The sequence below is a fragment of the Flexivirga sp. genome, from assembly GCF_035551235.1.
Taxonomy (GTDB): domain Bacteria; phylum Actinomycetota; class Actinomycetes; order Actinomycetales; family Dermatophilaceae; genus Flexivirga.
This window is the reverse complement of record NZ_DASZNO010000028.1, coordinates 1-207548: the sequence shown is the minus strand read 5'-3', so window position 1 is coordinate 207548 and position 207548 is coordinate 1. Positions and strand designations below refer to the sequence as shown.

Below are 207548 nucleotides of genomic sequence, written 5' to 3'. Positions count from 1 at the left end.
CGTCGAGGACACCGACTACACGATCGAGGCCGTCGAGGCGGACTTCGGCTCGGAGATCGCCGTTCTCGTCGACGGCGTCACCAAGCTCGACAAGGTGACCTACGGCGACGCCGCCCAGGCGGAGACGGTCCGCAAGATGGTCGTGGCCATGGCGCGCGACATCCGGGTGCTCGTCATCAAGCTTGCCGACCGGCTCCACAACGCGCGCACGTGGCGCTACGTGTCCGTCGAGTCCGCCCAGCGCAAGGCGCGCGAGACCCTGGAGATCTACGCGCCGCTGGCCCACCGGCTCGGCATGAACACCATCAAGTGGGAGCTCGAGGACCTCTCCTTCGCCACGCTCTACCCCAAGGTCTACGACGAGATCGTCCGGTTGGTGGCCGAGCGCGCTCCGGCGCGCGAGGAGTTCCTCGCAGGGGTGCGCGACCAGGTCAGCAGCGACCTCAGGACCGCCAAGATCAAGGCGACCGTCACCGGCCGGCCCAAGCACTACTACTCCGTATACCAGAAGATGATCGTGCGCGGTCGGGACTTCGAGGACATCTACGACCTGGTGGCCGTGCGCGTCCTGGTCGACTCGGTCCGCGACTGCTACGCCGCGCTCGGCGCCCTGCACGCGCGGTGGAACCCCCTCCCTGGGCGGTTCAAGGACTACATCGCGATGCCGAAGTTCAACATGTACCAGTCGTTGCACACGACGGTCATGGGGCCGCAGGGCAAGCCGGTGGAGATCCAGATCCGTACGTTCGGTATGCACCGCCGTGCCGAATACGGTGTCGCGGCGCACTGGAAGTACAAGGAGGACGCCAAGAAGGGCTCGGGCGACGCCGATGACGACGGCGCTCCGAACAACGACATGTCGTGGCTGCGGCAGCTGCTGGACTGGCAGCGCGAGACCGCTGACCCGGGGGAGTTCCTGGAGTCGCTGCGCTTCGACGTCGGGTCGCGTGAGGTCTACGTCTTCACCCCGAAGGGCTCGGTCATGGGCCTGCCGGCCGGGTCCACCCCGGTCGACTTCGCGTATGCCGTGCACACCGAGGTCGGACACCACACGATCGGCGGCCGCGTCAACGGACGGCTGGTGCCGCTGGAGAGCCCGCTGGAGAACGGCGACGTCGTCGAGATCCTGACCTCGAAGGCGGACGGCGCCGGCCCGAGCCGCGACTGGCTCGGCTTCGTCAAGAGCCCGCGAGCCCGCAACAAGATCCGCCAGTGGTTCTCCAAGGAACGCCGTGAAGAGGCGATCGAGAACGGTAAGGACGCTCTCGCCCGGACCATCCGCAAGAAGGGGCTCGGCATACAACGGCTGATGTCGCACGAGTCGCTGACCTCGGTCGCCGAGCGGTTGAAGTATGCCGACATCGATGCCCTGTATGCCGCGATCGGTGACAGCCACGTGTCGCCCGAGCACGTGGTCAAGCAGCTCGTCGAGATGCTCGGCGGCGAGGAGGGCACCACCGAGGACCTGGCCGAGGCGACCAACCCGGTCCGGCGCAATCGCCGCTCGTCCGAGGCGGATCCGGGCGTCACCGTCGTCGGCACCGACGACGTGTGGGTGAAGCTGGCCCGCTGTTGCACGCCCGTGCCCGGCGACGACATCATCGGCTTCGTCACGACCGGCAACGGCGTTTCGGTGCACCGGCGCGACTGCACGAACGCCGAGCAGTTGCTCGCCCAGCCGGAACGGCTGATCAACGTGGCGTGGTCGCCGTCGGCGGCGTCGGTCTTCCTGGTGCAGCTGCAGGTGGAAGCGCTGGACCGCAATGCGCTCCTGTCCGATGTGACGCGGGTGCTGTCCGAGCAGCACGTCAACATCCTGTCGGCGACGGTGCAGACGACCCGCAACCGGGTCGCGATCTCGAAGTTCACCTTCGAGATGGGCGACCCCAACCACCTCGAGCACGTCATCAAGGCAGTCCGCAAGATCGACGGCGTCTTCGACGTCTACCGGATCACCGGCTCCGGGCACCGCAGCGCGGAGCCGGTCAGCCAGGCCTGATCGGGTCGTCGTACACCAGCGTGAGTGCAGTTGCGGTCGTTCCGAGTTGGTCAAAACGACCGCACGTGCACTTTCGGCGGTGTTGCCCAGCAGTTGTGGGTTCGCCGCCGGCGGAAGCCTGTGGACAACTTCTGCGGGCGTATGCCGCGCCGGGGCATGCTCTCTGGGCATGACAACTTCACCAGAACGCATGCCGATCCGGACCGAACACGACCTCTTCGAGCGCTGGGAGGACCTCATGGGAGGGGGCGGTTTCGGCCGTCGCAGCCTGTGGCTGATCTTCCTGGACGACGACGGGCGACAATCGGACCTCATCGTGCCGATCGACGACATACCCATGCTGCCCGACCCACGCGACGTCGCGGCGATCACCGACCTGATCGCACGGATCCGGGACGAGGTCGGAGTCGCCGAGGTGCCGATGCTGATCTCCCGGCCTGGCCCGTCGGAGATGACCGAAGGTGACTGCCGGTGGGCGGTGGCGCTGACCGAGGCACTGCGCGACCAGCATCCGCGCTGGCCGATCCACCTCGCGACGCGTGACCGCTTGCAGGTCTTCGCCGCGGACGACCTGTTGGGTTCTCGCGCGAGCTGATGGCGACCGTGCCGGCGACTCAACCGAGAAGCACCGCAGGAGCACTGCTGGCGATCCCCGCCATATCCGCGAAAAGTGTTGCCGTGCCGGCGATTCCGTTGAACAACCCGAGGTCGCCGTCGGCGCCGGTCAGCCCACACGGCCACTGGCTCGGGTCGTCACCTGCGACGTCGAGGAAGTCGGCGGCGGCATCCAGGGCGAGCGCCCGATGTGCCGGCTCGTCGAGGGTGGTCGCCGCGAGGTCCAGCACCGCGGCCGGCGCACCCACGCCATGGCAGAGGGTCCAGCCCTGACCGAGCGCGGCGGCGCCATACGCCTGCCACGCCTCGCGTTCCCGCCACACCTCCGCGCCGCACGCCTGGACCGCCACCTCCAGCTCCGCACGGATCGCCTCGTCCTGCCAGGGCACCTCGAGTCCGCGAGCCGACAGCTCCAGCAACCGCAGTCGTATGGCGCCCGCACCGGCCGCGCCATGGCACCAGCGTGCGGTCCAGGTCGGCTCGGCACCTCGCAGGTCCGGCCAACCGCCGTGCAACGGGTCGGACCAGGCGGCCTCGAAGCGCAACGCTTCGGCGGCGAGGGACAAGGAGGTGTCGGCCAATTGTGGCCAACGCCAGGCGGATTCGGCCAGTGCCCAGGCGATGCCGCTGGCACCGTGCGCCATGCCGCACAACGGCCGTGCTTCGTCGCCATGTTGCGTGTGGTCCGGCCAGCCACGACCCCACAGCTGCCGCTCCGAGCGGCGCCACAACGCGTCGACGATGTTAGACGCGACTGCGGGAGATGCGTCGGGCATCCGAGTCAGGGCGAGCAGCGCGCCGGCGAGCCCGGAAGTCAGGTCGCTGCAGGGGAACGCGGCGGCCAGATCGGTCGAAACGCCCACGGACGATTGCGTTTCGGCGCCGCTCCCCACGACCAGATCGACCCCGACGCGACCGGACAGCAGCCCCATCCCGGGCAGCACCGGCCGCCGGCCGAGGGCTGCCGTCGCGCGCTCGGCCAGGGCCGCGACGTCCGCCCGGTGCAGTCCCGAACCGAGCCTCTGCAGAGCCCAGACGATGCCGGCGTCTCCGTCGTAGAGGGTTGACCGGCCCCCGGTACACCGTTCGGGCCCACCGGAATTCGTCAGTTCCCAAGTGGGCCAGGTGACCTCGTCGCCGCTGCCGGTCGTCGCCTCGACGGCTGTCCGCTGCAGCAGCGCCATACACGCGTCCACTGCTCGGCGCAGTCGGTCGACGACGGCGTCGGTCGCCGGGAGCACGGCGGGTTCGGCCGATGCGGCCGATGCCAGGACGGTGCTCATGCCGCGAGCCCGACCCCGCGCAGATGCGCCGAGGACTGGTCGACACCGTGCTCACCGAAGACCTCCGCCACCACGTCGGCGAACGCGGTGCAGCGTGCCTCGGCGCGGCGGTATGCCTCGCCGAGCCACCGGCAGCGCAACTCGCCGAAGCTCTGCCCGTCACCCGGATCCTCGCTCCATGCCATACCCGGTGTCAGGACCTCGGTGAAGGGCGGAGCGGAGTTGCGGACGCGCTCGGCGCACCGGGCGCGCAGTGCACCGAACGCCTCGGCACGGCACGCGTCGGGCAGGTAGAGCACCACCGCGTCCGCACGGTCCAGCGCAGTCGGATCGGTCGCGACCTTGAGTGACCAGGTCGCGGTGATCCGCGGTACGACAGCGGTGATCTCGTGCACCAGTCGGGCCACCTCGACCCGGCGCGGTGCGAAGTAGACGCGGGTGAGCCCTTGCGGTGTGTCGCCGGCCGGCCACTCGTCACCCCAGGTGCGCCACCAGCCCTGGTCGTCATGGCCACCGCGCCGACGGGTGATGCGCAGCCGTGCGCCGATCGAGGGCGCGAGCCCGGCGCCGGCGCCGGCCGTGAGGTAGTCGCCGCGGCCGACCGCGCGCCGGTGGGTGCGGCAGGACGGGTCGGCGACGACCGCTGCGCCATACCCGCCCATGGCGAGCACTTCGTGTTCCCGTGCGGGCCAGGCGAGAGCACCCGCGTGGGCGGCCCGCAACGCCCAGCCGAGCGGCGGATCCCACCGACCGCGGCTCGTGCCGCCGGGCCGGGCGGCGGCCCACCAGTGCTCGTAGAGCGTCGTCGCGAGGTCGTCCGCGTCGGCCATCACGGTGAGCACGTGGTGCGCGGCCTGCAACTCCGCGGCCGTGTGCCGATCCCAACTCATCATGAGTCCTCCTTCATCGATGACGCGGTGCCCCGGGCGCAGCGTCGGGTCTCGTCGAGCAGACGCTCGACGATCGGGTGGTCGGTGGCGTCGGGTAGCGCGGCGTGCTGCCAGGCGGTGACGAGTGCGCGGACCGCCTGCCAGGAACCGCGGCGGGCGAGGGGGAGGCCACCCGCGGCGGCATACGCCTGCCGGAACCGGTTCGGTGAGAGGCCGACCGAGCCGAGCGTCTGCTCGACGGTGACCACGTCCCAACACGGGTCGCCCCGGCCCGCAGACTCCAGATCGATGAACGTCACGCGCCCGTCGGCGTCGACGATGATGTTGGAGGCGGACAGGTCGCCGTGCGTCCAGTGATCGCCGCTCGCCCAGGCGACCGCGAGCGGTCGCAGTGCAGCCTGTATGTCGGACTCCTGCCAGGTCGCCAGCACGGCGTCGCGATCCCGGTCCGGCGGGTGCGTCGTCATCGACGGCAGCGGCGCTGGGAGCAACGGCCAGGGAGCGCGGGCGAGCGGCACGTCACCGCCGGCGGATGCCGTGTGCAAGGCAGCCAGTGCCCGGCCCAGCGCATCCGACAGCCGTATGGCGGCCGGTTCATCCAGCGTCAGCGACAGCAGGTCCCGTCCGCGCGCGGCACCGGTCCACACCACCGCTGGTCCCCCCTGAGGGATCAGCGGTGGTGTCAGCCCGAGGGAGTGCAGCCGGCCGAGTGCGAACCGTTCGGCGGCGACGACGTCGTCACCGTCAAGGCGGCCGGCGACGCCACATTGCTTGGCATAGGCGACGATCCGCCCACGACGCTCCACTCGGTGCACCCCGTTGGTGCGGGCGACCGGTATGACGCCCGCAGCGCCGGAGACCACGTCGCTGCCGTGGACCAGGCCGGCCCGGACGGCCATGGACAGGATCTCCGGAGTGGCGTGCATGGCGTCAGGCCCGGTCCGACCGGTCGAGTTCGTCGATCTCTTCCAGCGCCGCGAGGTAACCGGCCCAGTACTCCTCCGGCACGTCGGCCTCGGCGCCGTACCCGTGCCAATCGGCCCGACCGCCCTCGACCGGTCCCGGACCGGGGTCCGGGAAGTCACATCCGGCCCGCGTCAGCAGGTTGCAGGTGGGAATCCGGGTCGGGACGGGACACCACGTGGCGCGCGTGACGTCGCACAGCACGACACGACTGACCAGACACGAGGCGGTGCGGGTGAGGTTGCAGCCCGCCGTCCGGGTCAGGACACAGGTCACCGACCGGGTGACGTTGCACACCGTCAGTCGAGTGTTCAGGCAGCTGATGATCGGGCGGGTGACCACGGGTGCGACCATCAGGTCGACGTTCAGCTCGTCCAGCACCGACTGGATCGGGTTGGCGAACGTCCACTGGCCGTCGCTCGAGCCGGCGAAGAGCAACCCGACCACCATCCGGTTGCCGTCCACGACCACCGACCCCGAGTCACCGTGATCGGAGAACCGGGCAGACTGCGTGGTGTCGGTCTGGACACGGATCTGGTGATGCAGGGTCCGTGAGCCGACATCACTGCCATAGTCGATCGTCACTGTGAAATCGGTGGAAACCACTGTGCCGTAGGTGAGTTCGGTGGTCCGACCACGCTTGCGCACGGCTGTGCCGACCGTTGCGGTGGTGTGTCCCGCGACATCGCCGATGTCCTGGATGGTCGCGCTCGTCGACTTGCCGGTGTCGACCGTGACCACGGCACCGTCCACGGCGTCGGACAGTGCCGCGCGGGTGAGACTGCTGAACTGGTTGCTGCTGGTGCCGCCGTCGAGCAGCGACGGTTGCACCATGCGGTCGCCCACCGACCAGGTGTTGTTCACACAGGCCACGTGGAAGTTGGTGAGCGCCATGGTCGCGCCATTGCCACGGTCACGCACCATCGCACCGAGCGTCCCGGCGAAGATGTAGTTTCCGGCAGAGGGCACGTCCGGCGGCTCGAGATGGACACTGCGCAACGGCCCCATCGAGATGCCGCCGTGCAAGGTCGTGTACGTCGTCGTGTCGACCTCGGGTGTCACCTTGTCGACGAGTTCCATTGACGGGCCTTGCAACTCGACGGTCATCTCCTGCACGTCGGTCGGGATCCCGTCGATCTCCTTGGGCACCCGGTCCGCTGCCGAGAGCTTCGACATCGGCTGCTTCGCGTCGACGAACACCACGATGGCCAGCTGCCCGGTGTTCTTGCCGTCGGTCTCCTTGTCGGCGATGTCGACACCGATGACGTTCTTGCGGGCCAGCAGGTCGGCCTCGGCCGCCTGCTTCGTGCCGCGTATCCGTGCCCGGGCCTGTGCTCGTTCGTCGGCCATGGCAGTTCCTTTCCCTCGATGGAGTCCGTCAGTTCGGGCTCGATGCAAGGAAGGAGAGCTCCGGCCGGCCGGTGATACACGCGATTCCCGCGATGCGAGCCCGGCCCGTCATACGCGCGAAATTCTCGTGTTCGGACGTATCACCGAGCCGCACGGCCCCTCCTGATGAGTGGCGGCAGACAGCCGTTGCAACCTTCCCGGATCGGTGGCGGCGCCAGAAGCCCGGCGTCATACTTGGAGCCACCGGGTCCGGGCTCGAGGAGACACACATGAACGATGGCACCCGTCCCGAATCTCCCACGGCCCAACTGATTCCGCCGATGACGCCGTTGCCGCCATCGGCCGCGGCGCGCTTCTCCGTGCGCCGGCTGGACCCGGACCAGTGGCCGGTCGACGACACGGGACGACCGGCTGCCCCAACGTTGTATGCCGGCGACCGCGTCGTGGTTCCCGGCATGCCCGGGCGCAGAGCCGACTCCGCGATCGCGACGCTCGGCAAGCTGCTGGGAGATCGCGCGCGGGTGGTGGTTCCCCGGGGACAGCGCGAGCGCACCGCCGCCTACCAGAAGTTCGACCTGCTCGATCGTCTGGAGCCCCATGCGTCGACGGTGGTGCGGCTGGTCCCGACCGACGCGGACCGGCGCCCGGTGGATGCCGCGCCCTGGGTCCTGCGGGCCAGGGACGCAGGCGTCGGCGCCGGCCTGAGTCACGTGCTGACGGTCGCCGGATATCTGCAAGGGGTCGGCTACCTGCAGGGTGTGGGATATCTGCAGGGCGTCGGCTACCTGCAGGGTGTGGGTGGCGGCGCCGAGGCCGTCGGAGCCTCGCGGGCGCCGGTCAGTTGGGCGGCGCCCGATCCGGCTGCCGGCACGGACAGCTCCCACGGGCCGGTCGTCGCGGTGCTGGACACCGGGATCGGCACGCACCCCTGGTTCACGCACGGGACGGATCGGGATCCACAACTCGACGGCGCACCGATCGGCCTGCGTTTCGTAGCCGATGAGGACCCCGAGGGAACCGGCATCACCATCGACCGGGTCAACGGCACGCTGGACCCGCTCGCCGGGCACGGCACCTTCGTGGCCGGCATCGTCCGGCAGCACTGCCCGAACGCGACACTGCTCAGCGCACCCGTCATGTATGGCGACGGCGCCGCCGACGAAACCGACCTGCTCGCCGCCCTGACCGACCTCTACGCATATCACCTGCTGGCGTGTGCCGGCCGGATCGACCGTCGGCCGATCGACGTGCTGTCGTTGTCGATGGGCTACTACGCCGAGTCGCCCGGGGCGGTCGAGAACGGCAGCGCGCTGGCGACGGTGCTGAAGGCGTTCGGCGATGCCGGCGTGAGTGTCGTGGCCGCGGCCGGCAACGACGCGACGACGACGCCCTTCTATCCGGCCGGGCTGGCGTCGGCAACTGCGGGCGCGGTGCCACTGCTGGCGGTCGGTGCGACCGACCCCGGCCAGGCACTGGTGTCGGTCTACTCCAACACCGGCTCCTGGGTCACCGCCTATCGCGCTGCCACCAACGTCGTCAGCACCATGCCGACGACGTTCAACGCGGCGGCACGCGCCGCGTTGACGACGAACGGCGGGTCGTTGCCGGCGCGCGCGGCGGTCGATCTGGACGACTACTCCGCCGGCTTCGGGATCTGGAGTGGGACGTCCTTCGCCGCACCGGCGCTGGCCGGCGACATCGCGGCCGCGCTCGGCGGCGGGGCCGGCACGGACGCGACCGGCCGCCGCGACAGACTCTGCGCAGCCGTCCGCACCTGTCTGGCGGGTGCGTCGTGACGACCGTGGGTTCGCGGAAGGACGGCCTCGCGGACCGCGCTGCAGGCTGTTTCCGGGATTACCGTGCCGGCGACGACCTGGCGATGGCCCGCCTCGTCGATGCGGTCACACCTCTCATGTGGCACACCGCGCGAGCGGCCGGCCTGGACAAGTGCGCGGCGGAGGACGTCGTGCAGGAGGTGTGGCTGACGCTCTACCGGCAGGCGGAGCGGATCGCCGACTGCCAAGCGGTCCTGCAGTGGCTGCTGGTCAGCACCCGCAGGCGGGCCTGGGCCGAAGCGCGCAGGTCCGGCCGGACACGCGCCGAGGAGGCGCCGGCGGACGTACAGCAGGAGCGAGTGGCGGCCGTCGACGGCCCGGAGGCGACGGTGCTCCGGTCCGACTCCGACACGACGCTCTGGCGGCACTTCCGGTTGTTGTCGCCGCGCTGCCAAGCGCTGTTGCGGGTCGTTGCGACGGGTGAGCGTCCCGACTACGCCGGGCTCGCCGCGGCACTGGGTGTCTCGGTCGGCAGCATCGGACCGACCCGAGGCAGATGCCTGGCCAAGCTGCGTGCGTCGCTGGAAGCCGATCATGGCTGGGAGGGAGCGCGATGAGCCGCATCGATGAACTCGCGACGGGACCGATCGACGGGACGGACGAGCAGATCCTGCACGCCCTGGGCGAGATCGTCTCGGCGAGCGACCCCGTGCCGGCGGCCCTGACCGATCGGGTGAAGTTCGCGCTCACCGTCGAAGCCCTGGGTGCACAGGTAGCCGAACTGCTCGAGCAGCAGCCGGCCGGGGTGCGCTCGGCATACGACACCATCACGACCGTGACCTTCAGCGGCGACGAGGTGACGGTCCTGCTGACGTTGGATTCCGAGCATCGGCCGCGACGCCGTATCACGGGCTGGCTGAGCACACCGGAAGCCGGCGTGCAGGTGCACGGACCGGACGGCGAGGTTGCCGCGGAGGTCGACGAGGACGGCCGTTTCGAAGTGGACTTCTCGCGAAGTGGGTTGGTGCACTTGGTGATCCAACCCACGACCGAGCCGCCGTCACGACCTGTGGTCACGCCACCGATCCAGATCTGAGGGACAGCCGATCAGCACGCCGTATGCCGAACGCGAACTCGCCCGGGCCAAGCGACTGAACACCCTGGGTCAGTGGTCCGCGGCCCGGGGCAGGCTGACCGACGCGGTCGAACGGCTCGTGCGGGATGCCGCGGGTGACCGGGAGTTGCTCGGGCGCATGCTGGTGACCCGCGCGTTGCCGGACCTGCACCTCGACGGACCGGTGGCCGCCCGGCGCACGCTGGACGAGGCACGCCTCGCAGCGGCAGCCGCCGGGTCGACGTATGTCGCGGCGCTGGCGTCCGTCCAGGAGGGCACCATCGCCATGTATCGCGGCGACTGGGTGGCCGGTCTCGCCGCGCTGGAACAGGTGCAGGAGAACGATCTGCGCTCTCCCGCCGAGGTGCTCGCGGTGCTGCTCAATCGTGGTCTGGCCAACACCACGCTCCGGCGGGCTGCCGAGGGTCGGCGTGACCTGCGTGCGGCGTTGAGGCTTGCGGTGCAACAGGATTGGCAGGAGGTCGTCTTCAAGGCTCGGCACAACCTCGGTTGCCTGGAGTTCTTCGTCGGGCACCTGCCGGAGGCGATCCGCCTGATGCAGGAGGCCGACGAGATGCCGGTGCGCGTGGACCGGCTCCAGTCCCGGCGGGACATGGCCGTGGCGCTGCTCGAGGTCGGGCTGGTCGACCCGGCACGGCAGCTGTTGCAACTGGCCCTGCGGAGTGCCCGCAACCGGCACCTGCGACTGGACGAGGGCAACATCCTGCTGGACCTGGCGGGTGCCCGGTTGCTGACCGGGGACGTGCGTGGTGCGAGGCGCAGCGCGGCGGCGGCGATCCGTGCGTTCCAGGCGTATGGCGACGAGCGACTGAGCGCACATGCACAACTGCTGATGGCAGCTGCGGATCTGGCCGGTGGGCGGGTGAGCATGCCACCCGACGCCGCCCTGCTGGGCGACGGCACTGCGACCCGGCAGGCCACCCTGCTGCGGGCCGAGGCCGCGCTCACTGCCGGCGAGTTGGGCAGGGCACGGACCCTGCTGGACCAGATGACCGAGCTCCCGGCGGCCGGGATCGACAGCGTGATGCACGAGCACCTGTTGCGCGCCCGGCTCGCGGCATACGCCCGTGATCGTGTGTTGATCGAGCGCGAATTTTCCTCTGCTGCGCGGAAACTGGTGCGATTGCAGGGTGCGGTCGCGAGCTTGGAAGCGCGTGCTGCGGTCGCGGTGCACGGTGTACGGCTGGCCGCCTACGACCTGTCCGAGGCGATGCGCCGCGAGGAGCCGGCGCACGTCTTCCGCTCCGTTGAGCGCTGGCGGGCCGCATCCCAGCGGCTTCCAGCGGTGCACCCGCACCCGGACCCGGCGGTGGCCTCCCTGGCGATGCGACTGCGACAGCTGCGACACGATGTGCGTGGCGGAGCGGACGGCGCCGCGGTGCGCGCCGAGATCGCGACGGTGGAGCAGCAGTTGAGTCGTCGGCTCTGGGCAGTGGGCCCGGCGGCAACCGCGGTCGGGCTGTCGCCCGCGTCATTCCGAACGGTGCGGGCGCGGCTGACCGGTTCCGGCACGACCCTGCTCTACTTTTTCCGGTATGCCGGATTCGACCACCTGCTGACGATCGGCTCCCACGGGTGCGCTGTCCGGCGGCTGTCGACCAGCACTTCGGTCGACACGCTGGTGGCGCGTCTGGAGACCGACGTGCGGGCACGCGCTCACGCAGGTCATGCACCGGGTGTCGGCGCCGCGATCGACCGTGGCATCGCACGCACCGCCGAGTGGCTCGACGCGCTGCTGCTGCCGGCGGACCGGGTCCCACTCACCGACGCAGTGCTCGTCACGCCGACACGGGCCCTGGCGTCGCTCCCATGGGGCACCCTGCCCTCGCTTGCCGGACACGCGGTCGTCGTCGCGCCGTCGGTGTCACGGTGGTGTTCCATGACGTCAGCAGCCGGCGTAGTCCACGAAGCGGCTCTGCTGCTCGGTCCCCGGATTGCCCATGGCACAACGGAATTGGATGCGGTGGCAGATGTATGGCGAGCAGCCGGATCCGACGTCGTCAGCCACTCGCCCGCCACAACCGGCGATCTGCTGCACGCATTCGCGACGGCCGACCTGGCGCACGTCGCGGCACACGGCGTCCACGCCCAACAGAGTCCGCTGTTCTCCCGGCTCGAACTGCAGGACGGACCGCTCTTCGCTCACGAGCTGACGGCGCGTGATGGGGTCCCGCAGCACGTCGTGCTGTCCGCCTGTGATCTCGGCAGGTCACGTGTGGGAGCGGGGGATGAGCCGCTGGGCCTCGCCGCGGCGCTGCTCGGACTCGGCGTGCGCAGCGTGCTGGCCGCTGCCGGCCCCGTGGATGACGCACTGGCGGCGGCGGTGATGACGAGCTACCACCGGCGACTCGCGGCGGGGGAGTCCGCGGCGCAGAGCCTGCGGGCGATCCGCACCGAGCTACCGGGCGCGGCGATCTTCACCGTCTACGGTGCCGACTTCGTCGTGTCCCGGGTGCCCCCGGACGAGCATGGCTCGGATCAGGGAGCCCACGTCGCGTCGGCGACGGTCGGTTGACCGGTGACGTCGGTCAGCCCCCCGAGTTGCAGGCAATCGTCCAGATGTGCCGTCCGGCCGCCGACCAGCAGGTCCAGGGCGGCGCCGCCGCGTTCGCAGCGGCCGTTGGAGAGCCAGTGGAGTTGCAGCGTGACGACCTGCCCGGCAGTCACCACGCGAGAGTTTTTCGCAGGCCGCCAATCCCATTGCACCGGAACGGTTTTGCCGTCGCTGTCGCGGACCGTGATGGTCGGCTGTCGCGGCACGACGGCCGGCCCCGATCCGCAGTTGCGCACCTGGATCGTCAGGTAGCGGTTGCCGGAGGCTGCCTCCACCGGGCTGAAGCCGAACGCCCACGGCTGCCCACTGCACGTTGCGGCGATGGACGTGGTGCGGACCGGACTCGACGTCGGAGGTGTCGCGATCGGAGTCGTGAAGCTCGGCTCCTGGGTCGACCTGACGTGCCGGCCCGGCTCGAGACCGTTCTGTGCCGAACCGCACCCGGACACGGCAAGGAGTACGGCGGCCGCCGACACGACCGTCCGTAGCGATGCCACGAGGCTCAGGCGGGGGAGAGGAACGCCGTGAGCGCGTCGGCATACATGCGCTGATCCTCGGTGCCGACGAGTTCGCGGACCGAATGCATCGACAGTGTCGGTGCCCCGAAGTCGACCGTGGTGACACCGGTGAGCGCCGAGGTGACCGGGCCGACGGTCGAGCCACACGGCAGGTCGGAACGCACGACGAACGCCTGGACCGGCACGCCGGCCTGCTCACACGCCAACGAAAACGCTGCTGCGCCAACGGAATCCGTGGCATACCGCAGGTTGGTGTTGATCTTCAGGACCGGTCCGCCGTTCATCGCGATCTGATGCTGCGGCTCGTGCCGGTCGGCGTAGTTGGGATGCGTGGCGTGCGCCATGTCGCCGGAGGCGATGACGCTGCCGGCGAGTGCGCGGTGCATGGCTTCTCGATCTCCGCCGAGCGTGCGGGTGATCCGCTCGAGCGTCGTCATCAGCAGCGCGGACTGCGCGCCGCGCTCGGACACGGAGCCGATCTCCTCGTGGTCGAAGAGCGCGAGCACCTGGGTCGTCGGGGTTGCCGGTTCCGACTCGTGCGCGCGGATCAGCGCGAGCGTGCCGGCATACGAGGTGGCCAGGTTGTCCATGCGGGCGCCGGCGATGAACTCCCGGTCGCGGCCGAAGAGCCCCGCGGGCTGCACGTCGAACGTCATGGCGTCCCAGGCAAGCAGGTCCTTGGCGTCGACCCCGACCTGTGCGGCGAGGTAGACCCGGAAGTCGCCGGCCGAGTCGCCGAGGCCCCAGTGCGGCACCAGGTGCTGCTGCGGGTTGAGCTGCTCGCCCTCGCGTGCCGACCGGTCCAGATGTATGGCTAGCCGGGAGATCCGCAGGATCGGCTCGTCGACCTGGAAGAGCCGCTCCGCCACTCCGTCGCCATCGCGTATGGCGACCCGACCGGCCACCCCGAGGTCACGATCCATCCAGCTCGGCGCGATGATCCCGCCATACGGCTCGACACCGAGAAGTTGCCAGCCGGCGCGGGCCACATCAGGCTGCGGCTTGATCCGGAAGTTGGGCGAGTCGGTGTGCGCGCCGATCATCCGGATCGGCGTGGTCGCGCCGTCGGAGTGCCTGGTCGACCACGCGAGCAGCGAGCCGCCACGGATCAGGAAGTAGCCGCCCGCCTCCGTCGGCCACTCATCGGTCTCCTGCAGCTGCTGGAAACCGGCCGCAGTCAGCTGCCGAGCCGACTCCGCGCACGCGTGGAACGGTGTCGGAGACGCGTTCAGGTAGTCGATCAGGCCCGCCCCGACGGTCGGTGCGGTCATCGAGTGGAGTCCTGGAGCCCGCTGCGGGCCTGCTCCAGCCAGGCCTGACGAGCCTTGAGCGACTCCTCCAGCTCCTTGATCTTCTTCTCGTTGCCCCGCTCACGAGCCTTGGCCAGATCCGACTCGAGATCGGCGACGGCGGACTCGAGCTGGTCGACCATCGACTGGGCGCGTGCCGCCAGCTCCGGGTCGGTCTTCTGCCACTTGGAATCCTCGGCGTCGCGGACCGCCGCCTCGACCCGGCGCATGGCCTGCTCGATACGGTTGATGTCCTTGCGCGGAACCTTGCCCGCCGCGTCCCAGCGGTCCTGGATGCTGTGCAGCGCGGACTTCGCAGCGGCCAGGTTCTTGACCGGCAGCAGCGCCTGCGCCTCCTTCAGCAACTGTTCCTTGACCTGGAGGTTCGCCTCGAACGCCTGGTTCTCCTCGGCGACCACCTCGTCCTTGGCGGCGAAGAAGGAGTCCTGCGCCTTCTTGAAGCGCGCCCACAGCTTGTCGTCGTCGTGCCGGGACGCCCGGCCGGCCTGGCGCCATTCGCCCATCAGCCGCTTGAACGCGGATGCGGTCTGGCCCCAGTCCTTGGACGTCGCGAGCCGCTCGGCCTCGGCGATGAGCTGCTCCTTGCGGGCCTTGACCGCGCCGTGCTCCTCATCGAGGCGGGCGAAGTGCGAGCGCCGGGTCTTGTCGAACCCGTTGCGCGCGTGACTGAATCGCTGCCAGAGGGCGTTCTCGGTCGGCTTGTCGAGCTTCGCCCCGGTGCGCTGGAGGTTCTTCCACTCGTCGAGCAGTTCTCGCATCCGCGCCGTGCTGGACTTCCACTGGACCTTCTCGGTCGGCTGGGCGGCGATCTGCTCGGCCTCGACGACGAGCTTCTCGCGCTGGGCCGCGGCCTCGGCACGAGCAGTTGCGCGCGCCTCACCCTCGACTTGAGCCTTCGCCTTCAGGGCCGTCGCGATCTGCTCGATCGTGGAGTCGAGGTTGGCGAGATCGCCGACGACGTGCGCCGCGCCGACCTGCTCGCGCAGCGCGCGCAGCGCCTCCTGGCCGTCATGCACCGGCAGGTCGGTCTGCACGACCCGCTGCAGCAACAGGTTCGCTGCCGCGGCGAGCTCGTCGTACTTGCGGGCGAAGTAGGCCAGGGCCTCCTCGTGGCTCGCGTCCGGGTAGGAACCGACCTCGCGCTCACCGTCCGGCGTGCGCACGAACACGGTGCCGTCCTCGGCGACCCGACCGAACGACGCCGAGTTGCTGGCGACCGCGGGTGCCGGAGCCGGTGCCTGCGGGGCGGCCGCGGCCGGCGGGTGCGGCTTCATCGCCGCGGGTGACGGGGGAGTCGGCCGGGGCGTGGCTGCGGCTGGTGCCGCCGGGGTCGGTGTCGCCGGTGTGGCCGGTGTCGCCGGTGTGGCGGTCTCCTCGGCCGGTTCCGGTACGGACGTTTCCTCGGTGGCTGCAGTTGCGCCTGTCTCCTCCGCCGGTGCCTCGTCGGGGGCTGCCGGCGTTGCGGGCACCTCCTGCGCGGCTCCTTGCTCCGCGGGCGGTGCCGGGGTCGGCTCCGTCGGCTCGGTGGTGGACTCTGGGTTTTCAGGTGACATGTTGTCGCTCATGCCTTCTTCTCCGTGACGGTGACCTTGAGGATGCTGATCGGTTGTGTCGGTGCGCCATCGCCGCCCGGGCTGTTGGTCCCGGCCTTGGCCACTGCGTTGACGATCTTCATGCCACCGACAACCTTGCCGAAGATGGAGTAGCCGCCGCCATCGGTCGGCAGCTGGGTGTCGTCATACACGATGAAGAACTGGCCACCGTTGCTGTTGGGGTCCTGCGAACGCGCCATGGCAAGCGTCCCGCTCGGGTAGTCGCCGTCCTGCGGGGCGTTCTCGATGCCGAAGCCGTAGCCCGGATTGCCCGTCCCGGTCCCGGTCGGGTCGCCGCACTGCAGGACGTAGATGCCCTGGGTGGTCAGCCGGTGACATGGGCTGTCGTTCCAGTAGCCCTTGGCCAACTGGAGGAACGACGCGACGGTCTGGGGTGCCTTGTCGCCATACAGTTCGACGGTGACGTCGCCGCAATTGGTGTGCAGCACCGCGGTGAAGGTCTTGCCGGCCGCGACGGCCTTCGAGGGCAACTTCTGCTGTTTCGTGCTCGCCGGCAGCGCCGGCGGCTTCGCGCAGTGCAGTTTGGTGCCGCTGACCCCGAGCGTTGCGGCGGACGCGTTCGGTGAACCTGCCGCGGGCGCGCCCGAGCTCGGCGAGGCGCCGCCACTGCTCGACCCGCAGGCCGCAAGGCTCAGTGTCGTGGCAAGGCACGCGACGCCGATGACGGACCGGGTCCGGTTCAGACGCAAGAGAAGCTTCTCCTCGGTTTCTCCACACGGCGGATCTCGCGCCCGTCAGGAGGTTGTTTGCAAACGCCCGCCAGTCTAGGGGGTCTGCGGCGGATTTCCACCGGATACTCGGGGGTCGGTACGTCATCGCAGGTGCCTGATCGGCACCGATAGGCTCGCCGCGTGCTCACCGCATCCTTCCCAGCCACCGTTTTCGGCACGAACTGCTACGTGATCGCCCCCGGACAGGGCGAGGAGTGCGTGATCGTCGACCCCGGCATCGGCGTGCTGGAGACACTGCGGGACGCCCTGGCCGAGCTGAAGCTGCGACCCGCCGCCGTGCTGCTCACCCACGGTCACGTCGACCACGTCTACTCGGTCACCCCGGTCTGTGGCGGCACCATCGGCGCCTACATCCACACCGACGACCGGTACCGGCTGGCCGATCCGTTGTCGTCGCTCGGGCCGGAGCTGATCGGGATGTTCGAGCAACAGTTCGGCAAGCAGCCGACCTGGACCGAGCCCGGCGACGTGGTGGAGATCCGCGATCATCAGGCGCTGGAGCTCGCGGGTATGACGTTCGACGTGCGACATACGCCCGGGCACACCGAGGGCTCGGTGATCTTCGGCATCGACGAGATCCCGGACGGCCTGCCGCCGGAGGCCGCGGTCACCTCGACCGTGCTGTCCGGTGACACGCTCTTCGCCGGATCGATCGGCCGCACCGACCTCGCCGGCGGCGACGGCGAGGCGATGAACCGATCGTTGCGCGACGTCGTCCTCGACCTGCCCGACACGTCGCTCGTGCTCCCGGGTCACGGCCCCGGCACCACCATGGCACGCGAACGCGCCACCAACCCGTACCTCCAGAACCTCTAGAACCACTAGAACCGCATAGGACTGCACCCAGATGGCAACCAAGGTCACCCCGATCAGTGGCTTCCAGGAATGGCTTCCCGCTGACCGCATCGCTGAGCTCATCGTGCTCGACACCATCCGCGAGGTCTTCGAGCTGCACGGCTTCGCGTCGATCAACACTCGTGCGATGGAGACCGTCGACCGGCTCAGCGGCCAGGGCGAGGACGCCGACAAGGAGATCTACGGAGTCCACCGTCTTGCGGCGGACGACACCAGCGAGACGACGCTCGGACTGCACTTCGACATGACGGTGCCGTTCGCGCGCTACGTGCTGGAGAACGCCGGCAAGCTGACCTTCCCGTTCCGTCGCTACCAGATCCAGCCCGCCTGGCGAGGTGAGCGCCCGCAGCGGGGCCGCTATCGCGAGTTCATCCAGGCGGACATCGACATCATCGATGTGGGCTCGCTGCCCGATCACTACGAGGCCGAGCTGCTGCTGGTCGTCGCCGATGTCTTCTCGCGGCTGCCGGTCGGTGACTACCGGATCCACGTCAACGACCGGAAGATCTGCGAGGGCTTCTACCGCGGTCTGGGCATCGAGGACGTGACCGGCACCCTGCGCATCGTCGACAAGCTGGACAAGATCGGTGCCGACGGCGTGCGCAAGCTGCTGCTCGAAGCCGGCTGCACTGACGACCAGGCCGGCCAATGCCTTGCACTCGCCGAAATCAGCACTGCCGACACGGGATTCGTCAAGCAGGTGCAGGCGCTCGGTGTGGAGCACGAGTTGCTGGACGAAGGTCTTGCCAAACTCGCGGCAATCGTCGAGGTGGCCAACGAGCACGCACCCGGAGTCATCGTCGCCGACCTGCGGATCGCGCGCGGCCTCGACTACTACACCGGCACCGTCTACGAGACGATGCTCGAGCGCGACCCCGGGTACGGGTCGATCTGCTCGGGCGGCCGGTATGACGCCCTGGCGTCCGACGGCAAACGCACCTTCCCCGGCGTCGGCATCTCGATCGGAGTGTCCCGGCTGCTGGGCAAGCTGATCACCGAGGAGGGGCTGACCGCCTCCCGCGAGACCCCTGCAGCGGTGCTCGTCGCGGTCAACGCCGAGGAATCGCGCGGTGATTCGATGCGCGTGGCAACGGCGCTGCGCGCTCGCGACATACCGACCCTCGTGGCGCCGAAAGCGGCGAAGTTCGGCAAGCAGATCCAGTTCGCCGACCGACGCGGGATTCCTTTCGTGTGGTTCCCCGGCGCCGACGGCGACCAAGTGAAGGACCTGCGCAGCGGGGACCAGGTGGCAGCCGACGCGGCGTCGTGGGTGCCGCCGGAGGCCGACCTGCACCCGTCGCTGGTCGTGCCGACTGCCGGGGAATGAGCAAGGAACCGTCGACGCTGGTCGTCAACGATCACCTGAGCGCGGATGCACTGGTGCGGGCCGCCGCACTGCCCGGGACTCTCGAACACCGGTGCAGGCACTGCGGATCCGGCGAGCACGGGCAACCGACGCTCGACGGTGGACCGTTCGTGTCGATCGCCCGGAGCAGCCAGGTCTCGGTCATCGCGTGGTGGGTCGGGGGACCGGTCGGCGTGGATGTCGAGGCGGCCGGTGCGGCAGCGCCGCCCGAGCTCACGCTCCACCCGGCGGAGCGTTTCGACGACGTGCTCGCCGTGTGGGTCCGCAAGGAGGCCGTGCTCAAGGCACTCGGCACCGGGCTGCGCACCGACCCGCGGACCATCCGGCTGAGTGCCCAGCACGGGGTCGCGAGCGTGGCCGGCACCGACCTGCGGGTGAATGAGTTGTCCATCCCCGGGCACGTTGCTGCGGTCTGCTGGTAGTGCGCGCGCCTCGAGATGCTCAGGCCGGGGGCAGTTCCGGTAGCGCTTCGTCGTAGACCCATGCATCGAGCAGGTCGGCTACTGGCCGTCCGCACACCTCGCGCACCAGCGCCTCGAAGTCACCGGTGGTCACGTTGCCGTAGCGGTGCCGGTGGACCCACGTGCGGGCGAGCTCGAAGAATTTCGCATCACTGCTCGCGAGCCGAATCGCATGCAGTGTCAACGCTCCTCGCTTGTAGACACGGTCGTCGAAGACGTCGTGTATGCCGGGGTCACCCAGCACGATGTCCTGCTTCAGCTCGCTGAGCCGTCCCCAGTGCACCCGCGCCCGCTGGTCGGCCGTGTCGTTGCCGGACGCCTCCGACCAGAGCCACTCGCTGTAACACGCGAAACCTTCATGCAGCCAGATGTCGCGCAACTGACGGAGCGTCACCGCGTTGCCGAACCACTGGTGCGCGAGCTCGTGTGCGATGAGGCGCTGGGACTCCCAATCGCGGCCCAGCAGATTCGACCCGAAGACCGAAAGCCCCTGTGCCTCAAGCGGAATCTCCAGCTCGTCGGTCGTGACGACGGCTCGATAGTTGGCGAACGGGTACGGCCCGAAGAGTCGCTCGAACTCGGAGATCATCCGTGGCTGGTCGGCGAACGCCTCGTCGAATCGGCCCCGCAGGGATGGCGCGACCACCCCGGACACCGCCACGGAGCAGCCGGAGATCTCGTGCTCGGCATACTGGCCGATCTGCACGGTCGCGAGGTATGGCGCCATCGGCTCGCGTTGCTCATAGGTCCACACCGTCTGGCTGGAGCGCCGATTTCGGCCGGTACGAACGCCATTGGCAACCACGTAGTAGTCAGAGGGGGCGCTCATCGTGATCCGGTAACTGGCCTTGGCGTCGGGCCGGTCGTTGCAGGGGAACCACGACGGCGCGCCACCGGGCTGCGCGGCGACGATGGCGCCCTCCTCGAGTTCCTCCCAGCCGGCCTCGCCGACCTTGTCCCGGACGACCTTGGGCACACCGCGGTAAGTGACGATCACCTCGGCGGTCGCGCCGGCATACAACGACTCGGCGAGCTTCAGGACGAGACGGCCACCTCGGTGTGTGTAGCGCGTGGTGCGCACACCGCGCACCGAGACGACCTTGAGGTGATGCAGGTCCAGGGTGAGCGTGTCGATCCCGTCGGCCAGTGCACGGATCCTGAGCGTGGCGCGCCCCGCGAGCCGGTTACCGATCACCGCGTATTCGAGGTCCAGGTCATAGTGCTCGACCGTGTATGACGGGTCGCCGTGACCGGGCAGATAAGGATCGGCGGACGGCTGATGGTTCACGGACGGCTCGCCCCGTGTGGGCGCTGCGACTCGCAGGCTCCCTGCAGCACCAACACGTTTCGAGCCTTCCTGTGCCATACCGATCGAAATTCAGATCGCCCATACAACCATGATTGATTCGCCATCACTCGGAGACCCACGGACCGATCGGATTGCCCAGCCAGCGCGTCATGTCCGGCACCGTCTCGCCGCGCATCACCAAGGAGGCCGGACCGACCGTGCTGTGCCGGCCGAGCTCCGCGGCGGGCAGGATCACGCTGTGCGGACCGATGGTCGCGCCGGAGCGAAGTGTCACGGTGTCCAGCGACAGCACCCGATCGTGGAACAGATGGGTCTGCACCACACAGCCCCTGTTGACCGTCGACCCGGGCCGCAACTCGATCAGGTCCGGTTCGGGCAGCCAATACGTCTCGCACCACACACCGCGACCGATCGTCGAGCCCATCGCCCGCAGCCACACGTTGAGCACCGGCGTTCCTGCGGATGCGCGCGCCAGCCACGGAGCCGCCAGCATCTCGACGAAGGCGTCGGTGAGCTCGTTGCGCCATACGAACGAACTCCACAGCGGGTGCTCGCCCTCACGAATCCGACCGACCAGCAACCATTTTGCGGCCACCGTCACGACCGACGCGATCGCGCCGCCCACCATCAGCGTCACACCGCACAGCAGCAACGACCACAGGCCCCAGTGCTCCTGCATCCACAGCCACAGCAGCGCCGTGGCCGCCGACAGGCCGAAGCCGCCGATCCACGGGATCAACCGGCCCAACTCGACCACGGCTCGAGCGATCTTGAGCCGTCCGGCCGGCCGGTAGGTACGCGAGTCGTCACCATCGGAGGTCGTGCGGCGTAGGCGCACGGGCGGGCTGCCGATCCACGAGGTGCCGGACTTGGGCTTGTCCTTGCGGCTCGGAGCGGCGGACAGCACCGCGATCAGACTGCCCTTGGGCAGTTTTCGGCCGGGAGCAGTCATTCCCGAGTTGCCGACGAAAGAGCGCTTGCCGACCTTCGTCTGCTCCATCCGCAACCAGCCGCCGGCCAGCTCGTAGGGGCCGACGAGGGTGTCGTCGGCCAGGAATGCCCGGTCGCCGACCGTCACCAGCTTCGGGATCAACAGCACGGTCGACGCCTCGACCTCGTCGCCGATCCTCGCTCCCAGCAGGCGCAACCAGGTCGGTGTCGCCGTGCTGGCGTAGATCGGGTAGAGCCAGCCGCGGGCCTCGTCCATCATGCGCAACGTGCCCCATGCGCGCAGTGCCTGCCAGCTGTGCACGGGATGATGCCCGGCACGCAGGCCGGCGCTGAGCGACCTGACGACCAGCCAGACAAGCATTGTCAACGCGATGATGCCGCAGAGTCCGCCGGCAACGACCGAGACCACCCCGAACGGCCAGACTCGGTGACCACCCTGCACCAGCAGTCCGATCCAGGCCCCGATGACGGTCGCGGCCACGGGGCAGGCTGCGATGAGGATCGCCAGCGCGGCATACAGGAACGCGAACACCGGGCGGTGCGGCGGGTGCTCGTCGGACCAGGCACCGCGGGCCTTGCCCGAGCGGCGTGCGGGTGCCCCGCTCCAGAACTGGTCGTCCGGGACTTCGCCGAAAACGCCTGAGCCCGGTGCGATCTCGGCCCTGCGACCGACCACGCAGCCCGGGGTGAGCGTCGAGCGCGTCCCGACGCGCGCGTCGCGGCGGACCGTGACGGTGCCGATCTGCAGACGGTCGCCGTCGAGCCAGTGCCCGCTGAGATCGACCTCCGGTTCGATCGATGCGCCGCGTCCCACCCGCAGCAGCCCGGTCACCGGCGGCAGACTGTGCAGGTCTGCGTCGCGGCCGATCCGTGCGCCGAGCAGGCGTGCGTACCAGGTCATCAGTGGCGCGCCGGACAGGTTGGTGGCGCCGGAGTCGTCGTTGACCCGCTCGGCCAGCCAGAGCCGCAGGTGGACCTTGCCGCCTCGGGGGTAGACGCCAGGCCCGATCCCGCGGAGTATGACGCGAATCAGCCCGGCGGACAGCACCATTCGACCGACAGGTGTCAGGAAGGCCACCGCCAGGACCACCACCAGCCACCACGGCGCGCTCGGCGCCGGCCAGCGGAGCTGATCGACCAGAGGTGTGGCGATGCGCACGCCGAACAGGAGCCAGGTCACCCACCGGAGTCCGGCCAGGGTGCGCGTGCAGAGCAACGCGAACTGTTGTGCTGCTTGCGATTTCGCCGGTGTCGGTGGGACGTTCCGGTCGCGGACGTTCGCCGGCGAACTCATCGAGTCGAGGTGCTCGGCGAGCCCGGCGACGCTCGGGTGGTCGTAGATGTCCGCGACGGTGACCTCGGGCTGGAGTTGCCGCAAGCGCGACACCATCTGGGCGGCGGTCAGCGATCCGCCGCCCAGATCGAAGAAGTCGTCCTTGCCGGAGGTCACGACGGCGCCCAGGACATCCAGCCACAACCCGGCGATCGTCTTGGCGGTCCCGGTCAGCTCCAGGTGCTCGTCGCCACCGGCCCGCAGCGTCGCCACCGGCCAGGGGAGTGCGTCGCGGTCGATCTTGCCCGACGTGCGGGTCGGCAGGGTATCGACGCTCGCCAGTCGAGGAACCATGGTCGCCGGCAGTTCGTCGCGCAACCGCTCCATCGCTGCGGTCAGGTCGAATTCGCCGTCGATGGTGAGGTACCCGACGAGGATCTTGGTGCCGGATCCGGTGGTCCGGATCGCGGCGGCACCCCCGCCGACGCCGGGCAGCGCGGTCAGCGCGGCGTCGATCTCGCCGAGTTCGATGCGACGCCCGCCGAGCTTGATCTGCTCGTCGATCCGGCCACCGAAGACCAGCCCGGCCCCGTCGCGCACCACGTGGTCGCCGGACCGGTAGGCGCGTCCCCAGCCCAGCGTCGGCATCGGCGCGTACTTCTCGGCGTCCTTGTCGGGATCCAGGTAGCGGGCGAGTCCCACCCCGCCGATGATCAGCTCTCCCGTCTCACCCTCAGCCACGGGTTGCCCTGCGGGATCGACGACTTCGAGGTCCCAGCCGTCGAGCGGCAGGCCGATGCGCACGGGCTCGCCGGGGCGCAGTTGTGCCGCGCAGGCGACCACCGTCGCTTCGGTCGGGCCGTAGGTGTTCCACACCTCGCGACGAGCGGTGGCGTACCGGTCGGCCAGTTCCGGTGGGCACGCCTCGCCACCGAGGATCAGCAGCCGCACCTTGTCCAGTGCGTCGGCCGGCCACAGTGCGAGCAGGGTCGGCACCGTCGACACGACGGTGATGTCGTTGGCGACCAGCCACGGCCCGAGGTCCATGCCGCTGCGCACGAGGGAGCGCGGCGCCGGCACGAGGCAGGCGCCATACCGCCAGGCGAGCCACATCTCCTCGCAGCTGGCGTCGAACGCGACCGACAAGCCGGCCATGACGCGATCGTCGGTGCCGATCGGGTGGCCCTGCAGGAAGAGCCGGGACTCGGCGTCGACGAATGCCGCAGCATTGCGGTGCGTGACCGCCACGCCCTTCGGCTTGCCGGTCGACCCACTGGTGAAGATGATCCAGGCGTCGTCGCCGACCTCCGGCTCCTCGGCCGCGCGCGGCTCATGTGGCATTCGCACGTCGATCGCGAGATCGTCGCCCAGCACCGCCGCGACCTGCGCCTCGCCGAACACGACTGCGGCGCGCTCGTCCGGGTCGTCGGCATCCACCGGGACGTATGCCGCTCCGGCCAGCAGCGTGCCGATGATCGCGACGTAGAGGTCGAGCGTGCCGGACTGGATGCGCACGCCGACCCGGTCTCCGCGCCCGATGCCCTCCTGGCCGAGTCTAACGGCGAGATCGCCTGCGCGCTCGGCGAGTTCGTCATACGTCAGCACTGTGGCGCCGTTGTCCAGGGCCGGCGAATCCGGGCACTCCGCGACGGTCTCGCGGAAGATGTCGACGAGGGTTCGCGGGGGAGCGGCGAGCTGCCCGCGGTGCAGTGTCACCGAGATCCTCCGGGGCGGACGTGGCAATGGTCGCTCACATTGTCGCGGCAGCCGCGGGTGTCCGACGAACGCAGGCTGTCCGCAGGGTGAACGGAGGGCGACCGTTCGGGGTCGCCGGCGTCTCAGTCCTCGGGTGCCGTGTCCTCCCGCAATCCGAGATGGTCCAGATAGGCACCGGCAAGTGCGGCCACGGTCTCCTCGTCGCCGTCACGCCACTGCTGGACCGGACGTGCTCCGACCGCGGCCAGCTTCCGGGCGGGCAACCGGGTCAGCGCGTCCAGCGCCAGCAGGTCCGCTCCACCGGGTTGCTGCCGCAAGGCGTCGGCACGGCCGGCTCGTCGTGCGTAGCCGATCCGTAGGAACAGCCAGCCGAAGACCGCGACCAGCACGGGCACCAACGCGACCTCGAAACCGATGGCGGCGCCGAGATTGCCCAGGTTGTCGGCCAGTTCGTGGCCGGCGTGCTGCAACGTGGTGGCGGCGTCGGCCGACTTGTCGATCGGCTTGCGGACCTTGCTGCCGACCAGCGGAGTGTGCGACAGAACGCCGGCCGCGTCATGCAGGTGCCGGGCCAGGTCCCCGCCGCTCCGCTCGATCTTGCGAGCGCCGTCCTGCGATCCCGCCACCTGCTGGTGCACATGTATGCCGAGCCGGACCCATGCGGTCACCCACGCGACCGTCAGCACGTCGTAGACCACCTGGCGGGTGGCGCGAGATCGCCTCGCGGCATACAACTTCACCTGCTGACTCCTCCTGCGTCACGGACTGCCCCTCCATCCGAGCAGACGTGAGGCGTGAGAATGTCGTTCCGTGGCAACCTCACTCGAACGATCGATACGCGGATGGCTGGACCACCTGCGCGTCGAGCGAGGCGCCTCACCACACACCCTGCGCGCCTACGAACGTGATCTGCGCCGGTATGCCGAGCATCTTGCGGGGCGCGGCATCGACGACGCAGGCAGCGTCGGCGAGTCCGACATCGCGGACTTCCTCGCCACGCTGCGGGAGGGAACACCGGACCATCCGCCGCTTGCGGCCTCGTCCGCCGCTCGCACGCTGGTCGCGGTCCGGGGGTTCCACAAGTTCCTGACTTTGGAGGGCGACACGGCCGACGATGTGGCTGCCGCGGTGCCACCGCCGAAACCGCCGCGGCGCCTGCCGAAGGCGATCCCGCTCGATCAGGTCGAGCGGTTGCTGGATGCCGCGAGTGTCGGTGACACCCCCGCGTCGCTGCGCGACCGCGCGCTGCTGGAACTGCTCTACGGCATCGGTGCGCGGGTGACGGAGGCGGTGAGCCTGGACGTCGACGACATCGAGTTCGAGTCCGCGACGGTCCGGGTCCTCGGCAAGGGGAGCAAGGAGCGTGTGCTGCCGCTCGGCCGGTATGCCGCGGAAGCGCTCACGTCATACCTGACGCGGGCGCGACCCGCTCTGGCTGCCAAGGGGAAGGGGACACCGGCGTTGTTCCTCAACCAACGGGGCGGGCGACTGTCGCGGCAATCGGCCTGGAACATCATCCAGGCCGCCGCCCGGCGGGCGGATCTGCCGGGACACCTCAGTCCGCACACCCTGCGGCATTCGTTCGCGACCCACCTGCTCGACGGCGGCGCGGACGTCCGGGTCGTGCAGGAACTGCTCGGTCACGCCTCGGTCACCACGACGCAGATCTACACGATGGTCACCGTGCAGCAACTGCGCGAGGTGTTCGCCAGCTCACACCCCCGGGCCCATTGACCGCGAATGACGGCTTCTTCGCCGAATGACGGTGGAATCGGACCGTCGCTCGCCGAGGGAGCCGTCACTCGCGGCGAGCCTGGGCGCCCGCTCCCGCTCCTGGATGTAATAGGTTGGCGCTTGATCGCCGAGAGGCCGAACGAGTAGTTCAGGAGCGCGCAGTGAGTTCGAAGGAGCAGGTCGGCCCCACGGGGCGCCCGCTGCCCACTTTCCCGACCCCGGTGGAGCTCAAGAGCCACGGGCCGGCGCGCATCATCGCGATGTGCAACCAGAAGGGTGGCGTGGGCAAGACCACGAGCACCATCAACCTGGGGGCCGCGCTGGCCGAATACGGCCGCAAGGTCCTCCTCGTCGATTTCGACCCGCAGGGAGCACTGTCGGTCGGCCTCGGCATCCGGGCCCATGAGCTCGACACGACCGTCTACAACCTGCTGGTGTCGCGCGACGACGACATCCACGACGTCATCCAGCACACCGCCAGCGACAACCTCGACGTGCTCCCGGCCAATATCGACCTGTCCGCCGCCGAGGTGCAGCTGGTCGGGGAAGTCGCGCGCGAGATGGTGCTGGCCCGGGTCCTGCGTCCGGTCGTCGATGAGTACGACGTGATCCTCGTCGACTGCCAGCCGTCCCTCGGCCTGCTGACCGTCAACGCACTCACGGCGGCCCACGGCGTCGTCATCCCGCTGGAGTGCGAGTTCTTCGCGATGCGCGGTGTCGCGCTCCTGGTGGAGACGATCGACAAGGTCACCGACCGGCTCAACCCGCGCCTCGAGATCGACGGCATCCTCGCCACCATGTATGACGGCCGGACCCTGCACAGCCGGGACGTGATCCGTTCCGTCGTGGGGCATTTCGACGACAAGGTGTTGCACACCGTCATCAGCCGGACGGTGAAATTCCCCGACGCGTCGCTGGCGGCCGAGCCGATCACGACCTACGCCTCGACGCACGGGGCAGCCGAGGCCTATCGGCAACTGGCCCGCGAGCTGGTGGCTCGCGGGGCCGCGGCCTGATCATGAACACCACTGACCCGGTTCTGCCCGAGCGGGCGGAACCGGCCACTGACTCCGTGCTGCCGGAATCCGCGCCGGATCCCGCGGCCGATTCCGCACCGGATCCCACCGGCGCGGACGCTCCTGCGCCGGTCGTGCCGGGCGGTGTGCTGACCCGGCGTGCGGCGTCGGCGCCCTTCGAGGTCCACCTCGACGTCTTCTCCGGACCCTTCGAGTTGCTGCTCGGGCTGATCTCCAAGCACAAGCTGGACGTCACCGAGATCGCGCTGGCCAAGGTCACCGACGAGTTCGTGGCGCACATCCGGCGGGCGCAGGCGGAGTCGACCGACTGGGACCTCGGGCAGGCCTCCGAATTCGTGCTGATCGCCGCAACTCTGTTGGACATCAAGGCTGCTCGGCTGCTGCCGGACCTGCGCGCCGACGACGATGACGACCTGGCGCTGATCGAGGCACGCGACCTGCTCTTCGCCCGGTTGCTGCAGTACCGCGCGTTCAAGGAGGTGTCCGTCGCCTTCGCCGAGCGGATGCAGTCGGCCGGGCGTATGACGGCACGGCAGGCCGGGTTGGAGGAGCGCTTCGCCAAATTGCTGCCCGAGCTGATCATGAACGTCACGCCCGAGCAGCTGGCCCGGATCGCCGCGCAGGCGATGACACCGCGACCGGAGCCGACGGTCGGCCTCACCCACCTGCACGCCCCGGCGGTCAGCGTCCGGGAGCAGGCGACGATCGTCATCACCGCCCTGCGGGAGCGTCGGCAGGCGAGCTTCCGGTCCCTGGTCGCCGACGCGGAGTCGACACTGGTGATCGTCGCCCGCTTCCTGGCACTGCTGGAGCTCTACAAGGAGGCCGCGGTGACGATGGACCAGCCGGAGGCGCTGGGGGAGCTCGTCGTGCACTGGACCGGTGATGACCATGACACCGTTGAGGTGAGCGCCGAGTTCGACGAATTGGACAACGACCAGGCGACCGGGCCGGTCGCCGCAGACAGCACGAGCGGAGAAGGCGAGGAGGACGGCGATGACTGACGAGCAACACGTGACCGGCGACGCGCCCGATGATGACGCGACCCCACCGGCCGCTGAACGGGCGAGCGAACAGGTCGAGGAGCAGGAGGTCGTCGAAGAAGCGCCGCCGTTCGACGTCCGCACGATGCCCGGAGGCGCACGCAGCGCCATTGAGGCGATCCTGATGGTGGTCGACCAGCCCGTGACCGCCGAGGAACTCGCCACCGCACTCGAGCTGCCGGAAACCGAGGTCGTCGAGGCGATCGAGGGTCTGGAGCGCGAGTATGCCGAGCAACACAGGGGATTCGCACTGCACTGCATCAACGGTGGCTGGCGGGTCTACAGCCGGCCCGACTATGCACCTGCGGTCGAGAAGTTCCTGCTCGACGGCCAGCAGGCCAAACTCACCCAGGCGTCGCTGGAGACGCTTGCGGTCATCGCCTACCGGCAACCCATCTCCCGATCCCGGATCAGCGCGGTGCGAGGGGTCAACGTCGACGGCGTGGTCCGCACGCTGCTGACGCGTGGCCTGATCGTGGAGATCGGATCCGACGGCGAGCAGGGTGCGCTGCTCTACGGCACCACCCCTTATTTCCTGCAGCGACTCGGGCTCAGCTCGCTCGACGAACTGCCGGCACTGGCGCCATACCTGCCTGATGCAGATGTGGTTGACGAACTGATTGCGCAGGGACACGGATGACAGGCAACAAGCGAAACAACCAGTCGGGCAGCGGATCCCGTGGCCACCGAGGTCAGTCCGGCCAGCGTGGTCAGGCCGGCCGCGGCGGTGCCGGACGGACCGGCGGTGCCGGACGGCCGGCGCGGACCCGTCCCGGGGGCCAGCAGCGACCCCCGCAGCCGGCGGCGCCGCAAGCGCCATACGTCGACGTGCACGACCCGGACGGCGTGCGGCTGCAGAAGCTGCTCGCGGCCGCGGGTGTCGGCAGCCGACGGGTGTGTGAGGACCTGATCCGGCAGGGCCGCGTGTCGGTCGACGGGCAGAAGGTCCAGGAGCTCGGTGTGCGGATCGACCCGCTGGCGCAGACGGTCCACGTCGATGGCGAGCGGATCCAGCTGGACGAGTCGCGTGTCTACCTGGCCTTCAACAAGCCACTGGGCGTGGTCTCGACGATGCACGACGAGATGGGCCGCCCGTCCGTCGGTGAATACGTCGAGCAGCGCAAGGAGCGTCTGTTCCACGTCGGTCGCCTGGACGTGGACACCGAGGGGCTGTTGCTGCTCACCAACGACGGTGAGCTGGCGAACCGGTTGCAGCACCCCAAATACGGTGTCCCGAAGACGTATGTCGCGATGATCCCCGGTCCGGTGCCGCGTCAGCTGGGCAAGCAATTGCGCGAGGGCGTCGAGCTCGAGGACGGCAAGGTCGCGGTCGACTCCTTCAAGGTCGTGGACTCCAAGCCCGGTTGGGCGCTGGTCGAGGTGATCCTGCACGAGGGGCGCAAGCACATCGTGCGGCGCATGCTGGAGGCCGTCGGCCACCCGGTCGAGTCGTTGTCACGCACCGACGTCGGCCCGGTCCACCTGGGTGAGCTGCGTCCCGGCAAGATGCGCCCGCTCACCCGGCAGGAGGTCGCCGGGCTCTACAAGGCGGCCGGCCTGTGAGCGATTCAAGCGGGTTGAGTAGCCGGGGGAGCGAAGCGGAGGAGGCGTATCGAAACCAGCGCGGTCTCGATACGGGCTCGCCCTACTCGACCCTCGGTCCCACCGTCCGCATCGTCGGCACCGGCCTGATCGGTGCTTCGATCGGTCTTGCCCTGTCACACAAGGGTTTTCGGGTGCTGCTCAGCGATCCGTCACCGACGGCGCAGGCGCTCGCGGCCGACCTGGGCGCGGGCCGGATCGACGATGACACCGCCCCGGACGCGATCTTCGTGGCGGCTCCGCCGGATGTCGCCGCAACGGTGGTCGCCGAGCAGCTGAAGCGGTGGCCGTCGGCCGTCGTCGCGGATGTCGCCTCGGTCAAGCAGCAGGTGGCAGACGCCGTGCGCACGCTGGTCCCGCCGGAGCAATTGCACCGGTATGTCGGCAGTCACCCGATGGCCGGCCGTGAGCGCTCCGGCGCGGTCGCGGCGCAGGCGGACCTCTTCGAAGGGCGCACCTGGGTCGTCTGTCCACAGCAGGAGACGGACCCACAAGCGGTGCAGCTCATCCAGGAACTGGCGCACGCAACCGGTGCCGCGGTCGAGACGATGCCGGCGGACGAGCACGACGCCGCGGTCGCGGTCGTCTCGCATGTTCCGCAGCTCGCCGCATCGATCGTCGCGGCGCAATTGCGCGACCTGCCGGATGCCGCGATCGCCTTGTCCGGCAGTGGAATTCGCGACGTGACCCGGATCGCCGCGAGTGATCCCATGCTCTGGACGCAGATCCTCGCCGGCAACGCGGCTGCGGTGGCCCCGGTGCTGGATCGGGTGGTAGAGCAGTTGGGAGCGGTCGCCCGGTCACTGGGCCGATTGGCGGCGGACAGCACCGCTGCCGAGGGCAGCCGCGGCGAGGTCGCGCGGCTGATCTCGGACGGTCAGCTCGGCCATGCCCGGATCCCCGGCAAGCACGGTGCCGCGCCGGCGACATACGCGACGGTGATCGTGCCGATTCCCGACGAGCCGGGTGCGTTCGCCAGACTGTTCAACGACGTGGGTGATGCGGGCATCAACCTGGAAGATCTGCGGATGGAGCACGGGGTGGGCGCGATGGTCGGCCTCGTCGAGCTGTCCGTGCTGCCCGGTGTGGTGGACCGCTTGCGAGATGTGTTGGAGGACAAGGGATGGAGTGTTCATGAGTGAGCGGAGCGAACGACCAAAGGGCTCAGCTCGAGTGGCGGGACCCGACGAAGGAGGGGCCCGGGCATGAGTAAGGCGTTGGTCGTTGCGATCGACGGGCCGTCGGGGACCGGCAAGTCGAGTGTGTCGAAGGCCGTCGCAGTGCGGCTCGGGGTGAGCTACCTCGATACCGGTGCGATGTACCGCGCGCTGGCGTGGTCGTGCGTCGATGCGCAGATCGACCTCGGTGACGCGAGCGCGGTCGCCGAGCACTGCCGGACGTTCGACCTGCGGATGGGCATGGACCCGAAGTCGCCGACCGTGGGTGTCGGTGATCGACTCATCGACGCGGAGATCCGGCAGGACGCAGTGACGTCGGTGGTGTCGCAGGTGGCGACGAACCTCGACGTCCGCGCGAATCTCAAGCAACGGCAACGTGATCTGATCGCCCAAGGATCCGCAGCGACGGGCGGCTGCGTCGCGGAGGGCCGTGACATCACGACGGTCGTGGCACCGGACGCGCCGGTGCGGATCCTGATGACGGCGAGCGAAGAGGCGCGGATGGCCCGTCGCTCCAAGCAGCTGAAGGTGGCCGCCGAGTCGACCAGGTCGCAGATCGTCGACCGGGACCGCGCCGACTCCACGGTGTCGCAGTTCACGACCGCTGCCGATGGCGTCGTCACGATCGACACCTCTCACATCGACTTCCGCCAGTCGGTCGCCGCCGTGCTCCAGGTGGTGAAGGAGGTTCTCGATGGTGATCCAGAGCTATCGGCCTCGGCTGGCTGAGGCCTGCCGCCGCTTCGGGGTCGGCCTCGCGCACATCCTGTATGACGTGCAGACCCTGCACGCGGACCGGATGCCCACGAAGGGCCCGGTCATCGTCGTGTCGAACCACGTCGGATTCCTCGACGGGCCACTGGTCTTCATCCTCACGCCTCGGCCGTTGCGCTTCCTGGTGAAGCGGACCTACTTCGCCTCACTGTGGGGTTTCTTCCTGCGGATCACCGGACAGATCCCGATCGACCAGCACAGCGCAGACCGCGAGGCGCTGGCTGCCGCCAGGCAGACGTTGACCGCCGGTGGTGGCATCGGCATCTTCCCCGAAGGCACGCGCGGGTCGGGGGCCGTGGAGACCGCCCAGCAGGGCGCCGCGTTCCTGGCGCAGGCAACCGGCGCGCGGGTCGTCCCCGTGGCGGTGCTCGGCACGAAGGGGTCGGGCGGCCGTGACTCGTGGCCGAAGCTGCGTGGGTCGCTGCGGGTGGTGATCGGGGAGCCGTTCGCGTTGCCGAAGCACCGCGGCGTTCCCGGCCGTGAACGCCTGCGGCTGTCCACCGAGGAGCTGCGCAGCCGACTGGCATCGCACGTCGACGAGGCGACCCGCGAGACGGGACTCACGTTGCCGGTGAGCACTCCCGAATAACGGTTTACGGCCGTCGTCAGGGATGATGGTGCAATGTCTGATTCCACTCCCGCCGAGAGCTCCGACGAGTCCGTCGAGCAGGCGCTGCGCGTCGGCCTCAACGACTTCGAGCTCAGCGACGAGGACCGTGCGCTGCTCGACAGCGACGGCACCCTCGATGACGAAGCGGCAGAAGGTGGTGGCCGCCCGGTGGTCGCGATCATCGGCCGGCCCAACGTCGGCAAGTCAACGCTGGTCAACCGCGTGCTCGGCCGGCGTGAGGCAGTGGTGGAGGACGTCCCCGGAGTGACCCGCGACCGGGTGGCGTATGACGCCGAGTGGTCCGGGCAGGACTTCACCCTCGTCGACACCGGCGGCTGGGAGGTCGACGCCAGCGGCATACACCTGCGGGTGGCGGAGCAGGCCGAGGTCGCGATCGACCTGGCCGATGCGGTGCTGTTCGTGGTGGACGCCAAGGTCGGCGCCACCGACACCGACGAAGCCGTCGTGAAGTTGCTGCGGCGCTCCAAGAAGCCGGTCGTGTTGATCGCCAACAAGGTCGACGACCAGAAGACCGAACTCGAGGCCGCGACGCTCTGGTCGCTCGGCCTCGGACAACCGTGGCCGATCTCGGCGCTGCACGGCCGCGGCACCGGCGATGCGCTGGACGCGCTGCTCGAGGTGCTGCCCGAGAAGTCGGCCGTTTCGGCATACGAACGTGGCGGCCCGCGTCGCGTCGCGCTGGTCGGTCGGCCGAACGTCGGCAAGTCGTCGTTGCTCAACAAGCTCGCCGGCGAGGACCGTGTCGTCGTCGACAATGTCGCGGGTACGACGCGCGACCCGGTCGACGAAATGATCGAACTCGGCGGCAAGACATGGCGATTCGTCGACACCGCCGGCATCCGCCGCCGCGTGCACCTGACCCGTGGCGCCGACTTCTACGCGTCGCTGCGCACCCAGGCGGCCATCGAGAAGGCCGAGGTCGCGGTCGTCCTGATCGATGCCGAGGACAACATCGCCGAGCAGGACGTGCGCGTCGTGCAGCAGGTGGTCGACGCCGGTCGCGCGCTCGTGCTCGCCTTCAACAAGTGGGACCTGCTGGACGAGGAGCGCCGGCACTACCTGGAGCGCGAGATCGAGCGTGATCTGGCCCAGGTGGCGTGGGCGCCCAGGGCGAACATCTCGGCTGTGACCGGACGACACGTCGACCGGCTGGTGCCCGGCCTGGAGGTCGCGCTCGACTCGTGGGACCAGCGTGTGCCCACCGGTCGGCTGAACTCCTTCCTCGGCGAAGTGGTCGCCGGCCACCCGCACCCGGTGCGGGGCGGCAAGCAGCCCCGAATCCTTTTCGCCACACAGGCATCCACGCGGCCCCCGCGGTTCGTCGTCTTCGCGTCGGGGTTCATCGAGGCCGGTTATCGCCGCTTCCTGGAGCGCCGGATCCGCGAGGAGTTCGGCTTCGAGGGCACGCCGATCGAGTTGTCGGTCCGCGTTCGCGAGAAGCGCCGCCGGTAGGCCTTCTGGCTCCGACGAAGCCGATTGGGTCGCACGGCTATTCGTGCGATATCGTTTCGGTCGCCCCGCAAGGGGCATCGGGATGTGGCGCAGCTTGGTAGCGCACCTGACTGGGGGTCAGGGGGTCGCAGGTTCAAATCCTGTCATCCCGACATAACGAAACCGCCGACTCGTCGGCGGTTTTCGTATGTCGGGGGACAGGATGCCGGGAGCGCGTGGCCGCTCCGACGAAGGAGGAGCGGCACGCGCGGCTCCTGTCATCCCACCCCGGGTTGGTGTCGGCGCGGCTCCTGTCAACCCCACCCGCTTCGTGTTGGTCCCAACCTGACGTCGGACTCACTCCTCGCCGAACGCGGCATGCCGGCTGCCGACCTTGCGTCCTTGTGCCAAGTGGCCACCCAGGTAACCGCCGACGGTTGACAGGGCGGCACCGGCGACAGCGAGTCGGACACCCGTGCCGTGTCGTCCGCGACGGCGCGCGACCCATGACGCTGCGTAGATCCCGATCGCGGCGCCGTTGGTGACGGCGTGCACGAGGCCGACCCGCTTGGCACGCGGCTCGGCGAGCGACCACTCCGCCCAGCCGGACCACGCGGTCGGGCCGGCGGCGAGCAGGCCCGCGCCGACGAGTCGCTGGGCAGCGGCCGACGACTCGTCACCGCCCGTGAGGTCGAGCAGGCTTGCAGATGTCCATGTGCCGAGCGCGATGTCGGTGAGGACCGGATGCAGGCTGTGCCCGAGCCAATCGCCGCGCAGGACGGAGCCCCTCGCGCCCGTGCCGAAGATGTTGCGAACCTTGGGCTCCAGCGTGCGTACGGGTGCGTCAAGGGCCCGGGACTCCTCGAGTTGCAGGACCCAGCGCACCACCCGTGGGGTTCTGTCGATCTCGTTCATGGGCTACTCCTCCCAGCGTCGGACGCCGCGGTCCCGGCGCCGATGTCAAGCGTTGCCCTGTCGGCGGTCCCGGTCAATGCACGCATGCCGGTCCGTGTCGTATCGGGGCATGTGCGTTCGTGGAAGGAGTATGGGTCGCTCGTGGGAGCGGCTGCACGAGGAGGCAACATCATGCGGGACGTCATCCTCTACATGTCGATGTCACTGGACGGATTCGTCGGAAGCGACCGTGAGCACCCGGGGATGTCGATCCCCGAAGGGCCCGAGTTGTCGCAGTGGAAACTGGACCGCGTCGGCCGCGCCGGCGCCCACCTGATGGGCCGCGTCACCTATCAGGAGATGTCCTCGTACTGGCCGACTTCCGAGGACCCGTATGCGGCGCCGATGAACGACATACCCAAGGTCGTGTTCTCCAGGACTCTCACTGACGACGAGGCCAACTGGCCCGAGACCCGTGTCGCGCGAGGCGATCTGGCGGCCGAGATCGCCGCCATCAAGACCGAGCCCGGCGAGGACGTGATCGTGTGGGGTGGCAGCGGCCTGGCCGGTGCCCTCGCCGCGGCGGACCTGATCGACGAGTACCGCCTGCTGGTGCAGCCGCTGGTCCTCGGCCGTGGCCAGTCCCTCTTCGGCAGGCTGCCGGAGTCACGGCATCTACGGCTCGTCGAGTCCACCCCGTTCCCCAGCGGCGTCGTGGTCCAGATCTATCGTCCCGCGAGCAGTTGAGAGCCGGGAGTGCGGCGATTCTACGATCTGTAGAATCCCCGACAAGGCAATTCCACGAGAACGGACTTCGAGGTGACGCGACGCAGCCACGGCGGGCTGGAGGACGAAGTGCTCCGCCTGCTCCGGTCGTATGGCGAGCCGGTGACCAGCCGACAGCTCTGGGAGGCGTTCGAGACCGATCGGCCCGCCCGGACAACGCTGCTGACTGTGCTGAGCAGGCTCGAGGCCAAGGGACTGATCCAGCGCACACCCGCTGCCGGGGGCGCGCTCTTCAGCGTCATACGCACCGACGCGCACACCGCTGCACGGTCGATGACCGAGGCACTGGACCACGTGGGCGACCGGCGCGCCGCGCTGACGCATTTCGCGGGCGAGCTCGACAGCAGCGACCTCGACGTCCTGCGCCGGGTATTGGGGCAGTCCTAGTGGTCCTCGCGCTCGTGCCGGGCCTGCTCGCGGTCACCATCGTCGTACTCGCCCCCTTCGCCCTGCGCAACGAACGCTGGGCGGTGCGCAGGCCGGACCGTGCGATCAGCTGCTGGAACGGCCTGATCGCTACGGGCACAACGCTTTTCGCGACCAGCGCGTTGTGCGCCCTCCTGGTCACCGTGCGCGACGGCACCCGCCCGCCGGACCCGGCCGCGTGGCTGGAGCAGACCGCGCTGGCGCTGGCCGCGTGGATCGGCCTCGCCGCGATCGGGGGAGTGCTGGCCCTCGTGTGGGAGCGTTCCGAACCGCTCGCCGACGCGGACCGCACCGCGCGGCGACGACTCAACGCGGTCGCGCGCACCGCGACATACGATCGGGAGTTCGTCGGCGGCGTCGAGGTCCTGTATGTCGACAGCCCGGCTCCGCTCGCCCTCGCCGAGCAGTTCGGCGGGCGCCGGATCCTGGTGACCCGCGGCCTGCGGGACGCGCTCGCACCGGTCGAGTTGCGCGCCGTGCTGCAGCACGAACGCTGCCACCTGGTGCGGCGGCATCATCTGGTGCTGCGCATCGCGGCCGTCAACGTCGCGTGCTTCCCATCGCTGCGCGGCGCCCGCGCCTTCGAGAAGTCCGTGCACCTGCTGATCGAGATGTCCGCGGACGATCATGCCGCCCGGATGTGCGGTGTCGACGCGACAGCCGCTGCCCTCGACACGCTCGCCGAACTGCACGGTGCGCCGACCGCAGCACTGCGGGCCGAACGATTGCGGCGGGGCTTCAGCGCAGCAGCCGGCAGCTACCAGGCCAGGTCCTCACGGGTCGGCACGAACGGCTCCCAGAGCAGCGTCATACCCGCTTCGTCCGGGGTCCGATCGGCCTTGCGCTGATTGCACGGCTCACACGCGGCGACCGCGTTGTCCCACGTGGTCGATCCGCCGCGTGACTTCGGCACGACGTGGTCCATGGTCGCGGCGACCGGCTGCCCGCAATAGGCACATTGGCCGTGGTCCCGCTTGAGGACACCCGCCTGGCTGTAGGTCGGGACACCGCGGGAGAACTGCTCCCAGGTGATCTTCACGCTCGCCTCGGTGAGCTTGAGTCCGCCCCGCCGGGCGTAGGCCCACGTCATCTTCACGTAGCGCACCAGCCGCAGCACGGTCGGCATCGGGAAGGGTCCGAAGGTCTCCTCCGGGTGCGACTCCTCGACCGTGGCGACACCGCGCCACAGCATGTTCATGGCGTGCTTGACCGACACAGTGTGCAGGGGCTCATAGCCCGCGTTGAGCACCAGGACCGACATGGTGGACCTCCTTCCTCTACCCAGGAATGGTCACCGTCGCCACGCGCGATTGCACGCCATTATCGGCGAACTTCCACAAAAATTCGCACAAGCGCAGCCCGAAGAGCGCATTCTCGGCCGCCCCGGCGGTCGGCGATGACGGCTCCGAGCGCATCATGGAGGGAGCAATCGTGCCGCCTTCATCGCGGCTGGACGGAGGTCATATGTGTCGCTTGCTCGGTTGGTCATCGGATCGCCCAGTGACGGTCGCGGAGCTGCTCGGCGACCTCGCCCTGGAGCGCCTGCAGGAGCTGGCCACGGTCCACGCGCACGGCTACGGAATGGCCTGGTATGCCGAGGGCGACGCCGAGTTGCACGCTCATCGCTCGGCACTGGCGGCGGGCGAGGACGGCGACTTCAAGCGCTTCGTCCACGAGACGCCGACCCGGCGCGGGTTGCTGCACCTGCGACTCGCGACGCCCGGTCTCGGGCTCGACGTCGTCGACACCCATCCGTTCGTGGCCGGCGAGATGGCCTTCGCGCACAACGGCGCGATCTTCCCCCACGACCGGGTCGATCTGCTGCTCCCGCCGGGCGCGCCGCAGCCCGCGGGCACCACGGACAGCGAGCGCTACTTCGCCCGCCTGCGCAGCAACATCGGGCGCAAGCAGGGCGGTGCCGCCGTCGCCCGCGCGGCGGGCCGCGTCCTGTCCCGCATGCGCTGGCACGGTATGTCGGCCAGCAGTCTCAACGCACTGCTGCTCACCCGGCACGAGCTGCACCTGATCAGCCTGCACGACCCCGAGGCCGAACCCGCTGACGTGCAGGTGTGGCCGGCGGACTACACGACCCACCCGCCATACCTCGATCTGAGCCTGTTGCAGCGCGACGGCCTGAGCGTCGTGGCCTCGAGCGGGATCCTGCGCGAGGAGACCGGCGTGACCCGCGTCGACGCCGCATCGGTGGTCAGCCTGAACGATCACGGGGGAGTGGCACGCGTCAGCCAGATCCCGGAGCGCATCGTCTCCCCGCTGCGACGCAGCGCCTGACAAGCGATACTCATGGGCCGAATCACCAGCAGGCACAAGGTCGTTCGCATTGACCTCGATCACGGGGTCAGCACGCGGGTTGAAGTGGCAGCCGTCGAGGAGCCGCTGGAGATCCGGGTCGACGACGAGGTCCTGACCGTCACGATGCGGACCCCCGGCAACGACATCGAGCTGGCCCACGGGTTGCTGCAGGCCGAGGGCATCATCGGCGCCCGGGACGACGTGCTGATCGCCCGCTACTGCGCCGACACCGAGCTGATGAACGTCCTGCAACTGCAGTTGCGCGAGGCGGCCGGCGTCCCCGCGACCGCGCAGCGGAGTCTGATCTCGCACGGCGGTTGCGGCCTGTGCGGCAAGACCAGCATCGACGCCATCACCGCTTCCCCCGCGTATGACGCAACCGCCGCCACCTCCACCCTGCGGGTGCCGGCCGAACGCATCGCACAGTTGCCGGACCTGCTGCGCGAGGGCCAGACCGTCTTCGACAGGACCGGCGGCGTGCACGCGGCCGGTCTCTTCGGCGCCGACGGCGACGCGCTCGTCATACGGGAGGACATCGGCCGGCACAACGCGGTCGACAAGGTGACCGGCTGGGCACTGTTGCAGGAGCAGCCGACGGGAGACCTGGTGGCGATGGTCTCGTCACGCGCGTCCTTCGAGATCGTGCAGAAGGTCGCGATGGCCGGCATACCGGTGCTCGCGTGTGTTTCGGCACCGTCCAGCCTCGCCATCGAGGCGGCCGAGCGGCTCGGTGTCACGCTCGTCGCCTACACGCGCGAGCGCCGGATGACGGTCTGCAGCCACCCCGAGCGCATCGCCCTGCCATAACGATCGGGCCGCGGGCCGAATCAGTACAGGGAGGGCGCGCACCCGGCGGCCGCGCACCACTTAGCCTTGGTGCCGTGACTGAGACGGTGCCGCTGAGCCGGCAGATCTGGACGGTGCCCAACCTCCTGTCCATCGGGCGTCTCGTCGGCGTGCCGGTCTTCCTGTGGCTGATGGCCGAGGACCACCGCCTGTGGGCGTTCTGGGTGCTCGTCGTCTCCGGCGTCACCGACTACCTCGACGGGAAGATCGCCCGGAAGTTCAACCTGGTCACCCGGCTCGGTCAGCTGCTGGACCCGGCCGCGGACCGGCTCTACATCCTGTCCACGATCTTCGCGCTGGCCTGGAAACACATCATCCCGTGGTGGCTGGTCGCGGTCCTGCTGTTGCGCGAGGTGATGGTGTTCGCGCTGGGCCCGACCCTGCGCAAACACCGCCTGGCGATCCCTCCGGTCCACTTCATCGGCAAGTCGGCGACGTTCTGCCTCATCTACGGTTTCCCGCTCGTGCTGCTCGGCAGCCTCGACAACGGCTGGGGCGATGTCGCGCGACCGATCGGCTGGTCGTTCGTGTGGTGGGGCACGGTCCTCTACTGGCTGGCCGGGCTGATGTATGTCGGCCAGGTTCGCGGCATGGTTCACCGGGCCAAGGCCGCGGTCGCGCAATGACCGAGCGGTCGGGGGGACCGTCCGGGAAGCACCCTCGGCCGGCCGTCGCCGGGCCGACCGACCCCGCGCAGTCGATGTCCCTCATCAACAATCTGATGCGGGCACCGCTCGACCCCGGTTACGCGGCAGCGGCCACGAAGCGCACGGCAGAGGGCAAGCCGGCCTCGGTCGGTCTGCGCTCGCCCCTGCTCGTGGTCACCCTGCTGGTCATCGGGCTGAGCCTGGCTGTTGCCGCTCACGCGCTGCGCCTGCCGCAGGCCGCCTCGGAGAAGCGGCGCTCGGAACTGATCAGCACCATCAACGACCGACAGGCCACCATCGATCGGGACAGTCGCACGATCAACAGGACGCAGGCGCAGGTCAACAAACTGCAGGCCAAGGCACTGAACCGACAGCACGACACCACCCTGTCGGATCGGCTCAAGGCGCTGGAACTGACCAGTGGCACCGCCGCGGCACACGGTCCGGGCCTGGTCCTGTCGCTGAACGACGCAGCCGATTCCGGCACCGACGCGCAGGGGAACCCCCGGACCGACACCTCCGACTCCGAACGGCTCACGTCCACCGACCTGCAGGTCATCGTCAACGGACTCTGGGCGGCCGGCGCCGAAGCGATCTCGATCAACGGTCAGCGGCTCACCAGCCAGACGGCCATCCGCTTCGCGGGGGAAGCCATCCTGGTGAATTTCCGTGCCCTGCAACCGCCGTATGCCGTCACGGTCATCGGTGGGCCGGACGTCTCCGCCCGTTTCAAGGCCAACTCCGGCGGGGCCTACCTGCGCGAACTCGCGGGTACCTACGGCATCCGGGAGAAGCTGACGAGCAGGTCCTCCGTGACGGTGCCGGCCGCGGCCACCGCAGCACTCAGCCACGCACACGCCATGTCCTCATCCCCAGCGACGTCCTCGTCGCGCACCCCCGAAGGAGGGTCATGATTCCGGCCATCGGCCTGGTCGTCGGTCTCGTCGTAGGCATCGTCCTGCACCCCGACGTGCCACTGTCGCTGCAGCCCTATCTGCCGATCGCGGTGATCGCTGCGCTCGATGCCGTCTTCGGGGCGGTCCGTGCGGTGCTCGACGGGATCTTCGACGACAAGGTGTTCGTCGTGTCGTTCCTGTCCAACGTCGTGGTGGCGGCGCTCATCGTCTACCTCGGCGACCAGTTGGGCGTCGGGTCGCAACTGTCCACCGGTGTGGTCGTCGTCCTCGGCGTCCGCATCTTCAGCAACGTCGCCGCCATCCGTCGGCACCTCTTCCATGCCTGATATCCCAGAGAACGAAACGGTCCGCACCGGGTGGGCGCGCCTGTGGCGTGCTGCCCGGCCACGGTTGACTCGCGCGAACGGCTTCATCACGGTCCTGGCCGCGCTGCTCGGCTTCGCGATGGTCGCCCAGGTCCAGGAGACGCGGTCGTCCGGGCTGGAGAACCTGCGCCAGGGCGACCTGGTCGCGTTGCTCGACGGCGTCAACCAGCAGTCGCTGAAGCTGAGCAAGGAAGCCGACCGGCTGACCCGGACCAAGACCCAACTCGAGAGCTCCGGAGGTGACGAGGCGGCGCTGCAGGCGGCGACCGACCGGCTGCGCACCCTCGGGATCCTCGCCGGCACACTGCCGGCGACCGGGCCCGGCATACGCATCACGATCAAGGATCCGAAGAACGTCGTGAGGCCGAGCGACGTGCTCAACGCGGTGGAGGAGTTGCGCGACGCCGGCGCGGAGGCGATCCAACTGAACTCGGTCCGCATCGTCGCCGACAGCTACTTCACCGACGCCGGTGCGAGCGGTATGGCGGCCGACGGCAAGCGGGTCGAACCGCCATACGTCATCACCGCGATCGGCGATCCGCACACCATGTCGACGGCGATGGCCATTCCGGGTGGCGTCGTCGATGCCCTGAAACAACTGGGCGCCACCCCGTCGGTGACGTCCGCGAAGCGGGTTGACGTGACTGCGTTGCGGCCCACGAGTAAGCCTCGTTACGCTCAACCCAGCAGTTCGTGATGCGCGACAGCGGGACGCCGGAAGCCAATCTCGCTGTGCTTGTTCAGAATCAACGTCAAGGAGACTCATGAGCGACCTGGAATACCCCGCTGACCTGCGTTACACCCCCGACCACGAGTGGGTGAAGGACCAGGGCGACGGGGTGGTGCGTATCGGCATCTCGGCCTTCGCGCAGGACGCGCTGGGTGATGTCGTCTACGTGAGCCTGCCGACCGTCGGTGACACGGTCGCTGCGGGGGACGCCTGTGGCGAGGTCGAGTCGACCAAGTCCGTGAGTGACCTGTACTCGCCGCTCGCCGGTGACGTCACCGCGATCAACGAGCAGTTGGACGCGACGCCCGAGCTGGTCAACAACGACCCCTACGGCGAGGGGTGGATGTACGAGCTGAAGCTTTCCGACGCGGCGGCGATCGACAGCCTGCAGGACGTGGAAGCGTACAAAGCGTCGCTCGGCTGACGAGCCGCAGCGTACGATCGATGTTTCCGACATTCTGCTGGCTCCGACCCCGAGGTTGATTCGATGACGAACGACGACAGCGACTTCGTGCCAGGCGAAGCCGCGGCCGAGCCCGCCGCAGAAGCGGCGGGCGATGCGACTGCGCGGTTCTCCGCAACGCCGGCGGGGGAGTCCGCACCGGAGCGGCCGAGTGGCACCGAGGTGCGGTTGTCGTCCTCGGACCAGGCGACGATCGATGCGCTGCGCCCGGGGACCGCACTGCTGTTGGCACTGCGCGGACCCAACTCCGGCGCACGGTTCCTGCTGGACGACGCCGAGGTGAGCGTCGGGCGCCATCCGAGCAGCGACATCTTCCTCGATGACGTGACCGTGTCGCGTCGGCACGCGGTGTTCCGGCGTACCGACACCGGTTATGCGGTGACGGACATCGGCTCACTCAACGGCACCTATGTCAATGGCGAGCTGGTCGACTCCCACGACCTGACCACTCGCGACGAGGTCATGGTCGGGAAGTTCCGTCTGGTCTACTACGGCGCACCGACGTCGTGACCGGGCGGGCATCTGGCCCGAGGGCGCACTCCGCGACTTCGGACCGGCCGCCGGAAACCGATGACGCGGCCTCCAGTCACGTCGGCTTGTCGATCGGCACGGTGCTGACCCGGCTGCAGGAGGAATTCCCCGACCTCACCCTGTCCAAGGTGCGGTTCCTGGACGCGCAGGGACTCGTGTCTCCCGAGCGCACCCCCTCCGGTTATCGCCGGTATGCCGAGCGCGACGTCGAGCGGTTGCGATTGGTATTGCGTTGCCAGCGCGACAAATACTGGCCGCTGAAGGTCATCCGCGAAGCGTTGGACGCCTACGACCGCGGGCTCCGGCCGAGTGAGCAGAGCGAGGGCCCACAGCCGCCGGCGGCAGGCACGGACCCGGCACTGACCGCCGTGGACGGATCACCGGCCGGCGAGGACTCCGGAGTCAAGCTCACCCGTGCGGAGCTACAGCGGGCGACCGGCCTCGACACCCGGGCACTGACCGATCTCGAATCCTTCGGGCTCATCCGCGCTGCCGACGGCGACCTCTACACCGGGCTCGACCTGCAGGTCGCGCACGCTGCGGCGACTCTGCTGTCCTACGGCATCGAGGCCCGTCATCTCCGGCCCTTCCGGCTGGCCGCGGAGCGCGAAGTCGCCCTCGTGCGAGGCCTTGCCGGCATGTCGCACGACGTCGACAGCCGGGACGATGTCGAGGAGCTCGTCCGGCGGTGCCTGGAGCTGCATCTTGCACTGGTGCGGGCGGACCTCGCACGGGAGTAGCGTGGGATCTGTGAAACAGGTCGATGTGATGGGTGTGCGGGTCGAGATGCCGACCAACAAGCCGATCCTGTTGCTGCGGGAGCGCGACGGTGAGCGGTATGTGCCGATCTGGATCGGTGCGCCGGAAGCGACGGCGATCGCTTACGCCCAGCAGGGAGTCACCCCGCCGCGGCCGCTCACGCACGACCTGTTGCTCAACGTCCTGACCGGCCTCGGGCACGAGTTGTCCAGCGTGATCATCACCCGCATGGAAGAGGGCATCTTCTACGCCGAGCTGGTCATCGACGGTGACCAGCGGATCAGCTCCCGGTCCTCGGACGCCGTGGCGGTTGCGTTGCGCGCCCAGGTGCCGGTCTTCGTCGAGGAGGAAGTGCTGGCCGAGGTCGGCGTCGATGTCCCCGTCGAGGAAGAGGACGAAGTCGAGCGATTCCGCGAGTTTCTCGACAACGTGTCCGCCGAGGACTTCGAAGTTGGCGACGAGGGTTCGGAAGGCTCATGAGCCGAAGTGTGAACCTTCACTCAAAGGTTAGGGACGGATCGGTCGTCGCGACACGCGCGACGGTCGTTGATTCCGATGGGTCCTGGCCATACGTTTGCGGAGCACCCGGCGGGAGTTCGAGCTCGGTGCTCCGGTCCGTCGAAGCAGTCGATTCAGAACATCCCTCGAGACGGACACCGCGTCTCAGTGCAGTCAGTGGAGGATCTCGTGGTCAGCAAGGGTGAAGCACAGCGCAGCGCGAAGTCGAACGCGCCCGCGCCGATGCAGGAAGCGCTGTTCACGCAGGAGCTGCCGGAGGAGATGACCGATCAGGTCGGCTACCGCGGACCTGCCGTATGCCGGGCCGCCGGAGTGACCTACCGGCAGCTGGACTACTGGGCTCGGACCGGCCTGCTCGAGCCGTCGGTGCGCAACCCCACGGGTTCGGGCCACCAGCGTCTCTACAGCTTCCGGGACATCCTGGTCATCAAGGTCATCAAGCGACTGCTGGACACCGGTGTCTCGTTGCAGCAGATCCGCGTCGCAGTCACCGTGCTGCGCGAGCACGGCGTCGAGGAGCTGGCCGGCATCACCCTGATGTCCGACGGTGCGAGCGTCTACGAGTGCACGTCCGACGACCAGGTCATCGACCTGCTGCGTGGCGGCCAGGGCGTCTTCGGCATCGCGCTCGGTTCCGTATGGCGTGAGGTCGAGGGCTCGCTGTCCGAGCTGCCCGGCGAGCGTCCCGAGGACGAGGCACCCGCGGCGCATCCCGGTGACGAGTTGCGCGAGCGTCGCGCCCGCCGTACCGCCGCCGGCTGAGTCTCAGCCGACCCGAACGCTTCCAGCACCCGCAGGCCGATCGGCCTGCGGGTGTTAGATTAGGGGCGCTTACGACACCGGGCGGGAGAGTTCCGCCACCCGTGGGTCGGACGCCGAAGGGGCAACTTCCTCAGAACCTCTCAGGCGCCAGGACCGCCCGGCAGAGGCAGCTCTGAAGGCACCGATGGTGACGACAGTTGGGGACATGTCATCGCATCATGCACGATCCCGACTGAAGGTGCCGCCCCATGAGTGCTGTTGAGCTGCCCGACTTCCCGTCCCGCCACATCGGTCCGACCGACGACGACGTCTCGTCGATGCTCGGACTGCTCGGCTACTCCACGATGGAGGATCTCCTCGCCACGGCGGTGCCTGCCGGCATCCGCGCAGCCGAGGCTCTCGCGGTGGAGGCTGCGCCCTCCGAACCGGCCGTGATCGAGGAACTGCGGGCCAAGGCCGACCGCAACCAGGTGCTGACCTCGATGATCGGGCTGGGTTACTACGGCACGCACACCCCGGCCGTGGTGCGTCGCAACATCCTGGAGAACCCGGCCTGGTACACCGCCTACACGCCATACCAGCCGGAGATCTCGCAGGGCCGGCTCGAGGCGCTGCTCAACTTCCAGACCGTCATCTCCGACCTCACCGGCCTGCCGACCGCCGGTTCGTCGTTGCTGGACGAAGCGACCGCGGTCGCCGAGGCGATGACGCTGATGCGGCGCGGCTCGAAGGCGGCCAAGGACGCGGTCCTGCTGCTCGACGCACAGCTGATGCCGCAGTCCATCGCCGTCGTGCAGACCCGCGCGAGCGCACTCGACATCGAGGTCGTGGTGGCCGACCTGCGCTCGGTGACCGACGAGGCCGGGCTGCGTGCGACCGCGGGGGAGCGCGACGTCTTCGGCGTCGTGGTCCAGTACCCCGGCGCCGACGGTGTCATCGTCGACTGGCGGGCACTGATCGCCGCCGCGCACGAGACCAAGGCCCTGGTCACCGTGGCCGCCGACCTGCTCGCACTGACCCTGCTGACCTCGCCCGCCGAGCTGGGCGCTGACGTCGCGGTCGGCACCAGCCAGCGGTTCGGCGTGCCGATGGGCTTCGGCGGCCCGCACGCCGGTTACATGAGCGTCCGCAAGGGACTCGAGCGGACCATGCCCGGTCGTCTCGTCGGCGTCAGCAAGGACACCGACGGCGCCCCGGCATACCGACTGGCACTGCAGACCCGCGAGCAGCACATCCGCCGCGAGAAGGCCACCTCGAACATCTGCACCGCCCAGGTCCTGCTCGCGGTGATGGCATCGATGTATGCCGTCTACCACGGCCCGGACGGCCTGCGTCGCATCGCGCGCGAGGTGCACGGCAAGGCCGTCGGTCTGGCCGAGGCGCTGCTCGCCGGCGGCGTCGAGCTGACCAGTGACAGCTACTTCGACACGGTGACCGCGGTGGTGCCCGGTCGCGCCGACTCGGTCGTCGAGGCCGCGCTTCAGCGCGGCATCAACGTCTGGCGGGTCGACAGTGACCACGTCTCGGTGAGCGTCGACGAGACGACCACGGACGAGCAGTTGACAGCCGCGGCTGCCGCATTCGGCGTCAACGCACCGGTGCCCTCCGACGGTGGGCTGATCTGGGACGAGAGCCTGATCCGCACCGACGAGATCCTCACCCACCCAGTCTTCAGCGCACACCACAGCGAGACGGCGATGCTGCGTTACCTGCGGACGCTCGCCGACCGCGACTACGCCCTCGACCGCGGCATGATCCCGCTGGGCTCCTGCACGATGAAGCTCAACGCGACCACCGAGATGGAGTCGATCACCTGGCCGGAGTTCGCGAACCTGCACCCGTTCGCCCCGGCGGAGCAGACGGTGGGCATCCGTGAGCTGATCACCGATCTCGAGCGGTGGCTGTGTGAGATCACCGGCTACGACTCGGTGTCGCTGCAGCCCAACGCCGGCTCGCAGGGCGAGCTCGCCGGGCTGCTGGCGATCCGCGGCTACCACCAGGCGCGCGGCGAGGCCGAACGCAACGTCTGCCTCATCCCCGCCTCCGCACACGGCACCAACGCCGCCTCCGCCGTCATGGCCGGCATGAAGGTCGTCGTCGTCAAGACCGCACCCACCGGTGAGGTCGACATGGACGACCTGAAGGACAAGCTCAAGGAGCACGGCGAGGACCTGGCCGCGATCATGGTCACCTACCCCTCGACGCACGGGGTCTTCGAGGACACCATCTCCGAGCTGTGCTCGCTGGTGCACGAGGCCGGCGGTCAGGTGTATGTCGACGGCGCCAACCTCAACGCGCTCATCGGGCTCGCCCGGCCGGGCCAGTTCGGCGGCGACGTGTCCCACCTGAACCTGCACAAGACCTTCTGCATCCCGCACGGCGGCGGCGGTCCCGGTGTCGGGCCGATCGGTGTGCGCGAGCACCTCGCGCCATACCTGCCGTCGCACCCGTTCGCCGAGGAGCTGACGGGGGAGACCGGTCCGGTGTCGGCGGCGCCATACGGCTCGGCGTCGATCCTGCCGATCTCCTGGGCCTACGTCCGGCTGATGGGCGGAGCGGGCCTCGCGAAGGCGACGCAGGCGGCCATCCTGTCCGCGAATTACGTTGCCAAGCGGCTCGGTTCGCACTTCCCGGTGCTGTATGCCGGTGACGGTGGCCTCGTCGCCCACGAGTGCATCCTGGACCTGCGCGGCCTGACGAAGGACTCCGGCGTGACCGTCGACGACGTCGCCAAGCGGCTCATCGATTACGGCTTCCACGCTCCGACGATGTCTTTCCCGGTCGCCGGCACGCTGATGGTCGAGCCGACCGAGAGCGAGTCGCTGGAGGAGCTGGACCGCTTCTGCGACGCGATGATCGCGATCCGCGCCGAGATCCAGCAGGTGATCGATGGTGTTGTCTCCGCTGATGATTCGGCGCTGCGGCACGCACCGCACACCGCCGAGTCGCTGACGACCGACGAGTGGGAGCACCCCTACTCACGGCGTGAGGCCGTCTACCCCTCGGGGGTCGACCCGCTGCGGAAGTACTGGGCGCCGGTGCGCCGGATCGACGGTGCGTATGGCGACCGTCACCTGGTCTGCTCGTGCCCGCCGCCGGAGGCGTTCGAGGACTGAGCCGACTCCTGCGGATCGAGTAGGAGGACTGAGCCAACCCCTGCGGATCGAGTAGGGCGAGGGACGAGCCCGTATCGAGATCGCTCCCCACCCGGAATCAGCCGACGCATCGGCCAGGTTCGACCGCTCGTTTCGCCGGGGTGCCAGAATCATCGGGTGCTGAACCGGCTGCGACAAGAGCTCGAGCCGTCGGACGACGGCCGGATCACCGGGGCGTGGCTCGACCTGTTCGACGAGCGGGCACAGCCGTTCGTCACGACGGCGCTGATCGTGCCGAGCTTCTTGACGCTGCATCCGCTCGGTGGGCGGGCCTGGCTCAGCTACACGCTGATGGCAGCGAGCGCGATCCTGGCCTACGCGCGCCTGCTGCCGTCGGCGAAAGTCCCTGTGCTGCCGCGCTTCGCGATCAGCGTCGCCTTCTGCGTATGTGCCGGGCTGGTGTTCGGGGCGGCCGGTTGGGCGGTGTCGATGGCGTTCCTGGCGTGTGGTCATGCGGGGGTGATCTGGCCGCCGAAGGTCGCGGTCGGACTCACCTGCCTGACGGTCGCGTTGGCTCTGGCCAGCAACGGTCTCGCCGCGGAGAACCCGTGGGTCTGGTTCGCCGTGCTTGCCGTCGGCCTGTCGGTGTTCCCCGGGCTCGCAACGCAGAACCGGCGCCGTACCCTGCGGCTGAGCGCGCTGCTCGTCGAACAGACGACGCTGACGGCGGAGTCCGATGCGCTCGCGAGCGCACTCGCCGAACGCACCCGCATCGCCAGGGAGATCCACGATGTGCTCGCGCACTCGCTGTCGGGCGTCAGTCTGCAGCTCGACCTGGCGGATGCCCAGCTCGAGGCCGGACGACCGGACGAGGGCAGGGCAACGGTCCGGACGGCGCGGGGTCTGGTGGTCGAAGGGCTCGATGAGGCGCGTCACGCGGTCCGGGCGCTGCGGGAGGGCACCATCGATCTGGGGGTCACGTTGCGGCGGATGGTCCAGCCGGGGGAGGAGTTGGACTTCGGTGCGAACGTTGGCGATCCGGGCTCGGCCGCCGGCCAGGAGATCGTGCGGATCGTGCAGGAGGCGTTGACGAACGCACGCCGGCACGCGCACGGGGCCGCCGTGCGGGTGACGGTTCGCCGCGTCGACTCCGACATCGTCGTCGACGTCGTGAACGCGAGAGGTCGGGAGGCCGCCGCCGGTGCCGGTAGCGGGATGGGCCTGGTCGGCATACGCGAGCGGGTGGAATTGCTCGGCGGTAGTTGCTCGATCGGACCCGTGACGGACGGGGAGTATGCCGGCGGCTGGCGCGTGCTCGCCCGGGTGCCGGCCGCAAGAAGCGACGCGCAGGATTCGGGGGAGAATACGGATGCCGAATGAAGCCAAGGCGATTCGTGTGGTCGTGGCGGACGATCAGACGGTCGTGCGGGAAGCCGTCGCCGCGATGTTGGGCCTCTACGACGACATCGACGTGGTCGGAACGGCCGCCGACGGCACGCAGGCGGTCTCGACGGCCATCGCGGAGCGCGCCGAGGTCGTGCTGATGGATCTGAACATGCCGGGCATGGACGGTGCCGACGCGACGAGCGAGCTCAGCGATCGCGCGCCGGACGTCAACGTCCTGATCCTGACGACGTATGGCGACGATGCGTCCATCATGCGCGCGCTCGACGCCGGAGCACGCGGCTACCTGACCAAGGATGCCGGGCGCGCGGACATCGCGGCGGCGATCCGGACGGTCGCCGGCGGGCAGGCGGTGCTCGACCCGAAGGTGCAGCGGCAGCTGGTCCGGGCTGCGATGCAGCAGGCACAGCCGACGGGCCGCACCGTCGCAGCGCCGCCGGCGGGACTCACCCCGCGCGAGCGCGAGGTGCTGACCCTCATTGCGTCCGGGATGAGCAACCGCGACATCGCCGGACATCTCTTCGTCAGCGAGGGAACGGTCAAGACGCACATCAACAACCTCTTCGCCAAGGCCGGCGTCCGCGACCGGGCAGCTGCCGTCACCTTCGCGTTCCAGCACGGCCTCGGCCCGACGCCCGAGTGAGTCGCCCCGCCCGCCGAGATCGAGAGGCAGACAAACCGATTGAGCGGCGTAGCAAATCGGGGCGATTTGCTACGCCGCTCAATGCGGAGGTACGCCGCTCGATCGGGGCCCGGCGGGGTCAGGCGGAGACCAGCTGCCGGGCGGCCGGCTCGGCCTCGGGGAGTTGCCCGGCGCGGACCGCGTTGGCCGCGACGCGCGAGACGACCATCGCCAGCGCCCAGATCACGAAGAACGGTGCGATCGACGCCTCGTGCAGTTGGTGGTTCGCCATGAACGTCCCCAGGTGCTCCCGGAAGGTGCTGTTGTGGTCGGCCTCCCAGACGAAGGCCAGGCGCGCCGCCACGACGACCAGCCAGGTGGCCGCGAAGCCGACTCCGCACACGGTCATGACCTTGCCGGTGCGCGGGTCGCGTTCGATGCCGGTGAACACGGTGGCGACGGCCCCGCACACGAGGCCCAGCCCGAGTCCTGCGGCATACAGCCAGAGTTCGGAGCGGTCGGTCGGCATACCGCGCAGGTAGAAGTAGCCGACGCCACCGATCATCCCCAGCGGTCGAAGGACGGAGTGGGTGGTGAAATCCCGCCGGCCGTATTGGGTGAGCAGGACGAGGATGGCGATACCGCCGCTGATCAGGAGTGCTTGCTGGAAGTCGGACATGAGCTGTGCCTTTCCGGGGCTCGGGAGTGTCGCTCGGTGATGACTTCAAGCATCCGGAGTTCGTGGCTGATGCGGATCGACCCGTGGGCAGATCTGCGGGTGGAGACCGGGTGGAGATCGCCTCCACCCCGATGCGCCAGACTCTTGGTATGGCGACACCCGGCACCGGCTCCATCTCACTGCCAGCGGTCGACGACGGCACGCTGCACGCGCTGCTGCGGTCGCGTCGATCGACGAAGAATTTCGCGAATCGGGCTGTCTCCCTGCCGGAGTTGGCATCGCTACTTACTGCGGCAGCGGGCGAGACCGGTTCCGGTCACCGCGCCATACCCTCCGCCCGAGCGTCATACCCGGTTTCCGTGACGGTGATCGCCGGTCGAGTGGATGGTCTCGACGCGGGTGCGTATCGCTATGACCCCGGGACGCAGCACCTGGTTGGCGTCGTACCCGGTGATCATCGGCCGTCACTCGCCGGCGTGACCCTCGACGCCGACTGGATGGCGGACTGTCCGCTGCTGCTTCTGCTGTCGGCGGATCTGCGGGGTGCCCGGAGCCGTTTCACGGACCAACCGCCAGAGCACGGTGAACGCTTCGTCTGGCTCGAAGCGGGCTGTATGGCGCAGAACGTCTACCTGTGGGCGGGCGAGCATCGCCTCGGCGCCGTGCTGATCGCCGGGCTGGACGACGCACGAGCATGCGAGGCGACCGCTGGATTGCTCCCGCATGGCCACGACCTGCTCGGCATCCTGCCGGTCGGCCACCCGGTCAGCACGAGCTGACGTCCGCCGGGGTCAATCCGGACTCAGTCGGGGTCGGACCAGCCGGTCAGCCGCCAGCCGTCCCCACGCAGCTCGGTCTCGGCGAACGCGCAGTTGGCGAATTGCTTTGGCTTCACACCTGATTCGAAGGTCATCAGATTGCGTATGGCGACGGTGAGTACGCCGCCGTGCGCGACGACCAGCACCGTTTCGCCGGGGTGCGCGTCGGCGATGTCCTGAAGCACTGCCTGCGCGCGTGCGACGACCTCGTCGCCGGATTCGCCGCCATCGATACGCGCGGTGAGATCCCCGTCCAGCCATTGGGCGAAGGTCGGAGCGAACGGATCGATGTCGCGCTCGATCTGCAGGAAACTACCGACGCTGAACTCCTGCAGTCCGATTCGGGTGGTGACATCGACGTCGAGGCGAGCGGCGGCGATCTCCGCGGTCTGCACCGCACGCGCCATCGTGCTGCTGTAGACGTGTGCGACGCGCCGCCCGTGCAGCCGGTCGGCCAGTGCCCGTGCTTGCTCGCGGCCCACCCGCGTCAGCGACCCACCGGCATCGGACCAGGTTGTCGCCTCGTATGCCGCCTCACCGTGCCTGGCGAGCAGCACCGTCGCGGGACAGTGCAGCATCGTCATACGACTGAAGAGGTGGTGGAGGCGCCGGCGCGAACCTCCTTGAGATAGTTGGCGATTCGGCCGATGGCTTCAGTGAGGACTTCGACGTCGGGCAGGGTGACCAGGCGGAAGTGGTCCGGCTCGAACCAGTTGAACCCGGTGCCATGGGTGACCAGGATCTTCTCGGCGCGCAGCAACTCGATGACGAACTGCTGGTCGTCCTTGATCGGGTAGACGTCGGGGTCGAGCCGCGGGAAGCAGTAGAGCGCACCGCGGGGCTTGACGCAGCTGACACCGGGAATCTCGTTGAGCAGCCGCCAGGCCGTCATCGACTGCTCGTAGAAGCGACCGCCGGGGCCGATCAGCTCATTGATCGACTGGTAGCCGCCGATCGCCGTCTGGATCGCGTGCTGGCCGGGCACGTTGGCGCACATCCGCATGTTCGCCAACAGGGTCAGTCCCTCGAGGAAGTCGGCGGCGAGATGCCTCGGGCCGGAGATCATCAGCCAGCCGGCCCGATAACCGCAGGACCGGTAGGCCTTCGAGAGGCCGCTGAAGGTCAGGCAGAGCACGTCGTCGCCGGCGAAGGTGGCCGCGTGGTGATGCACCGCGTCCTCGAAGAGGATCTTCTCGTAGATCTCGTCGACCATCAGGACCAGGTCGTGCCGGCGTGCGATGTCGACGAGGCCGCGCACGGTGTCCTCGGAGTAGACCGCGCCGGTCGGATTGTTGGGGTTGATCACGACCAGCGCGTGCGTGTTGGCGGTGATCTTGGCCTCGATGTCGGCGAGGTCGGGATTCCAGTCGTTCTCCTCGTCGCACCGGTAGTGCACGGGGGTGCCGCCGGCCAGCGACACCGCGCCGGTCCACAGCGGATAGTCCGGTGCCGGAATGAGGATCTCGTTGCCGTCGTCGACGAACGCCTGCAGCACCATGCTGATCAGCTCGGAGACACCGTTGCCGATGAAGACGTCCTCGACGGTGGTGTCGGTCAGACCGTGCGACTGGTAGTAGTGCGCGACCGCCGTGCGGGCGGAGTAGATGCCGCGGCTGTCGCTGTAGCCCTGCGACTGCGGCAGGTTGTGGATCATGTCGCGCAGCACGGCATCGGGTGCCTCGAAACCGAAGGGCGCCGTGTTGCCGATGTTGAGCTTCAGGATCCGGTGGCCCTGGGCCTCCAGTCGCTCCGCTTCGACGAGGATCGGTCCGCGCACGTCATACCGGACGTCCTGAAGTTTCTTGGATTGCTTGATCGGCCGCACCCGGCCAGTTTCCCACGTCACGCCGGCTCTCCGCCGGACTGTCCGCGGCGTGGCCGGTCTCGTGCTCAGGCGTGCAGTGGTCAGGCGACGTCCGCGGTGACGACCTCGACCGTGGACCCGCGGGCGGTCTTGCGGACGCGGATCTGCGCGGGGATGCGCGCCCGCAACTCGGGCACGTGGCTGACGATGCCGACGTTGCGGCCGCCGGCGCGCAGACCGTCGAGCACGTCGAGCACCTGCTCGAGGCTGTCCTCGTCGAGCGAGCCGAACCCCTCGTCCACCAGCAACGTCTCCAGGCGCCGCCCGCCCGCGGCCTCCAGCACCGCGTCGCCCAGGCCGAGCGCAAGGGCGAGGGACGCGATGAACGACTCCCCACCGGACAGCGTCGCCGTGTCCCGGGTCGTGCCGGTCCACGCGTCGCGCACCCGCAGGCCGAGCCCGCTCTTGCTGCCACGGGCCGCACGCTCATCGGTGTGCTCCAGCTGGTAGCGACCGTCGGTCATCAAGTGCAGTCGCTGATTGGCGAGGGCGGTCACCGACTCCAGCCGGGCGGCCAGCACGTATGCCGTCAGCCGCATCCGCATGGTGTTGTCGCCCGACCCTGCGACAGCCGAGGCGACGGACGTGGCGACTGCCAGCTGGTCGGCCAATGCGGCGTTCCGCTCGTCGTGCGCGCCCAACTCGGTCGCGATGCGCTGCAAGCTGTCGAGCGCGCGGCGGATCTCGCCCACGGCATCGTGTGTATGGCGCGCCGCCCTCTCGGCGACCTGCAATTCGCCGGCGACCGCCTCGACCCTGGCAGGGGCAGCATCGATCGCCTCGGCCACCTCGGGCTGCTCGAGGACACCGGTGGCCTTGGCTGCATCGGTCTCCGCGGTCGAGACCATGGAACGCAACCGAACGATCTCCGGCTCGGAAAGCGTTGCCTGTATGGCGGATTCGGCGTCTGCGAATCCGGTGTCGTCGAGCAGCGCAGCCAGCTCGTCACGTGCCGTCGAGAACTCGGTGAAGGCGGTGCGTTGCTGGGCAGCTGCTGCCGTCAGGCGGTCGAGCAGCTCGACGGAGCGCGCGTGCGCAGCCACCGGGTCCTCCTCGGTGGTGCAACCGCACGACTCCTCGTGGTGGCGGAGGACCTCGTCGATGCGATCGCGAGCAGCAGCCACCTGGTCCTGAAGGGACTCCACCCGGACGAGCCCGAGTCGTACAGCCTCGGATGCGGTGTCTGCTGCCTGCTGCGCAGCGCGGACTTCGCTGTCGAAGGCAGTCAACTGGGTCTCTCGAACCCGGAGTTGCTGCACGGCGGACTCGGTCTCGGCGGCGCGCCGTCGCACGGTGCCGCATGCGACGGAGACGACGGAGCTGAGCTCGTCCAATGCGCCCTGCAGGGCCTCGTCGAGCACCGGCGGCTCGGCGGTGAGACCTGTCGCGAGCTCGGCCGATCGCGTCCGTGCGTCGTCGAGCTCGGCGAGCAGATCAGCCCGCGCGCCGGTCACCTCGACCAGCGGGCCCGACCCATCGGCCACGTCGGTGTCGACGTCGGCCTCGTGAGCCGCCTCGCCATCGGCAGCGCCGGCGGCGGATGATTCCAGCTGCGCGATCGCCTCGAACACGGCGACGCAGGTCGTCTGGGCCCGTCCCACGGCGGCCGACCAGCGTGCCGCGGCGTGGTTCGCGACCGTGAGAGCGGCAGCTGCGGCGTCTTCGGCTGCCGAAAGCCGCTCTGCGTCAACATGATCGGGCGCCGGCTGTGCAGCGTGCGGGTGGTCCGTCGAACCGCACACCGGACAAGGGTCACCGTCGACCAGCTGATCTGCCAGCTCCGCCGCGATGCCGGCCAACCGCGCGTTGCGCAACCGGATGACCTCTCGTTCGGCCTCTGCCCACGATTGCTGGGACTGCCGGTGGTGGTGCCGCGCGGCCGTCGCCGAGTCGACGGAGGCGACGGCCGTGTCGAGTGCGTGCGCCACGCGCTCGACGTCCGCCAGAAAGCGAACCCATTGCGGGTGGGCAACGGCTTCGGGCAGGAGGGTGGCGTGGCTCTCGGCAAGCTGCGCGCGTTGCGCCTCGGCGGCTGCGATCGCACTCTGCTTGTCCCTGGCCCGGCGTTCGGCGGACTTCAGCTGACTGGATGCGGCCTGCGACGCCGTCTCCAGAGCCTGCCGCTGGCGCTGCAACTCGCTGAGCCCGGAGAGTGCGACGGTGCCGGCGGTCACACGTTCGGTCAACGGACGCAGGGCGGCGTCGGTCAGGCCGGCGTCGTCGCGCGGCTCCGGCACACTCCAGGACACGAATCGCGCGAGTTGCTCGCGTTGCGTGGCGGCGGCTCGGACCGCGGTGAGATGAGTCGAGCGGCGACGGGACACGGCGTTGATCACAGGAACGCACCGCTGGGAGCGTTCGGCCAGGGAAAGTCGCTCGCGTGCCGCCGCGAGCTGGGGCGCCTGCTCGGCGACCCGGTCGAGCGCCTGTTGCGCGCCGCGTGCCTGGTGCTGCAACGCGGCCAGGCTGCGCTCGTCGGCAAGGCGCGCACGCAGCTGCTCGACGCGTCCGGCGGCTGCATCCGACTCTGCGAGCGAGGTCGTCAGCCGATCGGAGAGGTCCTGCACGATCTCGTCGAGGACCCGAACCGACACGTTCGGGTCGTCGAGGCCGGCAGGGGGTTCGTCGTCCTCGACGCCGGAGTCGTGCCGCAGACCGCTGAGGGTCTCCTGAGCGCGGGCGATGAGGGTTGCGCGCGCGGTGGAAGCGTGAACTGCCCGTGTTTCCAGCTCTTTTCGGTGGCCGGCCAACCATTGTTCAATCGCTGCGAAGTCGCCGATGTCGAAGAGTCGCTCCAGTAGCCTGCCGCGGTCGTCCGGCTTGGCGCGGAGGAACGCCGTGAATTCGCCCTGGGGGAGGAGCATGACCTGGGCGAATTGGGACAGGCCCATGCCGAGCAGATCGCCGATCGTCTGGGCCACCTCGTCCGACCGGGTGCTGATCGCCTCCCAGCTGCCGGTGCGCCACTCCTCGAGCGTCACGCTGCCGCGTTGAGCCCGAGTGCCGGTGCCGCGCTTCTTGGGCACCTGGTGCTCGGGAATGCGACGCACCCGCAGGCGCCGCTCACCGACGCCGAACTCCAGCTCGACCTCGGGGCGGGTCGAGGGGGCGGCATGGTCGCTGCGTAGCGTCTCCCGCCCCTGCGAGCGGCCACCTGGCACTCCGGCGAAGAGCGCGAAGCAGATCGCGTCGAGAATGCTGGTCTTCCCGGCGCCGGTCGGCCCGTGGATGAGGTGCAGCCCGCCCGCAGCCAACTCGTCGAAGTCGATCTCCTCCGTTCCGGCGAACGGCCCGAAAGCCTGCAAGCGCAGGTGATGGAGTCTCATGTCCTTTCCTCACGGGGTCCCCGCGAAGTACCGGTGCGGCGAACGAGTGGAGGTCCTGGGGTGTTCATGCCACGCCTGCCTCACCGGAGACGGTGCGGACCCGCTCCGGTCCGTCGCCCGAGTCGCGCTCGAGCCGGGTCTGCTCCACTGCGCGCTGCAGCAGCTCGCGCTCCGGCGCCGTGGCCGTGGCGCCGCCACGGGTGTGCGTGAGGAAATCGCAGCACAACTCCAGCGTCTCCTTGCCCACCACCTTGCTGGTGTAGCGACTGTCGCGCAGCTGCGTCACCGGCTGGTCGAAGAGCAACTGCACGGTGTGCGGGAAACGCCGTCGCAGTTGCTCCATCGCACCCAGCGGACGCGTCGTGTCGGTCAGCGTGACCTGACACCACGAGCCTTCTGCGGCGCGGAGATCGGGGTCGGCGAGAAGGTCGGCCAGCGTGCCGCGCAACCGGGCGAGCGGCCGCGCGACCGGGGCCTCGACGAGCGACGTGGAGACACCCTCGGGCCCGATGTCGACCAGCACCGAACTCTTGCGGTGGTCGGCCTCGGAGAACGACATGGCCACCGGTGACCCGCTGTAGCGGCCGATGTCGCCGACCTGCTGGGCGCCGTGCAGGTGGCCGAGTGCGGCATACGCGATGCCGTTGAACGTGGAGGCGGGCACCGCGCTGGCGCCACCGACGGCGATGTCGCGCTCGGAGTCGCAGGTCGCCGAACCGACGACGAACGCGTGCGCCATGACGACACCCGGCATCCCACGCGTCGCGAGGTCCGCGTGCACCCGGCGCATCGACGCCCGCAGCACCCCGGCGTGTGTCGAGTCGGCCGCGTCGAGCGCGGAAGCAGCGAGTGAGGGCTCGAGGTAGGGCAGCGGGTAGACGGCGACACCGTCCAGCAACACCGGCGTGCCGACCGACCGGGTGGAGGTCCGGATGTGCACGCCTCCGTGCTCCAGCACGCGCGAGCCGAAGCCGAGCCGAACGGCCGAGTCGTGGTTGCCCGCCGAGAGAACGACCTGTGCACCGGCGTCGCGCAGCCGCACCAGCGTCTCATCGAGCAACTGCACGCTCGTCGGGCCCGGCAGCGCCCGGTCGTAGACATCGCCGGCGACCAGCACCGCGTCGATGCGCTCCGAGCGCACGACGTCCACGAGATGGTCGAGGTATGCCGCCTGCGCGTCCACCAGCGAGGCACCGTGGAAACTACGTCCCAGGTGCCAGTCGGAAGTGTGGATCAGGCGCATACCCGCAGAGTAGGAGCCACCGCCGACAGTGCCCGGCAACGCCCTCGGCGTGTGGCACATCGTCCGGATACTGATGTTCGCCGTACGACGCCCTGCGTTTTGCCGCCGATGCGGCGGAGAATGTGCAAGCGTGGCGTCACGTCGGTTCGCAGGAGGTCCATGATGGGTAAGGATGTCGCCGCGACGTCATACACGCGCGAGCAGCGGCAGCGCTACCGCGAGAAGGTGCGCCAGGACCTGGACGTCTTCGAGCGGATGCTGCATACGCACAGCTTCGACTTCGAGCGCCAACTCACCGGCATGGAGATAGAACTCAACCTGGTGGGCGACGATCTCTACCCGACGATGAGCAACGCCAGCGTCCTGCGGAGCATCGCCGACGAGGACTACCAGACCGAGCTCGGGCAGTACAACATCGAGCTCAACGTCAGCCCTCGGCCGCTGCCCGGCGACGCGGCGTTGCAACTGGAGAAGGATCTGCGCGAGAGCCTCAACAGGGCGGAGAAGCAGGCCAACGCCGCCGGGGCCCAGATCGCCATGATCGGGATTCTGCCGACGCTGATGACCGAGCACTTCAGCACCGAGTGGATGAGCACCAACACCCGGTATGCCGCGCTCAACGAGGCGATCTTCTCGGCGCGCGGCGAGGACATCTTCATCGACATCGAAGGCGCCAGTGGCGAACGCCTGGCGATGTTCGCCGACTCGATCGCGCCGGAGTCCGCGTGCACGTCGGTCCAGCTGCATCTGCAGGTGCAGCCGCACCGCTTCGCCGATCACTGGAACGCCGCGCAGGCGATCTCGTCCGTGCAGCTGGCGATCGGGGCCAACTCGCCATACTTCTTCGGCAAGGAGTTGTGGCACGAGAGCCGGGTGCCGCTCTTCGAGCAGGCGACCGACACCCGGGCCATCGAGTTGAAGAACCAGGGTGTGCGCCCGCGGGTCTGGTTCGGCGAGCGATGGATCACCTCGATCTTCGATCTCTTCGAGGAGAACGTCCGCTACTTCCCGGCGTTGCTGCCGGAGTCGACCGACGAGGACCCGGTCGCGGTGTTCGAGGCAGGGGAAGCTCCGCAGTTGGCCGAGCTGCGGCTGCACAACGGCACCGTCTACCGGTGGAACCGCCCGATCTACGACATCGTCGGGGGCAAACCGCACCTGCGGGTCGAAAACCGTGTGCTACCAGCGGGTCCCACCATTATCGACGGTATGGCGAACAGCGCCTTCTACTACGGGGTCGTGCGGACGCTCGCCGACTCCGACCGGCCGGTGTGGACCCGGATGAGCTTCGCGGCAGCCGAGGAGAACTTCTACAGCTGCGCACGTCGCGGCATCGACGCGAAGGTCTACTGGCCGGGCTTCGGCGAGGTGCAGGCGGACGAACTCACCCTGCGGCACCTGCTGCCGATGGCCGACGAGGGCCTGAAGTCCTGGGGCGTCGCGACCGAGGTGCGCGACCGCTATCTGGGTGTCATCGAGGAGCGTTGCCGCACCGGCCAGAACGGCGCGTCCTGGCAGATCGACTGCGTCAAGGCGTTGGAGGCCAAGGGCACGGATCGGGGCAGTGCCCTCGTGGAGATGCTGCGGCTCTACCTGGAGCGGATGCACGTCGGCGATCCGGTGCACACCTGGGATCTGCCCTAGCGCCCCCACTCGACGTCGCCGCCGGAGTTCCAGACCTGGATGCACGGGGTGCCGTGGTAGAAGCCGAGCGTGGACAAGGAGCCGGCGTTGAGGATCAGTTGCGCACCCATGCGCACCTCCTGGCGCAGGAAGATGGCCGCGAAGATGCGTAGTGAGTGGCCGTGCGCGACCAGCGCCACGTTGCCCATCTCCAGCAGTGGCACGACGTGGCGGACCACGTGGCTGACGCGGGCCGCGACGTCCTCGACGGTCTCGCCCGGCGTTGCGCCGGGCTCGACACCGTCGGCGAAGATCTCCCACGACGGGTCGCCGAGCCTCTCGCGGATCTGAGGCGTCGAAAGTCCTTCGTACGCACCGTAATCCCACTCGCGCAGGTCATCGTCGATGCTCAGGTCGGTCAGACCGGCGAGCTCAGCCGTGCGACGCGCACGCTGCATCGGACTGCAGAACGTCGCCACGATGTCCAGCTCGGCGATCTGGTCGCGCAGCTTGCGCGCATCCGCCTCACCCTCGGGCAGGAGTGGCAGGTCGGTGGTTCCCGTATGGCGCCCGTTGCGTGACCACTCGGTCGCTCCATGGCGGATCAAGACGATGCTGTGCTCGGAGTGTGCGCTCAATGCGCTCCCCTCCTTCGTCGGGTTGCGCATTTCGCCCTGAGTTCTCTTGGACGCTCGCTTCGCTCGCTCAACGCGCACCGGTCCTTCGTCGGGTTGCGCGTTTCGCCCTGAATCCTCTTGGACGCTCGCTTCGCTCGCTCACGCGTCACACGGTACTGGCAGGATTGGCGCATGACGACTCAGCCTTCGGACGCACACCGCTCGGTGACCATCGCTCGGACCGCCCCCGGGAAGTTCCGGGCCACCAACGCACGCGGCGGCACTATGGATTTCGGCAGTGGTGGCGACGACCAGTTCACGCCGGTCGAGCTGCTCCTGGCCGCCATCGCCGGATGCACCGGCATCGACGTCGACATCCTCACCACGCGGCGCGGTGAACCCACGCAGTTTGAGGTGACGGCCGAGGGCGACAAGCTGCGTGACGACGACGGCAACCACATGGGTCCGATCGACATCAGCTTCCGCGTCTCGTTCCCCGAGGGCGAGGAGGGCGATGCCGCACGCAAGATCCTGCCGGATGCGATCCGGAAGTCACACGAGCGGCTGTGCACCGTGAGCCGCACGGTGATGTTGCCGACCGACGTCACCGCGCACGCGGTCGACTGACCGTGCCGCGCCACGTCGTCTTCCTGCGAGCGGTCAACGTCGGCGGCCGCTGGGTGAAGATGCAGCGTCTGCGAGAAGTCCTGACCACTGCCGGGTATGACGATGTGCAGACCCACATCCAGAGCGGCAACGTGTTTCTCGGCACCCCGATGCGCAGCCCGCAGAAGGTCGGTGCCGTTCTGGAGCAGTTGCTGGAGGCCGAGTTCGGCTTCGCCATACCGTGTGTGGTGCGCAGTCCGGCGCAGCTGCGGGCGGTCGTGGAGTATGCCGACGGTCTTGCCGACCCACTCGACGGCGCGACTCTGCGACGCTACGTGACCTTCTTTCGCGAGCCGCTGAGCGAGGCCCGCGCGATCGCGCTGTCGGAGTGGGGTGAACCGGGCGAGCGGTTGCATCCCTCCGGAGGCGAATTGCACTGGTGGTTGGGCAAGCCCACGCATGAGGCGAAGATTTCCAACGCGCGCCTCGAGCGCGGTGGTTTGGTCGCGACGACACGCGACCTCAAGGTCGTGCGCACCCTGGCCGACAAGTGGGGCGGTTAGGTCCTGCACGGCACGTCGAGCACGTCGTACGGTGGGCGCATGGCTCGATACTTCGACGTGCATCCCAAGGACCCCCAGCCGCGCAGCATCGCGCAGTCGGTGCAGATCCTGCGCGACGGTGGTCTCATCGCCTATCCGACGGATTCGTGTTTCGCGCTCGGTTGCACCCTGGGCAACCGCGACGGTCGTGACCGGATCGTGCGGATCCGGCAGCTGAACGACAAGCACAACTTCACGCTGATGTGCCGCGACTTCGCTCAGCTCGGGCAGCTGGTGCACATCGACAACCGGGTGTTCCGGGCGATCAAGGCAGCGACGCCGGGCCCCTACACGTTCATCCTGCCGGCCACTTCCGAGGTGCCCCACCGCCTCCAGCAGCCCAAGAAGAAGACCGTCGGTGTGCGGATCAGCGACCACCCGGTCGCGCGCGCCCTGGTCGCCGAGTTGGGCGAGCCGATCATGACCAGCACGCTGCTCCTTCCGGGCGAGGAGGATCCGCTGACCGACGGCTGGCAGGTCAAGGACACCCTCGACCATCAGGTCGACGCAGTCATCGACTCGGGGGAGTGCGGCGTCGAGCCGACCACGGTCGTCGACTTCTCCGACGGGTACGCCGAGGTCACCCGCGTCGGTGCCGGGGATCCAGATCCGTTCGAGGCGTGACCGACGCCCTACCCGGGCCGGTCGCGGCGGCGATCGCGCGCGTCGCCTCGGTGGCCGACGGGCCGCCGCTCGACCCCGCACTCCGGGTCACGTGTAGCTTCCACCCCGACCGTTGGGCGACGCCCGGCTCCGACCGACTCGTCATCGAGGCGCTGGCCGCGGGTGGCAGCTATCTGTCCCAGTTCGTCACCGGCACCAGCAACGGAGGACTGACCGCATTCGCCGGTGGCGACCGATTCCGTTGGGAGAGCGCTCTGTTCGGCGGGGCGTATGACGACCACCAAACGGCTGCCGACCCCGACCTGCGGCCGAAGTACGGCGCGCTCAACCACCGTCACCGGCCGGCAGGGGCGTCCCCGAGATTCGGGTCGTCATACATCCGGCTCGCTGCGCACACACTGGCTCGCACGACGTTCTGCTACCCGGACAGCGTCGACGACCCGTCCGATTTCGGGGTCGCGGAGGCATGTGGGCTGGTGACGCTGGCCGACGCCGGCGGACGGGACCTGTTGGACGACTACGTGGAGGCCCACGTGCACGGGCACATCGACCTGGCGACCGACGTCGAGGCGGTGGTCCTCGACCCGAGCTACCGGGGAACACCCGTCGAGGAGGCAGCGAGCGCGCTGAGTTGTCCCGTGGAATGGCACGAGGGCTTCGTCGCCGCGATCGACGACATCCGTGCGCACTCCGACTTCCGCGGCACTGAAATCGTTTCTCTCGCAACGCAATTGGCCGTCGATGGAGTGCTCACCCCACGCATCGTCGGCGACGCGGCGCGCACCGGTGCCCACCATCCTCAGGCGATCAAGCAGGTCTGGCACTGCACGGCGCGCTTCGGCACGGCGGAAGGCAGGGCAACCGCACCCGAGTGAGGGCCGGCGCCGGACCTACAGTTGGACCATGACTCGTGCACTCGTGGTGACCCAACCCGGCGACCGCAGCGTCCTGCAGGTGCAGGACATCGAGGTGGCCCCACCCGCAGCGGGTGAGGTCCAGGTCCGTGTCGCGGCCGTCGGTGTCAACTTCATCGACGTCTACAAGCGCCAGGGCGTCTACCCGCTGCCGACGCCGTTCGTGACGTGCGAAGAGGGCGCGGGCGTCGTCGAGGCCGTCGGTGCCGGCGTCGAGGACCTGGCAGTCGGAGACAAGGTCGCGTGGGCCGGACAAGCCGCAAGTGCGGCAGAGCTCGCGAACATCGCTGCCGCGCAGGCGGTTCCGGTCCCGGACGGACTGGACCTGGAGACCGCCGCCGCCGCGATGCTGCAGGGTATGACGGCGCACTACCTGGTCAACTCGACCTGGCCGGTGCAGAAGGGCCAGATCGCGCTCGTGCACGCAGCAGCCGGGGGAGTGGGGCAGTTGCTGGTCCAGCTCATCACCGGCAAGGGCGCCACAGTCGTCGCGACCGCGGGCAGTGACGAAAAGCTCCAAATCGCAAAGGATCTCGGCGCAGCGCACACGATCAACTACCGCGAGTTCTCCGGCGACGCATTGGCAGAGCAGGTGCGCAAGGTCGCCGGCCGCGGTCTCGATGTCGCGTATGACGGGGTCGGCAAGGCCACCTTCGACGCATCGCTGAAGTCCCTGCGTCCGCGTGGCATGGGCGTCCTTTTCGGCGGAGCCAGCGGTCAGGTGGAGCCGCTCGACCTGCAGGTGCTCAACCGGCTCGGCTCGCTCTTCGTGACCCGGCCGAAGCTGCAGGACCATTTGCAGGACCGTGAGGAACTTCTCTGGCGGGCCGGCGACATCCTCCGTCAGCTGGCCGACGGCACCCTGAAGCTGCAGATCGGCGCGACGTTCGCACTGGACGACGCCGCAGCGGCATACGAAGCGCTCGAGGGGCGCAAGACGACCGGCAAGTTGCTGCTCGTCCCATAGCCCGGATCACCGGAACTGCGCGGGGACCTGCTTCATGTCGACCGCGAGTAGTTCGCCGGTGTCCTGCTTGCCGTTCGGCAGCATCTTCGCGTGCAACGTGTATGGCGCGGTGTCGTTGCCCAGGGCGTCGATGCCGAAGTCGCTGTCGTTGGAGATGACCACGCGGCTGCCACCGTCGACGACCGCGACCCCCTCGACCTTGTCGTGGCCGTAGAAGCCGCCCTTCGGGTCGATGGCCGTGACCAGCCCGGCGACATCGAGGAAGAGCGAGCTGCGCACCGGTGTGATGCCGACGGCTGCGAGGTCCGCGGTTGCCGTGGTCGTGCCGTCCTTGCCGACGGTCGCCTCGATGGTCCTGCCGCTGACCCGCAGGCCGCCGTTGGTGGCGTCATACGTCGTATTCGGCACCGTCGAGAACCTGCCGACATCGGTCGCGCCGCGCAGGTCGATCCTGAAGAGCTTCTTGTTCGCACCGGGCTCGACGTCGCCGTCGCGCTCGTCGACGAGGAACTCGTGGTTGTTCAGCGCCGAGATCTCGCTGACCGCAGTCGTCGGCGTTTTGTCACTGTGCAGCAGGTAGATGTATTGGGCCGTGCGCCGCGTCCTGAGATCGATGGTCACGATGCGAACAGCGTTGACGTTCTTGGATTTCGGGCCGTCCGGCGCGTTCAGTCCCGCTTGCATGATGCCGACCAGGGTGCGACCGTCCGGCGTGATCGTCAGCCCCTCCATGCCCTTGTTGGGCTGGCGCTCCGACAACTCCACCGGCAGTGAGCCGTCGAAGGGGGACAGGCGCTCGAGCTGGCGACCGTCCGGTGAGAAGTGCGTGATGAACGGGCCGTACTCGTCGGAGACCCAGAACGTCCCGTCCCGCATCGCGGCGATGCCCTCCGGGTCGTACCCGTAGGGACTGGCCGGCAACTCCTTGCCGTTCAGGTCGACGATCGTCTCGCCGGTGCTGCCGGCCAGGCTGGTCTGCCCGTTGTATGGCGTGCCATCGGCCGCCCGTAGCGGGATGCGCTTGAGCAGTGTCGCCCTGCCGTTCCGCAGTCGGAACTCGCCGATGGCCGGCGTGAAGTCGGGCAGCGGTTCGACCTTGACGTCCTGCGGGCCGTCGACGTTGGGACCGCGGTCGGTGAGTCCGTAGAAGACGTCCTTCGCGCCCGGCTTGGCGGTGAACGACGAGCCGTACGCGGCACCGTCGATCGAGACGCCGCCCGCCATACCGAGTGGTTCGATCGACTCGGTGTAGAGCTGCACCGCCGACTTCGCGCCGGACGCACCGTGGGCGCTCCCGCCATGTGCGAACGCCGGCGCCGCGACCGAGCAGGTGAGGCCGACGGCGAGTGCCGTTGCGAGAAGGGTGCGGGGGCGCAGCATGGAAGCTCCTGGGGGCCTCGAAGGACGGTCGGCCACCGCGACATACGGGGCCGCAGGAAGGCAATCGGTCGCGGGTGACGAGGGGGTGTGGTGCCGTTGGCGCACCGGTGAACAGTGCGACGGTGATTTGAAATATATATAGAGAAAGCATATTGTTTGTCGTGGTTCCGATGTCGTCCACATTCACGAGGAGCGAAGCAGTGAGTCATCCCGCAGTTGCGGAGAAGCAACGGCCTTCGATGTTCAACCAGCCCAAGGCGGTGTATGCCGTCGCCTTCGCCTGTGTGGTGTCCTTCATGGGCATCGGTCTCGTCGACCCGATCCTCCCGGCCATCTCCGAGCAGCTGCACGCGACCCCCAGCCAGGTCACCCTGCTGTTCACCAGCTACCTGGTGGTGACCGCGGTCGCGATGCTCGTGACGAACGCCGTGTCGAGCCGGATCGGCGCGAAGAAGACGTTGATCGCCGGGCTCGCGCTGATCGTGGTCTTCGCGGCGCTCGCCGGATCGGCCGGCTCGATCAACGGCATCGTCGGCTTCCGCGCCGGCTGGGGCCTCGGCAACGCGCTCTTCATCGCGACCTCGCTGGCGGTCATCGTCTCGTCCGCGACGGGCGGCTTCGCCGGCGCGATCATCCTCTACGAGACGGCTCTCGGCGTCGGCATCGCGTGTGGCCCACTGGTCGGTGGCCTGCTGGGCGAGATGTCCTGGCGCGGACCGTTCTACGGCGTCTCGGTACTGATGCTGATCGCGCTCATCGCGACGGTGTTCTTCCTTCCCGAGACGCCGAAGCCGAAGACACCCACCTCCCTCATGGCGCCGCTCGAGGCGCTCACCCATCGCGGTCTGCTGACCATGGGCGTCGCCGCACTGTTCTACAACTGGGCGTTCTTCACGATGCTCGGCTACGCGCCGTTCCCGATGAAGCTGTCGGCCATCCAGCTCGGCTTCGTCTTCTTCGGCTGGGGCATCCTCGTCGCGATCTTCGCGGTCTTCGGTGCGCCGTGGTTGCAGCGCCGGTTCGGCACCGCCCAGACGCTGTATGTCGCCCTCACCCTTTTCGCCGTCGACCTGGCGATCATCGCCATCTGGCCGACCGACCGTACGGTGCTGATCTGCGCGGTCATCGCAGCCGGCATCTTCATCGGCATCAACAACACGCTGACCACCCAGGCCGTCATGGTGATCTCGCCGGTGGAACGGCCGGTGGCTTCCGCGGCATACGGCTTCGTGCGCTTCATCGGTGGCGGTCTTGCGCCATACGCTGCGGGCAAGCTGGTGGAGCATTACAACCTGCACGTTCCGTTCGCGATCGCAGCCGTCACCGCAGTGCTGGCCGCGGTGCTGCTCAGCACCGCGCACCGGACTCTCGTCGCCGCCGACAAGGGGATGGACGAGGACGGCCACCACGTCGACGGCGCAGACGAGCCGGAGCAGATCGCCGGAGAGGTCGGCGACGAATTCGGCGGCGCTGCAGGCGCTTTGGACGACTACGAGCGTGAAGAGGACCGCAAGGCCGATGTCGTGCGCTAAGTCGGTGCAGCCCCACGCGGCAGCATGAGAAGCTGAGTTCATGGCTTCTTCTTCCACCCCATTGACCGAGCAGGATGTCGAACTCCTCCGCAAGGAGTTCGATGCCCGCTCGGTCAATCGGCTTTTCCAGAACGCCGTGACCGGCAACTCGATCACCGAGGTCGCGCTCGACCGGGCGGTCGTCACGCGCATCGACCGGTCCATGTCGAACCGCCTCGACAAGTGGCCGGTCACCAACCAGCAGAAGAGCGGCCGGTGCTGGATGTTCGCCGGCCTCAACCTGTTGCGCGCCGGGGTGATGGACAAGCTCGGAGTCAAGGACTTCGAGCTCTCCCAGAACTACGCACTGTTCTGGGACAAGTTGGAGCGCTGCAACTACTTCCTGGAGTCGATCGTCGAGCTGGCCGACCGGCCCACCGATGACCGGACGCTGTCCTGGGTCCTCGAGGACGTGATGGGCGACGGCGGGCAATGGAACATGTTCGCCGCGCTGGTCACCAAGCACGGCGTCGTCCCGAAGTCCGCCATGCCGGAGACCGAGTCGTCGTCCAACACCGCGGCGATGAACAAGAACCTGCGCAGCCTGCTGCGCCAGGCCGCCCGCGACATCCGCGCGGCGAAGGACGAGAGTGCCGTCCAGGAGGTTCGCTCGCAGGTCCTGTCGGCCGCCTACCGCATGCTCGCGATCCACCTGGGCACCCCGCCGAGCGAGTTCGAGTGGCAGTGGACCGATGACGACGGCGAGTTCCACCGCGACGGCACGCTGACGCCGACGCAGTTCCGCGACCGTTACCTGGCCATCGACGTCAACGACTACGTCTGCCTGGTCGACGACCCGCGCGCGAGCAGTCCTCGTGGCCGGACGTTCACCGTCGACCAGCTGGGCAGCATCGTCGGGGGAGCGCCCGTGCGCTACCTCAACGTTCCCTCCGAAACTCTGAAAACCCTTGCCGCCCAAGCCATCAAGGGTGGTGAGCCGGTCTGGTTCGGCTGCGACGTCGGCCAGATGATGGAGCGTGAGATCGGTGTGTGGGATGCCGAGCTCTACGACTTCGCGGGCATCTACGACACGAAGTTCGAGCTGGACAAGGCGCAGCGGCTGGAGTTGCACGAGACGCTGATGACACACGCGATGCTGCTGACCGGTGTCGACCTGGACGGCGACACCCCGCGCAAGTGGCGGGTCGAGAACTCCTGGGGTGATGAGAAGGCCGACAAGGGCTTCTACACGATGAACGACTCGTGGTTCGGCGAATACGTCTTCGAGATCGCCGCGCGGCGCGACAGCCTGCCGGCCGAGCTGCAGGCGGCTCTCGACACCGAGCCGATCGTCCTGCCGGCCTGGGACCCGATGGGCTCGCTGGCTTGAGCACGTCACCTGATCCGGCCGAACCGACCCTGCATCGCTTCGCGTCGTTCGACGGCATCGAGCTCGTATGGCGGGAGCTCGGCGAGGGCCGACCCGTCATACTGATCCACGGTTTCGTCTCCAACGCGCTGACCAACTGGATCCGCTACGGACACGCGAAAGCCATAGCTGACAGGGGTTTTCGGGTGATCATGCCCGACCTGCGCGGCCACGGCGACAGTGGACAGCCGCACGATGCCGCGAAGTACCCGCCCGATGTGCTGGCGATGGACGGCGCGGCACTCGTGGACTATCTCGGACTGACCGACTACGACCTCGGCGGCTATTCGCTCGGCGCGCACACCAGCGTCCGGATGGTGCTGCGCGGTGCTCGGCCGACACGGCTGATCACGGCCGGGATGGGCCTCGCCGGGATCGAGAACCTCAAGACCCGCGACGACGTCTACGAGGCCGCGTTCGACCTGGATCAGGAGGTCGACAAGCGGTCGGCGGCCGGCAAGGCACGCATCTTCATGCGGCAGACGGGGTCGGACCCGGTCGCCCTGCGCGGTGTATGGCGCTCCAGCGTGACCACCGATCCCGCTGAGCTTGCCGGGATTTCGATGCCGTTGCTGGCGATCTGCGGTGCGCAGGACGTCGACCACCGGGAAGGTGCGGAGCAGCTCGCGAAGTCCGTTCCGAACGGCACCTTCGTGGAGATCCCCGGTAATCACATGAGCGCCGTGGCCGACCGCGCACTCGGCCGCACGATCGCCGACTGGCTCGCTGCGTAGGACGGCGTTCGCCAGCCCCGACGCCGAGTCGCACAGTTGGCCCCGAGTCGCACACCTGTAGCTGTGCGACTCGGGGCTAACTGTGCGGGTCGGCAGTGTGGTCGCCGGCATCGGTTCGAGTTCGCCCGCGGCTGCTGCTATCGTTTCCTTAACGAGAATGAATATCAATACAGATTGAGGGAATGCGCATGCACTTGCGTTGGGTCGCCGCGGCGGTCGCACCGGTTTTCGTCCTCGCCGGCTGCGGTTCGTCGAAGGCTTCAGGGGAGTCCGACGGTCGCATCGGCGTCGTCGCGAGCACCAACGTCTATGGGGACATCGTCAAGCAGATAGGCGGTTCGCACGTCGACGTCACGTCGGTGCTGACCGATCCGAATGTGGACCCGCACGGTTACGAGTCCAACGCGAAGAACGCCGCCTCCGTCTACGACGCGAGACTGATCGTCCAGAACGGCCTGGGCTACGACAGCTTCATGGCCGAGCTGACCTCCGCGTCGAAGTCGCGCGGCCAGACCGTGATCACCGCATCCGAGGTGCTGAACATCAAGGGCGCGGACGCGAACCCGCACCTCTGGTATGACGTCGCGAAGATGCCGCGGGTCGCCGATGCGATCGCCGGCGCCCTGTCGAAGGCGGACTCGAAGCACAGCGACGAGTACCGGAAGAACGCCACGAAGTTCAAGAAGTCGCTGCAGCCGATCGAGAAGGTGCTCGCCGCCATCAAGGCGAAGGACGACGGCGCGAAGGTCGCCTACACCGAACGAGTGGCCGGCTACCTGCTCACCGAGGCCGGGCTGCAGCTCGGCATACCGGCCGGCTTCACGAGGGCCGTCGAAGACGGCGACGACCCCAGCCCGCGGGATACCCTTGCCTTCGACAAGGCATTGCAGAAGCACACCGTGCGCGCGCTGGTCTACAACAGCCAGGTGACCGACAAGCAGACCGACCAGCTGAAGAAGCAGGCGACCAGCGCAGGGGTGCCCCTGGTTCCGGTGACGGAAACCATGCCGCCGAAGAGCGCCAGCTACCAGGCGTGGCAGCTGAAGCAGGCCGAAGCACTACGCACCGCCCTGGAGAAATCTGCATGACCGACAGCCCCGACGTACCGCTGATCGACTTCCGAGCCGCCACGCTCGCCCTCGGTGGCCGGACCCTGTGGTCCGACCTCGAGTTGGGCGTGCGCGCAGGGGAATTCGTCGCGATCCTGGGTCCGAACGGCGCCGGCAAGACCACCCTGCTGCGTGCGTTGCTCGGGCTGCAGGAACTGTCGGCAGGCTCCGTGACCGTCGCCGGGAAGAAACCCTCGCGGGGCAGCTCGGATGTCGGCTACGTGCCGCAGCAGAAGATCTTCGACGGGGATCTCGGGCTGCGCGGCCGTGACCTGGTCGCCCTCGGCGCCGACGGGCACCGGTTCGGTATGCCGTGGGCGCGGCCCTCGGTCCGCGCCGCCACGGACGAGATGATCCGGGCCGTCGGTGCGGCGGCATACGCCGATGCGCCGGTGGGGAAGTTGTCCGGCGGCGAGCAGCAGCGGCTGCGTATCGCGCAGGCACTGATGAGCGACCCGAAGGTGCTGCTCTGCGACGAGCCGCTCACGTCGCTCGACCTGCGCCACCAGGAGGGAGTCCTCGAACTCCTCGACGGCCGGCGACGCAGCGCGGGCACCGCGGTCGTGATGGTCACGCACGAGATCAACCCGATCCTTCCGTATGTCGATCGCATCATCTATCTCGTCGGCGGTAAGTGGGCGGTCGGCACGCCCGACGAGGTGCTCACCACCGAGCGCCTCTCCAGCCTGTACGGCGCACCCGTCGACGTGCTCCGCGTGCGCGGTCGCGTCATCGTGGTGGGTGGCGGCGAGTCACCCGAGCAGTCGCACCACTGCGGTCCCGAGATGGCCGTCGCGAAATGAGCGACATGTTCACCATGCTGCAGTACCCCTTCGCGCAGCACGCCCTGATCGCCGCGACGCTGATCGCGATCACCTGTGGGCTGGTCGCGCCGTTCGTGGTCATGCGCGACATGGCGTTCGCGGTGCACGGCACGGCGGAGCTGTCCTTCCCGACCGCGGTGGCCGGGCTGCTGATCGCCGGTGATGCGGTCGGTGGCGCCCTGGTCGGATCCGTCGTAGTCGCAATCGCTTTCGCGCTTCTCGGTCGTCGACGCAGTGAGAGCAACACCGCGATCGGTGTGGTCCTGGCGTTCGGCCTCGGGATGGGCGTGTTCCTGCTCAGCTTCTACGACGGCTTCTCGTCGGCGGCCACCAACATCCTCTTCGGCTCGCTGGTGTCGGCGTCGACACGCGACGTGGTGATCCTCGGTGTGCTCGCCGTCCTGGTCGTCGTCACGATGGTGATCATCTTCCGTCCGCTGCTCTTCGCGTCGGTGGACCCCGCTGTCGCCACGGCCCGCGGCGTGCCGGTCCGGCGACTGAGCCTGGTCTTCCTCGTCATCCTGGCACTGACCGTCACGGAGGCCGCACAGGTCGTCGGCACCCTGCTGGTGCTCAGCCTGGCCATCACGCCGGCCGCGGCTGCGCGGCGGTGGACCGCGAATCCCCTTGCCTTCACGGCGCTCTCGGTCCTCTTCGCGTTCCTCGCCGCGGACGGCGGGTTCCTGCTCAGCCTGGCGCTGAGCGACACCGACATCAAGGCCAGCGTCCTCATCGCGTTCGTCAGCTTCGGGATCTACCTGGTCTCCTTCGTCGCCGAGCGGTTGCGCGGCGACGTCGGCCGGGGGAGCGCGCAGGTCGCCACTACTTGATACCGGTGCCCGCGATGCCCTGGACGATGTGCCGCTGGAAGAGCAGGAACACCACGAAGAGCGGTAACGCGCCCAGCACTGCGGTCGCCATCAGCTGCGCATAGAGCAGGCCGAATCCGCCGGAGACGGTCGCCATACCGACGGGGATCGTCATCTGGTCGACGTTGCTGAGGGCGAGCAGCGGCCACAGGAAGTTGTTCCAGCTCGTGACGAACGTGAAGATCGCGACAGCGGCGATGGCCGGACGGCACAGCGGCAGGCAGACCCGCCAGTAGATGCCGAACCAGGAGGCGCCGTCGATCCGGGCAGCGTCGATCAGCTCGCGCGGCAGCCCACTGAAGAACGACTCGAAGATGAACACCGCGACCGGTGCGGCTGCGGCCGGCAGGACCATCGCCCAGTAGGTGTTGAGCAGGTGCATCCCGTGCACGATCTGGTAGAGCGGCAACACCAGGATCTGACCGGGTATCAACAGGCCTGCCAGGACGAGCGCGATCAGCCCGCCACGGCCGGCGAATCTGGTTTGTGCGAGGGCGAATCCGATCATCGAGGTGACGACAAGGGTCAGCACGACGGTGAGCACCGCGATGATCAGGCTGTTGAGATACCAGGTCGTGATCGGCGTGTTGTCGATGACCTTCTGGTAGGCGTCCAGTGAGAAGTTCGAGCTCCACCAGCTGGTGGGCTTCGCCGCGATCTCACCTTCCGGCTTGAGGGACGTGTCCACCGCGAAGAGCAACGGAATCGCCCAGATGATCGCGAAGACTGCCAGGACCAGGACCGAGAACGTCTTGAAAGCGCGCGACCGGCCGTTGTAGTCGAGTGCGTTGGTGGCCATGTCAAACCGCCTTGCTGAACTGGCGACGGAGTACGAACCAGACGACGGACACGACCGCGACGATCACGAAATAGACCATGGTGGCCGCGGACGCATATCCGGCGCGGTAGTCGGAGAATCCGATGTCGTAGATGTATTCCATCACCGGCCGGGTGGACGTGCCCGGGCCGCCGTTGGTCATGAGGTACATCTGGTTGAAGACCTGCAGGCTCGCGACGATCTGCAGCATGGTGACCAGGACGATGGTCGGACGCAGCAAGGGGAGCGTGACCGACCGCAACGTACGCGTCGGACTCGAACCGTCGATCGCGGCAGCCTCGTAGACGTCGGTGGGGATCTCCTGCAGTCCGGCGAGGAAGAGCACGAAGTTGAAGCCGAGCGTCCACCAGACCGTCAGGGCAGCCACCGAGATGAACGCCCACTTGGTCTCACCCAGCAGGTTCGGCGGGGTCAGCCCGATGGCGTCGAGCCAGTGCGGAATCAGGCCGACCTGTCCGGCATACAGCCAGGTGAAGATCATCGTCACCGACGTCACGGGCAGCACGAAGGGTGCGAAGAAGATGAAGCGCACCAACGCTTTTCCGCGTCGAACGCGCTCGGCGAGCACCGCGAAGAGGAAGGCCAGGATCACCAGTGGTGGTGTCGTCAGCACGGTGAACCAGACCGTGTGACCCATCGACGACCAGAAGTCGGAGCTGGTGAAGATGTCCCGGTAGTTCTCCAACCCGACGGATTCGCCCAGGCCGGACTTCACCGACGTCGTGTTGAAGAAGCTCATGACCAGGCCGTAGACCGCCGGGCCGATCAGGAAGAGCAGGTAGAGCACCATGAACGGAGCGCTGAACAGCCAGCCGGCCCGGTTCTCGTCGCGGCCGCCGCGTCGTGGCCGCGTGGCCGGTCTGGTTGTGGTGAACGTTCCGTCATCGATGACTGTGGTGGCCATGTATGTCGCTCCTCATCCCACCGGTGGCTTGGCGGAGGCGTAGTGCTGCAGGCCGGCGCGCATCGCGCGGACGGCACCCGCCGGTGACGTGGCGCCCGACTGTGAACCGGCGATCGCCGCCCCCACGACGTTCTCGAACTCGCTGCCCGCGCCGGAGTACCAACCCGGTGGGTCGTAGTGCGCCGCATCGGCTGCGGCAACGTAGTCGGCCTGCGGCTTCATCGCCTTGAACTGTGCGGAGTCCCGCACCGGGAGCCAGGCCGGGATGTGCCCGCCCTTGGCCCAGGTCTGGCTGCTGCCGAGGATGGACTTGATGAACGTCAAGGCGTGCGAACGCCGTTCGGCGTCCATTGCGCTGTTGCGGGGTATGACGAACGAGTGGCTGTCGGCATACGACGCGGGCTTCGGGCCGTAGAGATGGGGGACCGGTGCAACGCTGAACTTCAGCTTGGTCGCCTCGTAGGTCGGGATCTGCCACTCGCCGTCGAAGAGGAACCCGGCCTTGCCGGTGGAGAAGAGCGAGGTGACACCGGTCGGGTCGACCGAGCCGGGCATCAGGCCGGCCCTAGTGAGGCTGCGCATGAAGGTCAGTGCCTTGACCGCGAGGTCGTCATCGATGGTGATCCTGGTGCCGTGGTCGGCCAGGAAGGTGCCACCGAGCTGGTAGTAGAGCGTGGCGAAGAAGCGCAGGTTGGTGGACGGGTCGTTCGTGATCGCGACGACGCCGCCGTAGTGACCGGTGACCTTCTTGGCGGCGCGTAATGCCGCGGTCAGTTCGGCCGGGCCGTTGATCGGCTTGAGCGCGCCGTGGGTGTCGAGCAGCCCCGCCTTGCGGCATACGGTCTCGTTGTAGAACATCACGAACGGGTGCGTATCGAGCGGAACGGCATGCACCTTCCCGCCGACGGTCGCCTTCCTGATCGCGGCCGGAGTGAAGTTCGACGTCGGCATCCCGGCGGATTCCAGCTCAGCAGAGGTGAATTCGCTGACCAGGCCGGCGTCGACGAAGGTCTGCAGGCGCGACAGGTGCAGGATCGCCACGTCCGGAGGAGCGCCGCCGGCCGTCGCCAGCGCGAGCTTCGTGTAGTACGGCGTGCCCCAGGCCAGCACCGTCGCGCTCAGGTCGGTGCTCGGATGGCGCTTGGCGTAGACGTCCTCCATCGCGATCATGTTGGCGCCGTCGCCTCCGGTGAAGAGGTTCCAGAAGGTCAGCTTGCTCGCCGGGGGAGCAACGCCGAAAAGCCCTGTGGCCACTGGTGATCCGCAACCCGACAACATTCCTGCAGCTGCCGCGCCGAGACCGGCTCCGAGCACTGCACGACGCGTGGGTGATGACGGTCGACGCAACGGCCCCGCGGCTGGGGGATTCGCCATACAAACACCTCCTTGTGCCGGAAGGGATCCTTGCATCGTTGCATGCAACGATGCAAGGAATTCTGATACTTTCCTCGCGTGGCGGTCACTTTGCGGGATGTAGCGGCGCATGCGGGGGTTTCGGTGCGCACGGTTTCCAATGTCGTCAACGACTTCCCCCAAGTGGCGGCCGCCACGCGCGCGACCGTGCAGGCATCGATCGACGCATTGGGCTACCGCCCCAACAAGGTCGCGCGGCGGCTGCGTTCCGGCAGGACCGGTGTCGTCGGATTGCTGATACCGCGGCTGGCGGAGCACTACTTCGCCGAGCTCGCCGACGCCATCGTGACCGAGGCCCGTCAGGACGACCTGTCCGTCGTGATCGACCAGACCGACGGACGCCGTGACAGCGAGGTGTCCCCGCTGCGGCAGGGGTTGGAGGACGGACTCTGGGACGGCGCGATCGTCAGCCCGCTGAGCATGACGCGCGATGACCTGGCCCGGCACGCGGATGCGCCCCTGGTGGCACTCGGTGAGCACGGCGCGACCTTCGACCTGGCCTGGATCGGCACGGACAACGTGCAGGCCGCGCAGGATGCCACCGACTACCTGATCTCGTTGGGCCACAAGCAGATTGCGGTGGTGGGCCATCAGCACGGATTCGGCGGGGAAACCGGCTCGCTGCGCACCAAGGGCTATCGCGCGGCGATGCGTTCGGCCGGACTCAGCGTTCGGCGGGACTGGGTCGTGGCCCCCGGCGGTTACGGGCGGGTCGACGGGGCGAAGGCGGCCCATCAGCTGCTTGCGGCCAAGGTCCGCCCGGACGCGATCTTCTGCTTCAACGACGAGCTCGCCTTCGGTGTGCTGCACGCGCTGCATGCCGAGGGTGTTTCGGTGCCGGATGACATCGCGGTCATCGGCTGGGACGACCTGAGCGACGCGCAGTTCTCCGTGCCGGGTCTGACCTCGGTGAGTGTCGACCGCCACGCCGTCGCGCGTGCCGCACTCGATCAGCTGCTCCCACAGATCGCCGGACAGGACTCGTCCCACGACCACGTCGTGATCCCGCACCGCATCGCCATACGCGCCAGCACGGCCGGTGACGGTGTGCCCGACCACCCGCTTTCGAAAGGATCCCGTTGATACCCGACGACGCACCACAGGTGGCCTGCCCGCGTCCGGAGTACCCACGGCCGTCATTCCGCCGGTCAGAATGGCGAAACCTGAACGGGGAGTGGGGATTCGAGATCGACCAGGGCGACAGCGGGCTCGAGCGGGGACTGCTCACCACAGCTCTGCGTGACCGCATCACCGTTCCCTTCGCCCCCGAGTCCGAGCTCTCCGGCATCGGCAACACCGACTTCCTGGAGGCCGTTTGGTACCGCCGGGACATCCAGGTGCCGGAGGACTGGCGGGGCATGGACCTGCTGCTGCACGTCGGTGCCGCGGACTACGACACGACCGTGTGGGTGGACCAATTCGAGCGCGGACGGCACCGCGGGGGTTTCACCTCCTTCACCGTGCAGCTCGGATCAGCGGACGAATTCATCGCTGTCCCAAGGCAGGTCACCATCCGCTGCCGGGATTCGCATCGTGACCCGCAACCTCGCGGCAAGCAGACGCGCGATTTCGCGGGGTGGGCGGCGCACTACGGGCGCACGACGGGCATCTGGCAGACGGTCTGGCTGGAACCGGTGCCGAAGGCGCGGTTCGAACGACCACGGATCACCCCGGACGTCGGCGCCTCCGTGTTCCACCTCGAGCTGCCGATGCGTGGACGGACCGCCGGAATGCGTGTCGTCGCAGAGCTTCTCACCGATGGTGAGGTGGTGGACCGGGTGGAGCGCTCAGCCGGAAGCGACTTCACCACCATGCTGGACCTGACCGTGCCGGAAGCGCAGCGCAGGCTGTGGTCGCCGCAGGACCCCCATCTGTATGACGTGCGCCTGCAGCTGATCGCGGCCGACGGTACGCCGGTCGACGATGTGGAGTCGTATGCCGGACTGCGCTCGGTCGCCATCGATGGGCCGGCGGTGCTGCTCAACGGCGAACCCGTCTTCCAGCGGCTCGTGCTCGATCAGGGCTACTACCCGGACAGCCTGATGACGGCACCGTCCGACGAGGCGCTGATCGAGGACATCGAGCTGTCAATGGCGGCCGGTTTCAACGGTGCCCGGTTGCACCAGAAGGTCTTCGAGGAGCGCTTCCTCTTCCATGCCGACCGGCTCGGCTACCTGGTCTGGGGCGAGTTCGGCGACTGGGGCTGCCGGGAGCCCGGGCCGGCCACCGCGGACAACCAGCGCCCGGACGCGGCATACATCACCCAGTGGATCGAGGCGGTGCAGCGCGACTACAGCCACCCCAGCATCGTCGGGTGGTGCCCGCTGAACGAGACCTACCAGAACCGGCACGACCGGATCACCGCGCTGGATGACGTGACCCGGGGGATGTTCCTCGCAACCAAACTCGCCGACCGCACCCGCCCGGTGATCGACGCGTCCGGTTACGCGCACCGCGTCGACGAGACCGACATCTACGACTCCCACCTCTATGAGCAGGACCCGGCCAAGTTCGCCGCACTAATGGCGCCATTGGCCGAAGGGGCGCCATACAGCAACGAGGGCGGCCAGTGGTCCGTGCCGTATGGCGGACAGCCCTACTTCTGCAGCGAATTCGGCGGCATCTGGTGGAATCCGAACGCGCGGGAGGGAGACGCGTCGTGGGGCTACGGTCAGGCCGTGCGCAGTGAGGAGGAGGTCTATGAGCGATTCACCGGGCTCGTCGACGCACTGCTGGACGACCCGCTGATGTTCGGCTACTGCTACACGCAGCTCACCGATGTCTTCCAGGAACAGAACGGCATCTACTTCTTCGACCGGTCCGCGAAGCTCGACGTCGCACGCATCGCCGCTGCCCAGCGACGGCCGGCGGCGATCGAGTCCCGCGACGGGTGACCCTGCGCTCAGGCGGCGACCTTCGAGTCCTCTGGCTCGGCGGCATACCGGCCGGCCAGCCAGGAGCACATCATCAGCTGTACCTGGTGGAAGACCATCAGTGGCAGCACGATGATGCTCACGTGGTGTCCGGCGAAAAGGACTGCAGCCATGGGGAGTCCGCTGGCCAGGCTCTTCTTGGTGCCACAGAACTGCACCGTGATCCGGTCGGCGCGCCCGAAGCCGAGTCGCGCCGCCACCTGCCAGGTCAGCCACAGCATGACGACCACCAGCAGGATCGACAGCACGATCAGGATGCCGATCTGACCGGGGCTGACGGCATGCCAGATGCCGTCGCGCACACCCTTGCTGAACGCTGCATAGACGACGAGCACGATCGAGCCGCGGTCGACATACTTCAGTTTCGCCTTGTGCCCCTCGACCCAGGTGCCGACCAGCGGCCGAGCGAGCTGGCCGATGATGAACGGCGCGAGGATCTGCAGGCAGATGTCGACCATCGACTGCCCGTCGATCGAGATGCTGCCACCGCCGCCGATGATCCCGCTGCTGGTCATCGCGATCGCCAGCAGCGGTGTGAGCAGCACGCCGAGCAGGTTGGATGCCGACGCGCTGACGATCGCCCCTGCGACGTTCCCGCGTGCGATCGAGGTGAACGCGATCGAGGACTGGACGGTCGACGGCACCAGGGTCAGATAGAGGACTCCCGTGTAGAGGTCGCTGCTGAGCACATGGGGCTGCAGCACGCGCAGCGCGATCCCGACGATCGGGAAACAGACGAAGGTGAAGGCCAGGATCAGCAGGTGCAGTCGCCAGTGCTGCAGCCCGCGGATGGCCTCCTGTGGATGCATCCGGGCGCCATACAGGAAGAAGAGCAACGCGATCGCAGCAGTGACGATGTGGTCGAGTGTCGGCGCGAACGACGAACTCGCCGGGAACACACTGGCGATGACAACAGTGGCCAGGATGGCCAGGATGAAACCGTCGATGCGGAGCTTCTGGAGTGGATGCATATCCCGGTCACCCTAGTGCGGAGATACTGGCTTCCATGACGACCGCTGGAGTGGTGTTGGCCGCAGGCGCCGGTCGGCGCATGGGACGGCCGAAGGCGCTGGTCGACGGCTGGTTGCAGCATGCGATCGACACCCTCACCGGTTGCGACGAAGTCGTCGTGGTGCTCGGCGCGCAGGCGGAACGGGCGCGCACCCTGATCGTGGACCGCGACGTGCACGTCGTCGTCGCGCCGGACTGGGAGACCGGGATGGGTGCCTCGTTGCGGGCAGGCCTGAGCGTCATACCGGATGTGCTGCCCGATGCGACGCGATGCCTGCTCACGCTGGTCGACCTGCCCGACGTCGGCGCCGACGTCATACGACGGATGTTGGCGCAGCCGGAGCGCAGCGACGTCCTGGCGCGTGCGACGTATGACGCAGTGCCGGGCCACCCGGTGCTGTTGGGACGCGACCACTGGGCTGGGGCGATGGGCGGCGCCACCGGTGACCGCGGTGCGCGGGACTATCTACGGACGCACGGGACGGTTCCGGTCGAGTGTGGTGATCTCGCCACCGGCCGAGACGTCGACCGGGCGGACGGCACGGCCGGGCCAACCGCTCGCCAACCAATCGATGATTAGCCTGGAGCCATGGATTCACCGAGTGCGGTGGCGCACGCGCTGGAACAGACCGGCTACCTGAGCGATTCGGCACTGGCGACCGTCACGTTCCTGGCCGATCGGATGCAGCGGCCGCTGCTCCTCGAAGGGGAGCCGGGCACCGGCAAGACCGCGCTGGCCGAGGCGCTCGCACACATCCAGGGCGTGCCGCTGATCCGGCTGCAGTGTTACGAGGGCATCGACGCCAGCCAGGCGCTCTACGACTGGGACTTCCCCCGGCAGATCCTGCACCTGCGCACGCTCGAAGCGGCGACCAAGGACGGCTCACTCGATCCGGCCGAAGCCGAGAAGTCGCTCTTCGACGAGCGGTTCCTGCTTGCGCGGCCGGTGCTGCGTGCCCTGCGGGAGTCGCCCGCCGTGCTGCTGATCGACGAGGTCGACCGGGCCGACGACGAGTTCGAGGCGTTCCTGCTGGAGGTGTTGTCGACATGGGCCGTCAGCATCCCCGAGCTCGGGACCGTGGCCGCGGCCACGCCGCCCACGGTCGTGCTGACCTCCAACCGCACCCGTGAACTGCACGACGCGCTCAAGCGCCGCTGCCTCTACCACTGGATCGATCACCCCGGCCTCGAACGCGAGGTCGCGATCCTGCGCTCCCGCGAACCCGATGTGCCGAAAACTCTTGCCCGCCAAGTGGTTGAGATCGTGCAGGAGTTGCGCAACGAGCACCTCCTCAAGCCACCAGGCGTTGCCGAGACCCTCGACTGGGCGCGCGCGCTGCAGCGGCTCGGCGCCACCGAGCTCGATCTCGAGCAGGCTGCGGTCACACTCGGAGCGGTGGTGAAGTACCGCGAGGACACCGACCGGGTGAAGCACGTGTTGGATCGGATGCTGGCTCGATGAATATTTCGATCAACCACGATCCGGAGCACATCCTGTTGGGCTTCACGCGCGCGTTGCGCGGCGCCGGGGTACGGGTGACACAGGACCGCGCGACCAGTTTCCTGACGGCGAGCGCGATCGTCGGACTCGGCGATGCGGAGGCGGTGTATGTCGCCGGCCGGTCGACCCTGTGCTCCGGTCCGGACGACCTCGAGCGGTTCGACCGGGTCTTCGAGGCCTGGTTCGGTGACCGGTCCGAGCTGCCGCGCACCATCCCGCGAGAGCGGCCGCAGGAGGTCGCGGCACCGTTGCCGGTCAGCGACGACCCGGAGGACACCGGCGGCGAGGGACAGCCGGATGTCGTGCACGCTGCGGCATCGGAGACCGAGATCCTGCGACACCGGGACGTGGCCGCGATGGACGGCGCTCAGAAGGCGGTCCTGGACGCGATGATCCGGGCCCTGCGGCCGCGGGTGCCCACGCGACGTTCCTCGCGTCATACGCCGTGGCGCCGGGGTGAGGTCGATCTGCAACGGACGCTGCGCAGTTCGTTGCGGCTGATGGGGGAGCCGGGCCAGGTCCAACGCCGCCGGCGCGGCACCCAACCGCGCCGCGTCGTCCTGCTGGTCGACGTCTCCGCGAGCATGCGTCCGTATGCCGATGCCTTGTTGCGGCTCGCGCACACGCTCGTCCGGACCAGTGGCGCCGTCGAGGTCTTCACCCTCGGCACCCGGCTGACCCGGATCACCACGGCGCTGCGGGTCGCGGACCCGGACCGGGCGCTGGTGCGTGCGGGGGACGAGGTCCCGGACTGGGCCGGCGGCACCCGGCTGGGGGAGGCGCTCGAGGCGTTCCTGACCCGGTGGGGTGCACGGGGAATGGCGCGGGGCGCCGTCGTGGTTGTCTTCAGTGACGGCTGGGAGCGCGGCGACGCGCACCTGCTGGGCGAGCAGATGGCCCGACTGGCCCGGCTGGCGCACCGAGTGGTGTGGGTCAACCCGCATCGCGGCAAGGAGGGTTACGAGCCCGTGCAGCAGGGGATCGTGGCGGCCTTGCCGCATTGCAACGACTTCGTGGCCGGGCACTCGTTGCGTTCGTTCGAGCAGGTCCTGGAGGTGGTCGGCGATGCGTGAAGTGCTCAAAGAACTGATGGAGTGGTACGACGCGGGCGAGACCGTCGGCGTCGGCACGGTCGTGGCGACGTTCCGTTCGGCTCCGCGACCACCGGGTGCCTCGATGCTGGTCGGACCCGGTGGTGAGGCCGTCGGCTCGGTGTCCGGCGGCTGTGTCGAGGGCGCCGTCTACGAGTTGGCCGGTGAGGTCGTGGAGTCCGGGCAGCCGGTGCTGCAACGGTATGGCGTGTCCGATGACGATGCCTTCGCGGTCGGCCTCACCTGCGGCGGCATACTAGATGTGTATGTCGAAAAGGTCGACAAGACAACGTTTCCCGAGCTTCCGGCGGTCGCAGAGGACATCGCGCACGATCGACCGGTCGCGGTCGCCACGGTGGTCGAGCACCCGGACCCGTCCTGGCTCGGCAGGCGGATGGTGATCCGACCCGGGCAGCCGGCGGTCGGGCAGATCGGCAGTGACCGTGCCGACTCCGCGGTGGCCGACGACGCCGAGGGTTTGTTGGCGAGCGGGCGCAGTGCGACGTTGACCTACGGGCCCGACGGACAACGGCTCGAGGACGGGATGCGGGTCTTCGTGTCCGTCTTCGCTCCGCCGCCGCGGATGCTGGTCTTCGGTGCGATCGACTTCGCCGCCGCCGTCGCGAAGATCGGTTCGTTCCTCGGCTACCGCGTGACGGTGTGCGATGCCCGGCCGGTCTTCGCCACCACGTCGCGGTTCCCCGACGCCGACGAGGTGATCGTCGACTGGCCGCACCGTTACCTCACCGGCGAGGTCGAGGGCGGCCGGATCGACGGTCGCACCGTGATCGCCGTACTCACGCACGATCCGAAGTTCGACGTGCCGCTGCTGGAAGTAGCGCTCCGCGCGCCCGAGGTCGCCTACATCGGCGCGATGGGCTCGCGGCGGACGCACGAGGACCGCCTCACCCGGTTGCGCGAAATCGGTGTGGGCGAAGAGGAACTCGCGCGATTGTCCAGTCCGCTCGGGCTCGATCTCGGCGGCCGCACGCCCGAGGAGACGGCGATCAGCATCGCCGCGGAGATCATCGCCCGGCAGTGGGGCGGCAGCGGTGACAGCCTGGGCGAGCTCAGCGGACGAATCCACACCTGAACAGACCGGATTCGGGGCCCTCGCGGGATAGTGTGATGGTGATCACGTCGCCGGAGGTCACCCCATGAAGCAGTCCATCGGTTCGCTGCGCGACCGTCGTCTCGACGCGGTGCGCGCGTGGACCGCGTTCGTCACCGACGGTGACGACGCCGTCCGGGTGCGCCCGGAGATCCTGTCGAGCTGGCAACGGTCCGCGCAGGGCGCCGCACTGGACGTGTCCGTCGCACCGCTCGCGGACGAGCACGACACCGCTGCGTTCTGGCAGGACTCACCGTTGCAGGCAGCCGTGTCGACGGTCGAGCAGGAGTTGCGGCGCAGCGCCGAGGACGGCGATCTCGTCCTCGCAGTGACGGACACCCGGACCCGGATCCTGTGGACGTATGGCGGCCGGGTGATGCGCCGCAAGGCGGAGACCGTCAACTTCGTCGCCGGCGGGCGCTGGGATGACGCGAGCGTCGGCACCAACGCTCTGGACCTTGCCGGGCGACTCGATGCACCGGCGACCGTCTTTTCGGCAGAACACTTTTCGCCGATCGTGCACAACTGGGTCTGCTGGGCCGCGCCGGTCCACGACCCGGTGACCGGCGAGCGGCTGGGCGTCATCGACCTGTCGACGACGTGGGACCGCGCGCACCCGATCGGTCTGGCGACCGCGCGGATGATGGCGTGGATGATCGAGAGCGCTCTGCCCGACACCCGGCAGCATCCGCGGCACGGCATACCCGGCTCCGACCACGGCCTGGCACTGACGTTGCTGGGCGCGGCCGAGGCTCGTCTCGACGGCCAGCGGTTGCTGCTCAACCGTCGGCAGACCGAGATCCTCGCGCTGCTCGCCCTGCACCCCGAGGGACTTTCCCTCGAGCGCCTGCACGCGCTCCTGTACGGCGATGCCGCAGTGAGCGCGTCGACGCTGAAAGCCGAGGTTTCACACCTGCGTTCGACGCTCGGCGGTGCGATTTCGTCCCGTCCCTACCGGCTGATGTTGCCCGTGACGATCGACGTGGACGAGGTGCTGGAGCGGATCCGAAGGGGCCAGGTGCTGGCGGCTGTCGCGGCATACGGGGGTGACCTGATGCCGGGCACCGATTCGCCCGCGTTGTCGGAGCTGGCCGAGGTCGTCGCTGTCGCCGTGAGGGAGGCGTTGCTCGCCGACCCCGATCCCGATGCGGTGCTCGGCTACAGCGAGATCGCACCGTATGACGTGGAGGTTCTCGAGACCTGCCTGCGCCGGCTGGGACCCGCGCCGCACCGCGCGACACCGCTGCTGCGTGGACGCCTGGCGGCCGCTCGGCGCTAGCCAACCTTCGGCCAACCAGAGGAACCTAGGTTCAGGAGTGACGCCAGAAGTCTGCGTACTGCGAAGGGTGCCGAAGATGACAAAGATCGAACTCACCGTCGACGGGGGCAAGGTCTCCGAAGACGTCGAACCACGGATGCTGCTCGTGCAGTTCTTGCGCGAAAAGCTAGGTAAGACAGGCACTCTCATCGGTTGCGACACCAGCAACTGTGGTGCCTGCACCGTGCACCTGAACGGCCACGCCGTGAAGTCGTGCAACATGCTCGCCGTTCAGGCCGACGGCGCCGAGGTCACCACGATCGAGGGTCTCGCCGCAACGTATGACGGCGGCGAGCTGCACCCGATGCAGGCGGCGTTCCACGAGTGCCACGCCCTGCAGTGCGGCTTCTGCACACCGGGGATGATCATGCGTTCGGTCGACCTGCTGAACGAGAACCCCGACCCGAGCGAGGAAGAGATCCGCGAGGGCCTGGAAGGCAACCTGTGCCGGTGCACCGGCTACCACAACATCGTGCGCGCGGTGCAGACCGCGGCGGCTGCCGGGAAGGGAGCCCAGTCATGACTGTGACCGATGACCGTCCTGCTGCCGAGATCGGCAAGGACCGTCGACGCAAGGAGGACCGCCGGCTGATCACCGGCAGCAGCCGCTACACCGACAACATCGTGCTGCCCGGGATGCTGCACCTGGCGATGGTGCGCAGTCCCTTCGCGCACGCCAGGATCACCTCGATCGACGCGGCGGAGGCGAAACAGGCGACGAACGTCGTCGCCGTCTACACCGCCGCGGACCTGGATGAGTCGGTCGGCGCACTGATCAACGCCTGGCCGATCACGCCCGAGCAGAAGACACCGGTGCACGCGGTGCTGCCCGCCGACCGGGTCAGCTTCGCCGGCGAGATCGTCGCCGTCGTCGTTGCACGCAGCGCGGCAGCCGCACGCGATGCCGCCGAACTGGTCGATGTCGACTACGACGAGCTGCCGGCGGCGATCGACCTGAAGGATGCGGTTGCCGACAAGGTGCTGGCGCACCCGGACCTGGGCACGAACAAATCCGCGCTGTGGGTGTTCGACTCGGCCGAGGCGGGCACCGGCGGCAACGTCGAGGACGCGATCAGCCAGGCACGCGCCGACGGTGTCGTCATCGAGCGCGAGTTCCGCCAGAACCGGCTGATCCCGGCGTTCATGGAGCCACGATCGGTTGTCGTCGACCCCACCGGCGAGCAGCTGACGATGTGGTCGGCCACCCAGGTCCCGCACATCGTGCGCTTCGCACTCGCCGCGACGACGGGCGTGCCCGAGAGCAAGATCCGGGTGATCGCTCCGGACGTCGGCGGAGGCTTCGGCGGCAAGCTGCAGGTCACCCCCGAGGAGTGGCTGGCCTGGTGGATCGCCCGGCAACTGCACAAGCCGGTCAAGTACACCGAGACGCGCTCGGAGTCGATGGTCGCAGCCCATCACGGCCGCGACCAGTGGCAGAAGCTCACTCTCGCGGCGACCAAGGAGGGCAAGGTCACCGGCCTCAAGGTCGAGCTGACTGCGGATCTCGGGTCGTACGTCGCGATCGTCGGCGGTGGCGTGCCCGTGCTCGGTGCGTTCATGTACAACGCGATCTACAAGATCCCGGCATACCACTTCGCCTGCCAGACGGTGCTGACCAACAAGACCTGGACCGACGCCTACCGCGGTGCCGGGCGGCCGGAGGCCACCTTCGCGATCGAGCGGTTGATGAGCGAGCTGGCCAACGAGCTGGGCATGGACCCGCTCGAGCTGCGGGAGAAGAACTGGATCAAGCACGAGGAGTTCCCGTTCACCACGGTCGCCGGGCTCGAATACGACTCCGGCAACTACGAGAACGCGACCGCGCAGGCCAAGGACTTCTTCGGGTATGACGACCTGCGCGCGGAGCAGGCTCGCCGCCGGGAGGCCGGTGACCCGGTGCAGCTGGGCATCGGCGTCTCGACCTTCACCGAGATGTGCGGTCTGGCTCCGTCCCGTGTGCTCGGATCGCTCGACTACGGCGCGGGCGGCTGGGAACACGCGTCGGTGCGGATGCTGGCGACCGGCAAGGTCGAGGTGGTGACGGGCACCAGTGCACACGGCCAGGGTCACGAGACGGCGTTCAGCCAGATCGTCGCGGACCGGCTCGGTGTCCCGTTCGAGGACGTCGAGATCCTGCACGGTGACACCCAGGTGTCCGTCAAGGGCCTGGACACCTACGGCTCACGGTCTCTTGTCGTCGGCGGTGAGGCACTCGTGCGTGCCGCCGACAAGGTGGTGGAGAAGGCCAAGCCGGTTGCGGCACACCTGCTGGAGGCCTCGACGGACGACATCGAGTTCGCCGCCGGCCAGTTCAAGGTCAAGGGCACGGACGCCGGACTGTCCATCCAGGAGGTCGCCGGTGCGGTCTTCACCGCCCACAACCTGCCGGACGGGATGGAGCCGTCGATCGACGCCGAGGCGACATACGACCCGATCAACTTCAACTATCCGCACGGCACGCACCTGTGCGCCGTCGAGGTCGACACCGAGACCGGTCAGGTCAAGCTGCGCAAATACACCTGCGTCGACGATGTCGGCAACATCGTCAATCCGCTGATCGTCGAGGGCCAGGTGCACGGCGGCCTGGTGCAGGGCATCGCGCAGGCGCTCTTCGAGGACGCCGTCTTCGACGAGCAGGGCACTCTGGTGTCCGGGTCGTTCGTCGACTACCTGGTGCCCAGTGCGGCCGACCTGATCAGCTTCGACACGCACAGCGCATCGACGCCGGCAACGACGAACACGTTGGGCACCAAGGGAGTTGGTGAGGCGGGCACCATCGCCTCGACGCCGGCCGTCGTCAACGCAGTGCTCGACGCCGTGCGACAGTTCGGCGTCAAGGACATCGTCATGCCGTGCTCACCGGCACGGGTCTACTCGGCCATCGCGGCCGGTCGAGCCGGCGATACCGGCTCCGGAACGGAAGGAGCGGGTCAATGATCCCGGCAGCATTCGACTACGCGGCGCCCGCGAGCGTCGAGGAGGCGCTCGCGCTCCTCGCCGAGCACGGTGACGACGCGAAGATCATCGCCGGCGGGCAATCCCTGCTGCCTGTCCTGCGGTTGCGGCTCAACGCACCCGAGTTCGTCATCGACCTCGGCAAGATCGACGCGTTGCGCGGGATCCGTGAGGACGGCGACGCACTGGTCATCGGTGCGATGACCACGCACACGGAAGTGGCCAAGGACCCGCTCGTCGCGCAGCACGCGGCACTGATCGGCAAGGCGGTTGCCACGGTGGCGGACGCACAGGTGCGCAACCGCGGCACCTTCGGCGGTGCACTCGCGCACGCCGATCCCGCGGGCGACGTCGGTGCGCCGGCGCTCGCGCTCGGTGCGCAGTTCGTCATCGCCGGCCAGGGTGGCTCCACCCGCACCGTCGAGGCAGCGGACTTCTTCGTCGATCTCTTCGAGACCGCGATCGCCGAGGACGAGCTGTTGACCGAGGTGCGGATCCCCAAGCACACGGGCTGGGGCGGACATTACGAGAAGTTCGTGCGGATCGCGCAGCAGTGGTCGATCGTCGCCGTTGCGGCCGCGGTCCGTTCCGAGGGTGGCACCATCGCCGAGGCTCGGGTGGCGCTGACCAACATGGGCTCCACGCCGATCCGGGCGACCTCGGTGGAGCAGGCGCTGCAGGGAAAGCCGGCGACCGACGATGCAGTGCGCGCGGCGGTCTCTGCGGTCGCCGATGGCACGAACCCGCCCACCGACCTCAACGGCGACGCCGACTACCGCAAGCACCTGGCCGAGGTGCTGACGCGTCGCGCCGTGCTCACCGCTGCGACAGGATGACCACATGGATCTGAAACATTCGTTCACCGTGCCCGCGAGCATCGACGAGACCTGGGCCGCGTTCCAGGACATCGAGTCGGTCGCCGAATGCTTCCCGGGCGCGCAGATCACCTCGGCCGAAGTCGACAGGTTCGAGGGCACCGTCAAGGTGAAGCTCGGCCCGATCGCGTTGGTCTACAAGGGCACCGGGACGTTCACCGAGCGTGATGAGTCCGCCCACCGGATGGTGATCGACGCCAAGGGCAAGGACAAGCGCGGCAATGGCACGGCCGGTGCGCTGGTGACGGCCACGATGGCGGCGGGCGACGGCGGCACCACAGTGGACGTCGTCACCGACCTGGCGATCACCGGCAAGCCGGCGCAGTTCGGTCGGGGCGTCATCCAGGACGTCTCGGACAAGTTGCTGCGGCAATTCGTCGACTGCCTGCAGACGAAGGTCGGGTCGGGCGACGCTGCGGACGAAGCGGGCGCCCCGGCGCCGGCGGAGGCACCGGAGTCCACTGCTGTTCCCGTCGCATCGGCCGCCGCGTCCCCGAGTGCACCGACCCCGGAGCCGGCAGCCCCGCCGACGCCGGCACCCAGGGCGGCGGCCGCTCCCACCACGACCGAGGACGACTCACTCGATCTCGGTGCCGCGGTCCTTCCGGTGTTGGCGAAGGCCTACTGGAAGCAACTGGTCGCAGCGGTGACCGGGCTCGCAGTGATCACCGCACTCGTCAGGAGGTTGCGGCGCCACTGACCGGTGCGCGAACTCCGCCGAGCTACGCGGCGCGCACGACCATCGTGTCGCGCACTGCGATCCAGGCTGCCGCCGCGCAGCCGGCGAGTATGGCGGTGACGGTGAAAGCCGTGGGGAATCCCCACTCCTGGGCGAGGAACCCTCCGGCGACGGGTCCGATCACGGTGCCCATGTCCTGGCTCATCTGGTAGGTCACCAACACGGGCCCACCACGACCGTGCCCGAACATGATGTCGGCCAGCGCAGCCTGCTGGGACGGGCTCACCATGCCGGTGCCCAGGCCAGCGACCAGGGTGGACGCGAACGCGATACCCACCGAATGTGTCAGGGCGAGGGTGAGTGTCGCCAACGCCAGCACGATCATGCCGACGATGATCAGCGGTCGGCGGCCGATCCGGTCGGACAACCGGCCCGCGGGCATCATCGCCAGGACGTCACCACAGGCGTATGTCGCGAGGGCGAGCCCGGCAACACCGTTGGGCTGCTTGAGCACGATGGCGAAGTACAGCGGGACCAGTGACACACGCATCGCGTAGACCCAGCCGAAGATCGCCGCGGTGGCGACCGCTGACCGGTAGGCACCGAGCCGCATCGCGGACGCGAGCGGCATCACCGCCACACTGGCGTTCTCGTCGATCGTCGCGAGGGTGCTGTCCCGCAACTGCAGGTGCACGACTGCGATCGCCCCGAAGAGTGCCACGGCATACACGACGAACGGCACCCGCAGGCCGAAGCCGACCAGCGCACCGCCGAGCAGGGGACCGGTGATGCTGCCCAGCACGAAACTCGACGAGTAGAGCCCGGACACGCGACCACGGATGGCGGGCGGTGAGATCCGGATCATCAGACCCATCGCCGACACCGAGAACATCACCGACCCGATGCCGCCGAGGCCCCTGAAAAGCATGAGCTGCCAATAGCTTTGGGCGAACGCGGACGCGAGGGTCGACAGGGCGACGATGAGCAGCCCAAGGAGATACATCGGCCGTTCGCCGAAGCGATTGACCAGTCGGCCGGTGCTCGGCGCGAAGACCAGCCGCATGATGGCGAAGGCCGACACGATGGCGGACGCCGCCGTGACCCCGACATTGAAGCTGCGGGCGAATTCCGGAAGGGCCGGCGCGACGACGCCATACCCGAGGGCGATCACGAAGCTCGCCGACACCATGACCCAGACCTCGCGCGGCATGGTCGGCGTGGCGGTCTTCTGAGTCATGTCACGACCATTATGTCGTGTCGCGTCGGTCAGCAGCGGCGCACGGGGGAGAGCGCCCCCGTGCGCCGGGCCGCGGACGTCACTGGTTCCGGTGTAACTGCTCCCGGACGCGGCGCACGATTGAGTCGACCGACAGGCCGTACCGCTCGTGGAGGGTGGGCAGCGCACCGGCGGCCAGGAACTCGTCCGGCAGGCCGATCGCGCTGACCTGCTTGCCGATCCCGCGACGCACGAGGGCGGCCGCGACGCTCTCGAAGAGTCCGCCGACCACGGTGTGGTTCTCCAGCGTGAACGCCGGGCGTGCCGTCGAGACCGCAGCAACCACAGTCTCTTCGTCGAACGGCTTGATGGTCGGGCAGTGCACGACGGACACCTCGATGCCCAGCTTCGACAGCTGCTCCGCCGCGAGCAGTCCGCGCATGGTCATCAGTCCGGAGCTGACGAACACTGCGTCGTCGCCGGGGCGCACCACCTTTGCCTTGCCGAGCTCGAACGTGTAGTCGTAGTCGTCCAGGATCCGTGGCACGGCGCCACGCAGCAGCCGCGTGTAGGTCGTGCCCGGGGTGGCGGCCAGTTGCGGCACTGCCTGCTCCAGGTCGACGGCGTCACACGGATCGATGATGGTCAGGCCCGGCATACCGCGCAGGATCGCGATGTCCTCGGTCGCCTGGTGGCTCGGCCCGTATCCCGTGGTGAGACCGGGCAGCGCCGCCACGATGTTGACGTTCAGGCCGGGTTCGGCCATGTCCAGGCAGATGAAGTCGTACGCGCGGCGGGTGGCGAAGACCGAGTACGTCGATGCGAAGGGCACCAGGCCCACTTCCGCCATACCCGCGGCCGCCATCATCAGCGACTGTTCGGCCATACCCATCTGGAAGAAGCGTTCCGGGAACGCGTCGCGGAAGACGTGCAGATCGGTGTATTTCGCCAGGTCCGCGGACAGCCCGACGATCCGGTCGTCCGCCTGTCCTGCCTTGACCAGCGCCTCGCCGAACGGCGCCTTCGTCGTGCGCACCCCCGGGTCCGCGATGGACGCGATCATCGCCGCGGACCGCTGCGGCGCTGCCGTCTTCTCCTGTGTCGTGACGCTCATCGCGCGAGGCTCCCTTCGTATCCGGCCTGCAGCTGGTCCATGCACAGCGGCCATTCGTCCTGGTCGATCTTCATGAAGTGCAACTTCTCCCGGCTCTCCAGCATCGGAACTCCCTTGCCCACTGTTGTGTCGCAGAGGATGACGTGGGGCTGGCCGGTCGATGTCGCGTCCGCGAGTGCCGCGTCGACGGCGCTGATGAGCGCCGCCACGTCGTTGCCGTCGACCCGCTGCGTGTGCCAGCCGAAGGACCGCCAGCGCTCCTCCTGCGACCCGATGTCCAGCACCTGCTGGGTGGGTCCATCGGCCTGGATCCCGTTGAGGTCGACGAACGCGACGAGGTTGCCGAGCTGCCAACTGGCCGCGCTCATCGCCGCCTCCCAGGTGGATCCCTCGTTCAGCTCGCCGTCACCGAAGAGGGTGAAGACCCGCTGGTCGTGTCGTCCCTGGGCGCGCAGCCCGAGGCACATGCCCACACCGAGCCCGAGACCGTGGCCGAGCGACCCACCGGAGATCTCGGCACCGGGTGTATAGGTGGACATCGCCGACATCGGCAGTCGCGAGTCGTCCGCGGCATACGTGGTCAGTTCCTCGCGAGGTATGACGCCGGCCTCGGCCAACGCCGCGTAGAGCAGCAGCGCGTAGTGCCCGACGGACAACAGGAACCGGTCGCGGTCCGCCCACTCGGGGTCGGCTGCCCGGAAACGCAGCGTGTCCGCGTAGAGCACCGCGAGGATGTCGGCCGCGCCGAGCGCCTGACCGACGTAGCCCTCGCCCTGTGCCGCGCCCTCCTCGAGCACTCCCCGCCGGATGCGGTATGCCGCGTCGGTGCACGTGCTGATTCGTTCAGCGAGACTGGTGCTCGCGAATGTGGTTGCAGTCATGAGGTTTTCCCTTCTGTTCCGGTCGGCCCGCGTCAGCTGATGTAGGCGCCACCGTTGATGCTCTGGGTGGTCCCGGTGATGTATCCCGCGTCCGCACTGGACAGCCACACGTAGAGCGCAGCGATCTCATCGGGCGAGGCCTGCCGGCGAAGCGGCACCGCCTGCGAGAGCTTCGCTTCGTTCTCCGCGTCGGAGCCGACCCGGATATCGGTGTCGACCACGCCCGGGGCGATCGCGTTGACGGTGATGCCGTGAACCGCGAGCTCGCGTGCCAACCCCTTGGTGAACCCGATGACCCCGGCCTTCGCGGCGGCATACGCAGTCTTGGAGAAGACACCACCGCCATGCTGGGCGGTCACCGACGACATGTTGACGATCCGGCCGTAGCCACCGTCGACCATGGCCGGCACGAACGCCTTGCTGGTCAGGAAGCAGCCGGTGAGGTTGACGGCGATGACCTTGTTCCACTCCTCGAGGGTCAGGTCCTCGAAGGATGAGGGGGAGGGGATGCCGGCCACGTTGGCGAGTGCACCGACCGCGGGTAGGTCTGCCGCGGCGATCGCCGCGGCTGCCTGCTGCAGCGAGTCGGGCGAGGTGACGTCGCAACTGACGCCGAAGGCCGGCACGTCGTACTCGGCCTGAATTGTCTTGACGGACAACGCAACTGCGGCGTCATCCAGGTCGAGCAGTGCGACGGCCCAACCCTCGCGGGCGAATCGTCTTGCGGTTGCCAGGCCGATGCCGCGCGGTGAGCCGGCGCCGGTGATGACCGCGGTCCGTTGTTCGTCGGGTGTGCTGAGGTTCATGGTTTTGTTCCTTGTCAAGTGTTGATTGTTAACAGTGGAAGGCCAGTGTTGAGCGGCCGAGGTTCGGCGGTGGGGATCAGCGCGGTGGTACGACGGGTATGTCGGAGGCCCACACCTGCGACGCGTCGTTCATGTGCTGCTGAACGGTGCGGCGAGCTTCCTCGGGGTCGGCGGCCTCGATGGCTGCGACGATCGGCTCGTGGTGTGAGCGGGCCATGATCGGGACCGGCTGGTCCGTGTCCGCCGAGAAGAAGACGATCCGCATGCGGTCCTCGAGGGTCCGCCAGTTGTCGAGCAGTGTGGAATTGCCGGACAACTCGCACAGCATTTCGTGAAACGCCAGGTCGAGGTTCATGTGTGTGGCGAACTCGTCCTTGAGCGTCTCCGGAGGCATCGCGGCTCGCAGTCGTTCGGCATGTTCGGCGCGGTCCGGGCCGGCGATGATCGATTGGACCGCCAGCCCCTCGAGGGCGGCGCGCACGCTGAAGATCTCCGCGATCTCCCGTTGACCGGCCCGATGCACCTTCAGCTTGCCCCGGGCGTCACCCGCGACGAGGCGGGATTGCTGGAGGAAGCGCAGGGCCTCGCGGACGGTGCCGCGGCTCACGCCATACCGCTCGGCGAGTTCGACCTCGCCGAGGTCGGACCCGGGCAGCAGTGCGCCGGTGGTGATCGCCGAACGCAACGCCTCGAGCACCTGCTCTCGAAGGGTCAAGCGGTTGAGAGCAGCACCTGCGGTCGGCATGGCACCAACGTACCGGCGTCCGCCGGGGGTTGCGGCATCGAGGGCGGCGGTCGGACCTGAGCGGGCCATCGACGCACTCCTTTCCTGGCAGATGCTGGGGGACACGACGGTGCTCCTTGTCGTCACTGTGCAGTACCGAAAGCCCACTGTCAATGGATAACTGTTAACAGTTTGTCGTTGTGTGAGCACCCAGCGGTCCCATCTGCTCGACCGCGGGTGGCGGCACGGCACGATCGGCCTCGTGTGCGATGGCGTCAGCCGCCGCCCGCTCCTTCGCTCCCCAGGTCTCCGTCGTCAGCAGTGCGGCGACGAAGCCGAGAACCGAATAGGCCAGGAAGAGTAGAGCGGGGCCGACCCAGCCGAGGCCGAGGTAGAGCAACGTGGTCACGAACGGCGTCACGCCGGAGATCATCGCCGAGATCTGGTAGGCCAGCGAGGCGCCCGATGCACGGGTCCTGGCCTGGAACAACTCCGGGAACCACGCGCCCTGCGAACCGGCGAGAGCGTTCTGGCTGATCGCGTAGGAGATGACGATCGTGAAGACGACCGCCGGGAACAGCCCCGTGTTGACCAGTAGAAACATCGGGATCGCCCAGACGGCATTGAACAGCGTGACCCAGACGTACAACGGTCGCCGTCCGATCCGATCGGTCAGTCGCGCCCACCACATCGTCGCGAAGACCCCGACTGCGGAGGCGACGCACATCGCGAAGATCGTTTGGCCGCCGGTCGCCAGCTTCTCGTCCTTCAGGTAGGCGATCATGTAGGTGATCGCGACGGCATACCCCGCGGTCTCGGCGACACGCAGCGCGATACCACGCAGGACATTGCGCCAGTCGTCCCGGAGGACCTCCTTGATGGGGGAGGCGACAACCTGCTTCTGCTCCTTCACCTCGTCGAACACCGGTGATTCGGGAACCTTCGCCCGCAGAACGAGTCCGACTACGACAAGCACGATGCTCGCGAGGAACGGAACACGCCACGCCCAGTCGCCGGGGAGGTTGACCGATGCCAGGAAGACGAGGCTGGCCAGCAGGAGTCCGATCGGGAAGCCGGACTGCACGATGCCGGTGAACTTGCCCTTGTCCCGCCATGGCGCGTGCTCGTAGCTCATCAGGATCGCCCCGCCCCACTCGGCGCCGTACGCGATGCCCTGAAGGATGCGCACCGTGACCAGCAGGGTCGGGGCGAGTGCCCCGGCAGTGGCATAGGTGGGCAGCAGGCCCATGGCGAACGTGCACAAGCCCATGACGAGCAATGAGGCGATCAGGACCGGCTTACGCCCGATCTTGTCGCCGAGGTGACCTCCGATCACCCCGCCCAACGGTCGGGCGACGAAGCCGACACCCAAGGTCGCGAACGCCGCCAGCGTGCCGATCAGCGGTGAGGCGCCGGGGAAGAAGGCGTCACCGAAGTAGAGAGCGGCGCCGGTTCCGAAGCCGATGAAGTCGTAGTTCTCGATGACGCCGCCGGCGGCGGAGCCCCAGGAGACGCGCCGTGCATGGGCAGTGCCATGGACGGGCCCGCGCATGCTCAGGGTCTGTGCGCTCATCGCGACTCCCTCCGTGGTCGGGAGTCGCCATTCGTCCTGCGCATGTTCTGTCGCTCGCTCATCGGATGGCCCTTTCATCCTGATTGTGCCCCGCGGATGGTCCCGCGCCGGGCTGTGTGCGGCATCACAGTTCCACGTTGACTGATAACTGTCAACAGTTAATTTCGACGGTGCGAATGGTGCGTGCGGACGCTGGCCGGGCGGAAGCCGAGGGACTCTCAGCGGCTCAGGAGGAGGAGTATTTCGTGGTGGCGGGTCTGCGGGAACATGTCGAAGACACGTGCCCGGGTGACGTGGAATGAGGGCATGTTGCGCAGGTCGGCAGCCAGGCTGGTTGCGTTGCAACTGGAGTAGAGGACGTGGGTGGAATCCGACCGCTCGAGCGCGTCGGCGAGCTCGCCGATGCCGCGCCTGGGCGGGTTGACGATGACCAGGTCCGCCGAAGGTGGTTGAGGAGCGGAGGAGCGCAGCGGGGGAGCGTCTCGAAACCCCGCGCGCATCTCGCCGAACACCGTGGTCGCGTCACCGGCCTCGAACTGTATGGCGCCCAGCGACGCCCGTCCCGGCAACTGCTCGGCGCCGAGGCGGGCGCTGGCAACGGCTTCCTCCGACAGCTCGACCCCGCGAACGGTCGCCGGTCGAGCGCCGGGGGAGGTCCCTGAGGAGCCGGTGAGGAACGAGCCGGCGTCCCGAAGGGACTGACGCGGGGACGGCGTATCAAGACGAAGAGCAGTCGCCGCATGCAACGCGAAGCCACCGACACCACAGAAGAGGTCCAGCACCTGCTCCGGCGCGATCACCGAAATCCATTGCTGGGCCTGGCGATACAGCTGAGCAGCGACGGCAGTGTTCGTCTGGAAGAAACTACGGGTGCGCAACTGGAGGGTGATGCCGTTCAGGCGCATCGGCAGCGAGGTGTCGTCGGTCAGGAGGATCTCGTCGTCGCCTTCGAGCGTGGCCTTGTGCTCGGGCAGCAGGTTGACCGAGACGACACGCGTGCCGGGCACGGCTGCCAGCAGGTCGGGGAGCGCACGTTCGATCCGGCGCAACTGCCCGGGCGAGCGCAGCACGAAGCGGATCATCGACTCGCCGTCGGGTGAGTGCGTCACGATGAGGTGTTTGAGTTCGCCCGTGCGACGCGGCACGTCATACGGTGTGAGGCCGAGGTCGGTGACGAAGTCGGCCAATTGGGTTACGGCACTGTGCAATCCGCGCTCGTAGAGCCCGCAGTCGCGCAGGTCGACGCCGTGCCCGCCACGGTCCAGGATGCCGAAGCTCGGTGCCTGCCGGGTTCCTGCCACGGCGAGCTTGGCCTTGTTGCGGAAGTGCGACTCGGGCCCGTATGCCGGTGTGTCCCAAAGGGTTTCGGAGACGTGATCGCTGAGCGTGGCGGCGACGGTCGCTTGCAGGTCGACGAGTTGTGCGTCATACGACTGGCCCATGAGAGTGCACGACCGGCAGGTCCCGGCGTCGAAGTAGTCGCACTGCATGCGCTCGATTCTCCCTCACTCGTCCCTCACGAGCTCCTTGAGGAGCCCGTGAGGGACGAGTGGGCGTTTCCGAACGGCGCCGGGGGAGGGAGCTCTCGATCAGCGGTCGTGCACTGACTTCGCGAGCAGCTTCGGTGTGGTCGCCTTGGCAGCACTCGGTTTCCGGAACGGCCCGAACCAGATGTACTTGTCGGCCGGGCGGGTCGTGCCGTAGACCCACGCCTGGAAGAAGCCGTGGACGTCACGGGTGGCGTGTCGCTGCACATACTTCTCGAAGTCCTGCATCGAGGTGTTGCCGCCGCGGTGCAGCTGTGAATAGGTCCGCAGCACCTCGAAGAACGGCTTGTCACCGATGTAGGCACGCAGCGCCTGCAGGAACAGCGGGCCACGGGTGTAGGAGTTGGTGAACTCCCGGCCGGCGCCCATATCCCACAACGGGTTCGCCCAGAACCTGTCGTTGTCGGCGAAATCTGCCATCTCCGAGCTGTATTCGTTGTTCAGGTCGATGTTGTTCTTGTCCTGTTCCCACAGCCATTCGCCGTATGACGCGAAGCATTCGTTCATGCAGACGTCGCGCCAGGTCTTCACGGACATGCTGTCGCCCCACCACTGGTGACCGTTCTCGTGCACGATCGTCGGTAGGTCGGCCCACGCGGCATACGTCGGACGGTCCTGCGTTTCGAGGGAGAAGCCGATCTGGTCGGCGACGAAGATGCCGCCACCGGAGGACTGCGGGTAGGGACCGAAGTAGTGCTCGAGCAGTTCGATCACCTCCGGCAGCCGCTTCTCGTCCGCCATCTTGTCCTCGGCGCCGGGCGCGAAGGCCGACACGAGCGGTATGCCGTCCTTGGTCTGCTGCTTCAGGTAGGTGAACTTGTCGATCGCGACCGTGGTCAGGTAACCGATGATCGGATCCTTCTCGGTCCACGTGTAGGTGGTCTTGGCGCCCTCGGTCGAGGTGCCGGTCTGCTCGCCGTTGCTGATCACGCTGTAGCCGTTGGGCACCGTTGCGTTCAGCGTGAACGTCGCCTTGTCGCGTGTGGTGTCGTTGACGGGATACCAACTGGCCGCCGAGTGCGGCTCGTTGGCGGCGAACGCACCACCGGTCGAGGAGTAGTTCCAGCCGGAGTAGTCGTCCAGCCCTGACGTCGGCTTGGGTTGACCGTGGTACTTGACCCGCACCTTCAACTCGGACTTCTTGGCGATCCGGCTCGACGGCGTGACGACCAACTCGTGTTGATCCGATCGCGTCCAAGTGGCCGGCTTGCCATTCACGGTGATCGAATCGACCTGGAAACCATAGAAGTCCAGGTCGAACTGCTCGAGCTGCTGGGTCGTCGTGGCGGTGACGGTCGTGTCGCCGATGAGCATCGTGGTGGATGGCGTGTAGTCGATGCCGACGTCGTAGTGACTGACGTCGTACCCGCCGTTGCCATCCATCGGATAGTAGGGGTCTCCGGCGCCCGAAGCGCCGACTGCGTTGCCGGTCGCGGATGCGCTGCCGCCGGCAATCAGTAGTGCGGTAGCCGCGGCGACGCCGCCGACGAGAGGTCGTGCTCGCATGATTCCTCCGTATCGGACCGGCCCTGATCCGGTCCTCGTGACGATTCTTCGACGCTACCGATTCCCTGCAATGCATGGTCATTTCGGCACGGTTCGTTGGTCGGGAACGGTGTCACCGCGCATCAACCCCTACTGGCAGGAGCAGGCTGCTCCCGGCCGAGACGCTGCGACGGTGATGACGGAGGACGTAGATTTCGGTTCATGACCGATCACTCGTCATTGCCTGCTGCCGTCCTCCCGCGCGCCGACGCACACGACGTCATACGCGTTCTCGGCGCGCGTGAGAACAACCTGCGGAACGTCAGTGTCGAGTTGCCGAAACGACGACTGACCGTCTTCACCGGGGTGTCCGGCTCGGGGAAGAGTTCGCTGGTCTTCGACACCATCGCGGCGGAGTCACAGCGTCAGATCAACGAGACCTACAGCGCGTTCGTTCAGGGCTTCATGCCCAGCCTGGCCCGCCCAGACGTCGATGTCCTCGGCGGTCTCACCACGGCGATCATCGTCGACCAGGAGCGACTCGGTGCAGACCCCCGCTCGACCGTCGGAACGGCAACGGACGCACTGGCGATGTTGCGAATCCTCTTCAGTCGCTTGGGAAAGCCGCATTTGGGCTCCGCACGCGCCTACTCCTTCAATGTCGCCTCGATGAGCGGTGGCGGCGCGGTCACGATGGAGAAGGAAGGCCGCACCGTCAAGGAGCGCCGGACCTTCAGCATCGTCGGCGGCATGTGCCCGCGGTGCGAGGGACGCGGCTCGGTGACCGACTTCGATCTCAGTGCGCTGTATGACGAGACGAAGTCGCTGCGCGAAGGTGCCCTCACCATCCCCGGCTACAGCATGGACGGCTGGTACGGCCGGATCTTCCTGGGCTGTGGCTTCTTCGACCCGGACAAGCCGATCGCGAAGTTCACCAAGCGCGAGCGTGAAGCGTTGCTGCACAAGGAGCCGACCAAGATCAAGGTCGACGGCATCAACGTCACCTACGAGGGGCTGATCCCGCGCATTCGCAAGTCGTTCCTGGCCAAGGACCGTGAGGCGATGCAGCCACACATCCGCGCGTTCGTCGACCGCGCGGTCACCTTCGCCGCCTGCCCCGAGTGCGACGGCACCCGGCTGAACGAAGGCGCTCGGACGTCGAAGGTTGCCGGTCGCAGCATCGCCGAGGTCAGCGCGATGCAGATCAGCGACCTGACGCAGTGGTTGCGCGGTGTGCAGGACACCTCGATCGAGCCGCTGCTCGACTCGCTGCGTCACACGCTCGCGTCGTTCGTGCAGATCGGGCTGGGCTACCTGAGCCTGGACCGCCCTTCGGGCACGCTGTCCGGGGGAGAAGCCCAGCGCACCAAGATGATTCGGCATCTCGGCTCATCGCTGACGGACGTGACCTATGTCTTCGACGAACCCTCCATCGGCCTTCATCCGCACGACATCGAGCGGATGAACGACCTGCTGTTGCAGCTGCGCGACAAGGGCAACACCGTGCTCGTGGTCGAGCACAAGCCGGAGATGATCGCGATCGCGGACCACGTGGTCGACCTCGGTCCGGGCGCCGGCGTCGATGGCGGGGAAGTCGTCTTCGAGGGCACGGTCGATGAGTTGCGATCGGCTGGCACCCGCACCGGCCGGCACCTGCACGACAGGGTGTCCCTGAAGGACGAGATCCGGAAGCCGCGTGGCGCTCTCGAGGTGCGTGGTGCGTCACTGCACAACCTGCGGAACGTCGACGTCGACCTTCCCCTCGGTGTGCTCTGCGTCGTGACGGGTGTCGCAGGTTCGGGCAAGAGCTCGTTGATCCACGGTTCGGTCGCCCGCCGCGACGGAGTGGTGACCATCGACCAGGCGCCGATCCGCGGCTCGCGACGCAGCAACCCCGCGACCTACACCGGTCTGCTGGACCCGATCCGGAAGGCCTTCGCCAAGGCGAATGCGGTGAAGCCTGGTTTGTTCAGCGCCAATTCAGACGGCGCCTGTCCCAACTGCAACGGCGCGGGAGTCGTCTACACCGACCTGGCGATGATGGCCACGGTCGCCGCACCGTGCGACGTGTGCGACGGCAAGCGTTTCCAACCCGAGGTGCTCGACTACACCTTCGGTGGCAAGGACATCAGTGAGGTGCTCGGCATGCAGGTGTCGGCTGCCGAGGAGTTCTTCGGTGCAGGGGACGGCCGGTTACCGGCCGCCCACAAGATCCTGCGGCGACTGGTGGCGGTCGGCCTCGGCTACGTCACGGTCGGCCAACCGCTCACCACGCTCTCCGGTGGCGAGCGGCAGCGTCTCAAACTGGCGGCGCAGATGGGGGAGAAGGCCGAGATCTATGTGCTCGATGAGCCGACGGTCGGTCTCCACCTCGCCGACGTCGAGCAGTTGCTCGAGCTGCTGGACCGACTGGTGGACGACGGCAAGTCCGTGATCGTGATCGAGCACCACCAAGCGGTGATGGCCCGCGCCGACTGGCTGATCGATCTCGGCCCCGGTGCCGGACATGACGGCGGGACAGTGGTTTTCGAGGGTACGCCGGCGGAGCTTGTCGCGTCGGGATCCACCCTCACCGGGCAACACCTGTCGGCATACGTCGGGTGACACTGCAATGACCACCACACGCATGTTCGTCGCCATCCGTCCGCCGGTGTCGATCCGGGAGCAGATCGCCGAGTTCCTCGCACCACGTGACGGTATGACGTGGATCGACCCCCAACAGTGGCACCTCACCCTGGCCTTCCTGGCTGCGGTGCCAGCGCATCGCGAAGATGACCTGGTCGACGCCATCGCTCGGACGGCGGTGCGGCACAACGCTTTCGACATGCGATTGTCGGGAGCCGGCGCTTTCCCGAACCCGCTCGAGGCGCGCGTGCTCTGGTTGCGACCCGATGTCGATCTGACCGCGCTGGCGACAGGTGTGCGGCACGCGGCGAATTCGGTCGGCGCGACCCCGGACGGGCAGCGATTCGTCGGTCACCTGAGCGTTGCCAGGCCTCGCCGGCCGATCGACGCCCGACGCTGGCTGCAGGTGCTCGACACCTTCGGCAGCGATGCGTGGCCCGTCACGGAGATCGAGCTCATTGCGTCATACCTGGGGGAGGGTGCGCGCCGTCGCCCACGCCACGAGGTCGTCGCCACACTGCCCCTCGCGCAGCAATGACGCGGCGGCGCTTATCGACGGTTACGTTGGGGCGGTGGGCAGCGAGTTCGGTCAGGGTGCGTATGACGTCCGGTTCGAGTGGGGCCCCGCCGCAGCCCGCGAGCTGAAGGCTGACACGTCGGTCGTGGTGGACGTACTGAGCTTCTCGACAGCCGTCACCATCGCCGTCGAACGCGGCATGCGGGTCTACCCGTTCCGTTGGAGGGACCGACGAGCAGCAGACTTCGCCGCTGCCCACGACGCGGCGCTCGCGGTTGGCCGTCTCGAGGCGACGCAGCCCGGATCCGTTGCGGCACCGTCGCTTTCGCCGGCCGGCATGCTCACCTGCCACTTCGAGCCGCGCATCGTCCTGCCGTCACCGAACGGCTCGACGATCGCTGCAGCGCTGCAGGGCACCGGATCCACCGTCGTCCTCGGCTGTGTGCGCAACGCCGGTGCGGTCGCGCGGTCGTTGAGTAGCTGTCTCGATGAAGGACGCACCGTCGCAGTGATCGCCGCAGGGGAGCGATGGGGCAACGACGACTCGTTGCGGCCGGCCCTGGAGGATCAGCTGGGCGCCGGGGCGATCCTTTCAAGTCTCCGCGCACTGGACTGCACAGCAGCGTTGAGCCCGGAATCCGTCGGCGCAGCAGCGCTGTTCGATGCCTTCGCTGCGCAGTTGCTGGAGTCCATGCGCGATTGCGTCAGTGGGAAGGAGCTGACGGCGAAGGGCTTTGCGGCGGATGTCGAAGTTGCTGCGGCACTTGACGCCTCGTCCGTCGTACCGGTGCTGACCGACGGTTCCTTCGGCCCAGCCGGCCGTTCTCCACGCCTGCCATGCATGCACTGACGGCATCGTGCTATCTCAAACGGGTGTTGGACGCGTATCGACGCAGCTTCCTAGGGTGAACAGCGAATCCACCACGAGGAGCACTGCACATGTCTGACCTGAGCCCGCAGGAGCTGGCCGCGAAACTCGGCTCGAACCTGCTGTCCTTCCCCGTCACCCACCTGCGGCCGGACGGTGCGTTCGACGAGGCGGCATACCGGGAACACATCGCGTGGCTGTCGTCGTACCCGGCGGCCGGGCTCTTCGCGGCGGGCGGCACCGGCGAGTTCTTCGCTCTCGCCCCGGACGAGGTCGAACGAGTCGTTGCGGCCGCCGTGGCCGCGGCACCGGATGACGTGCCGGTCCTCGCGCCCGCCGGCTACAGCACAGCCATGGCGATCGACCTGGTCCGACGGGCCGAGCGCGCCGGTGCCGACGGCATCCTGCTGTTGCCGCCCTACCTGACCGAAGCCGGCCAGGCCGGCCTGGAGGCCTACGTGCGGGCGCTCTGCGAGGCGACCGAACTCGGCGTGATCATCTACAACCGGGCCAACGCCATCTACGACGCGGACACCGTCGAGCGCCTCGCCACGAGCTGCCCGAACTTCGTCGGCTTCAAGGACGGCGTCGGCAACGTCGAGCAGATGACCCGCGTCTTCTCCCGGATGGGAACCCGGCTCCTCTACATCGGCGGCCTGCCGACGGCCGAACTCTTCGCGCTGCCCTACAAAAGCCTGGGGCTGACGACCTACTCCTCGGCCATCTTCAACTTCGTCCCGCAGTTCGCCGTCGACTTCTACGACGCGGTCCAGCGTGGCGATTCGAGCGCGGTCACGACCGCACTGAACGACTTCGTCATCCCGTATGCCGACCTGCGCAACCGCGCCCCGGGTTATGCAGTCAGCATCATCAAGGCAGGTATGAAGGTGATCGGCCGGCCGGCGGGTGCGGTCCGCTCGCCGCTGACCGATCTCGACGAGAGCGAACTGCTCGAGCTGGAGCAGCTGGTCCGAAAGGTGACGGTATGACGATCGAACTGACCGGCGCGAGTCTTCTCGCCGGCGCCGAATTCGCAGACTCTGCAACCACATTCCACGCGCAGGACCCGTCGTCGAACACGCCGCTCGAGCCGGCGTTCGCCGAGTGCGGTCCCGACGAGGTGGCCCGTGCGGCGGACGCGGCGTGGGATGCGTTCCAGATCCTCCGCCGTACGTCGCCCGCTCAGCGTGCGGACCTGTTGGAGGACATCGCCACCGGCTTGGAGCAGCTCGGCCCGCAGCTCTCCGAGCGAGTCGTCGCCGAAACAGCGTTGCCGCCGGCCCGGCCGGTCGGTGAGTTGGCCCGCACTGCGGGTCAGCTGCGGATGTTCGCGGCCGACCTGCGCGCGGGGACCTGGGCCGAGACTCGTGTCGATCCGGGTGACGCAGCCCGAACGCCGTTGCCGCGCCCGGATATTCGGCAGCGTGCTGTGGCGGTCGGTCCCGTCGCGGTCTTCGGGGCGAGCAACTTCCCGCTGGCCTTCTCGGTCGCCGGCGGCGACACCGCGTCCGCCCTGGCGGCCGGCTGCCCGGTGATCGTGAAGGCGCACCCGGCCCACCCCGGCGTGTCCGAACTCGTCGGTCGCGTCATTCGCGAAGCCGTTGCGCACCAAGGACTTCCGGCCGGCACCTTCTCGCTGCTGCAGGGCACTTCCCACGAACTCGGCACCGCTTTGGTGTCCCATCCGAAGGTTCGCGCGGTCGGCTTCACCGGCTCCCGCGGCGGCGGCCTGGCCCTCGTGCAGGCAGCGGCCCAGCGACGCGTCCCGATCCCGGTGTATGCCGAGATGTCTGCCATCAACCCGGTGTTCCTGCTGCCCGGGGCAGTCCAGGAGAGGGCCGAGCAACTCGCCACCGGCTACGTCGCATCGCTCACGGGCAGCGGTGGCCAACTCTGCACCAAGCCCGGGCTCGTGTTCGCCGCTGATCTGCCGGAGACGAAGACCTTCCTCGATGCCACGGCACGGGCGATCGCCGATGTGCCCGCAGTGCCGTTGCTCACCAACGGAATTCGCGATGCCTACCGTTCCGGCATCGCGCGCGCCGCTGCCGTTCCCGGGGTGGAACAGCTCGCGCAGGGCAGCGCTGGCAACGGCGATGACAACGCGGTCACCGCCAGCGTCCTGGTCACCGACCTCGACACCGTGCGGGAGCACCCCGAGTTGCTGGACGAGATCTTCGGCCCGGCCGGTCTCGTCGTCCTGGTCCGCACCCCGGACGAATTGGTCGATGCGACAGCAGATCTCGACGGACAGCTCACCGCCACCCTCCAGCTGGGCGATGCGGACACCGGTCTCGCCACGGAGTTGCTGCACGAACTCGAACTGCTCGCCGGCCGCATCCTGGTCAACGGGTGGCCGACCGGAGTCGAGGTCAACCACGCAATGGTGCACGGTGGGCCTTTCCCGGCCACCTCCGCGCCCGCCACCACCTCGGTCGGTGCACGCGCCATCGAACGTTTCCAGCGGCCGGTGGCCTACCAGGACGTGCCCGAGACGCTGCTCCCGACGGAGCTCGCCGACGAGAACCCGTGGCACCTGCTGCGGCGGGTCGACGGGCGACCCACCCGCCATACCGATTCGGAGATCGACGCATGACCAGCCTGCCCACCAGCGCCCTCGCCGGACCCGACGCGGCGGTGCTCGCCGCACGTCCGGGACCCGCGACCCTGGACCGCATCGAGCGCATCCGGCTCTCCTCGGTGCGGTTGCCGCTCGCCACACCGATCAGCGACGCCAAGGTCCTGACCGGCCGGCAGCGCCCGATGACCGAGGTGATCTTCCTGTTCGCCGAGATCAGCACCGCCTCGGGAGCCGAGGGCATCGGCTTCTCCTACTCCAAACGGGCCGGCGGGCCGGCGCAGTTCACCCACGCCCAGGAGATCGCGCCGGTGCTCATCGGCGAGGACCCCAGCGACATCGGCCGCCTGTGGACCAAGCTCAGCTGGGCCGGCGCCTCTGTCGGCCGCAGCGGACTCGCCACCCAGGCCATCGCGGCCATCGACATCGCACTGTGGGACCTGAAGGCCAAGCGCGCCTCGCTGCCCCTCGCCAAACTGCTTGGCGCACACCGCGATTCGGTCCGCACCTATAACACCTCCGGCGGCTTCCTGCACACCCCGATCGAGCAGGTCATCGACAACGCGCGAGCGTCGCTCACCGCCGGGATCGGCGGCATCAAACTCAAGGTCGGCCAGCCGGACTGGCGCACCGACGTCGCCCGCGTGACGGCGGTCCGCGAGGCGCTGGACCCCGACGTGCCGCTGATGGTCGACGCGAACCAGCAGTGGGACCGGCCGACCGCCCTGCGGATGGGCCGGATCTTCGAGGAGTTCGACCTGGTCTGGATCGAGGAGCCCCTCGACGCGTATGACGCCGAGGGCCACGCACAACTCGCGCGTGCGCTCGACACACCGATCGCCACGGGCGAGATGCTGGCCAGCGTCGACGAGCACGTGCGGCTGATCGATCACGGCGCCGCCGACATCGTCCAACCGGACGCGCCACGTGTCGGCGGGATCACCCAGTTCCTCAAGCTCGCGGCGTATGCCGAACACCACCAGCTGCCGATCGCTCCGCACTTCGCGATGGAGATCCACGTGCACCTGGCTGCGGCATACCCGATCGAACCGTGGGTGGAGCACTTCGACTGGCTGACCCCGCTCTTCCCGGAGCAGCTGGAGACCCGCGACGGACGGATGTTCGTCTCCGACCGCCCCGGACTCGGCATCTCGCTGACCGACCAGGCACGCGCCTGGACGACCGCGTCGACCGAGATCACCGACGGCCCGTGACGGGAGCTTCGTGAACTGGCCCTGGCTCGTCCTCGCCGGGGTCGGCGCCGGCTTGTGCGGCTCGGTCGCCGGGTTGGCGTCATTGGTGAGCTATCCGGCACTGCTGCTCGCCGGGCTGTCCCCGCTGGCGGCCAATGTCAGCAACACCGTCGCGATGCTCGCGACCACCGCGGGCTCCTGGTGGGGCTCGCGTCCGGAACTGCGCGGCAACGGCCGGCGGGCCGCGCGGCTCGCCGGCCTGAGCGCGCTCGGTGGTGCGGGAGGGGCCGTGCTGCTGCTGGCCACGCCCGCCGAGGTCTTCGGCCTGGTCGTGCCGTGGCTGGTCGCACTGGGTGGTGTGCTGCTGCTCGCGCGTGACCGCATTCGGACGTGGACCCGTTCGCACGCAGCGGGTGACCGTCCACCGACACCATGGCGCCGCGTGCTCTGGCCGGTGTTGCTCGTCCTCGTCGGTGTGTATGGCGGGTACTTCGGCGCGGGTGTCGGCGTCATCCTGCTCGCCGTGCTCTCGCTGCGCCGGGACGAACCACTCGCGGTGACGAACGCCGTCAAGAACACCGGCTCAGGTGCCGCGAACGCTGTCGCCGCGGCGATCTACGCCGTCATCGCGCCGGTCCACTGGGGTGCCGCAGTCGCGCTCGGGACCGGCGCGCTCATCGGTGGCCTATTGGGACCGGCCGTGGTGCGATGGCTGCCGGAACGGCCGTTGCGAGCAGCGGTCGGCCTGGCCGGGTTGGGTCTCGCGCTCAAGCTCGCGATGGGCTGAGCGCGTAGTTCACGACGGCGGCGCGCCCGATGCCACAGCCTTCCGCATGTCGAGGCCGTCCATCGCCGCGCCGAGCGCGCGGGAGATGCTGCGGCTCGCGGCGACGACCACCGGCACCATGGCATTGATCGGTGGGCCGTTGTCGGCGTCGAAGACCACCGAGACGGCGGCCACGACCTCGTTGCGTATGCCGAAGACCGGCGCCGCCACCGACGCCGCGTTGGCCGTGACCTCCCGGCGACTGATCGCAACCTTCGTGCGCCGCGTCTCGGCGAGCAATGCCCGGATCGCCGATGGGTCGGTGGTGGTGTCGTCGGTCCAGCGCCGCACCGGTTGCGCCAACGCCGCGTCCTGGACATCGGCCGGAGCGAAGGCGAGCAGCGCACGCCCAACACCGGTGGAGGGCAACGGAAATCGCGCCCCGACCTGGGTCATGACGGGGACCGCCCGGTCGCCGGTGAGCCGCTCGACGAAGACCGCCTCGAGCTCCTCGCGCACAGCGAGTTGCACGTTCTCCCGGGTCGCGACATACAGGTCCTCCAGCACGGGCAGGGCCAGGTCGCGGAGGGCGTTGCCCCGGGGCGCGAGAGCACCGATCTCCCAGAGTCGCAGGCCGACGTGCAGATACCCGTCGTCGGTCCGCTCGAGGGCTCCCCAGTCCAGCAGGTCATGGACGATGCGGTGGCACGTCGTCATCGGAAGACCGCATTCCTGCGCGATCTGGAGCAACGTCTGGCGCCGGTGCGGACCGGGCCGAAAGGTGGCGAGGACATCCAGCGTTCGAGTGGTCAGCGTCATACACACCTCGCTCGGCCGGTGATTCCGACTGTCGGAATTCGTGTCGCCGAGTGTAGGTGACCGCTCTCACACTGATGGCGATCCGGTGGTGACGGTCACCACGCAACGGCTCGAGAGCAGTGGAGGTTCATGGTGCGAAACGGAGACGCGGGATACGAGGAGCGGGAACCGGTGACTGACGTGACGCGGTCGGTGACCGCGAAGATCTTCGACTTCCCGCGCAACGCCTGGTACGTCGCCGCCTGGGATCACGAGGTGACCGCCAAGGCGCCGCTCGCCCGCACTGTCGCCGGGACGCCGATGGCACTGTGGCGGGGGAGCGACGGTGCCGCCGCAGCTCTCGCCGACGCGTGCTGGCATCGGCTCGCTCCGCTCTCCAAGGGAACCGTGATGGGGGACGAGTTGCAGTGTCCCTACCACGGATTGCGCTACAACGCCGCCGGCCGGTGCACGTCGATGCCCGCGCAGAAGACCATCAATCCCAGCGCCGCGGTGCCCTCCTTCCCGGTCGTCGAACGCCACCGGTACGTGTGGGTATGGCCCGGCGATCCCGATCTGGCCGATCCGAACCTGGTCCCGGACATGTCGCAGATGGATGACCCCGAGTGGGCCGGCGACGGCCTGACGATCGAGGCCGGCTGCAACTACCAGCTCGTGCTCGACAACCTGATGGACCTGACGCACGAGGAGTTCGTGCACTCCTCGAGCATCGGTCAGGACGAGTTGAGCGATTCCGAGTTCGAGGTGGCGCGCAGCGGTGATCGCGGCGTGACCGTGACGCGATGGATGCGCGACATCGACCCGCCGCCGTTCTGGCTGAAGAACATGCGGGACAAGTTCCCCGGGTTCGAGGGCAAGGTCGATCGGTGGCAGATCATCACCTTCGAGGCGCCGTCGACCATCCGCATCGATGTCGGCGTCGCGAAGGCCGGCACCGGTGCACCCGAGGGCGACCGGAGCCAGGGCGTCAACGGCTTCGTCATGAACACCATCACCCCGGAGACCGCGCGCACCAGTCACTACTTCTGGGCATTCATGCGCAACTACCGACTCGACAGCCAACTCATCACGACGCAGCTGCGGGAGGGTGTCCGCGGAGTGTTCGCCGAGGACGAGGACATGCTGATCGCGCAACAGCGTGCGATCGACGAGAATCCCGAGCACGTCTTCTACAGCCTCAACATCGATGCCGGCGGCATGTGGGTACGCCGGATCCTCGACGACATGCTCGCGGCCGAGGGCCGCGGCAGCGATGCGGACCGGGCCGCTGACCGCGCCGACGATGCGGCACCTGTGCTGCGTGCCGTCGTGGAGTCGTAAGAACCATGGCCACAGACAATGCCGTCCGATGGACATCGGCCGAGGTGGTGGAGGTCGAGACGGTCGCGCGCGACGTGCGCCGGATCGTGCTCAGTCCCGAGGAGGCGGTCCACGCCCGCCCGGGGTCGCACGTCGACGTGCGCCCGGGCCACTCACTGGACGACCGCAACGACGATCTCCATGACAACGACCCCCGCCCCGGGACGCTGACCAGGTCGTACTCGGTCGTCGATAGCACCGACGGCGGACGCCGCTTGACCCTCACGGTGCAACTCGCCACCGCGAGTCGCGGCGGGTCCGCGCGGATGCACCGCCTGGCGGTGGGGGACCGGATCGCGGTCACGCAACCGCTGCAGAACTTCCCGCTCGGCGTCGGCGCTCCGCGATACATCCTGCTCGCCGGAGGAATCGGCATCACCGCCGTGCTGGCGATGGCGCAGGCGCTGCGGTCCCGTGGGGCGGACTACCACCTCGTCGTGTCGGGCCGATCGCGGGCGGATCTTCCGTATCTCGAACGCCTGACCGCGCTGCACGGCGACCGATTGGAGCTGCACATCAGTGACGAGGGCACCCGGCTCGACGTCATGGAACTCGTCGGGCAGGTGCGTGACGGCGACCATCCGCTGCGGACCGAGCTCTACATGTGCGGGCCGATCGGGTTGCTGGACGCCGTCCGTCAAGCATGGGCAACGCACGGTCTCCCCGCACCGAACCTGCGGTTCGAGACGTTCGGGAGCAGCGGCTCGTGGCAGGCCCAGCCCTTCACCATCCGGCTGGCCGACACCGGCCGCGAGGTCCGGGTGCCCGCCAACTCCACCGCTCTGGAGGCACTGGAGGCGGCGGGTATGGCGGTCATGTCGGACTGTCGCAAGGGCGAATGCGGCCTGTGCGCGGTCCGCGTACTGGAGGTGTCCGGTCGTGTCGACCACCGGGACGTCTTCCTCGACGACACGCAGAAGGCAGCAGCCGATCAACTGTGCCTGTGCGTCAGCCGGGCTGCGGTGCCGACGCGCGGACCTGACATCGGGGGCACCGACGACATCGACGACCCCGACGGCACCGGCAACGCGGTGCTGACGGTTCGACTCGCGTGAGCGGACCTGCTCAACGCACCAGGCAGGGACGCTTCGGGTCGAAGGTCCAGTCGCGCACCAGGTACTGCATCGCGAGCGCGTCATCACGAGCGCCGAGGCCGTGCTCGAGGTAGAGGTCGTGCGCGGCGTCCAGCGCGTCCCGGTCGATGGTCAGCCCGAGGCCGGGGGAGTCCGACACGGTGATCGCGCCGCCGGCGATCCGTGGGGGAGCGGTCGTGAGTGCCTGACCGTCCTGCCAGATCCAGTGCGTGTCGAGTGCGGTGATCTCGCCGGGTGCGGCCGCGCCCACGTGCGCGAACATCGCCAGCGAGATGTCGAAGTGGTTGTTGGAATGCGAGCCCCAGGTCAGCCCGAAGTCGTTGCAGAGCTGGGCAACTCGCACCGAACCGCGCATCGTCCAGAAGTGCGGGTCGGCAAGCGGGATGTCGACGGCGGCCGACCGCACCGCGGCCGCCAACTGCCGCCAGTCGGTGGCGATCATGTTGGTGGCAGTGGGTATGCCGGTGCGCCGCCGGAACTCGGCCATCACCTCGCGTCCGGAGAATCCGCTTTCGGCGCCGCACGGGTCCTCGGCATACGCCAGCACGTCGCGAGCGTCGCTGCACAGCCGCACCGCGTCGTCCAGCAACCAGCCGCCGTTGGGGTCAAGGGTGATGCGGGCGTTCGGGAACCGGCGCTTCAGCGCCGTGACCGCCGCAATCTCCTGCTCGCCCGGGAGGACACCACCCTTCAGCTTGAAATCGACGAATCCGTAACGTTCATGCGCGGTTTCGGCAAGCCGGACGACGTCCTCCGGGGTCAGCGCGGCCTCGCGGCGCAGCTTCTCCCACCCGTCGTTCGGGGCGTCCTCGCAGACATATGGCAGGTCGGTCGCGGTCCGATCGCCGACGTAGAACAGGTAGCCGAGCACGGGGACCACGTCGCGTTGCTTGCCCTCACCGAGCAGGTCGGCGACGGGCACGCCGAGGAACTGACCGTGCAGGTCCAGCAGGGCCGACTCCAGGGCGGTGACGGCATGGATCGCGATGCGCTGGTCGAACGTCTGCTGGCCGCGACCACCGGCGTCACGGTCGGCGAAGTCGGCTGCGATCCGCCCGAGCAGCCGGCCGTAACGCGCCACGGGTTCGCCGATCAGCCGCTCACCGGCCTCGACGACGGTCGCCCGGATCGCCTCGCCGCCGGGAACCTCACCCAGCCCGACGCGGCCGTCGCTGTCGGTGACGAGCACGACATTGCGGGTGAAGAACGGCGCGTGTGCGCCGCTGAGGTTGAGCAGCATCGAGTCGTGCCCGGCGACCGGGACGGCCTCGACCCGCGAGACGGTGGGGTGCGTGGTCATGGATCGACGCTACGAGCGCCATACGAAACCTGTCCAACACCATCCGGGCATGATGTGATGCCGCCCCGGTATGGCGGGATCAGCGGCCGGGCGAAGGTCAGGCAACGGCGTCAGAACTCCTTCGGCATACGGTCCAGGACCTGGCGCAGGGCGGGGTTGCGTGAGTCGCGCGCCCACAGCAGATGCAGTGCCACCGGCTCCGGTTCGAGCGTCTCGAGGGGGAGTAGGTGCACCCCGGCGATACCGAGGCGACTGACCGACGAGGGGACGAAGGCGATGCCGAGGCCCGCGCTGACCAGCAGCATCATGGTCAGCACCTGGTCCACGGTGTGCACGACGTTGGCCGGGTCGACATCGACCAGCCGGACTACGAGCTCGTGGAAGTAGCGGGCCCGCTCGGGGGAGTGCATGATGACCGGCTCGCCGCGCAGGTCCTGCGCGGTCACCGCACCCTGGTGACCTGCCAAGCGGTGGTCGTGCGGCACCGCGACGTGCAGTGCTTCGCGATGGATCACCCGGGAGCCGAAGAGATCGCGGTCGAAGGGTCCGCGCGCCAGCCCGAGGTCGAGTTCGTGTGCCTCGAGGCCGTGCAGCTGCTGCCGCGTGACCAGCTCGGACAACACCAGGTCGAGGTCCGGCAGCTCGGACCGCAACTGCCGCAACAGGTCGGGCAGCACGGCATATGCAGATGCGGCAGTGAACCCGATCCGCACCGTGCCCGCCGAGCCGGCCGAGATGCGCCGGGCCAGGTCGGGGGCGGACTCCGCGAGTGCCAGCAGGCGGCGTGCCTCCACCAGGAAGGCGGCACCAGCAGGGGTGAGTTCGACCTTGCGGTTGTCGCGCTCGAAGAGGCGCGCGCCGACGGCCCGCTCCAGCTTCTGGATCTGCCGGCTCAGCGGTGGTTGAGTCATGGACAGGCGCTCGGCGGCTCGCCCGAAGTGACGTTCGTCGGCGACGGCCACGAATCCGCGCAGTTGCTCGAAGGAGAACATGATGCTCTCCATGATGCCCTGAAGGTATCTTCCAATGCCATTTCAGGCTTGGACAGGCATCCATTCGTGATCCTAGCCTCACTGCACTGCCGTGACGCTCCTCACACACCAGAAGGCTGACCTGCCATGCCCCTCCTTGTAGTCGCCCTAGCCGTGGCGCTGTTGCTGGTCCTGATGACCAAGCTTCGGCTCAACGGGTTCATCGCTCTCTTCCTCGTCGCCGTGCTCGTCGGCCTGTTACGCGGTATGCCGATCGACAAGATCTACAGCTCGATCACCGACGGCGTCGGGGGACAGCTCGACGAGACGATCCTGACTCTCGGGTTCGGTGCCATGCTCGGCAAGGTGCTTGCCGACAGCGGTGGGGCCGACCGGATCGCCACCAGCCTGATCCGAGTCTTCGGCATCTCGCGGGCCCAGCTCGCAATTGCCCTGACCTCGTTGTGTATCGGCATCACGATGTTCTACGAGGTCGCGTTCGTGCTGCTGATCCCGCTGGTCTTCACTCTGGTACGCCGGCACAAGATGCCGCTGCTCTGGCTCGGCCTCCCGATGTCGATCGTGCTGTCCACCACGCACAGCTTCCTGCCCCCGCACCCCGGTCCGACCGCCGTTGCCAGTGCCTTCCACGCCAGTGCGGCGCTGACGCTGCTCTACGGCCTGCCGATCGCGATCATCGCCGGTGGCATCGTGGGGTTCATCTGGCCGCGACTGTCGATCGCCCGCCGGCTGAACCCGCAGATCCCCAACGCGCTCACGACAACGCGGGAGTTCGCCGAGCACGAGCTGCCGCAGCTCGGTCGGTGCATCCTCGTGGTCGCCGTCCCGGTCGCGATGATGGCGATCTCGGCCATCGCGATGCTGACCATCTCCGAAGGGACCACCGCGGCGCGGATCATGGAGTTCTTCGGTGAGGCGCCGATCGCGCTCCTCGTCGCACTGTTGCTGGCCGTGGTGCTGCTCGGCGGCAACATCGCCCGGCTGGCGTACGCGGACCGTGCTCGTACGGCGGATGAGTCGACCGTCACCGAATCGCGCACTCCGGTGTTCGCCAAGACGGTGGCCGCGGGCGGTCCGGCACCGGCACTGGCCGGTGCCGGTGGCGGCGGTTCGATCGGTGGCTTCGGCGGCCCGGCATACGCCGGGGGAGAGCCGTCGGGCATCACTGCCCGCTTCGAGGCAGCGATGGATTCCTGCGCCCAGTCACTGAAGCCGATGGCGATGATCATCGCGGTGATCGGTGCCGGCGGCGGCTTCAAGCAGGTGCTCGTCGACTCGGGCATCGCCAACTACATCCAGCACGTCACGCACGGCTGGGACATCTCGCCGCTGATCCTCGCGTGGCTCATCGCGGCGATCATTCGCGCGGCCGTCGGGTCGGCAACCGTCGCGGTCGTCACCGTCGCCGGCATCGTCGCACCGCTGCTGAGCACGGGTGTCTCGCCCGAGTTGCTGGTCCTCGCGGTGACGTGCGGGAGCATCTGCTTCTCCCATGTCAACGACCCCGGATTCTGGCTCTTCAAGGAGTACTTCAACCTGTCGCTCGTCGATACCCTGAAGCTCCGCACGACTTACGAAACAGCAGTCGGTGTCATCGGATTGCTCGGTGTGCTCGCCCTGAGCCTGGTCGTCTGAGTGCACGGCGGTCCGCGACTCTTCGCCGTGTCAGACGTGCTCCATGAAGCACGTTTGACACGGCGTTGACAGCGCCGGAACGCTGAAGTCCTACCCGCAGCGCAGGAGGCCACCGTGAAGTTGTTGCTGACATCCGGGGGAGTGACGAACGGCAGCATTCGGAGCGCCCTGGAGCAGATGCTGGGGAAGCCGATCGCCGAGTGCACCGCGTTGTGCATCCCGACCGCGATGTACGGACACCCTGATGTCGGCCCGGGCGTCAGGGCGTGGCAGTTCGCCAGCGGGAACTCGACCAATCCGATGGTCGACGTCGGCTGGAAATCAGTGGGCCTGCTCGAGCTGACCGCGTTGCCCAGCATCGACTCCGAACGTTGGATTCCCTTGGTGCGCGAGGCGGATGCCCTGTTGGCCGCGGGAGGAGACGTGCTCTACCTCTGTTACTGGATGCGTCAGTGCGGGCTCGCGGAGTTGCTGCCCTCGCTGACGGACACCGTGTGGGTGGGTCTGAGCGCCGGCAGCATGGTGATGACTCCCGAGGTCGGCGACGACTTCATCCAGTGGCGGCCGCCCTCCGGTGACGACAGCACGCTGGGTCTGGTCGACTTCTCGATCTGTCCGCACCTCGCGCCCGACGGTATGCCGGGAAACTCCATGGCCGAGGCGGAAGCGTGGGCCGCGAGCATCTCCGACCCGGCATACGCCATCGATGACCAGACGGCGATCTCGGTTGTCGACGGCGTGTTTGACGTTGTGTCCGAAGGGAATTGGAGCATCCTGCGCACATGAAAAGCGCATCCACCAGGCCCGAACGACAGCCATTCTTGCCACACGTTGCGCCGTAAACGTACAATTTTCTGTACGGAGGTGTCGTCATGAAAACCATGAGCTACTCGGAGTCGCGTGCGAAGTATGCCGATGTACTCGACTCGGTGGTCAACGACCGAGAAGAGGTTGTGATCACGCGGGCCGGCCACGAGCCGGCAGTCATCGTGTCATTGGACGACTACGAGTCGCTCAAGGAGACGGCATACCTGCTGCGAAGCCCGGCCAACGCGCGACGCTTGCTCGCATCGATCGACGAGCTCGAATCCGGAAAGGGTGTTGAGCGGGAGCTGATGGAGTGAAAGTCGTCTTCAGCACTCGAGGGTGGGACGACTATCTGTGGTGGCAGCGGCAGGACCGAAAGCTGCTCAAGCGGATCAACTTCCTGATTCAGGACGTGATGCGCAACGGTAACGAGGGCGTCGGCAAGCCGGAGCCACTGAAGGACGGTTTCCAGGGGTATTGGTCCAGGCGAATCAACGACGAACACCGCTTGGTCTACAAGGTTGTCGACGACGAAGTCCGCATTGCGGCCTGTCGCTATTACTACGAACAGTGAGTACGACGGGTCGGCATGGGCTGAAGCGGGCAGGTTTCCACATCACACAGGGCCGGCTCACGGGCCCCTCTGGGCCGCTCTTCCAAAGAACCGATAATCTACATTATGTCAACTAACGTGGAAGAGGGGCCCAGGACCGGTCATCCGGCTCGTCCCCTCCGACGCGTTCCTACTGCTCACTCTCTCGCCTTGCGGCCGCGCGTCATGTCGTGCCGTGGCGCGGGTCCGTAGGCGGACTCCAGGCGCACGAGCAATGTGCCGAGCAGGTCACTGAGCTGATCCAGCTCGCCGCCGGTCAGGCAGTCGCGCATCAGCCTGCTCTCGGCAGTTGTCCGTGCCACGGTGGCTGCACCCCAGCCATCCCTGCCGGCCGCGGTGAGCCGGACCGGCCGCTGCCGTTTGTCCGTTCCCTCGGCTCGCTCGATCAGGCCGGCCGCCATCAACCGCTCGAGGCGTACGCTCACCGTCCCCGAGGTCAGCCCGAGAATCGCCGCCATGCGGCCCGGGGTCAATCCCCCTTGGTCGGCCGACCGTGCGAGCACCGACAACGCCTCCCAGTCCCCTGCGCTCATCTCATGATCGTCGGCGACATCGGCCAGCACGCGCTCGAACTGCCTGGCAATACGTCCGATTCGCTGCCGAACCATTTCAGTGGTCGCGTCCACGTCCCCCGGTATGACGCGCAGCCACTCCTCGAACTCGCGCGCCAGCGAGACCTTCGGGCGCTCTCTCGTGGAGCCCAACGAACTACCTCCCTTGCATATATCTTGAGTATCAAGATATACCGATTGATGAGCGACAGCAATACCGAATTCAGCGAAACGCTTGCGGCAAACCGGCATCACCGACGCTGTTGTCGCCGATGCCACTCCCCTGCGAACTCCATTGGGACCGAAGGCAATTGACCGAATCCGGGCGACGCTGACCAGGCAGCTCGAAGACCTTGAGCAGTGGCGCCGACGGGCATCGCCACGCACTACTGAAGGTTCAATTGCGTGCGCGATGGGCCGACTGCGCACAGGAGATGCATGTGGTGGTCGCCGGCAACGCCTCCAGTCGTGCCGCGGCGATCGCCTCGCCGCACTGACTGCAGATGCCGTAGCTGCCGGACTCGACACGCGCCAGTGCTTCATCGATGGCGTTGAGATGTAGTCGAGTCTCCGCGGCAAGGGACGACACCTGGGCCCGAGACACGGCGACCGTCGTACCCTCCGGGTCGTGTTCGTCGTCCAGATTGCTGTCCTGTGCGGCCTCGACGATGTCGGTGAAACTGGCGTCGAGCCCGCGCAAGCGCTCGAGTGCTTCCGCTCGCTTGGCCACCAACATGGCCCGTGCCGCGTCGGGTTCCATCCGACCAGGATACGAACCCTCGACCGAACAAACCCGTTGCCGCAACAACCGGGTATCCGCGACGCTGACCATCGTGGACGAGATCGAGGTCGTCGTCGCGCACTCGGAGCGCACCACGCTGAGGGTCGGCGGCACCTTCCTGAAGGTGGACGCCGATCCGGCACGCATCCAACGCGAGGCGCACGCCATGACGCTGGCGCCGATACCGACGGCGGAGATCCTGTGGCAACGGCCTTCGGTGCTCGCACTGAAGACGCTGTCCGGAGGGCCGCTCGGCCTCCTCGGTGAGCCATCGACCCGGTCGTCGGCCGCCTGGGTGGCCGCGGGTGCCGCCATACGAAAGCTGCACCAAGCGCCGTTACCCCCATGGGTCGGGCCGGGCCCCGACGAGATCGCGGCCGAGCTCGACGAGAGGTGTGACTGGCTGGTCGCCAACGACGTACTCCCGGTCGACCTGGTGACGCGCAATCGAGCCGTCGCCGCTGCCGCGCTGCGGGACTGGTCTCCGGTCTTCCGGCACGGCGATCTGCAGATCGCGCATGTGTTCATCGACGAGGACGACGAAGTCGCCGGCATTCTCGACTGGTCCGAGGCAGCCCAGGGTGACGCGCTCTACGACCTGGCCACGCTGACCCTCGGTCACCCGGAACATCTCGATGACCTCATCGCCGGTTACGGCTCCCCCGTCGACCGCGACGTCATACGCGGCTGGTGGTCCGTGCGCAGCCTGCACGCGGCCCGATGGCTGATCGAGCACGGCTTCGACCCGGACGCACCCGGCTGCGAGTTCGACGTACTCAGGTCCCAGACCTACTGAGATCTCCAGTCTGACAACGAAATTCAGTGGGAGGATCTTCGAGCGGGATCTAGCCTTGAGCGATGGTTCCGCTCTCGCACCTGGCCGGCTTTGCGCTGACGGCTGTCATCATCGTCGCGATCCCGGGCCCGTCGGTGCTCTTCACGATCAGTAGGGCTCTGACCGTGGGTCGTCGTTCGGCACTGGCGACCGTCGCCGGCAACGAAGTGGGGCTGCTCGGTCAGGTGATCGCCACCGCGCTCGGCATGGGCGCGCTGGTCGAGGCGTCCGCGATCGCCTATTCGGTGGTGAAGTATGTCGGAGCGGCATACATCGTCCTTCTCGGTGTGCAAGCCATCCGCCACCGTCGTGCGATGGCGGCGGCGCTGGAGAAGCGTGTGCCGGCCGTGCGTCCGCTCAGAGCGGCCCGTGACGGATTCGTCGTCGGTGTCATGAACCCGAAGACGATCGTCGTGCTCGTGACGGTGATGCCCGCATATACCGTTCCGAGTCAGGGCCATCTGCCACTCCAAATGCTGGTGCTCGGCGTTCTCCTACCGCTCACCGCGCTGGTGTTGGACAGCGTGTGGGCGTTCGTCGCCGGCTCCGCACGCGAATGGTTCGCCGGCTCGCCCAAGCGAATGGCGGCGATCGGCGGCACTGGCGGACTCGTGATGATCGGGCTGGGCGCGAGCATCGCGGTGAGTGGTCGTACCGAGTGAGCTGCAAAAAACCGAGGTTCTTCCGGTCGAAGCCCGTAGCGTTTGGTAGGTGGGGGGCGACATCCACCCAATCGAATCGAGGCTCGTCATGCCGGAGTTCATGGACGTACACCACAACATGAAGGGTGTGACCGCGGAGCAGCTGAAGGCCGCGCACGAGGCCGACCTGGAGATCCAGGGCGAGGAGGGTGTGGTGTTCAAGAACGCCTGGGCCGATCCGGAGAGCGGGCAGGTCTACTGCCTGTCCGAGGCTCCGTCCGCGGAGGCCGTGCAGCGCATCCACGAACGCACCGGACATCCCGCCGACGAGGTCCACGCGGTTCCGCTCGTCGTCTGAACCCCTCAGTCCTGCAACAGGATCCAGGTCTTGCCCGGTGCCAGACGCAGTTGCTTGCCGTGCGAGTCGGTGAAGCGGAACGGCTTGTTCGTGGCCGACCGGTGCCAGGCCCCGGACAGCTGCTTCCCGTTGCGGTAGAGCGTCAGCTTGCCCGACCCCGTGGTCAGGGACTTGTAGACCGGGTTCCCGGCCGGGTCCCTGTAGCGGTCCGAGACCGTCCGAACGCTGAGCGCCAGCACGTTGCTCGCCGTCACCCGCTTGCCGCCGGCTCCGGAGTCGGTGTAGGGGCGTCCGTTCCAACTCGGCAGATAGCGAGATCCCTTGTAGGCGAAGGAGAATCGGTCCCCACCGACCTTCACCGTGAAACTGGTCCGTGTCGGTGCCTTGGCCAGTTGCGGATCGGTTCTCGCGAAGCGCAGTCCGATGTCCCTGGACCGGGCAAGCCCGTGCTTCTTCGCGAGCTGGGCCACGTCGAAGTAGAGGTTGTGCGGAGCCGGGCGGCTCGAGTCGCGCTGGTCCCCGCCATACAGCCTGATCGGCGCCCTGCTCAGCTTCTTGCGGATCTGGGAGGCTGCGCCGGAGTAGACCAGCACCGGCCGGCCGAACGCCGGCAGGATGTCGACATCGGTGCTGCGCGCGCTCCGGACCGGCTCGACCCGCTTCGGGTATGACGACTGGTAGACCGGCATCAGCCGCGTGAGGTTGCCCTCGACCTGCTCGACGAAGACGAGGTCGGCCGGTGAGAGGCCGTATTGCGGCATCGCCGCGGCGGTGTTCTCCAGCTTGACCGCGATGACGGGGTGTGTCGTCCTCCTGCCACCGGTGAGCGGGTCGACCGACGGGGCAGGCGAAGAGGGTCGCGTCGCCTTCGGGCGCGCTGTTGAGGTCCCTGCCGAGGTCTTCGTCGAGCTGGCCGCCGCGGAGGTCTTCGACTGTCCAGGCGACTGGCTGGTCGACGCAGCGTCACCGGACCGGCCACTCGAACATGCTCCGGCGGTCAACGCGAAGGCCGCGATTCCTGCTGTCAGCGTCAGGCGTCGTCGTTGCTTCATCCAGGTCATCACCCGCAACGCTACAGTCTTCGGGTGGCCACTCCCCCGGCGCAGCTGAGCACCGCGCAGCGCGCCCTGCTGGAGCAATGGCTGCCGGATGCACGCGTCGTACGCGATCACAGCTGGGGTCTGGTCGACAACATCGTGTTGGAGCTCGAGTCCGGCGGCGACCGGTTCATCATGAAGGCCGACGGCGCGATGACTCAGCACATCGAACGCGAGCTCGACGCACACGCGAAGTGGCTGTCGCCGTGGCTCGCCATCGGTCGCGCACCGCGCCTCGTGGCCGGTGACCGGGAAGCCAAGATCCTGCTCACGGCCCACCTACCCGGCGAACTCGTCCTCGGCACGAGCGCCCAGGAGGATCCGGAGACCTTCCGCCAGGCGGGTCAGCTACTCGCGATGTTGCACGCACAGGCCCGCCGCACGGACGCGTCATACGAGGCGCAGGAGAACGCCAAGCTCCTCCGCAACCTCGACAAGGAGCATCGAATAGCGCCGCGTCGCGAGGCGCAGCTGCGTGACATCGTCTCGTCCTGGACCGCAGATCCGGTCGTGCTGGTCCCGACCCACGGCGACTGGCAACCGCGCAACTGGCTCGTGCACGAGGGCCGGATCAGCGTCATCGACTTCGGCCGGTCCGCCATGCGTCCGGCCGTGAGCGACTGGCTTCGGTTGGAAGCACGCGACTTTCGCGCCGACCCGGCTCGTGAGCGCGCGTTCGTCGAAGGGTATGGCGCAGACCCGCGCGAACCCGGTGCATGGTTCCGGGAACGGCTGCGTGAAGCGATCAACACAGCGATCTGGGCGCACCTGGTCGGCGACGAGGCGTTCGAGGCGCAGGGCCACGAGATGATCGAACGCGCGCTCGCGACGCACGACGCGTAGACCGGCGCGCTGGCCGGCATACGGCCTCACGCCGGGAGACGCTGTGCGGTGGCCGCAGCGGATTCGCAGTCGAATCGAAGTGCGCCATAGAAGTCTTCCTCGCGCAGCAATCAACCAGGGGACCACTGCACCACTCGGACCCGACTGACCGTGGAGGACGAATCAGATGAAGAGCCGTACCCGTCTCATACCCGTTGTCGCCGCCCTCGTCGCATTGCCGGCCGGCCTCGGCGTCGCCGCGTCGCCGGCGATGGCGGCCGCAGACACCGGGCACACCAACAGCGTCGGCATGAGCCCCAACCTGACGAATGTGACGCCGATGGCGATCGCCGCGAACGAGAGGACCGCGTTCAACTACTTCGTGAACAAGGGGCTGACCAAGAGACAGTCCGCCGGCATCGTCGGCAACCTGATCGTCGAGTCCGGTGTCGACCCGACGATCAAACAGAGCGGAGGTGGACCCGGCCGCGGCATCGCTCAGTGGGGCGTGGGCGGACGCTGGGATCACAACAGCAGGGACAACATGGTCTGGTATGCCGCCCAGCACGGACAGTCGAGGTGGTCCCTCGGGGCGCAGCTGGCCTTCACGTGGTACGAGCTGAGGACCTTCTCCGGATACGGGTACTCCGCGCTGAAGAGCGCCACGACGATCAGCGCCGCGACGGTCGCCTTCGAGAAGAAGTTCGAAGGGTGCGGCAGCTGTAACGAGAGCCGCCGCATCTCCGAGGCCACGTCGGTCTTCAACACGTATGGCGGCGGAAGTGCGAACCCCTACCAGCCCGCCGAGGTCTGCGGCGACGGTTACAAGGTCATCGACAAGCACGCACTGGGCACTCTCGGCACCATCTATCTGCTCTACAAGAGCAGCGCACAGGCGAACTGCGTGGTGACCATGAAACAGACCAAGCTGGGCTCGAAAACCCCTGTCGCTGCGACACTTCAGGTGCAGGGCGGCACCAAGGCCACCAACTCCGGAAACTTCGGCTACTACGCGGGGCCGGTCAAGAGGACGGCCGCCGCGAAGTGCGTCAAGTGGGGCGGCACGGTCAACTCGACGACTTGGACGAGTGCTTACAGCCACTGCGGCTGACACAATGGTGCTGTGAACTTCACCGTCACACCGGTTGCGCACGTTCGCTCCGGAAGACACGATGCCGTCGACGATTTCTGGGGCGGCACCGAGTGCCGCATTGAGCTGACCCCGGAGTATGACGCCGAGAGCCTCTCGGGATTGCGCGATTTCAGCCATCTCGAAATCGTCTATCTCTTCGACCGGGTCGATCCCGCCTCGGTCGAGACGACCGCCAGGCATCCACGCAACAGGAGCGACTGGCCACTTGTGGGAATCTTCGGCCAACGCGGCAGGCGCAGACCGAACCGGCTCGGCGTCAGCCGGTGCGGTCTCGTCGGCGTGGAGGGCCGCGTCCTCGTCGTCGAGGGACTCGATGCGGTGGAAGGCACACCGGTGCTCGACATCAAGCCGTGGATGGCGGAGTTCGGTCCGCGCGGCGAGGTCCGGCAACCCGCGTGGGCGGGTGAGTTGATGACGAACTATTACCTGCCGGAATCGGAACGCTGACAGCACTGTTCGCCGCTCACGGCGCGAGCCGGTACCCGAAGCCGCGGACGGTGACCAGCACGGCAGGGTGCTTCGGATCGGTCTCGATCTTGCCGCGCAACCGTTGCACGGTGGTGTCGACGACCCGCGAGTCACCCCGGAAATCGCTCCCCCAGACACGTTCGAACAGCGCGTCCCGGCTGAGCACCCGGCCGGGATTTCGCGCGAACGTGATCATCATGCGCATCTCCGTGGGCGAGAGCTCGAGGAGTTGTCCGGCACGCCGTACCTCGAGTGATTCCTCATCGATCTCCAAGTCGGCGACGATGACCGATGCGCGCGCCGGTTCCTCGCCCGCGGCCGGCCGTGGGCTGTTGGCTCGCCGCAACAGGGCCTTGATGCGGGCGTCCAGGACCCGCGGCGACACCGGTTTGGTCACGTAGTCGTCGGCACCCGCCTCGAGGCTCGCCACGATGTCGATGTCGTCGGACCGTGCAGTCAGCACCAGGATGGGCAGGAGTTGTTCGGCAGCGACGGTGCGGCAGATGTCGAAACCGTCACGCCCGGGCAGTCCGAGGTCGAGGACGAGGACGTCGTTGCGCCGCAGCGGCTCCGCAAGATCACGATTTCCGTCCGGCAGATGCTCGACGTCGTGATCGAGCCGCCGCAGTCCGAGCATGAGCGCCTGCGCGACCGCGGTGTCGTCCTCGATGAGCAGCACGTTGGCCATCAATTGTCCTGTCGTTCGGCCGAATTCGGCAGCGTGACCCGGAACGTGGTCGCCGACTCGTCACTGTGCACGCTGATCGTGCCGTGGTGCAACCGGACGTTCTCGAGGGTCAGCGCGAGGCCGAGACCACTCCCCTGTGTCCGGGTCCGTGCCGTCTCACCCTTGTAGAAGCGATCGAAGAGCCGGTCCTGGACCTGTTGCGGGATGGGCTCGCCGGCATTCGTCACCTCGAGGACCGTGCGGCCGGGCTCGGTGCCCAGCGCCACCGTGACGGGCGGCCGGCCGTGTTGGACGGCGTTGCTCACCAGGTTGGCCAGCACGAGTTCGATGCGACGTCGGTCGACAACCACCGGCACGTGCGGCTGGGCGGTCCTCACGCTGACGACCTCGGACCAGCCCCGATGCCTGAGCACCTGGCGGGTCAGTCCGACCAGGTCGACCTCGTCGAGTGAGAGGGAGGTCTGCCGGCTGTCGTGGCGGGAGATCTCGATGAGATCTTCGACCAGCCGAGCCAGGTTGTGGATCTCGGCGTGCAGCAGGCCCGCCGCTTCCCGGGCGTCGGGCGACATCGAGGCGGACTCCTCCTGCAGCACTTCGCCCGCGGGCAGCAGCGCTGCGAGGGGTGTTCGCAGTTCGTGGGAGACGTCTGCTGCGAACCGCCGCGACTGCTGCAGGGAGTGTTCGTGCGTGTCCATCAGTCCGTTGAACGAGTGGACGAGCTGCTCGAGCTCGGGCGCGCCCTGGGGGCCGAGACGCACGGTGATGTCGCCATCGCTGGCGCGTGCTGCAGCCCGGTCGATGCGCCGCAACGGGCGCACGATGTAGCGGGACAGCCAGAGGGCCACGAGCGCGCCGAGGAGGACGCCGACGCCGAGGCAGATCCCCACGACCTTGATGATCGAGACGATCTTGTCGTGCACCCCGAGCAACGGTCGCACCGAATACAACTGGACCTGCAGGCCGCCCGAGCCGGGCGGACCCTGCACGGTCACCTGCGTGCCGAAGAGCACGCGATAGGGCCCTTTGGTGCGCCGTTGCACCTGCAGGTCGGTGTGGTTCGTCGAGGTCAGGTCCGCCGTCAGGTCACTGCTCTTGGCGGTGCCGAGCCGCACGATCCGTCCGTCGACGACGATCGTCATGTCCGGTGACGCGTCGATCTGCCGTGGCGAGAAGAAATGCGCGTCCTGGATCCGGCGTGCCTCCTGCGTGAACTGATCCTGCGCCTGGCTGCGAGCCACGGAGTAGACCCACGTGCCGACCGTCGTCACGACAGCGACGGCGGTGCCTCCGGCCACGAGCAGCACGATGAGGATGGATGCGAAGACCGCGCGCCCTCGAATCCCCATGTTCTTCAAGGCTGTTCCACCACGTGTGGGGTCAACGCGGAATTGCTGGTTCCGTGACCGGTCCGCCCGCCCGGGACCGCGAAGGTTGTCCGCGATGCGAGAGCCGGGCGTATGGCGCCACGAGCCCGGCGATGATTGCCCAGGCACCGACCGCGATCAGGAGGGCGCCCACAACGTCGCTCGGCCGATGCCAATGCGCCCGTATGACGACGAGCGACACCAAACCGGTCCCCGTCCAGGCAGCGGTGGCGATGCCTTGCTGGAGACGGGAATTCGCCACGAACGTCAGTGCCGCAGCAAGCCCGGCGAACGCCGCGACGGTGCGACTCGGGAACGAGTTGTGTGCCGCGAATTCGACCGGTGACGTCGGCCGTGGAAGTGCACCCTTCAGCACGTCCGCCAGCGCACCGGGCACACACCCGAGGACCAGGGCCGCGGCAGTCGTGCGTGGGCTCCACCGATTGACCAAGCACGTCGCGCACATTACACCGGCGCCCGCCACCAGCAGCGTCAGTTGCGCGGCCGCCAGCCCGGAGCCGTCCGGGATCCAGGACCGTGTGGAGAGCGCGTCGCGCAACTGCTGGAATGCCGCGTCGTCGGCCAGACGGCCCGGTGCGGTGCGCACCGCCACGACATACAGGGCGATCGCGGCGGCCCAGCAACCGAGGCCGAGTCCGACGAGTGACATCCGTACCGAGCCGGCCTGGGTTCGCGCGCTCATCCCAGTGCGTCCGTTCGCATCGCCGGGCACTGCCCGTCCTTGGCCGTCAGCTCGAAGTGCCAGATCTCGTTCGCGTACGTCTGGCACAGACCGAACTGCGCTCCGTGCAGGATCAGCCACTTGTCGGCCGCTGTCGGGGCGATGTCGACCGCCTCACCCTTGGTGTGCTCGGTCTTGTCAGGGGTGGCCACGTGCGTCCTGGCGTACTCCACGCCGTGCTGCGCGACGGCTTCGTCATACAACCTTTGCTGGTATGCCGTGGTCCGCCAGCCGGACGTGATCCAGAGCTGAATCCCGTTGCTGCGCATGACTGTTTCGGCTGCGCCGAGCGCTTGCCGAAGCGCCGGGTCGAGGTTGGTCACCGCCGGGACGTTCGCGGAGACGTCCAGGTGCTCGTCCGAGGGGATCTCCCCCGCTGCGGGTCCCGACGCCGGACCTCCGCGCGGCGTCGGGACCTGTGGCGCGCGCACCGCCCGGGCCGTGGTCTCCCCCGAAGAGACCACGGCCCCGCCCTGCGGAACACCCTCGACGCGCGTCCGCTGGGATATGACGACGGTCGCGACCAACACGCAAATGCAAGCAATGCCAAGGGCGCCCAGCGATGTGAGTCCTGTCCGCCCGGTATGTGATCTCGAGTGCATGCCAGGACGCTAGAAGCCGGATTTCTCAGCTCTGCGGCATCACTGCAACAGCGGTGTCGCAATCACTCGGCGTCCGTCCCTGGCCGGTGGGCTCCATCGATGATGGATCGCCCTCATGATCACTGCGGAGCGCGCGCGCTGTCGGCGCTCAAGTGCCCGTAGGCGATGCCCAACGCTGCCGCACTGGCGTCGCGATGGCCGGTCACGGCGGCGACGAAGGTCGGTGCGTCCAGCCACAGGACCACCGACGGACCCACTGCGATCACACCCGCGGTCCGAGGCCTGTCCATGAGCAGCCCGACCTCGCCGAAGCTCGCGCCGCGGCTGAGCTCCCGCACGATGTGCGGACCTTGCACGACCTGCAGCGCTCCTCGTTCCACGATGCCGAAGCCGTCGGCCGGATCTCCCTCGCGCAGCACGACTTCACCGTCATACAGTTCCCTGCGCTGCAGGCTACGGGCGAGCCGCTCGACGGCCATGTCAGGCAGCGCGGCCAGCTGGGGTGTTGCCCGGACCAGGGCGAGATCACGTGGTGGCTCCCCCACCCGCGCGTCCAAACCTCGCATGCTCGGCAACAGCAGCAGGCAGCCGAGCGCCAACGCACCTCCGGTGAGCCACATCGCCGGCCCGAGGTGAACGGACGACACCAGAACGGGCCCGAACAGCGACCCGAGCGTGATCAGGCCGGCCGAGACGGACCAGAACGTCGCGTAGGCCCGTGCCGCGAGATGCTCCGGCAACACCCGATCCAACACCGACAGGCCGTAGACGTCCTCCATCGCGTTGCCGAGGCCGATGACGCCCAGCGCCACCCACGCCACCCACGCCACCTCGGCATGTGGCCACAGCCCGAGCGCGGCGACCGGCGCTCCCCACAGCGCCACACCGATCGCGGCGCGCCGACTGGCCGACCGCCGTCCCACCGTCCTCGAGCAGAGCCATACCCCGATCAGCCCGCCGACTCCGAGCGTTGCGAACAGCGCAGCGACCCTGGCCTGACCTCCGCCTCCCGGCGCGAGACAGAGCGCGGTGATGAAGACCGTCAGCAACCCGCGCATGAAGCACTGGCCCAGGAACAACCCGACAAGCCATCGGACCCTGGGCCCCGCCAGTAGCCGAATAGCTTGTGCGCCATGCCGTTTCGCGCCCGTCGTCATCCGCGCGGGCACTTGGTATGCCGTCCGTACCAGTCCGGACAGGACTGCGCCGGCGGCATACAGCACTGCGACCGCTTCCCAGACCGTCCGATGCGCCGAGTACCGCCAGGAGCACGCCGCCGAGCAGCGGGCCCAGCACGGTGCCGAGTCCCTCGATCGCCGCGTATGCCGCATTCGCTCCGACCAGTTCCGCCGGTGTCACAACAGCCTGGATGATCGCGGACCGCAGCACCGCCTTGAAGATGGAACCCGCGAGTGAGCCGAGCCCGACCACCAGGACCAGCACCCAGGCACTCCCCCGCACGGACGCCCACGCCATCGCCAGCGACATGGCCGCGGCGAATGCGTGGGAGACGACGAGCAGACGCGGTCGTGACATGCGGTCCGTGACGGGCACCACGAAGGGTCCGAGCACCGCGCCGGGCAGCACGCGAGCAGCACCGACCAGCCCGACGAGGCCGACTCCACCAACCTGGAACGCGACCACCGCGAGCATCACGAGCAGAGCCAGATCCGCCGCAACCCAGCAGCCCCAACTCGCCTCGACCAGCCACAGATTCCGGTTGTGGCGGCCCGCCCTCATGGCATGTCCCGCACGTCACCAATGGTCGCGCTGCGCGCGGGTCCGGTGCACCGGAACGGGCCGAAGACGGCGGTGTCTTGCAAGGCGTTGCGGAAAGCACATGACAAGGACCTCGGGTGGGTCACCGGCCAGGTCCTCCACAGGACCGGCGGCTTCCGGACCGCACAATGAACGGCCACCGCATAGAGTCGCATCGGCCGACAACAGGAGGTGCCACCGTGCCCGCGCCGGATCGCAAGGTCGTGCTGCTCGAGGGAGTCAGCGACGTCGCCGCACTCACCGCGGTGGCGGCGACGCGAGGCGTTGACCTGAGCGATGTCCACGTCGTCGACCTCGGCGGGGTCACCAACGTTCGCCGTGAACTCATCGAATTGCACCGCGGCGCAGTCGATCTGGAGATCCTCGGGCTCTGCGATGCACCGGAAGTGCGCTTCGTCGAGCAAGCACTGAACGAAGTGGGCTACACCGTCAGGGATGCGAGCGACCTCTCGGCATACGGCTTCTTCATCTGCCGTGCGGACCTGGAGGAAGAGTTGATCCGTGCCCTCGGCACCGAACACACGGTGGCAGTCATCGAGCAACTCGGTCTCGACATGAAACTGGCCACGCTCCGCCAGCAACCGGCCTGGCAGGACCGCCCGCTCGCCGAGCAGCTGCACCGCTTCTGCGGAGTGGCTTCCGGACGCAAGGAACTCCTTGCGGGCGCACTTGCCGCGGCGCTCGACCCGGACCACATACCGGAACCACTGCAAGCACTCATCGACCGGATCGCCGCGGCATGACCGACCCGCACCGGCTCGGCGAAGCCCTCGCCTTCGCCGAACATCCGGCAGCCGAACCCCCAGTCGCACCATGGCAACTGCTCACCACCCGCATCGAGGAGGCGCCGCTGGGGGCCAGGGTCGAGGCCGTCCGCACGCAGCTGCGCTCCCCCGACGGCGCGCCGGTCGACGTACGGGTCGCAGCATCGACCGAACAGTTCGCGGTGGTCGCACGACTCGTCTCTGCACACCTCTGCGCACAGGCTCTCGGGCTCTCCCTCGATCCCGCCGCAACCGACATCTGGTGGCAGCAGAAGCCCGGCCGGTTGCTCCAGCTCTCGTTTGCGCAGTCATCCATCGCGCGAAACCCCCTGCAACACGGGGCGATCGAGCAAGTCACCAACACCGTGCAGCATCTGTATGGCGTCAGTCCACAGGTTCTCTGGGGCAACGTCGGCTCCGCGGTCAACAGCACCGTGACGCTGCTGGGCGCGACCCGCCCGGACCTGGTCGACGCGGCGCGGAACGCAGCCGACAGCTTCCTGCAGGATCCGCGTCTGGACGGAGGCACCCCGCACAGCGGCCCAGCATTCCGGCGGCACAGTTGTTGCCTGATCTACCGCGCGGGCATCGGGATGTGCGGGGACTGCGTCTTGCGTTCCTGACACGACGAGGGCGGGGCCAAATTCAGGCCTCGCGGGTCGACCTGCGGCATACTCCGTTGCGTGCCGGAATGGACGATCAGACCGCCAGAGCCGCGCGACGTCGAGTCGCTGGCCGCCCTGCACGTCGCCGTATGGCGCAACGCCTACCGGGGCCTCATCGAGCAACCGCTGCTCGATGCCCTGAGTGTGGAAGCCGGCGTGGACCGGTGGGCGGCAACCGTCGAGCAGGCGACGTCGGCCGAACACGATCACACCGTGCGGGCGGCCTTCGTCGATGATCAGCCGGTGGGCATCATCGAGGTCGGCACCGCCCGCGACGACGATGCGCCGCGGTCCGCCGAAGTGCGCAGCCTGAACGTCGCCGGCCGCTGGCACGGCAAGGGTGTCGCCCAGGCACTGATGGCCGAATCCCTCGGTACTTCCGACGCCTACCTGTGGGTGCTGCGTGGCAACGACCGGGCCATCGGTTTCTACCGCAAGCTCGGGTTCGAGCTGGACGGCTCCGAGCGGTATGACGATGTATGGCGGTGCTTCGACCAGCGCATGCAGCGACCCGCCAAGGGGCCCTTCGAGACGCCCGCTCGTTCCTCACGGGCTCCTCAGGGACCTTCTGCCTGAGCCGCCGCCCGCTCGTTCCTCACGGGCTCCTCAGGGACCTTCTGTTTGAGCCGGCGCCGGATCAGGCTTCCGGTGCCGGCAGGTCGTGGACGTCACGCACGAACGCAGCGAACCCCGGCACCGTGAACTCGAGGTAGCCGTGGCTGCTGTCGGTGATGATGCCGGAGCCGATCAGCCGGCTCCGGGGCACACCGAGAGCATCGGACGGCTTGCCCATCGCGGCCGCGATCGCGCTGCGGCGCACAGGGCCATCGCCGAGCGCCGCCATCGTCAGCACGAAGTCCAGCTCCACGTCCCGAGTGACCTTCGACAGCCGCGCGGTGAACAACTCGCGCAGGTCCTCCTCGACGTCGGCGGCCGCCGCCTCGACGTGCTGGCGCTTGATGGTGGCGCCCGGGTCGGGGAATCCGGCGTGGTGCCAAGCGTTTTCACCGATCAGCTGCACGGTGTGCGGGTAGCCCGCGGCATACCGAACCGCCGCGTCGATCGCATCCGCGCTCCAGCCCACACCCAGCTCGCGCGCCGGATTCGCGAGCGCTACGGCGACGGCGTCGGGCGTGAGGTCCTTCAACTGCCGGTAGGCGAAGCGCTCGGAGTTGCTCACGGCGGCGTTGATGACACCCACGCTCTCCGGGAGCCCGGCCATGAAGAGGGACACCGGCAAGGTGCGGCGTTCGGACTGGAAGTGTTGCCACGCATACGAGATCGTGCGCAGACTCGCCGCGTCGGCGGCCTGCACCTCGTCGATCAGGATCACCAGGCCGGAGTGCTGACGCTCCTGTGTCGCCTCGGCCGTGGCGACCAGCAGATCCTCGAACTCCCGCGTCGCACCGCGAACGCGTCGACTCGCGCCCGAGGCGCTCCAGCCCGCCTCGATGCTCGCCACACCGGGCACTCCCCCGGTGACCTTCAGCTCCAGGTGTGACAACGCCGCGGCCACCTTCTCGCGCATCCTGGCCGGCCACCGGCGCACCAGGCGCTCGGCACCGTCCGCGATCGCGGGGACCAAACCCGCCGACTCCCCCGCGGTGACCCAGATCGTGTCGGCGTCCTTGGCGTGCGCCCGCTGCTCGACCTGTCGTAACAACGACGTCTTGCCCACTCCCCGTGGCCCGTGGTCGACGCGAATGCGCGGCACCAGCCGGCCCAGCGCCGTCATCAGGTCGAGCCGTTCCTCGATCTGCGCCAGCTGCACCGTGCGCCCGGGGACCTCGCGTGCCACGGACCCCGGCGTGTAGGGACTGGGTTGTGCCATTCGATGCCTCGCCTCGGTGTGTATACGGTTCGTCGTAAACGTCTACAAGCGTATCGGCTGACACCGACAGCCACCGGGCATCGTGATGCACGCCCTTCATGGTCCGCAGGGGCATTCTCCCGCCCGGTCAGCGTTCGGCCCGTAGACCCAAAAACGCTGCGAGGGAGTCGATTTCGCGGTTGATCGCGGCGCGGAGCGAGACGCTGAACGTCTCGTCCTCGTGTATGGCGTGCACGACCAGCCGCCCGCGATCACGGTCCGCTGCAGCGTCGACCTTGCCGACCAACCGGTCGCCGTGCAGGATCGGCAGCGCGTAGTAACCCCAGCGGCGCTTCGCCTTCGGTTTGTACATCTCCAGCTGGTAGTCGAACTCGAAGATCTCGTGCATCCGCTTGCGGTCGAAGACCAGCCGGTCGAGCGGCGACAACACCGTCGTCCGCCCGCGGAACGCCGCATCCAGCTGCGCCGGGTCGACACACCACTTGCCGCGCACCCCGTCGATGACCGCGGGCTCCCCCGGCGGCTCGATCTCCGGGCGCGCGATACCGGCCAGGTCGTGGACCTTCGGGCGCATCACACCGAGTGCACGCAATGCGCGTTCGGATCGGGCGCGCAGCGCTTCGTCGACCGGCACCACGTCGGTCTCGGGATGAACCCGGTCGGCGAGGTCCCACAGCCGCTCGCCACGCTCACCGCGGGCGGCGACCGCGACCTCTCCCCTGCTCTCCATGAAGTCGATCAGCCGAACGACGTTCTGGTTGTTGGTCCATCCGGTCGAGCGCCACGGCACCTCGCAGGTGTCCTCGAAGGCGGCCGCGGGCAGCGGTGCCTCCTCCGCGAGCCGGTCCAGTATGTCGCGGCGACACAGGTCATTGGCCTGCACCCATTCGGCACTGAACTCCTGCCACTCGACACGGGGATGCCTGCCCCAGTCGGCCATCTCGGCCCGGTAGAGCCGGAGGTCATCCGCGGCCATCACCCGCCCGCGCAACTCGATCACCGCACGGTCCTCGAAGAGCTCGTCCAGCTCACCCAACCGGTAACCTCTGCCCAACCGGCTCCAGCACACCAGCTCCGGGCTCGGCGCGACCGCCGCCGTCAGATCCACCTGAACCGAGCCGAGGCCGCGTACGACGTCGAGCAACCCGGCAGGCCGGGGCGATGCCAGCAACTGCGCGCGCACCGCGATCCGGCGGGCATCCCTTTGCGTCAATCGATGCACGGTGGTCACCTGGCGCACGCTAGCGGAATGCCCACGCACGCACGGCCGTTGCGGCATACATGAAGGTTGACATCTGGTCCGACATCGCCTGCCCGTGGTGCTTCATCGGCAAGCGCCGCTTCGAAGCCGGCCTCCGCGACTTCGCGCACGCCGAGGACGTCGAAATCACCTGGCACAGCTACCAATTGGACCCGTCACTACCGGAGCGCTTCGATGGCACCGAGGTCGAATACCTCTCCGATCGCAAGGGTATGCCCCGTGAGCAGGTGGAGCAGATGATCGAGCACGTCCGCGGACAGGCAGCCGCGGAAGGCCTGCACTACGACTTCGACAACCTGGTCGTGGCCAACAGCATGCGCGGGCATCACCTGCTGCATCTGGCGGCACGTCACGGCGTCGCGGATGCCGTCAAGGAGGCACTGCTGTCCGCTCACTTCGAGCACGGCGTCGATATCGGCGACCCGGCGTCGCTCGTCGACATCGGCGTGCAACACGGGCTCGACGCGACGGAGATCCGCGCAGCGCTCGAGGACCCGCAGGTGCGGTCGGAGGTCGAGCAGGACTTCGCGCAGGCTCGCGCCTACGGCATCCAGGGGGTGCCGTTCTTCGTGATCGACGCGAAGTTCGGTGTCTCCGGGGCGCAGCCGGCGCAGACCTTCACCGGCGCGCTCGAGCAGGCATGGCAGGCGCAGCACCCGCTGGTGATGCAGCACGCCGAGGGCGCGGTCTGCGGCCCGGACGGCTGCTGACCCAACGGAACACGCCGCCGCGGCGTCCCATCGGGTATGACGACAACCACCCGCCGGGGCGTGCTCGCACTGTCCGGCAGCAGCGCACTTGCGGCGCTCACCAGCTGCACCCCGCGGGCGAATGCAGTCGGTGCGCTGGGTGCCGCCACCGCGAAACCGACCACGCAGGAATGGGTTTCGTTCGCCCGCACGGTGAACGGACCCGTCGACCTGCCGGGCTCGGCGCCATACAACCGGGCGAAGCTCGTCTTCGACACCCGCTTCGACACCAACCTGCCGGCCGCGGTGATGGTCGTGGAGCGCACGGCCGACATCGCCAGGGCCATGCGCTTCGCCGAGCGTTTCAACCTGCAGGTGACGGCGCGTGGCGGCGGTCATTCCTACGTCGGCGCGTCAGCCGCGAACGGCACCCTGGTGCTCGACCTGCGGCCACTGCGCTCCGTCGCGTATGACGCGAGGAGCCGGACGGTCCGGGTCGCCTCCGGCGCCTCGTTGTATGACGTGAAGGCGCACCTGGCGCCACACGGGCGCGGCATACCGACCGGGACGTGTCCCACTGTCGGCGCGGCCGGCCTGACCCTCGGCGGTGGCCTGGGCGTGGAGTCGCGCGCTCACGGGCTGACCGCCGACCGGCTCACCGCGGCACAACTGGTGCTGCCGGACGGCACCTCCGTCACAGCGTCCGCCACGCAGCACAGCGATATCTTCTGGGCGTTGCGCGGCGGCGGTGGCGGCAACATCGGCATCGTCACAGCGTTGCGGTTCGCCACACACGCGGCCACCGGACAGGGCATCTTCACGCTCACGTTCGCCGGCACGGCCGCCGTACCCGTGCTGACCGGTTGGGCCGGCTGGATCCGCGCGACCGGCCGCTCCCGGTGGGCGGGCGTGCACGTCGATGCGACCGGCCGGGGCGGGCTGCACGTGAGCATCGTCGGCGTCACGACTGCCGGCGACGAGCGCGCAGCAGCCGCGTCGCTGGTCCGCGCGATCGGTGTCTCCCCCACCGCCACGAGATATCGCCGGCTCGGCTACCTCGATGCAGCGACCTACCTCGGTGGTGGCACGACCTCGGCGCGGCGGCGCTTCACCGCCGGCTCCGATGTCCTGGCGAGTCTCGGCACGCCGGCCGCGAGCGCCATCGTCCGCGCCGTGACGGACCGTTCTCGGGCCGGCGGCACCGGCAGCGCCCTGCTCGACCCGCTGACCGGCGCGGTCGCGGATCCGAAACGCACCGACACCGCGTTCCCGTGGCGGGACCACCTCGCGTCACTGCAGTGGTATGTCGGAGACGCGCCGTACGCCTCGGCCCACGATTGGATCGTTCGCGCTCACCGGCAGGTCGCGCAGTTCTCCTCCGGCGGCTACGTCAATTACCTCGAGACCGGCCAGCCCGCGCACCGGTACTTCGGCGGCAACCTCGCCCGGCTGGCGCAGGTCCGCCGGCGCTACGACCCGAAGCGTCGGATCCACAGTGGTCTCGTCCTCTGATGGATCGGACTGCTCGATAACGGATCGGCCGCCCACGGCCGGATCGCCACACAACAGCACCGGCGATGTGTCACAGTGTCGCGCGTGACCCTGCTGCGCGCGCCCATCGCGCAAGCCTCCAGTCCGGAGCAGAAGCGCCTCCAACGCAGTTGGTACTGGTACGACTGGGCCGCCGCGTCATACGTCGTGGTCACCGCGGCGGTGCTCTTCGCGCCATACCTCACCTCGATCGCGAACAAGGTCGCGTGCCCGGGACAGTCGTCGGACCGGGCCTGCGACAACAACCTCGACATTCTGGGCATCGGCATCGCGCCCGGATCCCTGGTCCCCTACGTGCTGACGGTCTCCACCGTGATCTCGGCCGTTGTGCTCGTCTTCATCGGCGCGATCGTGGACCGCTCGAAGTACCCACTGCGCTACCTGGCTGCGTTCACGTATGTCGGCGCCACCGCCGCTGCGGCGATGGTGCTGGTCGGTGGCACGAACTGGCAGCTCGGCGTAGCACTCGCGATCGTCGCCAACCTCGGACTCGGCGCGGCCCTGATCGTCTATTCGGCGATCATGGTGCGGATCACTCCGCCCGACGACCGGGACTACGTGTCGGCCCGTGGCTGGGCGTACGGCTACCTCGGCGGCGGCTCCCTGCTCGCCGCGACGTTGGTGCTGCTGGTCGCGCACGACATGGTCGGCCTCGACAAGGCAGGCGCCGTCCGCGCCGCGTTCCTCGTTGCGGGCATCTGGTGGGCGCTGTTCGCGATCATCCCGCTGCGCGGCCTGCGCACCCTCGCGAAACTGGACCGGCCGCCGCCGCGTGACCGGATGGGTGGTTTCCGGCAGTTGCGCACCACGTTCGCGGCCCTGGCCCACTACCCGCAGACCAAGCGCTTCCTGCTGGCCTACCTCTTCTACAACGACGGCATGCAGACCGTGATCGCGGCAGCCAGCCTCTACGGCAGCAAGCAACTGAAGTTCAGCGAGAGCGAGCTGGTCGTGACGATCCTGCTCGTGCAGTTCGTCGCGTTCTTCGGAGCACTGGCGTTCGCGCGGCTGGCCGCTCGGCACGGTGCACACCGGATGATCTACTCCAGCCTGTTCATCTGGACCGCCGTCGTCTGTGCGGCCTGCGCGCTGCCGGAGAAGAACCTCGTGCTCTGGTTGCTGGTGGCATGCGCCATCGGACTGGTGCTCGGCGGCAGCCAGTCGCTGTCCAGGTCGCTCTACAGCGGTCTCATACCGACCGGTCGGGAATCGGAGTTCTTCAGCCTCTACCAGGCCATGGAACGCGGCACCAGTTGGCTCGGCACGCTGGTCTTCGGGCTGGTCTTCCAGTGGTTCCGCGACTACCGATACTCGATCGTCGCGCTGATCATCTTCTTCGGCGTCGGCGCCGTTCTGTTGCGCGGGGTGCGGGTTCGTGAGGGCATCATCGAGGCCGGCAACACCCCACCCCACGTCGTGTGAGCGCCGCACCGGACGCCGGTTCGCAGGTGTGGATGTGTCCAGCAATGTGATGTGCATCACGTCAATCTGTCCACCGATGCGACTTTTCTGGGCGTTTACGGCATACTGGCGCCGCCGAAGACGTATTATCGGCAACCTTTTGCGAGGCTACGGCGTCAGTGCTTGTGTGGATCGCTGTTTTGGGGCCCGGGACGACCGGGCCTCCCGGGCACTGACTGTTCGGGAACATCCCGAACCCACCGACCGTTGCATGACATAGATCGCCGACACCGGACCGACCCGTGGGGGGCAGGTTCTCGAATGGCCCGATACGAGAGAGAAGTGAGTGGACATGGCAGAGCGTTCGTTGCGAGGTACCAACCTCAGCACCCTGTCCTTGGAGACCGAGGACAACATCGCGTTCAGTGAGCGTCAGATCGTGCGCTACGTGTGCGAGCAGGGTCACGTGAGCGAGCTGCCGTTCTCGGTCGAGGCCGACGTGCCCGGCCTCTGGGAGTGCGGCACCTGCGGCGCCGAGGCCAAGCTGCAGGACGGCCCCGAGCCGGAGCGCAAGCCGGTCAAGCCGGTTCGCACCCACTGGGACATGCTGCTGGAGCGCCGCTCCATCCCGGAGCTGGAGGAGCTGCTGCAGGAGCGCCTGACGCTGCTGCGCGCGTCGCGTGGCGAGAAGCCGCGCCGCAAGCGCTCCGCCTGAGCCCCGACCCATCGAAGAAGCCGACCGGACATCCGGTCGGCTTCTTCATGTCGTATGGCGCTCAGCTCGTATGACGCTCAGCGTTCCGCGGCGGCCTATGACGACGTGACGTCGCCCGCTCCGGTCAGCGTCCCGTGCCGTCTCGTCTACCGTCCTCGTCGATGATCTCCCCATCGATCACCTCTGGGTCGTCCGCCCGCACGTTGGTGCGAGTCGCGGTGTAGTCGACGACCTGCACACCTCCCGTGCCCACTCGGCGACCGATGAAGACCTGCATCAGGCGCCGCGAGATCGAGCGCATACCGGGAAGGATCAGGATGATGCCGAGCAGTGAGGTCACGAACCCCGGGATCAGCAACAGCACACCACCCACCAGCGACTGGGGCGCATCGGCCACTTCGCGGGCCGGCGGGCGGCGTTCGGCCATCGCGCTGCGCATCTCGCGGGCGGCGCCGACCGAGGCACGCTTGATGACGAGCAACCCGAGGCAGAAGCAGGCCGCCAGCGCGAGCAACGTCCACCAGCCGATGACATGCCATACCAGCACGACGACGATCACCTCGATGATCGGCATGCACAGGGCGACGGCGAACAGCAGTCGGGCCCAGAACGGCGCGCGCGGTGACGGGGTGCTGGTCATCAGTTGTCTTTCTCTCGGTGAACGATGCGCTCACCGATAGAACGAACCTGACGGCGTCGGTACTCCCAACCCCAGCGACTGATGTTCAGCAACGACTCGCGCGCGATGTCGGGATTCATCTTGGACTGCCCGATCTCGCGTTCGACGAACGTGATCGGCACCTCCACCACCCGCAGGCCGGCACGGATCGCCCGCCACGTCAGGTCTGCCTGGAAGCAATAGCCGTAGGAATCCACGTCGTCCAGGCCGATGGTGCGCAGGGCGTCCGCCCGGTAGACCCGGAACCCCGCGGTGGCGTCGTTGACCGGCATACCCAGCAGTGTCTTGACGTAGATATTGCCGCCGACGCTGAGCGCCTTGCGGTGCAACGGCCAGTTGACGACCTTGCCGCCGCGGATCCAGCGCGAGCCGATGATCACGTCGGCGTCGCGAGCGGCCTCGAGCATGGCCGGGAGCCGCTCCGCCGGGTGCGAGCCGTCCGCGTCGATCTCGACCAGTGCGTCATACCCCCGCTCCAACCCCCAGGCGAAACCCGCGAGGTAGGCCTTGCCCAGGCCCTCCTTGCCGGGGCGGTGCATCACCTGGATGCGCTCGTCCCCGGCCGCCAGTTCATCGGCGATGGCGCCGGTGCCGTCCGGTGAATTGTCGTCCAGCACCAGCACATCCGCGTCGGGCACGCTGGCGCGGATGCGGCGCATGATCAGCGGCAGGTTGTCGCGCTCGTTGTATGTCGGCACCAGCACCAGGACCTTGGACAGAGCAGCGCGGTGGGTGTCGTGATCAGACAAGCTGGTGGACTTCCTCGGGACTCAGGGAGCGGCGACGCGACGAACGGTTGCCGGCCAGGGCGATTCCGCACAGTAGCAAGGCGATGCCGCAGCCGAGCCATTCCGGCACGGCCCCGAGGCGTACGGCGAGGGTCTCCGCCGAGCGCAGTGGCAGTGCGCCGTCGATCGCCTTCGGGGTGAACAGGCTGGTCTTGTCGTGCACCACGCCGTCCGGGGTGATCAGACCGCTGACGCCGACCGTCGAGATGTGCACGATCGACCGGCCCAGCTCGATGGCGCGGACCTGGGAGATCGCCAGCTGCTGCTCGGACTCCGCGGTGTGGCCGAAGGTCGCGTTGTTGGTCTGCACGGTCAGGATCTGCGCGCCGTCCTGCACCGGCTTGCGGGTCAGCGAGTCGTAGGCGACCTCGAAGCAGATCACCGGTGCGACCTTCACCACACCATTGGTTCTGGTCGGGACCCGGAAGAGCCCCGTCTTGTGCCCGGCGGCGAAGTTGCCCGCGAGGTCGACGGCCGACGAGAAGTGTCGGAAGAAGGAGCGGTAGGGCATGTATTCGGCGAACGGCACCGGGTGCTGCTTGACGTAGCGAGCGGCAATGCCCTTGTCCGGCAGGTAGAGCAACGAGGTGTTGCTGGTTTTCGGTGCCGGCTCGCTGAGCACGGCCCCGACGATCAACGGCACCCCGATCCCGTCGACGGTGCGGACGATCTCGGTGCCGGCGTCGACATTGCGGGTCGGGTCGATGTCCGAGGAGTTCTCCGGCCAGATCACCAGGGCCGGTTCCTTCATCGTGCCGGCCTTGATCTTCTGCGCAGCGGCGTCGGTGACCTTGACGTGGTTGTCCAGGACGGCGCGACGCTGGGCGTTGAACTCCAGGCCGGCGGTCGGCACGTTCCCCTGTATGGCGAGAACCTGCATCTTCTTGCCGCTCGTCGGCGTGGGATAGACGACCGCTACCCCGAGCACCGCCAGGCCGGCAACGACCGGCCAGAGCCGAGGAAGGATGGCGCGGGCCGGCGGCATACCTCGTCGGACCCGGTCGATGGTCAGGGCGAGCCAGCCACCGAGCAGTGCGACGACGAAGGTCAGCCCGGGTGCGCCGAAGATCGACGCCAGGTGTGCGATCGGCGATCCCGCGGTCGACCAGGCGAGCCGCGCCCAGGGGAAACCACCGAACGGCATCGAATCGCGCACGGCCTCCTGCAGCACCCAGAGCAACGCGATCGCCACCGGTCGTACGTGCGGCCCATCGGCGGGAGAGAGCCAGTGCGGGAGCGACTCCCAGCGACGGGCGGACTGCACGAGGGAGCACGCCATACCCATCAACGCGAGGTAGACCGACTCCGTGATGGACAGCGCGAGCCATGGCACGGCACCGACGTAGGTGCCCGCCCAATGCAGGGTCGGTCCCATGCAGGCGAAACCGCCGACCAGGCCGAGCAGGAAGCCGGCGCGTGCACGAGTTCCCTTGGTGGCCAAAGCAAGCAACGCCACACCGACGATCGCGGCGGGCCACACGGCGGGACCCGGGAACGACAGCCACAGGCAGAGCCCGCCCGCGACAGCAAGGGCAAGGCGGGAGATCACCGGCCAAGCCTAACCGGGACTACGTGAGGTTTCGGAGCAACGGTGGAAGCGGCGGAGCCACGCCGGGAGATGGCTCGCAGACGGGCCCTCGTCGTTGGGACCAATACACGCAGGTCTCCCACAGCGTGCACGTTTTCTACTAGACGAGGGGCCCATCTACGGCACCTTTGTGTTCGCGGATCCGCCGTGGCGTGCCCCGAACGTTGAGGAAGAATTTACCGGGACGTCAGTCAGTGTCAACAGCCCTCTGACCTGCATAAACGCGCGTTTGCGCAGGTCAGAGCGGTCCCCATACTCAGAATTTCTTCAGGAATGACCGGCGTGTCGCGCGCAACACGCCGCACGACATGATGTAGGCGTGTCATCTCGCCGCCATTCCCAGCCCGCCGGAACACCCGCGACCCTCGCCCTGCGCCGCGCCGGCATCGACTTCACCGCCCACGAGTTCGAGCACGACCGGGATGCCGGGTCCTACGGGCTGGAAGCTGCGGCGGCTCTTCGGGTCGAGCCTGAGCGGGTCTTCAAAACCCTTGTCGCGCAAACGGATCGGGCCGCAGACAAAGGTCTGGTAGTGGCGATCGTGCCGGTCGATCGCCAGTTGGATCTGAAGGCGCTCGCCCGCGAGTTCGGTTGCAAGCGGGCAACGCTCGCCGAGTCGAGTGCCGCGGAACGCAGCTCCGGGTACCTCGTCGGCGGGATCAGCCCGGTCGGGCAGAAACGTCGGCTTGCCACCGTGCTGGACTCCTCCGCGACGACACACGAGACGATCCTGGTCAGTGGTGGACGGCGCGGCCTCGACATCGAACTGACGCCTGCCGACCTCGTGGCGGCGACCGGCGCTCGGGTCGCCGCCGTCGCACGCTGAATCTGAATGGCGGCGTCCGCCGACTCAGTCGGACAGCGGCGAGCGGTCCTCCCAGGGTGTGCTGAGCACCACCGTGGTTCGCGTCGTAACGCTTGCTGCGGAACGGATTTCGGCGAGCAGCGTCTCGAGTGCGCTCGGACTGGCCACCCGCACCTTGAGCACGTAGTTCTCTCCCCCGGCGACGGAGAAGCACGACTCGATGGCGGTCAGGTGCCGCAGCCGGTCCGGTATGTCGTCGGGTGCTGACGGGTCGAACGGCGTGACCGAGATCAGCGCCGTCATCGGTATGCCGGCGGCCTCGTGGTCCACCACGGCCCGGTAGCCCCGGATCACCCCGCGCTCCTCCAGCCGGCGCACCCGCTGGTGCACCGCGGACGTCGACAGGCCGGTGGCCTTGCCCAGGTCGGTGTAACTGAGGCGGCCGTCCTGCGACAGCAGGCGCGCGATCTGCTTGTCGAGTTCCTCCATGCCTGAACTGTAGGGCTCTGACACACCGACCGGCCGCAGGACGGCGAACGAACGCGGTCGGACAGGGCGATCAGGGACGAATCGGCGTGTCAAGATGTACCGATGCAACCTCGCCTCATGCTGTTGGACTCCGCGAGTCTCTACTTCCGAGCCTTCTACGGTGTGCCCGACCGACGCGCCACACCGGATGCCATGCCCAACAACGCGATTCGTGGCTTCATCGACATGATCGCGACATTGGTCACCGACCATGCACCGACCGAGTTGGTGGCCTGCTGGGACAACGACTGGCGACCGGCGTTCCGTGTCGCGGCGATTCCGTCATACAAGACCCACCGGATGCTGCAGGGCACGGACGGTGTCGAGGAGTCACCGGAGGATCTCACCCCGCAGGTGCCGGTCATCGTCGACGTGCTGGCTGCCGTGGGCATCACGCGCCTGGGGATCGACGGTTACGAGGCCGATGACGTCATCGGCACGCTGGCGGTCGGCGCGCACGGCCGTGCCCAGGTCGACGTGGTGACCGGCGACCGGGATCTTTTCCAGCTGGTCGACGACGCGCAGAGCGTCCGCGTGCTCTACACCGCACGCGGCGGGGTGCGCGACCCCGACCTGATCGACCAGGCGTTCCTGGAGCGCAAATACGCGGTCGCGACCGGCGCGGCATACGCGGATATGGCTGTGCTGCGCGGTGATTCGAGCGACGGCCTGCCGGGCGTGGCCGGCATCGGCGAGAAGACCGCGGCCACGTTGATCAATCGGTATGGCGACCTGGCCACCCTCCGTGCCGCGATCGCCGACGGCGACCCGCTGCTGAAGGGTGCGCAGCGCAAGCGCCTGGAGGCGGCCGAGTCCTACCTCGACGCCGCGCCCGCGGTGGTCGAAGTCGTCAAGAACATAGAGCTGCCAACGGGATTCAGCTGCGCACTCCCCCAGCAGATTGCTGACCCGGGCAGGCTGCGGGAGCTGACCGAGCAGCACGACCTGACCACCCCGGTCGCGCGATTGCTCAAGGCGCTGCAGTTGCCCTGATGGCTCAGTGGCGCTGACCGGCTACTGGCGACGCGGGTTACGAGGATCGTTCGGCGGGAAGGTGCCGTCGTCGTCCCCGCCGTCGTCCTGGTGGTAGAGCAGTTCGTTGAGGCGGACCTGCACGTCCTCCACGTGCGGAACGTCGTGCAACGGCACGCCGCGCTGCTCGCTGGCGTCACTGATGATCAGCGTGCCGCAGCCGAAAATGCGGTCCAGCAGGGTCTTTTCGTAGGACACGTCATTGATCCGGTAGAGCGGGATGTCACGTCCGGACTTGCTGATGATGCCCCGGCGGGTGATCAGCCGGCGGTTGGTGATGACGTAGATGGTGGTCATCCAGCGCAGCACCGGCACGAGCACGAGCACGAGCAGGATGAGCAGGGCGACGATCCACAGCGCGAGTGTGGCCCAGCCGGACCAGCCCTTGTCGCTGAACCAGATCGACGCGGCCAGCGCGACGACGACGGTCACCACACCGATCACCAGGGGGAAGAAGATCTCCTTGATGTGGGTGCGCAACTCGAGGTCGATCTGTTCGCCACGTGCGAGGTGCTTTGCCGAGAACGCCATGGCACGCATCCTGCCATGTCGCGCGTCGGCCGCACCCGTTACACGCGGCGATGCGGCTAGTCGAGTCGGTCGGCTGCGACCACTCCGCGCCTGACCTTGGCGATGGCCGTGCGGGCGGTCCGCCGCACCCCGTCGTGCGGCGACGCGTCGGCGATCTGGTCCAGCAGGTCGACCACCTGCTTGCAGCGGCGTACGAAGTCGCCGGCGGACAGCTCGGTGTCCCGCAGCACGGTCTCCAAGCGGCCGCCGCTCGCCCAGCGGTGCATCACCCACGTCATACCCGGGTCGAGGTCGCCCATCGGCGTCAGCCCGAGCCGGCGTTGGGAGTCCTGCAGGCCGCGGGTGATGGTCGTCATCTCCGCCAGCGCGTCCCGGACCTGTTCGCCGGGCATGCGCACTTCCTCCCCGGACACCTCACGTCGTGCCTCGTAGATCAGCGCACAGACCACTGCCGCCAGGGACGGCGCGTCGAGCCTGCGCCATACGTCGTGCTCGAGGCATTCGGCGGCCAGCAGGTCCTTCTCGGTGTAGATCCGCTGCAGCACCCGACCCCGGTCGGTGACCGTGGCCCCGTCCTGGTCGAGGTAACCCAGCTCGGCCAGCAGGTCACAGATCCGGTTGAAGGTGCGCGCGACCGAGTGGGTACGCCGGTCGACCTGGCGTTGCAGGCCGTCGGTCTCGCGACGCAGCTTCCACCAGCGCTCGGCCCACCGCGCGTGCTGCTCGCGGTAGGGGCAGTCATCGCACGGATGGGACTTCAACGCGGCCTGCACCCGCTCGATCTCCGCGGTGGACGACTCCTGTGCGGCCAGCTCCGCGGCACGTAGCTCCGCCGGGCTCGGCGGCGGCTCCAGGCGCAACTTCGTGCGCATCGACGCGGCGAGGTCGCGACGTGCGCGGGGTGACCGGCTCTGGAAGTTGCGTGGCACCGGAATGCGGTTGACCGGCTCCACCACGTCGGAGACATCGGTGTCGCTGAGGCGCCGCAGCTGGCCGTCGCCGTTGATGATCGACGGCGCGTCGTCCCCACCGCGCTTGCCCCGCCCGGACGGAACGACGACGGCGTAGCCCGCCCGGCGACCTTCCGGCACCCGGACGATGTCGCCGGGCTCCAACTGCTCCAGTGAGACCGCCGTCGCCGCTCGCCGGCTGGCCGATCGCTGCTTCGCCGCGGACTTCTGCAGATCGGTGAGTTCCCTTCGCAGTGCGGCATATTCGGCGAAATCACCGAGGTGGCAGCGCATCGCCTCGGCATACCCCTCGAGTGCCTCTTCGTTGCGATGTATGGCGCGCGCAGACCCGACGACCGACCGGTCCGCCTGGAACTGCGCGAACGACTGCTCGAGCACCTGTCCCGCCCGCCACCGGCCGACCTTGTCGACCAGATTGACCGCCATGTTCGATGTGGGCACGAACGACGACCGCAACGGGTAGGTGCGGGTCGATGCCAGGCCACCGACGTCGTGCGGGTCGACACCGGGCGCCCACAGCACCACGGCGTGCCCCTCGTAGTCGATGCCGCGTCGCCCGGCGCGGCCGGTGAGCTGGGTGTATTCGGCCGGGGTGACGTCGGCGTGCGTCTCGCCGTTGTACTTGACCAGTCGCTCGATGACGACGGTTCGTGCGGGCATGTTGATGCCCAGTGCCAGCGTCTCGGTCGCGAAAACGGCCTTGATGGTGCCGTCGGTGAAGAGCTCCTCGACGATCTCCCGGAAGATGGGCAGCATGCCGGCGTGGTGCGCGGCGAACCCGCGGCTGAGCCCTTCGACGAAGTCGTAGTAGCCCAGCACCGCGAGGTCCTCCTCGGGCAGGCCGGCGACCCGCTCCTCGACGAGGCGACGCACCTTCAGGCCGGCGCGGTCCGGGATCAGTTTGGTGCCCCAGGCGAGCAGCTGGGCGACGGCTCCCTCGCATCCGGCCCGGCTGAAGATGAAGGTGATGGCCGGCAGGAGCCCGTCATGGTCGAGCGCCTCGATGACCTGCGGACGGCTCGGGCCCCTGCTGGGACGACCGCTGCGGACGGGCCCACGATCCGAACCACCGCGGGGGCGACCGCGGCGGCCACGTGGCGCGCCGGCATCCTCCCGCCGGCCGTGACGCTGGTCGCGGCGTTCGCGGTCCATCTGCTCGATCCGTTGCAGCAGATGGGGATTGACGCGCAGCTTCTCCTTGCCGTCGTCGACGAACAGGTCCATCAGGGACGGACCGACCATCATCTGCTGCCACAGCGGCACCGGACGGTGCTCCTCGACGATCACTTCCGTGTCGCCGCGGACCTCGCGCAGCCAGTCGCCGAACTCCTCGGCGTTGCTGACCGTCGCCGACAGTGAGATGAGCTGCACCGAGGGCGCGAGCATGACGATGACTTCTTCCCACACGGCACCGCGGAACCGGTCGGCGAGATAGTGCACCTCGTCCATCACCACGAAGCCCAGTCGGCCCAGCGTCGCGGAGCCGGCGTAGATCATGTTGCGCAGCACTTCGGTGGTCATCACCACGATCGGCGCCTCGCCGTTGATCGACGAGTCGCCGGTCAGCAGGCCGACGTTCTCGGCACCATGGCGGGCCACCAGGTCGGCGTACTTCTGGTTGGACAGCGCCTTGATCGGCGTGGTGTAGAAGGTCTTGCGACCCGTGTGCAGCGCCAGGTATGCCGCGAACTCGCCGACGATCGTCTTGCCCGACCCGGTCGGCGCTGCGACCAGCACACTGCGGCCGGACTGCACGGCCTCGATCCCGAGCCGCTGGAACTCATCGAACGGGAAGTCGTAGCCGGCCGCGAAGCGGCTGAAGTGCGTCGAGTCGAACCCCTGCTGGGCAGCGGAATTCTCCTGGCGTTCCATGGATTCCGTCATGGCGGCAGGCTACTTCGACTGCATTGTCAGAGTTGGGACTTTTCGTCGTCCGGGACGTCGAGCGACTCGGATCGTGCCTTGTCCTCACGCTTGGCCCGACGGTGATCCAGGAAGAACCCGATGCCGACGGCCGCGAAATAGAGGACGATCATCGGCACCATCAGCGCCAGCATCGACCACGCGTCCGGCGACGGGCTCATCATCGCCGAGAACACCGCCATCGCCATGACGGCCACCCGCCAGCCCTTGAGCATGATCCGTCCCGGCAGGATCCGGAGCATGTTCAGACCGGTCAGGAAGACCGGCAGCAGGAAGGCCAACCCGAAGACCAGCACGAACTTGATGATGAACGTGTAGTACTTCTGCGCGTCGGTGAAGTTGGCGCTCCGGTCGGTTTCCGGCGTGGTGCCCAGCAGGAACTCGATGGCGTTCGGCAGTGCGAGGGTCGACGCCCAGCACCCGGCCAGGAACAACGGCACGGACACCGCGAGGAAGCCACGGGAGACCCGCTTCTCCTTCTTGGTCAGACCCGGAGCGAGGAACCCCCACAGCTGCCACAGCCAGATCGGGCTGGTGACGATGACACCGAACCAGAGCGAAACCTTCAACTTGAGGCTGAAGGCCTCCGACACGCCATTGGCGCTGTAGTTGAGGTCGCCGGCGTTCGGGTGGCGCTTGTGCACCTCGGCCAGCGGATGCTGGATGAAGTCGACGAGCGTGCCGAAGCGATGACCGAACAGCACCAGGTGCTGGTCGTAGACGATCCAGCCGAGGATCGCACCGACGACGATGGCGATCGCCGCGATCAGGGCACGTCGACGGAACTCACGGAAGTGTTCGCCGAGGGACATCCGGCCTTCCGGATTGTCCTTACGCCGCAAAAGGGCCATATGTGATGTGTCGTCCTGCGCAGTAGGTCCCTACGGGACGGTGATCAGTTGCCGGTGCCCGCGTTGTTGCCCTGCTGTGGGTACCCCGCCGGTGCCTGCTGCTGGGGCTGACCCTGCTGCTGCGGCTGCGGCTGGTAACCCGGCTGGCCGGGCTGCGGCTGCTGGTAACCCTGCTGCTGGTATCCCTGCTGAGGCTGCTGCGGAGCGGACTGCTGACCCTGCTGCGGGTAACCGGACGCACCGGGCACCGGCGCCTCCCCGGGGGCGCTGCCGGCCTGCGGCTCCGCCTGCCCGGGCACGGTCTGACCGGAAGCAGAACTCTTGTGGTCGTCGTCGCCGAGCTCACTCTTGAGAATGCGCGCCGAACGACCCAGGCTGCGGGCCGCATCGGGCAGCTTCTTCCAACCGAAGAGGATGACCACGATGAGCACGAGGATAAGAAGGTGCCACGGCTCTAGGGCTCCACGAAACATAACTAGCTCCTGATGGTTTTCGTGCGCGAACAAGTGACGTTCGGCACCGTCATCACCACTCTACGTGATGCGCCCACTCCGGGCGTCGCGACTTGCGGCGAGCCGCACGCTGCTGGCGTTGCTGCACCTTCAGCTGGGACCGGTGACGTCGCAATTCTGCCGGATCCTGCAGCACTGCAAGGTCATCGACACTCCTCAATTGCTCGTTGAGTTCGTCGATCTTCGCCTCGACCGCAGCCAGTTGCTCCTGGGCGAGCGTCAGCTCGGCGCCCAGACGCTTCAGCGGCGCCCACAGTCGCCATACCCGCCACCCGATGTAGACCGTGCCGGACACAGCCAGCAGCAACCAGAGCAGCACCCATTGCCACCAGCTCACGACTCGTAGGCCGCCAGCGCTGCTCGCGCGCCATCGGCGACCTCGGCACGCAGCGATGCCGGCTCCAGGACACGAGCCGACTCCCCCAGCCGCCACATCAGCTGCCGCAGCCAGCGCAGGTCGGCGGTGCGGAACGTCGCGGTGAGCACACCGTCGGCTCCGCGCTGCACGGTGTCGACCGGGTAGTAGTCGACGACCCACGCGGCGTCCGGCGACAACTCCACGACCGCCGTCAGGTCGTCCGGGCCCGGGGTGAACAGTCCGGATCCGAGGTCGCGCGGGCGTGCCTCCGTGGGAGGTGTCCCGTCGACGTCCAGGACCTCCACCGACGCGACGCGGTCGAGCCGGAAGAGGCGGACATCGGTGGCCCGGTGGCACCAGCCCTCGAGGTACCAGTTGCCGTCGAGCGATACCACCCGCATCGGGTCGACGTCGCGCTCGGTGGTCTCGTCACGAGACGGTACGACGTAACGCAGGTGCAGGCGCTTGTGCCCCGCGACCGCCGCGCGCATCGTGGTCAGGGTGTCGGACGGCACCTCGGACTCCAGTGCGATGCGGACCCGATCGCTGGCCGCGCCCGAGTCACCCGCTGCCTCAACAAGTTTCGCGAGGGCCCGGTCGACCGCGTCCCGCTCGTCGAGGCCGGGCACCGCCGCCAGCGTGCGCAGGCCGACGATCAGTGCGGTCGCTTCGTCCAGGCCGAGTCGCAGCGGTCGGGCGATCGTTTCGGCGTTGCGCAGGAACACCCGCCCCTGCTCCCACTCGGCCTCGATGAGGTCATCGGGCATGTGGCCCGGCGTGCCGCACACGAACAGCAGGGCCAGGTCGGCCTCCACCTGCTCGGTGGTGACGCCGAGCTCCTGTGCTGCCTCCGCGATGTCGATGCCCTGCCGGTTGACCAGCCAGGGCACCATCGTCAGCAACCGGCCGAGTCGTGCGGTCGCGCTCTCGGGGGTTGCCATCACACGTCTCCGTTCCGGTCGAGCGCACCGCGCAGGCGGCATACGACCTGATCCACCAGCTCCGGGGGTGACATCACCCGGACCGCGGGACCGAACCCGGCGATCTCGTCCGCGAAGGCGCCCGGGTCGGTGAAGTCGAGCACCAAGGTGGTGCCGGATCCGTCCTGCTCGGTCCGCTTGGCCCGCCGGCGCAGGGTGTTGCCGGCGCCCTCCCGGACAAGCACGACCGCTTCGGACGGCGGCGTGCTCTCGGTGCCGTCGATCATCGCGACGGGGTCGTGATCGGCCGGCACGTCATACGCTCCGGGCTTGCCGGACCGCTTGACCGCACCGTCGATCCGGCCCAGCCGGAAGACGCGCGGTGCCTGCCGGTCGAGGTCGAATCCTGTGACGTACCAACGCCCGTGCCAGTTGGCGACCCCCCACGGCTGCAGCCGGCGAGGTGACGAGTCGCCACCCGCCTTGCGATAGGTGAAGCCGATCGCCTGGCGGCGCAGCACCGCGTCCTTGACGGTGTTGAAGGCCGGTTCGGTGGTGCTGACGCGTGGCTCGAGTCCGACCAGCGAGTTGACGTCACGCTCGACCTCGGCGGCTTCCAGCTTGCGCAGCGCTGTCGCGGCCGCGCCGGCGAGGCTGGCCTGCTGCCAGGTCCGGCTGGCCAGGCCGAGCACCGCGAACTCGTCCGGCTCGAAACGCAACTCCGGCAGCGCGTATTCGCGGCGGTCGATGCGGTAACCGGTCTCGTCGTCGAAGAACGCGTCGAGCGGCTCCATCCGCAGCGGTATGCCGAGCTCGCGCAGCTCGTCCTTGTCACGCTCGAACATCCGGTCGAAGGCCTCGTCGGAGGCCGCCTCGCCATACTGCGGGACCGCGTCGCGGATCCGTGTCTTCGCCAGCGGCTGACGGGTGTAGAGCAGGCAGATCACCAGATTGAGCAACCGCTCGGTCTTGGCGGCGGGCGACGGAGGAGCCATGGAAGAAACGCTATCTCATGTCCGGACGGATGTACGACACGTCAGACCGTCGGGGTCGGGTCATCGATGGTCAGGGACGGCTCGTCGTCGGCGGACAGGCTCAGCACGGTGCCGGCGACGGCCGGGTTCGCACTGACCTTCGCCTCCAGGGCCCGCAGCCGATCGGCCACGACGTGCTCGGCACGGTCACCGGTCAGGTCGACGTCACCGACCAGGTAGACGCGGCGCGGACCGACGAACTCCAGCCGCAGGTAGGTCACCCGGGCGACCTCCGGCAGGGCGAGCAGCGCACTCAGCGCGGCACGACGGACCTCCGGTGACACCTCCTCACCGATCAGGAAACCGACGTTGCGCCGGATCAGGATGACGGCGACGACACCGAGCACACAGCCCACCAGGATCGAACCGATGGAGTCGGGCGTCGGCGAGCCGGTGATCTGGTGCAGGCCCAACCCGGCTGCCGCCAGCACCAGGCCGACGAGCGCCGCGGCATCCTCGGCGAACACCGCGCGCAGGGTCGGGTCCGAGGTGGCCAGCACGTGCTCGAGCAGGTCCCGGTCGTAGTGCGTCGCCTCACCGCGTGCCTGGCGGACCGACTGCAGGAACGAGATGCTCTCCAGGACGAAGGCGATCGCCAGGACGATGTATCCGATCAGGAAATCGCCGGCAGCCTCCGGCTGGATCAGCTCCTGTATGCCGTGCCAGATCGACACCGCGGCACCAGCGACGAAGAGCCCCAGCGCCGCGAACAGCGACCAGACATAGGCCTCCCGGCCGTAGCCCAGCGGGTGCTGCGGATCCGCAACCTTGCGTGAGCGCTTGTCGGCGAGCAGCAGGAAGATCTCGTTCCCGGCGTCCGCCCAGGAGTGCGCGGCCTCCGCCACCAGCGACGCGGACGCCGTGATGATCGCCGCGATGGTCTTCGCGATCGCCACCAGGGTGTTGGCGACCAGCGCGATGACGACGGTGAGGGTGCTCTCTCCCCCACCGTCCTCGTGGGACTTGATGCCGACGTTGAACTCGTCAGTTACCTGTGGCTCACCCATACTCGTCACGCTACAGATCGGATCGGGGCTGTCGTATCCGGGCGACGCCGTTCGTCGCAAGAGTGAGACGACGCCACAGAGGGCGCAGTCACCAACAGAGGAGAAGGCACGCGATGTCACCGTCACCGTCACACCCGCAGTCCAAGGTCCGCCGCATGGCCGAGTTGGTTGAAGCCATCGGCTGCGTCACCTTCACCGAGATCACCAACGAGCACTTCCTGGCCGTCGGCATGCGCAACTACTGGGACGGCTACTTCGCCGGCCGCGCGGCCCCCCTCGGGCTCGCACCCGCCGAGGTCGTCCACGCGGTCTTCTACAACTTCGCCGACGGTGAGGTCGCGCGTCACATCCCGTGGGTGTGGGGGAAGATCACACCGGAGGAGGCACTCGCCATACGCGAACGAGGCAGTGCGGCCGCATTGCGGCAGCAGATCGGGCAACTCGCCGACTCCCCCGGCCTGCCGCGGCTCGCCGACCTCGCGACCCGGGCGGCGGTCAGCGCGCCGACCACGGGCCGGCCGTTGTATGCCGGGCTCCGGGCACTCGACGTGCCGGACGAACCAGTGGCCAAGCTCTGGCATGCGGCGACGCTCCTGCGCGAGCACCGGGGTGACGGCCACAACGCCGCACTCGTGGCCCACGGAATCGGCGGCACCGAGGCACACGTCCTCTACGCGCTCGCCCACGACATCCAGCCGGAGCGGTTCGGGCGGATCCACCACCTGCCGCCGCAGCAACTCGCCGCCGTCATCGACGGCCTGCGCGATCGCGGACTCGTCGATCCCGCAAGCGGCTTCACCGACGCCGGCCGGAGGATCCGGGAGAGCATCGAAGAAGCCACCGACCAGTTGGCGGTGGCTCCTTACGACGTGCTCAGCGCGGCCGAGCTCGACGAGCTGATCGTCGGGCTCGAGCCGGTCGCCGCGTTGTTATAGGCCGAAGGCCCGACCCGCGCCGGGCTTCTTGGTCGAGACCAGGTCGACGACGAAGATCAGCGTCTCGTTCGGGCCGATCGCGCCGCCGGCGCCGCGCTCGCCATACGCCAGGTGCGGCGGGATGGTCAGCTTGCGCCGGCCGCCGACCTTCATGCCGAGGATGCCCTGGTCCCAGCCCGGAATGACCTGGCCGACGCCGACCTGGAAGTCCAGCGGTGCGCCGCGGTTCCAGGACGCGTCGAACTCCTCGCCGGAGGACCAGGCGACACCGACGTAGTGCGCCTGGATCTGGTCGCCGGCCTGCGCCTCGGCGCCGTCACCGACGCTGATGTCCTCGCTGATCAGCTCGGTGGGCGGCTCGGCACCCGGGAAGTCGATCTCCGGCTTGGTGGTGTTGGGGTCGAACGGCATTGCTTCCTCTTTCGTCTGTGGGGTTCGGGGCGGTCAGTTCGCGTCGACGATGTCGACGACGAACACCAGCGTGTCGGTGCCCTTGATGCCGCCCTGCGGGTTGCCCTTCGTGCCGTAACCGTCGGACGGCGGGATGACGATCTCCACCCGGTCGCCGATCTTCTTGCCGACGAGCGCCTTGTCCCAGCCCGGGATGACCTTGCCCACGCCGATCGGGAAGCTGGCCGGCACGCCATACCGGCCGGTGTTGCCCGTCGAGTCGAAGACCTTGCCGGCCTTGCCCTTGGTCCAGATGACACCGGTGTAGAGCGCGGTCAGGGTCTGGCCCTTCTTGACCTTCGGGCCGTTGCCGTTGATCAGGTTCGCGGACTGCAGCTTCTTCGGCGCGGCAGTGTCCGGCATGGTGATCGTGGCGGGCTTCGTCGTGCCGTTCCACTTCACGGTCGGCATACCCGACTTGGGCGCGACCGGGCTGCCGGTGGCGATGTTCGGGCGGGCGCCGTTGATCTTCAGGTAGAAGACCACCGAGTCCTTGCGGGTGACGCCGAGCTGGGAGTTGCCCTCGGCACCGAAGGCCTCCTTCGGCGGTACCGCGATGGTCTCGGTGGTGCCGACCTTCTTGCCCTTGATGGCCTTGACCAGACCCGGGAACTGCGACGGGTCCTTGAGATACATCGGGCCCGCGGCGTTGGCGAACGTGTCGGCGAGGGTCTTGCCGGTGCGTCCGTCGACGGCGACGTAGCTGACATCGGCCAGGTCGGTGTCCTTGACCGCCGGGCCGGTGCCCTCGGACTTCACGGACACGGTCGTCTTGTTGACCTGGAACGGCTTCTTGCCGAGCGTGATCTCCGGGCTCTTGCCCTTGGTGGTCTTGACCTTCACGTCGCTGATCGGTGAGACGTCCTTCGCGGCCACGGTGTATGGCGGCTGTGACGTCGACTTGCTCGCGGTCGCGGCCTTCGACGAGGAACCCGCCTTCGACGACGAACCGCTGCCGTTGGAGGAGCTGCTGCCGCAACCGGCGAGCAACAGGACGGGCAGGGTGCCGGCGGCAAGCAGGCGGATCGGGATACGGCGCACGTCGAAGAACCTCATGAATGCGTTGGGAGTGTGTGGGATGTGTTGACCGTGCGCCACCCTAACGAAGCCCCCTGTGGCCGGGGTATGAGGCGGGGTGCCGCGGGGTCCCTACATCCCCTCGATCAACCGGTCCACGCGCTGATCGCCGGCGGTGAACGGGTCCTTGACGAGCACGGTGCGCTGCGCCTGATCGTTGAGCTTCAGGTGCACCCAGTCGACGGTGAAGTCACGCCGGGCCGCCTGCGCGGCACGGATGAAATCGCCGCGCAGCTTGGCTCGCGTCGTCTGCGGCGGATAGGTCTTGGCCTCGAACACCTCGACGTCCGAGCACACCCGCGCGACCTTCCCGCGCCGCTGCAGCAGGTAGAACAAGCCGCGCTCGCGATTGATGTCGTGGTACGTCAGGTCGAGTTGCAGCATGCGCGGATCGTCAAGTGCCAGACCGTGTTTCGCAGAATACTGGTCGAGCAGTTTGTGCTTGATCACCCAGTCGATCTCGGTGTCGACCAGACCGAGGTTGCCGGTGTCGATCGCGGTGAGGGTGCGCTCCCAGAGATCCATGATCCGCTTGGTCAGGTCGTCGGTGAGGTTGCGGCTGTCGACATACGACCTCGCCCGCTCGAAGTATTCGGCCTGCATCTGCAGAGCGGACAACTCGCGGCCGTTGGCCAGGCGCACCAGCGCCTGCCCGGTGACGTCGTGGCTGATCTCGCGGATGGCACGGATCGGGTTCTCCAGGGTGAGGTCGCGCATCGAGACGCCGTCCTCGATCATCCGCAGCACCAGGTGCGCCGAGCCGAGCTTGAGCATCGTCGTGGTCTCGCTCATGTTGCTGTCGCCGACGATGACGTGCAGCCGGCGGAAGCGCTCCGCGTCGGCGTGCGGCTCGTCGCGCGTGTTGATGATCGGCCGCGACCGCGTGGTGGCGCTGCTGACGCCCTCCCAGATGTGGTCGGCGCGCTGGCTCACGCAGAAGGTCGGCTTGTGACCCAGCATGGCGATCTTCCCCGCGCCGCAGGTGATCTGCCGGCTGACCAGGAACGGGATCAGGATGTCGGAGATCTGCTGGAACTCCCCCGCGCGTCCGATCAGGTAGTTCTCGTGGCAGCCGTAGGAGTTGCCGGCGGAGTCGGTGTTGTTCTTGAAGACGAAGATCTTGCCGTCGACGCCCTCGTCGGCGAGGCGGGCCTGTGCCTCCTCGACCAGGCCCTCGATGATCCGCTCACCCGCCTTGTCGTGGATGACCGCTTCCCGTACGTCGTCGCACTCGGGGGTGGCGTATTCGGGGTGGCTGCCGACATCCAGGTAGAGCCGCGAACCGTTGCCGAGGAAGACGTTGGACGAGCGGCCCCACGAGACGACCTTGCGGAACAGGTAGCGCGCGACCTCGTCAGGCGTCAGCCGGCGCTGCCCGTCGAACGTGCAGGTGACGCCGTATTCGTTCTCGATGCCGAAGATCCGCCGCTCCATGAACCCAACCCTAGACGTCCAGGTCGTGCCAGCGGGGACCCTTCCGTATGCCGACCGCAGTGCCGCCGCTCAGCGCGGCGATCTGTGCGTCCAGCGCGTCCGGGTCGGCGGTCGTCAGGTGCAGCGTCGCGACCTCGGTGTAGTCGGTCCCGGTGACGTCCACGCCCCGTGCTCGCAGCTCCGCTTCGATGCGTCCTGCATCAGCGTGCGGCACGGCCAGGTCGACCGCTTCGCGTTCCTCCCGTATGACGACCCGCGCGTGTCGTAGTGCCGCGTCGACCGCCCCGCCATACGCCCTGGTGAGCCCGCCGGTGCCGAGCAGCGTGCCGCCGAACCAGCGGGTGACCACGGCGACCACGTCGGACAGGGCCGAACCGCGCAGGGCGGCGAGGATCGGTGCGCCGGCGGTGCCGGAGGGTTCGCCATCGTCATTGCTGCGCTGCAGCCGGCCGTCCGGGCCGAGCAGGAACGCGCTGCAGTGATGTCGCGCGTCGCGGTGCGCGGTGCGGACTTCGGTGATGACCGCTCGGGCGGCCTCCTCGGTCTCGACCCTGCGGACGTCGGCGAGGAAACGGGAGCGGCTGATCTCGAGTTCCCCGGTGCACGGCTCGGCGATCGTCCGGTAGGTCATGGTGGCTCAGGTTAGCCAGCCGCTGCTCACAGCAGCGACGGGTTGCGGCGGGCACGGCGAGATGGTCGGCTGACGGCATGCGACTTCTGGTGCTCGGTGGGACGGCATGGCTCGGCGGCGAGATCGTGAGCGCTGCACTGCAGCAGGGCCACGACGTGGTCTGTATGGCACGCGGTGAGCGACCCGCACCTGACGGTGCGACGCTCGTCGCCGCGAATCGTGATGATCCAGAGTCGTATTCGGCGCTCGGTGGCACCTTCGACGCGGCAATCGACGTCACCATGGTGCCGGCTCATGCGAAAGGTGCCGTGACCGCGCTCCGGCACCGTGTTACGGACTGGGCACTGGTCTCGACGTGCTCGGTCTACGCGCAGGAGGATATGCCCGGCCAGGACGAGTCCGCGCCGTTGCTTGCGCCGTACGACGGACCGTTCGAGGCGGAGAAATACGGCGAGTGCAAGGTCGCCTGCGAGCAGGCCGTGCTCGCGGCATACGGCGACAATGCGCTGGTCGCGCGCCCGGGGCTGATCACCGGTCCTGGCGATCACAGCGACCGAACCGGCTACTGGCCGTTACGTTTTGCGCACCCGGTCACCGACGACGGCAGTGTTCTCGTGCCGGATGCTCCCGACACGTCGGTCCAGTTGATCGATGCACGCGACCTCGCACGGTGGCTCGTCGTGGCCACGGAGCGCGGCACCGGCGGCGTGTTCAACACGACCACCGAGCACGTCCCACTCAGCGACTACCTTGCTCTGGCACGGGAGGTCGCCGGGTACGACGGCGAGGTCGTCGCGGTCGACCAGCAGTGGATCACCGACCACAACATCCAGCCCTGGGCCGGCGAACGCAGCCTGCCCCTGTGGCTGCCGCAGCCCGAATACGCAGGTTTTGCAACCCGATCCGTCGCCGCGGCACGCGCGGCCGGACTCGAGACACGGCCGCTGGAGGAGTCGATTCGCGACACGCTCGCCTGGGAACTTCGCACCGGTCCCGGACGACCCCGACGCGCCGGCCTGTCACCGACGGACGAGCGCGACCTCATCGCGGCCGCCCGCCACGACGGTTGAGCCCCATGCCGAGAGGACACGAAACACACTCAGAGGACACGAAATACGGGCGCGAGACCCCCACTTTTCGTGTCCTCTCGAGCAGTTCTGTGTCCTCTCGGTGAATCAGGCGGACGAGCTGTGTGGCCACCCATGGCCGACATACCGCTCCGAGTGCTCGCCGACGTCGGGCACTCGGCCGCCGGACGGCGGGTCATAACCTTCCACTGAGAAGGGCGGACCCGGGATCCGGAACCGTGCACCGCGCTCGTCGAGAGCATCGACCAGCAGTCCCCCGTCGATCACGTCGGGCGCCCGGAGCACGGCCTCGTAGTCTCGCACCTCGGCGATCACGACTCCGGCGTCGCCGAGTCGCTGGATGCATTCGGCCGTGGTCCACTCCCCCATGACGCCGTGCAGCAACTCGAGGAGCGCACCGCGATGGGCCCGCCGCGCGTCGTTGACGGCGAACCGTTCGTCATCCACCCACTCCGGGTGGCCGAGCGTGTCGCACAGCTTGCGGAAGTGACTTTGGACGTATGCCGAGAGCATCACCATCCCGTCCGACGTCGCGACCAGGTCCGCGGCCGGCGCCATCGCGTCCTGGCCGTTTCCCTTGCGCAGTGGCATGGTGCCGGTGACCGACCACTCTCCCCACATCGCAGCTTGCATGTGCAGTGCGACCTGTAGCAGCGAGATGTGTGCGGTCATCCCTTCGCCGGTCCGTTCCCGCTGGAAGAGACCGGTGGTGACAGCCTGCACGACGGCGTGTCCGGTGGCGGCATCCACCAGCGGGAATCCGACACGCTGCGGATCGCGGCTGCGCTCCCCCGTCAGCGACATGATGCCGCTCTCGGCCTGGGCCGCGATGTCGAGCCCGGCACGGTCCTGGGACAGCGAGCCGGGCGGGAAGCCGGACACGGAAACGTAGACCAGCTCAGGCTTTTCGGCACGTACCTGTTTCGGGCCGAGCCCGAGCGCGGCGAGGGCCCCGTGGCGCAGGTTCTGAACAACGACGTCTGCGCCCATGACGAGTTCGTGCGCCACGCGCCAGTCACGGCGGTCGCGCAGATCAAGACTGATCGACTCCTTGCCGCGGTTGTACGCGCGCACGATTCCCTCGCCGTGCTGTCCGATGTGGCGGGAAGCATCGCCACGCGGCGATTCGATCTTGATCACCTCGGCGCCGAGATCCAGCAGGGTCTGTGAGGCCGCGGGCACCGCGATGTACTGCCCGAACTCGACGACCCGGACTCCTGTCAGCGGTCCCACCGGCCACCTCCGCCTCTCCACGTGGACAACGTGATCCGACCCCGTCGTGCCACACCTCGACGGTCGCCCTTGACTAAACATGACACGTGCGTCATTGTCAACGAGTACGCCACACCGACCCAGTGAAACAAGGAGACATCCATGCCCAGAGTCGACGGCAAGGTCTGCATCGTCACCGGAGCCGCGTCGGGCATCGGCGCGGCCACTCGTGCACTCCTGCGGGACGAGGGCGCAACCGTCATCGGCTTCGACAGGAACGCAGCCGGGCAGTCCGACGAGCTCTTGTGGACCGTCGATGTCAGCGACCAGGAAGCCGTGTCATCGGCTGTTGCCCGAGTCGCCGAGAGGTACGGGCGGATCGACGTGCTGGTCAACAACGCCGGCATACCCGGACCCAAGAAGCCATCGCACGAGGTCACCCTGGAGGAGTTCGAGCACGTCTTCGGCGTCAACGTACGCGGCACCTGGTTGTGCACCAAGTATGTGGTCCCGCACATGCTCGAGGCGGGTCGCGGCAGCATCGTCAACATGTCCTCGATGTACGGACTGGTGGGCAATTCGCTCATTCCGACCTACCACGCGACCAAGGGCGCCATCCGATTACTCACCAAGGCGGATGCCGCGACCTACGCGACGCGCGGAGTTCGGGTGAACTCGGTGCACCCGGGCTCGATCGACACCGGATCGAAGACCTCGGTGCGCGCCGACACCTCGGAAGCGGCACAGGAATACAACCGCCGCACACTCGCCTCCATTCCGCTCGGGCATCGCGGCGAGCCCATCGACATCGCCTACGGCGTGCTCTACCTCGCATCCGACGAATCGCGGTACATGACTGGCTCCGAACTCGTGATCGACGGTGGCTACACGGCGATCTGATCCCCATCCGGGAGATGCCGTGCAGACCCTTGACTAAACATGACACACGCGTCATTGTGGGATCGCGAACCATCACTCGCCGGGGCATCGGGCCGAATACGCAGGTCCCGCAACGCAATAACAAGGCAGGATCAATGGACAACCTCTATCCCCCGGACGAGGGCATCTATCGACAGACGCTGGGCCACTACCCCACCGGTGTCGCAGTCGTGACGGCGCGGAAGGCGGACGGCACCCCGACCGGCATGACCGTCGGTTCGTTCACCTCGGTGTCGCTGGATCCACCACTCATCGCGTTCCTGCCGGCGAAGACCTCGAAGTCGTGGGCCGCCCTCCGGGAGTGTGGCGACACTTTCGGGATCAACGTGCTGGCCGCCGACCAGGAGGTCGTGTGCCGACGGATCGCATCGTCGGGCGACGAGAAGTTCAAGGACGTCGCCTGGCACGAGTCACCGCTGGGCCTGCCGATCCTCGACGGCTGCGTCGCCTACATGGAGTGCACGGTCTCAGAGGTCCGCGACGCCGGCGACCACGACCTGGTACTCGGCGAGGTGGTCCGGATGGGCGTCCAACGGCCCACCGAGTCGCTGCTGTTCTTCCGTGGCGGCTACGGATCGTTCCGGCCGCGGTCCCTGGCGGTGGGATCTCCGCAGTTGTTCGACCAGCTGCGGTTCGTCGACGTCGCCCGCCCGATCATCGAACGCCTTGCGTCCGACACAGGTCACGAGGTCACCGCCCTCGTCCTGCACGACGGTGACCTGATCACGACTGCGGCGGCCAATGACGGCTCGCACATGTCCCGGCTGCGGGTGGGTCGGCAGACGCCGTTCCTGCCACCGGTCGGTGCCGTGCACGCGGCATACAGTTCGGACACCGTCCGCAGCTACTGGCTGTCGCAGCTGCCGAAGGACGCCGAGCAGGAGGCCCAACGCGCCGAACGCATGCTCGACACCATTCGTGAGCGCGGCTACGGCTACACGGTCGGGCACCGGGTGGGTGCCGCGATCGAGACCATGGGACTGCGCCGGGCGCGCGACTCCAGCTCCGAGGCCCTGCGCGAGTTCCGCGAGACGATCCGCCGGGCGAGCGACAGCTACAACATCGAATTCCTCAGTCCGCAAAGGGAACACGAGTTTCACGCGGCAACTGCGCCCGTCTTCCACCCCCGCCACGGGCTGGTCTTCACGTTGACGCTCTGGGGTCCTCCGGGGCAGATCTCCTACGAGTCGATGATGGGCAAGATCGAGCAGCTCGTGCACACCGCGCGCGTGTGCTCGGACGCTCTCTCGTATGTCGACAGCGAGAGCTGACCGGAGGCAGCAGCCTCCGGTCAGCGCCCTGCCGTCACCAGGGGCTGACAGTGATGTTCGATCGTCCGCCGTCGACGCCGATGTCCTGTGCGGTGATGAACCCTGCCGCCTCGGACGCCAGGAAACCGACGAGCGACGCGATGTCCTCGGGTTCACCGAGCCGGCCCACCGGGATCAGCTTCTGCCAACGGCCGCGGACGGCCTCGTCCTCCCACGAGTCACGGTTGATGCCGGTGCGCACAACGCCCGGATTCACCGCATTGACAGTGATTCCCAGCGGTGCGACCTCACACGCGACCTGTCGGGTCAGCGCGGTCACGCCACCTTTGGAGGCGGAGTATGCCGGGTAGGCGTAACCCCGGGTGGCTGCTCCCGAAGCGATGTTGACGATGCGACGGGACGCCGTGTCACCGCCGTCCCGCAGGTACGGCAGCGTCGCCTGGATCACCTGGAAGGTGCCCTTCAGGTTGACGTCGATCACCTGATCCCAGATCTGCGAGGTCGTGGCATCCACGTCGGCGCGGACCAGGATGCCGGCACCGTTCACCACGACATCGAGGCCGCCGCTCCAGGCGATCACCGAGTCGACCATCGCGTGGACGGCGCCGGCGTCGGCAACGTCACAGGCCGCCCTCATCACCGTGGCGTCCCCGACCGAGTCGGCTACGGCCACGAGTCCGTCGGCGTCCCGGTCCACCAGTGCGACGGCGAGCCCGTCGCTGCACAGCTGCCGCACCACGGCAGCCCCGATGCCCGAAGCAGCACCCGTCACCAGTGCGACGCGACGTCGCCGAACAGGAGTAGATCCTTGAATCGTCATAGCTATGAGTCCTTTCCAGTGATGAAGCCGTCGGCCCGCGTATGGCGGGAGGAAGCGGCATGATGGGGATCGAAGAACTGATCGCACGCGCCGAGATCGCCGACGTCCTGGCGCGCTACCAGCACGCGTGCGACCGTGGCGACCGCGCGTTGATGCGCAGCTGCTACCACGACGACGCCATCGACAACCACGGGCGCGCCAACGGCCCGGTCGACGAGGTGATGGCGTTCCTCGGTCGCTACGGTGCCGACCTGCGCAGCACTTACCACTTCATGGGTGCACCGCACGTCGTTCTCGAAGCGGAAGGCAACGCGGACAAGGCGTTTGCCGAGACCTACTGCCTCTATCGTCGGGAACTGCTCGACCCGAACGCCGAGATCCTGATGCAGGGCCTGCGCTACTTCGATGTCTTCGAGCGGCGCGACGGCGTGTGGCTGATCGCTCACCGCACCGTGCTCCTCGACTGGGAGCAGTGCGGCAACGGCGCACCGGGGATTCCGGCGCCGGACAGCTGGACGCGCGGTGCCCGCCGCGAGGCCGACATCGCCTGGCCGCTCACCGAGCACCTCGCGAACGCGCAAGGCCTGCGCCACTGAGTGACGCAGGCCTTGCCGCGCGAGTCTCGTCGGCGGGTTCGGTCACAGAACGGCGATCGCATTGCCGGGTGACCCGAGTCCGCCGACAAGGGCCAACGGCACCGCGGTGAAGACGAAATCGCGCCGGCCCTGCTCGGCCAGTCCGCTCCGGAGCATTTCGAAGTCGAACAGCTCACCGAGCGGGATGCCGAGCATCGCCAGAACGCGGCGATGGAGGCTGCCCACCGCGGCGTCGCCGGGCGTCGACTCGACAGCAGGATTGTCCGCTGCGATCGCCGAAATGTGCCAGTCCCAGAGGAGTTCGGCGATCGACTCGTCCGCCCGCAGGCCGGCGGAGAACAGGCCGGATTTCTTCGCCGCGATCTCCGCCTTGGCGTCGTGGTCCAACGCCCGATAGGCGCTCAGCCAGCCGGTGCGGATGCACAACACGTCGCCCGGTCGCACCTCGACTCCCTGCGAATCGGCCGCGGCACGCACCTCGTCGGCGGTGATGGGACGCTCGGCCAACGGGTCGTAGTCGGCGCCTGCGAGGTGCGCCTCGAGGTCGATCAGGACCCCGCGCCCCACGATGCCCGTCATCCCCCAGTGATGGATGCTGAGCCGCTGGTTGCCGGGTGCCGGCTCATCGGTCACACCGCCGTAGAACCCGTGCTGCCGCACCCGGTGATGACGGAAGCCGTCCCACTGGGTCGAGCCCTGCGGGAAGAAAGAGTCGAGGCGATCGTCATACATGCTGCCGAACTTCTTGACCGTGTGCTCGAACGGCTGTCGACGGAACAGTGGCGGGTCGGGTTCGTTGAGGGTGAGACTCAACGAAACCCGTTCTCCGCTCGTGACATTCGTCATCGCATCGCGCACGCGCTCGGGTGTCAGTAGGTTCAATGTGCCGAGGTCGTCATCGTCACCGAAGACGCCCCACGAGTGGTTGGAGCCGATGTCGTTGAGCCGGGGCAGGTCCTTGTACGCCGGGAGGCCACTCGCATGAATGTTGGTCACCAGCAACTCCTAGAGGTCGGTGTCGCCGCGCAGCAAGCGCATCGCGATGGTGCGCCGCTGGATCTCGGCGGTGCCGTCCGGGATACGCAGCGCACGGGCGTGCCGCCACGCCTCCTCGATCCGCAGCTCGTTGGTCAGGCCCATACCGCCATGGACCTGCATCGCCTTGTCCGTCACCCGGCCCAGCATCTCGGTGCAGAGCGCTTTGGTGATCGACGTTTCCTTGATGCTCTTCCGGCCGCTCTCGACCAGCCAGGCGGTCCGGGCGACAGTGGACTTCGCCGAGTAGATGTCCATCGCCATCTCGGCGAGCATCATCTGCACTGCCTGGTGCTGCCCGATCGGCTTGTCGAACGTCTCGCGCTGGTTCGCGTAGTCGACCGCTTGGCCGAGCGCCCACCGCGCGGTGCCGACGCACAGTGCCGACATCGACAGCCGACCGCGGCTGATGCCGAGCAGTGCCAGCGCCAGCCCGTTGTGCACCTCACCGACGATGTGATCGTCCGGGACGCGCAGGTTCTCCAGCGTGAGGATGCCGATGTTGGTGCCGCTGTGCCCGAGGATCGTGACCACACCGCTGCAGTCGAAGCCCTCCCAGGACGTGTCGACGAAGAAAGCGGTGATACCGCCGCGACGTGCCTTGTTCGCCTCCGGATCGGTGACGGCGAACAGCACACAGTAGTCGGCATACGGCGCGTTCGAGATCCACTGTTTGGTGCCGTTGATGACCCACCCGTCACCGTCACGGACGGCCTTGGTGCGGATCCGCTGCACGTCGGACCCGGCGCCCGGCTCCGAGAGACCGAAGCAGAAGGTCTTCTCGCCGGAGCCGATGCCGTCGACGTACTTGTCACGGACCTGCGGCTGCAAGTGCAGCAGCAGGGGGCTGAGTCCGTTGGTGAAGACCGACGGGACGACGTTCTCGTGGATCAGCGGGCGGTGTGGCCCGACGTGGTTGGTCAGTTCCTCCTGTACGTGCACGAGCGCCGTCGGCGGCAGCCCGCCGCCGCCGAGGTCGGGGTCACCGAACATCGTGTAGAAACCGGCTTTGGCCGACTCGATACGGACCTGCTTGCGCAGCTCGAGCACCTCGGGGACGAACCTGCCCGTCTCGTCATACCGAGTGCGCTCGGTGGCCAGCAGGTCGGCGTTCTTCTCCTCGAGCGGAATGACATAACGGTCGATGAACTCATTGAGTCCTTGGGCCGCCTCCTGGGCATCTTCGGGGACCTCGAAGTCCACGGGTGCCTCCTTCCTTCGCACCCCCGTCGCGCGGGGCCGCTGTTGTCTACGATGCCCGATCCGGGCAGGCCGGGATTGCGGTACCGCCTCGATCCAGCGGTACCGCAATCCATTTCGGGTGAATCAGAGCTGGGGACGAACCTTCTCAGCGAACGTCGTCATGGAACGCAGCACCTGGTCCTGCGGCTGGCTGCCGGCGTCGAACCACGCCACCAGACCGCCGAGACCGGTGTGGCTGTGGAAGTCGGCGAGCTCCTGTGCGACATCGTCGGCCGAGCCCAGGATGAGCGCCTTGCGCTCGATGTACTCGTCGAAGGTCAGCTCGTCGATGCCGAGACCGACCTTCGCGCGGTTCGTCAGGATGCCGACATACCACATGTAACCCTCGTGGTACTCCTTGATCGCCTGCTCGCGATTGTCCGCGACGTGGATCGCCTTCAGCTGAGACGACCGCGCGATGTTCTCGTCGATGAGATCGAACGAGTGCCCCGCGGCGCGACCCTCTTCGCGGTAGACCTCCACGAGACGCTTCACGTCGTCCCGGGTCGGTCGCTGGCCGAGAACGAAGGCGAAACCGCGCCGGGCCGCCATACGCAGCGACTCCTCGCTGGCCGAAACCATCACGAACACCGGCGGGGTCGGCTTCTGGTAGACCTCGGGGAAGAGCTCGATCTCGTCGGCGACGTCACCGGGGCCGGGCACCTGATAGTGCTTGCCCTGGAACTTCACCTTGCCTGTGGTCCAGGCCTGCATGACGACCTCGAAGACCTCTTCGTAGCGTTCGTCGCGCTCGGACTCCGGGATGCCGTAGGCCTGGAACTCCAGCCGGTCATACGCCTTGCCGATACCGAAGTTGAGCCGGCCGTTGCTGAGCTGGTCGACGTAGGCGTATTCCTCCGCCAGACGCAGCGGATGGTGCATCGGCAGACGGGAAACGCCGGACCCCAACCGGATACGCGTGGTCGAAGCGGCCGCCGCGGCAAGCAACAGCTGCGCCGAGGTCATGATGCCGTAACGCCGGCCGTTGTGCTCGGCGACCCAGGCCTCTTCGAAGCCGAGCTTGTCGGCCACCTGGATCTGCTCGATCGCCTTCTGGACGACCTCATTGTGGGTGTTCCACGGCGGAACGTTCGAGAGACTGAAAATGCCGTAGTGCGGCTTCGCCAGGTCGGTCATGTGAACTCCAGTTGTGAGTGAGGAGCGTGGGTCGAGCGACCCAGCTGCGGCGAGGCCCCCCGGATCGGGGGTGCTCTTTGGAAGTCGCTCTTGACTAAACATGACACGCGCGTCATTGTCAATGGCGAACACCTTAGTTCTGCACCATCGAGGACTGTCCAGGACGACGGCCAACCGTTGGTGCCCAAGAACATTCGACTCATCGGGCCACGCAGCCCGCACGACCAAGGAGACACCGAAATGGTCAGCGTTCCCACCGTCGCGGGCAGCAGGGACAGCGCCGAACTCGGCCGCGTTCTGATGCACGAGCACGTCTTCGTCCTGAACCACGAGTACGAGGTGAACTACCCGGAGAGTTGGGACCACGCGACCCGTATCGACGACGCGGTGGCGAAGCTCGACGCGCTGAAGACCGCAGGTATCGACACCATCGTCGACCTGACCGTGTTGGGTCTCGGCAGGGACATCGAGCGGGTCCGCGAGGTCGCCGAGCGCACCCGGGTGAACATCATCGCGGCGACCGGCTTCTACACCTTCACCGAATTACCGACCTACCTGCGACTGCGCGGCCCCGGCCGTCTGGTGGACGTGGAGGAGCCGATGGTCGACATGTTCGTGCGCGACCTGACCGAAGGCATCGGCGGCACCGGCATCCGTGCTGCGATCCTCAAGTGCGCCACCGACGAGCCCGGTGTCACGCCCGACGTCGAACGTGTGCTGCGTGCGGTCGCGCGGGCACACGTGGCGACCGGTGCGCCCATCTCCACCCACACCGATCCGCACAAGGAGCGCGGGCTGGAGCAGCAGCGGATCTTCGCCGAGGAAGGTGTCGACCTGACGCGGGTCGTCATCGGCCACAGCGGGGACACCGACGACCTGGACTACCTGCAGCGCGTCCTGGACAACGGTTCCTACCTCGGGATGGATCGCTTCGGGCTGGACAGCCGGCTCGACTTCGACCGACGGGTCAAGACGGTCGTCGATCTCGTGGAGCGCGGGTATGGCGACCGCCTCGTGCTCTCACACGACACGTCCTGCCACAGCGACAACTTCCCCGCCGACTACCGCGCGAAGAACCTGCCGAACTGGCGATTCGGGCACATCAGCGAGGACGTTCTGCCCGCGCTGCGCACCGCCGGAGTCACCGAGGAACAGATCGACACGATGCTCGTGCACACGCCACGCGCCATTCTCGGCGGCCGCTCTCAGGCCTGACGCACCCCTCCCCCGTACCGAAGGAAACCCATGTCACCAGTTCGCATCGAGCACCGCGGCGCAGTCGCCGAGGTCGTGCTCGACCGTCCCGAGAAGCTCAATGCCTTCAATACCGAGCTCTTCGAGGCCTACGAGTCAGCATTGTCGTCCCTGGCGGTCGACGATGAAGTGTCCGTCGTCATCGTCCGCGGCGAGGGCCGTGCGTTCAGCGTCGGCTGGGACGTCGGCAAGCAACCATCAGCGGAGCGCCAGGACAGTGGCTATCATCAGCGGATCGCCCACCAGGACTGGTTACGTCTACGCCCTCAATTGCGCGCATTCACAGCGGTTTTCGAATTCCCGAAGCCGGTTGTCGCTGCTGTCCACGGGTTCTGCATGGGCGGCGCAACACTGATCCCGAACTGCTCGGACCTCGCCGTTGTCGGCAACGACACGAAGATCGGCTGGCCGGTGCTGCCCATCGGCGGTGGCATGCTCGGGCCGGTCTCGACATACGCGATCGGCTCCAAGAAGGCACGCGAACTCTCTTACACCGCAGGCAGTTTCATGATGGGTCCGGAGGCTGCGGCGCGCGGTTTCGCGAACTACTCGGTGCCCGAGGACGAAGTGCTGACCAGGGCACGCGAACTGGCGCACGAGGTCTCCAAGACCCCGCGCGACATGCTCGAGATCAAGAAGCGCGCCGCCAACGACGTCCTGAACCGGCAGGGCTTCCGCGACACGCTCGAGGCCTGCGCCGGCTGGGACGCGCTCATCCACACCTCGGCCGGCAACGAGCACATGTCGGCCACCCTTGCCGAACTCGGCATCAAGGCAGCCCGCGAGTGGTATGCCGAGGGCGGCTCCATCCCCCGGCCCGCCGAGGCGGCCACCGCCGGCTCCGGCAGCATCGACTGACCACCCCCTCAAGGAGACAACCCACACCATGGATCGCCAGCTCGTCGCCGTCGTCGGTGCCTCACCGCGCAACTTCTGGACCACCTGCGCCATACACAACCTCACCACCCTCAACCCGGAGCTCGAGGTCATCCCGGTCACGCCCAACCACGCAGAGATCCAGGGCCTGGCCACCGTGCCCGACGTCTCGGCGCTTCCGGCGACACCACGAGCCGCCATCATCGCCATCCGCCGGGAGGCCGCGGTGGAAGTCGTGCGCACCCTCACCGCAGCCGGGACACGCGACATCGTCTGTGTCACTGACGGATTCGTCGAACGCGGTGACGAGACGGGGGCTCGGTTGCAACAGGAACTCGTCGACATCGTCAGCGGCACGGGCACGCGGTTGTGGGGGACGAACTGCGTCGGTTTCGCCGACTTCACGGACCGGATCTGCGCCGTGGCCGAGCCGGTATGGCTCGAGGCGAAGACCGGCCCCGTCTCGATCGTGTCGCAGAGCGGTGCGCTGCTCTCGGCGTTCGTCGCGGCCGGCGCGCAGGAGGGCCTCGGTCTCGACTTCTGCGTGTCCACCGGCAACGGTGCCGTCAACGCAGTGCCGGAGGCGCTGCAGATCGCGCTGCGCCGCGAGACGACAGAGGTCGTGTGCGCCTACATCGAGGGCGTCCGAGGCGATCAGGTCGACCGGCTCGCCGATGCCTTCCGCACCGCGCGGGAGCTCGGCAAGCAGATCATCGTGCTGAAGTCCGGAGTCTCCGAGCGCGGCCAGAAGGCCGTCATGTCACACACCGCGAGCATCGCCGGCACCGACTCGGTCTTCTCGGAACTCCTGCGCGAGTACGGCGTGCTGCGCGCCGACGGCGTCGACGAGTTGATGCGACTGGCGACCCTCGTGCTGCTCGGCGTGAAGCAGGGCCGCGACCGCGCGGTCTCGGTCCTCGGCGGCTCCGGCGGTGCCGCCGCGCTGAGCAGCGACTTGTCCGATCGGTACGGCGTGAAGCTGACCACCTTCGCCGACACGACGATCGACCGGATCCGCGCCCTCGCCGGGCCCGGTTCCCTGGTCGACAACCCGTTGGACGTCATCGGCGTGAAGCGCCGCGAGGGTGATGAGAGCGTCAACGGCTGTGTCTTCTCCGACCCGAACACGGGCCTCGTCCTGATGCCCTGGAGCGTCCAGTTCCCGTCCGAGACCGTCCATGAGTCCGTGCACACGTGGAACTGGGGTGACCTGGCTCGCCTGTCCGCCGAGCACGAGATGCCGTTGATCATCACCGCGATGGCACCCGTCCCGGACACCGAGTTCACCCGCAGCTACCGCGAGCAGCACCCTCATGTCGCGGTGCTGGACAACCTGCACCTCACCTTCGCAGCTCTCGGCAAGCTCTTCCCCGCACCGCTGCACGAGAAGTCATCCTCCTCCGTCGCTGCGCCCGAGGCAGGTGTCCTCAGTGAGGCCGACTCCCGCGAACTGGTCGCAACCGCAGGCGTTCCCGTCGTCGGTGGCGTCCGAGTGGCAACGGGCGAGGACGGTGCCGCGGCAGCGGCCGAGCTCTCGCCACCCTTCGCAGTCAAGGTCATCGCGCCGATCAGCCACAAGGCCAAGATCGGCGGCGTCATCCTGGGCGTCCCCGACGCCCAGTCGCTGCCGGACGCCATTGCCCGGATCACCGCCAACGTCGTCGCGGCCGGACTCGCCGAGGAACAGGTCGAGGGCTGCCTCGTGGAGGAGATGGTCTTCGGCCGGGAGATTCTCGTCGGCCTCAACACCGACCCGGTGCTCGGCCGCTACGTCGTCGTCGGCCTGGGCGGCTCGGCCACCGAGATCGCCAACCGGTCGACCACCCGCCGGCTCCCCCTCGCAGAGGGCGAGGCGGAGCGCCTGCTCGCGGCCGTCGGCGTCGTCGACCACCCGAAGGCCGTCTCGGTCGTCGAATCGGTCTGCGCCGCGTTCACCGGCGAGCACTTCGAGAAGTACCAGACCGTCGAGATCAACCCGCTGATCGTCGGCGTCGACGACTGCTGGGCCGCCGACGCGGTTGTCACGATCGCACCCTGAGGACGAGGAGACACACATGTCAGTGACATCACCAACCACCATTCAGGGCAAAGGATTCATCGCCGGCGCCTGGCGCGACGCGGACTCCGGGGCAGCCATCGACGTGACGGACCCGGCGACGGGCGAACTCATCGGCACGGTCCCGGACATGGGCCGCGCGGAGTGCCGCGAGGCCATCGACGCAGCGGCCTCGGCACTGCCCGCCTGGTCGGCACTCACCGCCAAGGAGCGCGCCACCGTCATGATGCGCATGTATGACGCCATGACTGCCGGTGCTGATGAGTTGGCAACGCTGCTCACGCGTGAGCAGGGCAAACCACTCGCCGAGGCGCGCGCGGAGGTACTCAGTGGCGCGAGCTTCCTGGAGTACTTCGCCGAGGAGGGTCGCCGCGTCAACGGGGAGATCCTCGCGCCCGACGCCCACGGCCGTCGACTCATGGTGCTGCGTCAGCCGATCGGTGTTGTCGCAGCGATCACTCCGTGGAACTTCCCGAGTTCGATGATCCTGCGCAAGATCGCTCCGGCGCTCGCTGCCGGTTGCACCGTGGTAGTCAAACCCGCTGAGCTCACACCGTTCTCGGCGCTCGCGCTCGGCAACATCGCCGAGGAAGCGGGACTCCCGCCGGGCGTCCTCAACATCGTGACCGGGCAGCCTGCTCCGATCGGCGCGGAGCTGACGTCCAACCCGGCGGTTCGCAAACTGTCCTTCACCGGGTCGACAGCCGTCGGCAAGCTGCTGACCAAGCAGAGTGCGGACACCGTCAAACGCGTCACGATGGAACTGGGCGGCAACGCACCGTTCGTCGTGTTCGCCGACGCCGACCTGGACCTGGCGGTGAAGTGTGCCGTCGGTGCGAAGTTCAGAAACGCCGGCCAGACCTGCATCTCGGCCAACCGGCTGTATGTCGAGGCGTCCATCCACGACGAGTTCGTCCGCCGCCTGAAGGCCGCCGCGGAGTCGCTGGTGATCGGTAACGGCCTCGAGCCCGGCACCGACGTCGGGCCGCTCATCGACGACCGGGCGGTCAGCAAGCTCGAGACGCTGCTGACCGACGCGACCGCGCAGGGCGCCACGATCGAGACCGGTGGCACGCGTGCCGCGGCCGGCGAGCGGTTCTTCGCGCCGACCATCGTCACGAACGCGCCCGAAGCCGCGGACATCGCCTGCACGGAGATCTTCGGCCCGGTCGCCTCGATCTACTCGTTCGACACCGAGGAGGAAGTCGTCGAGCGAGCCAACGCGACCCCCTACGGTCTGGCGGCATACATCTTCACCGAGGACTACCGGCGCGGCTGGCGCGTCGGTGAAGCTGTCGAGTTCGGCATGGTCGGCCTCAATGACGTCGTGATCGCGACGCCAGTTGCGCCGTTCGGTGGCGTGAAGGAGTCCGGGTCCGGGCGCGAGGGATCGGCGCACGGCATCGACGACTACACGGAGCTGAAGCTGTTGGTGGTCGGCGGACTGCACTGACGCAGGTCCACCACGGACCAGGCGACCGGTCGGCAATGGAGCCGACCGGTCGCTTTCCTGTAGCGACCCTATGCGCTTGAACCCAACGGTGGCACGGGTTTTCGGCGCCTCCGCGCCGCGGCCAAATCAAACCTGATATTCGTGTCAGAAAGTTGTGGCGGAAGCCTTGACGAAACATGACACACGCGTCATTGTTGATTCCGGCGACGTGATACTCGTCACCTCGCCAGCCGACAGCACGACGGGTTCACCACTTCGAACCGCGGCTCATCGCGCGCCGCACGCCGCATCCCGGCACTCCCTCACCACCCGTTCGGCACTCCCTCGCCGACGAGAAACACACCAGGAAGGTCACATCATGCGACGGACAAGAGTTCTGGCCACTGTCACGGCATCGGTCCTCGTCGCCGGCACCGCCTCCGCGTGCGGTAGCTCCAGTGGCGACGGCTCCGGGGGCTCCGGCGGCGACATCACCCTGGGCCTGCTCGCACCCATCACGGGAACGTTCGCCGCAGACGGCAAGGACATGAAGGACGGCGCGAACGCCGCGGTCAAGGTGATCAACGCGGCCGGCGGAGTCAACGGCAAGAAGCTCAAGCTGGACATCAAGGACGATGGCTCCGACCCGCAGAAGACCTCGCAGGCCACCCGTGACCTCGCGAGCGCGGGTCACAAGCTGATGTTCGGCACCTTCACCAGCACCGAGTGCCTCGCGGTCAAGAGCCTCACCCAGTCCACCGGCGGAGTCTTCATCGCACCGACATGCGTCGACCCGACCCTGACCGGTGGGCCCGGCAAGAAGGGCACCGATGGCGTGTTCCGGACCGGGCTGCGTTCGTCGCCCGACCAGCCGGTCGACCAGAAGGTCCCGACGATCATGCACGAGCTCGCGCCGGCGGTGCGGACCTGGGACTACTTCGGCTACGACTACTCCTTCGGCCACCAGCAGGCAACGACGTTCAAGAAGAACCTGCAGTCGGTGCCCGGCAAGCCGAAGATGGGTTCGACCGTCTTCGTTCCGATGTCCTCGCAGGACTTCCGGCCCTACGTGTCCAAGCTCTCGTCGGCGGTCAACAAGGATTCCTCCGGCCGCGGACTCTTCCTCGGCACCTACGGGGCCGGCACCGGCTCCTTCATGCAGCAGGCCAACAGCTTCAACTTCCTCTCCAAGTACAAGATGGTGTGGACCGCCGGCGACGCATGGGGCACGCTCAAGGCGCTCAACGGCAAGTTCTCGACCCTGTGGAACAGCTACGACTACATCTGGGCGGCGTACGACAACCCGACGAACAAGAAATTCGTCGCGAACTTCAAGAAGGCGCACAAGCACATGCCGGGCGCCACGGCCGCATCGGCATACAACAGCGTGCTGGCCTACGCCGCAGCCATCAAGAAGGCCAAGTCGACCGACCCGTCGAAGGTGTCGGCAGCGCTGGCCGGCCTGACGTTCCAGTCGGTCCAGGGCGAGATGACGCTCGATGCCACGACGCATCAGGCCGACACGAAACAGGTCATCAGTCAGCTCAAGGGTGACGCGAGCGCGCCCGACAAGATCAAGGTCCTGCGCACGGTCATCGTCGATCCGAAGGACGCGTCCTACACGGACGGCGCCACCGGATTCGACGTCAAGTAGCAGCGCCCGGACGGAAGCCGCCATGGTCGAATTTCTGAACGCAATCGTCAGCGGGCTGGCCCTCGCCATGCCCCTGTTCCTGGCCGCCAGCGGCCTGACCCTGATCTACGGAGTGATGCGCGTCATCAACTTCGCCCATGGCGGCTTCTTCATGGTCGGCGCATACGTCGCGACCAGTGCGCTGCACGGGCAGGTCCAGAGTTTCTGGGCGTTCCTCGGAGCGGTGGTCGTTGCCGGGATCGCGGTGGCAGTCATCGCCGCGATCTGTGAGGAGGTCGTCTTCCGCTGGTTGGACCCGTCCGAACACATGCTGTCGTTGCTGGCGTCGTACGCGCTCTCGCTGATCATCGCCGGCGGCGCCGTGCAGATCTGGGGTGCGGCGGCCAAGACGCAGCCCCAGCCGCGGTTGCTGTCCGGCTCCTGGAACGTCGCCGGCATCGTCATCGCCCGCAACGACGTCTTCATGATCGCCATGGGCCTGTTGCTCGGGCTCGCGCTGTGGGCGCTGCTGAACCGGACGTCGTTCGGCAAGCAGGCCACCGCGGTCGCGGGCGACCCCGTGATGGCAGAGGCGCTCGGCATCCGGGTTCGCTGGGTGGCCATCGGTGTTTTCGCCGCGGGCGGGTTGCTCGCCGGTATGGCGGGAGGCCTCGCGTCACCGCAGTACTCCATCGGGCCCGGCCTGGACCAGCTCTTCGTCCTGCAGAGCTTCGCGGTGATCATCATCGGCGGACTGGGTTCGATCGGTGGCGCCTTCGGCGCATCGCTGTTGCTCGGGTTGCTTGACGGCATCCTGGCGACCTACGCGCCGTCCCTCTCGGGCTACGGCTTCTACGTCGCCATGGCCGCCGTCCTGATGCTGCGCCCGCAGGGCCTGGCCATCGCGCTGCGCCCGCGCCGTGTCCGTGTACAGGAGGTCTCCGCATGAATCAGGCAGACTTGACGACGGAAGTCGAGGGACCGGTGGAAGCATCACCATCGAAAGCCGTTGCGCCCACGACGAATTCGGGTGCGGTCTGGCAACGGGCGATCCGTAATCGACTGGTGCCCCACGCGGTGCTGAGCATCGTCCTACTGGTGCTGGTCCCTGCGACCCTCGGCGGCTCCAACCTCTCGCTGGCGACCACCGCCGTCATCTACGGGCTGTTCGCGCTGAGTGCACTGGTGCTCTTCGGCTGGGTCGGCCTCGGCTCCTTCGGGCAGTCCGCGTTCTTCGGCACCGGCGCGTACGCCGCGGCGATGCTGAAGGACCACCAGCTCAACCCGTTGCTCGTCCTTCTGATCGGCGCGGTCGCCGGCATGCTCCTCGCGCTCCTGGTCGCAGTCCTGGCCGGGAACAGCAGCGGCATCCAGTTCGCGATGCTGACACTCGTCCTGGGGCAGGTGCTCTACCAACTGCTCTTCACCTTCCGGGACACCTTCCACGGCGACGACGGCATCTTCGGCATCGTGACGCAACCGGTCCTCGGAACGGACATGTTCGACCCGAAGCACTTCTGGTGGTACTCCGCCAGCATCACCGCTCTGCTCGCCCTGCTGCTCTACGGAATCCACCGTTCCCAGCTGGGCAAGACGTTCACGGCCGTTCGTGACGATCCGGTGAAGGCTGCGGCCCTCGGCACGTCGGTACGCGTGGCGCGCATGTCGGCCTTCATGATCTCCGGGTTCATCGGCGGCATCGCCGGCGTTCTGTATGCCCAGCAACAGACGGGCGCCTCCCCCGGTCTGCTCGGCACGGTGATGTCCGGCAGTGTCATCTTCATGGTCTTCATCGGCGGGACCTCGAGCATGTGGGGGCCGTTCGTCGGTGCCCTCATCTACACCATTCTCACCACCCGCATGTTCCAGGGCTCGACGACGGCAACGATCTGGATCGGGATCCTGCTGCTCGTGGTCGTCGTCCTCGTGCGCGGCGGGATCATGGGCCTGCTCGAGCGCGGCTTCGCCGCGTTCAAGGGGCGAGTGACAGCTGCTAGGAGCGCGTCATGACTCTGCTCGAAACCCACGCGATGTCCAAGGCGTATGCCGGGGTGCCGGCGCTGATCGATGCCACGGCGGCATTCGAGGTCGGCCAGGTGAGTGCGCTCATCGGACCCAACGGTGCCGGGAAGACCACCTTCTTCGGCACGCTCGCCGGCGAGCACCGCGCCACCGGCGGATCCATCGAGTTCGACGGCCAGGACATCACCAAGTGGGATGCCGACCGCCGGGCAAGGGCGGGGATCGCCCGGACGTTCCAGGTCGCCCGGCAGTTCTCGTCGTTGTCGGTGCTGGAGAACCTCCTGTTGTCGTATCAGGCCGGACGTGGTCAGTGGTGGCGCCCGTGGCGGACCTTCCTGCCCCGGACCATCCCGTCATACCTGCACGAGTTGGCTGAGGTCACTCGCCTGGACAACCTGCTCCAGCGCACGGCCGGCACGCTCCCGCAGGGCGACCGCAAGCGGCTCGAGCTGGCCATGTCCCTGGCGCAGGACCCGCGGGTCCTGCTCCTCGACGAGCCGACCGCGGGCATGACCGATGAGGACTGCGTCATCACCGTCGATGTCCTCAAGGACGTGATGACCCGCACCCCGGACCTGTGCCTGATCCTCACGGCACACGACATGTCGGTGGTCTTCGCGCTGGCCCACCGGATCCTGCTGATGGGTCAGGGGCAGATCCTGCTCGACGACGTCCCCGAGGCTGTGGCGGGACACGACCTCGCACGCACCACCTACCTGGGAGTCTGACATGACCGACGATGCACTCGTTCTCGACGATGTCACCCTCACCTACGGGTCCGCGACCGCCGTCTTCGGACTCTCGCTCACGGTCGGAGCGGGTGAGTCCGTGGGCATCCTGGGCCGCAACGGAGCCGGCAAGACCACGAGCCTGCGCGGCATCATCGGCAGCGCCGTGCGGCGACGCGGGTCGGTCCGCTACTTCGGCGAGGAGATCGGTGGTATGCGCGCCGACCAGATCGCCCGCAAGGGGATCAGCTGGGTCCCGGACGATCGCCGCATCTACACCACGCTCACGGTGCGGGAGAACCTGCTGCTCGCCAGCCGGGAACGCAGTGGACCCGCTCGGCAAGCGGTCGACGAGGCTGTCGCCGCTGTGCCACTGGTCGAGAAACTCCTGCCGCGCAAGGGGATCCAGCTCAGCGGTGGCGAACAGCAGGCAGTCGCAATTGCGCGGGCGGTCGTCGCTCGCCCCCGGTTGCTCCTCCTCGACGAGCCCGCCGAAGGGCTCGCACCGATCATCGTGAATTCGTTGCGGGACAGCATCATCGAGCTGCAGCGGTCCGGCATGACGGTGCTCATCGCCGAACAGAACCTGAATTTCGTTCTCGCTGCGACACAACGCGTCTGTGTGCTCGACTCCGGTCGTCAGGTGTTGACATGCTCCTCGGAGGAGTTCGGCAATTCACCCGAACTCCAGAACGAGCACCTTGCGATTAGCCTCGAGAATCACGGCAGACGCCGCTGATACGAGAACAACGCGCGATGCACCGTAGTGGAACTGAAGGGGAGAGATCGATGGCGACGGCGAAGAAGGCAGCGGCTGCGAAGAAGGCCGCTGCTGCCAAGGACGTGAGCAAAAAGGCGGCGAGGAAGACAGCCGCCTCTCCCACGAAGCGGACAGCGGCCAAGAAGTCCGAGCGCGTCCCGCGGCCCCGGGCGTTGTCGGACTCGCAGCCCGAGCCCGGCACCAAACGCGGGCGGGCCACCCGCGAGCGGCTGCTGAACGCCGCCCTGACCGTGTTCGAGACCAAGGGCTTCCTGGAGACCAACGTCAGTGACATCTGCCAGGAGGCCGGCGCGGCGCACGGGACGTTCTACATCTACTTCAAGAGCAAGGAAGACGTCTGGTACGCCCTGGTGGACCGGAGCGCCGCCCTGCGCCAACTCGCGACCACCGCACCTGCCGAGGTGGGCGGCACGGTCTACGACCGGTTCGCCTACACCCTGACCCAGTACTTCCAGGACATCCTCGAGCACCCGCAATGGACGCGGACCCTGGAGCAGGCGGCGACCATCGACGACAAGACGCGGATCCACCGGCTGGACATCAGGCGAGCGTTCCGCACCCGGATCCTGCACGGCATCGAGCGCCTGCAGGATGCCGGGCTGGCGGACCCCGGCGCGCATCCCGAGATCGTCGCCGAGGCGATCGTGTCGATGCTGCACAACTTCGCGTACATGAATGTCGTGCTGGCCGACAAGCCGACCTATGAAACGGACGAGGTCGTCGAGACGCTCACCATGATCTGGGCACGTTCCATCGGGCTGGACGTCGAGCACCTGTCGGCGCGCACCACCGAGTCTGCCGTCTGAATCTGCAGCTCTGGCAACTGATTTCGATTGAGAGGGGACGACTGTGGCCATCGACCGGTCGGCAGCCATGCGGCGCTTCCTGGCTGACCAGCGTGAGCCGGTCACACCTCGCGACGCGGCGACAGTCCTGCTCCTGCGTGATGCCGGGACGGACGGCGGCGGGATCGAGGTCTTCATGCTGCGCCGCCATCGCGGTATGGCGTTCGCCCCCGGCATGTACGTCTACCCCGGAGGATCGGTCGAGCCACACGACCGCCTGCCGGTGCATCGTTTCGGCGGGCCGACACGGCACGAGTGGGCACGTGCGCTGGACACGTCGGCGGACCTTGCCCACTCCCTGGTGTGCGCCGCGATCCGGGAGACGTTCGAGGAGTGCGGCGTGCTGCTGGCAGCTCCCGACCCCGAGTCCGGTTGTCCCCTGCCCACAGGCACCGACTGGGACCAGCAGCGCCTGGCGTTGGCCCAGGGGCGGACGACCCTGGGTGCCCTGCTCGAGGAGCACGGCCTGGTCGCCCGTACCGACCTGCTGCGCCCGCTCGGTCGATGGATCACACCCATCTTCTCGACACGGCGCTTCGACACCCGCTTCTTCATCGCTCCCCTGCCCGACGGCGCCGCATGCCGTGACTTCGGCGAGGAGAGCGACGCGGTCGAGTGGGTGCCTGTCCGGGAGACACTGGATCGATACGAGCGGGGCGACATACCGATGATGCTTGCCACCGCGGACGCGCTCAACACGCTCGCACCACACGACTCCGTGGCGGCAGCCCTCGCCGCGCCCCCACCCTCGAACATCCCGCTGATCGTCCGGGCGATTCGGGATGGCGCCGACTTCCGTTTCGTCGTGGACGGCCCGGACGACGCCGTCCCTGTCGACGACTTCCTGAGCATCCGCCGCCGAGCCTGTTGATGGCTCCGTCCCCCGAAGGAGCCCGTATGCCAACGACTTTCGTCACTCTGCGTGTCCAGGACGGTGTCGGCATCATCACCGTCGACCGGCCAGAAGCACGCAATGCGCTGAGCCTGGAGGTCCAGCGGGACCTGCGTGTGGCCCTGCAGGACGCTGCCGACGACGACTCGATCAACTGCGTCATCCTGACCGGCGCCGGGGACAAGGTCTTCGTGGCCGGTGCCGACGTCAATCAACTGCGGACCTACACCAAACACGACGGGCTGACCGGGCGCCTGCAGCGGCTTTTCGACGAGATCGCCCACTTCGACAAGCCGACGATCGCGGCGATCAACGGCTACGCGTTGGGCGGCGGATGCGAACTGGCGCTTGCCTGCGATCTCCGAATCGCTTCAACCCGAGCGCGATTCGGCTTCCCGGAGACGGGCCTGTCCGTCATACCCGGTGCCGGCGGGACACAGCGCCTGAGCCGGCTCGTCGGCCAGGGACACGCGCTCGACCTGATCCTGAGCGGACGTTTCGTGACGGCGGACGAGGCGCATGCGATGGGTCTGGCCTCCCGCGTTGTGTCGCCGGATGCGCTTCTTGCCGAAGCTGTTTCGGTTGCCACCTCCATCGGTGCCAAGGGCCCACTCGCGACGCGGCTGGCCAGGATCGCGGTCAAGTCCGGCCTCGACGCGGACCTCGCCACCGGACTCACGATCGAACGTCTCGCCCAAGCACTGCTGCACGAGACGACAGACAAGCAGGAAGGCATCGCCGCGATGCTCGAAAAGCGCACCCCGACCTTCCAGGGCAACTGAGGAGACCATCCATGACAGACATTTCCCGCATCCTGGTCGTCGGCTCCGGCGCGATGGGCTCGCAGATCGCCATGGTCTGCGCGCTCTCCGGCTACGAGGTGCGCGTGCAGGACATCAGCGACGACAGCCTGGCTCGCGCCGAGGCCCAACTGCGAGCGCGCATCGACCGCAACGTCACGAAAGGCCGCCTCACGGAAGCAGACCGCGACGCGGCCTTCGGGCGGATGACCTTCACGACAGATCTCGCCGCCGCGGCGCAGGACGTCGACTTCGTGATCGAAGCCGCCATCGAGAAGCTCGACGTCAAGCGCGAGTTGTTCGCGCGCCTCGATGAGTTGTGCCCCGAACACGCCATACTCACTTCGAACTCCTCGAGTTTCATTCCCTCCCGGATCGCCGATGCCACCACGCGGCCGGACCGCGTGTGCAACATGCACTTCTTCAACCCGGCGCTCGTCATGAAATGCGTCGAGGTGGTCCGCGGTGAGGCGACCTCCGACGACACGATCGAGGCGACCGTCGAGCTGACCAGGAGCCTCGGCAAGCTGCCGGTGCTGCTCGACAAGGAGATCAACGGTTTCGTCGCCAACCGGATCCTCACCGAGATCCGCCGGGAGGCGATGTTCCTCGTCGATGGCGGTTACGCGTCACCGGAGGCGGTCGACACCGCGTGCAGGACGGCGCTCGGGCACCCGATGGGCCCGTTCGAGCTGCAGGACCTGACCGGTCTCGACATCGGCTACTACTCCCAGCTCGGTCGCTTCGAGGACAGCGGTGACCCGGTCGACAAGCCCGCCGAATCCCTCGCCGAGCGGGTCGAAGCCGGACACCTCGGCCGCAAGACAGGTCGTGGCTGGTACGTCTACGACGCCGAGGGCAACAAGACAGGTGTGAACCGATGGAACTGACGCTCACCGAGGAGCAACACGATTTCGTGGCCGTTGCCCGCGAATTCCTGGAGCGTGAGGCGGTCCCCCACCGCGCCGAGTGGGACCGTGCCGAGTCGATCGACACCGCCTTCATCCCGCGGATGGGTGACCAGGGCTTCTTCGGCCTGACCATCCCCGAGGAGTACGGCGGCATCGGCGGCGACATGCTGAGTTACGTGCTGGCCCTGGAGGAACTCGGCCGTGTCGACTCCTCGTTGCGCGGACTCGTGTCGGTCTCGCTCGGCCTGGTCGGCAAGTCGATCCTGAGCCACGGCACCGAGGAGCAGAAGCAGCGCTGGTTGCCCGGCATCTGCGCGGGTACCGGCCTCGGCTGTTTCGCATTGACCGAGCCCGACACCGGATCGGACGCCGCTGCGCTGCGGACATCCGCCGTGCGCACCGGCGACGACTACATCATCAACGGCTCGAAGATCTTCATCACCAACGGGACGTGGGCCAAGGTCTGCCTGCTCTTCGCACGCACCGGCGGCTCCGGCCCGCGCGGGATCAGTGCGTTCCTGGTCGACACGAGCACGCCGGGCTTCTCGCTGCGTCCGATCGAGGGCAAGCTCGGCCTGCGCGGTCAGGCGACCGCCGAACTGACCTTCGAGGACATGCGCGTGCCGGCGGACTGCATGCTCGGCGCGGAGGGCGCCGGTTTCAAACTGGCGATGAGCGCGCTGGACAAGGGGCGCATCTCGGTCGCGTCGGGCTGTGTTGGCATCGTCCAGGCGTGCCTGGAAGAGAGCGTCGCATACGTGAAGCAACGCAATCAGTTCGGCAAGCCGATTGCCGGTTTCCAGCTGGTGCAGGAGATGATCGCCGAGATGTCCGTCGACGCCGATGCCGCGCGGATGCTCGTATGGCGAGCCTGCGATCTCGTCATGCGCGGCGAACCGTTCGGCACCGCGGCCTCGAAGGCCAAGTACTTCGCCAGTGAGGCGGCGGTCCGCGCGGCGAACCTCGCGGTGCAGGTGCATGGCGGCTACGGCTTCATCGACGAGTTCCCGGTACAGAAGTTCTTGCGCGACGCCCGGGTGATGACGCTCTACGAGGGCACCAGCCAGATCCAGAAGCTGCTGATCGGCCGCGCCGAGACCGGAGTCAGCGCGTTCCTCTGAGAACGCCCGGCTGACGGCGAGCGGCTCCGCGCTGCAACGCTTCAGGCCCCCTCACCGAGAGGACACGAAACACACTCAGAGGACACGAAATTCGGGCGCGAGACCCCCACTTTTCGTGTCCTCTCGAGCAGTTATGTGTCCTCTCGGTGAATCGGGTTGAAGAACTGCCGGGTCCGCGATTGAGACCAGCCGGCACCGCTCAGGCGAGGGACTCCACCCAGGCGCGGTGCAGGGCGGCATACCGACCGTCGCCGGCGCCGATCAGATCGGCCGGGCTGCCGTCCTCGAGCACCTGACCGTGCTCGAGCACCAGCACGCGGTCGGCGACTGCGACGGTCGACAAACGATGCGCGATGATCAGCGCGGTGCGGTCGGCCAGCACCGTCTCGAGCGCTCGCTGCACCAGTCGCTCACTCGGGATGTCCAGCGAAGAGGTCGCCTCGTCGAGAATGAGCACCGCCGGGTCGGCGAGGAATGCGCGCGCGAACGCGATCAGCTGCCGCTGCCCGGCGGACAGGCGACCGCCCCGCTTGGCGACGTCGGTGTCGTAGCCGTCCGGCAACTCGTCGATGAAGTGCTGGGCGCCCACTGCCTCGGCAGCAGCGCGGATCTCGGCATCGGTCGCCGAGGGCTTGCCGAAGCGGATGTTGTCGGCGACCGAGCCCTCGAACATGAAGTTCTCCTGGGTCACCATCACCACGTGCCGGCGCAGCTGCGGCTGATCGACATCGCGCAGGTCGGTGCCGTCGAGCCGGATCGCACCCGCGGTCGGGTCGTAGAACCTGGCCATCAGCTTCGCGATCGTCGTCTTGCCGGCGCCGGTGGTGCCCACCAGTGCCACCGTCTGCCCGGCGGGTATGTCGAGCGTCAGCCCCGGCAGCACCGGGTGGCCGCCGACATACTCGAACCGCACATCGTCGAACTGCACTCTGCCGTGGACCTTTTCGAGCTGTTTGGGGTCCTCGGGATCCTTGATGCCGGGTGGTGTCGCGATGACCCCGGCGACCTTCTCCAGCGCGGACGACGCGGACTGGAAGGTGTTGAAGAACTGCGTGATGTCCTGCATCGGCTCGAAGAACATCCGCAGGTAGAGCAGGAATGCCGTCAGCACGCCGACGGTCATGTGGCCGTGCAGCACGCGATAGCCGCCATACAGCAGGACGATGCTGGTCATGATGTTGCCGACCAGCTTGACCGACGGCATGAAGATCGCGACCAGCCGGAACGTCTTCTCGTTGATCGCGCGGTATCGCTCGGCGACCTCCTCGAAGATCTCCTGGTTGCGCGGCTCGCGGCGGTAGGCCTGCACCGCCTTGATGCCGGTCATCGTCTCGACGAACTGCACGATCACCAGCGCGGCGGTCTCACGCACCTCGCGGTAGGTCTTGCTGGATTCGGTGCGGAACCACGCCGACAGCGCGACCAGGATCGGGAAGCTGATCAGACAGATCAGACCCAGCTCGAGATCCAGGGTGACCAGCAGGATCGCCGTGCCGATCAGTGTCAGGACCGCGGTGACGAGGCTGTCGAAACCGTTCTCCAGCATGTCCTGGATGGCCTCGACGTCGTTGGTGGAGCGGCTGACGACGCGGCCGGAGGTGTATTTGTCGTGGAACGAGACGTCCAGCCGCTGGAAGTGCCGGAAGATCCGCCGGCGCAACTCCAGCAGCGCGAGCTCACCGATGATGCCGGACTGCCGCAGGAAGAACATGCGGGTCACGGCCTGCACCGCGACGACCGCGCACAACACGCCGATGACGACCAGGAGCACGGTCGCGTCGTTGTTCTTGGTGATCGGCGGGACGCCGTGGTCGATGCCGATCTGGACCAGCCGGGGCACCGAGAGCCGGGCGAGGTTCTCGATGACGACCAGCACGCACAGGACGGCGACCATTTTCTTGTATGGCGCCAGCAGCGACCCGAGCAACTGACGCGCTTCGCGCCGCATCGGCTTGGACTCGTCGATCGGCAGGTCGCTGTCGTTGTCGGACATCATGCGTCCGCGCCAGCGCTCCTCCGGCTGCACCGGCTGCTCGGCGCGCGGCTGCGTATCGGTGCTCATCGGGACCCCCGCGGAGAACTTTGTGGGGTGATCATCTCCGCGCCTCCTTCATCTGGCGGTTGAAGGGATCGAGTTCGCCGTCGCGAGAAGCGCGTTCGGACTCCCCTGCCATCGCGACGTCCTCCTGGGCACACCGACGCTCGTCGTCGGTACACCAGGTCGGGTCGGGCTCCGCGCCATCGTCGATCTCGTCGTCGGCCGCCAGCAGATAGCGGTATCGGGGCACGCTCGCGAGCAGCTGCGCGTGCGTGCCGACGTGGGTGATGGTGCCGTGGTCCAGCAGCGCGACCCGGTCCGCGAGCAACACGGTGGAGGCCCGATGCGCGACCACGAGACCGGTGACCTCGTGCAGCACGCGACGCAATGCCTCCTCGACGAGCGCTTCGGTGTGCACGTCCAGCGCCGACAGGGTGTCGTCCAGCACGAGGACCTTCGGGCGGGTCAGGACCGCCCGGGCGAGCGAGAGCCGCTGCCGCTGGCCACCGGACAGGCTCATGCCCTGCTCCCCGATCCGGGTGTCGAGCCCGAAGGGCAGATCGTGGACGAAGTGCGCCTGCGCGACGTCGATCGCCTCGGCGATCTCGTCGTCAGTGGCGTGCGGCCGGCCGAGGGTGAGATTCTCGCGCACCGACAACGAGAACAGTGTCGGGTCCTCGAACGCCGTCGCGACGGTCTGCCGCAACGCGGGCAGGCTGAGCTGCCGGATGTCGGTGCCGTCGACCTGGATGCTGCCCTCGGAGACGTCATACAGCCGCGGGATCAGCCCGGTGAGGACCGACTTGCCCGAGCCGGTGGCTCCGACCAGGGCGATCGTCTCCCCCGGCGCGAGGTCGAGATTGACATGCCGCAGCGTCCACGCGTCCTCACCGTCGCCGGCGTCCGGGAACTTGAAACCGACATCGACCAGCCGCAGGGCGCCACCACGCGACACCTCCGCCACCGCCCCGTCGGTGATATCGGGCTCGGAATCGAAGATCTCGGCGACCCGGTCGGCCGCGGTCATCGCCTCCTGCGACATGGACAGCAGGAAGCCCAGCGACGAGATCGGCCACACCAGCGACAGCATCATGGTGATGAACGCGACGAGGGTGCCCAGGCTGATCCGGCCCGAACCGGTGGCAGCGGCACCGAGGCCGAGCACGACGATCAGCGTGAGGTTGGGGATCACCTCGAGCAGCGTCCAGAAGTTGGCCTGGAGCCGGACCTTGCGCACCTGGATGTCGAACAGCCCGGTGATCTGCTCGTCGAAGCGCTCGTAGATGTAGTCCTCGCGGCCGAACGACTTGATCACCCGCATGCCGAGCGCAGCTTCCTCGACGTTGGTCGCGACGACGCCGGTCTGGTCCTGCGCCATTCGGGAGAGCTTGGTGAATTTGCGCTGGTTGTGCAGGACGGTCACTGCGATCGGCACGATCGAGATGACCACGACCACGCCCAGCGGCCAGTAGAGCGCCAGCAGGATGATAGTCACGACCACGATCTGCAGCGAGTTGAGGATCAGCATCACGATGCCGAAACTGAGCAGTCGACGAATCATGCTGAGGTCGTTCATGATTCGCGACAGCAGCTGCCCGGACTGCCAGCGGCCGTGGAACGACATCGGCAGCACCTGGAGCCGCGCGTACATCTCCTTGCGGATGTCGCGCTCGATGCCCATCGTCGCGCGCGCAACGAGCCACCGCCGCCCGAACCACAGGATCGCCTCCGCCATACCGACGGCCAATGCGATCGTGCCCAGGACCCACAGGCCGTGCTGGTCGTGGTGGCGCACCGGGCCGTCGATGACGGCCTTGGTCATCAGCGGTATGACGATCGTCGCGGCCAGGCTGCCGAGCGAGAACAGCAGCATGCTGATCCACCGGGCGCGGTAGGGCTTCACGTAGGGCGCCAACCGCAGCAGGCTCGTGGTACGACGGTGCCGCTGCGGTGGGGGCTTGATGCTCGGTGCGGAGATCAGGCCCGCCGAGGCGGAGCGTGAGGTGTCGGAACTGTCAGGGGAAACGACTGCCGGCGGCGGCTGATGGGTCATCGTGAGGTGCGGGCTCCTGGGCGAGTGACGACGGCGAGACACACCTCAGCCTCGACGTTCAACCGCACTTGAAGTCAAGGCGGGCCACGCACCTCGACGATCCCCGAGCAGAGCACGGTCAAGCGAAGAATCTGGGATGTCTATCGATCATGTCACGCACCACCGACAAGGGCATCCCGAATATTCGCGCCCCTTAGACCTCGGGCTCGTCGTCGACCCGGTGGGTGTCGTGCGCGCCGCTCTCGTCCTCCGTGTGCGGGACGTCCTCGGTCGGGTCGTCCGGGCTGAGCAGTGCCTCGAGCAACGGACCGGCGATGCGCCGGAACTTGCGGCGTTCCCGCGCCCGGTCCAGGAGCGCGACCTCGAGCTGGTCGGCGGACAACGTGCGGGCGTCTCCGCCGTTCGGGTCCTCCCCCAGCACGGCGACGGCCAGGCGCAGTACCGAGCCGAGATCCATCCCGGCCTGCCAGCGATCCTGCAGGACGCTGTTGATGTGCTCCGATGCGCCGCCCATCGCGACGAAACCGTGCTCGTCACCCACGGACCCGTCATAGGTCAGCCGGTAGATCTGGTCCTCCGCCGGGTCGTCGTCGACCTGCGCGACGACGATCTCCACCTCGTAGGGCTTGGACTCCTGCGTGAAGACCGTGCCCAGGGTCTGGGCGTAGGCATTGGCGAGACCGCGTGCCGTGACGTCCGAGCGGTCGTAGGAGTAGCCGCGCAGGTCGGCATACCGAATGCCCGCCACGCGCAGGTTCTCGAACTCGTTGTACTTGCCGACCGCAGCGAACGCGATGCGGTCGTAGATCTCCGACACCTTGTGCAGGGCGCGGCTGGGGTTCTCGCCGACGAAGGCGATGCCGCCGTCATAGGCGAGGACGACGACCGACCGCCCGCGCGCAATACCCTTGCGCGCGTAGTCGGCCCGATCCTTCATCAGCTGCTCGGGCGATACGTAGAACGGCATGCTCATCGGGTACCTCCGATCTCGCGGCGAGCGGCCAGGACCTGCTCGACCACTTCCGCCAGGGCGTCGTCGTTCACGAACCGGGTGCCGTCGGCGTCGACCACCGCGACCGTGGGCCAGATGCGCCGGCCGAGGTCGGGTCCGCCGGTGGCGGAGTCGTCGTCGGCCGCGTCATACAACGCCTCGATGGCCACGTGCACGGCCTCGTCGCGCGTCAATCCGCGACGCCACAACTTCTTCAGCGCGCCACGCGCGAACAGTGAGCCCGAACCCACCGAGTGGAAGTCGTGCTCCTCGTAGCAGCCGCCCGTCACGTCATACGAGAAGATCCTGCCCTCGTCACGATCCAGGTCGAATCCCGCGAAGAGCGGCACGACGGACAGGCCCTGCATGGCCATCCCGAGGTTGCCGCGGATCATCGTGGCGAGGCGGTTCGCCTTACCGACCAGGGACAGTCGCGTGCCCTCGATCTTCTCGTAGTGCTCGAGCTCGACCTGGAAGAGCCGGACCATCTCGATGGCGGTGCCGGCAGTGCCGGCGATCCCCACGGCCGAGTAGTCGTCGGCCGCGAAGACCTTGAGCATCTCGTTGTTGGCGATCAGGTTGCCCATCGTGGCGCGCCGGTCACCGGCGAGCAGCACCCCGTCGGCATACCCGATCGCGACGATGGTCGTGCCGTGCGGAGCCTCCACCGAGGACCTCGGCAACGTGCGCGAGCCCGGCACCAGGTCGGGCGCGTGCCCGGCGAGGAACTCGGTGAACGACGAGGAGCCGATCTGCAGGTAGGAGGCGGGGAGTTTGTTGGCGTTCGCTTCGCTCACTGGCCGCCCTTTTGGACGAAGCCACGGACGAATTCCTCGGAGTTGGACTCCAGCACACCGTCGATCTCGTCCAGGACGCTGTCGATGTCGTCGTCCAGCTCCTGCTTCGCCGGCGCGGCAGTGGGTGCCGGCTCCGGGGCGTCGTCGGCCGGGTCGGCGTCGCGGCGTTGCGGATTCTTGTGTTCCTGCGTGGCCATGGCGGTGTCCTTTCCTCGATGGCGCGATGTTCTGCGCCTCTGTCCCAACCCTACGTGTGGCACCCCGTATGACGCGACGGCACGCCAGCGCGTCGAGGTCTCAGTCGAGTTCTCAGGCGACTTCTCAATCGATGCGCGGGGGTTCGTTGGCCAGCAGTCGCAACAACTCGTCCGCGGAGCCCGCCCGGTCCAGCAACGCACCCACATGCGCCTTCGTCCCGCGGGCCGGCTCGAGCATCGGCACGCGCTGCAGGCTCGGCTGCGACGGCACGTCGAAGATCACCGAGTCCCAGGACGCAGCAGCGACCTCTCGTGGGAAGCGCGCCAGGCAGGTGCCCCGGAAGAACGCACGGGTGTCGGCCGGCGGCTCGATGACCGCGCTCCGGACCGCTTCGTCATCGACGAGTTGCTCGAAACGCCCCGCGGCGAGCAGCCGATTGAAGATCCCTTTGTCGGCGCGTACGTCCGACCACTGGATGTCGATGGCGCGCAGGCGGTGGTCCGACCAGTCCAGCCCATCCCGGGCGCGATAACCCTCCAGCGTCTGCAGCTTCGCGACCCAGTCGACCTCGCGGACCGCTTCCATCGGATCGCGCTCGAGTTTGGTCAGCACCTGCTCCCAGCGCTGCATGACCTCGGCGGTGTCCGGGTCGAGCTCCCCGCCATACTGCCGTTGCAGCCAGGAATCGGCGAGTTCGTAGTAACTCCAGAGCAATTGGACGCCGGTCATGGTGCGCCGGCCGGCCACTTCGACGGTGGCGCGCAGGGTGGGGTCGTGCGACAGACGCTGCAATGCCTCGACCGGCTTGTCGACGGTCAGGTCCTGCGTGATGGCGCCGTCCTCGATCATGCCCAGCACCAGGCTGGTCGTGCCCAGCTTCAGCAGGTTGGTCACGTCGCAGTGGTTGGCATCGCCCAGGATCACGTGCAGTCGCCGGTAGCGATCGGCCACGGCGTGCGGCTCGTCACGGGTGTTGATGATCGGCCGCTTCAGGGTGGTCTCCAGGCCGACCTCGACCTCGAAGAAGTCGGAGCGCTGGGCGAGCTGGAAGCCCGGCTTCCCCGACTCCACACCGATGCCCACGCGGCCCGACCCGACCATCACCTGCCGCGCGACGAAGAACGGGATGAGGTGGCGCACGATCTCCGAGAACGGCGTCGACCGGCTCATCAGGTAGTTCTCGTGCGTGCCGTAGGACGCGCCCTTGCCGTCGGTGTTGTTCTTGTAGAGGTTGACGCCGGGGCGATCCGGGCCGGACAGCAGCCGCACCGCCTCCCGCATGACGGACTCCCCCGCTCGATCCCACTTGATCGCGTCCCGCGGTGTCGTGACCTCCGGCGAGCTGTACTCCGGGTGGGCGTGATCGACATACAGCCGGGCACCGTTGGTGAGGACGACGTTGGCGAGCGTCGGATCCTCCTCGTCGGTCAACTGACTGGCGTCGGCGCTGCCCCGTGCCATGTCGAACCCGCGCGCGTCGCGCAGCGGCGCCTCGTCCTCGTAGTCCCAGCCGGCGCGTGCCGCCCGCATGCCCACCTGCGTGGCGTATGCCGTGACGACGCGACCCGACAGGACCATCGGGTTCGCCATCGGATCGCCCGGAACGGAGATGCCGTACTCGGTCTCGATGCCCATGATGCGGCGCACAGTCATGGCTCGACCATAGGACGCGGGTCCGTTGGTTACGACGGAGGTTCACTGGACGGGACTGCGATGCCGCGCGATCCGCGCCGGCTGCGTGCCGACACTCTGCGAAGATGGCTGGCGTGACCGCCCTTCCCGCTCCGACCACACCCGATCCGATGGACGCGCCGGTGCTGCGCTGGGGCATCCTCGCCCCGGGTGGCATCGCCAGGTCCTTCGCCCGGGCGCTCCAGGCGGAGACGGGTCAGCAGATCGTCGCCTGCGGCTCCCGCAATCTGCAACGTGCACGCGAATTCGCCTCTGAATTCGGTGGTTTCACTGCACACGGCTCCTACGAGGAGCTGGTCGCCGACCCGAACGTCGACGTCGTGTATGTCGCCTCTCCACATTCGGCGCACCGCGAGCACGCCCTGCTGGCACTACGAGCCGGTAAGCCGGTCCTGGTCGAGAAGGCGTTCGCCCGCAACGCGGCCGAGGCCACCGAGGTCATCGACGAGGCACGCAGCCGAGGGCTGTTCTGCATGGAAGCCATGTGGTCACGCTTCCTGCCGCGGTATGACGTCGTGCGCCGGGCCGTCGCCGACGGCATGCTCGGCCGGCTCGACACCGTTGTGGCCGACCACGGGCAGTTGCTCTATCCGGGCGGGCCGCTCCGGCTGGCCGATCCGGTACTCGCGGGCGGCGCGCTCCTGGACCTGGGCATCTACCCGATCTCGCTCGCCGCGATGCTGCTGCCCGGAGACCTGCAGGTGACGGCGACCGGCGTGCTGACGCCCGAGGGCGTCGACCGCAGCGAGACCGTCGTGCTCACCGGCAACGACGCCACCGCGACCTGCCTTGCGACCATGTCGGCCCAGACTGCGAATACCGCTGTCATCGCAGGTGATTCGGCACGACTGGAACTGCCCGGATGGTTCTATCAGCCAGGACCGGTGCAGCTGATCGGCGCGAACGACAAGGTGCTCGACACCTACGAACCGGCCGTGACTCAGCACGGGCTGCACTTCGAAGCCGTCGAGGCGGCGCGCCGGATCAGCGCCGGCGATGTCGAGTCCCCGTTGATGACCTGGGACGAAACGCTGCGGATCATGCGTCTCATGGATCAGGTGCGTGCCCAGCTGGGTGTGCGCTACCCGGGCGAACCGGCATGAGCGAGCGGCCGAAAACGCACAGAGTCAGTGCTGAGACCCGAGGGACGAGGGGATCGGCACTGACCGGTCGAGTGTTCGCAGCGCTTGGCCTCGACGCACTTGTGATCCTCGTCTTCGCGGGCATCGGCCGCGCGTCGCACCATGAGAGCAATCCGGCCGTGGATGCGCTGCAGACCGCATGGCCGTTCCTCGCCGGTGCCGCCGTCGGCTGGCTGCTCGTCCGGTCGGTCTCCGGGCGGCTCCCCTTGCAGGTGCGCACCGGTTGGCCGGTCTGGTTGTGCGCGGTCGCGGTCGGCATGATCCTGCGGCGGCTGACCGGGGAGGGCACCGCGTTCCCGTTCATCGTGGTCGCAACGATCTTCCTCGGAGTCTTCCTGCTCGGCTGGCGCCTCGCCGCCGGGATCTGGCAGTTGAATCAGAATTAAGGACAGCTACGGATGTGGGCAAAGTTCCTGGCCAGGCGCGAACCGACTGTCAAGGAACTTTGAACGCACCGCACAGTGGCAACGAAAGGCGCACGCATGACGACGAACTGGTCAGGGACCTATGACTATCGCGCGATCCGACGCGAACGGCCGGGCACGGTCGAGGAGTTGCAACAGCTCGTCGCCGACGCGCCGGCTGTGAAGATCGCCGGCTCCGGACACAGCTTCAACGGCATCGCGGACAGCGAGACCGGTTGGCAGTTGGACCTTTCCGGCCTGGTCGCGGACCCGGAGGTCGACACCGAGCGCGACACGGTGACCGTCAGCGGCGGCATGAAGTACGGCGAGCTGGTGCCGGCGCTCACCGCGTCGGGACGTGCACTTGCCAACCTGGCCTCGCTCCCCCACATCACGATCGCCGGCAGCGTCGCCACCGGAACGCACGGCTCCGGTGTCGGTCAGCGCGGTCTCGCGTCAGCAGTGCAAGCGGTCGAACTACTCACTGCCGACGGTGAATTGCGCTGGATCGACGCCACTGACCGGCACTTCGGCGGCGTCGTGGTCTCGCTCGGATCCCTGGGTGTCGTCACGCGCCTGCGCCTGTCGACCGTGCCCGATTACGCCGTGCGACAGGACGCCTTCGTCGGCATCAGCTGGGGCGAGTTGATCGCCCGGGCGGGCGAGGTGCTGGCTGCGTCATACAGCGTGAGTGTGTTCGGCCGGTGGACCGGCGCCGGCCCGGATCACATCATCGCGAAGTCGATCGTGGACGGCGACGGCAACGGCACCCGGCCGTCCCTGTCCGGGGCGAGCTGGACGCCGGACACCCTGCACCCGCTGCAGGCGGCCGGCGCGACGCCGGACGCAGTGACCGAGCAGGGTGGTGCCCCCGGCTCGTGGGCCGACCGCCTGCCGCACTTCCGGCTCGGATTCACCCCGAGTGCCGGCGCCGAGATCCAGTCGGAGTTCTTCATCGCGACGGAGGACGCCGGCCGCGGCATCGAGGCACTGCTGGCCGTCGGCGATGCCATCGCGCCATACCTGCTGGTCTCCGAGATACGAGCAATCGCAGCCGAATCCCAGTGGTTGAGCCCGGCGCAGGGCCGTGACTCGGTGGCGTTCCATTTCACCTGGAAGCCCGAGGTGGAGGCCGTGCACCGGGCAGTCGCGATCGTGGAGCAGGCGCTCGCCGACCTCGCACCGCGACCGCACTGGGGCAAGGTGTTCACCTATCCCGGACGGCTCGACTTCGCCTATGGCCGGCTGGACGATTTCGACGACCTGCGTCGCCTGTTGGACCCGCACGGCAAGTTCCGCAACGGGTTCATCGACCGCCACGTGGCGCGCGCCTGACACGACGCGCGCCACCTGGCGGCGGCTGCTCACCGGGTGGCGAGCACCCGCCGGACGAAGTCGTCGGATCGCAGGCGCAGGCCGTCGATCCGTCGCTGGATGAGCGCGATGCGGTCCTCCTCGGCACCGCTGCCCACCTCGGTCAGCGTCGGCTTCCGCCGGACGTTGGCATTGCAACCGAAGTCGCTGCAGATGAGCGTGCCGATGCTGTCGCCCTTACGGCCGGGTGCGCCGGCACGGCGCGCGACATACATGGCGACGTCGTCCTCGACGACGACGTCCTGGCACCACGCGCAGAGCGCGCGACGTCGTGGACCCTTGCGCTCCGCCGTCGTGAAGCGGACGCCGACCGGCGTTCCGTCGATCTCGATCACGACATACCCGGTGTTGTCCTTCTTGCGGTCCCGCCAACCCAGGAAGTCGGTGTCGTCCCACGAGATCGTCGTCAACTCCGGGAGCGTTGCCTCACGGATCTCGCGGCGCGAGGCGTTGATGAATGAGCCGCGGATCGCGGCATGGGTCAGGGAAAGCATGGTGAATCGGTCCTTCGATCGGTGAAGTGCGGCACGCAGCGCCTCGGCTGTGTATGCCGCAAGGGCATGGCGAATGCACCGATCCGGCGAGCTTCTCGTCTCGTCCCGGACCGGGCGGGTCAGCTGTGTGCTGAGCAGGCCATGCGGCCGACCTCACTCCCCTGCGACCGCTGCGGCCGCTCCTCGTGGTGATCAGAACCGGTGCACGCCTTCGCGGTACACCGCTTGCCAGGCTCTCATGGACGGGCCGAGACGCGCACCTCGATTCCGGGCCGCAGGCGCGCGGAAGGGGCAGCTGAAATTGACCAAGTCTTGGTGTGCACAACCGACCGCCCGGTCGATGAGCTGTGCCAATCTGTTTCGGGTGCCCCAACACGACGAATCAGTGAGCGAACCAACCGGCCGTCGAGGCATCAGCCGCAGGCGGTTCGTCGGCTATCTCATCGCCGGGACGACGTTGACCGTGGCAGCGGACCTGCGCCTCGGCACCCCGGCCGAGGCCTCCGTGCCGTCCGCGCCGCAGATCGCGGCGCTCTACGACCTGGAGGACCTGGAGACCCACGCAGGTCTGCCGACGGCGAACCTCATCAAGGTGACGATCAACAGCGACGGAACGGCGAGCTTCGCGCTCCCCCGCGCGGAGGTCGGGCAGGGGATCACCACCTCCACCGCGATGATCCTCGCCGAGGAACTCGACCTGCCCGTGGAGAAGGTGCAGGTCTCGCTGGCGCCGGCGCGGCCGGAGCTCGTCTTCAACCAGATCACCGGTGGTTCGAACACGACGGTGTCGACATACACCCCGATCCGGGTCGCGGCGTCGATCGCCAAGGGCGCTCTCCTGAAGGCGGCCGCAGTCGAACTCGGTTACGCCGTGGACGAATTGACCACGAAGCTCGGGGTTGTCAGCGGCCCCAACGGTAGCTCGGTGACCTACGGCAAGCTGGCGTCCAAGGCCGCCAGCAGCACGACCCGGGCCACCAAGACCGAGTTGAAGGCCCGGTCGTCGTTCAGCGTCGTGGGGACAGCGCAGAACCGCGTCGATGCACGCGACATCGTCACCGGTAAGAAGCAGTTCACGATGGACCTGCAAGTGCCCGATGCGCTGCCGACGATGCTGTGCCGAGCGCCCGGTCTCAACGGCCGTCCGGCGACGCTGAAGAACAAGGACGCCGTCCTGAAGATGCCCGGCGTCACGGACGTGGCGGTCGTCCAGACCGGCATCGCCGTCCGGGCGAAGACCTTCGGGCAATGCATCGACGCCGTGCGCATCATCGAAGCGGACTTCGGCGACGGTGTGGTCGGGACGGCCGACGACGAGTCCGTTATGGCCGAGCTGCGCAAGGCCGAGATCCCGCTGGCCGTGCCGAAACTGCCGTTGCTCGGCGTTCAGGTCGACACCGACTTCGAGTTCATGTTCCGCTCCAGCGCCGCATTGGAGACCAACTGCGCGATTGCGGACGTCCGCGACGACCACGCCACCATCTGGTCCGGGCTGAAATCACCGATCGTCGCGCAGGGCAAGATCGCCGAGGCGATCGGCCTGCCGCAGGACAAGGTGACCGTTCATGTCGTGACGGGCGGCGGATCGTTCGGGCACAAGCTGTTCCACGACCCGGCGCTCGAAGCGGCGCGCGTCTCCAAGGCGATGGGCAAGCCGGTCAAGCTGATGTGGCACCGCGTGGACGAGCCGCGCCAGGGACGCATGCACCCGATGGTCACCTCCCGGTGTCGGGCGACCATGCTCGGCGATCAGGTCCTCACCTTCGAGCAACGGCACACCAGTGTTGCCACGGACTTCAGCCATGGCCTCGGCGAGATGCTGGTCGCCACCGCCGCCGACCTCCCGCCCGGCCTCGCCGGAGTCGGCCTGTCCCAGAGCATCTTCCTGCTGACCCAGGACCTGCCCTACAACTTCGGCGCCGTCACCCAATTGCTCGACGAGACCGACACCCGCTTCAACACCGGCTCGATGCGGTCGATCTACTCGCAGGACGTCGCGTGTGCGAGCGAGCTCACCGTCGACCTCATGGCGAAGAAGGCGAAGAAGGACCCGCTCGCCTTCCGCCTCGCCAACATCAAGTACCCCGAGGTGAAGGCCGTTCTGGAGAAGGTCGCCGAAGTCGGCAACTGGGGCCGGACGATGGCACCCGGGACGGCGCAGGGCATCGCAGTGCACCGTGAATACAAAGGCGCGACAGCGTTTCTCGTCGAGATCGACTGTCGTCCGGAGACCGTCAACCGGAAGGTCACCAATGGCGTCACGGGCCCGCGGGTGACCAAAGTCGTGGTCGCGGTCGACGCCGGCCTGGTCATCAACCCGCGCGGGGTCGAGGCACAGATGATGAGCGCCGCCTCGGACGGCATCGGCCTGGCGCTGACCAACAGCACGCACCTGAAGGACGGCCACTTCCTCGAGGGCAGTTGGGACAACTACTTCTACACGCGCGAATGGAACGCACCCTTCGAGTTCGAGTGCGTCATCCTGCCGTCGTCCTCGGACCAGCCCGGCGGCGTGGGCGAGGCGGGCGTTCCGGCGTCATTCGCAGCAGTGGCCTGCGCTTACGCCCGTGCGACCGGCACTGTCCCGAAACGGTTCCCGATCAACCACGACACGCTGTCGTTCGATGTGAAGCCCTACACACCATCCGTGCCCGAGTCCCCCACCGACGGCCTGTCGCACACCTACTGAGCGGAGCTGCCATGTCAACCCACACTTTCACGCTCAACGGCGAACAGGTCACCGTCGAGGTCGAGGACGACGTCCGCCTGCTCTGGGTGCTGCGTGACGTCCTGAAGGTCACCGGGCCCAAGTACGGCTGCGGGATCAACGTCTGCAAGGCCTGCACCTCGCACATCAACGGCAAGGCGTTCAACCCCTGCTCGGTGCAGGTCAAGGACATCAAGCCCACGGACGAGATCACCACGATCGAGGGGCTGGCCGGTGAGGTCGACGCGGACCTGCATCCCATGCAGGAGGCCTGGCTCGAGGAGGACGTCGCGCAGTGCGGCTACTGCCAGCCCGGCCAGATCATGGCTGCCGTGGCACTGGTCAAGAAGGTGAAGGCGGAAGGCCGTGCGATCACCGACGACGACCTCGACAGCATTCGCAATGTATGCCGCTGCGGCACCTACTTCCGGATCAGGAAGGCCATCCGGGCCGGCGCCGCCAGGATGTGACCCGTCGGCCGACCTCCTGGCGCGCCCGTCCGCGTCCACTCAGCGCTGAAGGAAGTCGAGCAGCAGCTCGTTGACCTCGGCGAAGTGCGTCCACAGCAGTCCGTGCGGGGCACCCTCGATCTCGTGGTAGTCGGCCGCCGGCAACGCCTGCGCGAACCGGCGACCGGTGGCATCGATCGGCAGGATGTTGTCCGCGGTGCCGTGCACGATCAGTGTCGGGACGTCGATCTTGGGAATGTCCTCGCGGAAGTCGGTCAGCCACGTGGGCTGCGCCGCCACTGATGCGTATGGCGAGGCGTTGTACGCGAGCTGCTCGTTCGCGCGCAAGGCCTCCGGACTCAGCCGAGTCCCGAGGTGATCGGCGGTATTGAAGAAATTCTCGAAGAATGACGTGAAGAAGGCGTAGCGATCCTGGGTTGCAGCCGCGAGCAAACCGTCGAACACCTCCTGCGGCACGCCTTCCGGATTGTCGTCCGCCTGCAGGAGGAACGGCTCGAGTGATCCCAGGAAGGCAGCCTTGGCAACGCGTGCCGAGCCGAACCGGGACAGATAGCGGGCCACTTCGCCGGTGCCCATCGAGAACCCGACCAGCACCGCATCGTGGAGGTCGAGCTCGTCGAGCACCGCTGCCAGATCCGCAGCGAAGGTGTCGTAGTCGTAGCCGGTCGTCACCTTGGAGCTCTTGCCGAAGCCCCGGCGATCGTAGGTGATCACCCGGTATCCGGCGGCGAGCAGTGCGGCGGTCTGCTTCTCCCACGACGAGCCGTCGAGTGGGTAACCGTGGATCAGCACGACCGGTTGTCCACTGCCATGGTCCTCGTAGTAGAGCTCGATCGGAGTGGAGTTCTCGGTGCCTACGGTGATCGTGCTCATGACGATGCATCCCTTTCACGATTGGAGAACGCGCGTTCTCGCGCGCTCTCCACCTACAGTAGAGAACGCCCGTTCCCGACGCAAGGGTTCGGTGGGTGAACACTGGAGGAGCGACACCGTGGCGGCGAAGCGGACACCGAGCCGGACAGCGAAACCGACGACGAATCAGGAGACAGTGCGGTCGAAGGCGGATCCGGGGCCCGAGGACGAGCTGAGCGCGCGCATCGTGCAGGCGGCGGATGCGCTCTTCTACGCACGCGGCATCAACGCCGTCGGCATGGACGAGGTACGCACGTCGGCCGGCGTCTCGCTCAAGAGGCTCTACACCGCGTTCCCCGGCAAGGAAGCCCTGATCCTGGCGGTACTCCGGTTCCGGCACGGCATCTGGGAGTCCGGACTGGAGGCCGCCGTGGAGGCCGCGACCACCCCGCGCGATCGATTGCTCGCGATCTTCGACTTCCTGGAGTCCTGGTTCGCGGAGCCGACGTTCCGCGGCTGCGGCTTCATCAACGCGTTCGGCGAGCTGGGGCCGGGTTATCCGTCCATCGCCGACTACGTCCGCGAGCACAAGCGGTCCTTCCGGAAGCGCACCGATCAACTCGTGGCGGCCGCCGGGTTGCCCGCCGCTCTCGCGCCCCAACTCGTGTTGCTCGCCGAGGGTGCGCAGACGACGGCGGCGATCTTCGGGACGCCGGCTCCGGCTGCCGATGCCCGAGCTGCGGCCGAGTCGCTGATCGCCGCACACGCCGAACCGTAAGTCAGGTCGACAGACGCTCCACCGTCCGACGGAACGAGCCGACCCACCAGGCCAGGGCCACGCACATCACGGCCGCACAGCAGCCCAGCGACCACCGGGTTCCGAGCGTCTCGGCGACCGACGTGAAGACCACGGTGGCGACGAGAAGCGCTGCCATCTGGACGAATACGAGCAGCGATTGGTACCTGCTGAGTTGGTCCATCGGTGACGCCGCGAGGTATGCCGGGAACAGGTGCGCCGTGCACACCGACACCCCCACACCGAGGACGACCGCAGCAGCGAACGCCACGGCCGGCGTCGGCGCCATCGCCATACCGGACAGACCGGCGGCAACCATGGACAGCCCGACACCGACGGCGACCCGGGCTCGGTCGGATGCTCCGCGGCGCGCCACGACGATGGTCACGCCGATGCCACCGACCAGCCAGCCGACTTCGATCAGCCCGGATGCGCCCGGGCCCCAACGGGATTCGCGGGCCATCAGCGAGGGTCCGTAGATCACTGCCGGCAACACGCCCGACGCGAGGACGGCTGTCGTCACGAGGACGCCGCGCAATTGCGCGGTGCGCCATACCGTGGTGAAGGGCCGAAGGATCTCGAGCCCTCCGGGCGTCGCTCCCGTCTGCGGTGCGTATGGCGGCCGAATCCGCAGCAACACCACCAGGACCAGCACGAAGGTCGCGCCGTCGACGGCTGCGACACCACTGAACGCAATGGCCGCGACGGCGATCGCGCCGCACGGGGGTCCGGCGATCCGCGCCAGTTGCGTCAGAGTGCTGTTCAGCGCGGTGGCTCGCGGTAATGCGTCGCCGATGGCGAACAGCCGGGGCACCACTCCCGACGCCGGCAGGTAGAACGCCTCCTCGACGCCCGTCACCACGGCAACCAGCACCAGCAGCCACGGTTGGACGCTCACGGCGTGCGTCACGACCACGACCAGGAGACTGAGCAGCAGCATCACGGTGTCACCGGCAAGGAGTATCCGGCGCACGCCGACCCGGTCGGCCACCGCTCCCCCGACGAGGAGGAGGGCAGTAGTCGGCAAGGTGATCAGCACGCCGACCAGCCCGGTCAGGCCGGCCGAGATCCCGGTGGCGTACCAGGTGACCGCGAAACCGAAAGCGGTGCTACCGGCCAGACTGATCGCCGACGCGGCCGACCACCAGATGAATGGCGCCGGCACGGCTCGGTGCGCCACCGTCGTGGCGGCGATCCCGGCGTTCATGCTCAATCGTCCTGAATCAGTCGTCCCGGGAGTCCCGCCGGACGGGCATCACGATCGTGGTGAAGGTCCCCTGGTCGGCCGACCGCACGACGACCGGGCGGTTCGGTTGTGCGGGGAGTTCGAGCAGCACCTCGGGACCGATACTCACGTCCAGAGCTCCGAGCAACAGTGACGGCCGGAACGCGATCGCAAGTTCCTCCCCCGTGCAGATCGCCGTCAGACGCACCCCGTGGCGGTCTCCGTCGACCCGCAGGTCGAGGTGGTCCGGTCCGGTGGTGAGCACGATGGCGTCCGCATCGGTGAGCTGCAGCAGCTCGGTCGACAGTCGGACGCGGTCGACGGTGACGCGACCCGCGGTGGGCGGCAAGGACGCCAATACCGAGTGATACGAGGGGAACTGCGCATCGAGCGTCAGTAGCATGACTTGGTCGTCATCGGACTCGAGGGTCGTCACGCCATCCTCGGCGATTCGCAGTCGCAGCCGGTCGTGGGCAGCTGCGAATCGGATCGCCGCGGCCACCGCATCGGCCGCAACGACGACGGGGCGGTCCGTTCCGGACGATTCCTCGACCGGCAGGGTGCGCACTGCCATCCAGTAGCGGTCGGTCGCCACCACGGTGAGTTCGTCCGCCCCCAACTGCAGCAGGACACCCTTGAGCACCGGTATGTCGGGAACGGCCGCTGCCGCCGGAGACACCTGGCGCAGCGCGCTGGCCAGCTCCGGGCCGCGAACGACCACCGTGGTCGGAGCCGTCGCGTCCGCGGCCTCCGGCAGCGACGCGATGACGTCCTCCGTGGTCTCCCGCGCCCGTCGCGCGATGCCGGTGGCGTGCTCGGCATACGTCCGCAGAGCAGCCCTGGCCTGCTCGGGCGGACCGTCCAGCACGGTGCGAATGTCCTGCAACGGCAACCCGATCCCGCGCAGGCGGCTGATGGTCGACGCGCGGCGCTCCTGGTCGGCGGAGTAGTAGCGGTAACCGCTCGTCGCATCGACCTCCTGCGGCCGCAACAGGCCGCAGTCGTCGTAGAAGCGCAGCGCGCTCGAACTGAGACCGACCAGTCGCGCGAACGCTCCGATGGTCAATAGCGAGTCGTGGTCAGGCACGACCCCAGCTTGGCCCCTCAACCAACTCGAAGGTCAAATCCGCGCGTGCGGCGGTCGCCGTCATACACATGGAGCGGTATGGCGCGCGAAGCGTATGACTCAGCAGGCCCGGCGAGCCCGCAACACGCCATACATCCGACGTACCTGCCCGAGGAACTCCTTCGGCGCCAGGCGAAGCCCGATGACCGGGATCCGCAACATCCGGTCCCCGGCGACGACGCGCTCGTTCTGCCGGAGCGCATCGTCAATCGGGTTGAGAGCCAACGCGTGGTGACCGCCGTCGATCTCGACCACCAGACCGACGTCGTCCCAGCTGACATCGAGGTAAACACGGCCACGCGGTCCATGCCGAACCGATTGTCGGCTGGGAGCCGGGAGTCCGACGCCACGCGCCATCCGGGCGAAATCGAGTTCCCCCAACGAGTGGGCTCCGTCGGTCACGTGGGCGATGATGGCGTCCAGGAACGTGCGTCGCGGTGACCGGGTCACGGCGCGCCAAGCCAGGGCCAACCGCGCTGCACTGGTGAGTCGCTGCTGCATCGGCAGGCAGACCAGCAGCGCCGCCTGCCGATCGGACACCGCCCACTGGGCGGCGTGGACCGTTGCGACATCGGTGCCGACGCGTGGGATTCCGGCACCGACGATCGGCGCAGGCCGACGGTGCCGGTGCAGCCGCACTCCGGCGATGGCGTGATGTCGGCTCGACCCGGGCAGCGCTACGTCGATCGCAGCAGGCGTGAACGCGGTCATGCCGTTACGACACCGTCATGGTCGGCGGCGAGCCCCGCGGCGATGGCACGCCGCCGAGCGCCATAGGCGCGAGGTGGGACGGTCTCCGCACGAATGCCGGCCGCCGCGGGATCTGCGGTCATCGCACGATCCTGACCGACCGGACCCAATCGATGCAGCGGCCCTGTGGACAACGCCTGCCCGACTGGTCCCGGTCATACACATCGCGCGCTGGAACGCGCGATGTGTATGACCGGGTTTCGATACGCCTCCCCCGCTGCGCTCCTCCGGCTACTCAACCCGCTGCGGCTCAGAGGTACTGGCCGGTGCCCTTGATCGAGTCGATCGAGCGGCCGGGCTCGGCGCCGTCCTTGCCATCGATGAGCGTGCGGATGTAGACGATCCGCTCGCCCTTCTTGCCGGAGATGCGCGCCCAGTCGTCCGGGTTCGTGGTGTTGGGCAGGTCTTCGTTCTCCTTGAACTCATCCACGCACGACCGCAGCAGGTGATCGATCCGGATGCCCTTCTGACCGGTCGTCAGCTGGTCCTTGATCGCCATCTTCTTCGCACGGTCGACGATGTTCTGGATCATCGCGCCGGAGTTGAAGTCCTTGAAGTAGAGGACTTCCTTGTCGCCGCTGGCGTAGGTGACCTCGAGGAACTTGTTCTCGTCGATCTCGGTGTACATGCGCTCGACCGAGGCCTGGATCATCGCCTCGACCGTCTCCTGCGCCGAGTTGTTGTGCTCGGCCAGATCGTCGGCGTGCAGCGGCAGCCCGGGCACGAGGTACTTGCCGAAGATGTCCTTGGCGCTCTCGGCATCCGGACGCTCGATCTTGATCTTGACGTCGAGCCGGCCGGGCCGCAGGATCGCCGGATCGATCATGTCCTCACGGTTGGAGGCACCGATGACGATGACGTTCTCGAGCGACTCCACACCGTCGATCTCGGCCAGCAGCTGCGGCACGATCGTCGTCTCCACGTCGGACGAGACACCCGAGCCACGCGTGCGGAAGAGCGACTCCATCTCGTCGAAGAACACGACCACGGGTGTGCCGTCCGAGGACTTCTCACGAGCCCGCTGGAAGATCAGCCGGATGTGCCGCTCGGTCTCACCGACATACTTGTTGAGCAACTCGGGACCCTTGATGTTCAGGAAGTATGCCGCCTCGTCACGCCCGGTCTTCTCCGCGACCTTGCGCGCCAGGTTGGCCGCAACCGCCTTGGCGATCAACGTCTTTCCGCATCCGGGAGGGCCGTAGAGCAGCACACCCTTGGGCGGCCGCAGCGCGTGCTCGCGGAACAGGTCGGCGTGCAGGTAGGGCAACTCGACGGCGTCGCGGATCTGCTCGATCTGACCGGCCAGGCCGCCGATGTCCTCGTAGTGGATGTCGGGGACCTCCTCCAGGACCAGGTCGGCGACCTCGGCCTTGGGGATGCGTTCGAAGACGAAACCGCTGCGGCTGTCACACAACAGCGAGTCACCGGCCCGGATCACCTGTCCGGCCAGGTTGGCGGATATGCGGCAGACCCGCTCCTCGTCGGCGTGTGCGACGACGAGGACGCGGTCCTCGCCGAGCATCTCCTTGGCCTGGACGAGCTCGCCCACCCGCTCGAAGCCCACGGCCGCAACGACATTCAGCGCTTCGTTGAGCATGACCTCGCGACCTAGCGTCAGGTCACCCGGCTCGATGGACGGGCTCACCGCGACGCGCAGCTTGCGGCCGGAGGACAGGATGTCGGCGGTTGCATCGTCGTGGGTCTCGATCACGACGCCGTATGACGCGGGCGGCTGTGCGAGCCGGTCGACCTCGCCCTTGAGGTTGACGATCTGCTCGCGGGCCTCCTTCAGGGTGCGCACCAGGCGTTCGTTCTGGGCGGACAGCGTGCCGACCGACGCCTGCAACTGGCGGACCTGCTGCTGCAGGTCACCGGCGCTGGAGTGCGATGACACGGCAAGTCGTTCGCGCAACGTTCGGATCTCACGTTGCAAGCCCTCGATCGAGCTTCTCGGCGCATCAGATTCGTGGGAGTGATCGGTCATCGTCGGCCTCCTTGCGCGAGCGCGACGCCAAAGTCGTCGCTGCGGTTCGATGCCCCCTGACCCTAACTCGCAAACATCTTCATTCCAGCGGCGGCTCGCCTGCTGAACGTTGCAATTTGCGCAGCTTCTTCTCCGAAACGGGGCGTTCGCCCAGATTCTCGGACGTCCACGAGTCCTCGACGCGCCCGGCCTCGAAGGTGCTCGTCTCAATATCTGGAGCATCGACCGCGCTCTTGGCGGGCCGGCGCTTGCGCAGCGGCGGTGTCACGCCCGGTGCCAGCCGCCGCGTCGAGACCAGGAAGCCGGTGTGTCCGTGCATCCGGTGCTGCGGTCGCACCGCCAGCCCCTCCAGGTGCCACCCGCGCACCATCGACTCCCACGCCTCGGGCTCGGTGTAGCCACCGTGTGCGCGGACACCTTCGGCGACCCGGGACAGCTGGGTGACCGTTGCGACATACGCGATGAAGACGCCACCGGGCACGAGCGCCTCGGCCGCCGCCTCGAGGCACTCCCACGGCGCGAGCATGTCGAGGACGACCCGGTCGACCGTCCCGGGCTCGGCAACGGTGGACAGCACGTCGACGAAATCGCCGACGGAGATCGTCCAGGCCGGGTGCTCCCCGCCGAAGAACGAGCGGACGTTGCCCCGGGCGATGTCCGCGAATTCGCGGCGCCGCTCGATGGAGTGCAGCTCGCCGCCGTCCCCGACAGCCCGCAGCAACGACATCGACAGGGCACCGGACCCGACGCCTGCCTCCACCACCCGCGCCCCGGGGAAGATGTCGGCCATCGCCACGATCTGACCGGCGTCCTTCGGGTAGACGACCGCGGCGCCGCGCGGCATCGACATGACGTAGTCGGACAGCAGCGGACGAAGCGCCAGATATTCGGTGCCGGCCGTGTTGGTGATCGTGCTGCCGTCCGGCAGCCCGATCAGGTCGTCGTGGACGAGATGCCCGCGGTGCGTGTGGAACTGCTTGCCGGGCGTGAGCTCCAGCGTGTGCATCCGACCCTTCGGGTCGGTCAGCTGCACGCGTTCGCCTGCTGCAAATGGTCCGCGGCGGGCGGCTGCTCCGGTGGGTTCGGGCGAGTTCACAAGGCGCAATCCTAGGTCGGCAGCACCGGATCCCCGAACCGACGTCGGGAGCGGGCGTCAGACGGGCGCCGAGGTCGGACGCTCAGCGGCTGCGAGCGCATCGCCGAGTGCCTGGATGGCGACCAGGCCGGCAGGCTGTCCGTCGACCACCACCAAGAGCTCCTGTATGGCGCCGCCCACATCCTGCGCTGCTCGCACGAGAGCGGTCACGTCGACGTCGACGGAGGGGACCTCGGCGACCCAGCCGGCGGGCTGGACGCGGGCCAACGCGGCTGCGCGAACCTCCTGCAGGCCCGGCCCCGCGGCTCGCTGCAACTCGGCGGGCGCAATCACCCCCCACGGCACGCCCCGCTGATCGACGACCACCACATCGGTCGCCTGGGGCAACTGCGCAGCCAAGGCCGTATCCGGAGCGATGGCAGCCGGCCGGAGCACGTCGCGGACCCGCACCCGGGCGAAGAGGCGGCCGGCCCTCGCACGAGCGATGGCGTTGCCGGCGCCGACCCACAGGAAGCCGGCTATCAGCACCGACCAGAGGACGTAGAACGTCTGCGGTGTCTCACCGCGCACGAGCGGTCGCACCACGGTCCAGCCGACGAAGCCGACCGCGACCACCCGGCCGCACCAACCCGCCACGAGCAGGCCGGCGGAGCGGGATCCGGTGAGGCGCCATACGACCGCGTCCAGGATGAAACCGCCGTCCAGCGGCATACCGGGCAAGAGGTTGAAGATCGCGACGAACCCGTTGGTGAAGACGACCGCGCCGATCAGCAGCCGGGCGACTTCACGGTCGTCGGCGACCGCGTGCAGTGCGAGCCAACCCGCAAGCGCGAGAACGGCGTTCGCGAGCGGGCCCACCACGGCGACCAGCGCGCTGGACATCGGCGAACTGTCGTCGGTGTCGTATGCCGTGTGCCCGCCCCACAGGTCCGCGACGATGCGTCGCACGTGGTAGCCGCGCCACTGCCCGACCAGTGCGTGTGCGGCCTCGTGCGCCACCACGGACAACAGCAGGAGCAGGGTGTAGATGAAGGCGACGATGTAGGCGCCCGCGCCGAGATCGGGGTAGGCGTCGGCGACCTGCGGTCCGAACGTCGCAATGACGACGACCGCGATGATCGGCCAAGTGCGACCGATGTAGACCGGCACACCGCGCAGAGTGCCCAACTGCCAGCCGGGCCGGTCCGCGTTCGCCATTGCTCAAGCCTACGTGGCAGTCCGCCCGGCCCATCGCGCGCGGGCGTAGAGCCGCCGGTGTCGGAGTGTGCGGTTAGCGTGGCAGTCGTGGGACAAACGACGGACGTGACAGCGCAGGTCGCCGGGCAGGCGACCGGCGCCGGGCCGGCGCCGGTGCGACCGACGCTGTCACCGAGCCGGGCCGCCGACTTCATGCAGTGCCCGCTCCTCTACCGCTTCCGGGTCGTCGACCGGCTGCCCGAGGAGCCCTCGGCAGCAGCCGCACGCGGCACCCTCGTGCACGCGGTGCTGGAGCACCTCTTCGACGTGCCGGCCGCCGACCGGACCATCGACACAGCGGTCGCGCTGCTCGAGCCGCAGTGGGCCGCATTGCTCGAGCAGGAGCCGGAGCTGGCCACTCTCATCGGCGAGGACACCTCCCAGGAGTCCACCGCGTTGGAGTCGTGGCTCGCCGACGCCGCCGAGCTGGTCCGGCGGTGGTTCGCCCTCGAGGACCCGAATCGGCTGGAGCCCGCGGAGCGCGAGCTGTATGTCGAGGCGGAGATCGACGGACTGACGCTGCGCGGCTACATCGACCGCCTCGACGAGGCACCGGGCAACCTGCTGCGGGTCGTGGACTACAAGACCGGCCGGTCGCCCTCGGAGCTCTTCGAGGCCAAGTCGCTCTTCCAGATGAAGTTCTACGCGCTGGTGCTGTGGCGCACGCGGGGCGTCGTGCCGCGCATGTTGCAGCTGGTCTATCTCGGCAACAGCGAGATCGTCCGCTACGTGCCGGAGGAAGCCGACCTGCTGGCGACCGAGCGCAAGGTGATGGCACTTTGGCGGGCGATCGAGCGCGCGGCCACCACGGGCGACTGGCGACCGCACCGGACCAAGCTGTGCGACTGGTGCAGTCACCAGGCCTTGTGCCCCGAGTTCGGCGGCACTCCCCCGCCACTTCCCGTTCCGGCCGAAGGACGGACAGAAGATTCAGGCGTGACGCGAGGCTGAGGAACGAAGCGTCGCGTCAAAGCGTGCTCGGGTTGGCCCTTGATCCGGAGCGATCCGGCGAGGCATCCGCCACCGAGGACTGATCAGCGGGTCGCGGCCAGCACCAACGCAGCGGCGACCGGGAGGCAGACCTTTACTCCATCGACCGCACAGCCGATCTGCGCATGGTCGTGCACGCCCCGAGACCTCCGCCGGGACCGATCGCATCGGATAGTTGTGCGAGGTCGGCGGAGTGGAATTCGACTGAACAGTCGTAAAGTCCTGCTTTTACCACATTCGGCAATTGAGTTGTGGAAATTCTCCTACTTAGAAGCTGGACACCTGACAAGATGGACCGCGTTGCGTGCTCCATCGGGGAGTCCGCCGACGAGTGGGGTGGGTGAAGCTTCAGATGAATTCCAGGAATGCGGTGATCGGGGCCGGCGGTCTGTTCTGTGCCGCGGGCGTCGTTCTCGCAGTGGCGGGTGGGGCGCAGGCGGCTCCGAATGGGCCTGGGAACAATGGGACGATCAAGGTTCACGAGTTGGGCACCCCGGCCCACACCGTGAACAACGATCCGCACGTGTGCCAGTTCAATTTCGAGTACTTCTTCCAGGACTCCAAGCAGCCCGGGTATGACGTCGTGGTCGAGCCGCAGGGCGGCAACGGTGGTCCCTCCCACCTCACCTTGACGATGCCCAAGGCGGACGCCACGGGCTACTCGGAGTCCGTGTACGTCAATGCGGACCCAAGCGGCGAGACCGACGGCTACGCGCTCGCGAACGGTCATTACAAGGTGACGGTCATGGGCAAGGACGGCACGGACAAGGACGAGAAGGCCAAGTCCAAGGTGTTCTGGGTGAAGTGCAACACGACGCCCCCGACGACCACACCTCCGCCGACGACCACACCTCCGCCGACCTCCACCCCGCCCCCGACGACCACACCTCCGGTCACGACGCCACCGGTGACCACGCCTCCGGTGACAACGCCTCCGGTGACAACGCCTCCGGTGACCACGCCTCCGGTGACCACACCGCCGGCCACGACGACCAGCACGGCGCCGCCACCGGCCGTCACGACCACGCCGCCGTCGTCAGGTCCTCTCGTGGTGACCGACGGCCCGAGCGGAGGCAACGGAAGCAACACCGGTCTCATCGGCGGCGGCATCGCCGCTGCCGGCCTGGCCCTTGCCGGTGCCGGATACCTGCGCCGCCGAATGACCCGGTAGGTCTGGTCCACACAGCTCGAGCCCCCGATCGGTTGTCCGGTCGGGGGCTCGAGCTGTGATCGCGCGGTCGCGGTTCTAGCGTGAAGATCCCGTCAGTTCACGCAGTGCCTCGGGCTTGAGGCCCTCGAGGCTCTCGACCTGTGTCGCGCCCGCCATCGCCGGGACCTCGATGACGTGCGGCACGGCAAGAGTGGGTATGCCCGCCGCGACGGCCGAGCGCACGCCCGGGATCGAGTCCTCGATCGCCACGCAGTCAGCGGCCTCGGCGCCGAGCAGCCGCAGCGCCGTCAGATAGGCCTCCGGATGCGGCTTGCCGTTGTCGACCGTGTCGCCGGTGACGACCACCGAGAACGTCCCGGCGGGCACGGCATCGACCAGCACGCCAGCGAACGACTCGTATGACATCGTCACCAAGGCGTTCGGAACACCCTGCGCGACAAGGCCTTTCAGCAGCTCTTGCGCACCCGGCCGCCAGGGGACGTGACGGCGCATACCGGCAATGACCCGCTCCAGCAGGTAGTCGACGATCTCCTCCACGGAGAGAGTCACGGGACTGTTGTCCCGGATCAGCTGTCCCGACACCAGCAGCGGATTACCGACGAGCTGATGCGCCATCTCGTCGGTCCACTCCCCGCCATACGACGTGACGAGCTCGGTCTCGGCGGCGATCCACAACGGCTCGGTGTCAACGAGGGTGCCGTCCATGTCCCAGAGGACAGCGGCGGGCAGGTCTCGATACGCTCCCCCGCTCCGGCACCCCACAAAGTTCTCCTCCGCTTCGCTCCCCCGATACTTCGCGGGGACCCCGCCCCGCTCCGCCGCTACTCGACCAGCATTGATTTCGATGGGTCAGTCCTCCGGTTCGTAGCCAAGGTTGGACGAGAGCCAGCGCTCCGCCTCCTTCATTGTCCAGCCCTTGCGCTTGGCGTACGACTCGACCTGGTCCTGCCCGAGCCGGCCGACGACGAAATACTGCGAGTCCGGGTGGGAGAAGTACCAACCGCTGACGGCTGCTCCCGGCCACATCGCCATCGAGTCGGTCAACTCGATGCCCGTCTGGTTGGTGACGTCGAGCAGCTCGAAAAGCGTTGCCTTCTCGGTGTGTTCGGGGCACGCAGGGTAGCCGGGTGCCGGACGGATGCCGCGGTACTTCTCGGCGATCAGCTCGTCATTGCCGAGCTTCTCGTCGGGGGCGTAACCCCACAGGTCGTGCCGGACGACGTCGTGCAGACGCTCGGCGAACGCCTCGGCCAGCCGGTCGGCGAGAGACTCCAGCAGGATGGCGCTGTAGTCGTCGAGGTCCGCCTTGAACTCCATGATCTTCTCCGGAGCCCCGAGACCCGCCGTCACGGCGAAACCACCGATGTAGTCCGGCAGCCCGGTCTCCTTGGGCGCGATGTAGTCGGCCAGTGAGCGGTTCGGCACACCGGCGCGGTGGTGCCCCTGCTGCCGCAGGTGGTGCAACGTCGTCAGGACCTCACGGCGCGACTCGTCGGTGTAGAGCTCGACGTCGTCGTCCACGGCATTGGCCGGGAAGAAGCCGACGACCGCGTTGGCGCGCAGCCATTTCCCCTCGATGACCTTGTCGAGCATCTCCTGGGCGTCGTCCCACAACTTGCGTGCCGCTTCGCCGGTCGCCGGGTTGTTCAGGATGTCGGGGAACTTGCCCTTCATCTCCCACGCGTTGAAGAACGGCTGCCAGTCGATGTATTCGCGCAGCGTCTCCAGCGGGTAGTCGCGGAAGGTCCGGGTGTATGACGAGATCGGTCCGAGCTCGCCGTCGTCTGCCACGTCCCGTGCCTGCTGCAGCAGGAACCGAGGCCGCGGCGGTTGATAGTCGCTCCAGTCGATCGGCGTCCGCGCCTTCAGCGCGTCGGCATACGAAAGCAGTGGCCGCTCAGTGCTTTTCGCGGCATGGCGCTTGCGGATCGACTCGTAGTCGGCGTTGATGTCGGCCATGAACGCGTCGTGTCGCTCGTCCGACAGGAGTGCCGACGCGGTCGGCACCGAGCGCGACGCGTCCTTCACCCAGACGACGTCACCGTGGTACTTCGGCGTCACCTTCACCGCCGTGTGCGCCCGCGAGGTCGTCGCACCACCGATCAGCAGCGGGATGTCCCACCCCTGCCGCTCCATCTCGGTGGCCACGTTGACCATTTCGTCGAGCGACGGCGTGATCAGCCCCGACAGGCCGATCATGTCTGCGTTCTCGGCCTTCGCGGTGTCCAGGATCTTCTGAGCGGGCACCATCACGCCGAGATCGACGACGTCGTAGTTGTTGCACTGCAGCACCACACCGACGATGTTCTTGCCGATGTCGTGGACGTCGCCCTTCACGGTGGCCATCACGATCTTGCCCTTGGCGCGCTCGGCGTCGCCGGGCTTCTTCTCCGCCTCGATGAACGGAATCAGGTGTGCCACAGCCTTTTTCATCACCCGCGCCGACTTCACGACCTGCGGCAGGAACATCTTGCCGGCACCGAAGAGGTCACCGACAACACCCATGCCGTCCATCAGCGGACCCTCGATGACGTTGAGGGGACGCTCGCCGCGCTCCTTCAGCTCCAGGCGCATCTCCTCGGTGTCCTCGACGATGAACTCATCGATGCCCTTCACCAACGCGTGGGTGATGCGCTCGCGGACGGGCTCCTCGCGCCACTTCAGCTTGTCGTCCGGGCCCTGCTCCTCGCCCGCCTTGTTGTGCTCCTCGGCGACTTCGAGCAGCCGCTCGGTGGCGTCATCCCGCCGGTTGAGCACGACGTCCTCGATGCGCTCGCGCAGGTCCTCCGGGATCTCGTCGTAGAGGACCAGGGCACCGGCGTTGACGATGCCCATCGTCATCCCCGCCCTGATCGCGTGGTAGAGGAAGACGGAGTGGATCGCCTCGCGAACCGGGTTGTTGCCGCGGAACGAGAACGACACGTTGGACACGCCGCCGGACACGAGCGTCCCGGGCAGGTTGGCCTTGATCCAGCGCGTCGCCTCGATGAAGTCGACACCGTAGTTGGCGTGCTCCTCGATGCCCGTGGCGATCGCGAAGATGTTGGGGTCGAAGATGATGTCCTCGGGCGGGAACCCGACCTCCTCGGTGAGGATCCGGTACGCCCGTCCGCAGATCTCCTTGCGGCGCTCCAGGTTGTCGGCCTGGCCCTGCTCGTCGAAGGCCATCACGACGACCGCGGCCCCGTACTTGCGGCACAGCCGGGCCTCGCGGACGAACTTCTCCTCGCCCTCCTTCATGGAGATCGAGTTCACGATCGGCTTGCCCTGGACCGTCTTCAGCCCGGCCTCGATGACCTCCCACTTGGAGGAGTCGATCATCGTGGGCACACGGCAGATGTCGGGCTCGGAGGCGATCAGCTTGGTGAAGCGGTCCATGGCCGCGACGCCGTCGATCATCCCCTCG

197 protein-coding genes, 1 tRNA gene, 1 pseudogene and 1 riboswitch are annotated in these 207548 nt (G+C 68.0%); of the genes and pseudogenes, 115 read left to right on the top strand and 84 right to left on the bottom strand.

The features are described 5' to 3' along the window. Together VG502_RS09835 and VG502_RS09830 are read left to right on the top strand one after the other, a co-directional pair. A partial coding sequence (locus tag VG502_RS09835; RefSeq protein ID WP_325549863.1) for a RelA/SpoT family protein occupies positions 1-1999 on the top strand: 1999 nt, incomplete at its 5' end. A gap of 169 nt (positions 2000-2168) precedes the next feature. After that, positions 2169-2594 (top strand): hypothetical protein, encoded by a 426-nt coding sequence (locus VG502_RS09830; protein WP_325549862.1) that lies wholly within the window; start codon positions 2169-2171, stop codon positions 2592-2594. A gap of 19 nt (positions 2595-2613) precedes the next feature. Here the strand turns inward: VG502_RS09830 and VG502_RS09825 are convergent, their stop codons facing one another. From VG502_RS09825 to VG502_RS09810, 4 genes are read right to left on the bottom strand one after another with little or no spacing between them, the layout of a single operon-like run. Then, the gene (locus tag VG502_RS09825; protein ID WP_325549861.1) at positions 2614-3897 is read right to left on the bottom strand and encodes a lanthionine synthetase LanC family protein; all 1284 of its coding nucleotides are present in this window, start codon (positions 3895-3897) and stop codon (positions 2614-2616) included. Then, a complete protein-coding gene (locus VG502_RS09820) occupies positions 3894-4790 on the bottom strand; it encodes a T3SS effector HopA1 family protein (RefSeq protein WP_325549860.1) in 897 nt (298 codons plus the stop codon). Before VG502_RS09820 ends, VG502_RS09825 begins: the two co-directional genes overlap by 4 nt. Further along, positions 4787-5713: an aminoglycoside phosphotransferase family protein gene (locus tag VG502_RS09815; RefSeq protein WP_325549859.1), complete on the bottom strand. Its 927-nt coding sequence runs from the start codon at positions 5711-5713 to the stop codon at positions 4787-4789. The genes VG502_RS09820 and VG502_RS09815 overlap by 4 nt, the downstream gene beginning before the upstream one ends. Before the next feature lie 4 nt (positions 5714-5717). Further along, on the bottom strand, positions 5718-7100 hold the full coding sequence (locus tag VG502_RS09810) for a chymotrypsin family serine protease (RefSeq protein ID WP_325549858.1): 1383 nt from the start codon (positions 7098-7100) through the stop codon (positions 5718-5720). A 269-nt stretch (positions 7101-7369) separates the two neighbouring features. On the opposite strand from VG502_RS09810, the gene VG502_RS09805 reads away from it, so the two are divergent. The 4 genes from VG502_RS09805 to VG502_RS09790 all read left to right on the top strand — a co-directional run bounded on the left by VG502_RS09805 (position 7370) and on the right by VG502_RS09790 (position 12525). Then, positions 7370-8896: a S8/S53 family peptidase gene (locus VG502_RS09805; protein ID WP_325549857.1), complete on the top strand. Its 1527-nt coding sequence runs from the start codon at positions 7370-7372 to the stop codon at positions 8894-8896. 5 nt (positions 8897-8901) lie between these two features. Beyond that, positions 8902-9492: an RNA polymerase sigma factor gene (locus VG502_RS09800; protein WP_325549856.1), complete on the top strand. Its 591-nt coding sequence runs from the start codon at positions 8902-8904 to the stop codon at positions 9490-9492. After that, complete coding sequence (locus VG502_RS09795) at positions 9489-9971, top strand: carboxypeptidase regulatory-like domain-containing protein (protein WP_325549855.1); 483 nt, start codon at positions 9489-9491, stop codon at positions 9969-9971. The genes VG502_RS09800 and VG502_RS09795 overlap by 4 nt, the downstream gene beginning before the upstream one ends. A 118-nt stretch (positions 9972-10089) precedes the next feature. Continuing rightward, complete coding sequence (locus VG502_RS09790; RefSeq protein ID WP_325549854.1) at positions 10090-12525, top strand: CHAT domain-containing protein; 2436 nt, start codon at positions 10090-10092, stop codon at positions 12523-12525. Here the strand turns inward: VG502_RS09790 and VG502_RS09785 are convergent. From VG502_RS09785 to VG502_RS09770, 4 genes are read right to left on the bottom strand one after another with little or no spacing between them, the layout of a single operon-like run. Beyond that, positions 12489-13061, bottom strand: a complete 573-nt coding sequence (locus VG502_RS09785) for a DUF4232 domain-containing protein (RefSeq protein ID WP_325549853.1) — start codon at positions 13059-13061, stop codon at positions 12489-12491. The genes VG502_RS09790 and VG502_RS09785 overlap by 37 nt on opposite strands. 5 nt (positions 13062-13066) lie before the next feature. Further along, positions 13067-14353: a M18 family aminopeptidase gene (locus VG502_RS09780; RefSeq protein ID WP_325549852.1), complete on the bottom strand. Its 1287-nt coding sequence runs from the start codon at positions 14351-14353 to the stop codon at positions 13067-13069. After that, a complete protein-coding gene (locus VG502_RS09775) occupies positions 14350-15957 on the bottom strand; it encodes a DUF349 domain-containing protein (protein WP_325549851.1) in 1608 nt (535 codons plus the stop codon). Before VG502_RS09775 ends, VG502_RS09780 begins: the two co-directional genes overlap by 4 nt. Next, positions 15954-16694: a peptidylprolyl isomerase gene (locus VG502_RS09770; RefSeq protein WP_325549850.1), complete on the bottom strand. Its 741-nt coding sequence runs from the start codon at positions 16692-16694 to the stop codon at positions 15954-15956. Before VG502_RS09770 ends, VG502_RS09775 begins: the two co-directional genes overlap by 4 nt. 162 nt (positions 16695-16856) lie before the next feature. Between VG502_RS09770 and VG502_RS09765 the strand changes: the two genes are divergently transcribed. From VG502_RS09765 to VG502_RS09755, 3 genes are read left to right on the top strand one after another with little or no spacing between them, the layout of a single operon-like run. After that, positions 16857-17552 carry an MBL fold metallo-hydrolase gene (locus tag VG502_RS09765; protein ID WP_325549849.1) on the top strand — a complete coding sequence of 232 codons (696 nt, stop codon included), beginning with the start codon at positions 16857-16859 and terminating at the stop codon, positions 17550-17552. A gap of 31 nt (positions 17553-17583) precedes the next feature. Then, a complete protein-coding gene (hisS, locus tag VG502_RS09760) occupies positions 17584-18918 on the top strand; it encodes a histidine--tRNA ligase (RefSeq protein WP_325549848.1) in 1335 nt (444 codons plus the stop codon). Further along, entirely contained in the window at positions 18915-19379 is a 465-nt protein-coding gene (locus VG502_RS09755; RefSeq protein ID WP_325549847.1) for a 4'-phosphopantetheinyl transferase family protein, read from the top strand. Before hisS ends, VG502_RS09755 begins: the two co-directional genes overlap by 4 nt. 19 nt (positions 19380-19398) lie before the next feature. Here VG502_RS09755 and VG502_RS09750 read toward each other — a convergent pair whose 3' ends face one another. The 3 genes from VG502_RS09750 to VG502_RS09740 form a co-directional block, all read right to left on the bottom strand. Continuing rightward, positions 19399-20706, bottom strand: coding sequence for a M1 family metallopeptidase (locus VG502_RS09750; protein ID WP_325549846.1), 1308 nt, complete (start codon positions 20704-20706; stop codon positions 19399-19401). Between the two features lie 124 nt (positions 20707-20830). Continuing rightward, positions 20831-24667, bottom strand: coding sequence for a Pls/PosA family non-ribosomal peptide synthetase (locus tag VG502_RS09745; protein ID WP_325549845.1), 3837 nt, complete (start codon positions 24665-24667; stop codon positions 20831-20833). Positions 24668-24789: 122 nt separating this feature from the next. Beyond that, positions 24790-25407 (bottom strand): hypothetical protein, encoded by a 618-nt coding sequence (locus VG502_RS09740; protein WP_325549844.1) that lies wholly within the window; start codon positions 25405-25407, stop codon positions 24790-24792. Positions 25408-25477: 70 nt separating this feature from the next. On the opposite strand from VG502_RS09740, the gene xerD reads away from it, so the two are divergent. The 10 genes from xerD to VG502_RS09690 all read left to right on the top strand — a co-directional run bounded on the left by xerD (position 25478) and on the right by VG502_RS09690 (position 34270). After that, on the top strand, positions 25478-26401 hold the full coding sequence (xerD, locus tag VG502_RS09735) for a site-specific tyrosine recombinase XerD (protein WP_325549843.1): 924 nt from the start codon (positions 25478-25480) through the stop codon (positions 26399-26401). Positions 26402-26562: 161 nt separating this feature from the next. Further along, positions 26563-27417: a ParA family protein gene (locus VG502_RS09730; RefSeq protein WP_325549842.1), complete on the top strand. Its 855-nt coding sequence runs from the start codon at positions 26563-26565 to the stop codon at positions 27415-27417. Between the two features lie 2 nt (positions 27418-27419). Further along, positions 27420-28442: a segregation and condensation protein A gene (locus tag VG502_RS09725; protein WP_325549841.1), complete on the top strand. Its 1023-nt coding sequence runs from the start codon at positions 27420-27422 to the stop codon at positions 28440-28442. Further along, a complete protein-coding gene (scpB, locus tag VG502_RS09720) occupies positions 28435-29121 on the top strand; it encodes an SMC-Scp complex subunit ScpB (protein ID WP_325549840.1) in 687 nt (228 codons plus the stop codon). Before VG502_RS09725 ends, scpB begins: the two co-directional genes overlap by 8 nt. Then, the gene (locus VG502_RS09715; protein ID WP_325549839.1) at positions 29118-30044 is read left to right on the top strand and encodes a pseudouridine synthase; all 927 of its coding nucleotides are present in this window, start codon (positions 29118-29120) and stop codon (positions 30042-30044) included. The genes scpB and VG502_RS09715 overlap by 4 nt, the downstream gene beginning before the upstream one ends. After that, a complete protein-coding gene (locus tag VG502_RS09710) occupies positions 30041-31225 on the top strand; it encodes a prephenate dehydrogenase (RefSeq protein ID WP_325549838.1) in 1185 nt (394 codons plus the stop codon). The genes VG502_RS09715 and VG502_RS09710 overlap by 4 nt, the downstream gene beginning before the upstream one ends. A 63-nt stretch (positions 31226-31288) precedes the next feature. Continuing rightward, on the top strand, positions 31289-31990 hold the full coding sequence (cmk, locus tag VG502_RS09705; protein WP_325549837.1) for a (d)CMP kinase: 702 nt from the start codon (positions 31289-31291) through the stop codon (positions 31988-31990). Beyond that, positions 31956-32624, top strand: a complete 669-nt coding sequence (locus VG502_RS09700; protein ID WP_325549836.1) for a lysophospholipid acyltransferase family protein — start codon at positions 31956-31958, stop codon at positions 32622-32624. The genes cmk and VG502_RS09700 overlap by 35 nt, the downstream gene beginning before the upstream one ends. Positions 32625-32657: 33 nt before the next feature. Further along, positions 32658-34118, top strand: coding sequence for a ribosome biogenesis GTPase Der (gene der / locus VG502_RS09695; protein ID WP_325549835.1), 1461 nt, complete (start codon positions 32658-32660; stop codon positions 34116-34118). Positions 34119-34196: 78 nt separating this feature from the next. Beyond that, positions 34197-34270 (top strand) — tRNA-Pro (locus VG502_RS09690). Between the two features lie 184 nt (positions 34271-34454). Here the strand turns inward: VG502_RS09690 and VG502_RS09685 are convergent. Further along, positions 34455-35012, bottom strand: a complete 558-nt coding sequence (locus VG502_RS09685) for a DUF2231 domain-containing protein (RefSeq protein ID WP_325549834.1) — start codon at positions 35010-35012, stop codon at positions 34455-34457. Positions 35013-35183: 171 nt separating this feature from the next. On the opposite strand from VG502_RS09685, the gene VG502_RS09680 reads away from it, so the two are divergent. The 3 genes from VG502_RS09680 to VG502_RS09670 all read left to right on the top strand — a co-directional run bounded on the left by VG502_RS09680 (position 35184) and on the right by VG502_RS09670 (position 37051). Next, entirely contained in the window at positions 35184-35738 is a 555-nt protein-coding gene (locus tag VG502_RS09680) for a dihydrofolate reductase family protein (RefSeq protein ID WP_325549833.1), read from the top strand. 72 nt (positions 35739-35810) lie between these two features. Next, a complete protein-coding gene (locus VG502_RS09675; protein ID WP_325549832.1) occupies positions 35811-36164 on the top strand; it encodes a BlaI/MecI/CopY family transcriptional regulator in 354 nt (117 codons plus the stop codon). After that, positions 36164-37051 (top strand): M56 family metallopeptidase, encoded by an 888-nt coding sequence (locus VG502_RS09670; RefSeq protein WP_325549831.1) that lies wholly within the window; start codon positions 36164-36166, stop codon positions 37049-37051. The genes VG502_RS09675 and VG502_RS09670 overlap by 1 nt, the downstream gene beginning before the upstream one ends. Here the strand turns inward: VG502_RS09670 and VG502_RS09665 are convergent. After that, a complete protein-coding gene (locus VG502_RS09665; RefSeq protein ID WP_325549830.1) occupies positions 36961-37464 on the bottom strand; it encodes an HNH endonuclease in 504 nt (167 codons plus the stop codon). The two genes, VG502_RS09670 and VG502_RS09665, sit on opposite strands and share 91 nt — an antisense overlap. A 26-nt stretch (positions 37465-37490) precedes the next feature. Here VG502_RS09665 and VG502_RS09660 point away from each other — a divergent pair, with 26 nt between their 5' ends. The 14 genes from VG502_RS09660 to VG502_RS09595 all read left to right on the top strand — a co-directional run bounded on the left by VG502_RS09660 (position 37491) and on the right by VG502_RS09595 (position 50194). Next, positions 37491-38492: a class II glutamine amidotransferase gene (locus tag VG502_RS09660; protein ID WP_325549829.1), complete on the top strand. Its 1002-nt coding sequence runs from the start codon at positions 37491-37493 to the stop codon at positions 38490-38492. A gap of 12 nt (positions 38493-38504) precedes the next feature. Beyond that, the gene (gene fdhD / locus VG502_RS09655; RefSeq protein ID WP_325549828.1) at positions 38505-39320 is read left to right on the top strand and encodes a formate dehydrogenase accessory sulfurtransferase FdhD; all 816 of its coding nucleotides are present in this window, start codon (positions 38505-38507) and stop codon (positions 39318-39320) included. Between the two features lie 74 nt (positions 39321-39394). Further along, complete coding sequence (locus VG502_RS09650) at positions 39395-39985, top strand: cardiolipin synthase ClsA (RefSeq protein ID WP_325549827.1); 591 nt, start codon at positions 39395-39397, stop codon at positions 39983-39985. Then, a complete protein-coding gene (locus VG502_RS09645) occupies positions 39982-40920 on the top strand; it encodes a DUF881 domain-containing protein (protein WP_325549826.1) in 939 nt (312 codons plus the stop codon). Before VG502_RS09650 ends, VG502_RS09645 begins: the two co-directional genes overlap by 4 nt. Then, positions 40917-41249 (top strand): small basic family protein, encoded by a 333-nt coding sequence (locus VG502_RS09640; protein ID WP_171157714.1) that lies wholly within the window; start codon positions 40917-40919, stop codon positions 41247-41249. The genes VG502_RS09645 and VG502_RS09640 overlap by 4 nt, the downstream gene beginning before the upstream one ends. Next, positions 41242-41985: a DUF881 domain-containing protein gene (locus VG502_RS09635; RefSeq protein WP_325549825.1), complete on the top strand. Its 744-nt coding sequence runs from the start codon at positions 41242-41244 to the stop codon at positions 41983-41985. The genes VG502_RS09640 and VG502_RS09635 overlap by 8 nt, the downstream gene beginning before the upstream one ends. 67 nt (positions 41986-42052) lie before the next feature. Continuing rightward, positions 42053-42442 (top strand): glycine cleavage system protein GcvH, encoded by a 390-nt coding sequence (gene gcvH, locus VG502_RS09630; protein WP_325549824.1) that lies wholly within the window; start codon positions 42053-42055, stop codon positions 42440-42442. Between the two features lie 63 nt (positions 42443-42505). Beyond that, on the top strand, positions 42506-42991 hold the full coding sequence (locus VG502_RS09625; protein ID WP_325549823.1) for an FHA domain-containing protein: 486 nt from the start codon (positions 42506-42508) through the stop codon (positions 42989-42991). An 86-nt stretch (positions 42992-43077) separates the two neighbouring features. After that, positions 43078-43752 (top strand): transcriptional regulator FtsR, encoded by a 675-nt coding sequence (gene ftsR, locus VG502_RS09620; protein WP_325549822.1) that lies wholly within the window; start codon positions 43078-43080, stop codon positions 43750-43752. Positions 43753-43762: 10 nt separating this feature from the next. Next, a complete protein-coding gene (locus VG502_RS09615) occupies positions 43763-44251 on the top strand; it encodes a bifunctional nuclease family protein (RefSeq protein WP_325549821.1) in 489 nt (162 codons plus the stop codon). A gap of 261 nt (positions 44252-44512) precedes the next feature. Further along, the gene (locus VG502_RS09610) at positions 44513-45052 is read left to right on the top strand and encodes a MerR family transcriptional regulator (protein ID WP_325549870.1); all 540 of its coding nucleotides are present in this window, start codon (positions 44513-44515) and stop codon (positions 45050-45052) included. Positions 45053-45124: 72 nt separating this feature from the next. Further along, a riboswitch (glycine riboswitch) is annotated at positions 45125-45218 on the top strand. An 82-nt stretch (positions 45219-45300) separates the two neighbouring features. After that, positions 45301-48168: an aminomethyl-transferring glycine dehydrogenase gene (gcvP, locus tag VG502_RS09605; protein WP_325549820.1), complete on the top strand. Its 2868-nt coding sequence runs from the start codon at positions 45301-45303 to the stop codon at positions 48166-48168. A 156-nt stretch (positions 48169-48324) separates the two neighbouring features. Next, positions 48325-49527 carry a sensor histidine kinase gene (locus tag VG502_RS09600; RefSeq protein ID WP_325549819.1) on the top strand — a complete coding sequence of 401 codons (1203 nt, stop codon included), beginning with the start codon at positions 48325-48327 and terminating at the stop codon, positions 49525-49527. Beyond that, entirely contained in the window at positions 49517-50194 is a 678-nt protein-coding gene (locus VG502_RS09595; protein WP_325549818.1) for a response regulator transcription factor, read from the top strand. The genes VG502_RS09600 and VG502_RS09595 overlap by 11 nt, the downstream gene beginning before the upstream one ends. Positions 50195-50312: 118 nt before the next feature. Here the strand turns inward: VG502_RS09595 and VG502_RS09590 are convergent, their stop codons facing one another. After that, complete coding sequence (locus VG502_RS09590) at positions 50313-50852, bottom strand: hypothetical protein (protein WP_325549817.1); 540 nt, start codon at positions 50850-50852, stop codon at positions 50313-50315. Positions 50853-50935: 83 nt separating this feature from the next. Here VG502_RS09590 and VG502_RS09585 point away from each other — a divergent pair, with 83 nt between their 5' ends. Continuing rightward, a complete protein-coding gene (locus VG502_RS09585) occupies positions 50936-51631 on the top strand; it encodes a SagB/ThcOx family dehydrogenase (protein WP_325549816.1) in 696 nt (231 codons plus the stop codon). A gap of 23 nt (positions 51632-51654) precedes the next feature. On the opposite strand, the gene VG502_RS09580 is transcribed toward VG502_RS09585, so the two are convergent. The 4 genes from VG502_RS09580 to VG502_RS09565 form a co-directional block, all read right to left on the bottom strand. Next, the gene (locus VG502_RS09580; protein WP_325549815.1) at positions 51655-52254 is read right to left on the bottom strand and encodes a histidine phosphatase family protein; all 600 of its coding nucleotides are present in this window, start codon (positions 52252-52254) and stop codon (positions 51655-51657) included. Then, positions 52251-53495 carry a pyridoxal phosphate-dependent aminotransferase gene (locus tag VG502_RS09575; protein ID WP_325549869.1) on the bottom strand — a complete coding sequence of 415 codons (1245 nt, stop codon included), beginning with the start codon at positions 53493-53495 and terminating at the stop codon, positions 52251-52253. The genes VG502_RS09580 and VG502_RS09575 overlap by 4 nt, the downstream gene beginning before the upstream one ends. A gap of 80 nt (positions 53496-53575) precedes the next feature. After that, positions 53576-56860 carry an SMC family ATPase gene (locus VG502_RS09570; protein ID WP_325549814.1) on the bottom strand — a complete coding sequence of 1095 codons (3285 nt, stop codon included), beginning with the start codon at positions 56858-56860 and terminating at the stop codon, positions 53576-53578. A gap of 64 nt (positions 56861-56924) precedes the next feature. Continuing rightward, complete coding sequence (locus tag VG502_RS09565; protein WP_325549813.1) at positions 56925-58103, bottom strand: exonuclease SbcCD subunit D; 1179 nt, start codon at positions 58101-58103, stop codon at positions 56925-56927. A 162-nt stretch (positions 58104-58265) separates the two neighbouring features. On the opposite strand from VG502_RS09565, the gene VG502_RS09560 reads away from it, so the two are divergent. Then, positions 58266-59747, top strand: a complete 1482-nt coding sequence (locus VG502_RS09560; RefSeq protein ID WP_325549868.1) for a glutamate-cysteine ligase family protein — start codon at positions 58266-58268, stop codon at positions 59745-59747. Here VG502_RS09560 and VG502_RS09555 read toward each other — a convergent pair. Continuing rightward, the gene (locus VG502_RS09555; protein WP_325549812.1) at positions 59744-60364 is read right to left on the bottom strand and encodes a histidine phosphatase family protein; all 621 of its coding nucleotides are present in this window, start codon (positions 60362-60364) and stop codon (positions 59744-59746) included. The genes VG502_RS09560 and VG502_RS09555 overlap by 4 nt on opposite strands. A 171-nt stretch (positions 60365-60535) precedes the next feature. On the opposite strand from VG502_RS09555, the gene VG502_RS09550 reads away from it, so the two are divergent. From VG502_RS09550 to VG502_RS09530, 5 genes are read left to right on the top strand one after another with little or no spacing between them, the layout of a single operon-like run. Further along, positions 60536-60970: an OsmC family protein gene (locus tag VG502_RS09550; RefSeq protein ID WP_325549811.1), complete on the top strand. Its 435-nt coding sequence runs from the start codon at positions 60536-60538 to the stop codon at positions 60968-60970. 2 nt (positions 60971-60972) lie between these two features. Then, complete coding sequence (locus VG502_RS09545; protein ID WP_325549810.1) at positions 60973-61512, top strand: DUF1697 domain-containing protein; 540 nt, start codon at positions 60973-60975, stop codon at positions 61510-61512. 39 nt (positions 61513-61551) lie between these two features. Next, positions 61552-62175, top strand: a complete 624-nt coding sequence (locus tag VG502_RS09540; protein WP_325549809.1) for an L-threonylcarbamoyladenylate synthase — start codon at positions 61552-61554, stop codon at positions 62173-62175. Continuing rightward, positions 62172-63050 (top strand): DUF3626 domain-containing protein, encoded by an 879-nt coding sequence (locus VG502_RS09535; protein WP_325549808.1) that lies wholly within the window; start codon positions 62172-62174, stop codon positions 63048-63050. Before VG502_RS09540 ends, VG502_RS09535 begins: the two co-directional genes overlap by 4 nt. A 28-nt stretch (positions 63051-63078) precedes the next feature. Continuing rightward, on the top strand, positions 63079-64056 hold the full coding sequence (locus VG502_RS09530; protein ID WP_325549807.1) for a quinone oxidoreductase family protein: 978 nt from the start codon (positions 63079-63081) through the stop codon (positions 64054-64056). 6 nt (positions 64057-64062) lie between these two features. On the opposite strand, the gene VG502_RS09525 is transcribed toward VG502_RS09530, so the two are convergent. Then, the gene (locus VG502_RS09525) at positions 64063-65436 is read right to left on the bottom strand and encodes an esterase-like activity of phytase family protein (protein WP_325549806.1); all 1374 of its coding nucleotides are present in this window, start codon (positions 65434-65436) and stop codon (positions 64063-64065) included. A gap of 239 nt (positions 65437-65675) precedes the next feature. Between VG502_RS09525 and VG502_RS09520 the strand changes: the two genes are divergently transcribed. From VG502_RS09520 to VG502_RS09495, 6 genes are all read left to right on the top strand, one after another. Next, positions 65676-66968, top strand: coding sequence for an MFS transporter (locus VG502_RS09520; RefSeq protein WP_414655722.1), 1293 nt, complete (start codon positions 65676-65678; stop codon positions 66966-66968). A 40-nt stretch (positions 66969-67008) separates the two neighbouring features. After that, positions 67009-68337: a C1 family peptidase gene (locus VG502_RS09515; RefSeq protein WP_325549804.1), complete on the top strand. Its 1329-nt coding sequence runs from the start codon at positions 67009-67011 to the stop codon at positions 68335-68337. Continuing rightward, the gene (locus VG502_RS09510) at positions 68334-69110 is read left to right on the top strand and encodes an alpha/beta fold hydrolase (RefSeq protein WP_325549803.1); all 777 of its coding nucleotides are present in this window, start codon (positions 68334-68336) and stop codon (positions 69108-69110) included. The genes VG502_RS09515 and VG502_RS09510 overlap by 4 nt, the downstream gene beginning before the upstream one ends. 188 nt (positions 69111-69298) lie before the next feature. Next, on the top strand, positions 69299-70198 hold the full coding sequence (locus VG502_RS09505) for a metal ABC transporter solute-binding protein, Zn/Mn family (RefSeq protein ID WP_325549802.1): 900 nt from the start codon (positions 69299-69301) through the stop codon (positions 70196-70198). Further along, positions 70195-71022 (top strand): metal ABC transporter ATP-binding protein, encoded by an 828-nt coding sequence (locus VG502_RS09500; RefSeq protein ID WP_325549801.1) that lies wholly within the window; start codon positions 70195-70197, stop codon positions 71020-71022. The genes VG502_RS09505 and VG502_RS09500 overlap by 4 nt, the downstream gene beginning before the upstream one ends. Then, the gene (locus VG502_RS09495) at positions 71019-71873 is read left to right on the top strand and encodes a metal ABC transporter permease (RefSeq protein WP_325549800.1); all 855 of its coding nucleotides are present in this window, start codon (positions 71019-71021) and stop codon (positions 71871-71873) included. The genes VG502_RS09500 and VG502_RS09495 overlap by 4 nt, the downstream gene beginning before the upstream one ends. Here the strand turns inward: VG502_RS09495 and VG502_RS09490 are convergent. From VG502_RS09490 to VG502_RS09480, 3 genes are read right to left on the bottom strand one after another with little or no spacing between them, the layout of a single operon-like run. Continuing rightward, entirely contained in the window at positions 71866-72711 is an 846-nt protein-coding gene (locus VG502_RS09490) for a carbohydrate ABC transporter permease (protein WP_325549799.1), read from the bottom strand. The two genes, VG502_RS09495 and VG502_RS09490, sit on opposite strands and share 8 nt — an antisense overlap. 1 nt (position 72712) lies before the next feature. Next, positions 72713-73654 carry a carbohydrate ABC transporter permease gene (locus VG502_RS09485; RefSeq protein WP_325549798.1) on the bottom strand — a complete coding sequence of 314 codons (942 nt, stop codon included), beginning with the start codon at positions 73652-73654 and terminating at the stop codon, positions 72713-72715. 12 nt (positions 73655-73666) lie between these two features. After that, on the bottom strand, positions 73667-75028 hold the full coding sequence (locus VG502_RS09480) for an extracellular solute-binding protein (RefSeq protein ID WP_325549797.1): 1362 nt from the start codon (positions 75026-75028) through the stop codon (positions 73667-73669). Positions 75029-75106: 78 nt separating this feature from the next. Here VG502_RS09480 and VG502_RS09475 point away from each other — a divergent pair, with 78 nt between their 5' ends. Further along, entirely contained in the window at positions 75107-76150 is a 1044-nt protein-coding gene (locus VG502_RS09475) for a LacI family DNA-binding transcriptional regulator (protein ID WP_325549796.1), read from the top strand. Further along, entirely contained in the window at positions 76147-77961 is a 1815-nt protein-coding gene (locus tag VG502_RS09470; RefSeq protein ID WP_325549795.1) for a glycoside hydrolase family 2 protein, read from the top strand. Before VG502_RS09475 ends, VG502_RS09470 begins: the two co-directional genes overlap by 4 nt. Before the next feature lie 8 nt (positions 77962-77969). Here VG502_RS09470 and VG502_RS09465 read toward each other — a convergent pair whose 3' ends face one another. Then, complete coding sequence (locus tag VG502_RS09465) at positions 77970-78971, bottom strand: bile acid:sodium symporter family protein (RefSeq protein ID WP_325549794.1); 1002 nt, start codon at positions 78969-78971, stop codon at positions 77970-77972. A 35-nt stretch (positions 78972-79006) separates the two neighbouring features. Between VG502_RS09465 and VG502_RS09460 the strand changes: the two genes are divergently transcribed. The 9 genes from VG502_RS09460 (at position 79007) to VG502_RS09420 (ending at position 88562) form a co-directional block, all read left to right on the top strand. Continuing rightward, on the top strand, positions 79007-79591 hold the full coding sequence (locus VG502_RS09460; RefSeq protein ID WP_325549793.1) for a nucleotidyltransferase family protein: 585 nt from the start codon (positions 79007-79009) through the stop codon (positions 79589-79591). Positions 79592-79600: 9 nt separating this feature from the next. After that, positions 79601-80473 (top strand): AAA family ATPase, encoded by an 873-nt coding sequence (locus VG502_RS09455; RefSeq protein WP_325549792.1) that lies wholly within the window; start codon positions 79601-79603, stop codon positions 80471-80473. Continuing rightward, the gene (locus tag VG502_RS09450) at positions 80470-81585 is read left to right on the top strand and encodes a vWA domain-containing protein (protein WP_325549791.1); all 1116 of its coding nucleotides are present in this window, start codon (positions 80470-80472) and stop codon (positions 81583-81585) included. The genes VG502_RS09455 and VG502_RS09450 overlap by 4 nt, the downstream gene beginning before the upstream one ends. Further along, positions 81578-82696 (top strand): XdhC family protein, encoded by a 1119-nt coding sequence (locus tag VG502_RS09445; RefSeq protein ID WP_325549790.1) that lies wholly within the window; start codon positions 81578-81580, stop codon positions 82694-82696. The genes VG502_RS09450 and VG502_RS09445 overlap by 8 nt, the downstream gene beginning before the upstream one ends. Before the next feature lie 64 nt (positions 82697-82760). Further along, positions 82761-83993, top strand: coding sequence for a sigma-54-dependent transcriptional regulator family protein (locus VG502_RS09440; RefSeq protein ID WP_325549789.1), 1233 nt, complete (start codon positions 82761-82763; stop codon positions 83991-83993). 76 nt (positions 83994-84069) lie between these two features. Continuing rightward, entirely contained in the window at positions 84070-84555 is a 486-nt protein-coding gene (locus VG502_RS09435) for a (2Fe-2S)-binding protein (protein ID WP_325549788.1), read from the top strand. After that, entirely contained in the window at positions 84552-86969 is a 2418-nt protein-coding gene (locus VG502_RS09430) for a xanthine dehydrogenase family protein molybdopterin-binding subunit (protein WP_325549787.1), read from the top strand. The genes VG502_RS09435 and VG502_RS09430 overlap by 4 nt, the downstream gene beginning before the upstream one ends. Next, positions 86966-87823 carry an FAD binding domain-containing protein gene (locus VG502_RS09425; RefSeq protein ID WP_325549786.1) on the top strand — a complete coding sequence of 286 codons (858 nt, stop codon included), beginning with the start codon at positions 86966-86968 and terminating at the stop codon, positions 87821-87823. Before VG502_RS09430 ends, VG502_RS09425 begins: the two co-directional genes overlap by 4 nt. A gap of 4 nt (positions 87824-87827) precedes the next feature. Beyond that, the gene (locus VG502_RS09420) at positions 87828-88562 is read left to right on the top strand and encodes an SRPBCC family protein (RefSeq protein ID WP_325549785.1); all 735 of its coding nucleotides are present in this window, start codon (positions 87828-87830) and stop codon (positions 88560-88562) included. A gap of 22 nt (positions 88563-88584) precedes the next feature. Here VG502_RS09420 and VG502_RS09415 read toward each other — a convergent pair whose 3' ends face one another. From VG502_RS09415 to VG502_RS09380, 8 genes are all read right to left on the bottom strand, one after another. Continuing rightward, positions 88585-89778, bottom strand: coding sequence for an MFS transporter (locus VG502_RS09415; protein ID WP_325549784.1), 1194 nt, complete (start codon positions 89776-89778; stop codon positions 88585-88587). Between the two features lie 79 nt (positions 89779-89857). Continuing rightward, a complete protein-coding gene (locus tag VG502_RS09410; RefSeq protein ID WP_325549783.1) occupies positions 89858-90871 on the bottom strand; it encodes a transketolase family protein in 1014 nt (337 codons plus the stop codon). Further along, positions 90868-91752, bottom strand: a complete 885-nt coding sequence (locus tag VG502_RS09405) for a transketolase (RefSeq protein ID WP_325549782.1) — start codon at positions 91750-91752, stop codon at positions 90868-90870. Before VG502_RS09405 ends, VG502_RS09410 begins: the two co-directional genes overlap by 4 nt. A gap of 32 nt (positions 91753-91784) precedes the next feature. Beyond that, complete coding sequence (locus VG502_RS09400) at positions 91785-92558, bottom strand: SDR family NAD(P)-dependent oxidoreductase (protein ID WP_325549781.1); 774 nt, start codon at positions 92556-92558, stop codon at positions 91785-91787. Between the two features lie 76 nt (positions 92559-92634). Further along, positions 92635-93303: a GntR family transcriptional regulator gene (locus VG502_RS09395; RefSeq protein WP_325549780.1), complete on the bottom strand. Its 669-nt coding sequence runs from the start codon at positions 93301-93303 to the stop codon at positions 92635-92637. A gap of 163 nt (positions 93304-93466) precedes the next feature. Beyond that, on the bottom strand, positions 93467-94855 hold the full coding sequence (locus tag VG502_RS09390; RefSeq protein WP_325549779.1) for an MFS transporter: 1389 nt from the start codon (positions 94853-94855) through the stop codon (positions 93467-93469). Positions 94856-95073: 218 nt separating this feature from the next. Continuing rightward, a complete protein-coding gene (locus VG502_RS09385) occupies positions 95074-96345 on the bottom strand; it encodes a methyltransferase domain-containing protein (protein ID WP_325549778.1) in 1272 nt (423 codons plus the stop codon). A 99-nt stretch (positions 96346-96444) separates the two neighbouring features. Further along, complete coding sequence (locus tag VG502_RS09380; RefSeq protein WP_325549777.1) at positions 96445-97908, bottom strand: M1 family metallopeptidase; 1464 nt, start codon at positions 97906-97908, stop codon at positions 96445-96447. 201 nt (positions 97909-98109) lie between these two features. Between VG502_RS09380 and VG502_RS09375 the strand changes: the two genes are divergently transcribed. The 7 genes from VG502_RS09375 to VG502_RS09345 all read left to right on the top strand — a co-directional run bounded on the left by VG502_RS09375 (position 98110) and on the right by VG502_RS09345 (position 106455). After that, positions 98110-100491: an excinuclease ABC subunit UvrA gene (locus tag VG502_RS09375; protein WP_325549776.1), complete on the top strand. Its 2382-nt coding sequence runs from the start codon at positions 98110-98112 to the stop codon at positions 100489-100491. 7 nt (positions 100492-100498) lie between these two features. Further along, positions 100499-101050 (top strand): RNA 2',3'-cyclic phosphodiesterase, encoded by a 552-nt coding sequence (gene thpR / locus VG502_RS09370; RefSeq protein ID WP_325549775.1) that lies wholly within the window; start codon positions 100499-100501, stop codon positions 101048-101050. 34 nt (positions 101051-101084) lie between these two features. After that, positions 101085-101879, top strand: coding sequence for a 2-phosphosulfolactate phosphatase (locus tag VG502_RS09365; protein WP_325549774.1), 795 nt, complete (start codon positions 101085-101087; stop codon positions 101877-101879). A gap of 89 nt (positions 101880-101968) precedes the next feature. Further along, positions 101969-102886 (top strand): 5-dehydro-4-deoxyglucarate dehydratase, encoded by a 918-nt coding sequence (gene kdgD, locus VG502_RS09360; protein WP_325549773.1) that lies wholly within the window; start codon positions 101969-101971, stop codon positions 102884-102886. Then, the gene (locus VG502_RS09355; protein ID WP_325549772.1) at positions 102883-104493 is read left to right on the top strand and encodes an aldehyde dehydrogenase (NADP(+)); all 1611 of its coding nucleotides are present in this window, start codon (positions 102883-102885) and stop codon (positions 104491-104493) included. The genes kdgD and VG502_RS09355 overlap by 4 nt, the downstream gene beginning before the upstream one ends. Beyond that, positions 104490-105689, top strand: a complete 1200-nt coding sequence (locus tag VG502_RS09350) for an L-talarate/galactarate dehydratase (RefSeq protein ID WP_325549771.1) — start codon at positions 104490-104492, stop codon at positions 105687-105689. Before VG502_RS09355 ends, VG502_RS09350 begins: the two co-directional genes overlap by 4 nt. Positions 105690-105699: 10 nt before the next feature. Then, positions 105700-106455 (top strand): sulfite exporter TauE/SafE family protein, encoded by a 756-nt coding sequence (locus tag VG502_RS09345; RefSeq protein WP_325549770.1) that lies wholly within the window; start codon positions 105700-105702, stop codon positions 106453-106455. A 9-nt stretch (positions 106456-106464) separates the two neighbouring features. On the opposite strand, the gene VG502_RS09340 is transcribed toward VG502_RS09345, so the two are convergent. Further along, complete coding sequence (locus tag VG502_RS09340) at positions 106465-107253, bottom strand: IclR family transcriptional regulator (RefSeq protein ID WP_325549769.1); 789 nt, start codon at positions 107251-107253, stop codon at positions 106465-106467. Positions 107254-107433: 180 nt separating this feature from the next. Between VG502_RS09340 and VG502_RS09335 the strand changes: the two genes are divergently transcribed. Both VG502_RS09335 and VG502_RS09330 read left to right on the top strand, forming a co-directional pair. Next, positions 107434-108573 (top strand): aromatic ring-hydroxylating dioxygenase subunit alpha, encoded by a 1140-nt coding sequence (locus tag VG502_RS09335; protein ID WP_325549867.1) that lies wholly within the window; start codon positions 107434-107436, stop codon positions 108571-108573. Positions 108574-108578: 5 nt separating this feature from the next. Further along, positions 108579-109667, top strand: a complete 1089-nt coding sequence (locus VG502_RS09330) for a PDR/VanB family oxidoreductase (RefSeq protein ID WP_325549768.1) — start codon at positions 108579-108581, stop codon at positions 109665-109667. Positions 109668-109677: 10 nt separating this feature from the next. On the opposite strand, the gene VG502_RS09325 is transcribed toward VG502_RS09330, so the two are convergent. Beyond that, complete coding sequence (locus VG502_RS09325; RefSeq protein WP_325549767.1) at positions 109678-111006, bottom strand: enolase C-terminal domain-like protein; 1329 nt, start codon at positions 111004-111006, stop codon at positions 109678-109680. 110 nt (positions 111007-111116) lie between these two features. Then, the gene (locus VG502_RS09320) at positions 111117-111998 is read right to left on the bottom strand and encodes a LysR family transcriptional regulator (protein WP_325549866.1); all 882 of its coding nucleotides are present in this window, start codon (positions 111996-111998) and stop codon (positions 111117-111119) included. Between the two features lie 126 nt (positions 111999-112124). Between VG502_RS09320 and VG502_RS09315 the strand changes: the two genes are divergently transcribed. The 4 genes from VG502_RS09315 to VG502_RS09300 all read left to right on the top strand — a co-directional run bounded on the left by VG502_RS09315 (position 112125) and on the right by VG502_RS09300 (position 115014). Further along, complete coding sequence (locus tag VG502_RS09315; RefSeq protein ID WP_325549766.1) at positions 112125-113633, top strand: GntT/GntP/DsdX family permease; 1509 nt, start codon at positions 112125-112127, stop codon at positions 113631-113633. A 114-nt stretch (positions 113634-113747) separates the two neighbouring features. Further along, entirely contained in the window at positions 113748-114419 is a 672-nt protein-coding gene (locus VG502_RS09310) for a Type 1 glutamine amidotransferase-like domain-containing protein (protein ID WP_325549765.1), read from the top strand. 86 nt (positions 114420-114505) lie between these two features. Further along, the gene (locus VG502_RS09305; RefSeq protein ID WP_325549764.1) at positions 114506-114757 is read left to right on the top strand and encodes a type II toxin-antitoxin system Phd/YefM family antitoxin; all 252 of its coding nucleotides are present in this window, start codon (positions 114506-114508) and stop codon (positions 114755-114757) included. Continuing rightward, complete coding sequence (locus VG502_RS09300) at positions 114754-115014, top strand: Txe/YoeB family addiction module toxin (RefSeq protein WP_325549763.1); 261 nt, start codon at positions 114754-114756, stop codon at positions 115012-115014. Before VG502_RS09305 ends, VG502_RS09300 begins: the two co-directional genes overlap by 4 nt. Positions 115015-115190: 176 nt before the next feature. Here the strand turns inward: VG502_RS09300 and VG502_RS09295 are convergent, their stop codons facing one another. Together VG502_RS09295 and VG502_RS09290 are read right to left on the bottom strand one after the other, a co-directional pair. Then, on the bottom strand, positions 115191-115757 hold the full coding sequence (locus VG502_RS09295) for a MarR family winged helix-turn-helix transcriptional regulator (RefSeq protein ID WP_325549762.1): 567 nt from the start codon (positions 115755-115757) through the stop codon (positions 115191-115193). 244 nt (positions 115758-116001) lie between these two features. Continuing rightward, the gene (locus VG502_RS09290) at positions 116002-116364 is read right to left on the bottom strand and encodes a TraR/DksA family transcriptional regulator (protein WP_325549761.1); all 363 of its coding nucleotides are present in this window, start codon (positions 116362-116364) and stop codon (positions 116002-116004) included. A 73-nt stretch (positions 116365-116437) separates the two neighbouring features. Here VG502_RS09290 and VG502_RS09285 point away from each other — a divergent pair, with 73 nt between their 5' ends. The 3 genes from VG502_RS09285 to VG502_RS09275 all read left to right on the top strand — a co-directional run bounded on the left by VG502_RS09285 (position 116438) and on the right by VG502_RS09275 (position 118219). Then, positions 116438-117181, top strand: a complete 744-nt coding sequence (locus VG502_RS09285; protein ID WP_325549760.1) for a phosphotransferase family protein — start codon at positions 116438-116440, stop codon at positions 117179-117181. Between the two features lie 62 nt (positions 117182-117243). Then, positions 117244-117882, top strand: a complete 639-nt coding sequence (locus VG502_RS09280; RefSeq protein WP_325549759.1) for a LysE family translocator — start codon at positions 117244-117246, stop codon at positions 117880-117882. Between the two features lie 88 nt (positions 117883-117970). Next, entirely contained in the window at positions 117971-118219 is a 249-nt protein-coding gene (locus VG502_RS09275) for an SCO4226 family nickel-binding protein (protein ID WP_325549758.1), read from the top strand. 5 nt (positions 118220-118224) lie between these two features. Here the strand turns inward: VG502_RS09275 and VG502_RS09270 are convergent, their stop codons facing one another. Continuing rightward, on the bottom strand, positions 118225-119280 hold the full coding sequence (locus VG502_RS09270) for a DUF3048 domain-containing protein (protein WP_325549757.1): 1056 nt from the start codon (positions 119278-119280) through the stop codon (positions 118225-118227). A gap of 24 nt (positions 119281-119304) precedes the next feature. Here VG502_RS09270 and VG502_RS09265 point away from each other — a divergent pair, with 24 nt between their 5' ends. The 3 genes from VG502_RS09265 to VG502_RS09255 all read left to right on the top strand — a co-directional run bounded on the left by VG502_RS09265 (position 119305) and on the right by VG502_RS09255 (position 121738). Beyond that, positions 119305-120159 carry a phosphotransferase gene (locus VG502_RS09265; RefSeq protein ID WP_325549756.1) on the top strand — a complete coding sequence of 285 codons (855 nt, stop codon included), beginning with the start codon at positions 119305-119307 and terminating at the stop codon, positions 120157-120159. Positions 120160-120325: 166 nt separating this feature from the next. Next, positions 120326-121249, top strand: coding sequence for a phage tail tip lysozyme (locus VG502_RS09260; protein ID WP_325549755.1), 924 nt, complete (start codon positions 120326-120328; stop codon positions 121247-121249). 12 nt (positions 121250-121261) lie between these two features. Then, positions 121262-121738, top strand: coding sequence for an SAM-dependent methyltransferase (locus VG502_RS09255; RefSeq protein ID WP_325549754.1), 477 nt, complete (start codon positions 121262-121264; stop codon positions 121736-121738). A 16-nt stretch (positions 121739-121754) separates the two neighbouring features. Here the strand turns inward: VG502_RS09255 and VG502_RS09250 are convergent, their stop codons facing one another. The 6 genes and pseudogenes from VG502_RS09250 to VG502_RS21835 all read right to left on the bottom strand — a co-directional run. Next, positions 121755-122447 carry a response regulator transcription factor gene (locus VG502_RS09250; RefSeq protein ID WP_325549753.1) on the bottom strand — a complete coding sequence of 231 codons (693 nt, stop codon included), beginning with the start codon at positions 122445-122447 and terminating at the stop codon, positions 121755-121757. Beyond that, on the bottom strand, positions 122447-123793 hold the full coding sequence (locus VG502_RS09245; protein WP_325549752.1) for a HAMP domain-containing sensor histidine kinase: 1347 nt from the start codon (positions 123791-123793) through the stop codon (positions 122447-122449). The genes VG502_RS09250 and VG502_RS09245 overlap by 1 nt, the downstream gene beginning before the upstream one ends. A 31-nt stretch (positions 123794-123824) precedes the next feature. Further along, the gene (locus VG502_RS09240) at positions 123825-124514 is read right to left on the bottom strand and encodes a hypothetical protein (RefSeq protein WP_325549751.1); all 690 of its coding nucleotides are present in this window, start codon (positions 124512-124514) and stop codon (positions 123825-123827) included. After that, positions 124511-125083 carry a M15 family metallopeptidase gene (locus VG502_RS09235; RefSeq protein ID WP_325549750.1) on the bottom strand — a complete coding sequence of 191 codons (573 nt, stop codon included), beginning with the start codon at positions 125081-125083 and terminating at the stop codon, positions 124511-124513. Before VG502_RS09235 ends, VG502_RS09240 begins: the two co-directional genes overlap by 4 nt. 191 nt (positions 125084-125274) lie before the next feature. Further along, positions 125275-126213 (bottom strand): cyclic nucleotide-binding domain-containing protein, encoded by a 939-nt coding sequence (locus VG502_RS09230; protein WP_325549749.1) that lies wholly within the window; start codon positions 126211-126213, stop codon positions 125275-125277. A gap of 205 nt (positions 126214-126418) precedes the next feature. Further along, positions 126419-126808: pseudogene (locus VG502_RS21835) on the bottom strand (MFS transporter); the annotation flags it as partial. A gap of 305 nt (positions 126809-127113) precedes the next feature. Between VG502_RS21835 and VG502_RS09225 the strand changes: the two are divergent. From VG502_RS09225 to VG502_RS09215, 3 genes are read left to right on the top strand one after another with little or no spacing between them, the layout of a single operon-like run. After that, positions 127114-127677: a hypothetical protein gene (locus VG502_RS09225; RefSeq protein ID WP_325549748.1), complete on the top strand. Its 564-nt coding sequence runs from the start codon at positions 127114-127116 to the stop codon at positions 127675-127677. After that, positions 127674-128321: a (2Fe-2S)-binding protein gene (locus VG502_RS09220; protein ID WP_325549747.1), complete on the top strand. Its 648-nt coding sequence runs from the start codon at positions 127674-127676 to the stop codon at positions 128319-128321. Before VG502_RS09225 ends, VG502_RS09220 begins: the two co-directional genes overlap by 4 nt. Before the next feature lie 60 nt (positions 128322-128381). Beyond that, on the top strand, positions 128382-128939 hold the full coding sequence (locus VG502_RS09215; RefSeq protein ID WP_325549746.1) for a GNAT family N-acetyltransferase: 558 nt from the start codon (positions 128382-128384) through the stop codon (positions 128937-128939). Positions 128940-129000: 61 nt separating this feature from the next. Here VG502_RS09215 and VG502_RS09210 read toward each other — a convergent pair whose 3' ends face one another. Together VG502_RS09210 and VG502_RS09205 are read right to left on the bottom strand one after the other, a co-directional pair. Beyond that, a complete protein-coding gene (locus tag VG502_RS09210; protein ID WP_325549745.1) occupies positions 129001-130194 on the bottom strand; it encodes an ATP-binding protein in 1194 nt (397 codons plus the stop codon). A 127-nt stretch (positions 130195-130321) separates the two neighbouring features. Further along, positions 130322-131425 (bottom strand): DNA glycosylase AlkZ-like family protein, encoded by a 1104-nt coding sequence (locus VG502_RS09205; RefSeq protein WP_325549744.1) that lies wholly within the window; start codon positions 131423-131425, stop codon positions 130322-130324. Between the two features lie 50 nt (positions 131426-131475). On the opposite strand from VG502_RS09205, the gene VG502_RS09200 reads away from it, so the two are divergent. The 4 genes from VG502_RS09200 to VG502_RS09185 all read left to right on the top strand — a co-directional run bounded on the left by VG502_RS09200 (position 131476) and on the right by VG502_RS09185 (position 135811). Then, entirely contained in the window at positions 131476-132165 is a 690-nt protein-coding gene (locus tag VG502_RS09200) for a DsbA family oxidoreductase (protein ID WP_325549743.1), read from the top strand. A 36-nt stretch (positions 132166-132201) separates the two neighbouring features. Then, complete coding sequence (locus VG502_RS09195) at positions 132202-133656, top strand: FAD-binding oxidoreductase (protein WP_325549742.1); 1455 nt, start codon at positions 132202-132204, stop codon at positions 133654-133656. Positions 133657-133740: 84 nt separating this feature from the next. Continuing rightward, positions 133741-135117, top strand: a complete 1377-nt coding sequence (locus tag VG502_RS09190; protein ID WP_325549741.1) for an MFS transporter — start codon at positions 133741-133743, stop codon at positions 135115-135117. 331 nt (positions 135118-135448) lie between these two features. Further along, positions 135449-135811 (top strand): RNA polymerase-binding protein RbpA, encoded by a 363-nt coding sequence (locus VG502_RS09185; protein ID WP_325549740.1) that lies wholly within the window; start codon positions 135449-135451, stop codon positions 135809-135811. 124 nt (positions 135812-135935) lie between these two features. Here VG502_RS09185 and VG502_RS09180 read toward each other — a convergent pair whose 3' ends face one another. Genes VG502_RS09180 through lnt form a run of 3 tightly spaced genes read right to left on the bottom strand, consistent with a single transcriptional unit; the run spans position 135936 to position 138827 of the window. Continuing rightward, positions 135936-136451, bottom strand: coding sequence for an FxsA family protein (locus VG502_RS09180; protein WP_325549739.1), 516 nt, complete (start codon positions 136449-136451; stop codon positions 135936-135938). After that, the gene (locus VG502_RS09175; RefSeq protein WP_325549738.1) at positions 136451-137239 is read right to left on the bottom strand and encodes a polyprenol monophosphomannose synthase; all 789 of its coding nucleotides are present in this window, start codon (positions 137237-137239) and stop codon (positions 136451-136453) included. The genes VG502_RS09180 and VG502_RS09175 overlap by 1 nt, the downstream gene beginning before the upstream one ends. Next, positions 137232-138827 (bottom strand): apolipoprotein N-acyltransferase, encoded by a 1596-nt coding sequence (lnt, locus tag VG502_RS09170; protein ID WP_325549737.1) that lies wholly within the window; start codon positions 138825-138827, stop codon positions 137232-137234. Before lnt ends, VG502_RS09175 begins: the two co-directional genes overlap by 8 nt. Positions 138828-139185: 358 nt before the next feature. Here lnt and ybaK point away from each other — a divergent pair, with 358 nt between their 5' ends. After that, positions 139186-139692, top strand: a complete 507-nt coding sequence (gene ybaK / locus VG502_RS09165) for a Cys-tRNA(Pro) deacylase (protein ID WP_325549736.1) — start codon at positions 139186-139188, stop codon at positions 139690-139692. A 24-nt stretch (positions 139693-139716) separates the two neighbouring features. Here ybaK and VG502_RS09160 read toward each other — a convergent pair whose 3' ends face one another. Beyond that, complete coding sequence (locus tag VG502_RS09160; RefSeq protein ID WP_325549735.1) at positions 139717-140160, bottom strand: Lrp/AsnC family transcriptional regulator; 444 nt, start codon at positions 140158-140160, stop codon at positions 139717-139719. 117 nt (positions 140161-140277) lie between these two features. Between VG502_RS09160 and VG502_RS09155 the strand changes: the two genes are divergently transcribed. Then, complete coding sequence (locus VG502_RS09155) at positions 140278-141192, top strand: 5'-3' exonuclease (protein ID WP_325549734.1); 915 nt, start codon at positions 140278-140280, stop codon at positions 141190-141192. Between the two features lie 21 nt (positions 141193-141213). Here VG502_RS09155 and VG502_RS09150 read toward each other — a convergent pair whose 3' ends face one another. From VG502_RS09150 to VG502_RS09115, 8 genes are all read right to left on the bottom strand, one after another. Further along, positions 141214-141762 carry a PH domain-containing protein gene (locus VG502_RS09150; protein WP_325549733.1) on the bottom strand — a complete coding sequence of 183 codons (549 nt, stop codon included), beginning with the start codon at positions 141760-141762 and terminating at the stop codon, positions 141214-141216. A 56-nt stretch (positions 141763-141818) separates the two neighbouring features. Then, positions 141819-144617, bottom strand: coding sequence for a DEAD/DEAH box helicase (locus tag VG502_RS09145; protein WP_325549732.1), 2799 nt, complete (start codon positions 144615-144617; stop codon positions 141819-141821). 26 nt (positions 144618-144643) lie between these two features. Continuing rightward, on the bottom strand, positions 144644-145468 hold the full coding sequence (gene tatC / locus VG502_RS09140; protein ID WP_325549731.1) for a twin-arginine translocase subunit TatC: 825 nt from the start codon (positions 145466-145468) through the stop codon (positions 144644-144646). An 83-nt stretch (positions 145469-145551) separates the two neighbouring features. Continuing rightward, the gene (gene tatA, locus VG502_RS09135) at positions 145552-145980 is read right to left on the bottom strand and encodes a Sec-independent protein translocase subunit TatA (protein ID WP_325549730.1); all 429 of its coding nucleotides are present in this window, start codon (positions 145978-145980) and stop codon (positions 145552-145554) included. A gap of 52 nt (positions 145981-146032) precedes the next feature. After that, positions 146033-146356, bottom strand: a complete 324-nt coding sequence (locus VG502_RS09130) for a hypothetical protein (protein ID WP_325549729.1) — start codon at positions 146354-146356, stop codon at positions 146033-146035. After that, positions 146353-147318: a helix-turn-helix transcriptional regulator gene (locus tag VG502_RS09125; protein ID WP_325549728.1), complete on the bottom strand. Its 966-nt coding sequence runs from the start codon at positions 147316-147318 to the stop codon at positions 146353-146355. The genes VG502_RS09130 and VG502_RS09125 overlap by 4 nt, the downstream gene beginning before the upstream one ends. Further along, positions 147318-148292 carry a helix-turn-helix transcriptional regulator gene (locus VG502_RS09120; RefSeq protein WP_325549727.1) on the bottom strand — a complete coding sequence of 325 codons (975 nt, stop codon included), beginning with the start codon at positions 148290-148292 and terminating at the stop codon, positions 147318-147320. The genes VG502_RS09125 and VG502_RS09120 overlap by 1 nt, the downstream gene beginning before the upstream one ends. A gap of 41 nt (positions 148293-148333) precedes the next feature. Continuing rightward, positions 148334-149338 (bottom strand): cation diffusion facilitator family transporter, encoded by a 1005-nt coding sequence (locus tag VG502_RS09115; RefSeq protein WP_325549726.1) that lies wholly within the window; start codon positions 149336-149338, stop codon positions 148334-148336. 155 nt (positions 149339-149493) lie between these two features. Between VG502_RS09115 and VG502_RS09110 the strand changes: the two genes are divergently transcribed. Beyond that, positions 149494-150273 carry a helix-turn-helix domain-containing protein gene (locus tag VG502_RS09110; protein ID WP_325549725.1) on the top strand — a complete coding sequence of 260 codons (780 nt, stop codon included), beginning with the start codon at positions 149494-149496 and terminating at the stop codon, positions 150271-150273. On the opposite strand, the gene VG502_RS09105 is transcribed toward VG502_RS09110, so the two are convergent. The 4 genes from VG502_RS09105 to VG502_RS09090 form a co-directional block, all read right to left on the bottom strand. Beyond that, positions 150268-150684, bottom strand: coding sequence for an FKBP-type peptidyl-prolyl cis-trans isomerase (locus VG502_RS09105; protein ID WP_325549724.1), 417 nt, complete (start codon positions 150682-150684; stop codon positions 150268-150270). The genes VG502_RS09110 and VG502_RS09105 overlap by 6 nt on opposite strands. A 33-nt stretch (positions 150685-150717) precedes the next feature. Continuing rightward, positions 150718-151779, bottom strand: a complete 1062-nt coding sequence (locus tag VG502_RS09100; protein ID WP_325549723.1) for an FKBP-type peptidyl-prolyl cis-trans isomerase — start codon at positions 151777-151779, stop codon at positions 150718-150720. 93 nt (positions 151780-151872) lie between these two features. After that, positions 151873-153234, bottom strand: coding sequence for a Pup--protein ligase (pafA, locus tag VG502_RS09095; RefSeq protein ID WP_325549722.1), 1362 nt, complete (start codon positions 153232-153234; stop codon positions 151873-151875). A 10-nt stretch (positions 153235-153244) separates the two neighbouring features. After that, the gene (locus tag VG502_RS09090) at positions 153245-153865 is read right to left on the bottom strand and encodes an IMPACT family protein (RefSeq protein ID WP_325549721.1); all 621 of its coding nucleotides are present in this window, start codon (positions 153863-153865) and stop codon (positions 153245-153247) included. Positions 153866-153942: 77 nt separating this feature from the next. On the opposite strand from VG502_RS09090, the gene VG502_RS09085 reads away from it, so the two are divergent. After that, on the top strand, positions 153943-154935 hold the full coding sequence (locus tag VG502_RS09085) for an NAD-dependent epimerase/dehydratase family protein (protein WP_325549720.1): 993 nt from the start codon (positions 153943-153945) through the stop codon (positions 154933-154935). Between the two features lie 105 nt (positions 154936-155040). On the opposite strand, the gene VG502_RS09080 is transcribed toward VG502_RS09085, so the two are convergent. Beyond that, positions 155041-156186: a CaiB/BaiF CoA transferase family protein gene (locus VG502_RS09080; protein ID WP_325549719.1), complete on the bottom strand. Its 1146-nt coding sequence runs from the start codon at positions 156184-156186 to the stop codon at positions 155041-155043. 141 nt (positions 156187-156327) lie between these two features. Between VG502_RS09080 and VG502_RS09075 the strand changes: the two genes are divergently transcribed. After that, entirely contained in the window at positions 156328-157065 is a 738-nt protein-coding gene (locus tag VG502_RS09075) for an SDR family NAD(P)-dependent oxidoreductase (protein ID WP_325549718.1), read from the top strand. A 134-nt stretch (positions 157066-157199) separates the two neighbouring features. Continuing rightward, positions 157200-158375 carry a flavin reductase gene (locus tag VG502_RS09070; RefSeq protein WP_325549717.1) on the top strand — a complete coding sequence of 392 codons (1176 nt, stop codon included), beginning with the start codon at positions 157200-157202 and terminating at the stop codon, positions 158373-158375. A gap of 34 nt (positions 158376-158409) precedes the next feature. Here the strand turns inward: VG502_RS09070 and VG502_RS09065 are convergent, their stop codons facing one another. Then, positions 158410-159147, bottom strand: a complete 738-nt coding sequence (locus tag VG502_RS09065; protein WP_325549716.1) for an SDR family NAD(P)-dependent oxidoreductase — start codon at positions 159145-159147, stop codon at positions 158410-158412. Positions 159148-159254: 107 nt separating this feature from the next. Between VG502_RS09065 and VG502_RS09060 the strand changes: the two genes are divergently transcribed. Then, positions 159255-159791, top strand: a complete 537-nt coding sequence (locus tag VG502_RS09060) for a nuclear transport factor 2 family protein (protein ID WP_325549715.1) — start codon at positions 159255-159257, stop codon at positions 159789-159791. 42 nt (positions 159792-159833) lie between these two features. On the opposite strand, the gene VG502_RS09055 is transcribed toward VG502_RS09060, so the two are convergent. The 3 genes from VG502_RS09055 to VG502_RS09045 form a co-directional block, all read right to left on the bottom strand. Then, positions 159834-160787 (bottom strand): cyclase family protein, encoded by a 954-nt coding sequence (locus tag VG502_RS09055; protein ID WP_325549714.1) that lies wholly within the window; start codon positions 160785-160787, stop codon positions 159834-159836. Between the two features lie 9 nt (positions 160788-160796). Then, positions 160797-162029, bottom strand: a complete 1233-nt coding sequence (locus VG502_RS09050) for an acyl-CoA dehydrogenase family protein (protein WP_325549713.1) — start codon at positions 162027-162029, stop codon at positions 160797-160799. Between the two features lie 123 nt (positions 162030-162152). After that, entirely contained in the window at positions 162153-163205 is a 1053-nt protein-coding gene (locus VG502_RS09045; protein WP_325549712.1) for an LLM class flavin-dependent oxidoreductase, read from the bottom strand. Positions 163206-163445: 240 nt separating this feature from the next. Between VG502_RS09045 and VG502_RS09040 the strand changes: the two genes are divergently transcribed. The 14 genes from VG502_RS09040 (at position 163446) to VG502_RS08975 (ending at position 178556) form a co-directional block, all read left to right on the top strand. After that, the gene (locus VG502_RS09040) at positions 163446-164420 is read left to right on the top strand and encodes a phosphotriesterase family protein (protein WP_325549711.1); all 975 of its coding nucleotides are present in this window, start codon (positions 163446-163448) and stop codon (positions 164418-164420) included. Between the two features lie 30 nt (positions 164421-164450). Further along, entirely contained in the window at positions 164451-165317 is an 867-nt protein-coding gene (locus VG502_RS09035; RefSeq protein WP_325549710.1) for an enoyl-CoA hydratase/isomerase family protein, read from the top strand. Between the two features lie 28 nt (positions 165318-165345). Next, positions 165346-167373 (top strand): acetate--CoA ligase family protein, encoded by a 2028-nt coding sequence (locus VG502_RS09030; RefSeq protein ID WP_325549709.1) that lies wholly within the window; start codon positions 165346-165348, stop codon positions 167371-167373. Positions 167374-167389: 16 nt separating this feature from the next. Further along, positions 167390-168844: an NAD-dependent succinate-semialdehyde dehydrogenase gene (locus tag VG502_RS09025; protein WP_325549708.1), complete on the top strand. Its 1455-nt coding sequence runs from the start codon at positions 167390-167392 to the stop codon at positions 168842-168844. Between the two features lie 358 nt (positions 168845-169202). Beyond that, on the top strand, positions 169203-170477 hold the full coding sequence (locus VG502_RS09020) for an ABC transporter substrate-binding protein (RefSeq protein ID WP_325549707.1): 1275 nt from the start codon (positions 169203-169205) through the stop codon (positions 170475-170477). 22 nt (positions 170478-170499) lie between these two features. Next, on the top strand, positions 170500-171405 hold the full coding sequence (locus tag VG502_RS09015) for a branched-chain amino acid ABC transporter permease (RefSeq protein ID WP_325549706.1): 906 nt from the start codon (positions 170500-170502) through the stop codon (positions 171403-171405). Beyond that, positions 171402-172466 (top strand): branched-chain amino acid ABC transporter permease, encoded by a 1065-nt coding sequence (locus VG502_RS09010; protein ID WP_325549705.1) that lies wholly within the window; start codon positions 171402-171404, stop codon positions 172464-172466. Before VG502_RS09015 ends, VG502_RS09010 begins: the two co-directional genes overlap by 4 nt. After that, positions 172463-173206, top strand: coding sequence for an ABC transporter ATP-binding protein (locus tag VG502_RS09005; protein WP_325549704.1), 744 nt, complete (start codon positions 172463-172465; stop codon positions 173204-173206). Before VG502_RS09010 ends, VG502_RS09005 begins: the two co-directional genes overlap by 4 nt. A 1-nt stretch (position 173207) precedes the next feature. Continuing rightward, entirely contained in the window at positions 173208-173945 is a 738-nt protein-coding gene (locus VG502_RS09000; RefSeq protein WP_325549703.1) for an ABC transporter ATP-binding protein, read from the top strand. A gap of 50 nt (positions 173946-173995) precedes the next feature. Beyond that, positions 173996-174793 (top strand): TetR/AcrR family transcriptional regulator, encoded by a 798-nt coding sequence (locus VG502_RS08995; RefSeq protein ID WP_325549702.1) that lies wholly within the window; start codon positions 173996-173998, stop codon positions 174791-174793. Between the two features lie 43 nt (positions 174794-174836). Next, positions 174837-175703 (top strand): NUDIX hydrolase, encoded by an 867-nt coding sequence (locus VG502_RS08990; protein WP_325549701.1) that lies wholly within the window; start codon positions 174837-174839, stop codon positions 175701-175703. A 26-nt stretch (positions 175704-175729) separates the two neighbouring features. Then, on the top strand, positions 175730-176506 hold the full coding sequence (locus tag VG502_RS08985) for an enoyl-CoA hydratase/isomerase family protein (RefSeq protein ID WP_325549700.1): 777 nt from the start codon (positions 175730-175732) through the stop codon (positions 176504-176506). 11 nt (positions 176507-176517) lie between these two features. Beyond that, positions 176518-177414, top strand: a complete 897-nt coding sequence (locus tag VG502_RS08980) for a 3-hydroxyacyl-CoA dehydrogenase family protein (RefSeq protein WP_325549699.1) — start codon at positions 176518-176520, stop codon at positions 177412-177414. Further along, positions 177405-178556: an acyl-CoA dehydrogenase family protein gene (locus VG502_RS08975; protein WP_325549698.1), complete on the top strand. Its 1152-nt coding sequence runs from the start codon at positions 177405-177407 to the stop codon at positions 178554-178556. The genes VG502_RS08980 and VG502_RS08975 overlap by 10 nt, the downstream gene beginning before the upstream one ends. Before the next feature lie 199 nt (positions 178557-178755). Here VG502_RS08975 and VG502_RS08970 read toward each other — a convergent pair whose 3' ends face one another. From VG502_RS08970 to dop, 6 genes are all read right to left on the bottom strand, one after another. After that, positions 178756-180552 (bottom strand): ABC transporter ATP-binding protein, encoded by a 1797-nt coding sequence (locus tag VG502_RS08970; protein WP_414655721.1) that lies wholly within the window; start codon positions 180550-180552, stop codon positions 178756-178758. A 97-nt stretch (positions 180553-180649) separates the two neighbouring features. Then, positions 180650-182647 (bottom strand): ABC transporter ATP-binding protein, encoded by a 1998-nt coding sequence (locus VG502_RS08965; protein WP_325549696.1) that lies wholly within the window; start codon positions 182645-182647, stop codon positions 180650-180652. A gap of 193 nt (positions 182648-182840) precedes the next feature. Next, positions 182841-183620 carry a proteasome subunit alpha gene (prcA, locus tag VG502_RS08960; RefSeq protein WP_325549695.1) on the bottom strand — a complete coding sequence of 260 codons (780 nt, stop codon included), beginning with the start codon at positions 183618-183620 and terminating at the stop codon, positions 182841-182843. Continuing rightward, positions 183617-184435 (bottom strand): proteasome subunit beta, encoded by an 819-nt coding sequence (gene prcB, locus VG502_RS08955; protein ID WP_325549694.1) that lies wholly within the window; start codon positions 184433-184435, stop codon positions 183617-183619. The genes prcA and prcB overlap by 4 nt, the downstream gene beginning before the upstream one ends. Then, positions 184432-184632 carry a ubiquitin-like protein Pup gene (locus tag VG502_RS08950; protein ID WP_325549693.1) on the bottom strand — a complete coding sequence of 67 codons (201 nt, stop codon included), beginning with the start codon at positions 184630-184632 and terminating at the stop codon, positions 184432-184434. The genes prcB and VG502_RS08950 overlap by 4 nt, the downstream gene beginning before the upstream one ends. A 124-nt stretch (positions 184633-184756) precedes the next feature. Further along, positions 184757-186286, bottom strand: coding sequence for a depupylase/deamidase Dop (gene dop, locus VG502_RS08945; protein ID WP_325549692.1), 1530 nt, complete (start codon positions 186284-186286; stop codon positions 184757-184759). A gap of 113 nt (positions 186287-186399) precedes the next feature. On the opposite strand from dop, the gene VG502_RS08940 reads away from it, so the two are divergent. The 3 genes from VG502_RS08940 to VG502_RS08930 all read left to right on the top strand — a co-directional run bounded on the left by VG502_RS08940 (position 186400) and on the right by VG502_RS08930 (position 189206). Then, on the top strand, positions 186400-187428 hold the full coding sequence (locus tag VG502_RS08940) for a Gfo/Idh/MocA family protein (protein WP_325549691.1): 1029 nt from the start codon (positions 186400-186402) through the stop codon (positions 187426-187428). Positions 187429-187499: 71 nt separating this feature from the next. Continuing rightward, on the top strand, positions 187500-187853 hold the full coding sequence (locus tag VG502_RS08935; protein ID WP_325549690.1) for a DUF3054 domain-containing protein: 354 nt from the start codon (positions 187500-187502) through the stop codon (positions 187851-187853). A gap of 96 nt (positions 187854-187949) precedes the next feature. Next, complete coding sequence (locus VG502_RS08930) at positions 187950-189206, top strand: FAD-binding protein (protein ID WP_325549689.1); 1257 nt, start codon at positions 187950-187952, stop codon at positions 189204-189206. A gap of 29 nt (positions 189207-189235) precedes the next feature. On the opposite strand, the gene VG502_RS08925 is transcribed toward VG502_RS08930, so the two are convergent. Then, positions 189236-189739: an FBP domain-containing protein gene (locus VG502_RS08925; protein ID WP_325549688.1), complete on the bottom strand. Its 504-nt coding sequence runs from the start codon at positions 189737-189739 to the stop codon at positions 189236-189238. A 385-nt stretch (positions 189740-190124) separates the two neighbouring features. On the opposite strand from VG502_RS08925, the gene VG502_RS08920 reads away from it, so the two are divergent. Continuing rightward, the gene (locus tag VG502_RS08920; protein ID WP_325549687.1) at positions 190125-192428 is read left to right on the top strand and encodes a molybdopterin cofactor-binding domain-containing protein; all 2304 of its coding nucleotides are present in this window, start codon (positions 190125-190127) and stop codon (positions 192426-192428) included. A gap of 11 nt (positions 192429-192439) precedes the next feature. Then, a complete protein-coding gene (locus VG502_RS08915) occupies positions 192440-192916 on the top strand; it encodes a (2Fe-2S)-binding protein (protein ID WP_325549686.1) in 477 nt (158 codons plus the stop codon). Between the two features lie 39 nt (positions 192917-192955). Here VG502_RS08915 and VG502_RS08910 read toward each other — a convergent pair whose 3' ends face one another. Beyond that, positions 192956-193789 carry an alpha/beta fold hydrolase gene (locus tag VG502_RS08910; protein ID WP_325549685.1) on the bottom strand — a complete coding sequence of 278 codons (834 nt, stop codon included), beginning with the start codon at positions 193787-193789 and terminating at the stop codon, positions 192956-192958. A 211-nt stretch (positions 193790-194000) separates the two neighbouring features. Here VG502_RS08910 and VG502_RS08905 point away from each other — a divergent pair, with 211 nt between their 5' ends. After that, complete coding sequence (locus tag VG502_RS08905; protein ID WP_325549865.1) at positions 194001-194546, top strand: TetR/AcrR family transcriptional regulator; 546 nt, start codon at positions 194001-194003, stop codon at positions 194544-194546. A gap of 1 nt (position 194547) precedes the next feature. On the opposite strand, the gene VG502_RS08900 is transcribed toward VG502_RS08905, so the two are convergent. From VG502_RS08900 to VG502_RS08870, 7 genes are all read right to left on the bottom strand, one after another. Further along, positions 194548-195771: an MFS transporter gene (locus VG502_RS08900; protein WP_325549684.1), complete on the bottom strand. Its 1224-nt coding sequence runs from the start codon at positions 195769-195771 to the stop codon at positions 194548-194550. A gap of 16 nt (positions 195772-195787) precedes the next feature. Continuing rightward, positions 195788-196876, bottom strand: coding sequence for a DNA polymerase III subunit beta family protein (locus VG502_RS08895; RefSeq protein WP_325549683.1), 1089 nt, complete (start codon positions 196874-196876; stop codon positions 195788-195790). 99 nt (positions 196877-196975) lie between these two features. Then, positions 196976-197626, bottom strand: a complete 651-nt coding sequence (locus VG502_RS08890; protein ID WP_325549682.1) for a hypothetical protein — start codon at positions 197624-197626, stop codon at positions 196976-196978. Next, a complete protein-coding gene (locus VG502_RS08885) occupies positions 197623-197748 on the bottom strand; it encodes a hypothetical protein (RefSeq protein WP_325549681.1) in 126 nt (41 codons plus the stop codon). Before VG502_RS08885 ends, VG502_RS08890 begins: the two co-directional genes overlap by 4 nt. Positions 197749-197915: 167 nt before the next feature. Continuing rightward, entirely contained in the window at positions 197916-199649 is a 1734-nt protein-coding gene (gene arc / locus VG502_RS08880; protein ID WP_325549680.1) for a proteasome ATPase, read from the bottom strand. A gap of 79 nt (positions 199650-199728) precedes the next feature. Continuing rightward, positions 199729-200682, bottom strand: a complete 954-nt coding sequence (locus VG502_RS08875) for a tRNA (adenine-N1)-methyltransferase (RefSeq protein ID WP_414655720.1) — start codon at positions 200680-200682, stop codon at positions 199729-199731. A 120-nt stretch (positions 200683-200802) separates the two neighbouring features. Then, on the bottom strand, positions 200803-201942 hold the full coding sequence (locus VG502_RS08870) for a site-2 protease family protein (protein WP_325549678.1): 1140 nt from the start codon (positions 201940-201942) through the stop codon (positions 200803-200805). 153 nt (positions 201943-202095) lie between these two features. Here VG502_RS08870 and VG502_RS08865 point away from each other — a divergent pair, with 153 nt between their 5' ends. After that, positions 202096-202932 carry a RecB family exonuclease gene (locus VG502_RS08865; protein ID WP_325549864.1) on the top strand — a complete coding sequence of 279 codons (837 nt, stop codon included), beginning with the start codon at positions 202096-202098 and terminating at the stop codon, positions 202930-202932. A gap of 523 nt (positions 202933-203455) precedes the next feature. Further along, positions 203456-204142, top strand: a complete 687-nt coding sequence (locus tag VG502_RS08860) for a hypothetical protein (protein WP_325549677.1) — start codon at positions 203456-203458, stop codon at positions 204140-204142. A gap of 75 nt (positions 204143-204217) precedes the next feature. Here VG502_RS08860 and VG502_RS08855 read toward each other — a convergent pair whose 3' ends face one another. Together VG502_RS08855 and metH are read right to left on the bottom strand one after the other, a co-directional pair. Next, positions 204218-204904 (bottom strand): HAD family hydrolase, encoded by a 687-nt coding sequence (locus tag VG502_RS08855; protein ID WP_325549676.1) that lies wholly within the window; start codon positions 204902-204904, stop codon positions 204218-204220. 87 nt (positions 204905-204991) lie between these two features. Next, a partial coding sequence (gene metH / locus VG502_RS08850) for a methionine synthase (RefSeq protein WP_325549675.1) occupies positions 204992-207548 on the bottom strand: 2557 nt, incomplete at its 5' end.

Bases quoted from the DNA above. Each gene is read 5' to 3' on its own strand.
- VG502_RS09830 (WP_325549862.1), top strand. From the start codon at position 2,169: ATGACAACTTCACCAGAACGCATGCCGATCCGGACCGAACACGACCTC.
- VG502_RS09825 (WP_325549861.1), bottom strand. From the start codon at position 3,897: ATGAGCACCGTCCTGGCATCGGCCGCATCGGCCGAACCCGCCGTGCTC.
- VG502_RS09820 (WP_325549860.1), bottom strand. From the start codon at position 4,790: ATGATGAGTTGGGATCGGCACACGGCCGCGGAGTTGCAGGCCGCGCAC.
- VG502_RS09815 (WP_325549859.1), bottom strand. From the start codon at position 5,713: ATGCACGCCACTCCGGAGATCCTGTCCATGGCCGTCCGGGCCGGCCTG.
- VG502_RS09810 (WP_325549858.1), bottom strand. From the start codon at position 7,100: ATGGCCGACGAACGAGCACAGGCCCGGGCACGGATACGCGGCACGAAG.
- VG502_RS09805 (WP_325549857.1), top strand. From the start codon at position 7,370: ATGAACGATGGCACCCGTCCCGAATCTCCCACGGCCCAACTGATTCCG.
- VG502_RS09795 (WP_325549855.1), top strand. From the start codon at position 9,489: ATGAGCCGCATCGATGAACTCGCGACGGGACCGATCGACGGGACGGAC.
- VG502_RS09780 (WP_325549852.1), bottom strand. From the start codon at position 14,353: ATGACCGCACCGACCGTCGGGGCGGGCCTGATCGACTACCTGAACGCG.
- VG502_RS09775 (WP_325549851.1), bottom strand. From the start codon at position 15,957: ATGAGCGACAACATGTCACCTGAAAACCCAGAGTCCACCACCGAGCCG.
- hisS (WP_325549848.1), top strand. From the start codon at position 17,584: ATGGCAACCAAGGTCACCCCGATCAGTGGCTTCCAGGAATGGCTTCCC.
- VG502_RS09755 (WP_325549847.1), top strand. From the start codon at position 18,915: ATGAGCAAGGAACCGTCGACGCTGGTCGTCAACGATCACCTGAGCGCG.
- VG502_RS09725 (WP_325549841.1), top strand. From the start codon at position 27,420: ATGAACACCACTGACCCGGTTCTGCCCGAGCGGGCGGAACCGGCCACT.
- scpB (WP_325549840.1), top strand. From the start codon at position 28,435: ATGACTGACGAGCAACACGTGACCGGCGACGCGCCCGATGATGACGCG.
- VG502_RS09715 (WP_325549839.1), top strand. From the start codon at position 29,118: ATGACAGGCAACAAGCGAAACAACCAGTCGGGCAGCGGATCCCGTGGC.
- cmk (WP_325549837.1), top strand. From the start codon at position 31,289: ATGAGTAAGGCGTTGGTCGTTGCGATCGACGGGCCGTCGGGGACCGGC.
- VG502_RS09700 (WP_325549836.1), top strand. From the start codon at position 31,956: ATGGTGATCCAGAGCTATCGGCCTCGGCTGGCTGAGGCCTGCCGCCGC.
- der (WP_325549835.1), top strand. From the start codon at position 32,658: ATGTCTGATTCCACTCCCGCCGAGAGCTCCGACGAGTCCGTCGAGCAG.
- VG502_RS09685 (WP_325549834.1), bottom strand. From the start codon at position 35,012: ATGAACGAGATCGACAGAACCCCACGGGTGGTGCGCTGGGTCCTGCAA.
- VG502_RS09680 (WP_325549833.1), top strand. From the start codon at position 35,184: ATGCGGGACGTCATCCTCTACATGTCGATGTCACTGGACGGATTCGTC.
- VG502_RS09665 (WP_325549830.1), bottom strand. From the start codon at position 37,464: ATGTCGGTCCTGGTGCTCAACGCGGGCTATGAGCCCCTGCACACTGTG.
- VG502_RS09660 (WP_325549829.1), top strand. From the start codon at position 37,491: ATGGTCACCGTCGCCACGCGCGATTGCACGCCATTATCGGCGAACTTC.
- fdhD (WP_325549828.1), top strand. From the start codon at position 38,505: ATGGGCCGAATCACCAGCAGGCACAAGGTCGTTCGCATTGACCTCGAT.
- VG502_RS09645 (WP_325549826.1), top strand. From the start codon at position 39,982: ATGACCGAGCGGTCGGGGGGACCGTCCGGGAAGCACCCTCGGCCGGCC.
- VG502_RS09640 (WP_171157714.1), top strand. From the start codon at position 40,917: ATGATTCCGGCCATCGGCCTGGTCGTCGGTCTCGTCGTAGGCATCGTC.
- VG502_RS09635 (WP_325549825.1), top strand. From the start codon at position 41,242: ATGCCTGATATCCCAGAGAACGAAACGGTCCGCACCGGGTGGGCGCGC.
- gcvH (WP_325549824.1), top strand. From the start codon at position 42,053: ATGAGCGACCTGGAATACCCCGCTGACCTGCGTTACACCCCCGACCAC.
- VG502_RS09625 (WP_325549823.1), top strand. From the start codon at position 42,506: ATGACGAACGACGACAGCGACTTCGTGCCAGGCGAAGCCGCGGCCGAG.
- VG502_RS09610 (WP_325549870.1), top strand. From the start codon at position 44,513: ATGCAGGAAGCGCTGTTCACGCAGGAGCTGCCGGAGGAGATGACCGAT.
- gcvP (WP_325549820.1), top strand. From the start codon at position 45,301: ATGAGTGCTGTTGAGCTGCCCGACTTCCCGTCCCGCCACATCGGTCCG.
- VG502_RS09595 (WP_325549818.1), top strand. From the start codon at position 49,517: ATGCCGAATGAAGCCAAGGCGATTCGTGTGGTCGTGGCGGACGATCAG.
- VG502_RS09590 (WP_325549817.1), bottom strand. From the start codon at position 50,852: ATGTCCGACTTCCAGCAAGCACTCCTGATCAGCGGCGGTATCGCCATC.
- VG502_RS09580 (WP_325549815.1), bottom strand. From the start codon at position 52,254: ATGACGATGCTGCACTGTCCCGCGACGGTGCTGCTCGCCAGGCACGGT.
- VG502_RS09570 (WP_325549814.1), bottom strand. From the start codon at position 56,860: ATGAGACTCCATCACCTGCGCTTGCAGGCTTTCGGGCCGTTCGCCGGA.
- VG502_RS09565 (WP_325549813.1), bottom strand. From the start codon at position 58,103: ATGCGCCTGATCCACACTTCCGACTGGCACCTGGGACGTAGTTTCCAC.
- VG502_RS09560 (WP_325549868.1), top strand. From the start codon at position 58,266: ATGGGTAAGGATGTCGCCGCGACGTCATACACGCGCGAGCAGCGGCAG.
- VG502_RS09550 (WP_325549811.1), top strand. From the start codon at position 60,536: ATGACGACTCAGCCTTCGGACGCACACCGCTCGGTGACCATCGCTCGG.
- VG502_RS09540 (WP_325549809.1), top strand. From the start codon at position 61,552: ATGGCTCGATACTTCGACGTGCATCCCAAGGACCCCCAGCCGCGCAGC.
- VG502_RS09530 (WP_325549807.1), top strand. From the start codon at position 63,079: ATGACTCGTGCACTCGTGGTGACCCAACCCGGCGACCGCAGCGTCCTG.
- VG502_RS09525 (WP_325549806.1), bottom strand. From the start codon at position 65,436: ATGCTGCGCCCCCGCACCCTTCTCGCAACGGCACTCGCCGTCGGCCTC.
- VG502_RS09520 (WP_414655722.1), top strand. From the start codon at position 65,676: ATGTTCAACCAGCCCAAGGCGGTGTATGCCGTCGCCTTCGCCTGTGTG.
- VG502_RS09515 (WP_325549804.1), top strand. From the start codon at position 67,009: ATGGCTTCTTCTTCCACCCCATTGACCGAGCAGGATGTCGAACTCCTC.
- VG502_RS09505 (WP_325549802.1), top strand. From the start codon at position 69,299: ATGCACTTGCGTTGGGTCGCCGCGGCGGTCGCACCGGTTTTCGTCCTC.
- VG502_RS09500 (WP_325549801.1), top strand. From the start codon at position 70,195: ATGACCGACAGCCCCGACGTACCGCTGATCGACTTCCGAGCCGCCACG.
- VG502_RS09495 (WP_325549800.1), top strand. From the start codon at position 71,019: ATGAGCGACATGTTCACCATGCTGCAGTACCCCTTCGCGCAGCACGCC.
- VG502_RS09490 (WP_325549799.1), bottom strand. From the start codon at position 72,711: ATGGCCACCAACGCACTCGACTACAACGGCCGGTCGCGCGCTTTCAAG.
- VG502_RS09485 (WP_325549798.1), bottom strand. From the start codon at position 73,654: ATGGCCACCACAGTCATCGATGACGGAACGTTCACCACAACCAGACCG.
- VG502_RS09480 (WP_325549797.1), bottom strand. From the start codon at position 75,028: ATGGCGAATCCCCCAGCCGCGGGGCCGTTGCGTCGACCGTCATCACCC.
- VG502_RS09465 (WP_325549794.1), bottom strand. From the start codon at position 78,971: ATGCATCCACTCCAGAAGCTCCGCATCGACGGTTTCATCCTGGCCATC.
- VG502_RS09460 (WP_325549793.1), top strand. From the start codon at position 79,007: ATGACGACCGCTGGAGTGGTGTTGGCCGCAGGCGCCGGTCGGCGCATG.
- VG502_RS09455 (WP_325549792.1), top strand. From the start codon at position 79,601: ATGGATTCACCGAGTGCGGTGGCGCACGCGCTGGAACAGACCGGCTAC.
- VG502_RS09450 (WP_325549791.1), top strand. From the start codon at position 80,470: ATGAATATTTCGATCAACCACGATCCGGAGCACATCCTGTTGGGCTTC.
- VG502_RS09445 (WP_325549790.1), top strand. From the start codon at position 81,578: ATGCGTGAAGTGCTCAAAGAACTGATGGAGTGGTACGACGCGGGCGAG.
- VG502_RS09440 (WP_325549789.1), top strand. From the start codon at position 82,761: ATGAAGCAGTCCATCGGTTCGCTGCGCGACCGTCGTCTCGACGCGGTG.
- VG502_RS09435 (WP_325549788.1), top strand. From the start codon at position 84,070: ATGACAAAGATCGAACTCACCGTCGACGGGGGCAAGGTCTCCGAAGAC.
- VG502_RS09430 (WP_325549787.1), top strand. From the start codon at position 84,552: ATGACTGTGACCGATGACCGTCCTGCTGCCGAGATCGGCAAGGACCGT.
- VG502_RS09425 (WP_325549786.1), top strand. From the start codon at position 86,966: ATGATCCCGGCAGCATTCGACTACGCGGCGCCCGCGAGCGTCGAGGAG.
- VG502_RS09420 (WP_325549785.1), top strand. From the start codon at position 87,828: ATGGATCTGAAACATTCGTTCACCGTGCCCGCGAGCATCGACGAGACC.
- VG502_RS09415 (WP_325549784.1), bottom strand. From the start codon at position 89,778: ATGACTCAGAAGACCGCCACGCCGACCATGCCGCGCGAGGTCTGGGTC.
- VG502_RS09410 (WP_325549783.1), bottom strand. From the start codon at position 90,871: ATGAGCGTCACGACACAGGAGAAGACGGCAGCGCCGCAGCGGTCCGCG.
- VG502_RS09405 (WP_325549782.1), bottom strand. From the start codon at position 91,752: ATGACTGCAACCACATTCGCGAGCACCAGTCTCGCTGAACGAATCAGC.
- VG502_RS09400 (WP_325549781.1), bottom strand. From the start codon at position 92,558: ATGAACCTCAGCACACCCGACGAACAACGGACCGCGGTCATCACCGGC.
- VG502_RS09395 (WP_325549780.1), bottom strand. From the start codon at position 93,303: ATGCCGACCGCAGGTGCTGCTCTCAACCGCTTGACCCTTCGAGAGCAG.
- VG502_RS09390 (WP_325549779.1), bottom strand. From the start codon at position 94,855: ATGAGCGCACAGACCCTGAGCATGCGCGGGCCCGTCCATGGCACTGCC.
- VG502_RS09385 (WP_325549778.1), bottom strand. From the start codon at position 96,345: ATGCAGTGCGACTACTTCGACGCCGGGACCTGCCGGTCGTGCACTCTC.
- VG502_RS09380 (WP_325549777.1), bottom strand. From the start codon at position 97,908: ATGCGAGCACGACCTCTCGTCGGCGGCGTCGCCGCGGCTACCGCACTA.
- VG502_RS09375 (WP_325549776.1), top strand. From the start codon at position 98,110: ATGACCGATCACTCGTCATTGCCTGCTGCCGTCCTCCCGCGCGCCGAC.
- thpR (WP_325549775.1), top strand. From the start codon at position 100,499: ATGACCACCACACGCATGTTCGTCGCCATCCGTCCGCCGGTGTCGATC.
- kdgD (WP_325549773.1), top strand. From the start codon at position 101,969: ATGTCTGACCTGAGCCCGCAGGAGCTGGCCGCGAAACTCGGCTCGAAC.
- VG502_RS09355 (WP_325549772.1), top strand. From the start codon at position 102,883: ATGACGATCGAACTGACCGGCGCGAGTCTTCTCGCCGGCGCCGAATTC.
- VG502_RS09350 (WP_325549771.1), top strand. From the start codon at position 104,490: ATGACCAGCCTGCCCACCAGCGCCCTCGCCGGACCCGACGCGGCGGTG.
- VG502_RS09340 (WP_325549769.1), bottom strand. From the start codon at position 107,253: ATGACGCTGACCACTCGAACGCTGGATGTCCTCGCCACCTTTCGGCCC.
- VG502_RS09330 (WP_325549768.1), top strand. From the start codon at position 108,579: ATGGCCACAGACAATGCCGTCCGATGGACATCGGCCGAGGTGGTGGAG.
- VG502_RS09325 (WP_325549767.1), bottom strand. From the start codon at position 111,006: ATGACCACGCACCCCACCGTCTCGCGGGTCGAGGCCGTCCCGGTCGCC.
- VG502_RS09320 (WP_325549866.1), bottom strand. From the start codon at position 111,998: ATGTTCTCCTTCGAGCAACTGCGCGGATTCGTGGCCGTCGCCGACGAA.
- VG502_RS09315 (WP_325549766.1), top strand. From the start codon at position 112,125: ATGCCCCTCCTTGTAGTCGCCCTAGCCGTGGCGCTGTTGCTGGTCCTG.
- VG502_RS09305 (WP_325549764.1), top strand. From the start codon at position 114,506: ATGAAAACCATGAGCTACTCGGAGTCGCGTGCGAAGTATGCCGATGTA.
- VG502_RS09290 (WP_325549761.1), bottom strand. From the start codon at position 116,364: ATGGAACCCGACGCGGCACGGGCCATGTTGGTGGCCAAGCGAGCGGAA.
- VG502_RS09280 (WP_325549759.1), top strand. From the start codon at position 117,244: ATGGTTCCGCTCTCGCACCTGGCCGGCTTTGCGCTGACGGCTGTCATC.
- VG502_RS09275 (WP_325549758.1), top strand. From the start codon at position 117,971: ATGCCGGAGTTCATGGACGTACACCACAACATGAAGGGTGTGACCGCG.
- VG502_RS09270 (WP_325549757.1), bottom strand. From the start codon at position 119,280: ATGACCTGGATGAAGCAACGACGACGCCTGACGCTGACAGCAGGAATC.
- VG502_RS09260 (WP_325549755.1), top strand. From the start codon at position 120,326: ATGAAGAGCCGTACCCGTCTCATACCCGTTGTCGCCGCCCTCGTCGCA.
- VG502_RS09250 (WP_325549753.1), bottom strand. From the start codon at position 122,447: ATGGCCAACGTGCTGCTCATCGAGGACGACACCGCGGTCGCGCAGGCG.
- VG502_RS09245 (WP_325549752.1), bottom strand. From the start codon at position 123,793: ATGGGGATTCGAGGGCGCGCGGTCTTCGCATCCATCCTCATCGTGCTG.
- VG502_RS09240 (WP_325549751.1), bottom strand. From the start codon at position 124,514: ATGAGCGCGCGAACCCAGGCCGGCTCGGTACGGATGTCACTCGTCGGA.
- VG502_RS09230 (WP_325549749.1), bottom strand. From the start codon at position 126,213: ATGCGCGGGTTGCTGACGGTCTTCATCACCGCGCTCTGTCTCGCGCCG.
- VG502_RS09220 (WP_325549747.1), top strand. From the start codon at position 127,674: ATGACCGACCCGCACCGGCTCGGCGAAGCCCTCGCCTTCGCCGAACAT.
- VG502_RS09210 (WP_325549745.1), bottom strand. From the start codon at position 130,194: ATGGCACAACCCAGTCCCTACACGCCGGGGTCCGTGGCACGCGAGGTC.
- VG502_RS09200 (WP_325549743.1), top strand. From the start codon at position 131,476: ATGAAGGTTGACATCTGGTCCGACATCGCCTGCCCGTGGTGCTTCATC.
- VG502_RS09195 (WP_325549742.1), top strand. From the start codon at position 132,202: ATGACGACAACCACCCGCCGGGGCGTGCTCGCACTGTCCGGCAGCAGC.
- VG502_RS09185 (WP_325549740.1), top strand. From the start codon at position 135,449: ATGGCAGAGCGTTCGTTGCGAGGTACCAACCTCAGCACCCTGTCCTTG.
- VG502_RS09180 (WP_325549739.1), bottom strand. From the start codon at position 136,451: ATGACCAGCACCCCGTCACCGCGCGCGCCGTTCTGGGCCCGACTGCTG.
- VG502_RS09160 (WP_325549735.1), bottom strand. From the start codon at position 140,160: ATGGAGGAACTCGACAAGCAGATCGCGCGCCTGCTGTCGCAGGACGGC.
- VG502_RS09155 (WP_325549734.1), top strand. From the start codon at position 140,278: ATGCTGTTGGACTCCGCGAGTCTCTACTTCCGAGCCTTCTACGGTGTG.
- VG502_RS09150 (WP_325549733.1), bottom strand. From the start codon at position 141,762: ATGGCGTTCTCGGCAAAGCACCTCGCACGTGGCGAACAGATCGACCTC.
- VG502_RS09145 (WP_325549732.1), bottom strand. From the start codon at position 144,617: ATGACGGAATCCATGGAACGCCAGGAGAATTCCGCTGCCCAGCAGGGG.
- tatC (WP_325549731.1), bottom strand. From the start codon at position 145,468: ATGTCCCTCGGCGAACACTTCCGTGAGTTCCGTCGACGTGCCCTGATC.
- tatA (WP_325549730.1), bottom strand. From the start codon at position 145,980: ATGTTTCGTGGAGCCCTAGAGCCGTGGCACCTTCTTATCCTCGTGCTC.
- VG502_RS09125 (WP_325549728.1), bottom strand. From the start codon at position 147,318: ATGGCAACCCCCGAGAGCGCGACCGCACGACTCGGCCGGTTGCTGACG.
- VG502_RS09120 (WP_325549727.1), bottom strand. From the start codon at position 148,292: ATGGCTCCTCCGTCGCCCGCCGCCAAGACCGAGCGGTTGCTCAATCTG.
- VG502_RS09115 (WP_325549726.1), bottom strand. From the start codon at position 149,338: ATGGGTGAGCCACAGGTAACTGACGAGTTCAACGTCGGCATCAAGTCC.
- VG502_RS09110 (WP_325549725.1), top strand. From the start codon at position 149,494: ATGGCCGAGTTGGTTGAAGCCATCGGCTGCGTCACCTTCACCGAGATC.
- VG502_RS09105 (WP_325549724.1), bottom strand. From the start codon at position 150,684: ATGCCGTTCGACCCCAACACCACCAAGCCGGAGATCGACTTCCCGGGT.
- VG502_RS09100 (WP_325549723.1), bottom strand. From the start codon at position 151,779: ATGAGGTTCTTCGACGTGCGCCGTATCCCGATCCGCCTGCTTGCCGCC.
- pafA (WP_325549722.1), bottom strand. From the start codon at position 153,234: ATGGAGCGGCGGATCTTCGGCATCGAGAACGAATACGGCGTCACCTGC.
- VG502_RS09090 (WP_325549721.1), bottom strand. From the start codon at position 153,865: ATGACCTACCGGACGATCGCCGAGCCGTGCACCGGGGAACTCGAGATC.
- VG502_RS09085 (WP_325549720.1), top strand. From the start codon at position 153,943: ATGCGACTTCTGGTGCTCGGTGGGACGGCATGGCTCGGCGGCGAGATC.
- VG502_RS09075 (WP_325549718.1), top strand. From the start codon at position 156,328: ATGCCCAGAGTCGACGGCAAGGTCTGCATCGTCACCGGAGCCGCGTCG.
- VG502_RS09070 (WP_325549717.1), top strand. From the start codon at position 157,200: ATGGACAACCTCTATCCCCCGGACGAGGGCATCTATCGACAGACGCTG.
- VG502_RS09060 (WP_325549715.1), top strand. From the start codon at position 159,255: ATGATGGGGATCGAAGAACTGATCGCACGCGCCGAGATCGCCGACGTC.
- VG502_RS09045 (WP_325549712.1), bottom strand. From the start codon at position 163,205: ATGACCGACCTGGCGAAGCCGCACTACGGCATTTTCAGTCTCTCGAAC.
- VG502_RS09040 (WP_325549711.1), top strand. From the start codon at position 163,446: ATGGTCAGCGTTCCCACCGTCGCGGGCAGCAGGGACAGCGCCGAACTC.
- VG502_RS09035 (WP_325549710.1), top strand. From the start codon at position 164,451: ATGTCACCAGTTCGCATCGAGCACCGCGGCGCAGTCGCCGAGGTCGTG.
- VG502_RS09030 (WP_325549709.1), top strand. From the start codon at position 165,346: ATGGATCGCCAGCTCGTCGCCGTCGTCGGTGCCTCACCGCGCAACTTC.
- VG502_RS09025 (WP_325549708.1), top strand. From the start codon at position 167,390: ATGTCAGTGACATCACCAACCACCATTCAGGGCAAAGGATTCATCGCC.
- VG502_RS09020 (WP_325549707.1), top strand. From the start codon at position 169,203: ATGCGACGGACAAGAGTTCTGGCCACTGTCACGGCATCGGTCCTCGTC.
- VG502_RS09015 (WP_325549706.1), top strand. From the start codon at position 170,500: ATGGTCGAATTTCTGAACGCAATCGTCAGCGGGCTGGCCCTCGCCATG.
- VG502_RS09010 (WP_325549705.1), top strand. From the start codon at position 171,402: ATGAATCAGGCAGACTTGACGACGGAAGTCGAGGGACCGGTGGAAGCA.
- VG502_RS09005 (WP_325549704.1), top strand. From the start codon at position 172,463: ATGACTCTGCTCGAAACCCACGCGATGTCCAAGGCGTATGCCGGGGTG.
- VG502_RS09000 (WP_325549703.1), top strand. From the start codon at position 173,208: ATGACCGACGATGCACTCGTTCTCGACGATGTCACCCTCACCTACGGG.
- VG502_RS08995 (WP_325549702.1), top strand. From the start codon at position 173,996: ATGGCGACGGCGAAGAAGGCAGCGGCTGCGAAGAAGGCCGCTGCTGCC.
- VG502_RS08985 (WP_325549700.1), top strand. From the start codon at position 175,730: ATGCCAACGACTTTCGTCACTCTGCGTGTCCAGGACGGTGTCGGCATC.
- VG502_RS08980 (WP_325549699.1), top strand. From the start codon at position 176,518: ATGACAGACATTTCCCGCATCCTGGTCGTCGGCTCCGGCGCGATGGGC.
- VG502_RS08975 (WP_325549698.1), top strand. From the start codon at position 177,405: ATGGAACTGACGCTCACCGAGGAGCAACACGATTTCGTGGCCGTTGCC.
- VG502_RS08970 (WP_414655721.1), bottom strand. From the start codon at position 180,552: ATGATGTCCGACAACGACAGCGACCTGCCGATCGACGAGTCCAAGCCG.
- VG502_RS08965 (WP_325549696.1), bottom strand. From the start codon at position 182,647: ATGACCCATCAGCCGCCGCCGGCAGTCGTTTCCCCTGACAGTTCCGAC.
- prcA (WP_325549695.1), bottom strand. From the start codon at position 183,620: ATGAGCATGCCGTTCTACGTATCGCCCGAGCAGCTGATGAAGGATCGG.
- VG502_RS08950 (WP_325549693.1), bottom strand. From the start codon at position 184,632: ATGGCCACGCAGGAACACAAGAATCCGCAACGCCGCGACGCCGACCCG.
- dop (WP_325549692.1), bottom strand. From the start codon at position 186,286: ATGACTGTGCGCCGCATCATGGGCATCGAGACCGAGTACGGCATCTCC.
- VG502_RS08930 (WP_325549689.1), top strand. From the start codon at position 187,950: ATGACGACGAACTGGTCAGGGACCTATGACTATCGCGCGATCCGACGC.
- VG502_RS08925 (WP_325549688.1), bottom strand. From the start codon at position 189,739: ATGCTTTCCCTGACCCATGCCGCGATCCGCGGCTCATTCATCAACGCC.
- VG502_RS08915 (WP_325549686.1), top strand. From the start codon at position 192,440: ATGTCAACCCACACTTTCACGCTCAACGGCGAACAGGTCACCGTCGAG.
- VG502_RS08910 (WP_325549685.1), bottom strand. From the start codon at position 193,789: ATGAGCACGATCACCGTAGGCACCGAGAACTCCACTCCGATCGAGCTC.
- VG502_RS08900 (WP_325549684.1), bottom strand. From the start codon at position 195,771: ATGAACGCCGGGATCGCCGCCACGACGGTGGCGCACCGAGCCGTGCCG.
- VG502_RS08890 (WP_325549682.1), bottom strand. From the start codon at position 197,626: ATGACCGCGTTCACGCCTGCTGCGATCGACGTAGCGCTGCCCGGGTCG.
- VG502_RS08885 (WP_325549681.1), bottom strand. From the start codon at position 197,748: ATGACCGCAGATCCCGCGGCGGCCGGCATTCGTGCGGAGACCGTCCCA.
- arc (WP_325549680.1), bottom strand. From the start codon at position 199,649: ATGACCGATCACTCCCACGAATCTGATGCGCCGAGAAGCTCGATCGAG.
- VG502_RS08870 (WP_325549678.1), bottom strand. From the start codon at position 201,942: ATGGCGAACGCGGACCGGCCCGGCTGGCAGTTGGGCACTCTGCGCGGT.